General features: G+C 43.9%; 183 protein-coding genes and 1 pseudogene (2 of these 184 only partly in view). 76 read left to right on the top strand and 108 right to left on the bottom strand.

All coding sequences use genetic code 11. The annotated features are described in order from the left end of the window. A protein-coding gene (locus JMY08_RS00220; RefSeq protein ID WP_201588400.1) for a hypothetical protein crosses the window boundary here: on the top strand, positions 1-539 show its 3' portion. Its footprint begins 82 nt before the window's first position; 539 of the gene's 621 nt are visible here — the last part of the coding sequence; its start codon lies off the left edge, out of view; the stop codon is at positions 537-539. 178 nt (positions 540-717) lie between these two features. Here JMY08_RS00220 and accC (JMY08_RS00225) read toward each other — a convergent pair whose 3' ends face one another. From accC (JMY08_RS00225) to JMY08_RS00245, 5 genes are all read right to left on the bottom strand, one after another. Beyond that, entirely contained in the window at positions 718-2,079 is a 1,362-nt protein-coding gene (gene accC, locus JMY08_RS00225; protein WP_010201258.1) for an acetyl-CoA carboxylase biotin carboxylase subunit, read from the bottom strand. A 139-nt stretch (positions 2,080-2,218) separates the two neighbouring features. After that, a complete protein-coding gene (accB, locus tag JMY08_RS00230; RefSeq protein WP_010201260.1) occupies positions 2,219-2,647 on the bottom strand; it encodes an acetyl-CoA carboxylase biotin carboxyl carrier protein in 429 nt (142 codons plus the stop codon). Positions 2,648-3,018: 371 nt separating this feature from the next. Further along, on the bottom strand, positions 3,019-4,386 hold the full coding sequence (locus tag JMY08_RS00235; RefSeq protein WP_189584938.1) for an MATE family efflux transporter: 1,368 nt from the start codon (positions 4,384-4,386) through the stop codon (positions 3,019-3,021). A gap of 484 nt (positions 4,387-4,870) precedes the next feature. Beyond that, positions 4,871-5,911: a hypothetical protein gene (locus tag JMY08_RS00240; protein ID WP_201588401.1), complete on the bottom strand. Its 1,041-nt coding sequence runs from the start codon at positions 5,909-5,911 to the stop codon at positions 4,871-4,873. Positions 5,912-6,067: 156 nt separating this feature from the next. Next, entirely contained in the window at positions 6,068-6,565 is a 498-nt protein-coding gene (locus JMY08_RS00245) for an EVE domain-containing protein (RefSeq protein WP_201588402.1), read from the bottom strand. 383 nt (positions 6,566-6,948) lie between these two features. Between JMY08_RS00245 and hemW the strand changes: the two genes are divergently transcribed. Continuing rightward, positions 6,949-8,175: a radical SAM family heme chaperone HemW gene (hemW, locus tag JMY08_RS00250; protein ID WP_201588403.1), complete on the top strand. Its 1,227-nt coding sequence runs from the start codon at positions 6,949-6,951 to the stop codon at positions 8,173-8,175. Positions 8,176-8,295: 120 nt separating this feature from the next. On the opposite strand, the gene JMY08_RS00255 is transcribed toward hemW, so the two are convergent. Next, positions 8,296-8,436: an entericidin A/B family lipoprotein gene (locus tag JMY08_RS00255; RefSeq protein WP_189584958.1), complete on the bottom strand. Its 141-nt coding sequence runs from the start codon at positions 8,434-8,436 to the stop codon at positions 8,296-8,298. 364 nt (positions 8,437-8,800) lie between these two features. On the opposite strand from JMY08_RS00255, the gene JMY08_RS00260 reads away from it, so the two are divergent. Further along, positions 8,801-9,370 (top strand): tRNA (cytidine(34)-2'-O)-methyltransferase, encoded by a 570-nt coding sequence (locus JMY08_RS00260; RefSeq protein WP_201588404.1) that lies wholly within the window; start codon positions 8,801-8,803, stop codon positions 9,368-9,370. 75 nt (positions 9,371-9,445) lie between these two features. Here JMY08_RS00260 and JMY08_RS00265 read toward each other — a convergent pair whose 3' ends face one another. The 4 genes from JMY08_RS00265 to tusD all read right to left on the bottom strand — a co-directional run bounded on the left by JMY08_RS00265 (position 9,446) and on the right by tusD (position 11,026). After that, positions 9,446-9,793 (bottom strand): TusE/DsrC/DsvC family sulfur relay protein, encoded by a 348-nt coding sequence (locus JMY08_RS00265; RefSeq protein ID WP_201588405.1) that lies wholly within the window; start codon positions 9,791-9,793, stop codon positions 9,446-9,448. Beyond that, positions 9,790-10,119, bottom strand: a complete 330-nt coding sequence (locus tag JMY08_RS00270; RefSeq protein WP_201588406.1) for a hypothetical protein — start codon at positions 10,117-10,119, stop codon at positions 9,790-9,792. The genes JMY08_RS00265 and JMY08_RS00270 overlap by 4 nt, the downstream gene beginning before the upstream one ends. A 54-nt stretch (positions 10,120-10,173) precedes the next feature. Further along, on the bottom strand, positions 10,174-10,497 hold the full coding sequence (locus tag JMY08_RS00275; protein ID WP_201588407.1) for a hypothetical protein: 324 nt from the start codon (positions 10,495-10,497) through the stop codon (positions 10,174-10,176). A gap of 67 nt (positions 10,498-10,564) precedes the next feature. Next, positions 10,565-11,026, bottom strand: a complete 462-nt coding sequence (gene tusD, locus JMY08_RS00280; protein WP_201588408.1) for a sulfurtransferase complex subunit TusD — start codon at positions 11,024-11,026, stop codon at positions 10,565-10,567. Between the two features lie 580 nt (positions 11,027-11,606). On the opposite strand from tusD, the gene glnE reads away from it, so the two are divergent. The 6 genes from glnE (at position 11,607) to JMY08_RS00310 (ending at position 20,466) form a co-directional block, all read left to right on the top strand. Next, positions 11,607-14,474 (top strand): bifunctional [glutamate--ammonia ligase]-adenylyl-L-tyrosine phosphorylase/[glutamate--ammonia-ligase] adenylyltransferase, encoded by a 2,868-nt coding sequence (gene glnE / locus JMY08_RS00285; protein ID WP_201588409.1) that lies wholly within the window; start codon positions 11,607-11,609, stop codon positions 14,472-14,474. A gap of 559 nt (positions 14,475-15,033) precedes the next feature. Further along, positions 15,034-15,963 carry a branched-chain amino acid transaminase gene (locus JMY08_RS00290; RefSeq protein ID WP_194363167.1) on the top strand — a complete coding sequence of 310 codons (930 nt, stop codon included), beginning with the start codon at positions 15,034-15,036 and terminating at the stop codon, positions 15,961-15,963. 106 nt (positions 15,964-16,069) lie between these two features. Beyond that, on the top strand, positions 16,070-16,906 hold the full coding sequence (locus tag JMY08_RS00295) for a glycosyl transferase (RefSeq protein ID WP_201588410.1): 837 nt from the start codon (positions 16,070-16,072) through the stop codon (positions 16,904-16,906). An 89-nt stretch (positions 16,907-16,995) separates the two neighbouring features. After that, positions 16,996-17,877, top strand: coding sequence for a glycosyltransferase (locus JMY08_RS00300; RefSeq protein ID WP_201588411.1), 882 nt, complete (start codon positions 16,996-16,998; stop codon positions 17,875-17,877). A 66-nt stretch (positions 17,878-17,943) separates the two neighbouring features. After that, on the top strand, positions 17,944-19,035 hold the full coding sequence (locus tag JMY08_RS00305) for a glycosyltransferase (protein WP_201588412.1): 1,092 nt from the start codon (positions 17,944-17,946) through the stop codon (positions 19,033-19,035). A gap of 321 nt (positions 19,036-19,356) precedes the next feature. Further along, positions 19,357-20,466, top strand: a complete 1,110-nt coding sequence (locus tag JMY08_RS00310) for a glycosyltransferase (RefSeq protein ID WP_201588413.1) — start codon at positions 19,357-19,359, stop codon at positions 20,464-20,466. Positions 20,467-20,539: 73 nt separating this feature from the next. On the opposite strand, the gene JMY08_RS00315 is transcribed toward JMY08_RS00310, so the two are convergent. The 4 genes from JMY08_RS00315 to JMY08_RS00330 form a co-directional block, all read right to left on the bottom strand. Then, on the bottom strand, positions 20,540-21,307 hold the full coding sequence (locus JMY08_RS00315; RefSeq protein WP_201588414.1) for a hypothetical protein: 768 nt from the start codon (positions 21,305-21,307) through the stop codon (positions 20,540-20,542). Positions 21,308-21,387: 80 nt separating this feature from the next. Further along, complete coding sequence (locus JMY08_RS00320) at positions 21,388-22,401, bottom strand: NAD-dependent epimerase (RefSeq protein ID WP_201588415.1); 1,014 nt, start codon at positions 22,399-22,401, stop codon at positions 21,388-21,390. Next, positions 22,401-23,567 carry a nucleotide sugar dehydrogenase gene (locus JMY08_RS00325; protein WP_201588416.1) on the bottom strand — a complete coding sequence of 389 codons (1,167 nt, stop codon included), beginning with the start codon at positions 23,565-23,567 and terminating at the stop codon, positions 22,401-22,403. Before JMY08_RS00325 ends, JMY08_RS00320 begins: the two co-directional genes overlap by 1 nt. A gap of 44 nt (positions 23,568-23,611) precedes the next feature. Next, the gene (locus JMY08_RS00330) at positions 23,612-24,613 is read right to left on the bottom strand and encodes a capsular polysaccharide biosynthesis protein (protein WP_201588417.1); all 1,002 of its coding nucleotides are present in this window, start codon (positions 24,611-24,613) and stop codon (positions 23,612-23,614) included. Between the two features lie 334 nt (positions 24,614-24,947). Here JMY08_RS00330 and JMY08_RS00335 point away from each other — a divergent pair, with 334 nt between their 5' ends. Continuing rightward, positions 24,948-26,060, top strand: a complete 1,113-nt coding sequence (locus JMY08_RS00335) for a glycosyltransferase (RefSeq protein WP_201588418.1) — start codon at positions 24,948-24,950, stop codon at positions 26,058-26,060. Between the two features lie 11 nt (positions 26,061-26,071). On the opposite strand, the gene JMY08_RS00340 is transcribed toward JMY08_RS00335, so the two are convergent. From JMY08_RS00340 to aspS, 4 genes are all read right to left on the bottom strand, one after another. Beyond that, a complete protein-coding gene (locus tag JMY08_RS00340) occupies positions 26,072-26,929 on the bottom strand; it encodes a hypothetical protein (protein ID WP_201588419.1) in 858 nt (285 codons plus the stop codon). Positions 26,930-27,048: 119 nt separating this feature from the next. Then, positions 27,049-27,795, bottom strand: a complete 747-nt coding sequence (locus JMY08_RS00345; RefSeq protein WP_194620402.1) for a glycosyltransferase — start codon at positions 27,793-27,795, stop codon at positions 27,049-27,051. 180 nt (positions 27,796-27,975) lie between these two features. After that, positions 27,976-28,980 carry a lysophospholipid acyltransferase family protein gene (locus JMY08_RS00350; protein ID WP_227679540.1) on the bottom strand — a complete coding sequence of 335 codons (1,005 nt, stop codon included), beginning with the start codon at positions 28,978-28,980 and terminating at the stop codon, positions 27,976-27,978. 79 nt (positions 28,981-29,059) lie between these two features. Further along, positions 29,060-30,874 (bottom strand): aspartate--tRNA ligase, encoded by a 1,815-nt coding sequence (gene aspS, locus JMY08_RS00355; RefSeq protein ID WP_194619804.1) that lies wholly within the window; start codon positions 30,872-30,874, stop codon positions 29,060-29,062. Between the two features lie 377 nt (positions 30,875-31,251). Between aspS and sohB the strand changes: the two genes are divergently transcribed. The 5 genes from sohB to JMY08_RS00380 all read left to right on the top strand — a co-directional run bounded on the left by sohB (position 31,252) and on the right by JMY08_RS00380 (position 36,979). After that, positions 31,252-32,232, top strand: a complete 981-nt coding sequence (gene sohB, locus JMY08_RS00360; protein ID WP_194619802.1) for a protease SohB — start codon at positions 31,252-31,254, stop codon at positions 32,230-32,232. A gap of 260 nt (positions 32,233-32,492) precedes the next feature. Beyond that, a complete protein-coding gene (locus tag JMY08_RS00365; RefSeq protein ID WP_227679554.1) occupies positions 32,493-33,743 on the top strand; it encodes an acyl-CoA dehydrogenase family protein in 1,251 nt (416 codons plus the stop codon). Between the two features lie 163 nt (positions 33,744-33,906). Further along, the gene (locus tag JMY08_RS00370) at positions 33,907-35,193 is read left to right on the top strand and encodes a phosphotransferase family protein (RefSeq protein WP_201588422.1); all 1,287 of its coding nucleotides are present in this window, start codon (positions 33,907-33,909) and stop codon (positions 35,191-35,193) included. Positions 35,194-35,241: 48 nt separating this feature from the next. Then, positions 35,242-36,000: a histidine phosphatase family protein gene (locus JMY08_RS00375; RefSeq protein WP_201588423.1), complete on the top strand. Its 759-nt coding sequence runs from the start codon at positions 35,242-35,244 to the stop codon at positions 35,998-36,000. 109 nt (positions 36,001-36,109) lie between these two features. Next, positions 36,110-36,979 (top strand): SDR family oxidoreductase, encoded by an 870-nt coding sequence (locus JMY08_RS00380; protein WP_227679541.1) that lies wholly within the window; start codon positions 36,110-36,112, stop codon positions 36,977-36,979. A 140-nt stretch (positions 36,980-37,119) separates the two neighbouring features. On the opposite strand, the gene JMY08_RS00385 is transcribed toward JMY08_RS00380, so the two are convergent. The 5 genes from JMY08_RS00385 to JMY08_RS00405 form a co-directional block, all read right to left on the bottom strand. Beyond that, positions 37,120-38,823 (bottom strand): AMP-binding protein, encoded by a 1,704-nt coding sequence (locus JMY08_RS00385; RefSeq protein WP_201588424.1) that lies wholly within the window; start codon positions 38,821-38,823, stop codon positions 37,120-37,122. 768 nt (positions 38,824-39,591) lie between these two features. Next, on the bottom strand, positions 39,592-41,289 hold the full coding sequence (locus JMY08_RS00390; RefSeq protein ID WP_189585026.1) for an AMP-binding protein: 1,698 nt from the start codon (positions 41,287-41,289) through the stop codon (positions 39,592-39,594). Positions 41,290-41,846: 557 nt separating this feature from the next. Beyond that, positions 41,847-42,638 carry an ABC transporter permease gene (locus JMY08_RS00395; RefSeq protein WP_201588425.1) on the bottom strand — a complete coding sequence of 264 codons (792 nt, stop codon included), beginning with the start codon at positions 42,636-42,638 and terminating at the stop codon, positions 41,847-41,849. Positions 42,639-42,715: 77 nt separating this feature from the next. Next, positions 42,716-43,558 carry an ATP-binding cassette domain-containing protein gene (locus JMY08_RS00400; protein WP_201588426.1) on the bottom strand — a complete coding sequence of 281 codons (843 nt, stop codon included), beginning with the start codon at positions 43,556-43,558 and terminating at the stop codon, positions 42,716-42,718. A 9-nt stretch (positions 43,559-43,567) separates the two neighbouring features. Beyond that, complete coding sequence (locus JMY08_RS00405) at positions 43,568-44,164, bottom strand: hotdog domain-containing protein (protein WP_201588427.1); 597 nt, start codon at positions 44,162-44,164, stop codon at positions 43,568-43,570. A 221-nt stretch (positions 44,165-44,385) separates the two neighbouring features. Here JMY08_RS00405 and xthA point away from each other — a divergent pair, with 221 nt between their 5' ends. The 3 genes from xthA (at position 44,386) to JMY08_RS00420 (ending at position 47,260) form a co-directional block, all read left to right on the top strand. Continuing rightward, positions 44,386-45,210 (top strand): exodeoxyribonuclease III, encoded by an 825-nt coding sequence (gene xthA / locus JMY08_RS00410; protein WP_189585038.1) that lies wholly within the window; start codon positions 44,386-44,388, stop codon positions 45,208-45,210. A gap of 47 nt (positions 45,211-45,257) precedes the next feature. Then, positions 45,258-46,481 (top strand): bifunctional glutamate N-acetyltransferase/amino-acid acetyltransferase ArgJ, encoded by a 1,224-nt coding sequence (gene argJ, locus JMY08_RS00415; RefSeq protein ID WP_189585041.1) that lies wholly within the window; start codon positions 45,258-45,260, stop codon positions 46,479-46,481. Positions 46,482-46,861: 380 nt separating this feature from the next. After that, positions 46,862-47,260 carry a DUF4377 domain-containing protein gene (locus JMY08_RS00420; RefSeq protein WP_010202007.1) on the top strand — a complete coding sequence of 133 codons (399 nt, stop codon included), beginning with the start codon at positions 46,862-46,864 and terminating at the stop codon, positions 47,258-47,260. Between the two features lie 114 nt (positions 47,261-47,374). Here the strand turns inward: JMY08_RS00420 and JMY08_RS00425 are convergent, their stop codons facing one another. Next, the gene (locus tag JMY08_RS00425) at positions 47,375-48,808 is read right to left on the bottom strand and encodes an L-serine ammonia-lyase (protein WP_189585044.1); all 1,434 of its coding nucleotides are present in this window, start codon (positions 48,806-48,808) and stop codon (positions 47,375-47,377) included. A 540-nt stretch (positions 48,809-49,348) separates the two neighbouring features. Between JMY08_RS00425 and JMY08_RS00430 the strand changes: the two genes are divergently transcribed. Beyond that, the gene (locus JMY08_RS00430) at positions 49,349-50,767 is read left to right on the top strand and encodes a solute carrier family 23 protein (RefSeq protein ID WP_201588428.1); all 1,419 of its coding nucleotides are present in this window, start codon (positions 49,349-49,351) and stop codon (positions 50,765-50,767) included. 135 nt (positions 50,768-50,902) lie between these two features. Here the strand turns inward: JMY08_RS00430 and JMY08_RS00435 are convergent, their stop codons facing one another. Continuing rightward, positions 50,903-51,835: a DMT family transporter gene (locus tag JMY08_RS00435; RefSeq protein ID WP_201588429.1), complete on the bottom strand. Its 933-nt coding sequence runs from the start codon at positions 51,833-51,835 to the stop codon at positions 50,903-50,905. A gap of 521 nt (positions 51,836-52,356) precedes the next feature. Here JMY08_RS00435 and JMY08_RS00440 point away from each other — a divergent pair. Next, entirely contained in the window at positions 52,357-53,397 is a 1,041-nt protein-coding gene (locus JMY08_RS00440; protein WP_201588430.1) for a WG repeat-containing protein, read from the top strand. 104 nt (positions 53,398-53,501) lie between these two features. Here the strand turns inward: JMY08_RS00440 and JMY08_RS00445 are convergent, their stop codons facing one another. Together JMY08_RS00445 and JMY08_RS00450 are read right to left on the bottom strand one after the other, a co-directional pair. Continuing rightward, the gene (locus JMY08_RS00445) at positions 53,502-54,533 is read right to left on the bottom strand and encodes an alpha/beta fold hydrolase (RefSeq protein ID WP_201588431.1); all 1,032 of its coding nucleotides are present in this window, start codon (positions 54,531-54,533) and stop codon (positions 53,502-53,504) included. 27 nt (positions 54,534-54,560) lie between these two features. Continuing rightward, a complete protein-coding gene (locus JMY08_RS00450; RefSeq protein ID WP_010201990.1) occupies positions 54,561-54,725 on the bottom strand; it encodes a rubredoxin in 165 nt (54 codons plus the stop codon). A 329-nt stretch (positions 54,726-55,054) separates the two neighbouring features. Here JMY08_RS00450 and JMY08_RS00455 point away from each other — a divergent pair, with 329 nt between their 5' ends. Next, the gene (locus JMY08_RS00455) at positions 55,055-55,624 is read left to right on the top strand and encodes an adenine phosphoribosyltransferase (protein WP_010201988.1); all 570 of its coding nucleotides are present in this window, start codon (positions 55,055-55,057) and stop codon (positions 55,622-55,624) included. A gap of 82 nt (positions 55,625-55,706) precedes the next feature. Here JMY08_RS00455 and JMY08_RS00460 read toward each other — a convergent pair whose 3' ends face one another. Both JMY08_RS00460 and JMY08_RS00465 read right to left on the bottom strand, forming a co-directional pair. Beyond that, a complete protein-coding gene (locus JMY08_RS00460) occupies positions 55,707-56,174 on the bottom strand; it encodes a hypothetical protein (RefSeq protein WP_189585060.1) in 468 nt (155 codons plus the stop codon). A gap of 108 nt (positions 56,175-56,282) precedes the next feature. Beyond that, positions 56,283-57,224 carry a transaldolase gene (locus JMY08_RS00465; RefSeq protein WP_201588432.1) on the bottom strand — a complete coding sequence of 314 codons (942 nt, stop codon included), beginning with the start codon at positions 57,222-57,224 and terminating at the stop codon, positions 56,283-56,285. Positions 57,225-57,716: 492 nt separating this feature from the next. On the opposite strand from JMY08_RS00465, the gene pheA reads away from it, so the two are divergent. The 6 genes from pheA to JMY08_RS00495 all read left to right on the top strand — a co-directional run bounded on the left by pheA (position 57,717) and on the right by JMY08_RS00495 (position 64,800). Beyond that, entirely contained in the window at positions 57,717-58,892 is a 1,176-nt protein-coding gene (gene pheA / locus JMY08_RS00470; RefSeq protein WP_201588433.1) for a prephenate dehydratase, read from the top strand. Positions 58,893-58,985: 93 nt separating this feature from the next. After that, the gene (gene hisC, locus JMY08_RS00475; RefSeq protein ID WP_201588434.1) at positions 58,986-60,116 is read left to right on the top strand and encodes a histidinol-phosphate transaminase; all 1,131 of its coding nucleotides are present in this window, start codon (positions 58,986-58,988) and stop codon (positions 60,114-60,116) included. 169 nt (positions 60,117-60,285) lie between these two features. Continuing rightward, complete coding sequence (locus JMY08_RS00480) at positions 60,286-62,565, top strand: bifunctional prephenate dehydrogenase/3-phosphoshikimate 1-carboxyvinyltransferase (protein ID WP_201588882.1); 2,280 nt, start codon at positions 60,286-60,288, stop codon at positions 62,563-62,565. 261 nt (positions 62,566-62,826) lie between these two features. Beyond that, positions 62,827-63,789: an EamA family transporter RarD gene (gene rarD, locus JMY08_RS00485; protein ID WP_010201975.1), complete on the top strand. Its 963-nt coding sequence runs from the start codon at positions 62,827-62,829 to the stop codon at positions 63,787-63,789. A 50-nt stretch (positions 63,790-63,839) separates the two neighbouring features. Further along, positions 63,840-64,277 carry a dihydroneopterin aldolase gene (gene folB / locus JMY08_RS00490; protein ID WP_194619765.1) on the top strand — a complete coding sequence of 146 codons (438 nt, stop codon included), beginning with the start codon at positions 63,840-63,842 and terminating at the stop codon, positions 64,275-64,277. Further along, complete coding sequence (locus tag JMY08_RS00495; RefSeq protein ID WP_227679542.1) at positions 64,267-64,800, top strand: 2-amino-4-hydroxy-6-hydroxymethyldihydropteridine diphosphokinase; 534 nt, start codon at positions 64,267-64,269, stop codon at positions 64,798-64,800. The genes folB and JMY08_RS00495 overlap by 11 nt, the downstream gene beginning before the upstream one ends. 1,201 nt (positions 64,801-66,001) lie before the next feature. Here JMY08_RS00495 and cysE read toward each other — a convergent pair. The 9 genes from cysE to JMY08_RS00540 all read right to left on the bottom strand — a co-directional run bounded on the left by cysE (position 66,002) and on the right by JMY08_RS00540 (position 79,033). Next, entirely contained in the window at positions 66,002-66,913 is a 912-nt protein-coding gene (gene cysE, locus JMY08_RS00500; protein WP_201588435.1) for a serine O-acetyltransferase, read from the bottom strand. Positions 66,914-67,104: 191 nt separating this feature from the next. Beyond that, the gene (locus JMY08_RS00505; protein ID WP_201588436.1) at positions 67,105-67,989 is read right to left on the bottom strand and encodes an RNA methyltransferase; all 885 of its coding nucleotides are present in this window, start codon (positions 67,987-67,989) and stop codon (positions 67,105-67,107) included. Further along, entirely contained in the window at positions 67,989-68,369 is a 381-nt protein-coding gene (locus JMY08_RS00510; protein ID WP_201588437.1) for an Hpt domain-containing protein, read from the bottom strand. The genes JMY08_RS00505 and JMY08_RS00510 overlap by 1 nt, the downstream gene beginning before the upstream one ends. A 72-nt stretch (positions 68,370-68,441) precedes the next feature. Next, on the bottom strand, positions 68,442-72,179 hold the full coding sequence (dnaE, locus tag JMY08_RS00515) for a DNA polymerase III subunit alpha (protein ID WP_201588438.1): 3,738 nt from the start codon (positions 72,177-72,179) through the stop codon (positions 68,442-68,444). A gap of 289 nt (positions 72,180-72,468) precedes the next feature. After that, on the bottom strand, positions 72,469-73,917 hold the full coding sequence (locus JMY08_RS00520) for an alanine/glycine:cation symporter family protein (protein WP_201588439.1): 1,449 nt from the start codon (positions 73,915-73,917) through the stop codon (positions 72,469-72,471). Between the two features lie 89 nt (positions 73,918-74,006). Beyond that, positions 74,007-75,518, bottom strand: coding sequence for an aldehyde dehydrogenase (locus JMY08_RS00525; RefSeq protein ID WP_201588440.1), 1,512 nt, complete (start codon positions 75,516-75,518; stop codon positions 74,007-74,009). A 111-nt stretch (positions 75,519-75,629) separates the two neighbouring features. Continuing rightward, positions 75,630-76,511, bottom strand: coding sequence for a 4-hydroxy-tetrahydrodipicolinate synthase (gene dapA / locus JMY08_RS00530; protein ID WP_201588441.1), 882 nt, complete (start codon positions 76,509-76,511; stop codon positions 75,630-75,632). Positions 76,512-76,615: 104 nt separating this feature from the next. After that, complete coding sequence (locus JMY08_RS00535; protein ID WP_201588442.1) at positions 76,616-77,863, bottom strand: NAD(P)/FAD-dependent oxidoreductase; 1,248 nt, start codon at positions 77,861-77,863, stop codon at positions 76,616-76,618. Between the two features lie 147 nt (positions 77,864-78,010). Next, positions 78,011-79,033 (bottom strand): proline racemase family protein, encoded by a 1,023-nt coding sequence (locus JMY08_RS00540; RefSeq protein ID WP_201588443.1) that lies wholly within the window; start codon positions 79,031-79,033, stop codon positions 78,011-78,013. 303 nt (positions 79,034-79,336) lie between these two features. Between JMY08_RS00540 and JMY08_RS00545 the strand changes: the two genes are divergently transcribed. Then, positions 79,337-80,152, top strand: coding sequence for an AraC family transcriptional regulator (locus JMY08_RS00545; protein ID WP_227679544.1), 816 nt, complete (start codon positions 79,337-79,339; stop codon positions 80,150-80,152). Between the two features lie 10 nt (positions 80,153-80,162). Here the strand turns inward: JMY08_RS00545 and ggt are convergent, their stop codons facing one another. After that, the gene (gene ggt / locus JMY08_RS00550) at positions 80,163-82,109 is read right to left on the bottom strand and encodes a gamma-glutamyltransferase (protein ID WP_227679545.1); all 1,947 of its coding nucleotides are present in this window, start codon (positions 82,107-82,109) and stop codon (positions 80,163-80,165) included. Between the two features lie 273 nt (positions 82,110-82,382). On the opposite strand from ggt, the gene JMY08_RS00555 reads away from it, so the two are divergent. Both JMY08_RS00555 and JMY08_RS00560 read left to right on the top strand, forming a co-directional pair. Further along, positions 82,383-84,470 (top strand): hypothetical protein, encoded by a 2,088-nt coding sequence (locus JMY08_RS00555; RefSeq protein ID WP_201588444.1) that lies wholly within the window; start codon positions 82,383-82,385, stop codon positions 84,468-84,470. A 44-nt stretch (positions 84,471-84,514) separates the two neighbouring features. Next, complete coding sequence (locus JMY08_RS00560; protein ID WP_201588449.1) at positions 84,515-86,140, top strand: hypothetical protein; 1,626 nt, start codon at positions 84,515-84,517, stop codon at positions 86,138-86,140. A 149-nt stretch (positions 86,141-86,289) separates the two neighbouring features. Here JMY08_RS00560 and JMY08_RS00565 read toward each other — a convergent pair whose 3' ends face one another. Beyond that, the gene (locus tag JMY08_RS00565; protein ID WP_201588451.1) at positions 86,290-86,811 is read right to left on the bottom strand and encodes a Spy/CpxP family protein refolding chaperone; all 522 of its coding nucleotides are present in this window, start codon (positions 86,809-86,811) and stop codon (positions 86,290-86,292) included. 267 nt (positions 86,812-87,078) lie between these two features. Between JMY08_RS00565 and JMY08_RS00570 the strand changes: the two genes are divergently transcribed. The 6 genes from JMY08_RS00570 (at position 87,079) to JMY08_RS00595 (ending at position 97,611) form a co-directional block, all read left to right on the top strand. Continuing rightward, on the top strand, positions 87,079-87,777 hold the full coding sequence (locus tag JMY08_RS00570; protein WP_189585106.1) for a response regulator transcription factor: 699 nt from the start codon (positions 87,079-87,081) through the stop codon (positions 87,775-87,777). Between the two features lie 14 nt (positions 87,778-87,791). After that, complete coding sequence (locus tag JMY08_RS00575; RefSeq protein WP_227679546.1) at positions 87,792-89,393, top strand: sensor histidine kinase; 1,602 nt, start codon at positions 87,792-87,794, stop codon at positions 89,391-89,393. Positions 89,394-89,822: 429 nt separating this feature from the next. After that, positions 89,823-94,985: an ESPR-type extended signal peptide-containing protein gene (locus JMY08_RS00580; protein WP_201588461.1), complete on the top strand. Its 5,163-nt coding sequence runs from the start codon at positions 89,823-89,825 to the stop codon at positions 94,983-94,985. Positions 94,986-95,249: 264 nt separating this feature from the next. After that, a complete protein-coding gene (locus tag JMY08_RS00585; RefSeq protein ID WP_227679547.1) occupies positions 95,250-96,329 on the top strand; it encodes an energy transducer TonB in 1,080 nt (359 codons plus the stop codon). Between the two features lie 251 nt (positions 96,330-96,580). After that, positions 96,581-97,171 (top strand): MotA/TolQ/ExbB proton channel family protein, encoded by a 591-nt coding sequence (locus tag JMY08_RS00590; RefSeq protein WP_189585115.1) that lies wholly within the window; start codon positions 96,581-96,583, stop codon positions 97,169-97,171. 38 nt (positions 97,172-97,209) lie between these two features. Further along, positions 97,210-97,611, top strand: coding sequence for an ExbD/TolR family protein (locus JMY08_RS00595; protein ID WP_189585118.1), 402 nt, complete (start codon positions 97,210-97,212; stop codon positions 97,609-97,611). A 91-nt stretch (positions 97,612-97,702) separates the two neighbouring features. Here the strand turns inward: JMY08_RS00595 and JMY08_RS00600 are convergent, their stop codons facing one another. From JMY08_RS00600 to maiA, 5 genes are all read right to left on the bottom strand, one after another. Then, a complete protein-coding gene (locus JMY08_RS00600; protein ID WP_201588463.1) occupies positions 97,703-98,848 on the bottom strand; it encodes a HupE/UreJ family protein in 1,146 nt (381 codons plus the stop codon). Further along, entirely contained in the window at positions 98,845-100,089 is a 1,245-nt protein-coding gene (locus JMY08_RS00605; protein ID WP_201588466.1) for a tetratricopeptide repeat protein, read from the bottom strand. The genes JMY08_RS00600 and JMY08_RS00605 overlap by 4 nt, the downstream gene beginning before the upstream one ends. Positions 100,090-100,165: 76 nt before the next feature. Next, positions 100,166-100,447 (bottom strand): hypothetical protein, encoded by a 282-nt coding sequence (locus JMY08_RS00610; RefSeq protein WP_010197479.1) that lies wholly within the window; start codon positions 100,445-100,447, stop codon positions 100,166-100,168. A gap of 27 nt (positions 100,448-100,474) precedes the next feature. Further along, the gene (locus JMY08_RS00615) at positions 100,475-101,974 is read right to left on the bottom strand and encodes a DUF4331 domain-containing protein (protein WP_201588468.1); all 1,500 of its coding nucleotides are present in this window, start codon (positions 101,972-101,974) and stop codon (positions 100,475-100,477) included. 503 nt (positions 101,975-102,477) lie between these two features. After that, positions 102,478-103,125, bottom strand: a complete 648-nt coding sequence (maiA, locus tag JMY08_RS00620; RefSeq protein ID WP_201588930.1) for a maleylacetoacetate isomerase — start codon at positions 103,123-103,125, stop codon at positions 102,478-102,480. A 130-nt stretch (positions 103,126-103,255) separates the two neighbouring features. Between maiA and JMY08_RS00625 the strand changes: the two genes are divergently transcribed. Next, positions 103,256-104,110: an IclR family transcriptional regulator gene (locus tag JMY08_RS00625; RefSeq protein WP_201588470.1), complete on the top strand. Its 855-nt coding sequence runs from the start codon at positions 103,256-103,258 to the stop codon at positions 104,108-104,110. A 79-nt stretch (positions 104,111-104,189) separates the two neighbouring features. On the opposite strand, the gene JMY08_RS00630 is transcribed toward JMY08_RS00625, so the two are convergent. From JMY08_RS00630 to JMY08_RS00650, 5 genes are all read right to left on the bottom strand, one after another. Next, on the bottom strand, positions 104,190-105,242 hold the full coding sequence (locus JMY08_RS00630) for a TRAP transporter substrate-binding protein (RefSeq protein ID WP_201588471.1): 1,053 nt from the start codon (positions 105,240-105,242) through the stop codon (positions 104,190-104,192). Between the two features lie 35 nt (positions 105,243-105,277). Continuing rightward, positions 105,278-105,853 carry a VOC family protein gene (locus JMY08_RS00635; protein WP_201588472.1) on the bottom strand — a complete coding sequence of 192 codons (576 nt, stop codon included), beginning with the start codon at positions 105,851-105,853 and terminating at the stop codon, positions 105,278-105,280. Positions 105,854-105,977: 124 nt separating this feature from the next. Continuing rightward, positions 105,978-107,276 carry a fumarylacetoacetase gene (gene fahA / locus JMY08_RS00640; protein ID WP_201588474.1) on the bottom strand — a complete coding sequence of 433 codons (1,299 nt, stop codon included), beginning with the start codon at positions 107,274-107,276 and terminating at the stop codon, positions 105,978-105,980. Positions 107,277-107,550: 274 nt separating this feature from the next. Next, positions 107,551-108,747, bottom strand: coding sequence for an aromatic amino acid transaminase (locus JMY08_RS00645; RefSeq protein ID WP_201588476.1), 1,197 nt, complete (start codon positions 108,745-108,747; stop codon positions 107,551-107,553). A gap of 243 nt (positions 108,748-108,990) precedes the next feature. Then, entirely contained in the window at positions 108,991-109,920 is a 930-nt protein-coding gene (locus JMY08_RS00650; protein WP_201588478.1) for a LysR family transcriptional regulator, read from the bottom strand. A 177-nt stretch (positions 109,921-110,097) separates the two neighbouring features. Between JMY08_RS00650 and hppD the strand changes: the two genes are divergently transcribed. The 5 genes from hppD (at position 110,098) to ppc (ending at position 117,766) form a co-directional block, all read left to right on the top strand. Next, positions 110,098-111,198: a 4-hydroxyphenylpyruvate dioxygenase gene (gene hppD / locus JMY08_RS00655; protein WP_194619718.1), complete on the top strand. Its 1,101-nt coding sequence runs from the start codon at positions 110,098-110,100 to the stop codon at positions 111,196-111,198. Positions 111,199-111,371: 173 nt separating this feature from the next. Beyond that, positions 111,372-112,334, top strand: a complete 963-nt coding sequence (phhA, locus tag JMY08_RS00660; protein WP_227679549.1) for a phenylalanine 4-monooxygenase — start codon at positions 111,372-111,374, stop codon at positions 112,332-112,334. Between the two features lie 281 nt (positions 112,335-112,615). Next, entirely contained in the window at positions 112,616-112,957 is a 342-nt protein-coding gene (locus JMY08_RS00665) for a 4a-hydroxytetrahydrobiopterin dehydratase (protein WP_201588480.1), read from the top strand. A 92-nt stretch (positions 112,958-113,049) separates the two neighbouring features. Continuing rightward, the gene (locus JMY08_RS00670; protein WP_201588482.1) at positions 113,050-114,438 is read left to right on the top strand and encodes a Na+/H+ antiporter NhaC family protein; all 1,389 of its coding nucleotides are present in this window, start codon (positions 113,050-113,052) and stop codon (positions 114,436-114,438) included. 547 nt (positions 114,439-114,985) lie between these two features. Then, on the top strand, positions 114,986-117,766 hold the full coding sequence (gene ppc, locus JMY08_RS00675) for a phosphoenolpyruvate carboxylase (RefSeq protein ID WP_201588484.1): 2,781 nt from the start codon (positions 114,986-114,988) through the stop codon (positions 117,764-117,766). 186 nt (positions 117,767-117,952) lie between these two features. On the opposite strand, the gene JMY08_RS00680 is transcribed toward ppc, so the two are convergent. After that, complete coding sequence (locus JMY08_RS00680) at positions 117,953-118,486, bottom strand: peroxiredoxin-like family protein (protein WP_201588488.1); 534 nt, start codon at positions 118,484-118,486, stop codon at positions 117,953-117,955. Between the two features lie 279 nt (positions 118,487-118,765). Here JMY08_RS00680 and JMY08_RS00685 point away from each other — a divergent pair, with 279 nt between their 5' ends. Continuing rightward, the gene (locus tag JMY08_RS00685; RefSeq protein ID WP_194619714.1) at positions 118,766-119,374 is read left to right on the top strand and encodes a TetR/AcrR family transcriptional regulator; all 609 of its coding nucleotides are present in this window, start codon (positions 118,766-118,768) and stop codon (positions 119,372-119,374) included. Positions 119,375-119,548: 174 nt separating this feature from the next. On the opposite strand, the gene JMY08_RS00690 is transcribed toward JMY08_RS00685, so the two are convergent. The 14 genes from JMY08_RS00690 to nirB form a co-directional block, all read right to left on the bottom strand. After that, positions 119,549-120,202 carry a DsbA family oxidoreductase gene (locus tag JMY08_RS00690; RefSeq protein WP_194619712.1) on the bottom strand — a complete coding sequence of 218 codons (654 nt, stop codon included), beginning with the start codon at positions 120,200-120,202 and terminating at the stop codon, positions 119,549-119,551. Between the two features lie 231 nt (positions 120,203-120,433). Continuing rightward, complete coding sequence (locus JMY08_RS00695) at positions 120,434-121,240, bottom strand: sterol desaturase family protein (protein WP_201588489.1); 807 nt, start codon at positions 121,238-121,240, stop codon at positions 120,434-120,436. A 24-nt stretch (positions 121,241-121,264) separates the two neighbouring features. Further along, positions 121,265-121,906: a CDP-alcohol phosphatidyltransferase family protein gene (locus JMY08_RS00700; RefSeq protein WP_194619708.1), complete on the bottom strand. Its 642-nt coding sequence runs from the start codon at positions 121,904-121,906 to the stop codon at positions 121,265-121,267. Between the two features lie 49 nt (positions 121,907-121,955). Next, positions 121,956-122,600: an ATP-binding cassette domain-containing protein gene (locus JMY08_RS00705; RefSeq protein WP_201588497.1), complete on the bottom strand. Its 645-nt coding sequence runs from the start codon at positions 122,598-122,600 to the stop codon at positions 121,956-121,958. Positions 122,601-122,686: 86 nt separating this feature from the next. Next, the gene (locus JMY08_RS00710; protein WP_201588499.1) at positions 122,687-124,456 is read right to left on the bottom strand and encodes an ABC transporter permease; all 1,770 of its coding nucleotides are present in this window, start codon (positions 124,454-124,456) and stop codon (positions 122,687-122,689) included. Then, positions 124,453-125,760, bottom strand: a complete 1,308-nt coding sequence (locus tag JMY08_RS00715) for an ABC transporter substrate-binding protein (RefSeq protein WP_201588501.1) — start codon at positions 125,758-125,760, stop codon at positions 124,453-124,455. Before JMY08_RS00715 ends, JMY08_RS00710 begins: the two co-directional genes overlap by 4 nt. Positions 125,761-125,811: 51 nt before the next feature. Further along, positions 125,812-127,998, bottom strand: a complete 2,187-nt coding sequence (locus JMY08_RS00720; protein ID WP_201588503.1) for an FAD-dependent oxidoreductase — start codon at positions 127,996-127,998, stop codon at positions 125,812-125,814. Between the two features lie 178 nt (positions 127,999-128,176). Next, positions 128,177-128,587, bottom strand: a complete 411-nt coding sequence (locus tag JMY08_RS00725; RefSeq protein ID WP_201588505.1) for a hypothetical protein — start codon at positions 128,585-128,587, stop codon at positions 128,177-128,179. 238 nt (positions 128,588-128,825) lie between these two features. Further along, positions 128,826-129,608, bottom strand: a complete 783-nt coding sequence (locus JMY08_RS00730; protein ID WP_201588507.1) for an SDR family oxidoreductase — start codon at positions 129,606-129,608, stop codon at positions 128,826-128,828. A gap of 34 nt (positions 129,609-129,642) precedes the next feature. Next, a complete protein-coding gene (locus JMY08_RS00735; RefSeq protein WP_201588509.1) occupies positions 129,643-130,575 on the bottom strand; it encodes an SDR family oxidoreductase in 933 nt (310 codons plus the stop codon). Then, entirely contained in the window at positions 130,568-131,461 is an 894-nt protein-coding gene (locus JMY08_RS00740; protein ID WP_201588511.1) for a bile acid:sodium symporter family protein, read from the bottom strand. The genes JMY08_RS00735 and JMY08_RS00740 overlap by 8 nt, the downstream gene beginning before the upstream one ends. Then, entirely contained in the window at positions 131,458-132,861 is a 1,404-nt protein-coding gene (locus tag JMY08_RS00745) for a flavin-containing monooxygenase (protein WP_201588513.1), read from the bottom strand. The genes JMY08_RS00740 and JMY08_RS00745 overlap by 4 nt, the downstream gene beginning before the upstream one ends. A 320-nt stretch (positions 132,862-133,181) precedes the next feature. Next, positions 133,182-133,541, bottom strand: a complete 360-nt coding sequence (gene nirD / locus JMY08_RS00750) for a nitrite reductase small subunit NirD (RefSeq protein WP_201588515.1) — start codon at positions 133,539-133,541, stop codon at positions 133,182-133,184. Between the two features lie 162 nt (positions 133,542-133,703). Then, complete coding sequence (nirB, locus tag JMY08_RS00755) at positions 133,704-136,313, bottom strand: nitrite reductase large subunit NirB (protein ID WP_201588517.1); 2,610 nt, start codon at positions 136,311-136,313, stop codon at positions 133,704-133,706. Positions 136,314-136,907: 594 nt separating this feature from the next. Here nirB and JMY08_RS00760 point away from each other — a divergent pair. The 5 genes from JMY08_RS00760 to cobA all read left to right on the top strand — a co-directional run bounded on the left by JMY08_RS00760 (position 136,908) and on the right by cobA (position 146,421). After that, complete coding sequence (locus JMY08_RS00760) at positions 136,908-138,419, top strand: NarK family nitrate/nitrite MFS transporter (protein WP_201588519.1); 1,512 nt, start codon at positions 136,908-136,910, stop codon at positions 138,417-138,419. Between the two features lie 2 nt (positions 138,420-138,421). Beyond that, a complete protein-coding gene (locus JMY08_RS00765; protein ID WP_201588528.1) occupies positions 138,422-140,497 on the top strand; it encodes a bifunctional protein-serine/threonine kinase/phosphatase in 2,076 nt (691 codons plus the stop codon). A gap of 76 nt (positions 140,498-140,573) precedes the next feature. Continuing rightward, entirely contained in the window at positions 140,574-142,034 is a 1,461-nt protein-coding gene (locus tag JMY08_RS00770) for an NAD(P)/FAD-dependent oxidoreductase (RefSeq protein ID WP_227679550.1), read from the top strand. Next, positions 142,031-145,351, top strand: coding sequence for a molybdopterin-dependent oxidoreductase (locus JMY08_RS00775; RefSeq protein WP_201588538.1), 3,321 nt, complete (start codon positions 142,031-142,033; stop codon positions 145,349-145,351). Before JMY08_RS00770 ends, JMY08_RS00775 begins: the two co-directional genes overlap by 4 nt. A gap of 137 nt (positions 145,352-145,488) precedes the next feature. After that, complete coding sequence (gene cobA / locus JMY08_RS00780; RefSeq protein WP_201588540.1) at positions 145,489-146,421, top strand: uroporphyrinogen-III C-methyltransferase; 933 nt, start codon at positions 145,489-145,491, stop codon at positions 146,419-146,421. Positions 146,422-146,433: 12 nt separating this feature from the next. On the opposite strand, the gene JMY08_RS00785 is transcribed toward cobA, so the two are convergent. Continuing rightward, positions 146,434-147,318 (bottom strand): LysR family transcriptional regulator, encoded by an 885-nt coding sequence (locus tag JMY08_RS00785; RefSeq protein WP_189585211.1) that lies wholly within the window; start codon positions 147,316-147,318, stop codon positions 146,434-146,436. A gap of 173 nt (positions 147,319-147,491) precedes the next feature. Between JMY08_RS00785 and JMY08_RS00790 the strand changes: the two genes are divergently transcribed. Continuing rightward, positions 147,492-148,631 (top strand): alkene reductase, encoded by a 1,140-nt coding sequence (locus tag JMY08_RS00790; protein ID WP_201588542.1) that lies wholly within the window; start codon positions 147,492-147,494, stop codon positions 148,629-148,631. 353 nt (positions 148,632-148,984) lie between these two features. Further along, a complete protein-coding gene (locus JMY08_RS00795; protein ID WP_194619683.1) occupies positions 148,985-149,206 on the top strand; it encodes a hypothetical protein in 222 nt (73 codons plus the stop codon). Positions 149,207-149,241: 35 nt separating this feature from the next. On the opposite strand, the gene JMY08_RS00800 is transcribed toward JMY08_RS00795, so the two are convergent. From JMY08_RS00800 to JMY08_RS00830, 7 genes are all read right to left on the bottom strand, one after another. Then, the gene (locus JMY08_RS00800; RefSeq protein ID WP_201588544.1) at positions 149,242-149,727 is read right to left on the bottom strand and encodes a DUF305 domain-containing protein; all 486 of its coding nucleotides are present in this window, start codon (positions 149,725-149,727) and stop codon (positions 149,242-149,244) included. 27 nt (positions 149,728-149,754) lie between these two features. After that, positions 149,755-150,921 carry a copper resistance protein B gene (locus JMY08_RS00805; RefSeq protein WP_201588547.1) on the bottom strand — a complete coding sequence of 389 codons (1,167 nt, stop codon included), beginning with the start codon at positions 150,919-150,921 and terminating at the stop codon, positions 149,755-149,757. Positions 150,922-150,946: 25 nt separating this feature from the next. Continuing rightward, positions 150,947-152,647 carry a copper resistance system multicopper oxidase gene (locus tag JMY08_RS00810; RefSeq protein WP_320157780.1) on the bottom strand — a complete coding sequence of 567 codons (1,701 nt, stop codon included), beginning with the start codon at positions 152,645-152,647 and terminating at the stop codon, positions 150,947-150,949. Positions 152,648-152,765: 118 nt separating this feature from the next. Further along, positions 152,766-153,392, bottom strand: coding sequence for a DUF411 domain-containing protein (locus JMY08_RS00815; RefSeq protein ID WP_201588550.1), 627 nt, complete (start codon positions 153,390-153,392; stop codon positions 152,766-152,768). A gap of 132 nt (positions 153,393-153,524) precedes the next feature. After that, a complete protein-coding gene (locus tag JMY08_RS00820; RefSeq protein ID WP_201588553.1) occupies positions 153,525-154,142 on the bottom strand; it encodes a c-type cytochrome in 618 nt (205 codons plus the stop codon). 90 nt (positions 154,143-154,232) lie between these two features. After that, positions 154,233-154,511, bottom strand: a complete 279-nt coding sequence (locus tag JMY08_RS00825) for a hypothetical protein (protein WP_201588556.1) — start codon at positions 154,509-154,511, stop codon at positions 154,233-154,235. 177 nt (positions 154,512-154,688) lie between these two features. Beyond that, positions 154,689-154,973: a hypothetical protein gene (locus JMY08_RS00830; RefSeq protein ID WP_201588559.1), complete on the bottom strand. Its 285-nt coding sequence runs from the start codon at positions 154,971-154,973 to the stop codon at positions 154,689-154,691. A 253-nt stretch (positions 154,974-155,226) separates the two neighbouring features. Here JMY08_RS00830 and JMY08_RS00835 point away from each other — a divergent pair, with 253 nt between their 5' ends. The 3 genes from JMY08_RS00835 (at position 155,227) to JMY08_RS00845 (ending at position 158,799) form a co-directional block, all read left to right on the top strand. After that, a complete protein-coding gene (locus tag JMY08_RS00835) occupies positions 155,227-155,949 on the top strand; it encodes a heavy metal response regulator transcription factor (protein ID WP_201588562.1) in 723 nt (240 codons plus the stop codon). Position 155,950: 1 nt separating this feature from the next. Next, positions 155,951-157,486: an ATP-binding protein gene (locus tag JMY08_RS00840; protein ID WP_201588564.1), complete on the top strand. Its 1,536-nt coding sequence runs from the start codon at positions 155,951-155,953 to the stop codon at positions 157,484-157,486. A 185-nt stretch (positions 157,487-157,671) separates the two neighbouring features. Continuing rightward, positions 157,672-158,799, top strand: coding sequence for a M14-type cytosolic carboxypeptidase (locus JMY08_RS00845; RefSeq protein ID WP_201588567.1), 1,128 nt, complete (start codon positions 157,672-157,674; stop codon positions 158,797-158,799). Between the two features lie 41 nt (positions 158,800-158,840). On the opposite strand, the gene JMY08_RS00850 is transcribed toward JMY08_RS00845, so the two are convergent. Then, a complete protein-coding gene (locus JMY08_RS00850) occupies positions 158,841-159,731 on the bottom strand; it encodes a LysR family transcriptional regulator (RefSeq protein WP_201588570.1) in 891 nt (296 codons plus the stop codon). Positions 159,732-159,920: 189 nt separating this feature from the next. Here JMY08_RS00850 and JMY08_RS00855 point away from each other — a divergent pair, with 189 nt between their 5' ends. From JMY08_RS00855 to JMY08_RS00920, 14 genes are all read left to right on the top strand, one after another. Next, positions 159,921-160,310 carry a RidA family protein gene (locus JMY08_RS00855; RefSeq protein ID WP_189582353.1) on the top strand — a complete coding sequence of 130 codons (390 nt, stop codon included), beginning with the start codon at positions 159,921-159,923 and terminating at the stop codon, positions 160,308-160,310. Positions 160,311-160,369: 59 nt separating this feature from the next. Next, positions 160,370-161,845, top strand: coding sequence for an aldehyde dehydrogenase family protein (locus JMY08_RS00860; RefSeq protein ID WP_201588573.1), 1,476 nt, complete (start codon positions 160,370-160,372; stop codon positions 161,843-161,845). Positions 161,846-161,942: 97 nt separating this feature from the next. Beyond that, the gene (locus tag JMY08_RS00865) at positions 161,943-162,932 is read left to right on the top strand and encodes a membrane dipeptidase (protein ID WP_189582347.1); all 990 of its coding nucleotides are present in this window, start codon (positions 161,943-161,945) and stop codon (positions 162,930-162,932) included. Between the two features lie 177 nt (positions 162,933-163,109). Further along, entirely contained in the window at positions 163,110-164,798 is a 1,689-nt protein-coding gene (locus JMY08_RS00870; RefSeq protein ID WP_201588576.1) for a BCCT family transporter, read from the top strand. A gap of 93 nt (positions 164,799-164,891) precedes the next feature. Then, positions 164,892-166,619, top strand: coding sequence for a hypothetical protein (locus JMY08_RS00875; RefSeq protein WP_265089731.1), 1,728 nt, complete (start codon positions 164,892-164,894; stop codon positions 166,617-166,619). Then, positions 166,616-167,344 (top strand): DUF3726 domain-containing protein, encoded by a 729-nt coding sequence (locus JMY08_RS00880; protein WP_265089732.1) that lies wholly within the window; start codon positions 166,616-166,618, stop codon positions 167,342-167,344. Before JMY08_RS00875 ends, JMY08_RS00880 begins: the two co-directional genes overlap by 4 nt. 546 nt (positions 167,345-167,890) lie before the next feature. Next, positions 167,891-168,682 (top strand): putative hydro-lyase, encoded by a 792-nt coding sequence (locus JMY08_RS00885; RefSeq protein WP_201588579.1) that lies wholly within the window; start codon positions 167,891-167,893, stop codon positions 168,680-168,682. A gap of 159 nt (positions 168,683-168,841) precedes the next feature. Next, positions 168,842-169,372 carry an acetyl-CoA carboxylase biotin carboxyl carrier protein gene (locus tag JMY08_RS00890; protein WP_201588582.1) on the top strand — a complete coding sequence of 177 codons (531 nt, stop codon included), beginning with the start codon at positions 168,842-168,844 and terminating at the stop codon, positions 169,370-169,372. A gap of 67 nt (positions 169,373-169,439) precedes the next feature. Next, positions 169,440-170,786 carry an acetyl-CoA carboxylase biotin carboxylase subunit gene (gene accC / locus JMY08_RS00895; RefSeq protein WP_201588585.1) on the top strand — a complete coding sequence of 449 codons (1,347 nt, stop codon included), beginning with the start codon at positions 169,440-169,442 and terminating at the stop codon, positions 170,784-170,786. 195 nt (positions 170,787-170,981) lie between these two features. Next, on the top strand, positions 170,982-171,635 hold the full coding sequence (gene pxpB / locus JMY08_RS00900; protein WP_201588598.1) for a 5-oxoprolinase subunit PxpB: 654 nt from the start codon (positions 170,982-170,984) through the stop codon (positions 171,633-171,635). Between the two features lie 52 nt (positions 171,636-171,687). Then, a complete protein-coding gene (locus JMY08_RS00905; protein WP_201588600.1) occupies positions 171,688-172,611 on the top strand; it encodes a biotin-dependent carboxyltransferase family protein in 924 nt (307 codons plus the stop codon). After that, positions 172,601-173,338 (top strand): 5-oxoprolinase subunit PxpA, encoded by a 738-nt coding sequence (pxpA, locus tag JMY08_RS00910; RefSeq protein WP_201588602.1) that lies wholly within the window; start codon positions 172,601-172,603, stop codon positions 173,336-173,338. Before JMY08_RS00905 ends, pxpA begins: the two co-directional genes overlap by 11 nt. Before the next feature lie 54 nt (positions 173,339-173,392). Beyond that, positions 173,393-174,580 (top strand): NRAMP family divalent metal transporter, encoded by a 1,188-nt coding sequence (locus JMY08_RS00915; protein ID WP_110923445.1) that lies wholly within the window; start codon positions 173,393-173,395, stop codon positions 174,578-174,580. A 23-nt stretch (positions 174,581-174,603) separates the two neighbouring features. Further along, positions 174,604-175,032, top strand: coding sequence for an acetyl-CoA carboxylase biotin carboxyl carrier protein (locus JMY08_RS00920; protein WP_201588604.1), 429 nt, complete (start codon positions 174,604-174,606; stop codon positions 175,030-175,032). A gap of 327 nt (positions 175,033-175,359) precedes the next feature. Here JMY08_RS00920 and JMY08_RS00925 read toward each other — a convergent pair whose 3' ends face one another. The 6 genes from JMY08_RS00925 to JMY08_RS00950 all read right to left on the bottom strand — a co-directional run bounded on the left by JMY08_RS00925 (position 175,360) and on the right by JMY08_RS00950 (position 183,228). Further along, positions 175,360-177,231, bottom strand: coding sequence for a hypothetical protein (locus JMY08_RS00925; protein ID WP_201588607.1), 1,872 nt, complete (start codon positions 177,229-177,231; stop codon positions 175,360-175,362). A gap of 798 nt (positions 177,232-178,029) precedes the next feature. Then, a complete protein-coding gene (locus JMY08_RS00930) occupies positions 178,030-178,614 on the bottom strand; it encodes a TetR/AcrR family transcriptional regulator (RefSeq protein WP_201588610.1) in 585 nt (194 codons plus the stop codon). 211 nt (positions 178,615-178,825) lie between these two features. Continuing rightward, a complete protein-coding gene (gene yghU, locus JMY08_RS00935) occupies positions 178,826-179,683 on the bottom strand; it encodes a glutathione-dependent disulfide-bond oxidoreductase (RefSeq protein ID WP_201588614.1) in 858 nt (285 codons plus the stop codon). A gap of 39 nt (positions 179,684-179,722) precedes the next feature. Continuing rightward, positions 179,723-180,406 carry a glutathione S-transferase family protein gene (locus JMY08_RS00940; RefSeq protein WP_201588617.1) on the bottom strand — a complete coding sequence of 228 codons (684 nt, stop codon included), beginning with the start codon at positions 180,404-180,406 and terminating at the stop codon, positions 179,723-179,725. Between the two features lie 133 nt (positions 180,407-180,539). Further along, a complete protein-coding gene (locus JMY08_RS00945) occupies positions 180,540-181,802 on the bottom strand; it encodes an MFS transporter (RefSeq protein WP_201588620.1) in 1,263 nt (420 codons plus the stop codon). Positions 181,803-182,310: 508 nt separating this feature from the next. After that, complete coding sequence (locus tag JMY08_RS00950) at positions 182,311-183,228, bottom strand: LysR family transcriptional regulator (protein WP_201588623.1); 918 nt, start codon at positions 183,226-183,228, stop codon at positions 182,311-182,313. Between the two features lie 161 nt (positions 183,229-183,389). On the opposite strand from JMY08_RS00950, the gene JMY08_RS00955 reads away from it, so the two are divergent. Next, positions 183,390-183,845 carry a DoxX family protein gene (locus JMY08_RS00955; protein ID WP_201588626.1) on the top strand — a complete coding sequence of 152 codons (456 nt, stop codon included), beginning with the start codon at positions 183,390-183,392 and terminating at the stop codon, positions 183,843-183,845. Positions 183,846-184,057: 212 nt separating this feature from the next. After that, positions 184,058-185,155, top strand: a complete 1,098-nt coding sequence (locus JMY08_RS00960; RefSeq protein WP_201588629.1) for an L-dopachrome tautomerase-related protein — start codon at positions 184,058-184,060, stop codon at positions 185,153-185,155. A gap of 326 nt (positions 185,156-185,481) precedes the next feature. Here JMY08_RS00960 and JMY08_RS00965 read toward each other — a convergent pair whose 3' ends face one another. After that, positions 185,482-186,378, bottom strand: coding sequence for a 3-hydroxyacyl-CoA dehydrogenase (locus tag JMY08_RS00965; protein WP_201588631.1), 897 nt, complete (start codon positions 186,376-186,378; stop codon positions 185,482-185,484). Positions 186,379-186,643: 265 nt separating this feature from the next. Between JMY08_RS00965 and JMY08_RS00970 the strand changes: the two are divergent. The 3 genes and pseudogenes from JMY08_RS00970 to JMY08_RS00980 all read left to right on the top strand — a co-directional run bounded on the left by JMY08_RS00970 (position 186,644) and on the right by JMY08_RS00980 (position 189,913). Continuing rightward, positions 186,644-187,885 (top strand): annotated as a pseudogene (locus tag JMY08_RS00970) (efflux RND transporter periplasmic adaptor subunit). After that, positions 187,882-189,141 (top strand): ABC transporter permease, encoded by a 1,260-nt coding sequence (locus JMY08_RS00975; RefSeq protein ID WP_227679551.1) that lies wholly within the window; start codon positions 187,882-187,884, stop codon positions 189,139-189,141. The pseudogene JMY08_RS00970 and the gene JMY08_RS00975 overlap by 4 nt, the downstream one beginning before the upstream one ends. A gap of 64 nt (positions 189,142-189,205) precedes the next feature. Beyond that, on the top strand, positions 189,206-189,913 hold the full coding sequence (locus JMY08_RS00980; RefSeq protein WP_201588633.1) for an ABC transporter ATP-binding protein: 708 nt from the start codon (positions 189,206-189,208) through the stop codon (positions 189,911-189,913). A gap of 283 nt (positions 189,914-190,196) precedes the next feature. On the opposite strand, the gene JMY08_RS00985 is transcribed toward JMY08_RS00980, so the two are convergent. The 27 genes from JMY08_RS00985 to arcD all read right to left on the bottom strand — a co-directional run bounded on the left by JMY08_RS00985 (position 190,197) and on the right by arcD (position 224,183). After that, positions 190,197-190,883 (bottom strand): HupE/UreJ family protein, encoded by a 687-nt coding sequence (locus tag JMY08_RS00985; protein ID WP_201588635.1) that lies wholly within the window; start codon positions 190,881-190,883, stop codon positions 190,197-190,199. A 117-nt stretch (positions 190,884-191,000) separates the two neighbouring features. Continuing rightward, positions 191,001-191,654: an urease accessory protein UreG gene (ureG, locus tag JMY08_RS00990; protein ID WP_201588637.1), complete on the bottom strand. Its 654-nt coding sequence runs from the start codon at positions 191,652-191,654 to the stop codon at positions 191,001-191,003. 38 nt (positions 191,655-191,692) lie between these two features. Then, positions 191,693-192,508: an urease accessory protein UreF gene (locus JMY08_RS00995; RefSeq protein ID WP_201588639.1), complete on the bottom strand. Its 816-nt coding sequence runs from the start codon at positions 192,506-192,508 to the stop codon at positions 191,693-191,695. After that, positions 192,501-193,067, bottom strand: coding sequence for an urease accessory protein UreE (gene ureE, locus JMY08_RS01000; RefSeq protein WP_201588641.1), 567 nt, complete (start codon positions 193,065-193,067; stop codon positions 192,501-192,503). The genes JMY08_RS00995 and ureE overlap by 8 nt, the downstream gene beginning before the upstream one ends. Positions 193,068-193,141: 74 nt before the next feature. Then, a complete protein-coding gene (gene ureC, locus JMY08_RS01005; RefSeq protein ID WP_227679552.1) occupies positions 193,142-195,274 on the bottom strand; it encodes an urease subunit alpha in 2,133 nt (710 codons plus the stop codon). A 74-nt stretch (positions 195,275-195,348) separates the two neighbouring features. Beyond that, positions 195,349-195,651 (bottom strand): urease subunit gamma, encoded by a 303-nt coding sequence (gene ureA / locus JMY08_RS01010; RefSeq protein WP_010200554.1) that lies wholly within the window; start codon positions 195,649-195,651, stop codon positions 195,349-195,351. A 150-nt stretch (positions 195,652-195,801) separates the two neighbouring features. After that, complete coding sequence (locus JMY08_RS01015) at positions 195,802-196,791, bottom strand: urease accessory protein UreD (protein ID WP_201588658.1); 990 nt, start codon at positions 196,789-196,791, stop codon at positions 195,802-195,804. A gap of 44 nt (positions 196,792-196,835) precedes the next feature. Further along, complete coding sequence (gene urtE, locus JMY08_RS01020) at positions 196,836-197,534, bottom strand: urea ABC transporter ATP-binding subunit UrtE (RefSeq protein WP_201588661.1); 699 nt, start codon at positions 197,532-197,534, stop codon at positions 196,836-196,838. Positions 197,535-197,580: 46 nt separating this feature from the next. Then, the gene (gene urtD / locus JMY08_RS01025) at positions 197,581-198,567 is read right to left on the bottom strand and encodes an urea ABC transporter ATP-binding protein UrtD (RefSeq protein ID WP_201588664.1); all 987 of its coding nucleotides are present in this window, start codon (positions 198,565-198,567) and stop codon (positions 197,581-197,583) included. Then, entirely contained in the window at positions 198,567-199,637 is a 1,071-nt protein-coding gene (urtC, locus tag JMY08_RS01030) for an urea ABC transporter permease subunit UrtC (protein WP_010200558.1), read from the bottom strand. The genes urtD and urtC overlap by 1 nt, the downstream gene beginning before the upstream one ends. 10 nt (positions 199,638-199,647) lie before the next feature. Further along, positions 199,648-201,447 carry an urea ABC transporter permease subunit UrtB gene (urtB, locus tag JMY08_RS01035; RefSeq protein ID WP_201588667.1) on the bottom strand — a complete coding sequence of 600 codons (1,800 nt, stop codon included), beginning with the start codon at positions 201,445-201,447 and terminating at the stop codon, positions 199,648-199,650. A 138-nt stretch (positions 201,448-201,585) separates the two neighbouring features. Beyond that, positions 201,586-202,896 (bottom strand): urea ABC transporter substrate-binding protein, encoded by a 1,311-nt coding sequence (urtA, locus tag JMY08_RS01040; protein WP_201588969.1) that lies wholly within the window; start codon positions 202,894-202,896, stop codon positions 201,586-201,588. Positions 202,897-203,325: 429 nt separating this feature from the next. Further along, positions 203,326-204,012: a response regulator gene (locus JMY08_RS01045; RefSeq protein WP_201588685.1), complete on the bottom strand. Its 687-nt coding sequence runs from the start codon at positions 204,010-204,012 to the stop codon at positions 203,326-203,328. 98 nt (positions 204,013-204,110) lie between these two features. Next, positions 204,111-206,927 (bottom strand): DUF4118 domain-containing protein, encoded by a 2,817-nt coding sequence (locus JMY08_RS01050; RefSeq protein ID WP_201588688.1) that lies wholly within the window; start codon positions 206,925-206,927, stop codon positions 204,111-204,113. A 31-nt stretch (positions 206,928-206,958) separates the two neighbouring features. Beyond that, positions 206,959-207,684 carry a potassium-transporting ATPase subunit KdpC gene (gene kdpC / locus JMY08_RS01055; RefSeq protein ID WP_201588690.1) on the bottom strand — a complete coding sequence of 242 codons (726 nt, stop codon included), beginning with the start codon at positions 207,682-207,684 and terminating at the stop codon, positions 206,959-206,961. A 21-nt stretch (positions 207,685-207,705) separates the two neighbouring features. Further along, on the bottom strand, positions 207,706-209,844 hold the full coding sequence (gene kdpB / locus JMY08_RS01060) for a potassium-transporting ATPase subunit KdpB (RefSeq protein ID WP_227679553.1): 2,139 nt from the start codon (positions 209,842-209,844) through the stop codon (positions 207,706-207,708). A gap of 131 nt (positions 209,845-209,975) precedes the next feature. Next, complete coding sequence (gene kdpA, locus JMY08_RS01065; RefSeq protein ID WP_201588692.1) at positions 209,976-211,688, bottom strand: potassium-transporting ATPase subunit KdpA; 1,713 nt, start codon at positions 211,686-211,688, stop codon at positions 209,976-209,978. After that, entirely contained in the window at positions 211,688-211,798 is a 111-nt protein-coding gene (kdpF, locus tag JMY08_RS14180) for a K(+)-transporting ATPase subunit F (RefSeq protein WP_084212332.1), read from the bottom strand. The genes kdpA and kdpF overlap by 1 nt, the downstream gene beginning before the upstream one ends. A gap of 330 nt (positions 211,799-212,128) precedes the next feature. Continuing rightward, positions 212,129-213,682, bottom strand: a complete 1,554-nt coding sequence (locus JMY08_RS01075) for a TerC family protein (protein ID WP_320157781.1) — start codon at positions 213,680-213,682, stop codon at positions 212,129-212,131. Between the two features lie 331 nt (positions 213,683-214,013). Continuing rightward, positions 214,014-215,033 carry a spore coat U domain-containing protein gene (locus tag JMY08_RS01080; RefSeq protein ID WP_201588693.1) on the bottom strand — a complete coding sequence of 340 codons (1,020 nt, stop codon included), beginning with the start codon at positions 215,031-215,033 and terminating at the stop codon, positions 214,014-214,016. A gap of 2 nt (positions 215,034-215,035) precedes the next feature. Continuing rightward, entirely contained in the window at positions 215,036-217,507 is a 2,472-nt protein-coding gene (locus JMY08_RS01085; RefSeq protein WP_201588695.1) for a fimbria/pilus outer membrane usher protein, read from the bottom strand. After that, a complete protein-coding gene (locus JMY08_RS01090; protein WP_201588697.1) occupies positions 217,458-218,219 on the bottom strand; it encodes a molecular chaperone in 762 nt (253 codons plus the stop codon). Before JMY08_RS01090 ends, JMY08_RS01085 begins: the two co-directional genes overlap by 50 nt. Before the next feature lie 6 nt (positions 218,220-218,225). Further along, entirely contained in the window at positions 218,226-218,762 is a 537-nt protein-coding gene (locus tag JMY08_RS01095; RefSeq protein WP_201588710.1) for a spore coat protein U domain-containing protein, read from the bottom strand. Between the two features lie 376 nt (positions 218,763-219,138). Next, entirely contained in the window at positions 219,139-220,092 is a 954-nt protein-coding gene (gene arcC, locus JMY08_RS01100) for a carbamate kinase (protein ID WP_201588724.1), read from the bottom strand. A gap of 166 nt (positions 220,093-220,258) precedes the next feature. Further along, positions 220,259-221,269: an ornithine carbamoyltransferase gene (locus JMY08_RS01105; protein ID WP_201588727.1), complete on the bottom strand. Its 1,011-nt coding sequence runs from the start codon at positions 221,267-221,269 to the stop codon at positions 220,259-220,261. An 89-nt stretch (positions 221,270-221,358) separates the two neighbouring features. Beyond that, the gene (gene arcA / locus JMY08_RS01110; RefSeq protein WP_201588741.1) at positions 221,359-222,603 is read right to left on the bottom strand and encodes an arginine deiminase; all 1,245 of its coding nucleotides are present in this window, start codon (positions 222,601-222,603) and stop codon (positions 221,359-221,361) included. A gap of 143 nt (positions 222,604-222,746) precedes the next feature. Beyond that, positions 222,747-224,183, bottom strand: coding sequence for an arginine-ornithine antiporter (gene arcD, locus JMY08_RS01115; RefSeq protein ID WP_201588776.1), 1,437 nt, complete (start codon positions 224,181-224,183; stop codon positions 222,747-222,749). 683 nt (positions 224,184-224,866) lie between these two features. Between arcD and JMY08_RS01120 the strand changes: the two genes are divergently transcribed. From JMY08_RS01120 to JMY08_RS01135, 4 genes are all read left to right on the top strand, one after another. Then, complete coding sequence (locus tag JMY08_RS01120) at positions 224,867-225,940, top strand: HlyD family secretion protein (RefSeq protein WP_201588794.1); 1,074 nt, start codon at positions 224,867-224,869, stop codon at positions 225,938-225,940. Positions 225,941-226,054: 114 nt separating this feature from the next. Beyond that, positions 226,055-228,826: a ribosome-associated ATPase/putative transporter RbbA gene (rbbA, locus tag JMY08_RS01125; RefSeq protein WP_201588808.1), complete on the top strand. Its 2,772-nt coding sequence runs from the start codon at positions 226,055-226,057 to the stop codon at positions 228,824-228,826. After that, positions 228,827-229,945 carry an ABC transporter permease gene (locus JMY08_RS01130; protein ID WP_201588811.1) on the top strand — a complete coding sequence of 373 codons (1,119 nt, stop codon included), beginning with the start codon at positions 228,827-228,829 and terminating at the stop codon, positions 229,943-229,945. Between the two features lie 158 nt (positions 229,946-230,103). Beyond that, a protein-coding gene (locus JMY08_RS01135) for an efflux transporter outer membrane subunit (protein WP_201588814.1) crosses the window boundary here: on the top strand, positions 230,104-230,686 show its 5' end (the start). Its footprint extends 887 nt past the window's final position; only the first 583 of its 1,470 coding nucleotides appear in the window; it begins with the start codon at positions 230,104-230,106; the stop codon falls past the right edge of the window.

Below are 230,686 nucleotides of genomic sequence, written 5' to 3' on the forward strand. Positions count from 1 at the left end.
CGACGATTACGACGCATATTAGTCCTGCCATTGCTGGACAATGGGAAATAGACTTAGACAGTAGTATGACCATGACTAAAGAGGCTGAGGCTAGGCAAGCGGCATTGGTAGACACGCCAGCAAGCAAAGGTGATGAGTCAAAAATAAATGCTGGTACAGACGGTGGGATTCTTACACAAAGCGAAGAGCGTGTTCTCAATATTCAGCCGAACTCCCGCAATAATTTAATGGCGTCAGCGTTGGCTTCCAATCAATGCCGTGAGTTATATAACTTTGGTGCCGACAATGAAATGTGGGCTGTCAGTGGTGAAGAATGGACGTACGGTCGCTATCTGGTCACTCATCGCGAAGAAGGCTTACCCGTTATTGCCATTCGAACGGTATATGACAATAATGAAGTAGACTGCTCTGGTAATAAGATTGATCAAACTGATGAAGCGCTGATAGCGTTTTTGAACCATGATGGCAACCAAATGCAGTGGTGCGCTGACCCTGATGGCAAAGAATGCTTTATGAACTTCAACAGAGTATTGCCATAATGTTTGATACATTCTATTGATATTATTGTCTATAAAGAAAATTAAATTTTATGTGAGCCCATTAAAAAACCCGCTATCTTAATAGATAGCGGGTTTTTTTAGTCTATTTATCAGGTCTGTTTATCAACGCTAAATGATGATTTTACTCATTATCGTTATATAAAAATAAAGTGGCAAACTAAGACGCTGATTTGGCTTTGTGTGCTGTTAATAATTCTCTTTCTAGATAGTGAATGTTTTGTGCTTCTTGTACAAAACTATCATCCGCTAATATCACGTCACGATGTAAAGGAATATTGGTTTTGATGCCCTCAATCACCAATTCATCAAGCGCATGTAGTGTCTTCGAGATGGCTTGCTGGCGAGTTTGACCATGACAGATAAGCTTACCTATCAACGAATCATAATACGTCGGTATCTCATACCCAGGATACAAATGCGAATCGAATCGAACGCCAGCACCGCTTGGGGCAAACAACTGGTTGACGGTACCAGGACATGGCATAAAGGTCGCTGGATCTTCAGCATTGATACGGCACTCAATCGCATGACCTTGAATTTCAATCTCACTTTGACGATAAGACAAGCCGTAACCTGCGGCAATTTTTAGCTGCTCAACGACGACGTCGATACCCGTAATCATCTCAGTAACGGGATGCTCTACCTGTACCCGAGTGTTCATCTCAATAAAGAAAAACTCGTTGTTTTCGAATAAAAACTCAAACGTACCGGCACCGCGATACTTGACCAGCTCGCAAGCTTTGACACATGCCCTTAAGATAGGCTCGCGCACATCATCAGGGATATCAGGCGCAGGGGCTTCTTCTAGGACTTTTTGATGACGACGTTGTAATGAGCAATCACGGTCATATAGATGAATCGCATTACCATTGCCATCGCCCAGTACTTGTACTTCGACATGACGTGGGTTTTGTAGATAGCGTTCCATATAGACGGTATCATCACCAAACCATAGCTCAGCTTCTTGTTTTGCTGCTTGTACTTGTCCGATGACCTCTTCAAAGCGCTCAACCACGCGCATCCCACGACCACCACCACCAGAAGCTGCCTTGATCAATAGGGGGAAACCAATGTTGCGTGCTTGTTCTTCCGCATTATGTAAGGTCACTGCTCCAACAGAGCCGGGTACGGTAGGTACGCCTGCTTTTTTCATGGCATTAATAGCGGAGACTTTATTGCCCATGAGTCGGATATGATCGGCATTAGGGCCAACGAAGGTTAGTCCTGCTTCTTCAACACGCTCAGCGAACTCGGCGTTTTCAGACAAAAAACCATAACCGGGATGGATAGCATCAGCACCAGAGATTTCTGCTGCGGTTAAAATAGTATTGATATCAAGATAGCTTTGATTGGCATTTGGCTTGCCGATACAAATGGCCTCATCAACAAAACGCAGGTGCATCAAATTGGCGTCAGCCGTTGAGTAGACGCCTACGGTTTCGATTCCTAGCGCTTTACACGCACGAACGATGCGTAGTGCGATTTCACCTCTATTGGCGATGAGCAGTTTTTTTATCATGGGGTCATCCTTGTCGAAGCGGTAGTTAACGATTCACTCGCTATGCCAGTCATCGATTGCCATCATCAAATGCAATGGTGAGAAGCGATGAGCAATAACGAGATATCAATCATAACGAAGTAAAGGTTGGCGAATCTTATTACGCTTTGTAGCGAATCATAGGCTGGCCAAACTGTACGACTTCAGAGTTATCTACCAAAATTTCGTCAACGACACCACTTTGAGTCGCTTCAAGAGGATTCATGATTTTCATGGCTTCGATAATGCCAAGCGTATCACCCGCCTGCACCTTTTGTCCGACTTTCACAAATGGTGGATCATTCGGGCTAGGCGCTGAATAATACACGCCAACCATTGGTGAGGTTTCAACGCTACCAGCTTTTATGGCTGGTTTTGTGTCAGCAGCAGCAGGCGCTACTCCAGCAGCAGGCGCAGCCATCATCGTTGGTACTGGCGTGTCATAATGCCTTGTCAGACTAATATGCTCATCATCCGAACTGATTTCTAAATTGACCAGTTCACTTTCTTCCATGAGGGCGATTAGGGTACGTATTTTTTCAATATCCATAGTTTTTATAATGCCTTGTACTAAATTCAAGAAATAGTGTAACGAAATATTGTCTAAGTAATTGCTAATGATACCTAGATTCATGGCAATGAGCAATCAATGTACAGTTGTTAACTGAGAAATTTTACATATTTTGACGTAAGCTTTTCTTATGAGTAAGAAATCATCAGTGATTTATCATAGTCTATGTGGCCAAGTAGTGCCAGCATTGGTTACTAGACACTACGATTAGAGAAGAATGATATAGTCAATCCTATATAAGTTGGATACAGTGTCAGCCTTGCTTAGTCTACTAGTTGTAGTGCTTTTAATTGTAGTACTTTCGCTAGCCTTCCTTGTATCCAAATTATATTGAACCGACTATAGCAACTTTAAGCCCAAAGTATCCTGAGGCGCTTTTGTTGATAGCGTAGACGCAGGGTGAGCAGGATAGAGGATAAAAACAAACCCGTGATCAATGCCATCCAAAAACCTTGCGCGCCCACATCCGTGAAACGCACCAAATAGATGCCAAGTGGCAAGGCAACCAACCAATAGCAAAATAGCGTCACCCACATCGGTATCGTGGTGTCTTGCATACCGCGCAGTATCCCGGCAATGTTGACCTGCCAGCCATCAAATAGTTGGTAAGCAAGGGCAAAGATGAGAAGGTGCATGGCTTGTGCTCTGACTTCTACATTGTCCGTGAACGCGGCTGCCAGTTGTGGGCGGAATAGCCAAATTCCAAGCATACAAACGATGGCAATCAGGACAGTCCAGATAAGTCCGGTCGCTTGTACATGGCGCAGTGCCAGCAGGTTCTTTTCACCAAATCGATTGGATATCATAATGGTCAGTGCCATGGCAACCGAGATAGGTATCATAAACAGCTGCGATGTCACCGCCAGCGCCACTTGATGCGAGGCAGTTGCCAGCTCACCCAATGGACTGATGACCAGTGCGCCCAAGCTAAATAGACTGGCCTCAAAGAAGATTGAGATGCCAATCGGGATGCCAAGCTTGAGCAGTTTTTTTATCTGTGTACGATTGGGTCTGGCAAAACCATAAAAGAAGCGCGTGCTGGCAAATTGCTGGCGCTTAGTAAAGCTGGTATAAGCGACGAGCAATAAGACGTTTATCCATAATACTAATGCCGTTGCAACCCCGCAGCCTGCGCCGCCCATTTCTGGCATGCCAAACAGACCATGGATAAAGATATAGTTGAGTGGGATATCTGCGATCAGGCCAATGATACTAATCACTGTCACCGGCTCAGGTCGCCCAAGCGCCTCGCAATAACTGCGTAGGACGGCATAGACTGCCAGTGCAGGAAAACCAAACGACACCCCGTGTAAATACTGTGACGCTATCGGTTGGATATTTTCGGGGACGCCCATGACACCAAGGACATTGGGTGCAAGATTGACAATAATAAACCCAAGAATCCCAATCACACCTGCTGTCCATAAGGATTGCTGAGTGATATGTGGTACTTGGTTGTGTTTATTCTGTCCTATAGCTTCCCCAATGAGAGGGGTGGTGGCGATTAAAATACCCGTGGCTAATAAGAACAGAGGCAGCCAAATACCAGAGCCAACAGCGACCGCTGCCAAGTCGAGGGCAGAAACTTGACCTGCCATGATAGCATCGACGACACCCAGTGCTGCTTGGCAAAACTGAGTAATCAAGATGGGTAAGGCGAGCACGCCCAAACGTAAACTGTAGCTTTTGAAATCGGTAAAGGATATTGGCAAAGCCATAATTAGCAACTTTTCATAATTCGCGGTGGTTAGTGTTGATAGACAAATACTGTCATCGACCACTCAATAGCGAGACAGCAACAGTGGCGTTGTACTGACAATAAATAAGACAAGCAATTCGATAAGTAAAGACACTTAAATAAAAATAACCCGTCAATCCAAGTGATAGATTGACAGGTCATAAGTAGATAAGATGGTAAAGAAGCCAGACTGGGATGTCAACGTTTTAGAAAGGTTTTATGGCGCTTAGTAACATCCATCACGTTGGTTAAACCTAAGGCGTGTCTTCAATTCACTCGATAGTCATCTGAATGGGCTAAAAATGGCTAAATCTTGCCAAACATCGTCAAATAGCTGGTTAATATCCCGATATTATCTGCACTATTTTTCTTGTTTGACGGCAATTTATCTCATTTTTATCACCATTTTTGAAATGAAGACATGCCCTAGGCTTCTACAAGAAAGCCTATTATATGGCCAAAATCTATCGGGATTCTGGCAAATCTTGTACCACTGCTTGATAGCCGATCAAGTTGTTATTAGCATCGAACGCTTGCACTACGATGGCGTAGTTGGTCGAGCTGTTTGGAATCAACGGTGTAAACTGTGTCTCAAGGTTGCTCAACACGAGGTTTTGGACGTAACCATTGGCGCCAGACTCGGCTTTATTAACATCAATTTGACTGACCAATACATGCTGAGTATCGATCGGATTCTGCCAAGTAACGGTTTTTTGGCTACCATTGCCCGTTACATCGAGGTTCATCTTGCCAAGGTCGTAATCGAGCGCGTAAGTGGTAAAGTTAGAGCGATCGCTTAGGGTATAAGTCACCTTGCAGTTGTCTTCACCGCTGGACAGTTTTTGCCCGCCTAAGCCGTCTAGGTATTCAAAACTGCCTTTCCACGGTGAGCCAGCTTGTTTTTCCTCAAAGCTCCCTGCAAAAGTGGTGAGCAAGTTTGGCGTCTCTAATCCTAAGTCACTGACATACTTGACATCCAAAAACTCTAAGGTATCGAGGCTACCCGTGACTTTGCCAGCGATATAGTTATCGATTTTGAGCGCTGAGTTTATGCCCAAAGCATTATTTTCTTGGCAAGCTTGCTGCTGATAACTAAAGCTACCATCGACGCTACCCGCACCTTGATTACTGATGTCGAAGTAGACCGCACCGATATCGATGTCATTATTATCACCGTCGTTTAGCTCGACGAAGTGTCCGACATATAGACCGCCGCGTCCGCCTTCTGGAGTGAGCTTTTCTAAGAAATTATCAAATGACTCTTCTGGTAAAAATACAGATTCTAAAATCTCTGCCATACTCTTTTCGTCATCGGTCAGCTTATCTTCGGCCTCTTTATACTTTTCTTTGACCTTGTCTTCTATACGATCGTATTCATCTTTAACCTGATCTTCTACACGGTCATACTCTTCTTTGATCTTATCGCTATCACTGCCGCAAGCGCTCAGCGTTAGGCCAAGCATACTAACGGTTAATAAAGACAATACTAGTTTGGGTGCGCTCATAAACGAGTCCTGATGATTAAAATATAACGGTTATAAAAGGTTAGAATATTGCTTTTGGGTATATAGTTTTTTATTTGGGCTGATAAATATAGCAAAATTTAAAAGGCAAACGCATGAATAAGTGTTAATTGATGTCATAGAAAACATACGCAATGGTTACAGTGCAAGATTGTTATTGGCGGATATCAAATCAAGCGTTTCTGCCATATCGATGATAGCCTGCCAGTGTTTGGGTTCTAGAGGAATAACGGTTAACTGCTGACAGCCTTTCCTAAGCAGCAATGAGTCCTCAAGTGCGGGCAAAAACTTGAGCTCTAATAAGGGTAAGACCTCTATAAATGCCTGTTCAAAGGTGACATCTACCATGTACCATCGTGGCTCATCTTCGGTGGCGATAGGGTCGTAGTGACGATGTTCGGGATGAAACTGGGTCGGGTCGGGATAGCCCGCTTGACTGACGGTCATAATGCCAGCAACGCCAGAGGGTTTGGCGCTAGAGTGATAAAAGAATACCTTGTCACCGACTTGCATGTCATCGCGCATAAAATTACGGGCACGATAGTTGCGCACACCATCCCAACCTTCTGTGCCTAAGCGTTGCAAATCCTGAATACTAAAAAACTTTGGGTTTGATTTCATCAGCCAATAGGCCATATCTGGTATTCCTTTATTGGTATAGTCAGTTCAGAATAAAATCGATATATTGCCAGTTAGGTGTGACTGGTATAAATTCTCCTTGCTTACTGCTATTACAGAGGCGACGAAAAATTCATCCCAGTCACACTGTCTCTTTTTTAAAGTGAATCTACTATAGCGGTGGTTTATTAGCGACCAATTTCTGTGAGTAATGGCTATATTGCCTGTCAGACACCAGTATTAACATAGATTTTGTGAGTGGTTTTGTGAGTTATTTTGTTGTCATGATGCTTTTCATTAAGGCCTCTAACCGTTATCCTAGCGATACTTTTTATAGCTATAGTCAATCCTACATACCAAATAAGACTAATGCCTTCGATTTTACCAATAGCGATGCTCATATGACTGATATAAACGTGATGAATATTCCGTTAGCACTCTACATTCACATTCCATGGTGTGTAAAGAAGTGCCCTTATTGCGACTTTAATTCGCACGAGCTACCGATAGACAGTCAGCTATCGATGTATGACGAATACGTCGATGCTTTGTTATTGGATGCTCAAATGCAGCAGTCGTTGACTCAAGGACGTGAAATTGGCTCGATATTTATTGGTGGTGGGACGCCATCACTACTGCCGATTTTGCAGTATCAGCGTTTATTTGCTGGTTTGCGTGCGTGTTTTATATTCGCAGATGATATTGAGGTTACGATGGAGGCCAATCCGGGTACGCTTGAACACGCGCCATTTGCTCAGTATCTGGATGTCGGTATCAATCGCTTGTCAATTGGCGTGCAAAGCTTCGCTGCGGATAAGCTCAAAACCCTCGGGCGCATACACGATCCCAAGCAAGCATTATCAGCGATTAAGGCGGCACGGAGTGCTGGGTTTGAACGCGTCAATGTCGACTTGATGCATGGCTTGCCGCAGCAAAATTTGGTCGAAGCATTGAACGATATTCAAACCGCGCATAATGCTGGTGCGACGCATATCTCTTGGTATCAGCTAACGATTGAGCCTAACACGGTGTTTTATCGCAGTCAGCCTATTTTGCCAGATGAGGACAGTCTCGCTGATATTGAGCAAGCCGGTCAGGCATTGCTACAGCAATTGGGCTATGACAATTATGAAGTGTCGGCATGGTCTGGCGCTTCCGATAAGCCATGCCGCCACAATGTCAATTACTGGCAGTTTGGTGATTATTTGGCGATTGGCGCGGGTGCTCATGGCAAGGTGACTGTAAAAAAACATGAAGGTCAAGGTAGTGAGTTAGTAGCAAAATCAGGTATTTATCGTTTTAGTAAGTCACGTTTACCCAAGGATTATGTCGACTATCAAGATATAACTGAGACATCTCATGACAGCCAACATTTCCCAAAAATGATTGGTTGGCAACAGATTGCTAGTGACGAATTGGTGAGCGAGTTTATGCTAAATGCACTACGTCTGCACGATGGTGTGTCGTGGGCACTGTTTGAGGATCGAACAGGACTTTGCTATGACAGTGTCGCTGGGCAAGTAGATAAGCTAGTCAAGCAGGGGTTGCTCGTAGATGATCGTCAGCAGCTAAAGCCAACAGTATTAGGCAGCAGGTATCTAAACCAAATATTAAGAGCGTTCTTATAACAGGACTTTGCTCGTTTTAAAGATGCTGCAAAATGATTGCTCAACAAGATAAAATATGGAAAAAAAAGGCTTACCAAATAAATGGTAAGCCTTTTAAAAACAAGTCTAATGAATTAATAATTAGATTTTGTTTTGAACTTCTTGAGCACTACCAGTTACAGCATCACCGGCGCCAGATACGTCTTGACCTAGACCTTTAAAAGTGTTGCAACCAGTCAATACAAACATAGCCGTCAAAGATGCAATGATTAATTTTTTCATAATAATTCCTCAAAATAAATGGGTAGTTATAAGTAACAGCAGCGACGCTAAGCAGATTGCTTAAGCCTCACTGAAGGATTACAGGATACGATAACAATGTGTATATATTATCTCGCAATCCAGTAGAGCCATCATAAAGAAAGTTAAAATATATGCCCAGTATCAAAATGTAATTTTTGCCAGTAAACTGTAACTTTTAATTACGCTTGATATATATATATTCTATTCAAGATAATTTTCATATAAAGACAACGAGCGAAGCTACTAACAATAGTAGACTAAGCCAGCCTGACACCAAGTTCTATTTATATAAAATTTGCTAGAGAATTAAAATAATGATATTCAGACAATTGATGGAGTGATAATGACTATTCATATCGTGCTGGTAGCACCCAAAATGCCCAGTAATACTGGCAATATTATTCGTTTATGTGCCAATAGTGGGGCGCAGTTACATTTGGTGAAGCCTTTAGGATTTGAGCTTGACGACAAGAAGCTACGCCGTGCAGGATTGGATTACCATGAGTATGCCCACCTGCAGGTACATGACGATTGGGCAGCTGCTAGGCAAGCGCTCATAGCATCGGACTGTCATGTCATCACAGCATTGACCACCAAGCTGAGCAAGCCATTTTATGATTACAATTTTAGTGGGCAGGTCACTGGTGATGATGGTGAAAAAAGTGCGCTGACATCGCCACCTAACATCGCCTTAGTCTTCGGCTCTGAGACAGCAGGGCTGGCAGATGATATTCGTGAAAGTATTGGTGCCGATCATTGGTTACGCTTGCCCATGCTGGCAGATTCACGCAGTTTGAATCTGTCCAATAGTGTGGCGATATGCTTATATGAGATATGGCGTCAGCAGGGTTTTATGGGTGATGAAGGTCGCAGTGTTGGTTATGACACTCTGACAGTATATGACCCTAAATAGCGGTTGATATACTTATTGATTCTGATTGGAAGTCATGTTTTAAACCTCCAAATTCGAATAGCAATCAGTGTGACTCTATAAACAATTAGGCGGTTTGGGCAATCCAGCGAGACGATTGACGTGACGGGCAACCAATCCAGTATTAAACAGTTGCTGCAACTTTTGATTGCTTATATCCTGCTCAGGCAGGGTTTTCTGTAACCATTTAATAAGTGGACGCGTGGCAGGTGCGTGATTGAATTTGACAAAAAAGGCGCGCACCTGTTGTAGAATCTCTAGATGTTCAGCAATCAAGTTGATATCCAACGTATTTGCCAGCTGCTGCGCAATCGCAGGCGACCAAATAGTGTGATCACATAAATGACCGTCTTGATCTAAGGCGATATCGGTTGTCGCCATCGTAGTAGGTATAGGCATAGTCATAAGGCAGTGGTCACCACTTTATCAAATTGGCTGTCTTGAGTCAGCTCGACCCATTCTTCATCCGTTAAAATACGGGTCAATTTGCTCTCTAAATTTAGCTTGCCAACGGTATTTTCTGTTAATTGAGCTATATCATCTGCTAAGGCATAAATACCCGCAATGCCATCTATCTCACTGTCATTCAAATAAGCATTGAGCCAGTCAATAAAAGCGACAGTTGTGCCTAGTAGTAGAATACTGTCACCTGTGTGCCAAGTGCGTGATATCTCTTCTGTGCTGCGTCTGAGCTTGTCCATGCTGCTATGTAATTGATATAAAGTTGCCATAAAAGTGTCCGATTACGTGCTTTGTTATTTTATAAGTCTAAATTCTGTAGCGCTTTAAAAGGCCAGTATCTGCTCAAAGTCTTGTGAGTTGATGAGCTCTGGCACTATTGTAAGCTGTGATGCCAAATCAGTCGGCAACATACCAGTGACCCAGCCACTGAATACATCCTCAGGTAGCCAAGCGGCTGGCATGTCATAAAGCTCAAGTGATTGAATCATGCCATGCAGCCGCGAGTCAGATTGCATCAATAAGCCAAAAACAGGGGCATCTAAGTACAGCTGGACGTCGTGTCCAAACGTTGCCAAGGTTAAAGCGAGGGCACAACCTTCATAACTTGCCATTTCTGTTGGTGTACGCAGCTGAATCAATAATTTCATGATTTATTCCAAAAGTTGTTTGTCACAAGCAGTCGTCGTCAAAGCAGTCGCTGTTAATAATGCGCTGCTAGAATTGTATGAGGCGACAGTTGCTTTGCATCATCATTGCCAGCTCGCTCAGACCAACCAAGCTAAATCCTGTTGCCAAATTGTCACCGTCAAGCCGATGGCGAGTACCGTTTTCGCTATCACTAATTCCACGACTGAGCGCAGTACTGACACAGACGGGCAAGGGTAACTGATAATGGCCAGCCAGATTTTTCCATTCTTGGGTTAGATCAATTTGCTCAGCTGACTGCCAGCGCAATCGATTGGCTATATGAGCTGAGTCCCCATAAAAGAAGACATTGAGCAGTGGTTGTTCAGTGGTAGCATTATCGCTGCTGCCTGTACTATTAGTGTCATTGTCTTCAATATCATGACTATTCGCTGCGCTCTTTAGGTAAGCGCGTGCGTAACGTAATGCCAAGTGTGCCAATGGATGACTAGGGTCAGAAGTAATCAGTAATAATGGGGTAGTGGTCGTCATAAGGCGCAGTATCACATATTATAAATAAGAGTTTAAAAAGTACGGCCAAGTTGCTATAAATGCTTTTTATAAATTAATTTGAATGACATTATTATAGCGTCTGCGTGCAAATTTGCGTGACAGAGAACAGAGTTTATACTGATAATGCGACATACAGCGGATCATACTGTCACATCTAAGGCGTGTCATCATTTAGATTGTGCGGCTTAAAATGAGGAAAATTGCAGCCAAACAAGGAAGAAATTGCCGTAAATATGAACATATTGACAAGGTTTCTGACGATGTTTGGCTAAATTTAGCCATTTTAAGACCACTAAATGTATCCATGTGCTAATTGATGACATGCCCTAATATCGTTATATCATAAAAGAGAGGTGAGTCGTCTCTATCAAAGATGTTTATGCTAACATAAAGCGCCGCAAACCAAATAGAGTCACTGTTATTTAACGTGGTTTTATCTCAAGTGTAGGCACACTGAGTATTATTATTTGATGCTGTGACTGCCTCGTAAGAAAAAACAATAAACTTATGAGCTAGGTTCACGTAGTCTTACCATTCTATGTAAGGAGTTTTCGTCACTATGTTACCTGCTATGCCCTCACGTGTGAACAATGGTACAGATTATCAGCCTACCGTAGAACAACTGCAAGTCCTGCAGACAGCGAGCGAATTTGCTTATCAGATTTGGGAAAGTCGGACCGTTTCATGTCAGACGTTTTTACGCAGTTATCCTCTTGATCATACCTTAACACGCCAGCAAATCGATGATCTGATCCAAGATTACACGCTAGATGAAAATTACCAACTTGCTGATGAAGCCAAGGTCATGAGCGGCCTCCGAAACTTACGGATGCTGTTGATGATGCGCTGGATTTGGCAAGATGCCCTAGGCATGATTGCCCTTGAACAATTAACCGATGAGTTATCTGAGTTTGCGGATGGTTGTATTTCATTTGCCAAGGAGTATACCTATCAGCACTTAGTTGCTAAGTACGGTGAACCAACCTTTGTCAATGAGCTAGGCAATGTGCAGATCGATGATATGGCAATCATGGCCATGGGTAAGCTTGGTGCTCATGAGTTAAATCTATCGAGCGATATTGACTTAATATTTGTGCATCAAGCGCGCGGTGAGACCAATGGTGACAAAGCGAAGGGCACTCGTAGTATAGACAACAAGCGTTTTATGACTCGGCTTGGTCAAGGGATTATTAAACTGCTGGATAATAAAACGGCAGACGGTTTTGTCTTTCGGGTAGATATGCGCTTGCGCCCATGGGGTGATGGAAGTGATTTGGCCATCCATCTCTCAGCCTTACAGAAGTATTTTGCCTTGCATGGACGTGCTTGGGAGCGTTTTGCTTGGCTAAAAGCACGTGTGGTTGGACAGATAGAGCCGCCATTTTATGATGAGATTCAGTCACTGATTAAACCGTTTGTCTTTCGTTATTATGTTGACTACAGTGCTTTTTCAGCACTCAGAGAAATGAAATCTCTGATTCAAAATCAAGTTGCACAGCGTGAAGACTTAGATAATATTAAGCTTGGCGCGGGCGGTATCAGAGACATTGAGTTTATTGTACAAGCTTTTCAGCTGATTTACGGTGGTCGGCATCCGCAACTACAGATCAAGCCTTGTCTACAAGCAATGCAAGTGTTGTGCGAACTTGGATATTTAGAGCAGTCAACGTACGCGCAGCTGCAAATGGCTTATCGGTTTTTGCGTCGGCTTGAGCATGCTATTCAGGCGATCAATGATCAGCAGACTCAGCGTCTACCACATGACCCTTATTGGCAGCACAACCTAGCAGTCACGTTAGCGTTTGACGACTGGGAAGCATTACTCACCCAGCTCAATCATCATCGAGACAATGTCAATGTGCCATTTGAACGTATGGTCACTGAGCGCCAAGTACCTGATAATGAAGATACCGACCTAGAGCCAGAACATTTAGAAGAACAGATTGCGCGCTTAGACGAAGTATTAACAAAAGGCAATCGTGAGTTATTACAGAAATTTTGGCAGTCAAAAATGGTCGCTAACTTGAGTGATGAGGCCAGAGAGCGCTTGGATGATGCTTATCCTGTGATTGTCCACGCGTTACTCGCTCATCAAGAACAGCAGCAGCTGGCCAATACTGCTTTGCCACGCTTGATTGCATTGCTAGAGGCCATTTGCCGCCGCTCTATCTACTTGGTTATGATTGCTGAAAACCCTAATGCAACGATCGAGCTGATACCGATGCTATCCGCCAGTCCTTGGATCGCAAAAGAGCTGGCGCAGTATCCTGTGTTGTTGGATACTTTTTTGCAGCAGCGCTATCGCCATTTGCCAGATAAGCGTGAGCTGCGCGATATCCTGCGCCAACAGTTACTGCGCGTCGAGCCTAACGATGAAGAAGAGCTACTAAGCGTTTTGCGACTGTTCAAAAAGAACCAAGTATTGGCTGTCGCGGCTAGCGATGTATTGGCTGAACGTCCGATAATGAAAGTGTCGGACTCATTGACATATATTGCTGAAGTAGTACTAGAAGCAGCGCTAGAGCGCGCTTTTGCAGAGATTGTTAACCGTTATGGCTATCCCATTGGCCAAGATGGCGATCCGGTCACTGAAGCGGACTGCGGCTTTGCGATTATCGGTTATGGCAAGCTTGGCGGGTTAGAGCTGTCGTATTCTTCAGACTTGGACTTGGTCTTCTTACATAAGATAAAAGAGCAGGGTATGACCACTGGCGAGAAGTCAGTCAGTGGTATGAAATTTGCCGCTCGTCTGGTACAAAAGCTAATGAATTATCTCAATACTCAAACCCGTGATGGTCGCGCTTATGAGATTGATATGCGCCTGCGACCTTCGGGGAATGCTGGCATGATGGTGGTATCTTGTCATGCGTTTGAAACCTATCAAATCGATAAAGCGTGGTCATGGGAGCATCAGGCGCTGGTACGTGCTCGCGCGATTTGTGGAGACAGACGAGTCACTGCACGCTTTTGTGATATTCGCCGAGATGTGTTGTCGCTGCCACGGACATTGGATCAAGTACGTAATGAAGTCACCAGTATGCGTATCAAAATGCAAAAGCATCTAGGTACCAGTCAATGGCAACAGCAAGCAGGCAAGTTCCATCTCAAGCAGGATGCAGGCGGTATTGTCGATATTGAGTTTTTAGCACAGTTTGCTGTACTGGCTTATTCGCATGAATATCCAAGCTTGACCAAATGGAGTGACAATGTGCGTATTTTTGCAGAAGTTGCTTTGCTTGGCATTTGGCAAGAGCAAGTCTGTCAGGAGTTGACCGATGCCTATCTGAGAATACGCGCTGCCACCCATCAGTTAGCATTATCAGAGCAGTCATTACTCGTTGATGAGTCGCTATGGCAAGAGACGCGAGCGTTAGTACAAGCGCAGTGGCAACACCTTATGGGTGTAGAATCAGCAGAGCAAAAATAATAGTAACTTCTTTACTTATCGTCTACTCATAATAAGGCAATGTACTCAAACTCAATATTTTAATATCAACAAGAGCCACCTAAGCACAAACTAAAACCTTGCATTTGCCAGCATGGCCAATGATATAATCGGTCGCACATTATCATAACACTGTCAGTCGTTCGTCATAATAATGCTGTGTTTTAAGCAATAAAAATTGACGCTGTAGTGTTATCATACGATGTTGATCAATACTGTTAGGGTCTGTTGAACATTCAAATATTAGGACTGCTGATGCTAAAATCGTCCCAAACTAGGCGTAAACCGACGATAATGTCGAGACCTTAGCTAGGTTTACAACAACGTTTGGGACGATTTTAGCATCAGCCTTTCAGGGCAAGGCTATTTTTTGCCAATACATGGCGAAATTGTCTAACCTAGAATGACTAGGCATCAAAAATTTCACTGCGTATTGTCTAAAAAGTAGCCACTGCCAGTTCCACATTTGAATGTTCAATAGACCCTAAATACAACCTACCTAAAAAAAGTTAGACGTCAGTGCTAGCATAAGGACTATAAAATGAATATGGCAACACAAGATGGTAAGCTTTGGATGAATGGCACGATGATTGAACAGCCAGATGCCAAAGTTCATGTGCTTACGCATAGCTTGCATTATGGCATGGCGGTGTTTGAAGGCGTACGTGCTTACCAAACAGCTGACAATCGCACGGCTATTTTTCGCTTAAAAGAACATACCGAACGTCTACTGGGCTCAGCGAAAATCTTTCAAATGGATGTGCCGTTTGATGCTGCCACCCTAGAGCAAGCGCACAAAGACGTGGTCAAACAAAACAACTTAGCAGAAGCCTATATTCGTCCACTTATCTGGGTCGGTGCAGAAAAACTTGGCTTGTCTTCACGTGATAACAGCATCAACGCGATGGTTGCTGCATGGCACTGGGGCGCTTATCTGGGTGAAGAAGGTATCAAAAATGGTATCCGTGTAAAAACCTCTTCATTTACCCATCACATGACCAACGTGACCATGTGCAAGGCCAAAGCCTCTAGTAACTATCCAGTGTCTATCATGGCAAACCAAGAAGTGACTCGTAATGGCTACGACGAAGCTATTTTAATGGATCCGCAAGGTTACGTCTGCCAAGGTGCTGGCGAAAACTTGTTCTTAGTAAAAGACGGCGTGCTGCATACCCCAGACTTAGCGGGCGGGGCACTCGATGGTATTACGCGTCGTACTATCATTCAGTTCGCTGATGATCTAGGTATTAAAGTCGTTGAGCGTCGCATCACTCGTGATGAGTTTTATCTCGCGGACGAGATATTCATGACTGGTACGGCTGCCGAAGTCACGCCTATTCGCGAGTATGATGATCGCACGGTCGGCAATGGTGGCCGTGGACCCTTAACTGAAAAACTGCAAACCCTATACTTTGATGTAGTACATGGCCGCAATGAGCAGTATATGGATTGGTTAAGCTTTATTGACTGATAAAGCAGTTACTTTGAAGACCAAAAAGGCTGAACATAATTGTTCAGTCTTTTTTTTGTGCTAATATAGCCATCATATTTATTCATAATATTAAAGTGAGCAGTCAATGCCAATAGATTCTAGTACAGCAGATAATAAGAATATCAAACAAATCATCTGTATTAAATGGGGCACAAAATATGGTGCTGATTATGCCAACAAACTGTATGGCATGGTGTCTCGTAACATTACACCACCATTCCGCTTTGTCTGCTTCACTGATGACACCACCGATGTACGTCCAGAAATCGAATGCCAAGCGCTACCACCATTAGATGTCACTATGCCAACCAACACACTCGGTAAATGGCCAAAATCTCGTTTGTGGGGTGAGACGCTTGGTGATTTGACGGGTACAGTGCTGTTTGTAGATTTGGATGTGATTATCGTAGATAGTCTCGATCCTTTCTTTGAATATGGCGAGCCGGATGATGTTATTTTATCTTATAACCCAAGTAATCCATTAGAGCGCTTGGGACAGACGTCTTGCTTTAGATTTCAGATAGGGGCGCTTGTCTCACTGCAAGAAAAATTCAAAGCAGATCCACAAGGTATCGCTGATGAGTACCGTTTTGAGCAGCGTTTTGTCACTCGTAACGCACCAGGTGGTGTGAAGCTGTTTCCAAAGGCATGGGTGGCACACTTTAGACGCAAATGTCGTCAGCCATTCCCGCTTAACTACTTTAAAGAGCCAAAGATTCCTAAAGGTGCTCGTTTGGTTATCTTCCCTGGTGATTTGTATCCTACGCACGCTATTGAAGGCAGATACAATAAAAATGCGGCCAATAACGCCAAGGAACATTTGAAACAGCTTACTGAGCCCAAAAACTTAAAAAGTCCACTACGTCATTTGCGCCATTTTATCTTACCAGTAGGGTGGATTGAGAAGTACTGGAAAGAATAAGCACAACACGGCCTAGTAAAAATTAGTATCGATGTTTTAACCCTTATAAATATGAGGGTTAGAGCATTCCCTAGTGAACGGATAGAGTTATGAAAACAAACGATACCATCAGAGTCTTTGTTGGCTGTGATCCAAATAACTGTGATCTAGAGCAGATGATGGTTCTAGATTACAGTATTCATAAACATACCAGTGTACCTGTTGAGATAGTATGGATGCAGCTATCGCGTGACCCTGATAGTTATTGGTATTCGGATCCTGAAAATGGTAAAGGCTGGGATACCACTAAGTGGTCAACTCCTTTCTCTGGTTTTAGATGGGCGATTCCGGAGTATTGCAATTACTCTGGACGTGCGATTTATATGGATGCTGATGTCGTAGTTTTAGATGATTTATCAAAGTTGTGGCAGCATCCTATCGAGGGGCAGTCTATAGTAGCGGCCAAAACAAATGCTGACATGACTCGTCTATGTACTTGTGTTTGGGATTGTGAGGCCGCAAAAACTGCTGTTTTACCTATTGAAAAACTCAAAAGAAATCCGAAAAGTCATCAAGAAATGATGGCGCTATTTAAGAAAAATACTCAGTTGATTGAGCCTTACCAAGACAGTTATAACTGTATAGATGGTGAAGAGTTAGTGATAGAAGAAATTAAAATTCTACATTATTCGGATATGGGCACACAGTTTAGTCATCAATACGCAATAGCCAGAGTGAAGAAAGAAGGCTTTGAGCATTGGTTTGATGGTGAGATAATACCGCACCCAAGACAAGATTTGTCCGAATTTTTTGATGTCTATTATAATGAAGCGCTTGCCAATGGATATCATTTAGATAATTATCGAGTAGAGCCTTTTGGAGATTTTCCGAAAAAATCTCAACAAGGCTACAGTGGTAATAAAGTCACTCGTCCGAGCGTTTCTAAATCATTGTTTTCTAAGTCATTGTTTTCGAAGTTATTTAAGCGCTAGCTGTTTCGATAAAATAATTGCAGGTTTTTTTAAGTGACGAAAGATTTAATCCATAGGTTGTAGTTTATGAATCAGCACAAAAAAATAGCGTTACTCGTTATTAATTGCCTACAAGGTGGCGGTGCGGAGCGTGTGGTATTAACTTTAGGTCAAGGGTTTGATCAATTAGGCTATGAGGTACACGTCTTAAGGTTCAAACCCTTGGTAGAGTACGACTTAAGTCCAAATCTTCATTACCACGTACTCAAATTCAAACCCTATAAGCTCATACCTGGATGTGAAAGGCGTGATAAAATTTTTGCGCGTTCTGTCGATAAATATATTTCACAAAATATCGGTCAGCCTGACATCATACTGTCTAACCTTGATCGAACGGATAGTATCCTGAGTAACAGTAAACTGCCCAATATCATCTATATTATTCATAACACCGTATCACTGCTCTACAAATTCAATAAAAATTGCGATGCTGAGCAGTTGAAGAAAAAAATGGTGGAGATATATACTAAGCATCCGTGTGTATGTGTCAGTGAGGGCGCTGAAAAAGATTTTATCAAAAGCTTTGGTCATATTACGCCAACGACTGCAATCCACAATCCAATTGATAAAGACAGCATTCAAAAGCAGGCTGATGCTTTCATTCCTGAATATCAAAACTATATAATCCATGTGGGTAGCTTTAAAGATGCGAAGCGTCACGATATATTGATAAAAGCCTACGCAAAAACTGATCAATCTATGCCGCTATTGCTCTTGGGTCAAGGTAAACACAAGAGCGAGATAGAGAGATTAGTCACAGAATTAGGTTTAGAAAAAAAAGTGGTGTTTTTAGGTTTTCGTGACAACCCTTTTCCCTATATTAAGCATGCACAATTTAAGATACTGACTTCTGACTGGGAAGGCTTTGCTTTGGTCATTGCGGAGGCTCTAGCGCTAGGTACTCCCGTTATCAGCACCAACTGTCCGTCAGGCCCAAGTGAGCTACTGCCAGAAATTAACTTGATGCCAATGGGCGATATTGATACGATTGCTGAAAAAATGCGTCAGGCAATGAATAATCCACAAAAATTTCATGCGCCATTTAATGAGTCACTTATGCCAGCCAGAATAGCTGAGAAATATCTTGAGTTTGCTCAAAGGCTGGATTCTACAAAGTAGGGTCTGTTGAACATTCAAATGTGGAACTGGCAGTGGCTATTTTTTAGACAATATGCAGTGAAATTTTTGACGCCTAGTCATTCTAGGGTAGATAATTTCGCCATGTATTGGCAAAAAATAGCCCTGCCCTGAAAGGCTGATACTAAAATCACCCCAAACGTTGTTGTAAACCTAACTAAGGTCTCGACATTATCGTCGGTTTACGCCTAGTCTGGGGCGATTTCAGCGATCAGCAGTCCTAATATTTGAATGTTCAACAGACCCTAATAAAATCACGTCACCTTTAAATTCATAACAACTATTTCTAAGAATATTTAATAAATGATTAATACTACTACCCAGATAAAAGAAGATTTCAATAAAAAAGAAAAAGTGCTACTGGTTATCAATTGTCTTCAAGGTGGCGGCGCTGAGCGGTCTGTTTTGACTCTTGGACAAGGTTTTTATGAATTAGGTTATGAAGTCCATATTCTGCGATTCAAATCTAAAGTAGCCTACGAGCTCAGTGATAATCTCTTTTATCATCAGCTGGATCTGAATGCCTATAAATCTGTACCTACTAAGCCTCTTAGATACTGGTATTTTGCAAAAATGTTAGACAAGTATGTGACTAAGGAAATTGGCATACCGATATTGACGTTATCAAATTTAGATAAAGCCGATATGGTCATGCGTCACAGTAATCTACCTAATATTGCACATATTATTAGGAATACTATTTCTAAAAAAATCGAGTTGTTTAGAAGCGAAGGTAAAAAAGTAGGAGAGAAAAAATTAAGTAATATTTATTCTCGGCATCCTTGTATCTGTGTCAGTCAAGGTGTTGAAAAGGATTTTCAATCTACGCTAGCTGTTACAAATACAACGACAATATATAACCCAATTGATCAAATACAAATCATGGAGTCGGCATCAGAATTTAAACCAGAATTTGATGATTATATTATTCATGTTGGCAGTTTTAAGACACAGAAAGCTCATGAAGTATTACTTAAGAGTTATGCAAAAACCAGTAAGACACTCCCACTTCTATTACTGGGCGAGGGTGCTTTATTAGAATCAATGAAAGAGTTAACTACTTCTTTAGGTCTAGATAACAATGTGCATTTTCTAGGTTTTCAGAAAAACCCATATCCTTATATTCAAAAAGCAAGGTTTATGGTTTTATCTTCAGTATTTAAGGGGTTTGGACGTGTTATTGCTGAATCATTGGCTTTAGGAACACCTGTTATTAGTACAGATTGCCCATCAGGTCCAAGAGAGTTGTTACCGCCATATAACCTTGTTTCCGTAGGAGATATTGACGCTTTAGCTAAGAAGATGGATGAGGCGATGGCTAATGCTGATATCTATCAGTCTTCGTTTGATGATGAGCTATTGCCAATTAAAATTGCTCAACAATATATAGCGTTCATGACTAAAAGTGATTAGCTGCTTCTTATTTATTAATTTAAATTCAACTACATATAAAATTTACTATAGATCAGAACAAAAGAGCTCTATATTAATCCAACCACCATTTAGACCAATCATCTTTATGTAGTTGTCGTAGAGTGGCAAAAGCACTACCATTATTTTGCAGTTTTTCAAATACCGCTAATAGCATGCTTGTAGCCAATTTATCAATTTTTTGAAATTTACTATATCGTTTTCGCATATTCCTTAAGCTGTCATCAGTGCCGATACGAAAATAGGTGAGACCATCATATAGAGACAAATCGCCGGCATACAGTATGTCGGTTTTTTCATCTAATAATGGTATGGGTTCAGCACCCGGAGGTGTTTGTAAAAAGTTTTTGGTCTCATAGGTTCGCAAGGTATTCATTAGAGTCACGACATTCATCAAAATAGCCGCTCTATGAGCATTGTCTGAGTGGTCAACAAACGTATCGCAGGCGGAAACAATCCAGCGTAAAGATAGGTGCTGCAATAGATAATTGCTTTCAGCCTCCCAGAGCCTCTCAAATTCAGTAAATGTTTTATCTATTTTATATTTACGGCGCATCAATATAATAAGCGTATTGTGATAAAAGCAGAGTTCAGACTCTCCTAATGATTGATACTTTAAATTGTTTAAATGGGTTTCTAAGTCTGTACTTTTACGCTTATCTGTTAGTGCCTCAATATCGCACAATGACTCAGTAATAATCATTGCTTTCATCTCATTGAAACTTTTGCCCCTATAATTTTTGACAACCTTACTAGCATTCAATCTTTTTTCGCTTCGAAACATGAGTAGCAATTTTCTTTGCCAATTAGAAGGTGTGGTCATGTCATCAAAATCCTTTGAGAAAATACAACGATATTAAAGCTTTAACATCTATAACACGGGTTTTAGAGATAATTACTTATTCAAACTGAATAATATTGTTTATACCAAGCGACAAATTTTTCAATACCGTCTTCGATACTGGTTTCAGGCTTGAAGCCAATATCATCTACTAGCTCGTCTATATCTGCATAAGTAATCGGCACGTCACCTGCTTGCATCGGTAATAGATTTTCCTGAGCTTTTTTGCCACAAGCGTCTTCGATGGCAGTGATAAAACGGCGTAAAGTTACTGGTTGGTTATTGCCTATATTATAAATTTTATAAGGGGCGGTCGCTGTAGTGATAGTAGAGTATTGAGGAGAAGGAGCCTTATCCATTATTCGAATGATACCTTTTACAATATCATCAATATAGGTAAAGTCGCGCTGCATATCACCATTATTAAAGACATTGATTGGCTCACCAGCTAGAATTTTTTTGGTAAAAGAAAAATACGCCATATCAGGTCGACCATAAGGACCATAAACTGTAAAGAACCTTAATCCTGTCGTAGGGATATTGTATAAATGACTGTAGCTATGTGCCATGAGCTCATTCGATTTTTTGGTAGCGGCATATAGGCTGATAGGAAAGTCAACACAATCAGCAGTCGTAAATGGCTGTTTGATATTCATACCATAGACAGAGCTAGAGCTGGCATAGATTAAATGCTTGATATCGTGGTGACGGCAGCCCTCAAGTATATTAACAAAGCCAACCACGTTTGAATCAATATAGGCGTTCGGGTTTTCGATAGAGTAGCGTACGCCCGCTTGGGCACCCAAATTAATAACCGTATCAAACTGATAATCAGAGAAAAAGTTTGACATAGCATCGCGATCAGCAAGATCTAACTTAATGAACATAAAGTTTTCTGGTGTTGATATTTCACTTAATATCTTCAAGCGCTCTTCTTTCAAACCCACATCGTAATAGTCGTTGATATTGTCAATACCAACGATAAAATGGTCTTTACCAGATAAGTCTGTTTCCAATAGTGCTTTGATCAAATGAAAACCAATAAAGCCTGCAGCACCCGTGACTAAAACTTTCATCAGTCGCTCCCGAATAGGTCTCTTGTAAATACTTTATCAGAGACATCTTGTATGTCAGCAGATAGGCGGTTTGCCACGATGATATCACTCATCGATTTGAATGCTTCTAAATCTTGAATAACTCGCGAATTAAAAAATTCACTCTCTTGCAGTGCAGGCTCATAAACAACGACTTCGATACCTTTTGCCTTGATGCGCTTCATAATACCTTGTATCGCAGAAGCTCTAAAATTGTCTGATCCACTTTTCATTACCAGTCGATGTATGCCCACGATTTTTGGCCGTTTTTCGATAATTTTATCAGCAATAAAGTCTTTGCGAGTTCTATTAGAATCGACAATAGCCTTTATAAGATTGCTTGGCACCTCATCATAATTTGCCAATAGCTGCTTAGTATCTTTGGGTAGGCAGTAGCCGCCATAGCCAAATGACGGATTGTTATAATGGTTACCTATACGTGGGTCTAAGCCAATACCTTCTATGATTTGTTTGGTGTCAAGCCCAAAGGTTTGTGCGTAAGTATCGAGCTCATTGAAATAGGCCACGCGCATGGCTAGGTAGGTATTAGAAAATAATTTAATGGCTTCAGCTTCAGTTGATTCTACAAATAGTAGCGGTACTTCTTTTTTGATAGCGCCTTCAAGCAATAACTCAGCAAACTGCTGTGCCTGTTCAGACTGTGCGCCCACAATAATTCGAGAAGGGTAAAGATTGTCGTGTAGTGCTTTGCCTTCTCGTAAAAACTCAGGCGAAAAAATAATGCGATCCGTTTCATATCGCTCTCTGATACTAGCGGTATAGCCAACGGGCACTGTAGATTTTATAATAATAGTCGCTTGCTGATTGACTAGAAGTACTTGCTCAATCACTGCTTCTACTGTTGATGTATTGAAATAATTGGTTTTGGTATCATAATCGGTCGGCGTTGCGACGATGATGAAATCAGCCCCTTCATAGGCTGTCGCAGCATCAAGTGTCGCAGAAAAGTTGAGATTTTTATGCGATAGAAAGTCTTCAATATCTTCATCTTCAATTGGAGATTGTTTTGCATTTAATAGGTCTATTTTTTCAGAAACAATATCGACAGCGACGACTTCATTGTGCTGTGCCAATAGCATTGCATTTGATAAGCCTACATAGCCTGTACCTACTACTGCTATTTTCATAATATATCCAAAGTTGTCTTTTGTTTATTATTTTAAGTTTATTGCTATTTATTGCCATTTAACAATAATGACGATGGTAAATAAGCTGAGAATTTTTGCACCATAGCAGTGGTAATTTTTTGATAGGAGTTTGATTCAAGTAAATCCAGACTTTGTATGCACCCATATTGAATAGATTCTTTGTGCAAATCGGTTATAAATTCCTCGACACCCTTTTCATTTTTTAGATAATTGATAGACGTATCGGGTTTCAACTCGGCTTGGCCTTTTTGGATTTTTAAATGATTCATCAGTGTTATGGGGTTTACTTGCGCAACATTCCTGAATTTGTACTTTATTTGCTCTGTCAATAATTGAGGATTATCCAACAAATGGGCTTTTAAAATATTTTTATCGACAATATGAGGATAGTGATGAATCTCAAAAAATTTATCCATATCAAGTATTTTAGCACTTAACATTTGCGCTATCGTGTGCCTCGGTTGTATCGGTGTTCCAAACAGTTTGAAGCGAGATTTTCGAAAATTAAGCTTGGCATTTAATGCAGCACTTTTACGCCACTGTCCATGAATGATAATTTTTTCACCGTCCAAAAAGTCATTGATCCTCACGGGCTGATTAAAAAAGAAATCGTCATTCATATAGATGAAATAGTCAGACAGTCCCTTAATATTCCATATCATCGTCTCAATCGATCGGGTATTGAAAGTGGGTAAAAACTGCTCGTAACCAACGAACATCTCTTTATGATCCACAATACGTATTTTATCTGCTGAACAGATATTTTGCTTGGCAAAATCATCGATGAATGCTGGTCGTTGTTGGTCGGTGACAATATATATATGACGACAAAAAGGCACGTATTTAATGATAGACGCTATATTATAGTATATCTCGTCGTCACTAGCGAAACGCGTGGCCGTTATCGCATCTGAAGCGACTGCTTTGCCTGATTTATAACCTTCTCTTTTTTGTTTGAGCATGGGATCTGCACCATCCACCCAGGCGATGACAACATCTAATGTTTTCTCGTCAGGTTGCTTCATGACTGATCCTATTTTTTGTAAACATGTTCTATCAACACGCTGATGTTTGTATTAGCTACATCAATCCAGCGATGATATTTGTTGATATGAGTATTGACAAGGTTTAGTGGGTTTATACAATAAAAATTGATGATTATTTTGCTATGCTATGGTTTGTTATGCTATGGGAAGTCAGGCAAGCCATGACTATCCTTCAAGCAATAAAAGTAAAGATCTAAAGGTAGATGAGACTAGCATATAAAGTCAGAACGCTGCAATAATTATGACTATTGATACACTCATTTGGCTGATCCTTCCTACTTATACCTCAACAAAATTGTGAGCTGAGACCCTGATGCCACCTATTATTCTATTAATACTAAAGGCGCTGGAAGGTCGCGGTGCTGAGCGCATGGTCACGACTTTGGCACGTGCTTATGCTGATTTAAATTATAACGTTCATGTGCTTTGTCTCGAATATACTCAAGATATGCCATTAGATTCACGTGTTCAACATCATGTAGTGCCATATGACGAGGTGTTTTCTGAGCAAAATATCGAGCCAAAATCTAACCAAGCACAGGTCTATGAAGCAGTCGCTAGGCGTATCGATGATTATGTATTGAGTCAAATAGGAACACCGGATCTGATATTGGCTAACATCTATAAAATAAACTGGATCATGGCATATAGTCGATTACCAAATATCGTAAATGTACTACATACGGCGCTATCTAAGCAGTTTCAGAATCCATTATTAGATGCGCCGGTACAGACTATAAATCATCTAAAAATGGTCTATGGCGCCCATCCGTGTAGCTGTGTCAGCGATGGGGCGCGTCAGGATTTATTGGCATTGATAGGCAATGTGAATAAGACGACGACCATCTATAATCCTTGCGCTGTCGATGACATACAAAAAGCCGCCAAGCAATCGTTAGCGCTCAGCCAATTCGGTATAACCTATAAAGGCTATATGATTCAAGTTGCCTCGTTCGATAGCATGAAAGGTCATCACGACTTACTGCATGCCTATGCCAAAACAGCACGGCGCTATCCTTTGGTGTTGGTGGGTAAGGGGAGGCTGGAGAGTGAGATTAAACAGTTAGCTACGGCGCTTGGCATTGGCGATTGTGTGAAGTTTCTTGGATTTCAAGCCAATCCTTACCCATTGATTGCCTCAGCGGCTTTGCTGATAATGAGCTCTAAATTTGAGGGTTTTGGTTATACCATCGTTGAGGCGCAAGCGTTAGACGTACCTGTAATAAGTACTGATTGCCCGTTTGGTCCAAGGGAGCTGTTACCCGCTAAGAGCTTAGTGCCAGTAGATGACATTGATGGGTTGGCTATACTCATCGATCAGGCAATAGACGATCCAACACACTATATAGTACCGCTCAATCAGCAACTACTGCCGAATCACATCGCCCAGCAATACTTAGCGTTTGGTTCGGTGTTGAATTCATGAGGTAATAAGTATTAGAGATCATCGAATAGTGTTTTGGAGACAGGGGAGTGATTAATGACAGAGACACCATGCGACTTATAAGTTCTACTTAGCAAGTTAAACGAAGGTACAATGCGCTCGCTCATGACCTTACTAAGCATACTTGGGGCGCTGTTGTTCTTGTTTTCGTAGAAGCGTGGCTGCTCACTGTTGAGCAAATCGATGCCGTATAAGTGGATAGTAGCCGCATGACGTGAGAAAGCCAACTGCGTGGCCACATAAGCGACAGTTCCTGCCTCTACAAAGCCATGCGTAATATTTAGAGATACGCCGATATTAACTGCTTTATAACTGCCATCAATAATAAAATCTGGATGGTTGATAAAGTATGATAACGGCATTTTCTTATTTAGTAGCTTTTTCTTAAAAATCAGCTTACTAAACGATAGCTTATTTGATTTGACGCCCCATGGTCTGTCTACTGGATACAACACACGCATGACGTGATGGTAAGTCCGCATGATATTGGGAAGGGCTGTTGCCATCGCTTCAAACACAGCTAGCGTTGCATACAGAGGTTGACCAGTATAATACTGCTGTAAAATCTCAGGTTGATGGTGGATAAAGCGCGCATCGCTAATGACATAGCCGACGATATCGGTGAAGCAATATTTCTCAGTTAGACTGATACTACCATTGACAAAGATAGTAGGCGTGTCCAATAGCTCTAATAATGGTAGTTGTTGTATAGAGGGGCCTGAGGCGATAATGTTAACGTTTTTCTTGTGCAGGCTTTGCTCTGGCTCATTGGCATTAAAAGCATCGATAACGATAAGCTCATTATCAATATTAAACCTAGCCGTAGCAGGTAACCTCAAGTATAGCGCCATACTATTTCCTAGTAGTTGACTTCTTCCCAGTAGTTGATTTCAAATATCGTCGTGATGCATTGCCTTTAAATGATTTGGACTGTCTTTGAACCATTCAAATATTGTTATTATTTAAACGATCATTGCCAGTGATTTTTTAACCATGGGCTTGGTTTTACATGTCGATACCATTTACCGCCGCCGCCAGCAATGGCGTCTGGTGGATTGATCTCACCATGAAAAATAACGATTTTTGCATCATCAGGCAAAGTAGGTTTACGCACTAGGTTAAAGGGAATGGGCGCGATACATTGGTATTTGAAGCTAACGCACCATGTCTTATCCCAATACTCTAAGTGGTGATATTCATGCAAATAGTTGGATAGATAGGCTTGCTCGTGACGAACTTGGGTACGAATGGTCTCAAAGTTACGTTCAAAGTTTGCCAGCAAGTCGGGATAGGTATTCATACCAATATTAAAGCGATAGACCGAGCTGTTACCAATCATCCGCCATGGTTTTTTCCAGTCACGGATAATGACGACGCTATCATTATATTTGGCTTTGTAAGTAAAAAAACTATCAATATTATCAACGATAACGATATCGATATCTAAAAATAGCGCGACCCCTTTTAGATCATATAAATTTGGCTTAAAGGTCGTCAGTTTTTTCCAGCCACGTTCAGGACCATCTGGTAAATCCATTTCAGGTATAGGGTAACAGGCAATAGCAGTGTCGATACCTGTACTATCATCGGTTAGGCAGATCATCTGAAAATCTAATGTTAAATGGCGATTGACCATGTTATACAGACGATTGACGTATTCAGGGCCGTACTTATCGCCCCATTTCATACAAATAATATACCGTTGTCCAGCACGCATGGTGTCTTTTTGCGGGCGATTTGTCGATAAATTTTCGGCTACGTCAGTTACCATAGTGCACTCGTATTGATGTGAATGAAAAAATGTTACTCTCAAAAGCAAAAGGCATAAAAGTATGAGTCAATGTTAGCACAGCTATCATTGACGATATGTTTAAACGTTCAAAAATTTGTATGGTTATTACTGCTGATTCTCGTTTAGTACGTTTTTGTGATTAGCGTCACTATCAGGAGGTAATGATTTGGTCGCTAACGAGGCAGCAGACAAAGATAAATGATCTCGATTGGCACGAATGAAATCTGCCAATACTGTTTCATTAGCACGGTAGGGATTGCCTAAAGTTGGGATGCGTTTAAAACGTCGATAGCCCCACATATAGTGGCTACAGTTATCTTTAATCATGTGCTCCATAGACTGATTGAGCGCATGAGCTGCTGTTTCGGTATTACGGTCATATAAGGCCGGACTATCGAGTTTATAACAATAAATATCAAAACCACGACCATCGTCACGGCGAATACAAGATAAGCCGACCAACGCACATTTGGTCTTGCTAGCGAGTTTGGAGGCGAGAGTACTGGTTAACGTTTTAACACCAAAGAACGGTACGACAACACCGCCTGAAGGGTCAGGAACATGATCGGGCAATACAATGCTAAAGCCCCCTTGTTTGAGGGTTTTGAATATGGCTTTGACGCCGCTACCATCAGTGGGTACTAGCGTTGCATTGAGGCGTGATCGACCTTGCAGTATAAAGTCATCAGTCATATTGCCCTTAACGGGCTTGTACATGATGGTTGGTGAGCCAAATTGATTGAGCCAAGCATTCATCATCTCCCACGTACCCAAATGCGGTACGATGGCGAGCATACCATTCGGGCTAGCCAGTCCTTCTAAAAGAATGTCTTTGTTATGCACATCTTGTATTTGAGCGATACTCCACTCAGGTGGCATTGCCCAGCTCTTGATAGACTCAATACTGGTCATACATTGGTGGTAAATAATATCTTTGACTAAGGATCGTTTTTCATTGTCTGGTAACTCGTGGCGGGTCAGTGCTATATTAATATTGACGGTACGCATGATACTCAGACTGGGTATTTTTATAATCACCCACGCAACAAAACGTGCCAGTATCTGCAATACAGATAATGGCACGAATTTGAAAATATGATACGGATTCATGACCATTCGCATGGTGATGAATCATGTAACAAACAATGTAAAACAGATCTGAGCATCATGAGACCAATTATTGAGCAGGTTATTTGGCATCAGCCTGAGCTTTTTCGCGCACACGAATACCAAGATCACGTAACTGCTTGCTATCAACTTCAGCAGGGGCTTGGGTTAATGGGCACTCAGCAGTTTTAGTTTTTGGGAAGGCAATCACGTCACGAATAGACTCAGCGCCTACCATGAGCATAATTAAGCGATCCAAACCGAAGGCTAAACCGCCATGCGGTGGCGCACCAAATTTCAATGCATCAAGTAAGAAACCAAACTTATCTTCAGCTTCTTGCTCGCCGATACCTAAAGCTTCAAGTACGGCTTGCTGCATATCAAAGGTATTGATACGTAAGCTACCACCACCAACTTCAGTACCGTTTAATACCATATCATATGCGATAGATAGGGCCGATTCTGGGTTGTTTTTCAACTCTTCAACTGAGCCTTTAGGCTTGGTGAAAGGATGATGCATTGACGTCCAACGACCATCGTCAGTCTCTTCAAACATTGGGAAATCAGTGACCCAAAGTGGTGCCCATTCACAAGTCGTCATTTCAAGGTCTAGACCAATTTTTTGACGTAGAGCGCCGATTGCGTCATTGACGACACTGGCTTTATCCGCACCAAAAAAGATAATATCGCCGTCTTCTGCACCAGTACGCTCAATCAAGCTTACCAATACATCATCGGTCATGTTTTTGATGATAGGAGATTGTAGACCAGATTCTTGGTCAACGCCATTGTTGACGCTGCTAGCATCATTGACTTTGATATAAGCCAAACCGCGTGCACCATAAATACCGACAAATTTGGTATAGGCATCGATTTGCTTACGGCTAATCGAAGCACCACCAGGGATACGTAGAGCAGCAACACGACCTTTAGGATCGTTAGCAGGACCTGCGAACACTTTGAAGTCAACATCTTTCATCAAATCTGCAACGTCGACCAGTTTTAGTGGAATACGTAAATCAGGTTTGTCTGAAGCATAGTCACGCATTGCTTCTGCGTAAGTCATGCGAGGGAACTGCTCAAACTCAACGTCCATCATAGTCTTGAACAAATGCTTGATCAGACCTTCATTGATGTTCATGATTTCTTCTTCATTTAAGAAAGAAGTCTCAATATCCACCTGAGTAAATTCAGGCTGACGATCGGCACGTAAATCTTCATCGCGGAAGCATTTAGCGATTTGATAATAACGGTCAAAACCTGACACCATTAACAGTTGCTTAAACAGCTGTGGCGACTGCGGTAATGCAAAGAAGTTACCTGGACGGGTACGTGAAGGCACAAGATAATCACGAGCACCTTCTGGCGTCGCACGAGTCAAAATAGGGGTTTCAACATCCAAGAAACCATGATCGTCTAAATAACGACGAATCGCTGAGGTCGCCTTGGCGCGGAAAACCATACGCTCTTGCATTTGCGGACGGCGCATATCAAGATAACGATATTTTAGACGCAAGTCTTCTGAAACTGTGGTTTTTTCATCATTCAATGGGAATGGCGGTGTTTCAGATTTCGCCAATACTTCAATTTCTTTAGCCAATAGCTCAATTTGACCACTGGTCATGCTATTGTTTTCAGTACCTTCGTAACGGCGACGTACACGGCCAGTAATTTTTAGCACATATTCAGGACGTACGGCATCAGCAATCGCAAAAGCTTCTGGGGTATCAGGGTCAATGACGACCTGCAAGATGCCCGCGCGGTCACGCATGTCTAAGAAAATTACGCCACCGTGATCGCGACGACGATGTACCCAGCCTACGATATTAATGGTTTGCTCAAGTAAGCTTTCGGTTACGGCTCCGCAATATTCGTCTCGGTATTCGCTATGCGTCATAATATAATTATCCAGTTGTCAGCCCAATTCGAAATACAATAATGCAGCCATTGTTGCACGATTCAAGCGATGCGCAAAAAAAAGCACAAACAACGCGATTAAGACAAATGGTCATCACGTTGGCTGCAGAAAATATGATATAAATGCATATTATGCCTAATCTGCCCTTGTTATACAACCAGCTGAGTCCAATCAAAACGCAGGAATGCTTCGGTATAGAGGGTATTTATCCCGTAACATCTGCATTGGGTTAAATATTGTCATTTTGCTTGAAAACATCAGCCACTGTGCACATATCAAGCTCACTTATAAAATCCTATTGATCCTATTAAAGTTATCTCAATAAAGTTATCTCAATAATGTAAGGAATACTGCTCATGCTTTTTCATCCTGCCAAAAATCCTGTTGAATTACGGGTTATTCATTTGAATAAAAACCAAGAACAACGCCGTGAAGACTTGATGGAAGCCACGCAAGGTAAAGCGGCTCTTAAGCAGTTCAGAAAAACGATGGCTAAAACAGCCAAACAGGCATTAAAAGCAAAAACCAAAAATAAGAAAAAAAATGCCGATGATAAGTCACAAGTTTTCGTTCTAGATTTTGATGGTGATATCAAAGCAACCGCAGTTAAGCATCTGCGCGAAGAAATCAGTACGTTAATCAGTGCGGCAAATAAAGGTGATGAGGTAGTGGTGCGCCTTGAATCCGGCGGTGGTTTGGTGCATGGTTATGGGTTAGCGGCAGCGCAATTGGTTCGCTTAAAAGACGCTGGTCTAAAGCTAACTGTCTGTGTCGATAAAGTTGCAGCGAGCGGTGGCTATATGATGGCGTGCGTCGCAGATAAGGTAGTGGCGGCACCATTTGCCATTATTGGCTCAATCGGTGTGGTATCACAATTGCCAAACTTCCATAAATGGCTAAAAAACCATGACGTCGATTATGAGATGTTTACTGCTGGTGATTACAAGCGCACAGTCACTGTCTTTGGCGAAAACGATGCTGAAGATCGTGCCAAATATCAAGAAGAACTGGAGCAAACGCACGAGCTATTCAAACACTTTGTGAATAACTATCGTCCAACACTGGATGTCGCAAAAGTGGCCACTGGAGAGCATTGGTATGGCGAAGATGCATTAAAACTTAACTTGATCGATAGCTTGCAAACCTCAGACAGCTATATTTTAGAGCGTATGGAAGACAATGAAGTATACGCACTGCATTCACGCCAAAAACCAACCCTCGCTGAAAAATTAGGATTGGCTCAAGCGGCAGAAGCGACTGTAAGCTTGGCAATTAATAAGCTGCCAGATGCGTTAGCACGTTTTGATTTTAATAGTCGTTTAAATATCTTAAAATAGCGTTAGATATCATTGTATTAATGGATATATAGTGTTTTAGGGTTTCAGTTCTTATCGATGCATTGTTTGTGTTTTGTAAAAGGCGTGTCCTAGCTGGTCGCGCCTTTTTGCTGTTTAATAATAATTGCTGTGTTATAAATGGTGCATACAGAAGACAGTATACGTACGTACACTATAAAGATTCCATCAACTTTTTAATCAAAGGTTGATGAAAATAATCAACAAAGAAAAGGATGTCACCTATGTCTGACAATACATTGATGTTTACGGCAACAGAACATGGTCAAGCCATGCACGCCAAAGTCAAAGCATTTATCGAAACCCAAATCGAGCCGATCGAAGCGCAGTTTTGGCAAGAATGCCATGCGCAAAATCCGGATGGCAACTGGAAAAACTGGCAGTGGCCAGAAAAGTACGAAAGCCTGCGTAAACAAGCACGTGAAGCGGGTTTGTGGAATCTATTCTTACCTGATGATACTTTAGGTGCTGGGCTTTCAGTAACCGATTACGCACCCATTGCAGAGTTGACCGGTCGCAGTTTACTTGCGCCTTATGTATTTAACTGTAATGCTCCTGATAGCGGCAATATGGAATTGTTGTGGCGCTATGGCTCGCAAGAGCAGCAAGACAAATGGATGATGCCGATTTTAGAGGGCAAAACCCGTTCGGTTTTTTGTATGACAGAACCTGATGTTGCTTCAAGCGATGCGACCAATATGCAAGCCACAGCCGTAGTTGACGGTGATGAGATTATCATCAATGGCAGCAAATGGTGGTCATCTGGTCTTGGCGATCCTGCGGTCGATGTGCTGATTGTGATGGCTTACACCCCTGATGAGAGCAAAGGTCGTCATCAGCAGCATTCTATGGTATTGGTGCCAGCGCAAACAGCGGGTGTCAACATCGAACGTATGCTCAAAGTATTTGGCGATTATGATGCACCGCATGGTCATGGCGAAGTCAGCTTTAATGATGTACGCGTGCCGGTCAGTCACTTTATCGGTGGACCGGGTATGGGCTTTGAGATTGCGCAGGGTCGTCTAGGGCCAGGTCGTATTCATCATTGCATGCGTTGTATTGGCGCTGCTGAAAAATCTCTAGAGCTGGCAGTTAAGCGTGGTATGTCGCGTACGGCCTTTGGCAAACCATTATTACAGTTGGGTGGCAATTTTGAGCGTATCGCTGAAGCGCGTATCAAGATTGACCAAGCACGTCTGCTGACTTTGTATGCCGCGCAAAAAATGGACGCGCAAGGTACAAAAGCCGCATTGACTGAAATTTCTGCTATTAAAGTGGTTGCGCCGACTGTGTTGCAAGAAGTGGTTGATATGGCGATTCAAATTCATGGTGGAATGGGCGTTTGCCAAGATACGATGCTGCCAAGCTTTTATGCGCAAGCACGTGTATTACGTTTAGCGGATGGCCCTGATGAAGTGCATAAAACCATGATCGCTAAGTTAGAGCTCAAGCGCCAAGGTTTTAGCCGTCCGTCTAAACCTGCCAAAGCATAATTGTGCTTGCTAACCAGCGTAGTCATCGGCTTCAATCGCCATTCGTTTAATAATAGGCCTGACGTAAAACCCAATGAAAAATTCACTATCAATATTTGATAGTGAATTTTTCATCACTCATATATGTTATAAAAATAAATGACCACATGATAAGGAATGTCTCATGGCAACTGATAACCATGCCAACAATACTGGCATGACAAACAGCGCAACTAATAATAAAGTACTTGATAAAGGCGGTGATGTCCGCGAGGGCGAAGAGCTCGACGCCCAAGCAGTCAGCAACTGGCTACGTGAGCAAGGTGTCGATATAAAAGGCGAGCCAACGGTCACGCAATTTTCAGGCGGCGCGTCAAACTGGACGTATCGTCTGCAATATGAGGGTGAAGGCGAGAGCCAAGATTTAATCTTGCGTCGTCCACCAAAAGGCACCAAAGCCAAGTCAGCGCACGATATGGTACGTGAATATACCGTACAAAAAGCATTAAAAGATGCTTATCCCTATGTACCCAAAATGATTGCCTTATGTACCGATGAAACTGTCATTGGTGCCGATTTTTATGTCATGGAGCGCATGGAAGGCATCATTCCTCGTGCCAATTTACCCAAAGGCATTGATTTAGACGAAGCGCAGACCCGTACATTATGTACCAATGTGATTGACGCTTTGGTTGAATTACATCAAGTGGATTATACCGAACATCCTGATTTGGTCACGCTGGGTCGTGGTGACGGTTATTGTGAGCGCCAAGTCACGGGCTGGGATAAACGTTATATCAAAGCAAAAACACCTAACGTACCAAGCTTTGCACTGGTACGACAATGGCTTGGTAAGCACACGCCTGCTGATAGCAAAACTTGCGTTATTCACAACGATTGGCGCTTTGATAATGTGATCTTGGCAGCTGATGACCCGACCAAAGTGATTGGTGTACTCGATTGGGAGATGGCAACTCTTGGCGATCCTTTGATGGATTTGGGCAGCGCCTTGGCTTACTGGATTGAAGCAGATGACAACATCGTCATGCAGCAGTCACGCCGTCAGCCAACACATTTGAAAGGCATGATGACACGTGATGAAGTGGTCGACTATTATCTTGAAAAAACGGGCTTAGAGATAGCCAACTGGACCTTTTATGAAGTGTTTGGTCTATTCCGTCTGGCGGGCATTGTCCAGCAAATTTACTATCGCTACTATAATAAACAAACGACCAATCCAGCCTTTAAGAATTTTTGGCTTATCGTCCATGTATTACACGCTAAATGTCTTAAGCTGATAGCGCAGTATGAAGGTGAGATGCTGTTCAATACTCATGTACAGCCGCATCTAAAAGACATGGGTGTCGACGCACAAACGATTGAACAGCTACCAAGCCCAGTACAAAAAGTAGTCAAAGGTATTTTACCAAAAGGCTATTTTGCTAAAAGTACGGATGCCTCTGACAATTAATTTTCTCAAAAGCAGCCATTTAGTGAATACAATCAAAAGGGATTATTTATGACAACCATACTTTTGGCACGTCATGGTCAAGCATCATTTGGACAAGAAAATTATGATCAGCTCTCAGAGCTAGGCAGTATTCAAGCACAAATGCTCGGTCAGCATTATGCGACGACTCAGCGCAGAATCGACGCTATTTTTAGTGGCAGCTTAGTACGGCAGCAAGACTCGGCGCGACATTTTTGGGAGAGCTACCAGTCCTCTATGGATAACGGCAACGAGGCACCCATTTTAGCCGCACTCGATATAAATGAGCCTGACAGCTACATCATTCCGCAGTTTGATGAGTTTAATCACAAAGATGTATTGGTCAAATCCAATCCTGCTTTTGCTAGTAAAGCAGCCATTGCGATTGAAATTGCAAAGGCAGATGTTCCAGCGACGCGTCTAGCTGAACTGTTCGATCGAGCGATGCAGCGCTGGCATGCGGGTGATGATGACCATGACTATCTTGAGAGTTGGTCACAGTTCAGCAGCCGTGCCCAACAAGCGGTTGAGCAAATACGTATGCAAGTGGCGAGCTTAAGCTTAGATCACCATAGTACAGTATTAGTCTTTACCTCAGGCGGCGTGATCGCTGCTATTACCGCGCAGCTATTGCAGCAAGGTAGCCAGACTGCTTATCAGCTCAATAAAAGCTTGGTCAATACAGGGGTGACGTCTATTACGCTAAAAGATCAGAGTACACGCCTAATGTCTCTTAATGAATATAGTCACTTGTTTGCTGACGGAAAACGCTTTGTCACTTGGCGATAGACGAGAAAACTGTTATTTTGGCGACATACAAGGCGCTGAATACATGACCGCGACTTAGTGGTTAGGGCGTGTTAAAGCTATTTCGTTATCGATATACAAAGGATTGTTTATGAAAAACCAATTAATGAGCTTAGTCACAAAAGGTACTAAGCAAAGTCAGCAGCAGGTATTGAGTGCGATTCAACCGCCACGCTATCTTAAAGGCTTAAATAAGCAGCAAGTAGGACGTGATAAAACCATTTTAATCACCGGTGCTAGTTCAGGCTTAGGCGAGGGCATGGCTCGACTGTTTGCCAAGCTTGGCTACAACCTCGCTATCTGTGCCCGTCGTACTGAGCGCTTAGAGAGCTTGAAGTCAGAGTTGATGGCAGCTTATCCCAATATTCGCGTTGAATATCGAGTATTAGACGTCAGTGACTACGATGCGGTTTTTGAGGTTTTCGATGCTTTTGCCGCTGACTTTGGTGGTATTGATCGTGTTGTGGTCAATGCTGGTGTCGGTGAGAGTCGCCGTATCGGTAAAGGGCGTTTTGAGACCAATCGCCGCACTGCTGAGATTAACTTTATTTCAGCGCTGGCACAGTGTGAAGCCGCCATGGGTATTTTTCGAGCACAGAATAGCGGTCATTTGGTGGTGATATCGAGTATGTCAGCGATGCGCGGTCTACCTAGGCATCTGACCACCTACGGTGCGACTAAAGCCGGGCTGGCTCATTTGGCAGAAGGCATTCGAGCTGATATGCTGTTGACCAAATTGCCGATTAACGTTTCTACTATTTATCCAGGCTATATTCGTACTGAAATCAACGAAAATGCCAAGCCGTTACCGTTTGAAGTAGACGTGGATACGGGTACCAAAGCAATGGTTGCTGCAATCGAAGCAGGAGTTCAAGAAGCTTGCGTGCCTAGCTTGCCTTGGTCTATGGTCAGTCATGCAATGAAACATTTACCATTACAAGTACTCAATAAACTGAGTTAACGGTGTTTAGATTGACATAAATTCAGATAATAAAAAGCCCTCTACATCATCTGTAAGGGGCTTTTTATTATGGAGTTATTACTGATGCATCCATTTAGCGATACATCAATAATAAACCTTATGATAAGGCTTTATCTTCATTATGAGAAGGTTTGTGGGTTGTCTAGCATATGCTGCTCACGTAACTTTTGACGCAGTACTTTACCCACATTACTCTTAGGCAGCTCACTCACAAACTCAATATGACGCGGACATTTATAGCCAGTCAAATTATCTAGCGCAAACTCTTTGATATCGCTTTTGCTAACATTATTGTCTACAGGAACGATATAAATTTTAACCGCTTCCCCTTGGTTTTCATCAGGAATACCAATCACTGCACAATCAATAATGCCATCACAATCAAGCATGACAGATTCAATTTCATTCGGAAAGACGTTAAAGCCTGAGACCAAAATCATGTCTTTTTTGCGATCTAATAAGGTAATGTAGCCTTTTTCATCCATGCTAATGATATCACCAGTACGGAAATAACCATCGCTAGTAAAGTCATCGCTGTTGTCTTTATTAAAGTAACCTGACGTGACATTTGGTCCTTTGATGCACATCTCACCCGCTTGATGTAGACCTAAACGTTCACCGTTGTCGTCCACAACGATGATGTCGACGCTAGGGACTGGTATGCCGATCGTACCGTTGAATTTACGGTCAGTGATGACGTTGGCAGTACCTGCAGCGACACCTTCGGTCATGCCCCAACCTTCAACCATTGGACAGCCAGTCACTTCTAACCAGCGTTTTGCCGTTTGCTCGGTAGCAGCCATACCACCAGCTTGCGAAATACGCAACGAGCTAAAATTGAGATCTTTGAAGTTTGGTTGATCGAGCAGGCCTTTAAATAGTGTATTAACCGCAGGAAAAATATGGAAGGGTTGTTTTGACAGTGTTTTGACAAAGCCTGGCATATCACGCGGATTTGGTACTAAAATAAAGGTATATCCTGAACGCATACCCAATAGGCTAAGCATAAAAGCAAAAATATGATAGAGCGGCAGGGCCATAACCATATTGATATAAACTTCATTGATTTCTGAGGTCACAGGGCGATACCACGCCTCTGACTGTAGTGCTGCTGCTACTACGTTACGCTGCGACAGCACCGCGCCTTTAGACAGTCCTGTGGTACCACCAGTGTACTGTAAAATAGCCTTTTGCTCTAAAGAGGTCTTTTGTGCTTGAAACGGTAAGTTTCTGCCTTTTTTGAGAACGTCAGGGAATTTGGTTACCTCGTGCTTAGGATCGTCAAGCTTGTACTTGGGTACAAGGCGTTTTACTTGACGAATAACCGTATTGACCAAGATACCTTTAAGACCCATCATATCGCCCATTTTTGAGAGGACAATACGTTTGATGGCTGTCTCATCGATGACTTGCTCAAGTGCTTGGGCAAAGTTATCGACCACAAATATAATCTGAGCGCCCGAATCATTCAGTTGATGACGCAGCTCACGACCAGTGTAAAGGGGATTGATAGGTGTGCAAATATAACCTGCGCGCAAAATACCAATCATCGTTGGCAAGTACTGCGGCACGTTCGGCATCATGAGGGCGACCACACTGCCTTTTGGAATACCTTGGGCTTGCAACCATGCAGCAACCGCTAGTGAGGCTTTATCAACGTCTCCATAAGTGTGTGTCACACCCATGCAGATAGACATTGGATGCAGACGGAAGCGATCAAAGCATTCCTCATAGAGTTCTATCAGGTTTTCGTACTGATCAGGATCGATTGTCTTGGGTACGCTTGCAGGATATTGAGCAAGCCAAGGTTTATTCACGGTCATATTTAGCGTCCTTAAATATTAATATAAGTTAAGGTCTTATAAGAAAGTAGTCACATCCCTGTCAACAACATAAATCATTGCATGGTAAGCAATGCAGTGCTGAGTGCTATCCTAACTATTAACTGACTGCTAACATACGGTGGCCTTTATACAGTTTTGTCCAATCACAAAGAATGATCTGCCTTGTAGATTAAACGGTAAATAAGTACATTTGATGATTAAAATGTCACTTAAAAAATATCGTCATGCCTCAATAACCCTTGTAAGTCACTTTCAATAAAAACCTTATCAATTAAAACTTTAGAACATTGACTGACATATTTTGGCAACACACTAACACAACTACAACTGAATTCGATATTATGATAAGCGTACTTCACAGTCCATATATAAATTTGATAAATGAAGTCATATGTGTTGTAAATCGAAAAGGATGAGTGGTAGATAAGTTGGGATAAGCTGTTCTATATCACAGAAAAAATAACTAAGTCTTATTCCTTTATGTCCTGTGCCCTTCTAGACGGCAGCGTTCAAGGAGCTTGCTTTGAAGTTACTGTTACAATCTGTTGATGTTTTTTCCGAACAGAATCATATCTTAGTGGTCAGGATAATTTGCTCATTAGAAAAAGTAAGAGGTGCAGCAGACTCTAAGCTTAGGGCTTGTCCTCATTTTGAATAGCTGAGTAAAAAAAGCGCTTCACAATTTATGTGAAGCGCTTTTTATGTCTAAATTTATGTGACTGCTATATGTAAATCTATTCAGCTTGTTTATGACTGAGGATGATCTGCATCATGCCTTTCACGCAATTTTTGACGCAATACTTTACCGACGTTACTCTTTGGTAGTTCGCTGACAAATTCGATATGACGTGGACATTTATAGCCGGTCAAATTATCCAGTGCAAACTCTTTGATGACACTTTTGGTGACGTTGTTATCCTCTGGCACGATATAAATTTTAACCGCTTCGCCCTGATGTTCGTCAGGAATACCAATGACTGCACAATCAATAATACCGTCACACTCGAGCATCACAGACTCAATCTCATTCGGATATACGTTAAAGCCTGAGACCAAAATCATATCCTTTTTACGATCTAATAAGGTGATATAGCCTTTTTCATCCATGCTGACGATATCACCAGTACGGAAATAACCATCGCTAGTAAAGTCATCACTACTGTCTCTGTTGAGATAACCTGATGTTGTGTTAGGACCTTTGACACACATCTCGCCAGCTTGGTTCAGACCCACACGATTGCCATCGTCATCGATCATAATGACATCGACACTCGGAAGTGGTAAGCCGATAGTGCCGTTAAAATTGCGGTCAGTTACTAAGTTGTTAGTACCTACTGCCACACCTTCAGTCATACCCCAGCCTTCAATCATTGGACAACCCGTGACCTCCAACCAGCGTGCGGCTGTTTGCGGAGTGGCTGCCATACCACCTGCCTGTGAGAGGTGCAGGGTGCTAAAATCTAAATTTTTAAAGTTTGGATTATCAAGCAATCCTTTAAATAAAGTATTAACGGCAGGGAATATATGGAACGGCTGTTTTGATAAGGTTTTGATAAAACCTGGTATATCTCGCGGGTTAGGTATCAAGATAAAAGTGTGGCCCGAGCGCATGCCTAACATACTAAGCATAGAGGCAAAAATATGATATAGCGGTAAAGCCATAACCAGATTGATGTATACCTCGTTAATTTCTGAGGTAATAGGGCGGAACCACGCTTCAGACTGCATAGCAGCGGCTACAATATTACGCTGAGTTAAAATGGTTCCTTTAGACAGACCCGTTGTACCACCGGTATATTGTAAAAAGGCCGTTTTATCCAAAGACAGTTTCGGCTTTTGGAATGGCAGGTTTCTACCTTTTTTAAGGACGTCAGGAAACTTGGTTATCTCATGCTTAGGATCATCAAGCTTGTATTTGGGTACGAGACGTTTTACCTGACGAATGATGGTATTCACTAAGATACCTTTTAAACCCATCATATCGCCCATTTTTGAGAGGACAATACGCTTAATATTGGTCTCGTCGATGACTTGCTCAAGCGCTTGGGCAAAGTTATCAACCACAAAAATAACCTTAGCGCCTGAGTCATTTAATTGGTGGCGCAGCTCACGACCCGTATAAAGGGGATTGACAGGCGTACAGGCGTAACCAGCACGCAAGATACCAATCATCGTCGGCAAATATTGCGGGACGTTTGGCATCATCAGTGCAACCACCGTGCCTTGAGGTAAGTCCTGAGCTTGTAACCATGCAGCAACGGCTAGTGACGCCTTGTCAATGTCATCATACGTATGAGTAACGCCCATACAGATACTCATTGGATGCATGCGGAAGCGATCAAAGCATTCTTCGTATAGCTCTACTATGCTGTTATATTTATCTGGGTCGATCGACTTCGGTACGCCTGCCGGATATTGGGCAAGCCAAGGTTTATTTAACGTCATAGTCAGCGTCCTTGCGAGTTAATATAGGTTAAAGTTTAGTGAGAAAGCAGTCATATCCGCATCAACAAAATAAATCAGTGCTGACGTGGACTGGTGTCCGCTAAGAGCGATAACATCCTTATTTATCAACTGGTTGGTAAAATTTTCGCTATTATATGGTTCTAATTAACTATTTTTGGGGTAAATAATTAACTAAGATGAAAAAATGGCTGGGTAACAAAAACAGTATTTATTCCGAATATTTTTAATCTGTTATTTACAACCAAAGTATCAAAAGAACGATATATTTAAACAATACATTAGCATGAATATGGTTTAAAACAATACCAGTATGTGATACTGAGTAGTACATAAAATATACTAAGAGATACAGTTGATATGTGATGTAGGAGAAACAAGTCTAATTATGACGAGGTTGATAATCTATCAAAGCGCTATCTCAAAACTATAGCCGACTTTTAATAAAATAGATACGTCAATAAACATGTGTCACTAAAATTGAGGCTATGAAAATTTGTCACAGTCCACTGTATCAATTCTAAAGTCAGTCACTTATATTACGGTGAAAGGAACTGCTCATGTTTGTTAAAAAAACGCCGATAAATAAGCAACGCGCTAATAGTGCATCCTAAAGTACTGCTAACACAGATTAAAAACATCGTGACAATTTGATAGCGTACCGCTTGAGTAGGATCTGCACCCGCCAGTATTTGCCCTGTCATCATCCCTGGCAAGCTGACAATACCAACCACCAGCATAGAGTTCAGCGTTGGAGTCATACCATTGATGATGGCCGCTCGTATCTGCTCATGCACGGCTTCAAAGGGCCTGGCAGAGAGGCTGAGCATCATTTCAATACGTCCTTGCTGCTCATGAAAAGCTTCAATCAACTGATTGCTGGTCAATGAGATGGCGGTTAAAGAGTTGCCTAGTATTAAGCCTAATATAGGGATGACAAATTGCGGCGTATACCACGGCTGCACTCTTAATATCACAAAGATGGCGATACTGGTGACCAATACGGCTGATAGGCTGACAGCGAGGAGGGTATCGATGAATAAACCTTTGTAGCTGCGTTTGACACGATTTTTGGCTGCACCTCCTGCAATCAAGGTCATGATAGTCAGTATGAGTAAGACTTCATACCATTGCTCACGAGCAAAAATCCATGCCAGAATCAAACCGATAAAGCTCAGCTGGACTATAGTACGAATAGCCGCCGTTAATAGTGTTTTGGTTAATGTTAAGCGTAGTCGCCATGATAGGATAAGGACGATAATAATTAAGCTGCTGGCAAGCGCAATATCACCGTAAGTGAGGAATATTTGCATATCATCCGTACCGCTCATAGCTGCTCATTATTAATGTCGTTAAGGTGAGGGAAATAAGTATTAGGGGCGGTCATGATTAAAAGTCGATTATGATATTAGCGCATTTTGGTTAATACGCCTGCCTGCATGTGCCAATGCCTGTCGGCTAATGGCATGATATCTTGTGTATCATGAGTCACCCACAATATGGTGCGCTGTGCATCGCCGCGCAACCAGTTAACCAGTAGATTTACTAGCTGGGTTGAGGTATCGATGTCTAAAGCCGCTGTAGGTTCATCTAATAACAATACCTGTGGATTTAGTTGCAAAAGACGTAAGGTATTGACCAGTTGGCGCTCGCCACCAGAGAGATGACTTGCCTCTTGTTGTAAAAAGTCAGCACTGCGCTCTAAATAGACCAGCTGAGCGATATGCCAGTCGATATCAAAGTCAAGATGTTGATGCGCTTGTAGGCGATAGGGCATCTGTAAGTTTTCAAGCACACGGCCTTCTAGCAGCTGTGGGTTTTGAGCAAGTAGGGCGATGCGTGTGCGCCACTGTGTCGGCGGTGTATTATGAATGCTTTTATAACTGTCGCTATTTGATGCATCATGACTGCGCAAACAAATCTCACCGCTGCTCATCGGTAATAATCCTGCAAGCACACGTAGCAGTAAAGACTTGCCACTGCCAGAAGTGCCTGTTAAAACGGTTATTTGCCCTGCTAATAATGTACCGCTAACGTCATTTATCAATACCTTTTTATGCGTCGGCAACCTCTGATCGGGGGTCGAGATTTTTTTAAATTTGGTCATCCATTTATCGTAGATGGCAGACACGCTATGGATTTTCGTTTTAACTGTACGACGTTGATCACCAGTGTTGATTGGCATGATACGTTTGCTATGTACCCAGAGGTGTTCAAATTCAACGATAGGCGTGTCAGTATCAAGGCTCATAGGTCAGAATCATTGTGCATTTACAGGCTGATTAATCGCTTCTTGTAAAGCATCACGTAGCTTTTTTGGGACACGAATCGGTCGCATGGGCGAGGCGCTAGCCACGGCAGTATCCGACTCATCATGAGACACAGGCTCTGTCCTGACTTGATTTTGCACACAAGCGATGACGATTTTGGTGCTACTCAATAAACTGTTTTTAGCGTTGACATTGTCATTCTTATGATCGGTAGAGGAGCTGTCTGAGCCATGACGATGAATGCTCTGGTAAAAAATAATGCTGGCAGGTTTTAATTCGACTTTATCGATACGTACATTGATGATCTCGTCTAAAAGAATGGCTCTTTTGTATTGCAAGTCTGCTTGACTCACGACAAAATGCTGTACTTGACCGTCATCGGTCTGCAAGAAATACCCATTCAAACCCAGTTGACCAAACCAGTCACGGCGGCAGTTTTCAAAAAATACCAAGTGATTGGCATGGTAGACTATACCGCCAGCGTCAGTATGATTAATATAGACATTGTAGTCTTTGGCAAATAATGGCGTAGTTTCATTTGCTGTCGTTGGTAAGGCGTTGGTAGTTTTGCTAATAGTGGTTGTCATAACAATGCTCAATAATTATTTTAATAAGTGTTCCGTGATAGCCATGATCCGATACACAAGATTTGATAGCAATCATACGAATAACAACTACTCTAGCGTAAGATATCAGGGCGCGCAACAGCTAGGTCAGTCTGCCTCTGTTATGATAGTGTTTTATGTATGGTCACATCCCAGCTCTTTATATTAGCAGCGTATTTTCATCAATTAGTATAGGATAATTTATGACCCGTTTTGTCAGTTTTAATATCAATGGTATTCGTGCTCGTCAACATCAGCTGGAGGCGGTACGTGAGGTAATCGATCCTGATGTGATGGGTCTACAAGAAACCAAGGTACATGATGAGCAGTTTCCACTAGAAAACATAGAAAGCCTTGGTTATCACGTAGAGTATTTTGGGCAAAAAGCCCATTATGGCGTGGCACTCTTGTCCAAGGTTGCGCCAATATTTGTACAAAAAGGTTTTCCTGGCGAAGATGTCGAGGCGCAGAAGCGTTTTATTCATGCACGATATGAGTTTGACGGTCGTGAAATCGACGTACTCAATGGTTATTTTCCACAAGGAGAAAGCCAAGATCATCCGACCAAATTCCCTATGAAGCGGGCTTATTATGCAGATTTGATGGCTTATATTGATGCTTTGAAGGCGGAAGGGCGCTCGCTCATTATTATGGGTGATATGAATATCGCTCCAGAAGATATCGACATTGGTATCGGCGAAGTCAATGCAAAGCGCTGGCTTAAGAATAGAAAAACCTCATTTTTACCAGAAGAGCGCGAATGGTATGCAGCCCTGATGTCACGCGAGCTGACTGACACATACCGTCTGTACTATCCAGAGAGTACAGAGTTATACAGCTGGTTTGATTATCGCAGTCGTGGTTTTAACGACGAGCCTAAGCGCGGTCTACGTATCGACCATATCTTGTGCACCTCAGACTTAGTCGATGACTGCGTCGATGCTGGTATCAGCTATGAGCTACGTGCCATGGAAAAACCGTCTGACCATGCACCGATTTGGTCGGCATTTAACTTAAGCAAACCCTAATAGTATTCTGTTTATAACTATGAAAATTGAAAAATAAGGATGTCTCTATGGCTGTTGGAAATATTGCAGTACCGAATACTATTTACCCAATTGACGGTATCAAGTTAAGTGCTACTGCCGCAGGCGTACGCTACAAAGATCGTGATGATTTGGTCGTGATTGAGATTGCTGAGAACGCAACCAGTGCGGTCGTCACCACTAAAAACACCTTTTGTGCCGCGCCAGTGCGAGTATTACGTGAGCATTTTGCTAAGGCTAGCCCACGTTATTTGGTCACCAATACTGGCAATGCCAATGCAGGGACGGGCGCTGATGGCAAGCGCCGCGCTGTTGATATCTGTACAGCGCTGGCTAGTAAAGCTGGCGTGGCTGTCAGTTCTGTATTGCCGTTTTCTACTGGAGTGATTGGTGAGCCATTAAACAGCGAGGCGGTCATCGCTGGTTTAGATGAGGCACTTGCCAGTTTAGCTGCTGATAATTGGCTGGCGGCGGCGAATGGTATTCGCACCACAGATACGATTCCTAAGCTTGCTAGTCAAAAAATCGACGTGGCGGGTGTCAGCTATCATATTACGGGCATGTCAAAAGGCTCAGGTATGATACGACCAAATATGGCGACTATGCTGGGCTATGTGGCAACAGATGCCAACATTGCTGCTGACTTATTACAAGAGATGTTGAGCGCCATCAATGAGCAGTCTTTTAACCGCATCACCGTCGATGGTGATACGTCGACCAACGACTGTTGTGTGTTGATCGCCACAGGTAGAGCTAGCTCAAATATTATCGACAGCTCAGAACATCCACATTATCAGCCTGTTTTTGAGGCATTAACCGAAGTATTTGTTCGTCTGGCACAATTAATCGTGCGTGATGGGGAAGGCGCTACCAAGTTTATGACTGTCAAAGTCACTGGCGGTAAGATGACGCAAGAATGCTGCGATGTGGCATACGCGGTTGCACATTCACCACTAGTCAAAACCGCATTCTTCGCCAGTGATGCCAACTGGGGTCGTATCCTCGCTGCAGTAGGTTATGCGGGTATCGAAGATTTAGATACCGAGCAAGTCGATGTCTATCTAGATGAAGTCATGATTTGCCAAAATGGTGGTGTTGCGCCTAGCTATACGGAAGCGGCGGGCAAAACGGTCATGAGCCGTCCTGAAATTACCATTCATATTGATTTGGCACGTGGCGACGCTAGCGATACGGTTTATACCTGCGATTTGTCTTACGATTACGTCAAGATAAATGCCGATTACCGTAGCTAATTATCGAAATGGATGTTAATTAAGGCGTCATCTCAATCTGAACGAAAGCGATCAAATGGTCGGAGTAATGATTACTTCGACCATTTTTTTGCAATGTCAAATATATATTGGATTGGTCTGCTTTTTAATACGTTTGACTAACATGAGTTGCAAAAGCTGACGTTACTTTACAAACCAGTCATAGAGGATAAGTCGCTTTGCGACATATACTAGTCTCAGTAAACAATAGACGATACTGCTGAGAAATTATCAGCTTTGTTTGGTTGTCTAAATTGACTTTGCCAGTATGGTCACAAATGCCTTACGTTTTGAGCGTCTATAAATGATTAAAACGAGTTCAAACGGGCAATAATGAATATTACTTAACTGAGGATTGAATAATGAAAAAATTAGCACTTGCCGCATTGATGACTACTTTTGCCCTGTCAGGTTGTTCTACTATGGGTATGGACAATGAGCGTACCATGGTCGTTGAAGGTCAGACTATGAATGTTAAAGTTATTAACATTCCAAGCTTTGAAGTAGAGATTGCACCGCGTAAAGCAGTTTGTGATCTTATGACTGCGAATGGCACCAAAGTTGAATCAGAGTGCTTACAGTATCGCCAAACTTATCAGAAAAACTATACAACTTTAAACGGTAATATCCAAGGCTTCACTTATGAGCCAAATTACCGCTATGTTTTAGACGTACGTCAAGAAGCGATGATGAATGAGACCACCAACATGGTTAAGCCAGTTTGGATTTTAAACGAAGTGGTTTCAAAAACTGCTGAGTAAATGATGACATGCACTAGTCAGAATAAAAAAGACCTCTAATGAATTAGAGGTCTTTTTTTGTCATGAGTGTTTATGAAAATCACATCACGACAGTCTACACTAACATTAATTATATTAGCATTGACTATATTTTACACTGACACCATGACTCGCAGTGGGTATGCGGTTATCAGCATAAACAGCAAGACCCCCACGTGAGGTTTCTTTATACTTATCTAGCATATCAGCCCCAGTTACTTTCATCGTTTCAATCACCTTATCTAAAGAGACAAAGTGCTGACCATTGCCACGGCAAGCAAGACGTGCCGCGTTGATCGCTTTTACCGCGCCCATCGCATTGCGTTCAATACAAGGGACTTGAACCAAGCCGCCAACAGGGTCACAAGTGAGACCTAAGTTATGCTCGATACCAATTTCAGCAGCATTCAAGCATTTGGCAGGATCGCCGCCCATAATCTCAGCCAATGCAGACGCTGCCATTGCACATGCAGAGCCAACTTCACCTTGACAGCCAACCTCAGCACCAGAGATTGAAGCATTTTGTTTGATAAGGCTACCGATAGCAGTGGCATTTAATAAAAATTTATAGACGCCGCTTTGGCTGTAGCTTGGTAAAAAATCACGATAGTAATGTAGGACTGCCGGTATGATGCCAGCGGCACCATTGGTAGGAGCGGTCACGACTTTACCGCCATTAGCGTTTTCTTCGTTGACGGCGAGCGCATACAAATCCACCCAATCCATCGCTGCTAATTTATCGGTTTTTGTAATGGGTTGGTTCTTCTCAGCACACAGTTGTGAATATAGATCTTGAGCGCGGCGTTTGACATCTAGGCCGCCAGGCAAAATACCGCCATTTTCACAGCCTTGTTTGACGCAGTCTTGCATCACGTCCCAAATGCTATCTAAGTAGGCAAAAACCTCTGTTTGATCGCGGTAATGACATTCATTCGTGAGGACTAAATCACTGATACTCAGCCCATGCTGGCGACATTGCTCTAATAACTCGGCGGCGCTATTGAAAGGATAGGGAATACTATCAATGGTGGGGCTAGCATGGTCTTCATCTGGATTGGTGGCATTCTCTTCATTAATCACAAAGCCACCTCCAACTGAGTAGTAGGTCTGCTGATAACGAGTACCATCTACCAATAATGCTCGAAGCGTCAGAGCATTAGGATGATAGGGTAGGACGGTATCGTCGTACCAATAGATATCACGCTCTGTGTCAAAAGCAATCGTATGAGCACCTGATATGTTCAGACTTTTTTCTGAAAATATGGGTGCCAAGTAGTTGCTGGTCAGACGCGTATCGATGGTGCTGGGCGTATGTCCGAGTAACCCTAATAAAATGGCGGTATCCGTTGCATGTCCTTTACCGGTCGCAGCCAATGAACCATAAAGCTCAATCTCAATACTGTCTATAGCGGTCAGCTCTGATTGCTTGAGCAAAGACACCAAAAACAAGTTTGCCGCTACCATCGGACCGACGGTATGTGAGCTTGAGGGTCCAATACCAATTTTAAATAAATCAAAAACACTAATCATAATAAGCTACCAAAAATTTTAAGTGCATCAGCATAGGGTATCGATTGGCTTCAGCACTGGCATGAAAAATATAATAAACCGCCCCAACCAACAAGCACCGATAAGTGTTTAGTTTGGGGTGTTGTCTATGAATGTATGTAAACATGGAAGTACATGTGACGAGTGAATAATAACTTTTATTTATTATTAAACTCCGTTATGATGCTTGGAGCCAACGTTTATGTAACATCCTGTAAGTTGGTTGTCGCTGTGAAATACGTCAGGCAAAAATGATTTAGACGGTAGTTCAAGTAGAACATATCCGACCTTATACATCTAGCAAAACATAGCTATCATACCAAATAATACTTTTGGTTTGCTACCTTACAACATAAATGAATGAATTGGGTGACATATTATAAGAGGTATGGTGTTGAGTCTCGGTTTTTATCGTTATTTTTAGCCAGCTACTTCTATTTATTGACGTTCACTTTATCTCAGTTTTTATTCATTCAGTTATTTTAGCCTATTATTAGCTCCGCCCACATAGGACAAGCATGCATGACATCTCCCACCGATAATTCCTCTCAATCAGACAAAAGTGCTGAAGCATTACCTACTCACAACGCATTAGAAGCGGCTGGTATTCCTTCAGCAGCCATGAGCTATCCAAAAAATCCGGATTTTGAAAATGGTCGCTGGTTTCCGACATGGCGACCTTATGGTGGCGATTTAGATCGTGATCCGGTCGGTATCAATGAATATTTGCCACCGTCAAAAAGCATATTACTGGGTGTGCAGCATACTTTTGCGATGTTTGGTGCGACGGTGCTTGCGCCACTGTTAATGGGTTTTGACCCTAACCTCGCTATTTTGATGTCAGGTATTTGTACTGTGATGTTCTTTATGATCACGGGTGGGCGCATGCCGAGCTATCTGGGCTCCAGCTTTGCCTTTATTGGCCCCGTTATCGCTGTGACTGCGTATGCAGGCGTAGGCTTTAATGACAACTTAAATGTCGCCTTGGGCGGTATTATGGCCTGCGGTATCATTTATGCTTTGATTGGGCTGCTGGTGATGAAAACGGGCACAGGCTGGATTGAGCGTCTGATGCCACCTATCGTCACTGGTGCTATCGTGATGATTATTGGTCTAAATTTGGCGCCAGTGACCATTCAGGGAGTGTCTGCGAATCAGTTTGATGCTTGGATGGCTACTTTAACCGTGTTGCTGATTAGTGGTGTGGCTGTGTTTACGCGCGGTATGTTACGTCGACTTTTATTATTGGTTGGCTTGATATTGTCATACGTCGCTTATTTTGTGATGACCAATGTGATGGGTTTTGGTACGCCCATTGATTTTAGTGGGGTGTCTGCTGCTTCATGGCTTGGGTTACCAAGCATTCATACGCCTCGTTTTGAGATGAGCGCCATTATCTTGATCGCACCAGTGGCGTTTATTTTGGTTGCCGAAAATCTGGGACATTTTAAAGCAGTAGAAGGCATGACTAAGGCTCGTGTTACCCCTTATATGGGTCGAGCATTTTTAGCGGATGGCTTAGCAACGACTTTTTCAGCAGGATTTGGTGGTACAGGTGTCACCACTTATGCAGAAAACATCGGTGTCATGGCGGTAACCAAGGTGTATAGCACTACGATTTTTGTCGTAGCAGGTTTGGTGGCTATCATATTGGGGCTTTCACCAAAATTTGGTGCAATCATTCAGACGATACCAGCGGCCTTATTGGGCGGTGCGTCTATTATAGTATTCGGACTTATCACTGTTGCTGGGATCAAAATTTGGATAGACAGTCACATTGATTTTAGCAAAAACAGCAATCTAATCATCGCCGCTGTCACTGTCATCATGGGAACGGGTAACTTTAGCCTGCACTTAGGTGGCTTTGATTTGGGCGGTATCGGCACGGCTACCTTGGCAGCTATCGTACTTAATGCATTATTCAATCGTCAAAAAGACTGATTGATTGTCGTTTAAGCATCATGTTTCAAATGAGGGCGTGTCATTATTTTAATCTTCACGGTCTAAATGATGACACGCCCTCATTAAAGCTATACGCCAAATAAAACGTAAATATAAATAAGCGTACCTGTATAACTATTTATATTTACGCTTATAAAACCGTGAAAAAAACCGATAGCGACGTAGTGCGCGCGGCTTGGGTTTTAATGAACCTAAGTAAATGGCAAACATCGTCAAGAGCGCGCCGCTCCATTGCAAAGTATTAATCGGTTTGTCCAGCCAAGTATAATCAATGACCAATGCGGCAATTGGTTCAGATAGCAGTAGTAATCCAGTCAGCGCCAAAGACAGCTTAGGGATAGAGTAGGCAATCAGACCCCAAGCCAAGCACTGCATGACCGTGCCATAAATAAGTACCCAAACAATCTCAGACCAACTGTTGGGCAAGATATTGCCCATATCAAACAAAAACATCGGTACAATCATCGCCAGTACACCGCCGATACTGATTAATTGCATGAGCATAAATATCGGTGTTGGCTCGGTGTCATGCGTCTTACGGATAAAGGTCATCGACGCAGCCAGCATTGCCCCTGAGACGATACCCGAGATAAACCCCCAAGTTGCGGCACTATTATGTGCAAATTCAGGGCTACCTATCATCGCCACTCCAGCCATCGCTAGAAATAGACTGATAAGCTGTAATATAGATTGCCGTTCATTAAAATATAAAAACCCAATCGCTGCCAAAAAGAAAATCTGTAAGCTATTAAGTAAGGTTGAAATACCAGGCCCGACAGCATAGATACTCTCGTGCCAAAGCGCCAAATCGAACCCCAAAAATGCGCCTGACAATAAACCATAAAAAATGGCACGTCTTGAGCGTGGCAAACGTTGTCCCATGATTTTTGCCAAGACAGCAAAGACCACTCCTGAGATGGCGAGTCGCCAAAACGACATGGCCCAACCGCCGATATCAACGTGCGCGACGATTAAACTGCCCAGACCAAAGATGATGCAACCAATAACTAAGCCAATAGGTGCAGAGCGTGAAGCGGCAATAGCCATAGGTTGTCCTTAGATTAATCACGTTTGAATGGGTGGCGTTCTTTCTTTAACATTACTGTGTTCACAGTACAATGCACACACCCCACATTGTCGAGGTTTTAGACTTAAAATGAAATGGTTGAAACATAATTTATTCTTATGATGACTGTATTTTGAAAGAACCGAGTATGGTAAGCGTGTGGGAAAATAGATGCTGATAGTCAGCTAACGTCAGCTAACGTCAGCTAACGTCAGCTAACGTCAGCTATAGTGAGTGAAAAGTAATATCGGTACATCACGCACTGCTGATATCCATTTTTCTTGCTTGCTGTGCCTGCGCAGACAGAGGCTACAAAAAATTAATATCAGCAATACCGTCGCGTCTTTAGGATATTTTGACTATGTATAATAGTGCTTATATCATCGAGTCGCATCCTTACAGGAATAGCATTGGCGAAAAGGTCGCGATTTGCTAATCTGTCTTTCATTACTCTCTTAAAGTATTCAACATAGTTTCTACTACTTTTAGCCTAGGTTTATTTATGCATCGACGTACTCAATCAAAAAAGTCGCTTTCTTTGATATTTGGATCGCAACTAAAAATGGCACGATATAGCATTCCTATGGGCTTATTCGTCAGTGCGCTATTTATGATGCCAACTGCACAAGCTGCCAGCTGTAAAATACCCAAAAGCTATTATAAGAATGTCTCTTGTACCGCGAGTAGCGGTTATTTTTTGGCAGTCAAGGACTTCGGTGCGCCAGTGGCGCTGCTAAATAGTAAAGGCAAAAAAGTCGTTGATTTATCACGCTATCAAAAAGTCGATGCAGATAAGATAGCGGGTGGCTTATTACCCGTGCTGCGCAATAGTCACGTCGGTTATCTCAACATGCAGGGTCGTGAGGTGATACCGGCGACCTACGACATGCTAAAGGAAAGTCAGGGTTGGGCGCGTCCGGTATCTGATGGACGTATCGTGGTCAAAAGAGACGGCAACTATGGGGTTATTGATACAGCAAATAAGACCATCGTGTCGTTTTCTGCGTCAATCAGTGATATTGATGATTATCGTGGCGGTGTGACGCAAGTACGTAAGAACCAAGCGACCAGTTGGCTGGATAAAAACGGCAAAGCGACTAGCAATCCAAATGGTAGTGACAGTAATAATAATGAGCCGTCGTCTGCAAAGCAAACCGCCAATAGTAGGTCTGCTACAGCGTCAGCACAATCTAGGCAAGCAGCGCCCAATCGTTTTACGACGTTAGAGCCACGTCAGCAAGACGGTCGATGGGGTTTTGTCGATGAAAACAATGTGACGATGATTACTTATTCATTTGATGATGCTCGTCCTTTTTCAGAAGGACTAGCTGGCGTGCGCATTGATGACAACTGGGGTTTTATCAATTTGGGCGGTGAGCTGGTGATTCCTTTTCGCTTTGATAAGATGGGTGTGTCGAGTGGTGACAGTTACCAAGGCAAGCCTGCCTTTACATTTGCAAATGGTAAAGCGTGGATTGGTAACCTAAAAAATGGCAATAAGATGTGCATTGATAAAGAAGGGGTGAGTGTTGGTTGTGATTGAAGCGCTTACTTAAACTAAGAGACAAAAAAGTGTGTCATGCTTATGAGTAATACATAGCATGGCACGCTTTTTTATCGCCAATGATTGACGGTGTTAACTGCGTATTAAGCCAATAGGTGATTGCGAATCAAATCAATCATATAAGGCTGATAGTACTCTGGGATATCGTGTGCCATGCCTTCGATTAAATGAAACTTAGCATTGGGAATGGTCTTAGCGACCACGCGTCCTTGTGAAGGAGGCAATAGCCCATCTGCACTACCATGCAGGACGATGGTTGGTGCTTTGACTTGCTTGCTAAACCGGCTAATAGAGCCAGAGGCCAAGATCGCATTGAGCTGTTGTACGGTGCCAAGCGGATGGAAGTTGCGCTGATAACGTAACTTGGCAATTTCACGCACCATACGGACGTTGACGTGTCCTGGCGTACCGACTGTTTTCATAAACCAGACGCTATGGCGCACAATATCGCGCTCAGAATGACTCTCAGGGCGATTGATAAGCGTATACAACTGCTTAGGCTTGGGGGGCTTTAAAAAAGCCCGATTGGTGGTGGTAAACATCAAGGCCATGCGTTGTACTAAGCTTGGATAGCGTGCCGCCACGATTTGAGCAATCATACCGCCCATAGAAGCACCCAGCAGATGTGTCTTACCCAGCTGTAACGCCTTAATCAGACGTGCGGTATCTTCGGCCATATCGGTCAAATTATAAGCAACCTGCGTACTCTTATTAGACAATCCGGTTTGCAAACGCATCATCATTTTTAGCTGACTGATACGCGGTAGGCCGTCAATCTGTACTTTGGAAGACAAGCCAATATCGCGATTGTCAAAACGAATCACAAAAAATCCTGCATCAATAAGGCGCTTGATAAAATTGTTTGGCCAAAATATCATCTGCGAGCCAAGTCCCATAATCATCAGCAGTGGGGGATGATTGGGATTACCGCCTGCCTCAACGCACAACTCAATGCCATCACCGATATTTATCATCGCTTGATGGAGGTGTTCGCTAAGGTCTGATTCGCGCCATTGGTGTTGCCCAAATCGTTGCCAGTCAGGAGTAGGGTATATCCCAGTATCTCCAGAGGTTTTAAGCAATGCCGCATTATTGATATTATTGGATTTTGTCATGAAGTGTCCTAATTAGAGAGTCGTCTACTAAATCTCAAGCATCTCAAAATCAAGCTTGCCAACACCGCACTCTGGGCAAATCCAGTCTTCAGGGATGTCTTCCCACTTGGTGCCAGGCGCAATTCCTTCTTCAGGACAGCCAAGCGCTTCATCATATATCCAGCCACAGACGATACATTCATAACGTTTCATAAATAGTCCTATCGATCATTACCAGTGTTACAGGGTGTTTTTAGAGCGTCTACTGAGCATTACCGCTCATATTTGGACGGTAAAAACGCCCGTAGTTTAGCATATAACCGTTGTTTTGATAGTTAAGTTTACACTTGTATGTTGAGATGACTCAGCTTTTATCAAGTCCATGATTGGCATTTTATTGATTCAGGCGATTGTATGATTGTTCGTCTCGCCGCTATATTACACCAAATTATGTTATAGTAATCGCCACTAATTTCACGGTGATGTCTGTCATTTATCACCGTCACTTATTACCATCTAAGCCATATGAGATAAGGGTTATTATGAGCGTTAATGCTGCCGCTACATCTGCTAATACCGAAATTGATCTGTCTAATATACTCAATACTGACCACCCGTTTTGGCAGGTTATCCGCACAGTACCAGACTTTCCAAAAGTCGGCATTGATTTTTATGATATCACCCCGTTACTGCGCAGTCATATTAATGCGGTCATTGATGCACTGCTGGCAACCTTGCCAGAAGGGTTGATGGATGAAGTGGACTGCTTGGGTGCTGTAGAGGCGCGTGGCTTTGTGTTTGCAAGCTTGCTGGCAGGTCGCTTGGGTAAAGGCATGATTTTGCTGCGTAAGCCGGGTAAGTTGCCACCGCCTGTTGCCAATAAAGCCTATGCGCTAGAATATGGTAAAGACACGCTTGAGATGCAAAATAACTTGCCACCTGAACGGGTATTGTTGGTCGATGATATTTTGGCGACGGGCGGTACGCTAACCACCGCTTATGAGCTGTGCCAGTCAGCGGATCATACGGTCGTCGGTGCTTTGGTACTGCTGGATTTGGTTGAGTTGCATGGTGAATTCCCCGTGCCTGTTTATACGGTATTAAAAGCTTAGATAAATGGTTTTTAGCATAATAAAAAAGCGCGCTGAATAGTTCAGCGCGCTTTTTTGGTATTAATATATTTTATTTGGTATTTTATTGGTCTTGTTGATAACGCTCACAAGTTTGCTCTACTACTTTGCGACCGATTGTTTTTGGCATCGTAACCTTAAAATCCTTGGTGGTCAATATGGGTTTGTCGGATTGCCAAGATTTGATGACCTTGTTGTCAGTGCCATAATTGACATAGGCTCTTTTATAGTAACTGGCATCTTTGCAAGATATCAATAACTGCTGATCGCTATGATGAATATAGCTTTCTTTTTTGTCCTTTTTGCCTTTTTTATCCGTCTGTTGTAACTGCGGTGGATAGGTTCTGCGAATGGATACCGAAATGTTTTCGACGTTATGCTCGTCTATGATATTGATGTCAGAGCTTTCAATAGAGTCTGAATCTAAGGTGAAAATCGAACCAGAATCAGTCTCAGATATCTCTACCCAGCTGACTGCATGTGCACTAATCGCTAGCGCACTACCTGCTAATACCACTGATAGCCGTCTCATAATCAAGCCTTGCTTCTTGTTATTTGAAGTGGGTTATAATAACGAACTTACTATTAGCAGGCAAATTTCTTTTATTCGACAGTGTTTAACCATCCATTATCGCAACGATTAATTGCGCATCGCTGACAATGCCTGAGCAAGCTCATCACGCGCATCGATAAAGCCATCAATACCCTTAGGTAATAAATCTTGAGTGACGGTATCTTTTTGATAAGCTTGACTAAATTCTTCATGGGTCAAACTCACTCGGGTCATATCATCTAACGCCATCGACATACTTGGTGACAGCTGACGAGGGACTTCTATATCCATTGCTGCCAACTCATCAATGAGGTTGGGGGCAATGGTCAATAGATCACAGCCTGCTAATGCCAATATCTGCTCAGTAGAGCGGAAGCTTGCGCCCATTACTTGCGTGTTGTAGCCATGCTGTTTGAAATATTGATAAATAAGCTTGACCGATTGCACACCCATGTCATCAGAGACTGGTACGTTCTGACGGTTTTGCTGGCGTTTTTGCCAATCTAAAATGCGTCCTACGAAAGGTGATATCAGGGTAACGCCAGCATCGGCACAGGCAATCGCTTGATGTTGTCCGAAAAGTAGCGTTAGATTACAGTGAATACCTTGGGTTTCCAGATAACGTGCGGCCTCGATACCTTGCCACGTCGCTGCCATCTTAATCAATACCCGCTCTGAGTCGATACCTGCTTGTTGATAAGCTTCCATAAAGCTGAGCGCTTTATCGATAGTCGCTTGGGTGTCATAAGACAAACGCGCATCGACTTCAGTTGAGACGCGACCCTCAATCAACGATAAAATATCGCAGCCAATTTTTATGGTTAACGCATCAATTACCGCATCGATGTCACCGCGATGTCGACTCATGGTTTCTGAGAGCATGGCTTGATTGTCAGAGTGAATGAGCGCCTTAGTAATGAGACTGGGGTTGGTGGTCGCATCGACAGGTTTTAGGCGGGCAATAGCGCTAAGGTCGCCAGTATCAGCGACAATGGTGGTCATGGTGCGAAGCTGTTGTAATGCGCTCATCAGGTATCCTTGTATGAATCAATTAACATGGTTATGTTCTAAAGACTGGGTCTGTTGTTAAACGTGTTTATATTTTTAAACATGCTTATTAAAGGTGCTTTTGACCATTAGTTTTGAACTGTAACATAGTTTTGAGGCGGTGTTCTCTCATAGTTTTGCCGCCTATCGCTGCCATATCAGATAACTGTGCTAATATTTATAGCCGTTAGCCAGTTTACACGCATTTACGAATGGGCACTGAGCGTAGTTTTTGCTATAGTAGAGCCGGTCGTGTCGTTGTCTGCTGTATTGGCTGATGAATCCAATAATCGTATAGACGAGTAGGACATGATATTTTTGATAAACTGTTCTATTGAACAGTGACTAGCAATATGGTCAAAGCTAATCTCAAATAAACCTAGGTATAGATAGACCCAAGTATAGATAAACTTAAAAAGTCACACCAAATAGTTATAAAACTCAGCAATAATATTAGAAAAAGGATGGGCGGTAATGAGTGAGCAGTCACCAGAGCAAAAAATGGACAATCTAAATCAAACTAGCGTAAGCGACCACTCAAACGAAAAAGAGTTTTTAGATCAGCTGCGCCATAGTATTGATAGCGTAGACTGCGAAATCCAGACATTGATTAATAACCGTGCCAAACTGGCTCAGCAAGTGGCGACGGTCAAAAAAGAACACATCGCAAAAAGTCCTACTGCTGAAAAAACCAATCCTATTTTTTATCGCCCAGAACGTGAAGCGCAAGTCCTAAAAGCGGTCATGGCGCGTAATACTGGTCCAATCGCTGATGAAAAAATGGCGCGATTGTTTCGTGAAATTATGTCGGTATGCTTAGATCTAGAAGCACCGCAACGTATTGCCTTTTTGGGTCCAGTGGGTACTTTTACTCACGCCGCTGCCCTCAAGCATTTTGGTAAAGCCGCTGATACCGTACCAATGACCACCATCACTGATGTGTTCCGTGAAGTCGAAGCAGGTACAGCGATGTATGGCGTCGTACCGGTTGAAAACTCTTCAGAAGGGGTGGTCAACCATACTTTAGATGGTTTCTTGTCTTCTACCTTAAAAATAATTGGGGAAGTTGAGTTACCGATTCATCAGAATTTCTTGGTTGCAGAGCATACCAAGCTTGACGGTCTCAGCCGTATTTATTCGCATCAGCAATCGCTTGCCCAGTGCCGTCATTGGCTCGATGTTAATTATCCCAATGTGGAGCGCGTTGCCGTATCTAGCAATGGCGAAGCTGCACGTCGACTCAAGAATGAATGGCATTCGGCTGCGATTGCAGGGGATGTCGCTGCCGCAGAGTATGATTTGCATAAACTTTACTCAAATATTGAAGACAATCCAAGCAATACCACACGATTTCTTATCATCGGTCACGAAGCGATCGCGCCGTCAGGACAAGATAAGACCTCTATCGTCGTCTCAGCACATGACAAAGCGGGCGCGCTTATCGAAATCTTAAAACCATTGTCTTATCATGGCGTGTCGATGACCAGTATCGAGACGCGTCCTGAACGTCCTAATAAGTGGGCATACGTGTTCTTTATTGATATGGATGGTCATGTTAATGATCCAAATGTTAGCGCAGCCATTAATGATATTCGCCCATTGGTAAAAGATTTACGTGTACTGGGCTCATATCCCAAAGCGGTACTGTAAGCGTTTTAAAAGCTAGACCATTTATAGCAGATAGCTGTCATAAGCTCTTGTTATTATTAATAATAGATGGTTCATTACATCTAAGGATACAATATGCAGACAACGCCATTGACCGAATCAAGCTTATTACCACTCGTGCCAGCGTACGACAGTATCTTAGAGCTGGCTCCTTATCAAACGGGCAAGCCGATTGAAGAGTTGACTCGCGAGTACGGCATCTCAGATGTGGTAAAGCTTGCTAGCAACGAGAATCCAATGGGCTGCTCACCGCGAGTGACGTTGGCAGTGACAGAGCAGCTCGGTCAGCTGGCGCGTTATCCTGATGGCAATGGTTATTATCTAAAGCAAGCACTGGCTGACTTCAATGATGTCAATATCGATCAGATTACGTTGGGCAATGGCTCTGACGATTTGCTCGATATCTTGGCGCGTAGTTTTGTGGGTGCCAATGATGCTATCGTTTATAGTCAGTATGCCTTTGTGGTCTATTCGATGCTGGCAAAAATGCAAGGTGCTACAGATATCGAAGTGCCCGCCCATCGATTCGGTCATGATTTAAAGGCCATGAGTCAAGCGGTTCAAGACAACCTTAATACCAAGATTGTCTTTATTGCCAATCCTAACAACCCAACTGGGACACAGCTTGAGCACAAAGAGCTGCGCCAGTTTGTTGCCAGTCTGCCAAGCTCGGTATTGGTGGTATTGGATGAAGCCTATATCGAGTACAGCCCTGAAAGTAATAATAGGGCACTCATAGATGAATTTGACAATGTGATCATCGTCCGTACTTTCTCTAAGGCTTATGGACTAGCAGGTCTGCGGGTTGGCTATGCGTTAAGCTCGGTAGCAGTGGCGGATTTATTAAACCGTATTCGTCAGCCATTTAACGTCAGTCGAATTGGGTTGGCGGCAGCAGCGGCGGCACTTGCTGATCAAGATTTTATCGAAAAAACTCGTCTGATGAATGATGAGCAAATGCGCTGGTTAGAGAAGCAGTTCGACGCATTAGGGTTGGGTTTTATTAAGTCACATGCCAACTTTATAATGGTAGAGATGGATGATGAAGATGCGCTATTGATCAATCAAGCGTTGCTCGAGCAAGGGGTCATCGTACGGCCACTGGTAGGTTACGGCTTACCCACTTGGTTGCGCATCACGGTAGGCGTCGCAGAAGATAACATGCGCTTGATTGATACCTTGCGTTCTATCTTGACCGATGATTAAGCGCATCAATAGATGTTTTTTTAGTCAAGTTAATGATCTTCATTAGCCATTAAATTTTATAACGCTAAGATTGGCTTTACCCAAACTTATCCTAGTGTGTTCAACGAGAAAAGCCGTGAGTAGTCAGAAAAAAAATAAAATTCAACCGTCTCCAAATATTCAGCTACCTATGTTTAGACAAGTTTGTGTGATTGGGCTTGGTCTTATTGGCGCCAGTTTTGCGCAAGCCATTAAAGACAGTGGCTTAAGTGAGCGTTTGGTAGCGGCCGATAGGCATGTACCCAGTATTACTGAAGCCATTGAGCATGGTTTGTTAGATGCTGGTAGTGCTAACTTACAAGACGTCGTTGGTGGCAGTGATTTAATTATCATTGCAGTTCCAGTACAGGCCGTCGAAGCAGTATTTCTTGACATTAAACAGGCAATGGATGACGGACAGCTTGCCACTGATTGCATCATGACGGATGTCTGTAGTACTAAGGTCAATATCATTGATGCTGCTAAAGCGGTGTTCGGCTCGCTGCCGATAGGACTAGTACCCGCGCATCCGATTGCTGGGGCTGAAAATTCAGGGTATCATGCTCGCCGCGCCAATTTATTTGTCAATCATAGCGTGATTATCTGTGAGCTACCTACCACAAGCAATGTAGCCATCACCAAGCTGCGGCTACTATGGGAAGCGGTGGGCGCAAATGTCATATCAATGGATGCTAATCACCATGATCGCATATTGGCGCACACCAGTCATTTGCCGCATCTGCTTGCCTTTAATTTGGTTGAGCAGTTGGCAAGCCATGATGATAATTTAGATATGTTTCGTTATGCTGCTGGTGGATTTCGTGATTTTACGCGTATCGCTGCCAGTGACCCTAAAATGTGGCACGATATATTTTTTGCCAATCAAAGCGCCATTGTGAGCGCCCTTGATGAGTATGGTGTCTACTTACAGACTATGCGCCAGCTTATCATTGATAAAGATTCAACCGCCCTGATGGGACTTTTGGGCCGCGCGCAAGCCGCACGGCGACATTTTGGCCATATGTTAGCCAGCACCCCTTATACGGATACTTCTGCCATGTCAGCTTCTTATATTATTACGCCTAGCAATACTGTCTCTGGCACCATTGCCATCCCTGGTGACAAATCTATCTCGCATCGCAGCATCATGCTTGGCAGTCTTGCCACAGGTGTGACGAATGTTACTGGATTTTTGGAAGGGGAGGATGCGCTTGCCACGTTGCAGGCATTTCGTGATATGGGTGTGAGCATTGAAGGCCCTGATAAAGGAAGATTAACCATTCATGGTGTTGGTATGAATGGCTTAAAGCCAAGCAAGACACCTTTATACATGGGCAATTCAGGCACCAGCATGCGCCTGCTGTCAGGTATCTTGGCGGCACAATCATTTGATAGTGTGTTGACGGGTGATACGAGCTTGAATAAACGCCCGATGGAACGGGTGGCAGCGCCGCTACGCACCATGGGTGCTGTGATTCAAAGTACAGGTCATAGTGGCACGGCACCGCTCAGTATCACTGGTCGTGATACGGTCGGCAAGCCACTCCAAGGCGTTGAATATGATATGCCAGTCGCGTCTGCACAGGTGAAGTCTTGCTTGCTGTTAGCAGGTCTATGGGCAGAGGGTACGACAACGGTCACTCAGCCTGAAGTCAGCCGTGACCATACCGAGCGTATGCTATCCGCCTTTGGTTATCCGGTGACCGTTGATGGCAATCGTATCAGCGTTGAAGGCGGCGGTACATTGACAGGTGGTGATATCGCTGTGCCTGCTGACATATCCTCTGCGGCCTTCTTTATGGTAGCCGCTGCTATCAGTCAAGGTAGTGAGCTGACCTTGACGCAAGTGGGTATTAACCCGACACGTACGGGTATTATTGATATCTTAAAGCTCATGCAAGCAGATATTAGTTTGAGTAATGAGACGCATGTGGGCGGCGAGCCAGTCGCTGATATTACGATTCGTGGTTCAAACTTGGTCGGTATTGAGATACCAGAGCATCTCGTACCGCTAGCGATTGATGAATTCCCTGTATTGTTCATTGCCGCCAGCTGTGCGCAAGGTCGCACAGTATTGACGGGTGCCAAAGAGTTACGAGTTAAAGAGTCTGATCGTATTGCGGTGATGGCAGAAGGGCTACATACGCTCGGCATCGACTGTACCGTTACGGATGATGGACTAATCATCGAAGGTCAAGGTATTGGAAGTGAGAATGGTGATGTCAATAATATCCAGCCTGTATTCGGTGGCGGTCATATTACTTCTCACCATGACCATCGTATTGCCATGAGTTTTTCTGTTGCCAGTCTGCGTGCCTCCAAGCAAATTACCATTGAAGGAGTTGAGACGGTCAATACCAGCTTCCCAGGATTTGCTGAACTTGCCAACCAAATCGGTATGTCTATCCAAGTGGATGCTGGCGCTGAATAAATCATTGAGTGCTGATTAATATTCTTCTATGATTTGCACTGTAAAATATAAACAGATGGTGGCTAGCTGATCAAATAGCCACATTAGCCTAAAAACTTTATCTAACATCGTTAGCAATGTACTCATGTCACCATTGGCATGAGTACATTGCTTTTTAATTTATAATCTCACTGTAGTAACCCTGCGTTCTCGCCACTAAATCGATAATAATACTTAGAATTAGGTGAGGGCGCGCTTTGCTCTAAAAAGTTGTCCTATATTATGACTACCCAAAATGTCATCAAAAAACCCGTTGCCCCGATAACCACAACCAGACGCGGCATTATCACTGCGCTTATTGCGTTTTTTATCTGGGGCGGATTTCCGTTATACTTCAAACAATTATCCGATTATGATGCGACTGAGATCATTGGTCATCGCATCATATGGACATTCCTGTGTCTATTGCTTGTGCTAGTAGTCACTAAGCGCTGGCAATGGATTGAAACGCTCAAACAAAACCCAAGATGGATAGCACTGTCATTGATATCTGGTTTGATTATCGCAACCAACTGGCTGACCTATGTATGGGCGGTCAATCATGACCGTATTCTTGAGGCCAGTTTGGGATACTTTATAGGGCCATTGGTAGGTGTTGCGCTATCGATGATTCTATTCAAAGAGCGCTTACGACCTTTGCAGTGGGTGGCTATTGGATTTGCACTCTTGTCTGTCGTGATCCAAGTGGTGATGATTGGCAGTCTGCCGTGGATATCATTGATTTTGGCATTTAGCTTTAGTACTTATGGCACTATTCAACGGCAAACCCCGTTGACAGCTGTCGATGCGATGTTTGTCGAAACAGCGATGCTAGTACCTTTATGTCTTTGGTGGTTTTGGCAGTCCGATGTGGTCAGTCATCAGCTGAGCTTTTGGTTTAGCTCAAACATTTGGCTACTTATGATCGCAGGGCCGATTACTTTGATACCGCTATTATTGTTTAATAAATCTACCAAGCTCGTCGCTTATAGCATTCTAAGCTTTATGAACTATTTAACGCCGACCTTTATTTTCTTCTTGGCAGTGTTTTATTATAACGAGCCATTTGATTTAAAACGCTTGGCAGTCTTTGGCTTGATTTGGCTAGGTTTGCTGTTATTCAGCATTGACTTATGGCGTCATCGTCCAAGTAAAGTGTTAAAAGCCGCGCGTCTGCGTGAAGAGGCTTTGAAGCAAGTTAAATAAAGTTTGAATTGAATCTCTGAATTAAAAATGTAGCAAACAAGGATGGAAGCATGTTTCATACTGAATCTGATGTGGTATTTGTAAAAGGTTTAAAAGTCGAAGCCGTCATCGGTGTTTACGCGTGGGAGCGGGCGATCACGCAGCCGCTGCTGATTGATATTGCGCTTGAAACCGACATTAGCCGTGCTGCTGTATCAGATGATGTCAATGATGCGCTAAATTATAAAGCGGTCTGCGATGATGTCAGCGCGTGGTGCAAAGAGATTCAAGCAAAACTGCTTGAGCATTTGGCTGGGCAAATTTCTGATAAGCTGCTTGCAAAATACGCTTGTCATAAAATAACGTTAAGCGTTGCCAAGCCGACTGCTATTGCGCAAGCGGATGCAGTTGGCGTTCAAATCACGCGCTATGCTTCAACGTCAACCAACGAGCTAGCTATTAAAGAAGCTGCCAAAGAAGCTAATAATAGCCAAGCCGATGATGTATAACACATTGATGCATTTGAATTTGGAAATGCTAACACAATGTCCACCTGAGACTTTGCAGGCGCAGCCCGTGGTAGAGATAATAGTAGCGCTGGGTAGTAATTATCAAGCCGAAAAATATCTGCCACTTGCTCTAGAGTGTTTGGCAACGCTAGGTCAGATACGGCTATCTACTGCTTTTCAAAACCCTGATTTCACCGCAACTTTAGAACAACCAAAGCCTGATTACACCAATCAATGTGTACATCTCATACTAGCAATACCGATGAGTCTGCAGCAACTACAGCAAACCTTTAAAAACCTTGAAGGAGATTGTAATAGATGTCGACAGACTGATTCGAACCAAGTACGGCGAGTGACAATGGATATTGATATTTTGCTAGTCAAGTTGGCTGAAGAAAAAAATAGCCTAAGCAATAAATCGACATTTAAACCAACGTCTAATTGGATTGTAATGGCAGATCGCTATCCATTTAAAGCACATGAGGCGGCGGGGATTGAAGAGCTTGCAGTGACTGATGTTTGAAGCGGCTGAGATACTATTCACGTATGAGGCCTGTTTGCCAATATAAAATGACTGGCGCTTTTAAGGTATGTCGCTTCTTTTTTCCACTGTAGTAGTCGCTTTGGTTTTTTGGTTGTTCAATGCCTATTCATGCATCATCAAACATGCCCTAATATAGGTGGTTCCATTATGGCAGTCTATTTTAGGTGGTCTGTTAATAGGTTTGAGGGGCGAATTAGTTGGTTCCCTTGGGATATACCTATGGCAAACCAATCAGGTGCTTTCACTTAAGGAAAATAATTTGACAGTTCGCCCAGCTTTAATAAGCTTTGGCTAAATATTCAAAGCAAAACTCAATAACACGCGTTTACCAGACCGAATTCGTGACACACTGTGCTCATACTTATCGGGACGAAATAAATAAACTCTGTCAAACAGGTTTATAATGCAGTTTGAACACCTGAACACACCACCAACTTTAGGCTGAATTAAGATAAAGTTTAATTTGTAATAACGGCCTTTTTGCACGGGGTCACAGTGCTTCATAACGCTGTGGTTAGTAGGGTAGGTGACATAATTAATTGAAAAAATTCTACTACTGAAAATTGCTTTGTTGGTTACTCTTTCGGTCATATCTAATCCATTGTTTTACGTGTATTAAACGTCGCTTAACGCATCTCAGGCTAGTTGTATTGATTGTAACTTAGTTAAATACTAGCGCGAATAATGTAATGAAATGTTCTATTGAATCTGAATTTTCGACAATGAATACTTGATAGGCAAGCGAATCAGCAACTTATGGATAATTACATTAGTTTTGCCACAAAGAGATTATGAACCGCCCCAAATATATTGGAGAGTAGCTCTTTTAAAAGGTAATAGCAATTTGGGTATACTCTATAGAAAATTATATAACTAATATTATTTCAGAAAAATCGATAGGGAAATAAAATGTACATCTTTAGAATAAAAGAACGACATTTTTTTCCTATGATTAAAGTCTGTGGTCAATTAATTTAGGAGGATAGACGAAGGAATGCTAATTATATAGCCACTACCTTCTGCTTTTTAGCATGAATTTTATCCATTACGCCAAAATATCTCAAAATAAAAGCTGGGCAATATAAATGCCCAGCCTACATCACATCAGTTAATAAAACTTTAGCGCCTTTCTTAATGTATAACGCGGCCGTACTCCTTATGTTTTCAGCAACTGTCTCAGCTATTTTTTCTCATCATTAATGTCATCTACATCAGCACGATCAATCACATCTAAATCTTCTAAGCACAGTTTATCGTATTGTTTTTTGCAAAAGTCAGGATCGATCTGGCACATTGCTGATTGTAATTGGTCTAAGCGGTTTTCTGATTGCTGAATATGTTCGAGCATTTTAGCGAAGGCTTCAGCGACAGGGTCTTGTGAAGAAGGGTCGATACCGTAAGCTTGAAAGGCTGTGGCACGTGCAGCACTGGTCGTATTGCTTTCAATATTGTCTTGATTTATCTTACCCGTTTGAGCCGCTTTTTCTTGTTGTTTGGCATCTTGCACTTTGGTCGCAATAGGATTGCCTTTTTCATCATGATAGTCTGAAATCATACGAGCCGCACTACCGACCATCGTGGCGTTTGCTGGTACGGGTTTGACGACCACGGCATTGGAGCCAATTTTAGCATTTTTGCCAACAGTAAACGGCCCCAATACTTTTGCCCCAGCACCGACCGTCACGCCATCTTCTAGGGTCGGGTGACGCTTGCCGTTATTTTGCGAAACGCCGCCGAGGGTGACGCCATGATAAAGCGTGACATCATTGCCGATTTCTGCCGTTTCACCGATGACCACACCAACGCCATGATCGATAAAGAAGCGCTTACCAATTTTGGCAGCTGGATGGATTTCAATACCGGTGATGATACGCGAGCCGTAAGAAATAACGCGAGCTGCCAGCTTTTGGTCATGTTGCCACAGATAATGCGCACCGCGATGCAAAATAAGTGCATGGATACCAGGGTAAGTCAGTAATACTTCTACGCTATTACGCGCTGCAGGATCACGGGTAAATACCGCATCAATATCTTCTGTTAGGTCTTTTTTGATGCTGGCAAGAGATTTGAACAGTTTGGCTGGCAATGGCATAAAGCGTCCTATCTATTCGTCGGTAGAGTGTCGTTGCTAAAACAGCGATGCCTCTAATCTGTGGTCGTAAAGTTCGGATAACAAGGAATACATGTTTTCGCTAAGCTTCTGCAAGTTATAACAGCTTTATACTGCAAAATATAGTAAAAAGCTGTCGAAGGTGAGCTGATAAACAATAACAATGACTTGTTTTAGTCTTTTGAGAGTTTGGCAATCAAAGCGCTCAATAACTGATACTCTTTTTGATCAAGCTGTAAACGCGAGCCAAGTCTAGACAGTCGTGAGGGTAACGATTTTAAATGCTCACTATTTGCTAGACCACGGTGCACCATCAGGTCAGTGGTACGCTGAGTAAGCTGTTGCAACTGCTGCTGAGTAATAGCAGGCTCATCCCACTGCTGACGTAAATGCACATCAAGCGTTGGCTGAGCAGTAGCACTCAAATTATTATCTAAATCATCTGCTGTCTGAATGTGCGTTTGGGCATAAGCAAAAATAAAGCTGGCAATCACTTGGACGGCTGAGGCGACATTTAAAACAGGATAAGCAGGATTGGCATCGATTTGGATATGATAATCAGCACAAGCCAACTCTTCGTTGGTTAGACCACGATCTTCACGTCCAAACAAGATAGCGATGTTTGGTTTACCGTTGCTATGAGCACTTTGGTTATCGTCAGTATGGTTGCTTGTAGTAAAAGCGGATTGTTTATCAAGAAAATCGCACATGATTTGGGCGGCTTGCGTGGGTGTCACCACAGGGCGCGGCAAGTGACGGCTGCGACTGCTGGCCGCAAATACCAACTGAGAGTCTCCAATAGCCGACTCTAGTGTGGGCGCTATCAAAGCTGATGACAATACCTCACTGCCGCCTGCTGAATGAGAAACACTGGTTTCATCGATTGGCAGCTTGGGATCTACAACGGTTAAACGTGACAGACCCATAGTATGCATTGCCCGTGCTGCCGAGCCAATATTGGCAGGCAAAGTCGTATTGACCATAACCACTTGTAGGCAATCAAGGTAGTCATTTACTGTATGGGCGGATGCTACTGCTCGTGCAGAGTTGTTACTCATTATTGTCCCAATCTCTGATTAATTTCTTGTTCAGCACGGTGTAATGCAATGGCAATCTCTTCAATAAGCACAGCTTGCTCACCGACACGGCGTTCACGGCAGCGCTCTTGTAATTGACAGCTCAAGTTTATCAGTTGAGTGGTACCTAAGTTAGCACTAGCTCCTTTTAGAGCGTGAGCTATCTCAAAGCCAGCGGCATCATCGTTTTGTTGTTGAGCTGTTCGCAAGTTTGTGATGCGCTGTTTACTATCAGTGATATAAACCTGTATCAAGTCGGCAAAATCTTCTTCTAACAAGTCACGCATGTCTTCGAATTGTTCGTGATTGATAATCTCTTCGTCATTTTGTCCAATCATATTATTATTTGTGGTTTTGTCCATGGTTACTGTCCAATTTTTAAAAGTTAAAGCAATAAGATTACTATAATGAAGTTTCGAAAAGTAAGGTACGTCTTAGCTGTAATGGAAATGTAAGTTATCTTCGCTCAGCATGTTCTTTAACTGCTGCAAATTGTCATCGTTAGGGTAGACGCGCCAATGCTCGGATAGCCCCACATTAGCGATGCCAAATTCCTCATAAATGCTCAGTCCCAGTGGCAGACAATTATCATTAATGGAGGCGTCGGTATTGCTCAAAGCATTATTGGCATAACTTTGACTAGCATGGTTTTGATGTATACCGTTTTGAAGCGCACCTTGGTTCATATCATTTTCTAGCGCCAATAAATCATTGCCATTTTCATCAAACAGACTTCCGCCCATTGCAGCATCGTAACCACTGTTGCCATTGAAGCTGCCACTTTGCTCGTCTTGCTCGTTGTCATAAGACATTTTTGGTGCTGGAATAATACTGGCTTGTGCAGACTTAAGTAACGGTTGCAGGCGTGTCAGCAAATTAATATCGCTACCGTGAATCTTAATACTGATTTTCTTCATCCATCTTAGACGGGCATCTACCATACTCATCGCATTATCAAGGCGCGCAAACAGGCGTCCATCACGCTCACGGATACTGCCTTTAATGATGACGACTTCATCGATTTTCAACTGTTCTTTGACACGATTAAAGCGCTCTGCATAACAGCTGACTTCCAGTCTTGAGGTTCCATCATCTAAGATAATTACATTACGATTGCCAAAGTTGGCGATATCGATAATCAAACCTGCAAAATAGCAGCTGCCGTTATAGCCGGTATCCGTTAGCTTATCGAGACGTGCACCTGAGGTATAGCGTTTAATTTCCTCTAAGTATTCATTGATTGGGTGTCCAGTTAAGTACAATCCTAACGTGTTCTTTTCCGCTTTTAGACGGTGCTTGTCACCCCAAATTAGCTCTGGGGTCATCACCAACGGTGGCGCGGCGACGACACCATCCATTTCACCAAACAAATCCATCATACCGATTTCACGATTTTGACGGTCTTGCTCGGCGGCTTGCACGGCACTTGGCAACTGACTCATTAACGCACCGCGAATCTCGTAAGCTTCATCGGCTGGCAAGTCAGGTCGCAAAGTTGCCGCGAAGTCATCAAAACAGCCAGCGTTTATCAGTCCTTCAAGGGTACGCTTGTTGACCTTTTTGATATCAACACGGCGGCAAAAGTCATACAAGTCTTTGAAAGGGCCTTCACGTCTTCGTGCATCAACGATAGATTCGACCGCCCCTTCGCCAACGCCTTTAATCGCCCCCAAACCATAAATAATATTGGTTGGGGTATCAGCGACAAAATGCCATTCACTGCGATTCACCGATGGATTAACGACGGTTAACTCAAAGTTTTCACGGCAGTCATTGATAAAGAACACCACGTTGTCGGTGTTGTTCATATCTGAGGTCAATACCGCCGCCATAAATTCTGCAGGATAGTACTGTTTTAGATACGCGGTCTGATAAGCAAGCACGCCATATGCGGCAGAATGCGAGCGGTTAAAACCGTAACCGGCGAACTTTTCCATCAAGTCAAACACACCGCCTGATGTGACTTCATCAATACCTTGTGCGGTGGCACCAGTAATGAAAATATCGCGCTGTTTGGCCATCTCTTCAGGTTTCTTTTTACCCATAGCGCGGCGTAACATATCTGCACCGCCCAAGCTGTAGCCCGCCATCACCTGCGAGATTTGCATGACCTGTTCTTGATAGACAATAACGCCGTTGGTGTTTTCTAAAATTGGCTCAAGATTGGGATGATCATAAATGACTTCTTCGCGACCATGCTTACGGTCGATATACATCTCTACCATGCCTGCATCGAGCGGACCCGGACGATAGAGCGCACACATGGCGATCACATCTTCAATATTGGTCGGTTGTAATTTCGCCAGATACTTTTTCATACCCATACTTTCTAACTGAAAGACGGCAGTAGTCTTAGCGTCTTGCAAGAGCTTGTAGGCTTTAGCATCATCTAACGGCAGGTCTTCTAATACCAACGCATCTTTGCCTTCTTTTGCACGGCGCAGGTTGATATTTCTGACAGCAGCATCAATCACGGTCAAGTTACGTAGACCCAAAAAGTCAAACTTTACTAGCCCAACGGCTTCAACGTCATCTTTATCAAATTGGCTGACGCGGTGACCTTCATCATCACAATAAATGGCGCTAAAATCCGTGATTCTGTGCGGTGCAATCAATACGCCGCCGGCATGTTTACCCACGTTCCGGCAAATACCTTCAAGCTTGATAGCCATCTCCCATACTTCGATGGCATCTTCATAATCCATATTATCAGGATTGGAAATTAAGTCTTTCAGCTGCGGCTCTTGCTCAAGCGCTTGACTGAGTGTGATCCCCGGTGTTTTGGGAATAAGTTTAGACATTTTACTGGCAAGAAAGTAGGATTTACTTTGCGCGCGCGCCACATCTCGTACCACTGCTTTTGCCGCCATGGTACCAAAAGTGATAATCTGCGAAACCGCTTCACGGCCATAAGTTTGCGCGACATAATCAATAACGCGGTCACGACCTTCAATACAAAAGTCAATATCGAAATCGGGCATTGAGACACGTTCAGGGTTTAAGAAGCGCTCAAATAGTAGATCGTAATGGATAGGGTCGAGGTCGGTAATGTTGAGTGCATAAGCGACTAGCGAGCCAGCACCAGAACCACGACCGGGTCCAACGGGTACACCATTGGCTTTTGCCCAACGGATAAAGTCCATTACGATCAGGAAGTAACCGGGGAAGCCCATAGATAAGATAACTTCCAGCTCATATTCTAAGCGTTCATCATACTTTTGGCGGAAGTCGCTCCAATGTTCAGTACGCTCGGCGACAGGGAAGAGCTTATCTAATCGATTATTAAGGCCACGTACTGACTCCGCGCGGAAAAACGTTTCAATCGTCTCACCTTCAGGCACAGGAAAGTCGGGTAGGACATTAATACCTAGCGTCAAGGTCACATTACAGCGAGTTGCTAAGCGCAAGGTATTATCAATCACCTGCGGAATATCAGCAAATAACTGCTGCATTTGCGCTTGGGTTTTTAGGTACTGTGCATCGGAATAAGTTTGCGGACGATTTTGGTCAGCAAGCACGTAGGAGCCTGCGATACAGACACGTGCTTCGTGGGCATCAAAATCATCTTGCTTTAAGAAGCGCACGTCATTATGGGCAATGATGGGGATATTGTGCTTAGCACCTGAGTGAATAGCTGCCTGAATAAAAGTGTCTTCGCCTGAGCGATTGGTGCGCTTGATGGCAAAATATAAGCGATTACCAAACTTTGCTTGCCACTCTGTCAGTAGCTCGTCGGCTTTTTCTGGCATGGAGCCGACCAGTGCTTGACCCACATCTGACTTTTCGGTGAGGAGCACGATCACGCCAGCGGCATGCTCTAGAATATGACTACGCTTAACGACTGGCACCCCATGATTGGCATCGTCGGCGCGCCCTTCGGTAAAGCCGAGCGAGACGATACGAGTGATGTTTTGGTAGCCCTCGTTGTCCATTGCGAGCAGGGTGAGCCGTGTGTCTTCATTTTCCATGATGACTTCGCTGCCGATAATTGGCTTGATACCAGCACCTAGGCAGGCACGATAGAACTTTACCGTGGCATAGAGGTTGGACAAATCAGTTAATGCGAGCGCGCGCTGATTATCAGCCGCAGCGGCTTTCACTAGCGGCTTGATGCGCACGATAGAATCGGTAATCGAATATTCGCTGTGAATGCCAAGGTGTACAAATGCCATAGAAGACTCTTACTAGTACGATCAAAGGGGAATTAGCTGCTAAGGAAATAAATTTATTATTATCAATGCTTTATGTTGACTTTTGGAAGAGAATAAGACGTCGATAGTCATATTTATTCATTTTAGATGTAGCTGTTAATAATAGCATTGTTTGGCGCAGACAACCACTGATTCAGGGGTATCAAATTGAATTGAGTGTTTTTGACAATGGGTTTCATCACACAAAAAACCCTTCTATATCATGGTGATATAGAAGGGTTTTTTGTGTGAGATAGCACTGATAGTTTAATTAACGCTTATCATATTTATCACTATATTCTATCCAAAAGTCTGCATTTTCAACGCCTGCTTTTCTAGGGTCAAAGATAGGATCGAGTCCCAGCTTCATTTGCTCGTCGTAGTCTTTTAGCACTTTTAGCGCCGTTTTACTGAGTAATACGATGGCGATGAAGTTAAGGTAACACATACTGCCAAAACCAATATCACCTAGCGCCCACATCACGCCAACAGACTGCATGCTACCGGTAAAGCAGACTATTAAGAATATTATTTTTAATAATGGTTTTAAAACAGGGTAGCGCAATTTACTGTCTAAGTATACTAGCGTGGTCTCAGCAATATAGTAATAAGCAATCAAGCAGGTAAAGGCAAACAAGAAGATGGCGATAGCGACAAAGCCACTTCCATATTGGCTAAACACCGTCGAGACAGCGGCTTGGGTAAATGCCGTGCCCGCTTCGATACCTGGCATATTTTCGACCAGAGTCAAGCCCTCTTCTGGAATGACGTTGTACATGCCTGTCGATAAAATCATCAATGCAGTAGCGGTACAGACGAGCACAGTGTCAATGTAGATAGAAAAACTCTGTACTAAGCCTTGCTTGGCAGGATGAGAAACCTCTGCAGCTGCTGAGCTGAAAGTTGCTTCGCCTGCACCAGCAACGTTAGAGAATACCGCACGGCGGACACCCCAAGATATGGCTAGACCAACGATACCGCCAAACACAGCATCCATACCAAATGCACTTTTGAAAATAAGAGCGAACATAGCAGGTAGGTTTGAGGCATTGAAGGCTAAGACGATAACCATCATCAAGATGTAACCAATGGCCATGAAAGGCACAACTTTACCAGCAAAACTGGCGATTCGTTTCACACCACCAAAGATAATAACGGCTAGCATAGCGACGATAATTAACCCTGTCACAGCAGGTGAGATGTTAAAGGCGGTATCGAAAGAATCAGCGATGGTATTGGCTTGTACGCCGGGCACCAAAACGCCATAAGAAAGACAAGTCACCGTAGCTACTAAAATAGCAAAGGGTTTCATCTTGAGTCCGCGCTCGATATAAAAGGGTGAGCCGCCACGATACTGGTCATCAACGGTATGCTTATAAACCTGTGCAAGGGTAGACTCAATAAAGGCGCTAGCACCGCCAAGCAAGCCCATGACGATCATCCAAAAAACGGCACCAGGACCACCCGCTGCGATAGCGGTGGCTACCCCTGCAATATTACCAACACCAATGCGACCTGATAACGCCATACAAAAGGCTTGGAATGAGCTAATGCCTTGGGTTGAGGTTTGTTTGTCAAACAACAGCCTAACCATTTCTTTGAGATAGCGAAACTGGACACCGCGAGTCATCACGGTAAAATAAATGCCGACACCGAGTGCCAAATAAACTAACGCATCGCTCCATATATAGCCGACGATGGTATTAATAATCGCTTCCATGGCCTTACTTCCCTGTAAATATGTGACTAAAGGCTTAAATCATTTAAGCTGTTGTTTTAATCGATGACTGTGCTGACTGAATACGTTTGTTAATTGACCAGCCAAATGGTTTTGGTCTGCGCGTATTGTGCTAAGGCTTCTAAACCATTGTCACGACCGCCAAACCCTGATTGCTTATAGCCGCCAAATGGCGTGGTGATATCACCTTCTGAAAAACCATTAATAGAGACCGTGCCTGCTTTGATAGACGACGCCACACGATAAGCGCGCTTGATGTTTTGTGTATAAAAAGAAGCGGCGAGTCCATAATTGGTTTCATTGGCTAATTTGATGGCTTCTTCTTCCGTCTCAAAACTGGTGACGGCCAGTAAAGGGCCAAAGACTTCTTCCTTGAACAAAGTCATATCGGCTGTAACATCATCAAAAATAGTCGGCTCGATATACCAGCCACTGCCCATGTCGTCATGAATGTTGCCACCTGCAACGATCGTTGCACCTTCCTCTTTAGCGATTCGCAGATAATGACAAACCTTGTCAAAATGCGCTTTTTCAATCATAGGACCAATGGCGGTATCAGGGTCGTAAGGTGAGCCGACTTTCCAACCTTTCAGACCGTTTTTTAGTTGCTCAAGTAGCGCTTGTTTTTGACTGCTGTGGACTAATAAGCGTGAGCCGCAGCTACAGTTTTCACTCATATTCCAAAACGCGGCTGATAAGATATCGTTAATAGTGGCGTCATCAAGTACGGCATCATCAAAGACGATTTGTGGGCTTTTACCGCCGCATTCTAAGACGATTTCTTTTAGATTGCTTTGGGCCGAATACTGTAAAAATAGCCGTCCGACCTCAGTCGAGCCAGTGAATGACACCATATCAACATCCATATGCTGACCGAGTGCTGCACCGACATTTTCACCAAGACCGCAGACCATTTGCAGCGCTTCTCTGGGCACGCCAGCTTCATAGGCAAGCTCAGTTAAACGGTAGGCAGATAAAGAGGTCAGCTCAGCAGGTTTAACAATAACGGAGTTGCCCATAACAAGAGCAGGGGCGACTTTCCAAGCGTACATTTGGGCTGGGAAGTTCCAAGGTAATACCGCACCAACGACACCAATTGGCTCTTGCACAATAAGTCCTAAAGCCGCGCTACCTGTCGGCGCGACTTTGCCAAATACCTTATCAGCGGCCTCGGCATACCATTCAAAGGTCTCTATAGTCGCTGGCATGTCAGTGTTTAAGCATTCGGTAATCGGCTTGCCTGCATCTACACAATCTAATGCTGCCAGCTCCTCGACGTGCTCATGCATAAGTGCACACCAGCGCTGCATAATAGCCTTGCGCTCAGCAGGAGCTAAACGACGCCATTCACCGTTTTCAAAAGCATCGCGAGCGACTTGTACGGCAGTATCGACATCATCGCTAGTACCTGAGGCAATCTGACCGATAATGCTATTATCGATAGGCGTGTAATTATCCAAAGTAGCGTCTGATAAATTATCAGCCGCTATTAAATGACCAGCCCACAGCTGCTGCTGTTTTGCTTTCTCAAATACTTGTTCTTTAGTGACTTGTTGTGTAGTAGATTGTTGTTTAGTGCTCATTTCTCTAATCCTTATCTGCTAAATTTGATGCCATTGATTCGAGATTTGAATACAGCATCAAATTTAGCATTGGTTATTCTTAACATTGTTTTTACTAAGCTGAGCTGAGTGCTATTTAGACAGTAGGGCTAAAAACGCTGCTTTTTCATCTTCTGGCATGTCAGTTAATGGCACACGAACTGAGCCAACATCCATACTGCCTTTTAAGCAGCCCGCTTTGGCTTTTTGGTTGTAGTTGCCAGATTCCATAGAATGAATAGCAGGATAAATCTCACTCATGATTTGCTTGGCTTTATCCCAGTCCCCTTGCTGAGTGGCATTAAATAATGAAACTTGCTCTGCTGGGAAAACGTTGGCTGCGCCTGCAATCCAGCTTTTTGCACCCCAAAAGAAGAAATCAACCGGCTGATCATCACAGCCACAAACCACCTCAAAGTCATCAAAATTAGCTTGCAGCATGCGTAGCGCATGACTAAAGTCGCCGCTGCTTTCTTTTACACCGACGATGTTAGGATGCTGAGCTAGATGAGCAACAGTGTCAAATTCGATGGCAACGCCAACACGATCAGGGAAGTTGTACATAATAATCGGCAGCTCACTAGCATCCGCGACTTTTTCGAAGTGAGCGATGATGCCATCTTGCTCAGGTAAGCTATAAGGGGTGGCAGACAGCATAAGGCCGTCATAACCTAAGGCTTTTGCTTGTGCGGCAAGCTCAATAGAGTGGTCAGTCGATAAGCTGTTGATACCAGCAATCAGAGTGACTTTATTCTCAGCGCCTTTATTTTTTGCGGCTTCAGCGATAGTGGTTAATACCAGCTCGCGCTCTGCGGCCGAAAACGTATAGTATTCCCCTGTGGTACCGCAAGCGACGATACCGGCTACGCCTTTGTCGATAAAGGCTTCGACCAGTGTCGTTAATTTTTGCGCATCAATGTCACCGTTATTGTCGAAAGGGGTGACGATTGGGACTAAAATTCCATTTATGTTCATGAGACTATCCTTATTGGGGTTGATATTGTTGGTGGTTTAATGGGTAATGATTCAATGATGAATCGGTTGGTTTTTGCTTGGTTCATAAATTTTTAATAAGCTGCTTATTTAAAGCGGGCCAGTTGATACGGTTTTGGATCAATCGTATGGTCTTCATCAAAATAATACTCGGCAATCATTTGCGCACTAACGACAGCTTGCGTTAAACCTAAATGCTGATGCCCAAAGCTTAAAAATACGCGCTCGATTTTGTCGATGACTGGTAAGGAGTCTGCGGTCGATGGACGAAACCCCATCCATGACACGCTATCGCTAGCATCTAACGGCGCTTTTAACATAGGCTGCGCTTGTTGTAATAGCATATGTGCACGCTGCATATTGGCAGGCGCGTCAAGTCCTGCGTACTCCACCGTACCCGCCAAACGTAGGCCGTCTTGCATCGGGGTCATGACAAAGCGTCGATCCAAACTCGATACGGGAATCTGTAAGCGCGCGCTTTCATGAGGTAGCATTAAGTGATAACCACGTTCGGTATCTAAAGGGATGTTGACGCCCGTTAATTGCTTGGCCAAGGCTTTAGAGTGGGCGCCTGCTGCTAACATCACTTTGGTCGCTGTCATATCACCTTGACTGGTGGTCAAATGAATACCATCTGCATCATTGGTCGCTGCAAGGACGCGGCAATGTTCAATGACATGACCACCTAATTGCCTAAAAATATGGTGAAGCTGATTAATAACGGCTTTTAAATTGGTGATATGTCCTGTATTTGGGAAAAACAACGCCGCTAATTGGTTATCTTGTAAAGCAGGCTCACGCTCTAATAAATCCTCTTTGCTCAGCAGCTCATTGCTCACATCAATGTCATTGAGACGCTTACCGTGTGCTTTTAGTAGCTCAAGACTACTAGGCTTTTCAACCGTTAATAACGAACCCTTTACTTGTATCCAATCGCTCAATTGCCACCGATCAGCAAAGCCTTGCCACGCTTGTAGGCTGTTTTTATTTAAGCTTAACAACGCTTGATGAATCCGCTCAAATGGCTCAGGGCGCATATTCATCAGCAACTGCATCGCCCAAGGCATCAAACGCGGCAGATAGCGCCAGTCTATGCGCAGCGGTCCAGTCGGATTCAATAGCATGGCGGGTAAATGACGGAGCATGCTGGCATCAGCAATGGGGAATACTTGCTCGGTAGCGATATGACCGGCGTTACCTAATGATGCGCCTTGACCCACTTCATTGGCATCCAGCAGTGCGACCTTTACGCCTCGCGCTTGCAACGTCACCGCAGCCGCTAGACCGATAATGCCGCCTCCAATGATATGTAAGTCGACGTTTGAGATAGTCATAATTTTTCTCGCTTACGTTCGTCGATTAAGCACTCTTGATAGTGTTTACGCGTTTATCAATAAATATGTCACTTAATAAATTAGGCCACTTAATAAATAAGGTCGCTTCATAAATAAGGTCGCTTCATAAATAATGCTAAGACCTCGTTAAGACGGGATGCCCCATTTAAAAGGATCGTCTTGTTGCACAATGAGTGTGGTTTCGGCACAAACATAAGCATAACCACGAATCGTTGGGATAATGATCTGAGCAGGATAAGCCGTACCAGCTGCATTATTGAGCTTAGTAATCAGATCGGTATTAAGCTCAGTATTAAGCTCAGTTGCATGCTCATAACTGCCAGTGAATACGCTGCCGACTATGCCTTGTTGCTGCCAAAGTTGTTCAGGTGCTAGACGGTTATCAGCTGCTAGGCAGGCAAGCTTGGCACTAGTACCGGTACCACAAGGGGAGCGATCGTAAGCTGAACCTGGACACAAAACGAAGTTTTTGCTATCGACTTGGTCATCATCGCTATCGGCAAACAACTCGATGTGGTCAATCTCGCCGCCGTTTTCGCCAGTGATATTAGCAGCGATTAGTGCTTGCTTAATTTGCATGGTTACTTGAGTCAGTTTTTCGACATTATTTGCTTGAATGTCTTGTCCATGCTCATTGATTAAAAAGAACCAATTGCCACCCCAAGCGATGTCACCACGGATAAGCCCTAATTCAGGAACGTGAACGTCAACTTGTTTTTTATAACGGTAAGAAGGGACGTTTTGTACACTACAGCTGCCATCATCATGTAAGGTTGCTTTAACCAGACCGACAGGAGTCTCTAGCCAGTGCACGCCTGCCGATATCTTTCGTTGATAAGCCAATGAGACGATAACGCCAATCGTGCCGTGTCCGCACATGCCTAAATAACCAGCATTGTTAAAGAAAATAACGCTCGCTGTGGCTTTAGGATTGGTAGCAGGGAAGAGTAACGCACCGACAAGAACATCATTGCCGCGTGGCTCTAAGATGATACTTTGGCGCAGATGATCGAAGTTTTGTTTGAAGTATTGCAGCTTATCTTGCATGGTCTCACCGACGAGTTCAGGGAAGCCGTCATAGACCATACGAGTGGGCTCACCGCCTGTATGCGAGTCAATAATTTTAAAATTAAATAATGTAGAAGACATGACCGACGCCCTAATTCATCCGTGAAAAAGTTATATTCCGCTTTTTATGTATAAGACCTAATGGTTTTAATTTAACAGCCAATAGTTGGTTATTATTTGCTGAGGTCTATATATAGAGTGGACTTTTTTAGAGAGAGCGTCTTGCTGTTTTTTCATGGATAAATGCGTATTTCTGCATAGTGGCTCGGTGTACACTAGAGAAGTCTTTGCCTAAAAATTGGTAATAATAGATACACGCGACATAGCCTGCGAGTTATGGATGTTTGGCTGAATGTAAAATTGATATGACAGGGATGAGATGCGATGACTGAGGTAATAACAGATATAATAGAAGATACCGCGCTTGCTATGCTTACCACGTCATTGCAGCAGAGTATGACTGTCTATCGTCCTGACAGTCGTGAGGCTTTTATCGGTAATGTCTCATTACTGCTTCCGCTGCTGAATACTTTGACTAATGTGGTATTTTTTGTGAAAGATGAGCAGGCGCGGTATCAGCTGGCAAACAAAACTTTGTTAAAACGCTGTCAGTTGAGTCAGCACGAAGATATCGTAGGATTTACCACAGAAGAGGTGTTTTCGCATCGACAGAGTAGGGATTATATTTTGCAAGATATGAAGGTATTGCGAGAGGGGAAGTCTATCGTTGATAACTTAGAGCTGCATAGTTATGCGTCTGGTCAGTTAGGATGGTGTATTACCAATAAACTGCCTATCTATAATAAGAGCCAACAAGTGGTCGCCATGGTTGGGATTTCAGTCGATATTGATGAAGATAACGAGCGCGTTTTACGTAAACATGCGCGCTTGGCTGAAGTCGCTCAGTTTGTACGAGCGCATCTTGATCAAAAAATAAATATCGCACAATTGGCCGACTTGGCTAATTTGAGCGTATCGCAGCTAGAGCGTACTTTTAAGGCCGTACTGAATATGTCGCCATTACAGTTTGTGCAAAAGCTGCGCTTGGAGTATGCGGTGAAGTTATTGGCTAGTCATGAGGTGTCAGTGACTCAGATATCGTTGAACTGCGGCTACAGCGATCACAGTGCTTTTAGCCGTCAGTTCAAACAATTCACGGGTTTGTCGCCCAGCCAATTTCGCCAAACGCATTTATCATAAAAAAATCAGATCAATACCCAACCACTGCCGCATCGACGATACGTGGATCAGACGAGCCGTATATACCATTTGGAGTCAACATAATCGATTGCGTCGAACCCATGGCTGCTTTTGGACTGACCGTATGACCCATTGATTCAAGCTTTTTAACCGTATCAACATTCAGTGCCTTTTCCACTCGAATTTCATCAGGCAGCCATTGATCATGAATACGCGGTGCGTGAGTGGCCTCAGCGATATTCATATCATGATCAATGACATTTGAGATAATCTGAGTGACAGTGGTGATGATGCGACTACCACCGGGGCTACCAGTGACGATATAAGGTTTATTGTCTTTAAAGACCAGTGTCGGGCTCATCGAAGATAGCGGGCGTTTATTGGCTTCAACGGCATTTGCTTCACCGCCTAATAAGCCATAACCATTCGGCACACCGGGCTTGGCAGAGAAATCATCCATTTCATTGTTGAGTAAAATGCCTGTGCCTTCAGCGACGAGACCTGTGCCATAAGAGAAGTTCAGCGTATAAGTATTGGCGATTGCATTACCGTCTTTATCCACGATAGAGAAATGCGTGGTCTGATCGCTCTCGTAGGGCAGAGGGTTGTTGGCTTTGATGGTAGATGCTGGTGTGGCTTTGTCTGGATTGATTAAGGTGCGTAGTTTATCCGCATAAGCCTCTGAGGTTAAGCCGCTGGCAGGCACATCGATAAAGTCAGAATCACCTAAATACTCTGCGCGATCTGCATAAGCTAACTGCATGGCTTCAGCCATTAGATGAATGGTTTGCGCGCTGTTTTGACCATAGTCTTTTAACGGATAACCCTCTAAGATATTTAAAATCTGCACGATATGGATACCACCAGAAGACGGCGGTGGCATCGAGACAATCTCATAACCACGATAATCTCCTTTGACTGGCTCGCGAGCGATGGCTTCATAGTTAGCCAAATCCTGTAAGCTCATGCTACCGCCAGCCTCATTGACCGCTTTGACCAACTTACTTGCGGTTTCCCCTTTATAAAATCCATCTGCACCTTTTGCGGCAATCAGCTTAAGTGATTTTGCCAATTCAGGCTGTTTTAAACGCTCACCGGGTTGATAGGCGCTACCGTCAGGTTTAAAGAATATCTTTTTGGTGCTTGGCCATTTTTGTAAACGATCGCTCAAGGCGGTGAGCGACTCGGATAAGCCAGCCGTGACTTCGATACCGTTCTCAGCCAGTGCAATTGCAGGTGCCATCACTTGCCCGCGACTCATGGTGCCATGATCTTCTAACGCTTTAAGCAATCCTGCGACCGTCCCTGGCACACCGATGGCTAAACCATGATAACGAGACAAGTCGCTGACTGCATTACCATCTTCATCAAGATACATATCACGCGAGGCGCTACTCGGCGCTTTTTCACGGTAATCGAGAGCCACTGTTTTGCCTTGCTTGGCATCATAAATCATCATAAAACCACCACCGCCGATATTCCCAGCACGCGGCAAAGTCACTGCTAAGGCAAAGCCAACCGCGACCCCAGCATCAACGGCATTACCACCGTCTTTTAAAATATTGAGTCCAATATCAGAGGCAAGCGCTTCTTGGGTGGCGACCATACCGTTTTTTGCCCAAACCGGATGATGAATCGCATCTTCAGAATAAATGGCTTGATCGGCATTGGCGTTGTTAATCGTGGAAGTGAGCGTACTGGTTTTGGCTCGTGTAACACGTTTGGTTTCAGATATTACGGTAGGATTATCAGCCATAATAGCGAGATTGATGGCGCTGGTATTAATCGATGTTGGGTTGATGGTAGTTGATTGCTTGGTGGTTGGCTCAGCCGCATGAGCAGATAGCGATACTAAAAACGTACTGCTGATTAATAGAATAGCGGTTTTTATTTTTGCTCTGTTTTTAAGGTTATTTTGAGAAGCGTTAATTCCATCTTTTGATATTGGATTTTGCATTGTAAATTCCTTTTTGAGCAAGTGGTGATGCTGGGACTGTAAAAATAAGACTGTAAAAATAAGACTGTAAAAATAAAGAGGCTTGAATGTTAAGGCGTGTCCTCATTGACATAATGATTAGTGCCACGTTTGCTAGATAAACAGTCCTATCAAAAATGCTGAAAATTTTTAAGAAATAGGTTCTAATCTTACTAAATTGTAACGCATTGTGATATAAATAATAGTGCTAGAATTTATTCATTATTGTCTGTCTATTTATAAGAAGAAATTACTATGTCATCCAACCATACTCATAAACGCGACCAACAGCGTCACTCTGGCATGGCTCATTATCAGTCATCTGCCCATAAAAATAACAATCATAACAACCATTCATATCAATCGCGCAAATTAACCTCTATTGCAGGCTGCGCATTACTGGTTGGCAGTGCGTCTTTTGGGCTGGTAGGTTGTCAATCAAGCCCACCGCTATCATCGTCTACGGCATCGAAAAGTATGATTGATTTTAGTACCGCTGATAGCGCGCAGAGCCAAGCACAAGGACGCGCGTTTAATGCCAGCCTTACTGCCAAATCTGAGCGTTATCAACAATTATTTAACCAAGAAAAACACCCCAATACCGACAATCAAGCCAAATCGCATTTACTGGCGGCTATTCGTCAGCATCTGGCAACAGAACATGTGGCAGTTGCGCAAGCCAATTATCAAGCCGCACCTTTCATTGATCCAAATAGTATCGATGCAGGCTCTAGTAGCTTACTTAGAACGATTATAGAGGCTTATGCTTATGAGCCTGACGACGATTATGGTGAAAGTAACTATGATGACAGTAACTATAATAAAAGTGATTATAATGAAAGTGATCATGAGGACAGGCAAACTGAGGCTATGGCAGAGTTAGCAGCGGTAAGTATAGAGTCGAATAAATGCAATAAAAATGATGACGATGACGATGACGCTTATGAAGTCTGTGTTGTAGAGGATATTAACTACGATGAAGACGGCTATGATTCAGGCGGTTACAACGAATATGGCTACAATCGAGAGGGTTACGACAGAGATGGCTATAATGAATATGGCAATGCAGAGGGGGGTATTCTCTCAGGGGTCTCGAACTTAAAGTCTAAAAATCTGTTAAAAAACTATGAAGCCATACAAATGGCAAAACAGCAATCAGAGGCTGTAGAAGGTAGCCAATCATCAATGCCATCTACGGGCGGCATTGGTCAAATGCTGAGTATGTTCCATCGCACGCCGGAACAGCTAGCCGCATCAAACGCTTATCAATATCAAAATTTAACGTTTAATAGTGTCAGTCAGTACAAACCTAAACAGCGACAGCTGCGAAGCGTTTATAGCTATGATTATGTGACTCCGACAATTAGCTCATCTGTACAGATACCGCTAGCGTTCGATTTTAACCATAGTACAGTTACGGTAGACCCATCGGCAATCATGCCTATCGTGGCATTGGTTAATCCTGAAAACACCCCTTTACCTAACCAAATGACCTCGCATACCGTTAGCTTTGGGTTGCCAGAGAGTATTACGACGCAGCTACCGCCAGCAGTTCTGTATGATGCCGCCATCGCTGCCATACAGAGCAGCATGGCAGAGCTTGCGTCCGAGCACTTTAGCGCGGTAGATATTCGCAGTGATGCCTTTGCCAAAGAAGTTGGGGCGAGCCGTGCGGTAAAAGTCTATTTTGGCAGTAAGCAAAGCGGTGAGATGATTGGCAAGACTTTAAAATACATGACAAAGTCGCTACAGGATTATGTTGATGCCAATCCACAGAAATATCCTGATGGCGCTATGCTAAAAACCGCGCTGGCGAAAGTTCAGCTATACAATAAAGGCTACCAAAGTGCGGATGTAGGTTCGCTTTTGCAGCTAATTGAAGCCATTGGTCCGATCTCTTTTAATCAGATAAATTACTATTATTTAGACAGCTCAGATCGTCTGCTTGCCAAGCAGCAGCGGATAAATATCGGCGGTGATTTGATGGGCTCTACGACCAGCGTGCTAAACCAAATACGCTATGATAAAAGCAGCTTTAATAACCATGCACTAACGCCTTTATTGGCTAAGTCTTTTGGTACAAATGCTAAAGCGGCTATCGATGGCAATGCATGGATGGCAGAGCAACGCCAACAAAAAGACAGGCTACAAGCGGCACGTTATGCCCGCTATGATTATAGTGGTCGCAGTGGTGATTACGATGATGACGACTATGGCAGCGATTATGCGGATGGTGATAGCAGCTATGAGGCAGCAGAATATGACAGTGTTGATCGTCAAGATGATAATGATATCGAAGACGATGCCGCAGATGATGCTGACAACAGGGTAGACGATCAATAACGCTATCTTGTCATGTTCAAGCCAATATTTATTAAGGATAAAAAATGAAAACAGTACATCAAATCATTGCAAATCATCTTCCGTCAGCGAGCACTGAGTCAGTTTTTAATGGCAATAATTTATTTGTTGGTGCATTGGTCACAGGGGCGCTATTGTTAACGGGTTGCCAATCTACCAGTCTCAACCAATCTAACGCGATGACTGCCAAGCAAACGCCAGTGGCAGCCAAGACAGCATTGGCGATGGCGTTACAAAAAAAGCGCCGCCAGTCTTTTAGTTACCATAGTAATCTTGAGATTAGTAACGAGCAGCAGTTTAATAATATAAATACTGAAATAAATGCCAAAGCGCCAGTCGCCTCAGGCTATATCGATGAATACTGCGAAGACACACACGATCAAGCATATGCTGCCTTACTTACTCAAGCAGCAGCGCAAAATAAAGATATTTTGGCGGCGGATTATGATGCTGAGCGAACGACGCTGAAAGACCGCTACCTTGAGTGTACAGATGCTTACGAGGCATGGGTAGATAGCAACTATGATAGTGAGATCACCGTGCCAGCGTCTTACCAACAGTTATTTGACAATTATGATGAACGATCGACAGCGCAAGATGTCAAAAAGGCAAAGCTGCTAGATGCTTATGTGCTAAAGCCCTTGTCTATCAATGCACAAGGCGTCTATCAGCCAATGGCTGGTAAGGCGACGATGTTGGCGAGCATGCAGTATCACGCGCGCAATCATCAAAGCAGTGTCAATCAGCCTATTTATCTAGATTTGAAAAATGGTAATATTTATCTATGGGCAGATAATTTTGCGATGTTTAATTCAGAAATGTTAGACGATAAGCTCGGTACAAAATGGCGCAACAAATGGCTAAAGCTAGCCATTAATGATGGCACCTTACCCAAAGGCTTTGGTAGTGAGTTGATAAAAAGCCATTTTGCAGCGTTAGATACCACATTTGATGCGGCACCTGTTAGCCAGTTTGATTATGTCGCCCCTAATACGCTAGCTTCGCTCTCTCCCAAGTTACCCGCGCATCAGCTACCAGCAATGCTGGCAAGTAACCAAGTTATTCGCCGTGTACAAAGCGCTGAGAGTTATGAGCAGTTTTATCAAGATTATATGCGCATCGTCTACGAGCGAATCAGTCAGCGATATCCAGAGCTGGTCAAAGAAAGCGAATCTGACGAAGTAAGCAATACAAATATGGATAAATTTACCAGTAAAGCGTTAGTGCAGCAGATGCTAGCAATGATAAAGAATGGCATGGATAGTGGTAGTGAGACAGTAGATGAAACAATGGCAGAGACAGAAGAAGGCGCAATACTAGTGAAAGCAGAGACGCAGCAGTTGTATGGATTTGATAAGCGTGGTCAGCTCAAATGGCAGCATCTGCGTAGTGAGCTTCCGAGCGAGACTGCTTCCGATGAGAATATGGTCATAGATGTTTTGCAGCAATACTCCGCTATAAGCGCTACAGACATGGCATTTCCGAATTTACCAAGTAATGTGCAAGTGCCCAATGCCAGTAATAGTATTGATATGCGCGAGTATGGTAGCGAGTTGATGCAGTATTATCGTGATGGCAATGGTACTGCGATAGGAAAGATGATGTTTAGTGTCATGCCAATGGCTAAAGAGAAGTTTGGGACGATTGATTAAAAGCGGATTAATCGTAGGTAAGTTTAGTTAGTCGTTATTGAAATTGAAAACTAAAAAGCGCACCGTTTATACGATGCGCTTTTTTATGTGTTCATAATCAGTCTTATATAACATTCAGCATGAATGCAAAATAGCCTATTAATGACGAATTACATGCCTTGATGTGGTTTGCCATGCATTTTACCATGCTCTGAGCCTTTATGACCTTTCGCCATTTTTTCAGCTTTTAATGTAGCAAGTTTGGCGCGTTGCTCAGCAGTCAATACCTGAGAGATAGCATGTTGAGTCTGTACGCGCTCAATGAAGCGCTGTTTGGTTTTAGCTGCTTGTTGATCAGCTAAGCGATTGACTGCTGCTGTATTTAGAGTGTTAGCATTGGTCAATGCTTGCATTTGTTGCTGCATCTGCGCCCGTTCTGCTTTGTTTTTTGTACGGTCAGCTTTACGGTCACCGTGTTGTGCTTGCATGATGGCTTTGATTTGCGCTTGTTGCGTTGCTGTTAGATCTAGTTGTGACATTGGACCTCTCATACCACCTTTTTTCATGCCATCTTTATGCTGCATTTTGCTGGTCGTTGGTGTGGTATCAGTAGTTGCATTAACACTGGTACAAGCCGTTACGGTGAAAATGCTAGACATTGCTAATACTGAGCCCATTAATAATTTTTTCATCATCATTACCTTAATTTATGGTGCATACATTATTGGTTGCGAAAAAGTCAGTTTTTATCTGATCAGCTTATGAATGGTAAATGTCCCGGATAGCCACTATCCATCCCTGCTTGTTATCAGTATTTGTCGCTGATAGACGCTATATTACGACAGTTAAAGGTTACGAACATTTATGAAGTATTAAGAAAGGTAACGTTTATAGCGAATCGATAAGCAATTGACTGATAATATGGCTAATAAAGCGATCCAACGCTCAAGGAGAAAGATGTGCCACACATACTACTAGGCGATGATGACGAAGAGTTGACCCAGTTATTACAAGAATACTTGCACAATCATGGGGTGACATGCGACTGCGTTCACGATGGCGAGGCTGTCATACAAAAACTCAAAACCGCGAGCAATAATGTGCTCAATGGCGCTGCTGCTTATGACTTGCTGGTACTAGATATTATGATGCCAAAAATCGATGGATTGAGTGTCTTGCGTCAATTGCCCAATATCAGTGATATCCCTGTCATCATGCTGACCGCAAAAGGGGAGGAGATTGATCGTATCATTGGTCTGGAGCTTGGTGCTGATGATTATATAACCAAACCTTGCAATCCTAGAGAACTACTGGCACGTATCAATGCCGTCATCAAGCGCACCAATGCGGCGGCATCAGAGCATACGCCGTTACCAGAGAGCCGTTTGCATTTGGATCAAAACCAGCGGCTTTGTCAGATAGATGGCATAGAGCTACAAGTGACGGGGACAGAGTTTGATTTGTTGGTTGCGCTACTGAAACAAAAAGGCGAGGTGGTAAGCAAAGCATGGCTGTCAGAGCATGTTTTGCAACGTGAATTACAACCCTTCGATCGTAGCCTTGATGTGCATGTCTCGCGACTGCGCAAAAAACTCCAACCTTTTCACGAAGAGCCTATCAAGGCAGTTCGTGGTAAAGGTTATCAGCTGGTGTTGTAATGACGGAATCATCGATGAAGCCTCCAAGATTTAAGATACGTATGACCCTGTTTTGGCGTCTGTTTTTAAGCTTACTAGTGACGATTCTGATAACCTCAGTTTTATCTATTATGGTGGAGCGTTGGCTGGTCGAAAAAGCACTAACCGCTCGTATGGATGTGCAAATTGATAGCTTATTGATTAAGCGCCAAGAAATGATTGAGGCGTTACAAGTGGGTGATTTAACCACCGTCAGGGAGATGTACCGTCAAGATCGGCGGCTTATGAATCAGATCAGAGTCTATGATGAGCAAGGTGCCATTATATTTCCACGTTATCGTGATAGAGATGGGCGTAGGCAAAAACCTATGAATAGCGATCGACAGGTAATGGGGTATTCATCGATGCTACCAATACAGTCAATGCCTAATGCTGATAATAAAAAACCTGATAATAAAATGTCTGGTAATCAGGATGATAGAGTATTGAATAACGAACCGTCACTTTTAAATCATATCCTGTCACCGATGACCCCGAATGGCGCGAAGATGGCTGATCCTGATAGTCGTCCTGAACTGGCAGACATGACAGTCGTCTTACCAGATGAGCAGGCTGTGATCATACAATTGCGTCCGCATCTACGATTTTCAGACGTGGTAGCGCTGCAACGTGGCAATTTTCCCATACGTTTACTGTTGATTATTATCTTTAGCGTCTTGGTTTGTGTTTGGCTGAGTCGTACATTGACCCAGCGTATTCGCCGTGTGCAAAACACCGTACATCGTATGATTGACGGCGACTATCAGGCCCATCCAAATCTATCAAAAATGGGCGATGATGAATTGGGTTTGCTGGCTAAAGATGTGGCCAAACTCTCAACGCGGTTGGCTGAGAGTGAGCTGGCACGCAAACAGATGCTCAGTGATATCTCGCACGAGCTACGATCGCCATTGGCGCGTCTTGACGTTGCGACTGAGCTGACTCGCGACTTTGCACCGAATGCTAGTCGTTACCTCGACCGTATCGATAAAGAGTCGGCGCGGATGAATGAGTTGATTGAGCAAATCATTCATATTCAATCTCTACAAATGCAGCAATATACGATCGATAATATAGAAAACGAAGCGGTTGATCTCTCTGATATTATCAGTGAAATTGGTCAAGACGTTTGCTTTGAGTTTCAGCATAAAAACGTGCGCTGGCAATGGCAGCCGAGTCATACACGCGTGACAGATTCTTTATCAACGGCTTACTCAGCCACTCCTTGGACTGTGCTTGGTAACCAAGAGCAGCTACATAGCGCGCTTGAAAATGTCATTCGTAATGCTTTTATGCATACTGCCTCCGATTCAACAGTAATTGCTGATATTAAAGAAGTGGAGATGGAGGATAAGAAACCCGCGATTCAAATCAGCATAATGGACGAGGGCGGCGGCGTCGCGGATAAAGATGTAGAGCGTATTTTTCAGCCCTTTGTACGGCTTGATTCGGCTCGTCATCGTGAAACAGGTGGCTATGGTTTGGGATTGGCAATTGTCCATGCGGTTGTGATGGCGCATAAAGGTCAGATTCATGTCTACAATCGCCAAGATGGCTTACAAGGGCTGGTGGTGCAGATAATTTTGCCTAGCAGATAAGAAGATAAATGGTTAAGAAACATTTTATGGGAAATTTATGTGCTTATCATGTGTTTACAATACAAATAAGCGCATATCCTACCTATACTAAAAGCTAAATTTTTTTAAAAAATGGTCCTAATTTAATGTGAATAATCAAAAATTAAAAGTTTATATTCGTTTTTATGAATATAAACGACAAATGGTAATAAATGCCAGACAGACGACATTGTCACTCTCTATATATTCGGTAATACTAATATATAGAGAGTGCTAAAGATTTTACGAGACAAAACGTATTATTCCTTAAACATTCATACAAATAATTTTCTAAAAAAGCTTCGTGATTATCAGTTTATATCCCGTTTTATTTTGTGATATCGACTCTCTGCGATATAGATTTTATCTCTGATTTTTTAAATCTGACAAGTCTGTAAGGGAGTACATATCATGAACCGCATCTATAAAGTCATCTGGAATGAAGCCTTAAATTGCTTTACCGCAGTCGGTGAATATGCAAAGGGGCGTGGCAAATCTTCCAAATCTAGTGTTAGCTCTAACACTGCTATCAACACAACATCTAACCTATCTACAATCAAGACATTACGATTAAGTGCCATAGGCCTTGGACTATTGGCTGCTGGTTTTGGTATGCAGACGAATGCTACGGGTACAGAAAATCACCATGATGGCGATTATACTCATAGCCATGGCAGTCACGGCGTTCATACCCATACCTCTGGTAACAATAGCCACAACAATAACTCTGATCAAAACAATCCTGAAGGTTCAATAACACTGAACTTCGAAGGTGATAATCCTACAACTATCACACGCAGTAATGGCGAGACACTTAATATTTTAGGTGGTGCAACTGGACCATTGACGGATGGTAATATAGGTGTATTCGGTATTGGTAACACCTTAACTATCAAATTAGCAGAAGATTTAACGGGTTTGGAAAGTGCGACTTTTAACGGTGGTGTCGTTATTTCTGCTACAGGCGTTAATGCTGGCAATAAAAAGATCGTCAATGTAGATGATGGTTTGATTGATGCTAATAGTAAAGAGGCGGTTAACGGCTCCCAGCTAAAAGCATTAGATACTATCGTTGCTGATATTGATTTTCCTATCCGCTCCAGCATTTCACAGCCATACACCACGTCAGTAACAGGGACTAACGCTCTTGCTGTTGGCTCGAATGCCAATGCAAACGGTAGTAACTCAACCGTTGTTGGAGAGAATGCATTTGGGAACTCAAATTCAACCGTCATCGGTGAAGGCGCAAGATCTTCATTCAACGGCTTTGCTGGTGGTCAAGATGCAAAAGCAGGTGTTAATTCAGTTGCGATAGGTCAAAGAGCCACAAACGGAACCAGCGCAAGTCGTGCGGTTGCGATAGGCTACGAAGCAAAAGCAACTGCCAATGACACCGTTGCACTTGGTCTTGATGCGCAAGCTCAGGCTTTAGGGGGTGTTGCACTAGGTAAAGGTTCTAGAGCAAATGCTCTAAACAGTGTTGCTTTAGGTCAAAACTCTATTGCAACTGTACAAAGTGGTGCTTCTTTCTTAACCAACGTTGCTGCTGATGCAAATAATGGCACAGTCTCGGTAGGAGCTGTTGAAAGCGAACGTCGTATCATTAACGTTGCAGGTGGCTCAGCAGATACTGATGCAGTGAATGTATCTCAGCTAAAAGCTGTCACAGACATTGCAAATGAGGGCTGGAACATCAGTGCACAAGGTAACAGTGCTACTGCAAGCAATGTAGGACCTGGCGATTCAGTTGACTTCAATAGTAAAAATAACAACATCGCTGTTTCTAAAAACTCAACGAGCAATGATGTGTCATTTGAGCTCAATAATAACCTCGATCTAGGTAATAACGGCAGCGTAAGCACAGGCAATATCTTTAGTGGCACTCAAGTTAATCGCTTGGGCATGGTTACAGGTGGTCTGGCAATGGGTGGCGTCACTACAGTCAGTGGCGCTGGTGTGACCGTAACAGGTATAAACCCTTTTAATCCGTCTAATGCCACGTTGACCAGTGATGGTCTAACCATTCTGAATGGTCCAAGCATGACCAGATCTGGTGGTATCAATGCTGGCAATAAAAAGATCACAAACGTTAAAGCTGGTACAACTACCACTGACGCGGTGAACTATGGTCAGCTAGAAAATGTATCAAACGTGTCTGACAGCGCTATGCAGACGGTTATCACTCAAATAAATGGCAATGAGGTTAAAACACTGGATAAAACGGACAATACGGCTAACTTCCTCACAGGAAACAACATCGTTCTTAGTGCTGAAGATGGTGGTATTAAAGTGGCGACAGCAGAGAATGTTACCTTTACCAGTGTCACCGCAGGGGATACCTTGTTGAACACAGGTGGCGTCAGCTTCTTGGGTAGCAATACGGTTAGACTAAGCAGCATGGGTCTCAACAATGGCGGCAACAGAATCACTGAAGTAGCTGATGCTATTGAATTAGATGACGCTGTCAACCTCAGTCAGCTAAATGGTGTGACAGACACGGCTAATAGAGGCTGGGATATCAGTGCACAAGGTAACAGTGCTACTGCAAGCAATGTTGGACCTGGTGAAGCAGTTGACTTCAATAGCAAAAACAGCAACATCATCGTCTCTAAAGACTCAACGAGTAATGATGTCTCATTCGAACTCAACAACGATCTTGATCTAGGCAATAACGGCAGCGTCAGCACAGGTAATATCTTTGGTGGCACTCAAGTTAATCGTTTGGGCATAGTCACTGGTGGTCTGGCAATGGGCGGTGTGACTACGGTCAGCGGCATTGGTGTGACAGTAACAGGTACAAACCCACTGTCTAATGCAACGTTGACCAGTGACGGTCTAAGCATGGTCAATGGCCCCAGTATCACTAAGTCTAATGGTATCAACGCTGGTAATAAGAAAGTGACAAACGTCAAGGCGGGTGTCTTAGATAAAGACGCGGTCAATGTTGGTCAGCTCAACAGTTCAGCTGCCGCTGCTAAAACCGAAGTCGCCGCAGGTACTAACGTGGCTGATGTTGTGAAATCTACAGGTCAGAACGTTCAAGACGTTTACACAGTCAATGCAGATGGTGTCACCGCTTCAGCAGGCTCTTCTGCCGTCACGGTCACAGCAGGTGACAAAGACGAGTTGACCAACATGACCGACTATGCCGTTGACTTAAGTGCAGATAGCAAAGCCAGCTTGGTAAAAGCTGATAGCGCTATGCAGACGGTTATCACTCAAATAGACGGTAATGAGGTTAAAACACTGGATAAAACAGACAATACGGCTAACTTTCTCACAGGAGACAACATCGTTCTTAGTGCTGAAGATGGTGGTATTAAAGTGGCGACAGCAGAGGATGTTACCTTTACTAGTGTTACCGCAGGGGATACCTTGTTGAAAACAGGTGGCGTCAGCTTCTTAGGTGGCAGTACGGTTAGACTAAGCAGCATTGGTATTAACAATGGCGGAAACAGAATCACTGAGGTAGCTGATGGTGAAGATGATACAGATGCCGTTAATATTAGACAGTTGAATGCAACCAACAGCACGGTCGACTTGGGACTAGACTTTACAGGAGACGACACTACCGTTGTTGTCAATCGTAAGTTAGGTCAAACCTTAACAATCCAAGGAGGCGCGACAGAGTTAACTGATAACAACATCGGTGTTGTTGCTGATGAAGAGGGCAATCTAAACGTTAAATTGGCTGAAGACGTAATGCTTGGTAAAAATGGTAGCGTGAGAATGGAAAGCACAGTGCTTAACAATGCAGGCGTCACCATCACTGATGGTCCTAATCAGACCATTACGTTAAGCAACGAAGGTCTTGATAATGGTAATAATAGAATTATCAAAGTTGGTGAAGGAATTGCGCCAACTGATGCCGTAAACTTCGCACAGCTCACAACGACCAATAACGAAATTGCCAAAGGTATTAAAATTGGTGATGGTAATAGCGATAATGATCAGCAATTTGCATTAGGTGATACGATCAATGTCACAGGTGATAGTAACCTTACTACTGTTGCTTCTGCAAATGGCGTTCAAGTTAAACTCAACAACCAGTTGGATTTGGGAGATGAGGGCAGTATGCAAATAGGCAATAGCATTATGAACAACGCAGGCTTTACTTTTATAGATAGTGGCTTAGGTAGAACGGTCACATTGAGTAGCCGTGGTCTAGACAATGGTGGCAACATTATTCGTAATGTTGGTAGAGGTGAGCTGAACTCTGATGCCGTAAACGTCGGGCAATTAAGAGAAGTGACCATTGCCTTGGATCGAGGTTGGGATATCACTGCTCAAGGTGATATTGCTACTCAGGTAAGACAAGGAGATGCTATCGACCTAAATAGTAGAGACGGTAATATCAAAGTGTCTAGAACGTTAGTCAATGATGTGGCTACCTTTGATGCTAGCACAGGTTTACGTGCAGCACCTATACCTTCCAATGCTAATGACATTAGTTTTGATCTAAGCCCAGATATCACTTTGAACAGTGTCACCACAGGTGATACTACTATCAATGATAATGGACTCACGATTGCGGGTGGTCCAAGCGTCACGAAAAGTGGCATTGATGCGGCTGACACTAAGATTACCAATATCCAAAATGGTGAAGTAGCTGCAGACAGCCAAGACGCCGTTAATGGTAGTCAACTCTATGCCCAAGGCAGTGGTATCAGCAGCATTATCGGTGGCAACACTGTCTATAATCCTGAAAATGGTACTTTCATTAATAATGATATCGGTGGAACAGGTCAAGGCAATATCGATGGTGCGATTGCTTCTATCAGACAAGGTACGATCGAAATCAATGGAAACGTACAAGTTAATACTACCAACATCACCAGTAATACAACTGATATCACGACCAACACCACAAATATTGCTACTAACACTAGCAATATCGCGACTAACACAACCAATATTACCACCAATACAACCAATATCAACACCAACACGGATAGGCTCGATGCTGGACTCAACTTTGGTGCAGATAGTGGTGATAATATCAACAAACCAGTCGGAGATGAGAGTGTCCTAAGCTTCACAGGTGGTAACAACATAACGACCACCGCAGAGGGCAGTAGCATCAAGTTTGATCTGAACGGTAATATAAGCGTTGATAGTGTCACGGCTGGGACGACAGTCATCAATAGTAATGGCATCACCATGCAAGATGGTCCAAGTATGACTGCTCAAGGTCTATATGCAGGTAATCAACGCATAACTGGTGTTGCCGATGGTATAGAGGCGACAGATGCTGTCAACTACAGTCAGCTTAGTGCACTTGATAGTCGACTCAATAGCAATATGAGCGATCTTGGCTACAGAATCGATGAAGTAGAAGACGACGCAAATGCAGGTATCTCAGCTGCAATGGCAATGTCTGCACTACCTCAGGCCTACATCGCAGGTAAGTCACTGATCGGCGGCGGTGTGAGTACGTACAATGGAGAAAGCGCAGTAGCCATTGGCTTCTCTAAACTCTCTAACGACGGTCGCTGGGTTATCAAAGTGAACGGTACTGCCGACACTCAAGGCAATGTAGGCGGCGCAGTAGGTGCAGGCTTCCATTTTGATTAAAGCGATTTTGTTATAACGATTATGATGAGATAAAAAAAGCAAGACATCAGATGTCTTGCTTTTTTATGGATGAAGAGTAAATATTTAATGCAATGAAGATAATAATCGTATAAATCTTGATTATCATAAAATCATTTTTTTGATCAACTTGCCAAGTTTAAGAAGGTGAGTATATCTATAGGATAGAGAGTGAAAAGTATTAGATCATTCGCTTTCAACTATCCAAGCATTTATTGAAGAAATCGATATACAGGTTTGTTTTTAATGAGTATTCTAATCATCATGATACTACCAAATTCATTCACTCGTCCTCTCAATGCTTGGGTCACCATTTTTGTGGTTGCCTTGCACGGTGCCACCGTATGGGCAATGATATCTATCGATACCCCGAAACCTCCCGAAATAAAAAATAAACCAGAGACCATTCAACTAGAGCTAATCACATTAGCGTCACCTCCTACCAATAGGCCAAGTACAGAACCTCAATCCAGACCTGTCTCAGAAAAACAACCCGTCTCTGAGACTCAACCAATCAAACCATTAGAAAAAGTCGTAGCATCTGCTCAGATGTCATCAGCTGCAACATTAAAAGCTGAAACAAAAGAAGCGCCAATGCCTTCAACAGCAAATACTGACGTGGTTAAAAAATCACCCAATTTAGAAAGCAATCCTGAAAATTCTCTTGAAAACCCCTCATCAGCGTCACCATTGACGACAGTAGAATCAAGAAAAATATCGAACGCATCAAATAAATCAGACGACACAGAGCAAGATCTAACGGAAATGATTCGAGCTCGAGCTGTGACAGCGCATTTCAACCGTGATCAAGCCAGACAGAAACGTGAACTAGGAAAACAAACCAACCGAAAGCTCGCCGAACAAGAGCAATGGCACATACAAGCAGCCAATGAAGCAATTGCCAACATGCTGAAGTTAGCCGCTGCCCAAGCCGAAAAGCAAGTCATTGATCAGGCCGCTATAAATGAGAAGGCTGATAAAAATAATGAGGTCAATAAAAATGACGAGACTGCCTCGTTTTTGGCAGATTATGGCAGCTGGCTCGATAAGCATGAACCGACGACTAGCTTACCATTGCTAATATGGCGTAGCATTGATACTGAGCTCGGTGATGTATTTATCGTCATGCTAGAGTTGCATGTCAATAAAGAAGGCTATATTACGGAGGTGCAACTGCTTGAACCCTCAGGCAGTCCAATAATCGATGCAATGGCAACCACGCAGGTCAGGACAGGGCAACTCAATCCACTGCAAAAAGACGGTAAGACAGTTGATGCGATTGTGCCGATGTCATTGGTATATGAGAGACCGACATTTAATAATTAACATAGAATTTGTAAGGTCTTTCGCCGATGATAATGATAGCAGCTGTTTTTAAATGAACAACACAGTCTATCATCAGATCAATATAAAAAAGATACGGCAAGTCTAGGCATTATCAACTTCCTTGCTTGCTGTGTGCTTGGTACTTCAGAGCCTTAGAAAACGCATCCCAGCAGTATGGTATTTTTTTAAAGTGAATCTACTATAATTACGTCAAGATAATTACTTCAAGATAATTACGTTAAGGAAGATGTATGGATCTTATGGATTATTGGCAATACACAGATATTATTACCAAGGCTTTATTTTTTGCACTTTTTGCGTTATCGGTTGCCTCTTGGGTCACAGGAATTTTGCGGCTGTATTATAGTCGCCAATTGGCCAAAACTGTCGCGGCTGATTTAGCACAGCAATTACAAAAACAAGTGCCGCCTAGTTTGCAAGCCAGTGCAGAGGAGCGCAGATTGATGACCGAGCAGACTTTATTGCAACTGATTGGTCGCTATCGACATCGCAGTGAGCAAGGATTGCCGCTACTAGGTACGACTGCCGCTATTGCGCCCTTTATTGGATTATTTGGTACCGTATGGGGCATATTTCATGCGCTACGCAGTATCGGTATGAGCGGGCAGGCAGGGCTTGCGCAAGTGGCAGGTCCAGTAGGTGAGGCGCTCATCATGACGGGGCTTGGTCTTGCCGTTGCGATTCCCGCTGTGATTTTTTATAACATTATTGCGCGTATGAATCGTCGAACGTTATTCTTAGCCAATGATATTGCTCACGGTCTCTTAGGTGCATCGATGCGTCCAGCGGTGACGACAGATAAAACAAATACAAATGTTTAGATCCTTGCAATTTATTGGCTATAAAAAAGGAGACACGCATGGCGTTTCATCTAGGAGATGATGACACTCAAGGTTTGAGCGAGATGAACCTGATACCGCTCATCGATATCATGCTGGTGCTGATGATTATCTTTTTAGTGACAGCGACAGTGATGAACCCAACTGTGCCATTGGATCTGCCCAAGACCAGTGCTACGATTAATGATTTGCCTGATGACATATTACAAATCAGTATCAATCAAGATAATGAGCTGTTTTGGGATGAAGAGTCGCTGTCATTACCGCAACTACAGACACGGTTTGCGCAAGCAGCAAGTGATGGGCTAGATCCTAGTATTCATCTGCGCGCAGACAAAGACACTCGCTACGATATGGTGGCGCAAGTTTTGGCTGCTGCGAGTAATGCAGGTCTTACTAAAGTTGCTTTCGTCAATGAATAGGATGTTGAAAGCTGACCATAAAAAATAAGCCCTACCATCAAGAAGATGCTAGGGCGTGTCATCAATTAGCACATGAATACATTTAGTGGTCTTAAAATGCCCGTTCAAAAAACCACCACAGTGCCACTAAAATACTAATCAGCGAACCGATATAAAATATAATCCATTTATAAAATTGTGTGTGACGTAATAGTAGCGCTATTGGAAACACCAAAGCGATAAATACCAACTGTCCCATCTCAATGCCTACGTTGAAACTCAACAACGCTAATACACGTGCACTGGTAGCAAGTGGCAAGTCTACCAATACATTGGCAAAACCAAAACCGTGAATCAGTCCAAAAACAAAGGCCAGATAGACTGCTCGTACCCGTAGTAATGGCACGACATTATTGAGCGCGGCAAAGGCAATAGACAGTGCAATCAAAGATTCGATAAAGCGTGGCGGTATGCTAACGATTTGTAGTGCCGCCAAGCTAAGTGTAATGGAGTGAGCGAGTGTGAACGAAGTCGCAATCCAAAACACTTCAAGCAGCGCCGCTTTTGGCTTAGTGACAGCAATCAATTGTTTCTGTTTGCGCACGTACACCGCAGGAATGAGCAGTACAAATAAGAATAGCAGATGATCCCAACCAATTAGCAAGTGGTGTATACCGCTTTTGAGAAAATTAGTCGCGGTAGACATCCAGCCAGTATTTGCCTGCGCTCCTAATGGGCTTTGACCTACTGCTAGCACTTGTAGGGCGGTGTCATCATTAGCCTGAGTCAGGATGAGTCGGTGGTTGGCATCGATACCTGCCAATATCTGATAATCAAGATTATCGATGGGCTGAGCACAGCTTAAGGCAAAATTGCTATATAAATAATTAAACCCGCCACGTGTATTAATGGCTAATGGCGCAAATTTTGTAATTTGACACGCTTGTGCGCTACTTTCTAGTTTTATTTTGGATTGAATCAGTTGCTCTATCAGCGATGTCTGTGACTTTACTTCTGCCCAACTGACTTGACTGTCTTTGTTTGGATCTATATCAATCAGCAACGCTAAGTCGCGCAGTGAAAGCTCATATTCAGCATCATATTTACTCTCTGCCGTACTCTCAGAGTCGCTCAGATTGAGGTTTAAGTAGGCGGTACTAGACTCATGCGCTTGTGCCACTGAACACGTCAGCGCCAGTAACAGCAGCGTCAGGTAACGATAAGTATGACTTCCAATAAGTCTGCGAAGCGCATTCATAAAAGCTTCTCCTTATTCATACCTTGCGTGTTTACGGTTTGCGTGCTTTTGGCTTGAGTGTTGGACGTTTGCGTAGTGGCAACTTGGCAATTTAGACAATCACTGATTTTACCTGAGCGTAGCGCTTGCTCCAGTGCAGGATATTCGAATTGCGTGTCTGCCATAAATTGGCGTATTAGCTTGATGTCTGCTTGGCTGCCAGCTTTGATAGCTGCGCTCGCATAGAGCACGATATCAGCCGTTTCACGCTGCTGTTGCCAATTATCTTGAGCCAATTTTAGTGCTGAGTCTACTTGATTGGCCAGCAAAGCATAAGTCGCTTGTTCGCGCATATGAGCATTTTCTTTGCGTATCTGCCATACCTCAATGCGCTCTTTCATCAAGGCCAAGTTTTTCTGTGCTTGAGGGTCGCCTAATTCCATTTGAGCAGTGATAAGGCGTAGTAGCAAGGCGTCTTTATCCGTATGCTCTCGGAGCATATCGCGCACCTTTTCATACTCACCGATACTCAATAGCCAGTCAGCGCGAGCCATCAGCGCCGGTACGGTTTGATCGTCCATCACGCTAAAAATCTGATTGGTAAGCGAAGTATCTTGGCTACGTAATGCGGCATCTGCTTGCATCAAGTATATCCAGCGAGCAGTTGATGCATCTAACCCAGGTGCGATCGCCGCCAGTCCACTGAGTGTTTGTTTTGCCTGTTCAAGCTGCCCAGTCATGCTCTGTATCTGAGCCTGACAAGCCAGCTCATAAACACGCAATTCAGGATCATCAAGTTTGTTGCAGTAGCTCAAAGCCTCTTTAAACTGACCTTGGACGACCAGTAAAGAAGAAAGAGTCAATAGAGCATCTGGATGAGTCGCTTCTTGTTCTAATATCTGCGTTAATAGCGCTTTTGCTTGAGCAAATTTATGATCTGACTGCAATGCTCGTGCTCGTAGCATTAGCGTATCTATACTCTGGTCTGTGCTCTGATCTAACTGCGCGCGTGCCTGACCCAATGCTCTAGGATCGCCTTGTAGATAAGCGCGCTCTAGTAATTGACTGGTTTGTGCTGGGGTATTTGTGTGTGTGTCAGTTCCAAAGTCAGCAGCGTTTAGATAGCGCGGCGCTGGGGAATCTGTAGGCAGAGTCGCTAGAATTTGTTGATCGTCTTTTGGTATAAAGGGGGCAGCGTGAAGCAGTTGGCTGCTGAGAGGTAATAACAGTAATAATCCGATAGGGAGTTTAATCCAATGCATAAAATATCTCGGCTCAAAACATAAAGAAACACCCAATCAGTAAACTGATTAGGTGCTTGGATAACTTCAGGTCAAACTACAGCGAGGCATTGGCGCCTGATACTGCGACAGGTTCTGCCAAATTGGCTTCAGGCAGCATCACCCGATCAATATCTTGAGGCTCATCAGTGTCGACATTATTACTAGCATCAATCACAGCAGAGGTATTATTAACGGCTAACTTCGCTTTCGCTTGGTCTGCCGCAACAGCCTTATCAACCTGATTTGACGAGTCAAAGTCATTGTTGTCATTATCATTGAAACAACCAGAAAGTGCAGCTGATCCAGTGATCAATACGGCTAACATTATATAGCGCATAGTATTTCTCCTTGGGTTAGATTCAGCTTATCGGCTACCTGGGTTAGGCGTTTTTAGATAAGGAAAGACAGAGTCAAACTCGGTTGCAGGTTTGACTGCACCATCTGTGAACAATGCTTTGCCAGCTTTAGCATCCGCAGGCACACAAGTGACGTCTGCAGGCAATCCAGCATGACATAAAGCACCCATAGACACTCTCAACGCAATGTCAGTGACATCATCACCAGGACGTCTACCGTTTGGAAATCCTGCCACATCTTTAGCAGTTGCACTTGGGCGACCATCGTTCTGACCTGGAATAATACTAATCACACCTAAGTCATTTTGATTGGCAGCTGCAACAGCAGGCGTGCTAGTGTTAAGTCGTAACATATCTGCTGGTACGAGCTTTGGATTAGCAGGTTTGTTGATCGTAGGAACACCCGTTAAAAAGGCGGTGACTAAATCTTGACGAGGGAAATTCGTTGGTGCTGGTGCTTGCGGATATAAAGTCTGAATTAGAGCAGGAAGCGTAGGATAAAAGACATAAGGCGCGAATTTTGCCACATCATCTTTTGGCTCTGACGCATTGAATTTATCTTTATCTTTAAGTCCAATAACCACTTCATTGACCAATGGCATACCTAGTCGTGACACTTGCGTCCATGCACCGCCTTTTTTGGCCGTTGTACTGATGCCTGAAGCAGGATTGCCATTTACCAAGGTCGCTTGACGAACGCTAGCCGTTGTCCAAGCACCGATGACAGGATCGTTACCAGTCGCGTTGACTAAGCAAGCTTTAGGCACTTCCATGGCAATAGAAGTAATGTTCTTATCTGCCAGAATGTTAGTACCACCATTACGTGCACCTAATGGGTTTAGGTTGATTAAATCAAACACTCTACCCAAGTCGATTGCAAAGCTCTCAGCACGTTGACCAACGAATACTTTACCAGTACCACAGCTACCCAAGTTTAACGGTTTAATAAAGCTGCGTGCATAGGTAGGGTAGTCAGCAAACGATTTGGTACCGATATAGTCAAATGGTTTTTTGAAATTGCCCAAATCAGTGCGTGAGCCACTACGGCGATCGCCTTTGACCATCGTGACGTCATAGCTCTCACTGGTTTGTACGTTAGCAGCAACCGAAGCATCACCAGCGTTGGACAAAGGAATGGCGACCTTTTCTGTCGATGGGTTGCCATCTGAGTCGATTTCGATACTGTTTAAGTTTTGGGTAAAGTCGAACTGGAAGGTAATATCTTCGACCGCATCGCCGTTGTTATCGATATGGATTTCATACAAGGCATCGTCGTCTAATGCGAAGTAATTAGGTCCACCGTAAGCGTCTTGTAGCGGTAAATAGTTGGCAATAATCGTGACATAATCGGCTCGATTATTTTCATAACTATTAAACATATAAAAGTCAGTGGCATCGACTTTAGGGGTTTTGGTAATTGAAGGGGCTTCACGGTGACTAGAGGCGACAGCGCTTGCGCTAACGCATAGAGTCATGGCGGCTATTAGAGCCTTTGTGGTGTGTTTCATACGGATCCTTGTAGAAAAACTTAAGTGATAGAGGCTGTGAAAATTTTATAGCATATGAACTTTGATGAATTCAATTAAATTCTAAAGTTTGATTAATTAAATTAAATAGTGTCCTTACCAAGTTCATTTAAACTATACACTGAATTAGCTGATATTATTAGAACTTTTATCGGTTTTATCATACCAGTCGTCGGTTTTTTACAAAAAACTGCTTTGAAAACAATATCAAAGCAGTTGTACTAAAGTCAGTAACTATCGCCTATAATCAGTTAAAAATCAAGAGGGTGTATTAAAACAAGAGGGTGTAATCAGTGAAAAGTAATATCGATACATTACGCACTGCTGATATCAATTTTTCTTGCTTACTGTGCCTGCGCAGACAGAGGCTTCGAAAATCAATCCCAGCAATGCTATGTTCTTTTTAAGCTGTGTTCTTTTTACATTGAATCGACTATAGAACCTATTTTGCAACGTGCTTATCCTTTCAATAACGGGTTCGTGATTTATTGAGGCTTAGGGGCATCGGGTTGCATCATAGGGTCAGCATCTGCAAAGGCTTTTAGCGTGCGGCAGTGGGCATCAATAGCGACGACGTTGGGATAAGCGCTGAGGTCTACTTTAAAACGGCGAGCGGAAGAAACTTGAGGAATCAAATAACAATCTGCAAAAGTAGGACTGTCACCATAGCAGAATTGTCCGCGATTTTTATCCGCCGCCAAACGTGTCTCTAAAGCGGCAAATCCTTCACTAATCCAGCGATTGCACCATGCAATCACATTTTCCTCATCTACTGATAACTCATTACGTAAATATTGTAAGATACGGCGATTGTTAAGCGGATGAATGTCGCAACCAATCATGGCGCTCAACGCGCGCACATGCATACGTCCAGCAGCATCTTTAGGCAATAATGGCTGCTCAGGGTAGACGTCTTCTAACCATTCCAAGATAGCTGGACTTTGGTATAATAGTAAATCATTAACTTTTAGGACTGGCACCAATCCTTGCGGGTTAATCGCTTTAAAGGCAGTCTCTAACTGCTCATCTTGTGCCAAATTGATTGCGATATCGTCGTAATCTAAACCTTTTAGGTTCATAGCGATACGAGTACGGTAAGAAGTGCCACTGCGAAAGTAGCCATAAAGTGTCATCATTATTAATTCCTTTTATTATGATATGTTGTGAATGTTCAACACGGCCTAAAACAAGCGTGATGATGTTAAATCTTTATCCCAGCTTTAAATTGACATTTAACTAAGTAAATTATTCATTGAGCAAATCATGCCAGCAGCCAAAACCCTTTTAGATAGTTCTGTCACCAGTAAAAACCAAAGTGGCGTCCAGTCGCTTGAGATTGGGCTATCGATTCTAGATGTGCTGATCGACCGCAATGAGCCTATGATGCTAAAGGATATCGCTGAAGCCATGCAAATGCACCCAGCAAAATCCCATCGTTACTTGGTCAGCCTCATTCGTAAAGACTATGCTCGTAAGCTCGATGATGGTCGATACGGAGTGGGCGATAGAGTCAATGCATTGGCATCATTAGGACATACTGGATTCAACCAAAACAATCTTTTGGCACGTCTCACGCAGGTGGCTAATGAGATTAAAGACACCTTAAATTGCGGGGTACAAATCGCCAAATGGTTTAGTGAAGGCCCTATTATCATTCAATCTGTTGAGCCAGACAGTCCAATCAGTATTATTACTCGCATCGGTTCGCGTATGCCACTGACGACATCGGCGACAGGGCAGTTATTTGCCAGTTATCAACCTGATGTTGTCATTCAGCCATTGGTCACAGCTGAATGGCAGACAGACAATGAAGCAATAATTACAGAAAAATGGCAGAATTTCAGTCACTTGCAAGCCAAAATTCGTACTCAAGGCTATGCGACAGTGACGGGCGATATGCTTATGGGGATTAACGCCATTACGATTCCTGTGATATTGCCACAGCTTGCCAGTAGTGCTGCTAATTCATCTGCGATTAATGACAAAATTGCTGGTGAAGGCTTACCGTTAGAGTATGCCATCACTATTATTGGAACCACAGAGCAATTACCGATGAGCGAGCAACATAACGTGGTCGAACAAATACTCGCAATAGCACAGCGTTATCAAATAGCGTAGCCAGTATGTGATTCTATAAGCTAACTGGCTATCGTATCAAAAGATTTATTTTCGAACATCATCTAATGATATTCATCCTCTAAATTATACAGGCGCTACTGGCCGCTTTTGCTTTTTCGTATACGTTGTCAGCGTCTAGACCAGTGGCATTCACTTCATCAAGGTAATGCTGAGAGCCTTCCATTAATGGGCCTCTCCAATCTGGGTCATTGAGTGGATCAGGAATATCAATCATGATATCGCCTTTTTCTTTGGCAGCGGCCATCGCTTTGGCATTGCTGACGTCAAATACTTTAGAGATATGTGCTGCCAGCTCTGCGCCAGAATTGTCATCAATCACTTTTTTGAGGTCATCAGGCAAGCTGTTGTATTTATCTTTATTCATACTAATAACAAAGGTAGAGTTATAAAAAGGAATATTGGTGTGCGTGTTGATCAGCTCATCAAGGCGAAACGCTTGAATAGGTTGCCAAGTAAAGCTGAGCCCGTCAATGACACCGCGCTGAAGCGAGGTATAAGTATCACTGGCAGGCATGCCGACAGGTGCCGCACCAGTGGCTTCGATAATATGGCTCGCAACCGCAGAAGGTTGGCGAATACGTAGACCTTTCATATCAGCTGGTGTGCGAATCGGCTTGTCAACGGTATGAAGCGCGCCTTGTCCAGTGCCTATCAGCGCTAGCAAGTGAGTGTCTTCGTATTCGTCTTTAATCACACCCTCGTCATATAGTTTATGAAGTATACAGCTCTGCTGCTGTGCAGTATTTGTGATGCCTGGCAACTCTACAATTTGAGTCAAAGGGAATCGTCCTGCTGTATATCCTTGCGCTTGCATACCAATATCTACACTGCCTTTCGCCGTAGCATCATAGGTCGCACCTGGTTTGCTGAGCGTCGCAGAAGGGTATATCTCAACCTTTAAGCGGCCGTTTGAATCGGCTTCAATTTTTTTCGCCCACGGCTCTAATGCTTCGGTGTTTATATTGTCAGTGGCAGTCATAAAGTGCGAGAATCGCAACGTCGTCACTTCACCTGCATCCGTAGATGCGCTGACCGCTTGATCTTTATTGGAGCAGCCAGTCATCGCAATCGAGGCAGCTAAGAGTATTCCTAAAGGGGTTTTTACTTTCATCATCGAATCCTTTCATGATGGTGAGATATGGTTTGCTACTCACCGACAGGCGCTATTTCGCGTGCTTCAGCCAGCTCTTCACTATGCAAAAACTGCGTATGTGCTGGCGCGCGTTTGGTACGAGACCACTCATCTAGCATGTCTTGTTTGATGGCGTCTGTAATCATAGAAACCTTGTCTTCTGAGGTTGGATCGTCATAGGTCAGCTCAAGGCGATGACCATTGGGATCAAAGAAGTAAATAGAATGGAATATACCGTGATTGGTGACGCCAATGACATCGATGCCGCCTTGTTCCAAATGCTCTTTGGCAATCAATAGTTCATCACGGTCTTTGACCTTTAGCGCCAAGTGTTGCACCCAATTCGGGGTATTTGGATCAAAGCCCATCTCAGGTTGGTTGGGCACTTCAAAGAAGGCCAAGACATTGCCACTGCCAGCATTTAAGAAGACGTGCATGTATGGATCAAAGGCTTTGGTTGAAGGTACGTGATCTTCTGCGAATGCCAAAATAAAATCCATATTCAAATGCTTTTGATACCATTCGACGGTTTCTTTGGCATCTTTGCAGCGATAAGCCACATGATGGATTTTCTCAATTTGAAAGCTCATATCAAACTCCTTTTGATAGGGCGTAAATTTCATATTAATAGACAAACTGTCAGTACTTATAGACGGTACATCATTGTTGTCTGACAGTTTACATCTACTTTTACGCCTTTTTTATATGCGGTTATTATTTATCAAAATCAAAGCTAAGCGCGGGTAGTACTTTGCCGCGTACTTCACCAAATCCAACACGAATGCCGTCTTTTTCGCTATAGCCTTTCATAATGACGGTGTCGCCATCTTCGATGAAGCTGCGCGTCTCGCCACCATCAAGCGTGACAGGTTTAGTCGCATTCCAAGCAATCTCTAGCATCGAGCCATAAGAGTCTGGCGTTGGCCCTGAAATCGTACCTGAGCCCATCATGTCGCCGACTTCGACTTTGCAGCCAGTGATAGTGTGGTGTGTCAATTGCTGTGCCATTGACCAGTACATATATTTAAAATTGGTCTCACAAAGAACAGTAGCCGTCTCCGCATTTTCAGGCAGTAATTCAACCGATAGATGGATATCAAAGCTGTTATCGCTCACTTTTTCATTTAAATAAGCAAGTGGCTTAGGTTCTTGTGTTGGGCAAGCTGTTTTGAACGGGGCCAGTGCATCCATGGTGACAATCCAAGGGGAAACCTCAGAAGCAAACGTTTTGGCATTGAATGGCCCTAAAGGTACGTATTCCCACTTTTGTATGTCACGGGCTGACCAGTCATTGAGCAGTACCATACCGAAGATATGATCAGAGGCCTCATCTACAGCGATTGGTTGACCGATATGATTGCCTTTGCCAACGACAAATGCAGTCTCTAACTCAAAATCTAAACGCTTACAGGCAGAAAAAATAGGACGGTCATCAGGGTTGGGCTTTAGTTGACCAGATGGACGTACGATATCCGTCCCGCTAACGATGACGGTGCTGGCGCGTCCGTTATAGCCAACAGGCATTTCAGTCCAGTTGGGTAGTAGAGCGTTGTTTGGATCACGGAACATGGTGCCGACATTGGTCGCATGCTCTTTAGACGAGTAAAAATCGGTAAAACCGGGCACTCGAACAGGTAAATGCATGGTGACATCTGCTTGTTTAAACAGCGCCTTTTTTTGCAAGTCTGCATTGTCACGTAAGGTGCTATTGTCGCTAGACAGTAACGTTTGAATGGTGGTACGTGCCTGCGTCCAATTGTCTCGACCAGAATCAATAAAAGCATTCAGAGTAGATTGGTCAAAGTAAGGGCCACCTTCCAAACTTAATAACCCTTCTGTCTCCAGTACGGACAAATCAAGCACGTGCTCACCGATGGCAACACCAGCGCGGCGCTTGTTATTAGCAGCGTCTTTGGTATCGCTAAAAATACCGTAGGGGAGATTGTGGATTGAAAAGTCAGAATCGGGGGTGATATCGATAAATGAGGTGAGGCTTGCGTCAATCATTGACATGATTTGCTCCTTGCTAATATAAATTTATGATTACGTTATAATTAACTACTTACGTATAATGTAATTTATTGATATGTGGATTGCAAGTTTTTTGTGCAATGGCTTGGCGATATATCAGCTATAAAATTGATATCAGCAGTGCGTGATGTATCGATATTACTTTTCACTGACTGTATTATTATTTTTACTAATTACAGGGGTAATGGAACACAAAAAAAGGCTGAGCAAGTGCTCAGCCTTTTTATCAAACCACATTTTTAGCTGTGTGATTTAATCAGTCTTTTAAAACCTTTACCATGGCATTGGCCACGTAATCAATGTTGTTGACGTTTAAGCCTGCCACACACATACGTGAGTTAGATACCATGTAGATACCAAATTCGGTTTGTAATTGTTCGATTTGCTCAACTGTCAATCCGGTAAAGCTAAACATACCGTTTTGACGAGTAATATAATCAAAACTACGCTCAGGAAGTTTAGACTCTAATACCGACTTGAGCTTTAAGCGCATGGCTTTTATACGGTCGCGCATGCCATAAACCTCACTAACCCACTGCTGGTATAGTGCGTCATCATTCATGACGATATCGACCACACGTCCGCCATGCGATGGGGGACTGGTATAAATACGGCGAACGATGAAATTTAACTGACCAAAGACGCGTTCGGTTTCCTCTACGGTAGGGCAAACGACGGACAGACCGCCGACACGCTCTCCATACAGAGACAAGTTTTTCGAGTAGGAATTGCTCACGAATAATATGAGATCCATATCAACCGCTTTACGGATAGCATAAGCATCACTGTCCATATCCTCGCCAAACCCTTGGTAGGCAATGTCCATAAAGGGAATCAACTCACGCTGTTTTATCACCTCTAAAACTGTATCCCATTGCGCTTTGGTCAAATCCATACCTGTTGGATTATGGCAGCAAGGGTGCAACAACACGATATCTTGCTTATTTAAAGTTTCAAAAAAACCGATCATCTCATCGAATTTGATGCTACTGCTGGCTTTATCGTAGTAAGGATAAGTGCCAACTTCTACATCGCAGCCTTCAAAAATAGCGATATGGTTGCTCCATGTCGGGTCGCTGACATAGCACTTTGACTGCGGGAACCATTGATGAATAAACTCAGCGCCAACTTTTAACGCACCTGAGCCACCGAGGGTCGCTATCGTAGCCACACGACCATCAGTTAACACTTGAGCGTTTTTACCAAACAGTAAGTTTTGGCAAGCGCTACGATGACCAGGCAATCCTGCCATTGGCAAATAGGGACGCGCAGAAATAGGGTCAGCAATGCGCTCTTCGGCTGTTTTTACACAGTCCAATACGGGCAGTACCCCTTCTTCGTCGTAGTAAATACCGATGCCCAAATTGACTTTATTGGGATTGGGATCAGCAGAAAACTTGTCCATAAGCCCTAGGATAGGGTCACCAGCATAATATTCTACACTTCTAAACATTCTGTATCCTTACAAAAAATATGAGTCGCGAAGCCAAAAAGCATAAATCAAATGGATAATTAACTCAACGTAAGATTTAGTCACATTGACTGACGACAAGCCAAATAATATATAAAACGCTTAAAAAACACCAACATGCCCTATTTATTTTTTAACTATATTTATGGTTTCCGTCAAGGATTGAATAAACTTGGCTTACGTACTATGAAAATTAAGTGCTATGAAAATCAAGTACCGTGCAAACTAAGTATTATGCAAACCATCAAAATGATCGTTAAAATACGTTTGTAAGAATTTCTTGAAAGCAATAGTGGCAGGGGATAGCGCGCGTGAGGAGCGTTGATAAATAAAGAACTGTCGCATCTTAACAGGCTGGGACAAAGGTCGCATTTGCAAGCCGTTGGCACTGACCCAGTCGATAACCTCAGGCATATAGGGCAAACATAGAGTAATGCCAAATCCTTGACGGGTCATCTCAAGGGCGGTAGACATAAAATTCACTTTATATCGTGCCTGCTGGATATGGCTGGCGATCTGATCGTCCAGTTCTGCTGTCACTTGTTCAATGAAAGGACCTTGCAGCGTGATGAGCGGAATGTCTAATAAATCCTGCCACGTTATCTCACGTTTTTGTGCCAGCGCATGGCTGTCAGGCATGACCACACAAAATGGCAGCTGATATAACAAATCAGCGTTGACATCGTCATCAGTCTCCATAAAACCAAGCTCAGTACCGACACCCAAATCGACTTCGATGTCTTGAATATGCCTAAGTAAGTTTTCTGCTGAACAGTCCAATAACGACACGCCAATCTCGGGGTGTTGTTTGGAAAACTGAGCGATAACTGCTGGCATGGATGAGGCTGCGAACTGCGAAACGGCTAGCCGTACTTGACCTTGCGCCAAGCTGGTCAAACTACTCGCCTCATTTTCGAACAGCTGCATTTCATTCAAAATACGCCGTGCTTGCGGCAACAAATGCCGTCCAACTACCGACAAAGACAGCTGACGGGTAGTACGGTCAAATAACACAATACCGAGGCCAGATTCTAATTCTTTAATCAATCCACTAACAGCAGATTGGGTCAAATGCATTTGATCGCTGGCACGAGTAAAGCTACCGTTGTCAGCGACTTGGATAAAAGCGGTGAGTTGGCGAATGCTGATATTCATAAGTAAACCTGATAAATAAATCATAAAAAACAATTAGTCTTATAAATAAACCTAATCTAATATAAATGCATCGTCAATAAGAATTATTGATTGAGAGTGCTTTCTCATGATTAAGAGTGCTTTCTCATATTGTTTTTATGATTTTTAGACCACCAATTGAAATTAAGGATGATTACAATGGCAGATTTATTTGAAAATCCAATGGGCTTAAATGGGTTTGATTTTGTCGAATTCGCCTCACCTAAACCGGATGCTGTCGAGGCATTGTTTAAACAGCTTGGCTTTGCACACGTGGCCAATCATCGCTCAAAGGACGTTGCGCTATACCGTCAAGGTGACATCAACCTTATCCTAAATCGTGAGCCAAAAAGCCAAGCCAGTTACTTCGTTGAAGAGCATGGCGCGGGTGCTTGTAGCATGGGTTTTCGGGTACAAGATTCCAAACAAGCTTACGAGCGTGCGATCGAGATGGGCGCGCAGCCAGTAGACGTACCAACGGGTGTGATGGAGCTGCGCCTTCCTGCTATCAAAGGTATTGGCGGTTCATTGATTTATCTGATTGACCGTTATAAAGATGGTGAATCTATCTATGACGTCGACTTTGAATTTTTTGCTGATGTAGACAGAAACCCTATCGGACATGGCTTTAAAGTCATCGATCATTTAACCCATAACGTTTACCGTGGTCGCATGGCCTATTGGGCAAACTTTTATGAGCGTGTCTTTAACTTCCGCGAAATTCGATTTTTTGACATCAAAGGTGAATACACTGGGCTAACCAGTAAAGCCATGACAGCGCCTGACGGTAAAATTCGTATCCCGCTAAATGAAGAAGCCAAGCAGGGCGGTGGTCAAATCGAAGAGTATTTGATGCATTTCAATGGTGAAGGTATTCAGCATATCGCTTTGGCTAGCGATGACTTGTTTGCCAGTATCGATAAGCTAAAAGCAGCTGGTATTCCACTAATGACCGCACCAAATGATACTTATTACCAAATGCTGGGCGAGCGTCTACCGGGTCATGGCGAGACTGTGTCTGAGCTACAGATGCGCGGTATTTTGCTCGACGGTACGACTGAGGGTTCTGTCCCACGTCTGCTGTTACAGATTTTCTCTGAAACTATCTTGGGTAGCCCAGTGTTTTTTGAATTTATCCAACGTAAAGGCGATTACGAAGATGGTTTTGGCGAAGGCAACTTTAAAGCCTTGTTTGAATCTATCGAGCGTGACCAAGTGCGTCGCGGCGCGGTTGGTCAGCCACAGACTGAAACGCCATAATTTACGCTACATTTAGAAAAGCTCATAAAAAAACGGGCAGGATGAAAGTAATTTGTCTTGCCCATAATGAGCTCTGCACTTTGTAATGTCGTGAAGCCAATGTGATGGTTCAATCATAATTGAAAGCGACTAACAACATTTAAAGCGCTAACTGCAATAAAAGGAACACAGGCATGGAACGCCTATCACATATAGATTCTCTTAATACTACCATCGGTGCCAATAGTGTCGCTTCTAAAACACCAAACAATGATGCTGCTAGCCACGATGACTCTACGAATAAAAAGAGTGATTCTACTCCCAAAAAACAACCTTACGTGTCGCATCAGCCAGACAGTCATGGTCATATTCACTATAGTGACGATGAAAATGGCATGTGGCAATCGTTACTTGAGCGGCAAGCCGAGCAAACACCCAATCGTGCCTGCCCAGCCTATCTAGACGGTTTGAAAAAGCTGGATTTGCCCGCCACCCGTATTCCACAGTTGCATGATATCGATGAGGTACTGCAAGCAACCACTGGTTGGCAAACTGCTGCTGTTCCTGCATTAATAAGCTTTGGCAAGTTTTTCAAATTGCTTGCCAATAAATCCTTTCCCGTTGCAACTTTTATCCGTCGATTTGATGATATGGATTATATCGAAGAGCCTGATATTTTCCACGAAATCGTTGGACATTGTCCGCTCCTGACACATCCTGCGTTTGCGACTTTTAATGAGACTTATGGCAAGCTGGGTCTCAATGCCAGCAAAGAAGAGAGATGGTTTTTAGCACGGCTTTATTGGTTTACCATCGAGTTTGGTTTGGTTGGACAAAATCAAGATAACCGTCGAATCTATGGCGGTGGCATCTTAAGCTCACCATCTGAGACCATTTATGCACTCAATGCTAGTTCTGAGCAGCAAGCAGAACCTCAGTCTCAATATAAACCCCAGCTCCAACCAGAACATCGAGCGTTTGACTTGCTTGATGTACTTCGTACTCCTTATCGTATTGACCATATTCAACCGATTTACTATGTCATTGATGATTTGGATACGTTATTCGATATCGTTAATAGCGACATCATGGCAATGGTCAAACAAGCCATGTCACTGGGATTGTTTGAGCCCGCTTATGCGACAAAAAATGCTTAGGGCGTGTCTTCAATTCACTCGATAGTCATCTAAATGGGCTAAAAATGGCTAAATCTTGCCAAACATCGTCAAATAGCTGGTTAATATCCCGATATTATCTGCACTATTTTTCTTGTTTGACGGCAATTTATCTCATTTTTATCACCATTTTTGAAATGAAGACACGCCCTAATGCATGGTTGGGAAGCACAGCATTATTTGAATCATGCAGCAATAAGAACAGCGTCAACACGGACGTATGTTTACTAAAAAAACAACGATCAACATAAAAGGAAATTATAATGACGACATTATCACAAGCCAGCTGTGAAGCCTGCCGTATTGGTGCACCAACAGTTGAGGCTGCTGAGGCAAGCGAGCTATTACAGCAAATTCCAGATTGGTCATTGATTGACGTCGATGGTATCAAACAATTGCAACGCCAATATAAATTTAAAAACTTCGTCAAGGCGATGGCGTTTGCCAATCAATTGGCAGAAATCGCTGAAGCAGAAGGGCATCATCCTGGCATCTTGGTAGAGTGGGGCAAAGCCACTGTAACGTGGTGGTCGCATAGTATTAAAGGGTTGCATCGCAATGACTTTGTCATGGCTGCAAAGACCGATAGCCTATTTGGTAAGTGATGAGGGTAGCAATAAGCATTGCAACTCATTAAACTTGCCACACTCAAAGCCAACCTCTATGCCAGATATAGCTGGCAAGCTAAGGACGTGTGATGCCGCCAAAGATATTAACCCAAATTTCGCCTCAACTTGCTTTTATGATTTCTGCCATTGTCATCGCCATCATGGGTGTCACCATGATTGGCTTTGGCTGGGTACCACATTTATCATTGATTCTCGCTATCTGTGTCTTGCTAGGCATTGGTCTGTTTAAAGGGCTAAGCTTTGATGATATGCAGTCGCAAATGGCATCAGGTGTTATGCGTGGTATCGGTGCCATTTATCTGTTTTTCTTTATCGGTTTAATGGTCGCCGCCTTGATGATGTCTGGTGCCATTCCAACGCTGATGTATTTTGGCTTTCAGCTGATTTCTCCTGAGTATTACTATATCTCTGCCTTTGTGCTGACTTCTATTATCGGTATTGCTTTGGGCAGTAGTTTGACCACTGCCGCGACATTGGGCGTGGCTTTTATTGGGATGAGTAATGCGTTTGATGCCAACGTGGCGATTGCGGCGGGTGCTGTGGTATCAGGCGCGTTTTTCGGTGATAAAATGTCGCCATTATCGGACACCTGTACCATTGCTTCATCGGTGGTAGGTATTGATTTGTTTGAGCATATTCGCAATATGATGTACACCACGGTACCAGCGTGGATACTGACGGTCATTATTTTTTGGTTTTTCTCAGGTCAGACTGCTGGCTCTGATTTGAGTCAGGTGACTATCTTGCAAGGGCAGTTGATTGAAAGTGGACTGGTACAAGGCTATGCGGTATTGCCTTTTGTCGTGCTGGTTGGATTGGCTATCTTTCGCGTCAATGCTATCTATACGATTATCTGTACCATTGTGGCAGCATTGATTATTACTTATTTGCACAGCTCACCGAGCTTTGGACAATTAGGTGGTTATCTATTTGCAGGCTATGCGCCCGCTGAATCATTAGAGCTGGGTGAAGTAGGGGGCATGCTATCGCGCGGCGGTGTGCAGAGTATGTTCTTTACCCAAGCGATTGTGATATTGGCACTCAGTCTTGGTGGACTACTAACGGCATTGGGTATTTTGCCAGCATTGTTATTAGGGATCAAAGACACATTAACCACATCAGGACGCGCCATATTTGCCGCTGCCATGTCTGCTCTAAGCATCAACGTACTGATTGGTGAGCAGTATTTAAGTATCTTACTATCAGGTACTGCCTTTCGTCCGACGTTCGAGCGTTTGAATTTACATCCTAAGAATCTGTCTCGTACGATTGAAGATGCCGGTACGGTTATTAATCCGTTAGTGCCTTGGAGTGTGTGCGGTGTGTTTATCAGCCAAGCGTTAGGCGTGCCCGTGCTTGATTATCTGCCTTATGCATTCTTCTGTTATTTGTCCCTACTGTTGACGATATTATTCGGCTTTACAGGGGTGACTATCAGTCGAATAGAGAAGCAATAAATCAAGAAAAAGATAATGATGTCAGATTCTATTTTTATGAGCTGACTGCTTATGACTATCTCGACATTACATCATAACTATCATTGATAACACGCCTCAAATATAGCCTCGTAGTGCAAGCTCACGAGGCTTTTTGCTAAGTTTTGGGCTGGTATAGTCAGTGAAAAGTAATATCGATATATCAGCAGTATCGTAGCGTTTCTGGGGTATTTTGACTATATATCGTGTTTGAGTGCAATGATGAATAACTCATAAAATCGCTGTGTTAGTGACAGCAATATGCATACAAAGGGTTAACTTCTTGTCGTATTTTATATTTTTCGTCTATGAGGACACGCCCTAGAGTGAGTCTGCAATTTTAGAGCTTGGTTATGTTATCGAGGTTCGATAGTTTTGCTATGGTTAATGTGGTAAATTGCTTGGGCAGCTAAAATAATAAAAGCGAATTATTTATATCAGTAAACAGCCATAGGTTAAGCAACTAAAATCATAACTTTACTATGTTACTCACTCATTGGTACTCACTCATTTAATAAGAAGGTTGAAGATGACACTAGATAATAACGTACTACGTAAACGCACCAGCTTGTTGGGTTCATTGCTTGGCGATGCCATCTCTCGCCAATCTGGTGAGCAGACGCTAGATACGATTGAGACGCTGCGTAAAGGTTTTATTCAGCAGCGCCGTGAGCCTAATGAAGCCCATAAACAGCAGCTCATTGACTTTATTGCTTCTTTGGACAATCAAACCTTAAAAAACGTCATACGCGGGTTTTCTATCTATTTTTTCTTAGCCAATTTAAGCGAAGAAAATTACTTGCGAGAGCAACGTCACGCGCAGCGCATGCAGTCTGAGCACAGCTGGGAAGGCTCGTTTCGTCGTACATTGCTTGAGTGTCGTGAGCGTAATATCGAGCCCGCTCAAATGCAGGAGCTGATTGATCAGCTAAAGTTTACGCCTGTATTCACCGCGCATCCTACTGAAGCTCGTCGCCGTACCACGATGAACATCTTACAAAGTCTATTCACGCATAGCGATGCCTTAAACAATTTGACCGAAAACAGTTTTGCTTACGAGCAGGCCAAAGAGCAAACGGCGCAAACGATTGACTTGTTATGGTCATCTGATGAAGTGCGAACGCGTAAGCCGTTGGTATATGATGAGATCAATAATGGCTTACATTATTTTAACGCCAGCTTGTTTAATGCCATCCCAAAGGTATATCGTAATATCAAAAAAGCCATTGTTGATATCTATCCAGAGCTGACAGACTATCCGTTACCTGCATTTATGAGCTTCGGTTCGTGGATCGGCGGCGATAGAGATGGCAATCCTTTCGTGACTTTTGAGACCACAGAGCTTGCCGTCTTAATGCATGCGGATACTGTGTTGCGTCACTACCAAGTGCTACTAAAAAAACTGCGTCGCCAGCTCATCCATAGTGATACGACTGTCACCGTTTCACCTGACGTATATGCCAAAATCACCAGTTACGGTGAGCTTGATCAACGGGTGTTTGATTATAATCTCGATGACTATGGCAATGAGCCTTATCGTCGATTGCTCTCTGTCATCCTTACTAAAGTCAAAGCGACCAATCGCCGCATTCAGAGCAAAGGCACTGATGTTGAGGCCGAAAAGGATGCTTATCGCAATCCAGAAGAGTTATTAGAAGATTTACGCATTATCCGTCATAGTGTGAATACACACGATACGGCACATGCAGACGGGTTATTGCTCGATATGATTCGTTTGGTCAAAACCTGTGGCTTTCATTTAGCAGCGCTCGATATCCGTCAAGAGTCCTCGTACCATAGCGAGGTTATTGCTGATATTTTTGCCAGTGCCTCGAACCTACCAGATTATCAAGCGCTAAGCGAAACCGAACGTCAAGAGTGGCTGACACGCTTACTAGAAAAACCCGGCACGCCACTTATCTATACCGATAACTTGACAGACAAAACACGTGAGCAATTGTCACTGATGAATTCAGTCGCAATGTTAAGAAAACTTGTTGGCGCTGACACCTTTGGCAGTTATGTGATCTCGATGACCAACAACGCCAGTCAGCTATTAGAAGTATTGCTATTAATGCGGTTTGCAGGCCTATGCAGGCTTGATGATGAAGGTCAATTGTCTGCTGACTTACCAGTGGCACCGTTGTTTGAAACCATCGAAGATCTCAAAAATATCGATAAAATCTTGCCTGCCGTGTTAGACAATCCACTGTATCGCGGGTTGCTGAAACACTCAGATAACACTCAAGAAATCATGTTAGGTTATTCAGACTCATCGAAAGATGGCGGCATCATCACCTCGGCGTGGCAGCTTTATAGCGCACAGCAAACTATCAATAGCATTGCTGAAAAATATGGCATCAAAACCCGCTTATTCCATGGTCGTGGCGGTTCAGTGAGCCGTGGTGGTGGGTCAACGCACAAAGCCATTGCTGCGCAACCAGCGGGCACACTGCATGGTCAGATTAAAGTGACTGAGCAAGGTGAAGTTCTCTACGCTAAGTATGCCAATACCGATACCGCAGTATTTGAGCTGACCATGGCGATCACGGGCACACTCAAAGCCTGCTCCTCAAGGTTCGTGGTGCAACCCACTGAGCTGCCAAATTATGAAGACTTGTTTGCACGCTTAGCAGACGCGGGCGAGCAACGTTATCGTGAGCTGACCGATCATACTGAAGGGTTTTATAAATTCTACTCGCAGGTAACCCCAGTACAAGAAATCTCTTTATTAAATATTGGCTCACGCCCAGCCCATCGTAAAAAAGGCCTGCCAAGTAAGACGACTTTGCGAGCCATTCCTTGGGTTTTCGGTTGGTCATTAGCACGCTTTACTTTACCTGCTTGGTATGGCGTAGGTAGTGCGCTGCATAGTGTCAAAGCTGACGAAGCACTAATGAAAGAGATGAATAAACACTGGCCATTTTTCAGCGTATTTATCAGTAATATCGAAATGGCTTTTACCAAAGCCAATATGAATATTGCACAGGCCTATAGCCAACTATGTGATGATGAACCGTTACGTGAACAGATTATGACAGCAGTCACCGATGAATACACGCTGACCAATTCAGGCTTAAACTCTCTGCTTGAGCAAGACTCTTTGTTATCCAATCAACAAAACCTTGCGGCATCCCTGCAATGGCGAGACGCTTATCTAGACCCTATTAACTATATACAGATTGAGCTGTTAAAGCGTGCCAGACAACAAGATACGATGGAATATGCTGATCATGATGATATCAACGTAGAAGACCCATTAATCCGTAGTATCAATGCACTGGCAGCGGGCTTACGCAATACCGGTTAGCGCTGCTAAGCATTGATTCAGTTTAGGGTCTGTTGCGTTGATCTATGTAAAAAGCCCCTCAAACTTTATAGTTTGAGGGGCTTTTGATGTTTTAAGATATTATCTTCTTCGATGTCACGTCTAGGGCGTGTCCTTATTTTAAGATGAGAATATGCCCTAGTAGTAGCCGTGGTATTTTTATGGCTATTAATGCGTGCCACGAATCGGGTAGTCATTTCCTCGAATATAAGACAACCCACTGGCAAGCGATTCAAGCTCAGGTCGAGCAAAAGGCGCGTTAGAGATGTCAATAATGTGGATATCTTCTTTGGCATTGATAACGAATACACCAGGCTCTGCAAAAGGATGATCGGTCTCTTTTTCTGAGCGTGGATCAGAGATATAAAGCCCTAGCGTGTTCATCTGCTCAACTGTCAAGCCGTAAGCGATCGGGAAGTTGATGTCTAATTCTTCTAGATGGGTTTCTAACTGCTGCTTACTATCAGCTGATACGGCAATGATATCGACACCAGCGTCGGCAAATGACGTTTTGACCGTTTCTAACTGGTTAAGATATTTAGTACAAATCGGGCAGTGCTTGCCTCGATAAACAACCACTAATTTCCAATCGTGACCATTTTCAGGCTTACCCAACGATTGCATTTCGCCATCTCGCATCTGTACCTGTAGATCAGGGAATTGAGAACCGGCACGAAGTTTTTGAGAGTCATTTGATTGCATGTTTTTATCCTTTGAATTTTTATAATAATGTGAATAACGAAAGCTAAAAGATTCGATTATTAAATCAAGCTTCTTATAGTCAGTCAATTATGATTTGTTTAGTGTTTATGAACGAGCTTTACATAAACCCCACCTAACACTCCATTGGAGGCTAGTTGACCTTACTTTAACTGGACTTGAGCAATCATTCAAGTTAAAATTGAATAATTACTCAAACGATACGATATAGCCATACTGACTTCATATAGGAGTCATGGCTTTGAGAAATTGGAAAATATTATGTCACGTACCACGCTATATAATCGTCAAGAAGCCTTAGAACGCGCTATACAGCTGTTCTGGCAAAAAGGCTTTCATGCCACCTCTCTAAAAGATATCGAACAAGTCCTCGATATGCGCCCGGGTAGTATTTATGCTGCATTTGGCAATAAGAATGGCCTGTTTCAAGAAGCGCTAGAGCATTACGCCCATGCCGCACTGATGGAGCTTGAACGCGTACTAGCTAGCCATGAGTCACCTTTATTAGGTTTGGCGGCTTATATGCGCCAACTGGGTGGTATCCGCGACCAAAAAATACCAAGTCGGGCCTGTATGTTGGTCAAAAGCTTACTGGAGCTTGGGGCTCGAGAGCAGTCAGCATTAGATAAAGTCGAAAAATTACTGGCGGGCTTGGAGACACGCTTTACGGAATGTTTCGTTGAAGCGCAGCGGCTGGGTGAGATTGATAGTGAGCTTGATGCGGTTAGGCTAGGACGTCGTTTGCAGGCAGAAGTCATGGGACTGCGTGCCTTTGCTCAGCGTGATGTCGATAGTGCTGCGGTGCATGCGCTGGCGGAAGACATGGCATCTTCTATAGAAGAGATGCGCAATGACTCGTTTGCTAGCTGAGTATGGTTGCTAGGCTAAAAATCAATCAGCATTGTCCATTCATTTTATAAATGGATAGAACCTAAAAAGGGCTACTCGAAGTTTAAAGCTTCAAGTAGCCCTTTTATTTTAAATGAGGGCACGCCCTAGTAGCTACGCTTTAAAAAAGACTTTAGCCCTAACGAGAAATACCAATTAATCTGGCAGTTCTGCTAGTTGCTGTAAGATATTTTTGAAGTTCTCAACGCCTTGTGCGCCACTCACCAAATGCTTTTGATTAAAGATAACAGAGGGTACGCTTTGAATGCCTTGCTGACGCCACTGCTGCTGGGATTGACGTATGTCTTCAGCAAAGCGTTGATCTGTTAGCACCGCTAAGGCTTCGCTACGATCTAAGCCAATCTCCGCTGCAATATCTGCCAGCACTTCTGTGTCAGCGATATTTCTAGCGTTGGTAAAGTGAGCGGCAAATAGGGCTTGCTTTAAATCATGCATTCGACCTTGTTGATTAGCCCAATGCAATAACTGATGCAAATCAAAGGTATTATAAGTGCGAGTTTCTTCAGTGAAATTAAACTCAAAACCCACTTCTGCACCAGCCTTAGTCATCATTGCGCGGCTAGCATCAGACTCTTCCTTGCTTGAGCCGTACTTCTTAGCGATATGCTCACGCAAGTTCTGGCCTTCAGGTGGGGTGTCAGGATTCAGATCAAATGGATGCCAATGAATTTCATGGGCGGTGTTCGTTTGCTTGAGTGCTTCAGCCAATTGTCGATAACCGATGACACACCAAGGGCAAACCACGTCCGATACGATATCTATTCGTAATGGTTTTTCTGAATTATTCATAGTGATTCCTTATCTTTTTAGTTTTTAATTAACCAGCTTCGTGCCATGCATATGTTTGAAAGATACTATCTATTGGCATGTTAGCCAAATAGTTGGTGTATTTTCCGTGACTTTTTGGGCGGCAACAAAGACCGCTTCTAAAATTTGACGCTTAATGAATACGGTATTAAAGAACGCTTGTACTGCCTCGTCATTGACGTTACCACGATCACTAACGACTGATAAAGCATATCATTTACTTTTAAGTGAATTATCTTTGAATGGCATCGCTAACAATCCCCATAGCGAGGCGTTTTGTTTGGGTGATGGATATTCTTTTAGCCCAATATCGAGCTCATTATCCGGCTTCTGAGCGTCGCTCTTGTAGCTACCAAAGATTTTATCCCACCAAATAACGCTAAACCCATAGTTTGAATTGGTTTCAGACACGCGTTGGCTATGATGGATACGATGTAAAATTTGCGTCATTAATATTAAACGCGCAGGCTTTTCAATGGCAGGTGGCAGACGAATATTGGCATGATTAAACATCGCCAAGCCATTTAAGACGATTTCAAATATTAATATGGCTACGGCAGGCACACCCAACGCACTGACGACGAAGAGTTTGACCAAGATACTTAAGACTATTTCAATAGGATGAAACCTGAGCCCTGTGCTGGTATCTACGTGAGCATCAGCGTGATGGACTTTATGCAAGCGCCATAGAATGGGCACTCGGTGGAACAATCGATGCTGCCAATAAATAATGATGTCGAGCACGAGCAAGCTCAATATGATAGACACTAAAATGGATAAATCGAGCATATTGAACAAGCCAATTCCGTGCTGCTGATTATACAGCGCAACCGCCGTTAGACCTATTGGTACGGCCAAACGCGCCACAATTGATGATGCTAGCACCAAGCCAAAGTTAGCCAACCAGCGCTTGTTGCTTTTGATCGGAGCTTTACGTGCTGGCATGCGCCATTCAATCAGCATCATGATCATTAATATGCTGAAAAAGAAGCCCAGTCGCCACCATATCTCATTCGTCATTGGCTACCTCTTTACTTATTCTGTTTATATGCTGTTTGAATGGCTGTCTGCTTCTAGACGTTTGAGGGTTTGGTAACCGCCATATATACGGGTAAAAATAGTAACAGCGCAGGCAGCCGCAAAAACACTGGCCAGTAAGACAAACTGCTGTGGCCAAATACAAAAGGCGACAAACAATGCGATGGTTTCAGTGCCTTCTGTGAGACCATTCAAATAATAAAAGCTTTTGTATTTAAACTGCGGCTTGTCTAATGCAAATTTTTCAGCAGCAATGGCAAACGCTAAAAAGCTAGAGCCAGTACCAATAAAGGCGGCGAGTAATAATGCCCCTGCAATAGCGTTTTGTTCAGGATTTGCCAAGATAAAGCCAAGCGGCACGGCAGCATAAAATAAAAAATCGAGGGTAATGTCTAAGTAGCCTCCTGCGCTTGAGCTTTGATTGGCATGACGTGCGAGTGCGCCATCTAAGCCATCAAAAATACGATTCAGAGCAATAGCGATAAGTGCGCCAAACCAGAGCTGATTAGCCAGTAGTGGTAAAGCTAGCATGCCGATAATAAAACCGACCACTGTCAATTGATCAGCAGTAACGCCGCGCTTATGTAACATGATGACTATGGGCGTTAATATAGGCTTGATAACGGGTGTAATAAACTTATCTAGCATGCAATTACCTTTTTATATTACCGCTAAAAACTAAAGTTAATAACTAAGATTAATGACCAAGATTAATGACTTTACCTTCTGCTGCTTCAGCGTCACTATGATCATGGGTGACCATGATAGCCGGAAGTTTATGGGTACGGATTTGATTGAATACTAACTGTTGGGTCTCGGCTCTAAGCTGGGTGTCGAGCTTGCTAAAAGGTTCATCGAGTAGGATAGCTTTTGGCTCACTCAATAGAGTGCGTAGTAGGGCAACACGTGCTTGCTGACCGCCAGACAGATTGTCAGGATGGCGATTGCTCATACCTGCTAAACCCACTTGCTCAAGGGCGTGTTCTATTTTTTCGAGGCGCTGTCTTTTATCACGCTGCTTATTGTCTTTGGGCATCGCAAAGGCAATATTACCTGCGACTGATAAATGCGAAAACAGTAGCGCATCTTGATAGAGCACGCCGATATGACGTAAGTGCGTCGGTAGATGGCTCACGTTTTGCTCATTTAACCAAACCTCACCAGTCGCGGTAAAGCCGTGTGGTAATGTGCCTGTCAGCCAGTTTAATAAGCTTGATTTACCACTGCCAGATGGGCCCATAATGGTGAGTATCTCACCGCCTGCAATCTGCTCATCTAAGCTCAGTAATAGCGCGTCTTTCCGATACAATTGTAAGTTTTTTATCTGTAAAGATGATGGCATCAAAAACCCTTTATCTGCATTTTTATAGTGAGTTGTTGTTCAAAACCAGCGTTTTTTGAAACTGTTTTTATTCAAAATAAACCATTTTAACGACTGCTATTTCTACCACTTTTAAAGAAATATTTTGGCAGTACCCACGCCAATATAAAGCCAATCAATGGTAAGACCATTTGAATGATGGCATACACCGCACTGGTGCGCCTACTGGCACCATTGGCGAGAGTCACAGCTTCTGTGGTGATAGTGGCGATACGTCCGCCGCCTGCTAATAACGTCGGTAAGTATTGTCCAAAGCTAATCGCTAAACCAAGCGCAATAGCAATTAAAAGAGGCGCAAACAGCTGCGGTAGTTTGACCTGCAAAAATACTTTGGCTGGCGTCGCGCCAAGACTGGCTGCCACATGAGCAAAACGAGGGTCTAGACGTCGATAGCTGCTAGCAAGCGATAAAAACACATAGGGCAGTACAAACAATAAATGCGTAAACGCCACATTAAAAAATGCCGTTTGATTATTGACCAATTGTTGCAACCATACCAAGCCAAATAAAAAGGCAATGCTGGGTACTAACAGCGGCAAATAGATGATTAAACTGGTAAATTTTGAAAGAGGCTTGCTACTTAGTTGTTCGGCTTCTAAGCATAATAAAGCAAGGACGATAGCAAATAAGGTACTTACTATACCGATCGTAAGGGTGTTAAATAGTGGCGTGCCCATTTGCATAAAGGCGCTTTGAAAATGTAATAACACAAACTGCTCGGGCAATACGGCTGGAAAGCGCCAAAAGCCTGCCACTGACCACATGAACAGACCCATGAGTGCCAGTAATATAAAACCAATGACCACAGTGGTCAAAACTGCGGTCATTTTTTGCATTAAGGCATCGGCATAGTTGCGCTTGCCATTAATCAATGACTGATTACAGCAAATTTTTATGGCTCTTTCAGCAGCAAGCCACAAGCCGATTAATCCGCCCGTCAAAGCCAGTTGCAATAACGCGCCTGCCGAAGCCCGTATACGTAGGTTTAGATCAACATCATTAAACCATTGCATAATCGTGACCGCGAGTGTGGGCGGTGTGTTTGGACCCAATATCAATGGCATCTCAACACTGGCACTGGCATAGGCAAGGACGGCTAAAATAGGCAGACGTAATACGGGGTAGAGGATAGGGAGGACGGCTTTAAAAAAAGCAGTGATGGGGTAATAGCCGAGATTGAGCGCGACTCTATATTGCTGATGCAGCTTTTTACCCAGCTCTGGTTGTGCCAATGCACCTAATGCCATTAATAATAAAAACGGCAGCTCTTTTAAGGTTAAACCCAAAATGATACTAATGCCATAAGGGTCATGTGGAAACATACCATCCGGTGACAATTCCCAACCGCTTAACCACGGTGAAATGAGCCGTGAAAACATGCCAGAAGGCGCAATTAAAAACCCCACCGCAATGGCTGCCGCTGCATGAGGAATAACCAAAATTGGACTCAGCAAACGCTCAATACGAGTGAGCCAAATGCTATTAAAAAACGCTGCCAATATCATCAAGGTCATGACGAAAGCGAGTAGCGTGCTTAGTAGTCCAGTAGCGATGCTTAGCGCAGCCATTTGAGTAAGACCAGGCGTCTGCCAAAGATCGTTAAAGCCTTGTAGGCTAAAAGTCGTTTGCTCAAGTGCAGGCAGCCAACTAAACGCAGGCAGCAGTACGCTGACCAAACCACCGAGCACCGGCAATATCAGCAGTAGCAGCAAAAATTTTGGACTAAAAGATACGATACGCGTAAAGAGGTCTGTCTTATAAGATGCAGGCATTCTAGCGCTTGCATCAGTGGTTTTATCGTTAGAAACGTCACTCATGGGCTGACCCCATAACGTGTCTGCCAGCCTTGCATAATGGCATCAACCCAGCTTGGATGTGGTTCACTGACAGTGCGTTTGATGCTATCAAAGGGCAGGGCGCTAGGGTGTGGCTGGTTGTTCTTAAATAAAGCTTGTTGTTCAGGGTCGAGTGTAGACTGGACGAGTACCGTTTTATCACCCCATATAGAAGGCGTTTGTTTTTTGGCCTGTGCTTCTGGGCTCATCAAGAAATTTGCGACTAACTGCGCCGCTTGTGGATGGCTGGCATTATAAGGAATGGCCACAAAATGTGTGTTACTTAAGCTGCCATCACTCATTGCGTAGCTACGAATACTCTCGGGTAAATCATAACGCTGTACGGCCGCTGGCACTTCAGGTGCAGAAAAAGTAAAGGCCAAGCTCAGCTCGGTATCATCGACTAAGCGCCGCATCTGCGCGCCCGTTTGTACAAATTGCTCGCCTTTGCGCCATAGTGTTGGATGCAAGTCATCCAAAAATGTCCATAGCGGATCTAATACCAGATCGGTATTTTGCTCAGTGGCTGGCAGGTTGAGCTGTGCCTTGGTATTTTCACCTGTTTGAGCATCATGTTGTTCGTGCAGCATGACTAAGGCATATTTTAAAAAGCTCATTCCTAAAAAGTCTGGTGGCTTTGGGTAGCTAAAACGTCCAGGATTTTGTGCTGTCCAATTGACCAGCTCATTCAGAGTCATTGGTGGCTTATCAGTCGATAAACGGTCGTAGTAGAAAGTCAGCGAGGCTTGTCCCCATGGTGCTTCCATGCCATTGGTGGGTACACCAAAATCAAAGTTCACCGTAGGGTTGTTTTCTGGATCAGTAAGGGCAAAGTTAGGTAACTTATTCGCCCATTGCTTGAGCAATAATGAGTTTTCACTCATGGTGGCAAAGTTCGCGCCATTAATCCAGATGAGATCCACGCTGCCTTCATCATTGTTATTGGCTGATTTTTCCGCCAGCACGCGACTGACCGCTTCACTGGTGTCGCTTAATTTCACATGGACTAAATTGATATTATATTTATCATCTACTTGCTCGGCTGCCCACTGTAGATAGGCGTTGATCTGTGGGTCGCCGCCCCACGCATAGAAATAGACTTCTTGGTTTTTGCCGGTTTCTTGCACCTGTTGCCAGTGCGACAGACTCTTATCATCTGATACATTGGTAGTAGAAGCGGTACTGGCAGAAATACCCATACAAATGCCAAGCGCCATAGCATAGATGCTATAGCGGCTTAGGTTTTTTAAGGTTGATGAGGCTTGCAAGGACTTGATAACGTGCATTTGAGTTTCCGTTATGATGATATATTCTCAGCACAGTTGATAAAAACCCAACTAACCTCGACGCCATGTATGGTACTTTTCAAGCAAGTTTAATACTTTTTCAGGCGCATGATTGCGTTTCCATTCACCAGCCGCGTATTTATTGCCTTCCGCCCATGTCGGGTACATGTGAATGGTGCCGAGTATTTTATTCAGCCCTAAACCATGCTTCATGGCCAGTATAAACTCAGGCATTATATCACCAGCATGCTCAGCGACGATGGTCACGCCAAGTATTTTGTCTTTGCCTTTAGGTGTAATGATTTTGATAAAGCCGACATTGGCGCTTTCAGTCACCGCACGATCTAAGTCTTTAAAGTCGTAGCGGGTGATCTCAAAATCGATGCCTTTTTCGATGGCCTCTTGCTCATTTAAGCCAACACGTGCGACTTCTGGATCGATAAAGGTTGTCCACGGAATCACGCGATAATCGACTTTGAATTTCTTTAGATGTCCAAACAAACCGTTTACTGCGGCGAACCATGCCTGATGGGAAGCCACATGGGTAAATTGATAAGGGCCGACGACATCACCTGCGGCGTAGATATTAGGATAAAGAGTTTCTAGGTAGTCATCGGTATTGATAGTACGTTCCGTTTCGATGCCCAACGCTTCTAAGCCATAGCCTTCGAGGCGGGCACTACGCCCAACGGCACAAAGCAACTCATCATATTCAATAGCGATCTCTTGCTTATTTTGACTGTATTGCTTGTCTGTATGGTTGTCTAACTGCTCAATGATAATGAATTTTTTACCATCGCGAGTCTCACAGCGAATCGCTTGATGCGAGGTTAAGACATTCACGCCACTTTCGACGAGCACTTGCTGCGCAAATTCTGAAACTTCCACGTCTTCTTTTTTCATCAGACGCGCGCCTCTTTCGATTTGGGTTACATTGGAACCCAAGCGGGCAAAGGCTTGTGCGAGCTCAGAGCCGATAGGCCCGCCGCCAAGTACGACGAGCTTTTTCGGTGCTTCTTCCAATTCAGTAAACTTATTCCATAGCGTATCGCTCGTCACATAACCGGTCTCTTCCAGACCTGGCAAGTCTGGGATAAATGGACGGGCACCAGTGGCGACAACAATCGAACGTGCGGTGAGTCGCTGCGTGCCGCCATCGTTTAGCGCAATTTCTACCGTCCATGGGTCGATAAATTTAGCATAACCTTTTAACACTTCGACACCCAATTCCGTATAACGCTCGACGCTGTCATTTGGCGCGATGTCAGCGATAACTTTATGGATGCGTGTCATGACATTTTTGAATGAAAATTCTGGTTGAATATTATTGAGACCATAGCGTTCGCCATTGCGCATTTGCTCTGCAACTTTCGCGCTTTTGATAAGGGCTTTACTGGGTACGCAGCCGTAGTTTAAGCAGTCGCCGCCCATCTCACCCGCTTCAATCAGCGTGACTTTTGCTTTGACAGTGGCCGCGATATAACTGGTGACTAGACCGCCAGCACCCGCACCAATGACAATCATATTGCGATCGAATTTCTTTGGTTTGGTGTAATTTTTGTAGACGCGGCGTTTTTTTATCGTATTTAAGATGCCTTTAGCTATCAACGGGAAAAATCCTAGTAGCGCGAACGAGGCAATCAAATTGAAAGATAAGATGCCTGACAAGCTCTCGATTTGTGCCAACTGCGTACCTGCATTGACATAGACGAAAGTACCAGCGAGCATACCTACTTGGCTGACCCAATAGAAGGTCCTTGCCTTAATCGCGGTGACACCCATCAATAGATTGATTAAGAAAAATGGGAATATTGGAACGAGGCGTAAGGTAAATAGATAAAAGGCCCCTTCTTTTTTTACGCCTGCGTCAATAGAGTCGAGACGCTCGGGGAAACGCTGCTTGATAGAATCGCGCAGTAAATAGCGTGAGGTCAAAAAGGCCAGTGTGGCACCAATACTTGAGGCAAACGAGGCGACCAATAAGCCTTGAACCAAGCCAAACAACGCCCCAGCTGCCAAAGTCATAATGGCAGCGCCAGGTAAAGATAATGCCGTGACTAATATATAGACTAAAAAGAAGCCACCAATAACCAACCATGGTGACTGCGCTTTATATTGGTCGAATTGATCCATCGAGCCTTTTAAACCCTCAAGTGTTAATAATTGGTTGAGGTCAAAGTAAAAAAAGCCAATGACTAACATCAATACGGCTAATATTAAAACTATTTTCTTAATCATGGATTATCCAGCTAAATAATAATGCAAAGGGGTGTGTGAGTGATAAAATCTAAAAAAGTCTTATATACAAACACATAGCGATGTCATCAGTCCTACTATAATCTACTTTTTCGTTGTTCGTAGCGATATATTCGTTTTTAGTAAACTATAATGATATTCAGACTGATTATCAACTTTCTTAGGATAAAGTCGGTGACGTCTTTTTGCCTAAGCTTAAAGTATCCCAATCTCTCATCAAAAATAAGGCGATACATGCTGCCAACATCGGCCATGCAGCAAAGAACAATAGATTGTCGAAAGGAGTGAGATAGAGACCGAAAGTGGCAAAAGTAGAAACCGCGTGTAGCAATAAGACAATGCCGTATGTCCATTTTTTAAATAAACCCATTACGAACGAGAAGATCAGTATGATTTGTAAGCTACCAATAACGTATACGATACTGGTGCCTAAGCCTTCTAATGCATAAAATTTAGAAAACACATTGGCGGTGTGGTCAGGATTGACAAATTTGTCGAGCGTCCAAAATAAGAAGACAATAAAAATACCTATTCGAAGCAACAGTAAAGACAAAGGGAGATGTTTTGGCATAAGTTATTTCTTTTTAATAAAGTTTGAAAGCGAGTTCAAAATAGGGTGGGTTAAAGTGAGGTTTTTACGCCTGTTATTAGAAGGTTTTTATGTGACAGACATGAGTAAGAAGTGTTTGCTTTATGTTGAGTGATTGCTCAATTATAGCTGTAAGATGTTACAAAATAATGCAAGGGCATATTGTGACGATTTTGGAATACGGCCATTGAAGATAGTGGCGCGTTATCGAAGACTATTTCTAAAGATCATTTGCAAAACGTTTGCGTACTTGTCGTAAGTAAATACTGGGGGCGATGCGCCATAAGATACTACCAAAGCGTGAGACAGGTTCGGGCAATATCCAGCGTTTGTGCTGGGTCAAGCTTTTATCAATACGCTCAACCATCCACTCAGCACTGCGAATATTGCCGATGACTGAGCGTGGATGGTTGGCAGTATTACCATCATGACCGAGCGCATGACTTTCGATAGGCGTGTCTAAGAAGCTCGGATACACCATCAATATATGAATACCGTCAGCTTCTAATTCTAAGCGCAGTACTTCAAAGAACTGGGTCAGTGCACTTTTAGCAGCGCAATAAGCGGCGCGTCCAGGAACTGGCATCCAGCCTGCCATTGAGCCGATGCAAACAATTTGACCACGAGACTCTCGCAGTAAAGGTAGTGCCGCCATCGTTAGCTCTACTGCGCCTTGCCAATCTACAGCCATCACCTTGCGGAATACTGCTGGGTCAGTCTGATGCGCTGGTGAGCGGTGAGTGATGCCAGCATTATTTACCAGTAGGTCAAGCCGTCCAAAGCGCTCATATAGCTGATTAATGAGTGAAGCAATATCATCAGCTTGGGTGATATCGGTGACGACCATCATGATTCTGTCCGTATCAGTAAACTCAGTTGCTCGTGCATTTAAAGCCTGTGCATCTATATCGATGAGCACTAAGCGATGACCAGCATTATACCAATGGCGAGCCATCGCTAAGCCCAGTCCCGATGCGGCGCCAGTTATCAAAGTAACGGTCATAATAAGCTCCTTTAGAAAAACAGATTCAATCTCTTCAAGATTTACGCAGTCCATTGACTTCGACAAAATAATCAAAGGTTTCAGCGGAGGTTTTGGTCAGTTGATAGCCAAAATCTTCTTTGAGACGACGGTTAGCAAGTACCGGACGATAACGCAAAAAGTTAACTTGTTCGGGGCCAGTAGGCTTGCCGCGCCATTTCTCGACTTGTAGTGCTGCTTTGACTAGCCAAACGGGCAAGGTTAATAGTGGCTTATTGAGCTTATGTGCAATCTGCTTCATGGTCAGTGCGCCATCACCAGCCATATTGAAGATGCCAGATTTATCTTCTCGAATACCCATTTCCATCGCATTTATAACATCTTGATCCCAAATAAAGACGAAAGGGGAGTCACTGCCTTTGAGCGCAAGAATACGCGGCGCCATGAACAATCCAGTGATTTGGTTGCGGGTGTCAGCACCTAATACAGTACCAGGTCGAAAGATAAGCTGCTGCAACTGCGGATGATTTTGACGAAAATCGCTCAGCAATTCTTCTATTTGTCTCTTATGATCAGAATAAGCGAATTCACGATTGCCTCGCAGCGCATCATGCTCATCGATCCATTCTGGATTGTCTGCATGATAACCATAAGCCGCTCCTGAGCTAGTAACAGTCAGGTGCCGAACGCCAGCTTGTACGCAGCACTTTAGGACATTATGAGTGCCGTTAACATCGATATCGAAATCCCGTGCTCGATCTTTTGATGCTTGCAGGATGGAGGCCAAATGAATCACATGAGTGATTTGCTCATCGATAAGCAGCTGAGCTAGGTCGGCATCACGTATATCTAGTATTTTAATCGGAAAGTCTAGGTCTTTACGCGTGCAGATGTCCGTGCCTATGACAGAGTAATGCGCGGCCAGTCTATTACCTAATTGATGACCGATATAGCCTGCTGCGCCCGTGATAAGTATGCGTTTAATCATATGGCCTCCGTGCCCAAATTTGTGAAAGTGTCAGGCCTGACACCAGATGCCAGACGCCCCAAAAGGCGGTAATCAGCATCATGCCGCCCGCTTGCGGGAAAAAAGTAAACAGAATGACCAAGCCCAGTCCTGAGTTTTGAATGCCGACTTCCATAGTGACTGCACGGCGATCAGCAACGGGCAGTTTAAGCGCTTTACCCATGCCATAGCCGAGCGATAGTGCCAGTAAATTATGAGCCACCACCAACCAAAAAAAACTGTTAAAACGTTCGATAAATAAGTCAAAATTGTTGGAAAAGGCGATAGCGACAAAAGCTAAAAACACTAGTAATGAGATGATGCGTAACGGTTTTTCGCTACGGGCAACCAGTTTGGGGAATTTGCGACCGGTCAACATACCAATCACTAAAGGCACGGCCAAAACCAAGAGCACTAGTAATAAAATGCTACTCGGTTCAAGCGTAATTTGGGTCAGGTATTGTCGCGTATGTGGATTGAGCCAACCATAAAAAGCAAAGTTCAGCGGCGTCAATACGGTAGCTACCAAGCTCGAAACCGCCGTCATACTCACAGAGACAGCGACATTGCCCCGTGCCAGCCAAGTCATGATATTAGAGAAACTACCACCAGGACAAGAAGCCACCAAAATCATCCCTAACGCCAGATCTGGATCGACATTCAATGCCCAAGTAAATAGGCAGGTCGCTAGCGGTAACAGGAAAAACTGTGCAAACAGACCAGCTATAGGCGCAATGGGTGCTAGGATAATACGTTTAAAGTCCTCAAGGCGTAAGGTCAGTGAGACACCGAACATCATTAAAGCCATGATGACATTGAGCATAATTAAGCTGGCAGGATCGAAGACGATCGGTAACGCGCCACTCATACTGACGTATCCGACTGACGATCTTTTCTATTAAAGATTTTGTGTCTTAAGCGGCGACCTATAGAGGGGTTATTGCCGAAGGTTTTATTGTCAGTCTCTTGTTCGCCTTCCTCCATTTGCAGTTTAGCGATATGCTCAGCAAGTGTGGCAAGATATTCTTCTTTATTGACATAATAAGCCATTCGCGCCAGCTTGATGTAGTCATAACCACCATCGAGTGTCACGCCACTCAGCGCTCGTTTGACCACATCGAAGTTGTCAGCCGCTGCGCTATTTTGCTCGCGCTGCTTAATATATAACGCGACCAGACGCGCTTGTTGATTGCGACCTTCCCAGCCAAGTCCAGCAGCCTCTACCATACCCATCATAAACAAATTGTCATATTCAGGATGAAAGACATTCATATACAGCTGCGGTGCATGTTGCATGGCAGGCCAGTTAAGGTGCTTACGATCAATAAAAGGATAGTCGAGTAAATAGCCAGTCGCCATCAGAATCAAGTCATAATCGCTGCTCTCACCGTCGCTGAAGCTCACCGTATGCCCTTTAATACCGCTTATATCACGTCGCGGCTTAATATCACCATGACCCAAATGGTGGAGCACTAACGAGTTAACGACTGGATGCGACTCGTACATTCGATAGTCAGGATCTGGTAGACCATAGTCTGAAGGCTTGCCAATGATCATACGGATCATCGCTGCATCCATGCGCTGCTTGGCTTGCCGTGGTAGCTTGATTTTGCCGCCTAACGTATCGATAGGGCGACCTTTGATAAATTTAGGCAAGAAATAATAGCCACGTCGTAAGCTAATATCTACTGACTTTGCATGATGAACGGCATCTACCGCAATATCCGCACCAGAATTACCGCAGCCGACGATGAGTACGCGCTTATCTTTGAATACTGAGGGGTTACGATACTCGGAGGAATGCATCAACTGACCGGCGAACTCGCCCGGCAAGGTTGGCATATTTGGCTTATGTAAAGTGCCATTGGCAATCAGCACCCCATCAAACAGTCGCGACTGCTGCGCGCCATTGCACTCACTGATTACGCGCCAACCATCACCTTCGGGGCTAGCACTGATGACTCGAGTAGAGAATTCATAACGGGATTTGAGGTCAAATTGATCGGCAAAGTCTTGGAAGTATTGGCGCAGCTCGCTATGGTGTGGGTAGCAGGCAACAGAGTCGCGCATGGGGTACGCTTTGAACTCGGTCATCTGTTTGGAGGATATCAGATGGGCTGTTTCGTACATGGTGCTATGAGGGTTATCAATATCCCATAGGCCACCTACATCACTGTGCAGCTCAAAGCCAACGAAAGGAATATTAAGTTTTTGGAGATTACGGGCGGTGGCTAGTCCCATTGGACCGGCACCAATGACAGCATACATAGTTGTTCCCTCAAATTTATGATCGTATTGCACCCATCCTAATTGGGTATGAGCATTATATTAGTCTATGTCGTTAGGCCGTTCAAGAATAAGGTTAGAGAAATCATAACTATCAAGGTCTGTACTGCCACTCTCATCAGCGATACGGGTTTGGATGCCGTTATTTGATTACGGACTGTCATGACCTTTCATAAAATTATTAAACATAACAAACAACAAAACAGCCTTTAAATCTTAGATTTAAAGGCTGTTTAAGACTATTGAGAGAACGATAAGATATATAGCTGGCTCACCATAAAAGTGCTACGGCGTTAACCTAGCTAACCCTGCAAATTATATTTGACCACCACATTGCTCCCATCATGATCAACCTTATAAGTGTTGAGTATAATACTTTCATCATCTAAACATTGGCCTGTTACCAGATTAAAGCGCTGCTTATAAATAGGTGAGGCTACATACAGTACTGCTTCACTAAGGCCAGCTGCGTTGGTAATGGTAGTGCCACCGATTAAACCTCTAGACAATACATTGGCCTGACTAAAAGGGTCATAATTATCAAGCGCGAACAGCTTAGTTTCTTTGGTGCGAAAGATAGCCACTTGTTTGCCATCTATGAGCGCACAAACACCAGTCTCAGGGAGAATGTCTTCTAATCTACAAACCGTATATTGAGTCATTGGGTTATCCTTATTCGTATATTATCGGAGAGTATAGACAGTCTTAGATAAATCAGAGACGGTGTTAGGCTGGCTCGATCGACTATTGATAGTGCTGTCATTCGCCTTCCTAGTTTATTAATTGTCTCTTCATTATCTTAAACCGACTATCTTGGGCGTTGATTAAGCCAGCTCAGTCACTAGGATTTGAGTTTTTTCAGTATCGGTTGCGGGGCGAATTTGCTCGCGCTCGGTGACAAAGACCACATTGTCATCTCCTTGCTCACTATTGACGAAATGACGGAAACGTTTGAGCTTTTCGCTATCGGTGATGGTGGCTTTCCACTCACACACATAGTTGTCGATTAACAGCTGCATCTGCGCCTCTAGCTCGTCAGCGATGCCTAAGCTGTCTTCAATAATGACTGCTTGTAGATATTCCAATCCACCTTCTAAGCTCTCACGCCATTTTGAAGTTCGTTGGAGTTTATCTGCTGTTTTTATATAAAACATAATAATGCGATCGATGTATTTGATGACCGTGTCGCTATCAAGATCAGTGGCAAACAACTCACCATGACGCGGGGTCATACCACCATTACCACAGACAAATAAATTCCAACCATTCTCAGTGGCGATAATGCCAAAGTCCTTGCTCTGTGCCTCTGCACACTCGCGTGTACATCCGGACACGCCCATCTTTATCTTATGCGGTGAACGTACTCCTTTATAACGATCCTCTAAGGTGAGCGCTAAGCCGACACTGTCATCGACACCGTAGCGACACCAATTATTACCCACACACGATTTAACAGTACGCAAAGACTTACCATAAGCGTGACCAGTCTCAAAGCCAGCTTGCACCAATTGTGTCCAAATATCAGGCAATTGGTCTAAACGTGCCCCAAATAGATCCACGCGTTGCCCACCTGTGATTTTGGTATACAAATTAAACTCTTTGGCGACTTGTCCGAGGATGATCAGCTTATCGGCGGTGATTTCACCACCTGGCACACGAGGTACGACAGAATAGGTGCCGTCTTTTTGTATGTTGCCCAGATAATAGTCATTGCTATCTTGCAACGGTGTCAGTTCAGGCTTGAGCACATAATCATTCCAGCATGAGGCCAAGATGGAGGCGACCGTAGGTTTGCAAATCTCACAACCATGACCGTTACCATGCTCATCCAACAGAGCATCAAAGGTTCTGATGCCATGGACACGAATCAAGCTATAGAGCTCTTGACGGGTATAGGCAAAGTGCTCACATAAGTCGTTATTGACCTCAAACCCAAGGGTCGTTAACTGGTAGCTTAAAGTGTCTTTCACCATAGGCGCACAGCCACCACATCCTGTACCTGCACTAGTACAAGACTTCACTTCGGCAATGGAGTACGCACCGTTCTCGACCGCCGCGCAAATATCGCCTTTGGTGACGTTGTAGCATGAGCAAATCGTTGCACTATCTGGTAAATTTTCTATACCCATTTTCGGTTTTTCAACGTTGGGTAGTATGAGGCTTTCAGGGTGGGCAGGTAGGTCGATGTCGTTGAGATATAGCTGTAATAGATTGTTATAGTCTTCGGTATCGCCGACCAATACTGCGCCAAGCAAGCGTTTGTTATCAGGCGTTGTGACCAGTTTCTTATAAATGCCCTCAGCAGGATTTTGGTACAAATAGCTCAAGCTGTCCGCGCTGCTGCCATGGGCGTCGCCAATACTACCAACATCGACGCCCATCAGTTTGAGCTTGGTGCTCATATCAGCGCCCGTAAAGGTTTGCGAATGATCTCCTGTGATTTGTGCCGCGCAAATACTCGCCATGCTGTAGCCTGGTGCTACTAAGCCAAATATCTTGTTATCCCACACCGCGCATTCGCCGATAGCGTAGACATGCGCGGCATTGGTGCGGCATTGTTCGTCAATTAAAATACCACCTCGTGCACCTATCTCAATGCCGCACTCAGGATTGTTTTTGATAATGCCATCTTGCGGACGAATACCCGCACTAAAGACGATCATATCGGTATCAAGCGAGGTATCATCGGTGAATTGCATGGTTAAGTGACACTGATCTTCACTGGTGTTATTTCTGTTTTTTGACAGGGCATCGGTATTGTCAATAATGGCTTGGGTATTCTTGCCAGTTAATACTTTGACCCCGAGGGCTTCAATTTTTCGTTTCAAAATTTCACCGCCAGCAGCATCAAGCTGAACACCCATCAGTTGCGGGGCGAACTCTACAACATAAGTCTCTAGCCCTAAAGTGACCAGTGCTTTTGCTGCCTCAAGTCCCAGCAGTCCACCACCCACGACCACGCCCTTTCTGACTGTTGGGCGCTCAGCAATGGCAAGAATGTCATCTAAATCGGCAATGGTTCGGTATACGTGGCAATGCGGATGTTCACGTCCTGGAATGGGTGGTACAAACGGATAGGAGCCTGTTGCCAGTACCAACTCACCATATTCAATCTGCTCGCCAGCTTCAGTGATGATGTATTGATTGGTTGCATCGATATCTACAATGCGCTGATTCAGGTGTAATTGAATTTGGGCAGCGGCATAGGCGCTCAAATCAACTAAATTTAACTTACTGATATCTTTATGCTCAAAATAGCTCGATAAATACACACGATCATAAGCCGGACGGTCTTCTTCTGCAAACACATGAATCTCAAATTTCTCATGTAGCCCTTGTTCTATGGCTCGCTCAACGAAATGGTGCCCGACCATACCGTTGCCAATCACCACTAACTTAGCTTTATTTGGTGTACTCACTATAGTGCTGCTCATGCGCTTATCCTTAGTAATGGGGTTGTCTAAATATCGTGATCTAAACGTTATGATGGTTAGCAATATTTAGTGCCTACACCAATTACACCTTCAATAACTGTGCCAAGCACTGTTATATAGCGCTTTGTATTTAAGGGGATTGCTAAAAAATTCAGACGAATACGTATGACGCTCATCGCGTATTTACAAGGTCGCAAGGCATTTATGAGGAGGTTGACGATGATGGTAAATAAAACATTAATCGATCATTTGGCAATGAGGTGATAAGTATTGATGCACTAAAGTGGACAGAATAATGCACCAATTTGATTGCATTTATAATGAGTGGCATTTTTTTATGTTTCTCAATGATACAAGGGCATCATGTTTTTTAAGAGATGAATCGGCTTGTGATAGTCGCCTGTAAGTCTGCTATTACAAAGCATTGACGCTTTCACCAAAGACGATGGCTTGCCTCCACAATGATTTTTATGACGGCAAATGGCACAGCCATTGCACCCCCTTAAGTGTTCTAACTGATCATTCTGTTTAACATAACTTGTTCTTATGACTTTTTATGTTGGCCCTAAAGTTTGCCATTTAAGGAAATTGCTTATGTCGTCATCGCCACCATCGAACCCCGCTGTGCCAACTAAAAACAAGCTTAATATCTTATCTTTTACAGGTAAGAATAAAATTCTCCATCTTGGTTGGATGGCTTTTTTTCTGACCTTTTTTGTGTGGTTTAACCACGCGCCTTTTTTATCCGCGATTGGGGAGACGCTTAACCTTACTAAAGATCAAATCAAAACCTTACTGATACTAAACGTCGCCTTGACGATTCCAGCTCGAGTCATTATCGGTATGCTAACCGATCGTTTTGGCCCGCGCCTCGTCTATACCGCCATTTTGGCGATTGGCGCCATTCCCTGTTTTACTTTTGCCTTTGCGCAAGACTACAACACACTAGCGTTGTCTCGGTTCTTACTGGGTTTTGTGGGTGCAGGGTTTGTGGTGGGTATTCGTCTAATGAGTGATTGGTTCCCTGCAAATGAGCTGGGTACGGCTGAAGGTATTTATGGCGGTTGGGGCAATTTTGGTTCCGCTGCTGCTGCCTTGCTATTACCGACAGTGGCTATCATCGCTGCCGCTATAGTTGGTGGTGATGAGGGCTGGCGTTATGCGACGGCTACTTCAGGGGTGGTCATGATGCTTTATAGTGTGATTTTTTATAAGATGGTGCGAGACACGCCAAAGGGTGCGACGTATTTTAAACCCAAAAAATCTGGTGCCATGATGGTGACTTCAGCAGGTGATTTTTGGCTGATGATGGCGTTTAAGCTGCCAATGTATTTGGCCTTGGCTCTTTTGGGATGGAAATTATCGCCCGCTGGCGTCAGCTTGCTTAGTCAGGACAGCGTGACTATCCTCTATATCGGACTGGTTGTTTTATATATTTATGAGTTCGTGAGTAGTTATCGCTTTAATAAAGAGATATTTACTACGCCAGTTCCAAAAGCACATCAGTATGATTTTAAGCAAGTCGGTATCTTAAATATTCTCTACTTTGCTACTTTTGGCTCAGAGCTGGCGGTGGTGTCTATGTTGCCGCTTTTTTATCAAGAGACATTTAGCCTATCGATTGTGATGGCAGGGGTATTGGCATCAAGCTATGCATTTATGAATCTGATGTCACGTCCGGGCGGCGGTTGGCTCAGTGACAAGTATGGACGCAAGATCACGCTGCTGATTTTGACTGCGGGTTTAGCCGTCGGTTATTTATTGATGGGAATCGTTGATTCAACATGGCCGATTGCGTTGGCATTGTTGATCACGATGTTTTGCTCATTCTTTGTACAGGCAGGCGAGGGCGCAGTGTTTGCGGTCATTCCACTCATTAAGCGCAGTATGACTGGACAATTCGCTGGCATGACTGGTGCTTATGGCAATGTTGGTTCGGTCGTTTATTTGACCGTACTGAGTCTCGTCTCCTATCAGGTATTTTTCTTTGTGATCGCCGCCACCGCAGTGGTTGGCTTCTTAGCACTATTCTTTTTAAAAGAGCCTGAAGGCGTTATCATCGAAGAGATGCCAGATGGCAGCTTTGCCCAAATTAAAGTGAGCTAAGTATGAAAAAGGGCAGCGCACAAGACTTTAAGACCACTGACAAAACCAGTCACCATAGTGCGGATAATGCACTATGGTTGCTTGATTTTTATACCATGCAAGGGCGCAAATCCGAAAATCAAGACAGCTTGCTGATAACAACATGCTTGCCGTATGGACAGTCCACAGCAACCATCAACGGCGGTGTTCAGTGTCCTCATGCGCCTTTATTGGTGCTGATGGCGGATGGTGTCAGTGCCTGTCAGTTCCCTAAACAAGCCAGTCAATTGGTTGTCAATACCATCACGCATCACCTTACTTTAGCGCTTGAAAATCTGGTGAGGACAGAGTACGAGTCGGCATCAAAAAATGAGTCACAAGCCAATGGTCAAAAGGCGCCGATAAGCTTTGATGATAATCAAATTGCCATATTGATTAAGGAGGCGGTAAACAAAACCAATGATGTGCTTTATTTCCCGCAAGTCTACGAGCGAGTACCACCGCTGTTATCGACCTTATCAGGTCTACTGTGTATCGGTGACCGTATCCATCTATTTCATACGGGCGATTCACGTATTTACCGTATAGGTATGGATAGCATGGCGGTGCTCACTAAAGATCACCGCATCCATCGTGGGCAAGATAAAGGTGCGCTGTCGGCTGCTGTCGGCGCTGATACACGAATTCAGTTACAGCAATCGGTATTTACATTGCATCAAAACGAGTGCTTAGCGCTAATGACTGATGGCGTCTATGAATCTATTACTGCCTCAGAGCTTCAGTTTGAACTGTGTGCCGCCGCAAGCGCGCTAGTTCAATCGACGACTATGACTGATCGAAACGCTATCGACCAACAGATAAGTGATGTTGGTATCGGTATCGGTGAAAGCTTAGATATCAGTAAAAGCTTATGCGAGCAAGCGTTTAGCGAAGGCAGTTACGATAACCTAAGTATGATGATGCTTGGTATGAATACGCCAATGCTCCATAAGCAAACGTTTAAGGCACAAACTTACAAGACAGGCGACAATGCTAGCTCTCACGATATTCATCGTTATCAGTTGCCAACGGGTTTGGAGATTGGTGCGCAGATTGACGGTTTTACTGTCAAAAACATTATAGCCCGTACTGCTCGTAGTGAAGTGTACTTGGTAGAAGATAGCAACCATCATGCCTTTGTCATAAAGTCGCCAAGCCTTGATACGATTACCGATGGGTACTATCTGCGCGAGTTTTTAAAAGAGCGAAAAATAGGATTGAGCTTATCTAAGCACAGCCGTGCTGGCGAGCCTGCTTACAATCAAGCGGACCCTAATGATTTGTCGAGCGATAATACCCTTATCAGCATCAAAACCAATCAAAGCGCGAGCTCAGCGCTGAGTTCTTCAGGATTGCTACGTTATTACCCCGTACCAGCAAGTAGTACTTATTTATACCATCTGACCGAATATATTGAGGGCGAGAGCCTCAGAGATTTTATGGATCGCCATGCCCCTTGCGACGTATGGCAGACATATGATTTGTTGACCAAAATAGGCATGGCGGTTCGGGTGATGCATCGTAACTATCTATTGCATCAAGACATCAAGCCGGAAAATATCCTATTGACCACCTCAGGCGCGGTCAAATTGATTGATTTTGGTTCGGCCAGCTCTTTAATACTCAAAGACAGCACTCGACCACCAAACGGTGATTTGCACTACGCTGCACCAGAATATTACAGCGATGCACCAAAAGGAGTTTATTCTGATTTATTTTCCATAGCCGTAATCGGTTATGAGCTACTAACCAATGAGTTGCCGTTTAGTTCGCAAGATTTGATGAGTTCGCATCAGGCAAGTCATACGCTGCCTGCTCAATCATTACGTCAGCACCGCGTACCCACTGCTAGCCAACAAGCGTTAATGCGTGCGCTGCATTCCAACACCCAAGCTAGATACCAAGCAATTGGTGAGTTTTTACAAGATTTTAACCCCGATAATACCAGCAATATCCGCGACCCTGAGCCGCTTATCATACGCCATCCCTTACTGGTATGGCACAGCATTTGCTTCATTCAGTTTGTCATCATCTTATCATTGCTGGCTTATTTTCTATAAGTTTGCTTCAACAAAAACATGATATGACACGCCATTTATTTAATGCTGCACGTTGCGGCTAAGGGATGCTCTTCTTATGTCGCCTTTTGTACCACACCTTAATGCACAGTCAACAGTAGTCAATAGCCAAAATCCTAAAATAGCGTCAACGCTACCTTCGAGTGCTGGTATCGTCATTATTGGTGCTGGCATGGCAGGCAGCCGTTTTGCTATTGAGCTGGCACGTGCCCAGCAGCAAAGCAGACTGGAAAACCCTCACATTCATCTGCCAATTACGCTTATTAGTAAAGAACCACAAGTCGGCTACAACCGAATTATGCTATCGCCTGTACTGTCAGGAGATTCTATATTTGAAGATACTTATCTATACGAGCAATCAGAGTATCAACAGCTGGGTATCACCGTATTGGCTGGAATTTCGGTTGACACAATAGACATCAAACAGCAATCCATTGAGCTGAGCAATGGACAAACGCTCGCTTATAGCAAGCTGGTTATTGCGACGGGCTCCAGTGCTCGAATTATTCCTTTTCCAAATTATGATGCTAAAGGCGTGCACGTGTTTCGAGAAGTAGCTGATGTAAATGCACTAACCGCATATGCACATCAAGGGAAAAAAGGTCTGGTGATTGGGGGCGGGGTATTGGGGTTAGAGGCCGCGTGCGCTTTGGCTACTCAAGGAGCAGATATGACGGTTGTTCATGTGGACAGCTATGTACTGAACCGACAGCTTGATTTGCCTGCCGCTGAGCTATTGCAAGCAGAGCTCAGTTGTCGAAATGTCGGACTTGAGGTATCAGCGATCACTGAATGTATAGCGGTCAACAACCAGCATGAAGTATGCGGATTATTGCTAAAAGATGGGCGCACGTTGCCAGCAGATTTCGTGGTCATGGCAGTGGGAGTGGTACCTAATATCACATTGGCAAAAGACAGCGGGTTGACGGTCAACCGTGGCATCATCGTCGATAATTATATGCATACCAGCGCTGCCAACGTATACGCTATTGGTGAATGTGTGGAGCTAGACGGTGAGCTGTTCGGTATGGTGGCGCCCGTCAATCAGCAAGTTGATACCTTAGTTTCTGTCCTAAAAGATGCGAGGAAATCAAACGATGGCTTAGCATCCAGAAATAATTGGCACCCTTTTACTAGCAAACCGCTGTCTTTAAAGCTAAAAGTATCTGGCATCAGTGCCTTTTCAGCAGGGCAAGTCGACTTTGATGAGGAGGAAGCGGCAGCTATCGAAACCATCACTTATCAGCAAACCAGTGTAAATCACTATCATTGCCTCTATCTTAGAAACAATAAACTGATCGGCGCTGTACTCTACGGTGAGGTCAATGAGGGCAGTTTCTATAGCCAGTTGATCAACAGCAATAGTGATATCGCGCCTATAAAAGCGGATTTGATATTTGGCGAGGCTTACTGTGATTTGGAGAAAATAACGACAGATAGTGAGGCTAACGGAGACATGGATATCGATAGCGATCTGGATTTATTAAGCGCAGCAGACATAGTAGGAGCGGCGTCATGAGTGAAGTGATCTTGAGTAATAAATCGAATGCTAGCCAAGAATTAGAAAGTGGTATACGCCGATCTAATAACAAATCTGATGACATGATCAATCCTTCAAAAACGGCTCTTATTGCCACTTATACTGAAGAAACGACGTCCACCATACGTACCACTTGTCCTTACTGCGGGGTAGGGTGTGGCGTCTTAGCCAGTGTCGATGCGACAGGGGTAGTGAGCGTAAAAGGAGATCCTGAGCATCCGGCGAACTTTGGTAAACTATGCTCAAAAGGCAGTGCGCTGGCACAAACCTTAGGCAGTGAGCGACGCTTAACTGAGCCTTACTATCAAAACAAGCAAGCGGTAATGCAACAGCATCGACCTATGCAATTGGGTAATGATTTTAACGCTATCGACATATCTGATGAGCCACTTATAAATCCTACCGATTGGGATAACGTTTTAGATGATATTGCCACGCGCTTAAACGACACGATCGCCAAGCATGGTCGCGACAGTATTATGTTTTATGTCTCAGGACAGCTACTCACTGAGGATTATTACGTCGCCAATAAGTTTATCAAAGGCTTTATCGGTAATAATAATATCGATTCCAACTCACGCCTATGTATGTCTTCCGCAGTAGCAGGGCACAAACGTGCGTTTGGCGCTGATTTGGTGCCTGGTAATTATGAGGATTTAGAGTCCTGCGATTTATTGGTGCTGGTGGGCTCAAACATGGCATGGTGCCATCCTATTTTGTTTGGACGATTTTTAGACGCCAAAAAAATTGATCCCAGTAAAAAGCTTATCGTCATTGATCCGCGTCGTACGGACTCTTGTGAGTTTGCTGATTTGCACTTACCAATAGCCGCTGGCACCGATACGCATTTATACAATGGGTTGTTGCACTATCTTAAGCAGCAAGGTTGTTGCGATGAGCATTATCTCAGGCAATGTAATGATGTCGATCTCGCTTTGGAGGCTGCCAAGACGTGGAGCATCGACAAAGTCGCTCAAGCATGCAAAATCAGCGCTGACCTTATACGCCAGTTTTATCAGCTAGTCGCTGCCAATGACAAGACAGTGACCGCGTTTAGTATGGGCGTTAACCAATCAAAAAGTGGCACCGACAAGGTCAATGCCATTATCAATAGTCATCTGTACACCGGACGCGTAGGAAAAGTAGGCGCCAGTCCGTTTTCACTCACTGGTCAGCCAAACGCCATGGGTGGCCGTGAAGTCGGGGCGCTGGCTAATTTGCTGGCGGCACATTTAGATTTGAGTAATGGTATTCATCGTCAACTGGTGGCTGACTTTTGGCAGGCACCGCAGTCTATTGCGCCAGAGGTTGGCATCCAAGCTTGTGATGCTGCCGATGCTATCTTAGATGGGCGTATCAAAGCCATTTGGATTATGGCGACCAATCCAGTCGTGAGCTTACCTGAAGCGGATAAATTTCGCCGCGCATTAGCGGCTTGTGACTTGGTCATTGTCTCTGACTGCTCGGTAGACAGCGATACGGTGAAGTGCGCAGATATTGTATTACCAGCACAAGGTTGGGGCGAAAAGTCAGGCACAGTCACCAATTCTGAGCGGCGAATCTCAAGGCAACGGGCATTGAAGCCTGCACTAGGACTCGCTAAGCCTGACTGGTGGATACTGTCTCAAGTGGCTAACCGCATGGGGCTAGCTGGGTTTGATTACCAGCATCCCAGCGAGATATTCAATGAGCATGTGGCATTGACTGCTTATAAAAACGATCCTAGCCAAGTGCCCTCTATTAGCAATCAACCGCGCTATCTGAACTTTGCTAAAGACCTACCAATGCCAATCCTAAACCGTGCTGACTATGAGGTAATGACCCCCTTTCAATGGGGCGACCAGCGAATCACCATGGCGCACTCAAACTTTATCGCTATTACACCCTCAGATAGTGCCAGCTTACCTAATAGGCATCAGCGTCGCTCAAGACCGAAAGCTAATGGCAATACAGAAAGCAATAATATAGCGAGCAATAATAGAGAAAAGGATAATAAGAGCGATAAGCCACATAACGGTCACTCATCGACCGTGAATCTACGTCTTATTACCGGTAGATTACGTGATCAGTGGCATACCATGACCCGCACAGGACTTGCGCCGCAGCTTAACCAACATGAGTCTGCGCCGATGCTGACCCTTCATCCCGATGACGCCGAGCAACTTGGTGTTGAAAAAGGCGACTATGTGCAGCTACATCCTCGCTATGAGCAAAACCTGCCAAACAAGCAGCAGAAAAAACAGCGTCAGCCACATAATAAGGCGGCTGTTGATTCAAATACAGACATTGAAGTGCTAGAGCAAAAAGTGATAGCACAAGTTGCCATCAGCGATGGCATGCGTGTTGGTGATGCATTTATGCCCATGCACTGGAGTAACGCCTTTGCCAGCGGTGCAAGAGTAGGTACGCTCATTCCGACGGTTGTCGATCCCCATTCGGGACAGCCTGAGCTAAAAAACTCAGCGATTAGTATCAGCGCTGTACCCATGCAGACGTTTGGCAAGATTTTGGTGCATCCTGATTTGCAAGACACCATACTAGTGCACTTTCGTGCTATGGCGGCTAACTTTAAGGAGCAAATGACAGACAATGAGTCGCAAGCAGCCTCTTCTAGCTTTGATGTGGCTAGTGAGCAGTCGACTCAAACACTACCAGCACTGACATGGAGTATTAGTCGCCAAACCAACAGCGTTCTAATGAATCTTGCTAGCCCAGTCGACAGCATCGCTAAGCAATTGCTTGATCCTGAGTTTTGGCAGCAGTTTATCGATACCTATCAAAGCTCTGTATCGGATAAAGGGCTGACTGATGACGCTGCCAATACTGTAGGGGTTCATAGTGCTTTTACCCTTAGTAAACCGGAGCAGCAACTACGTTTTATTTTGACTAAGTCAGAGGCGAATGAGGCAAATAATGAAGAGGTCGATCGCACGTTGCCAAGCACTTCCATCTCTACGACACCGAGTGAGCGGCTACTATTAGCTATTTATTTCGCGCCGCAAGTGACGCAGCTGCCAAGCAGTCATTGGCTTGATAGCTGCTTTGCCAATACCGATGCGATACCTGCACAGCAGCGCTATAAATGGTTGCTGGCAGGTCGTCCAGCCACAGGTTATATCGATCCAGGCCCGCTGGTGTGTTCGTGCATGGCGGTGGGAGAAAACATCATCATCAATGCCATCACCAAACAGCAATGTACCAGCGCACATGCCATTGGTAAAGCGTGCCGAGCGGGCACCAATTGCGGCTCATGCGTGAGTCAAATTAATGCACTTATTGAGGAATATGCGTCCTAAACGCCTGTTGAAAGAGGGTTAAGTTATCGATATGGCATGAGGCTTGCACCGTATCTTGTACTATCTTTTGTTCTTATGTATTCCATTATGAAGTGCTGATCTGCACGGCGCTAGTAGTGTTATTAGGAGTGACCATTATGACTGATTCATCTGCTTTTATCGCAACCTTACCTTCGAATGACTTGTCCAATAAAAAATGCAACGTCAATGTGCTAAACACATCATCAACGATAGCAGAAGGTGAGAAAGTGGGCACTGTGCATTTAGTCGGTGCTGGTTCTGGCGATCCTGAGTTGTTGACTCTAAAAGCGTTACGAGTCATGCAGCGCGCAGACATAGTGCTTTATGACAGCTTAGTCTCAGAGGATATCTTAGATATGTGCGCGCTGACAGCAGAAAAAATATTCGTCGGTAAGCGCCGTGCCAACCATGCTCTGCCGCAAGAAGGCATCAATGAGCTGCTAGTCAAACACGCGCTGGCAGGGAAAACAGTGGTTCGTCTAAAAGGCGGCGACCCCTTTATTTTTGGGCGCGGCGGCGAAGAGTTGCAAGAAGTTGTGCGCCATGGCATTCGTTTTGAATCCATTCCCGGCATCACAGCCGCCAGTGCCGCTGCTAGCCGTGCAGGGATTCCATTAACGCACCGTGATCATGCACAAGCCGTCAAGTTTGTAACAGCGTGCAAAAAGTCAGGCGCAGCCAATAATGACTATGACGAACACTTGGACAGCAAACAAACAGTGGTGTTTTATATGGGACTGCATCGGCTAGGTGAGCTGACCAAAGGGTTGATAGCAGCGGGGCGCGACAGCGAGACTCCTTTTGCCGTGATTAGTCATGCAAGCTTACCCACGCAGCAGCTGCTCATCGGTACGCTTGGTAGTATCGCTAATCAGCAAGCGATAGCGAAATTGCCAACACCTGCACTATTAATTATGGGTGATGTGGTCACTTTATATCATGAGTTTGCAGACTATAATCTTGGTGCTGTGGGTAAAGGTGCATTTGTTGATGTTAATAAAGTTATAAGCAGTAACCACTTAATACCCAATTTGGAAAGTATGACGTAGGAACGTTACTTATTATAGATTTCGTAATTGCTCAATTAACCAACGATGTATGCCACTGTCAGTAGTACGTGGATGCCATGCCGCGATGACTTTAAAAGTAGGCGGCAATGCTTCAACCTCAAGCTCTTTGACCTTACTGCTCGGCAATAACCGCGAAGGATAAAACGCAATCATATCGGTCGTGTGCAAAATATTGGGCACAGCCGAAAAGCTAGGAACTGACATCACAATATTTCGTTTTAGACCTTTTTCTGCAAACCATTGGTCATGAGAGCCGCGCAAATTAGCACGCGAAGGCGACACCACCAACTGCGGGTGCGCAGCCACTTGCGTCAGTGTTAATGGCTCTGTGGCAAAGGTATTTTCACAACCCGTCACGCATAAATGTTGCTCTTCAAACAGAGTGACATACGATAAGTTATCAGGGATGAATTCAGGAAAGGTAATCAATAAATCAAGCTCACCTGCTGCAATCAGCTGATTGATATTGTCTGAGGCAAAGTCGCGTACGATCAACTTCAAATCCGGTGCGTCGCGGCGCGTAATATTAAACAACTGCGGTAATAATGCCTGCGTTGCATAGTCGGTTGCGCTAATCGTAAAGACGCCTTTATATGTTTGCGGCATAAAAACCTCTGGCTCTAACAAATCTTCCAACTGCTTTAATATATGGTCAATAGGTTGCTGCATCGATAGCGCCTTTGGCGTTGCCACCATGCTATTGCCTTGACGAATAAACAAACGATCATCAAACACCTCACGTAACTTACGCAACTGCTCACTAATGGCTTGTTGGGTCAGCCCCATTTTGCGTGCGACTTGTGAGAGGTTTTTTAGATCAAGCAAAGCCTGTAATACTCTAAGCTGCTTAATATCGAGCCGATTCATACCATTCATAACTCATACCATTAATAGTTGTATCTTAAACAATAAGTGGTTGTTTCTAATTGTACCCTCAAAACGCTATGCTGACCAACATTGCTTAAGTAGCAACTAAATGAGCTATTAAGCATCAAAACAGGCCAAATACATTTAATAATAAGCCATCAGCTGCTTTAAAAGAGACATTTATGACACAAACCATTCTAAATACAAGTACACTATTTTCCTCTGTAGAACTTGGGCCTTATACGCTCAAAAACCGTATCGTAATGCCGCCATTGACACGCTCTCGTAGCACGCAGCCTGACAATATTCCTAATGACTTAATGGCCAGCTATTATGCACAGCGTGCGACAGCAGGCTTTATGGTGACGGAAGGTACGCAGATTGAGCCAAGAGGCCAAGGTTACGCGTGGACACCCGGTATCCATTCGCAAGCCCAAATTGAAGGCTGGAAAAAAGTTACGCAAGCAGTACATGCTAAAGGTGGTATTATTTTTGCTCAGTTATGGCATGTTGGGCGTGTGTCTCATACCAGCTTGCAGCCACAAGGTGCTCAGCCTGTAGGCCCATCAGCGATTGCTGCTGACAACGTAAAAGTATTTATTGAAACAGGCCCAGGTGAAGGTGCATTGGCCGATCCAAGTGAGCCCCGTGCTCTCAGTACTGATGAAGTTGGTGAGCTGGTAACGATGTATGCGGCAGCCGCACGCAATGCACTGGAGGCAGGTTTTGATGGGGTAGAGCTGCATTGTGCTAATGGTTATTTGGTCAATCAGTTTATTTCTGAGCATAGCAACACCCGTGATGACCAATATGGTGGGTCGTTGACCAATCGTCTGCGCTTCTTAAAAGAAATCGTCGCTGCTGTTAGTGATGTGGTTGGTGCGGATCGTTTAGGCGTACGCTTTGCGCCTTTGTTTGCGAGTACGGATGAGACGCGCGTGTATTTAGGATTGGTAGAGTCAGATCCCCATCATACGTATGTCGAAGCGGTCAAATTGCTTGAGCAAGCGGGCATTGCTTACTTGTCAATTGCAGAAGCCGATTGGGATAATGCGCCTGATTTGCCAGACACTTTTTATCAAGCGGTAAGAGAAGAATTTTCAGGACGTATTATTTATGCGGGTAAATATACCGTAGAAAAAGCAGTCAATATTTTAGCCAAAGGCTATGGCGATTTATTTGCGTTTGGTCGCCCCTTTATTGCCAACCCTGATCTACCTGAGCGTATCGCCAATAATTGGCCACTTAATGAAGTAGATCCTGCCACTATGTATGGTGGCACTGACGTTGGCTACAGCGATTATCCTTATTATCAAGCATAGTTAAAAAAACAATAGTAATAAATGAAATAAGGCTATTTTTGGCCTTATTTCTATTTATAAATTTAGGGTCTGTTAAACATTCAAATATTAGGACTGCTGATCGCTAAAATCGCATCAAACTAGGCGTAAACCGACGATAATGTCGAGACCTTAGCTAGGTTTATAACAACGTTTGAGGTGATTTTAGCATCAGCCTTTCAGGGCAGGACTATTTTTTGCTAATACATGGCAAAATTGTCTAACCTAGAATGACTAGGCATCAAAAATTTCACTGCGCATTGTCTAAAAAATAGCCACTGCCAGTACCACATTTGAATGTTTAACAGACCCTAATCATCAGTCGGTATCATATAATGAATCAGAATACTAAAGACAGACTTATACGCATATTAGTAGGATATGTCGGACTCTATCCAACACTCCTAATTGTATTAACGTTATTGAAGCCTGTGACTCAAGGGTTAAGCTTGCCAGTGGTGGTATTAATTGAAACGATCATACTCGTTCCGTTGACACAGCTGGTGTCCTTCCCACTAGCAGGCTGGGTCATTGAGCGTCTAAGCAGAAAAAAGTGATCGTTTTTCGCAGCGTTCACTGGTAAACCATCATATTATTCCAGCTCTTCAATCAATTGCTTCATCTCAGCGATTTCGCGTTTTTGCGCTTTTATAATATCGTCAGCAAGCTGTTGTACACGCGGATCTTCAATATCAGCACGACTACTGGTGAGAATAGCAATCGAGTGATGCGGTATCATCGCTTGCATCCAATCGACTTGATCGACAGTTGCTTGTGATCGCACGCCCCAGATACCAACAGCAAACATCAACACGCTCAGACCATAAATCATTAAGTTGACCTTGGTCTTCTTATACATATTGGTCATAAATGCCAACATGACCACTGCCATACCGGCACCCATGTAGAGCGCCATATAAGCTCGGGTTTCACTAAAATAAATATGACTCCATTCATAAGTATTGAAATACATCATGATGTACATCACAATCGTAGACGTCACAATCATCAGGGTGAACTTTACATACGGGTTCATGCCCTGTTGATGATTCATGGTGCTTTGATCTGAAGCATTCATAGTATATCTCCTATTATTTTAATAATATTAAAACCAGAATTTAACTCCCGCAGTTAAACTACTGTTATCAACCGATTCATTATGTTGACGTCGTTGACCACGAGCCTTGCCAAGCGCTGTCTCATAACTCAAACCCACATAAGGTGCTAGCTGGCGACTGAACGTCTCGTAAGTCAGCCTAACCTCAGCTTCCATCTCATTAAAGCCCTTGGTAATACCATTATCATGGTCATCTTTACTAAAGGCAGTCAATCCCACCTCTGGTATGACCACCCAATGCTGATCCAAACGCCATTCGTACTCTGCGCCTAAATCAAGGCGAAGTTGACCATCGGTATATAAATAGGCTCTCGCATCTGTTTCGATAAAATACGGCGCGGTACCGACAATACCTGCCATAAGGGCAGCGTTATCGTTTTCAGTATCGTAAGCGACACCAGCTTCACCATTCCAGAAAATGCTCAGTGGTTTCCAATAAGCAAGCGAGCTTAAGCTATCGATTTCTTTATCATCTTTAGTTTGAGCACTACCTTCAGTGCGTAGCCTGATACGATTACTGTCAGTACCATACCAACCCGTCGCTTCGAAGTTGATTTGATCCTCATCAAACTGATAGCCCAAGTCGTCTACTGATACTCCCCATAACGGCATGCTGCCCATCATCATTGGCTTACCATACTGCCCATAGGGAACACCGTTTGAATAGTCTGGACTGCGAGCATCGGCTGGCGGCTGCCCGCCTTGCATCCCAGACATATCCATACTGCCATGATCCATGCCTGACATGTCCATGCCACTATGATCCATACCAGACATGTCGCCCGACATGTCCATGCCGCTGTGATCCATATCAGACATATCGCCTGACATATCCATGCCACTGTGATCCATACCAGACATATCGCCTGACATATCCATGCCGCTATGATCCATATCAGACATATCGCCCGACATGTCCATGCCGCTATGATCCATACCAGACATATCGCCTGACATATCCATGCCGCTATGATCCATACCAGACATATCGCCTGACATATCCATGCCGCTATGATCCATACCAGACATATCGCCTGACATATCCATACCGCTGTGATCCATGCCAGACATATCAGCAGCCGTTGCAAACGATGAGGTGAGCAAGACTAGCGATGACAAACCAATGAATGGCAGATTTTTCTTAGATACTTTCATAATAAGCCTCATATTCGAAGGTTTGTTAAACGACGGCAACTTCTCTGAACATACCGGCTTCCATGTGATAAAGCAGGTGGCAATGCCATGCCCATCGTCCAACTTCACCCGTCACATCGAAGCTAATCTTTTGCGCTGGCTGAACCACAATCGTATGTTTACGTACCTGAAAGTCTCCAGATGGGGTGCGCAAATCACTCCACATACCATGCAGGTGCATCGGATGGTTCATCATGGTGTCATTGACTAAGGTAATGCGTACACGCTCGTTAGGTTTAATATTAACAGGCGTTGCATCCTTGAACATGACACCATCTAACGCCCAAATATAGCGTTCCATATTACCCGTTAAATGCAGCTCAATCTCTCTAGTAGGTTTGCGCTGCTCTGCCAATACTTGCTCGTCCACGGAGCGCAATTGGTCATAAGTTAAAACCTTTCTATCAATCTCACGCAGGTTAATACCGGGGTCATCGAGGTTCATACGTGGACTGTCGACGCGCATATCAGATTTAAAGTCATACTCGGTCTTGGCGTGTTTTGCTTTGTAGCCTTTATCACCCATCGCACCCATCATATCAGCCATGGTCAGCCACTCGATCTTATCCATAGCAGGTATTGCAGCACGAGCACCTTTTTTGGTTGCAAGCGTGGTCGCGACATAGCCCGAACGATCAATGTTTTGGGCAAATATGGTATGTGCATCTTTGGTCGGCGTGACGATGACATCATAAGTCTCAGCCACCCCAATACGGAAATCATCAATCGCAACGGGCGCGACATCATTGCCATCCGTTGAGACGACGGTCATTTTCAGACCCGGTATACGCACATCAAAGATGGTTTGCGCTGAAGCATTGATAAAGCGCAGTTTGACGGGCTGTCCCGCTTTCACTAGCTGTGTCCAATTGGCGGCGGTGGTCTTACCATTCATAAGGTAGGTAAAGGTTTTTTCACCAGACAGATCGGTGAAATCCGTTGGCATCATGCGCATCTTATTCCACATTTTGCGCTTGTCATAAGCGGCTTCCAGATCTGTTGCGGCAATATCAGACAGCAGCTTTTTAAAATCTGGCAAGTGGTAGTTATCAAAGTCAGCACGCTGCTTTAATAGCTTTAGCAAGTTATGCGGATCGCGGTGTGTCCAATCACTCAATAAAATCACGTGATCTTCGGCGACTGGATGGCGTTCGCGGCCTTTAGGCTCAATGACGATAGCGCCGCGCATTCCAGTTTGCTCTTGAAAGCCAGTATGGGAGTGATACCAATATGTACCTGACTGAATGAGTTTGAATTTATAGGTAAAGGTACTGTTCGCAGGAATACCATCAAAGCTGATACCTGGCACACCATCCATCTCAAATGGGACGAGCAAGCCATGCCAATGAATAGAGGTCGACTCATTCATCTGGTTATGGACACGGATGGTCACGGTATCGCCTTCTTGCATCTTTAGCGTTGGCGCTGGCAGCGAGTCATTGATGAGGGTTGCCATACTCGACTTGCCATTGACAGTAACGGGCTTCTTGCTGACATACAGGTCAAACTCATTACCGGTTAAGATAGGTACGATATGGTCAGATTTATCACTGTTGACGGCTACGTTTTGTTGACCTTTTCCGAGCGCACTATTGGCAATAGACGGCAATGTGGATAGCATGGATGCCCCTAATAGAGTAGAGGACCCTGTCAAAAAACGCCTGCGGTTAAGCATATTCTTGTTCATAATTATTTACCTAACTTAATCCATGAAATGGGAGTTGAGTCTATATGTTTATCAGTCAAGCTTATGTCTTCGACAGCCCATTAGTAGAGCTGGATAAGCTATTTAAACGTCACTCAAACTATGATTGCTGCTGCGGTGATTCAATGGTTGCATAAATGGCTGTTGAGCCATCTTTGTTAAGTTGCATCACTTTATATGGCATAAATTTATCTTGATATTCCATACCAGGGCTACCAACTGGCATGCCAGGTACGGCAAGACCAATCGCATCACTTGGTGGGTTTTTTAGGAACTGTGCCATATATTTGGCAGGGACATGACCTTCAAATACATAGCCGTCAGTAGTGACGGCGGTATGACAAGAGCGCATCTGCTGCGGTACGCTGTAGCGCTCTTTAAACAAGGACAAATCTTCAACGTTCTGTGCGGTTGCATTTAGGCCATGACCTTCGACATAACCGACCCATTCTTTACAGCAGCCACAATTGGCGTCTTTATAAACGGTGGCTGAGATATTTTTTAGGATAGTTGGCTGGGTGTCTGAATGAGCACTGACAGGCATTATTTCCGCTTTTGGTTGCTCTGTTGGCGTAGCGGTCGTTGGCTCAGTCGCTGGTGTTGAGTCAGCAGCAGCGTTAGGTTGACTACAAGCCGCTAATAATAGTGAAGATGTCATCATCACTAAAAGAACACGACCAGATAACCGGTTGTGTTCACTAGAAAATATATTGGTATAGCGTCTCATAAAATCACTCCTGAGCGTTTATCTGACGATCAAATTTATAAAAATTAAAGCCGTAACACTGACCAAAGTGGTATTGGTAAAACTCAAATCGCAAAAGGCAGCACTATTTAGTACTGCATTTCTTACGAATAATCAATGTTGCATGCCGGATCCATCACCAGACATATCCATCTCACCATCACCAGACATATCCATCTCACCATCAAATGACATGTCCAACATATCATCGTCTATCCTAGTCGTTAGCATGGTGTATTGATTTTCATCTAAGTCAGGTAACGATCTGATAAAAGCGACCATTGCCCACATTCTATCGTCATCGTGCGAAGCGCCCCATGCTGGCATACCTGATGCCATAATGCCGTGTTTAATGGCCCAAAAAGCTTGCTGAGCACCGGCATCGGTCTTATAGCGTTCAACCAATTCAACATTGGTAAAACTTGGCGGCTTAGGATATAAACTGGCGCTAAAATCAGTGCTTTCTACCCCAGGAGACAAGTGACAACCTGCACACATATCTTTGTAATCGGCACCGCCCGAGCTGATCATTTCTGTCTTTTCTAAGTTGGGAACCGTAATGTCCTTACTAGCATTCGCTATTGAACGCGTGCGGGCAGTCTCTAAAAAATTGTAAACCAGTGGACTATGGTCTTGATCAGCGCCGATATTTATCACACCACTAGTCACTACAATAAAAACACCCACAATCGCGACAAAGACGGTAAAAAGTATTCCTAGTAAAAACTTCATAGGTTTGTCCTAAAAATCCATTTTCGTTAACACTCAATTACTGCTCGATAAAATGATCTAACAGTAATATTGAATTTCTACGAGCAATGCCTAAGAGTCACTTTTACTAGTAACACAGTGCTTTTGATACATCGCTTTCATTTTGCTCATGTTGGTCATCATGGCTTTCATAGCAGGATCGTTCATATCCATTTTGCTATGATCCATTTTTCCCATCATATCCATATGCTTTTCCATCTTTTCGCAGTTCATCTGATCTTTCTGCGCATGCATTTTTGGGTCATGTGCCAACGCTGACGTTGAAACAACTAAGGCTATAGCAGTGGCTACGATTGATTTAGATAGTGGCATTGATTTGAATAATGACATGGTAAATCCTTATTTGATTTGGTATAAAGTCAAAAAATCTTTGGGATGTTAAGTTATTTTAAAGCATACTTCATTGATTCTGACAGAGAGATGACAGCAAGATTACAATATTGTCATCTTGCTGTTTTTAGTTTTTAATGTTGTCATCAATCCTTTAGTATAACATCAGAGCTCATGTTACTTATCGCTACCATATTTGTTGATGAAGTATTTTTCAGACTGTAGATGTTGATCTTTGTGTTCAATCTCACAAGCCACTCTCGCATCGATATAACTTTTCATTTGTGAATTTGAGAGCTGAGCATCGTTGTGATCCAAGTTTTTTGCAAAGTCAGTAACCGCATCACAGTTATTGATGACTGAAGTACTTAGCTCGGTAGTGTGCGCATTAGCCGCAGTAATACCAATAAGTACAGAAGCCGATAGCAGTACTGCTTTTTTGAATGAACCATATGTTTTCATGTAAAACCTCTTTTGTAAGTTGTTAGATATTTAAGTTGGTTAAGCATTTAAGTTGTTAGATATTTAAATTGATTACCTGTGAAAATAATTCATAGTCGCTAGATATGAACAACTATGTTTCATTCATACAGATTAGCAAATGAAGGCTGACAATCTGATTACGAACAGATGACATCTTTGTCAGCTACCAGTCAATTTTGTCATCTGTGTGGGTTAAAACGTTAAATAATTATAATCGTACTGAGGAATTACCATGAAAGTACTGCTGGTAGAAGATGAGTTGAAGCTTGGCGAGTACATAAAAAAAGGTTTAACGGAAGCTGGTTTTATTGTGGATCATCACATAACAGGTTTAGATGGCTATCATGCATTGATGACGGAAGAGTTTAGCGTGATACTGATGGATGTCATGCTACCTGATGTTAGTGGCTTTGAGCTGGTGCGCAATTACCGAGCGGCAGGTAAGCGTACTCCCGTGCTCTTTCTAACGGCAAAAGATGACTTAAGCGATAAAATAAAAGGGATTGAGATTGGGGGCGATGATTATTTGACCAAGCCTTTTGCGTTTGCAGAATTGATCGTTAGAATCAAAAGCTTATTACGACGTGCCAATCAATCCGATTATCAAAGTACGATCCTGCAAATAGCGGATCTTAAAATGGACATTGCCAAGCGCACTGTGCATAGAAAAGACAAGGCTATTAAGCTCACGGCAAAAGAGTTCTCATTATTACAGTTTCTATTGGAGCGCCGAGGCGAGGTGCTACCGCGCTCAGTCATTGCTTCTCAAGTATGGGATATGAATTTTGAAAATGATACCAATGTGATTGATGTGGCGATAAGGCGTCTTCGCATAAAAATAGATGATGAGCATGAGGCAAAGCTGATTCATACTGTGCGCGGTATGGGTTACCGATTGGAGGCTGTCGATACAGTGCTTGATAATAATCCGTCTTACGAAGCTGGCAATATCTAATATGAAACACAGGTTGGATAATCGACGCTTGCCACTATTGTGGCGTACTGTGTTGTTGCTCACGATATTTGTCGTTATGTCACAGATTATTATTTATATTTGGGTACAGCACTCTGTTAAGGGTCATTTTGAACAAATGGATGCTGAGATTATGACTCATGCCGCGTTTAACTTACGTAAGCAAGTGGCAGAACCTAACAGCCATATAACCTCTCAAATGCTAACAAATTCTCAAGGTCTATTAAATAACCAGCCACCGTTAAGCTTGTCATCTGATACAACGTCATTTTCTGCAGAAGCATCAGAGGAGGCCGATCATCTGCATTCTTCTTGGCTAGATTACGATCTAAAAACGGTCATTGCTAACAAAGAGGGACAGATACTGTCTAGTACCCCCAACAACTTTACTCAAGAGCTAGGGGAAGCGTTTAATCTGTTGTCACTGCGACAAGATAACGATAAGCAACAGTTTGTGATGAGTATTAACAGCAGATACTATCGAGCGATGGTCATTGAAGACGACAAAATGCTCGCGCTTATCGCGTTACCTATAGATGTACATCATCAGTATTTATTACAGTTCAATCGTCAGCTTAGTATGATTTTATTCGCTATTACACTATTACTCGTCTCAATCGCCGCATTAAGTGTGTATTGGGGGTTTGCGCCTTTGGCCACTATCGTACAAAAAATGAAAAGAATCAATCCTGAAAGGTTGGATGAAAGAGTAACCGTCAGTGACATGCCATTAGAGCTGCGACCGCTCGCAGAATCTTACAACTCAATGATGGTCAAGCTTGAAAGCAATTTTGAATCTTTGTCACGATTTTCAGACAATATCGCCCACGAGCTCCGCACCCCAATAGCGACGCTTAGTACACAAACGCAGGTCATGTTAACTAAGCCAAGAGAAGGCGACGAATACATCGAGCAACTACATCATCAGCATGACACGTTAGAGCAGCTGTCAGCCATGATAAACAATATGTTGCTACTGGCAAAAACTCAGAAAGGATTAAGTGACTCGCAAATTAGTCACGTAGATACTGAAAACTTAATCACCAAGCTCGTTGATTACTATGAAATGATTGCAGAGGATCGAGGGATAACTTTTGAAAGATCAGGCGAATTTAAGACAGTATTAGGTGATGAAGGCCTATTGCAGCGGCTGTTTGCTAATCTGATGTCAAATGCCATTTATTACGCAGCTAGTGATAGTACTATCATGATATCCGCTACCGTCATCACCTCAGGCACCTCACTTAATGTGGCTAAAGATGAGGTTCGACCCTCAAAGCAGCCATGGTTAAGAATAACTATGACCAATCGCTTAGATAAACCGTTAAACCAGAGTGAAGCTGATAAGTTATTTGAGCGATTCTATCGTCACGATAAGACTAGCCATCAGCACTCAGGTACAGGACTAGGGCTATCTATCGTTCAGGCTATCGCTAATGCTCATAAAGGCAAGGTTGGCATCACGATTAAGGATGACTATTTTTTTCAAGTCAGTGTAGAATTATTGACTGATGGTTGATCTAAACCTTCGATAGTTGAGCATATAAATTGATCTGAATAGATAAGCTTGATAAGCCAATGACTTGAAAAGAAATTTACTATGACCAAGTAAATGCATATCTACCATTTTTCTTATATCTCATCATATTTTTTACAACACAACTATTTCAAAAGACAACTATAAAAAACAATTAAGGAGCGATTATGCATATCACGGCAAATTTTGATGCAGGAAATATTGACGTTATCAATGTAGAAGACAAAAACGATATTCAATTAGCCATTCGTCCAGACGTTGGTGAAGCGTTTTTTCAGTGGTTTAACTTTCGTCTGTCCGGTCAGATAGGCGAGCAGTACGTTCTCAATATTATGAATGCAGGGGAGGCATCTTACCTTGAAGGGTGGGAAAATTACCAAGCAGTTGCTTCTTATGATCGTCAGCATTGGTTTCGTCTGCCAACGGCTTATAAAGATGGCAAATTAACCATCGTGGCAGAGTTAGAATGCGAAACCATTCAAATTGCTTATTTTGCGCCTTACAGCTATGAGCGTCACCAAGATTTATTGGCAGCCGTGCAGATGCACCCGTTAGTAACTTTGGAGCATCTAGGCGAAACGCTTGATAAGCGCGATTTAACTTTGGTTAAGATTGGCGATGGTGCTGCCCACAAGCGCAATATATGGATTACCGCACGTCAGCATCCAGGTGAAACGATGGCTGAGTGGCTCATCGATGGCTTATTGTATAGCTTGCTAGATAGTGATAACGCGACTGGTAAACAGTTATTAGACAAAGCCAACTTTTATATTGTTCCTAACATGAACCCTGATGGCAGTGTGCGTGGTCACTTGCGTACTAACGCTGTCGGAACCAATTTAAATCGTGAATGGCAAAGTCCAAGCTTAGACAAAAGCCCTGAAGTATTTCATGTGATTAATAAAATGGAAGCGACAGGCGTGGATCTATTTTATGATGTGCATGGCGATGAAGCATTGCCATACGTATTCCTAGCTGGGTCACAAGGGACGCCAAGTTATAGTGACCGTCTCGCCCAGCTACGCGATAGATTTTCAGACGTATTAAAATTAGCCAGTGCCGATTTTCAGTCCGAAGTTGGCTATGAGATTGATGCACCGAGTGCTGCCAATATGACCGTTGCCACCAATTGGGTGGCAGAACGTTTTGATTGCCTCGCTAATACGTTAGAGATGCCATTTAAAGACAACAATAATCTGCCTGACGAAGAGATGGGTTGGTCACCAGAGCGTTCTATCAAATTAGGGGAAGCATCACTAATTGCAATGCTAGCTGTCGTCGATGATTTACGGTAGTTAGTGATTCAATAGGAGAGAGAAAATAATAGATAACCTAATTACAGTAAATAGTGCTCTTGAACATACGCAACACAGAGATCATAAAAAGCTTGGGCTGGGGGAGAGATAGATTTATTAGCGAGTTTAAAAATTCCGATCTGTCGGTTTAAAGAAGGGTCAACCAAATCTATCCAAACCAGCTCGGGTTCATTAGCAGGGAAGGCAAGCTTAGGTAACGTGGTGATACCCAGATCATTACGCAATAATGAGAATAGCGATGTAATGTTTTCGACTGTGTATCTGGCCCTGCGATTGAGCGCCTCAGCTGGTGTGTTTTCGAGCAACCTGCAAGTACCGTTATAAATAAATGGCTGCGACATGAGTTGCTGCCATGTTAGCCCCTGCGACTGATTTAACTCGTTGTTCAGCTCATTGCTTTTAAGACAGACCACGCCAATCGGATCTGATATGAGCAGGGTGAAATCTATATTCATTTGATCAATACTGGTGCAATTGCCTAGTGCCAAATCTATCTCACCTGCCAACAATCGATTGGCCACACCAACAGAATTGTCATCTATCAATACAATCTCAATATCAGGATACTTTTTTGAGTATTCGACCAATACGCTAGGTAGTAGCTTAGTTACTAGCGACGGCACGCTTGCCATCCTGATTTTACCTTTATCACCAGATGCGGATGCTTTTAAGTCATCTTCTAGCGCTTGATAAACGGTAAGGAATTGCTCAATTTTTGGTAAGCAGGTCTCACCAAAAGGCGTCAATATAGCCTTATTTCCCACTTCAAATAAACGCTGACCGAGTATTTTTTCCAATCCCTTTATCGAGGCTGACAAAGCAGCTTGCGAACGGTTGGCGCGATCTGCCGCCGCACGAAAGCCTCCTTCTTCCACGACAAATAAAAAATGACGCAATTGCTGTAGCTTCATATTCAAACCATCCAAAACTGTTCTTTAATAATTTATCTTAAATGATAGATTAAATCTATCAAAATTCAAATTTAATTAGTTAGATTTATCGATATGAATTGAGTAGGATAAGTCATATGGCAATTGGCAGTGATTAAATAAATCTCAGATCGCTTATTGCTGAAATCACTTATCAAAGGACATGACAATATGACGACTCACTCAAACAAACAGGCCGTTAAAACCTCGCTTTATGCGTCTAAAGCCCCTTTGGAGTGGGCCATCACTAATAACGGAACCTTGTACACCGCTCAAATTCCTATCGATGAAAATGGTGATGTGGTTGCAGGCGGTATAGAAGCGCAAACGCGCCAAACGCTAGACAATCTCAAGCACACACTAGAATGTGCCAATGTTGGCATGGATTCGGTATTACAGGTCATGATTTATGTGACCGATCGCGACTATCTAAAAACAGTCAATCAAGTTTATGCCGAATACTTTGAAGCACCCTATCCAAATCGTGCGGCGCTAGTGATAGCCGGATTGGCTCGTGAAGAGATGCTGGTTGAGTTGGTTGTATATGCCGCTGTGCCTTAAATTTTGAATGTAATCTAGTCAATAAATCAAATAGTTAATATTTTATCAAGGAAGCTCTTATGTCAGCTCACACCGCCCAACAGATATTGCAGCAAGACCCAACCAAATCACTTTACATCAATGGTGAATGGCAGGCAGGCGTAAATACCGTTGCCAATATTAACCCATCTGATATCACTGAAACTATCGGCGAGTTCGCACAAGCCAGTGGCGATCAAGTCAAAGATGCCATCGCTGCAGCGCGTCAAGCCCAGCCAAAGTGGGAAGCGACCGCTTTAGAAAAAAAGCAGTCTATCCTACAAGCAATTGGCGATGAAATGATTGCTCGCTGTGATGAGCTAGGTACGCTGTTGTCTCTTGAAGAAGGTAAGCCGTTTGCGGAAGGTCGCGGCGAGATTTATCGCGCAGGTCAGTTCTTCCATTACTATGCGGCGGAAGTATTGCGTCAAATGGGTGATACGGCTGATTCAGTGCGTCCTGGTGTTAAAGTCGAAGTTACCCGCGAAGCAGTCGGTGTGGTTGCCATTATCTCACCTTGGAATTTTCCAACTGCCACCGCTGTATGGAAAATCGCGCCAGCGCTAGCCTTTGGTAACACTGTCATTTGGAAGCCTGCCAATTTAACGCCTGCCAGCGCAGTGGCATTGGCTGAAATCATCCATCGTCAAGGTATGCCAGAAGGTACGTTTAACCTGCTATTGGGTGGCGGCTCGTCAGTCGGTGATGCGCTCATTAATTCTACAGATATCGATGCGGTTAGCTTTACAGGTTCTGTACCAACAGGTCGCAAGGTCGCTGCTGCAACGGCACCAAACTTTATTCGTTGTCAGCTTGAGATGGGCAGCAAAAACGCCTTGGTTATCGCTGACGATGCTGATCTGCAAGTCGCTATCGATGCGGCAGTGGCTGGTGCGTTTGGTGGTTCGGGACAAAAATGTACCGCTTCGTCACGCCTCATCGTAATGGACAGTATTCATGATGCCTTTGTCGAAGGTGTGGTCGCAAAAATGAAAACCTTAAAAGTCGGCCATGCGCTTGATGCAGGTATCTTTATGGGTCCTGTTGTCGATGACAAGCAGCTGGCATCAAACATGGACTGGATCGAAAAGGCCAAACAGTCTGGTGCAAATTTAGCCTTTGGTGGTGAGCGTTTAGAGATGCCGCATGACGGCTACTATATGTCGCCGACGTTATTTACCGAGACGGACAACAGCTGGGATATCAACCAAGAAGAGGTGTTTGCTCCGCTGGCTTGTGTCATGCGTGTCAAGGATTTGGACGAAGCGATTGCCATGACCAATGACACGCGTTTTGGTCTGACGGGCGGTATCATTACCCAAAGCTTACGCAGCAGTGCGATGTTCAAAGAGCAAGTACAAGCTGGCTGTGTCATGGTCAATCTAGCAACTGCAGGTACTGATTATCACGTGCCATTTGGTGGTCGTAAACAGTCAAGCTTTGGCCCGCGCGAGCAAGGTCAATATGCCAAAGAGTTCTATACCATCGTCAAGACCGCTTATCAAAAAGCGTATTAGAAACCTTTTTGACAAGCATGTTAGCCGCTATCGACGCGGCAGGGTGTAAACACGCACTTAATAGCGGTCACTTATAAAAGTATTAAATGGAGTTGATATGTACCAAGACCATATCGTTATTGACGGATTACAGTATAGCCATTGGGATCGCGACTACTTCAAGATGCTACAAGCTAGTGGCATCAATGCGGTACACGCCACCTTGGTCTATCACGAAGACGCTCGCCAAACCACAACTCGCTTTGCTGAATGGCATGCACGCTTTGAGCAAAACTCAGATCTTATCTTGCCTGTGTACTCAGTAGCTGATATCAAGATGGCCAAAGAGCAAGGCAAAGTTGGCATCTTCTTTGGCGCGCAGAACTGTTCACTAATTGATGATGAAATTGGTTTGATTAGCGTGATGCGCCGCTTAGGTTTATTGATTATGCAACTGACTTACAACAACCAGAGCTTACTGGCGACGGGTTGTTATGAGCAGAATGACAGCGGTATTACCCGTTTTGGTCAGCAAGCCATCGCTGAGATGAATCGTGTCGGTATGATTATCGATATGTCACACAGCGCTGAGCGCTCAACGCTTGAGGCGATAGAAGTGTCATCGCGTCCGATATGTATCAGCCATGCCAATCCCGCCACGGCTCATGAGGCCCTGCGTAATAAATCGGACACCGTCATCAGTGCCTTGACCCAAGCAGGCGGGTTGTTAGGGTTTAGTTTATATCCATTCCATTTGCCAAATGGTAGTGACTGTACGCTTGATGATTTCTGTACCATGATTGCCAATTGCGCTGATAAGTATGGCGTAGAGCATTTAGCGATTGGCAGTGATTTATGTCTTAATCAACCACAAGCTGTACTTGAGTGGATGCGTAATGGACGTTGGTCAAAAGCGATGGACTATGGCGAAGGCAATGCCAGTAATTCAGGTTGGCCAGATACTTTGCCATGGTTCGCTGGCAAAGACGGTATGGAAAATATCTATAACGGTCTGCTCAAACATGGCTTTAATGAAAGTGATGCTGGAAAAGTCATCGGTCAAAACTGGTTTGATTTCCTTGGAAATGGCATAAAGCCTTTAGTCTAGCCAATTATTTTTAAAGTATTACTATTAATGAATGGGCGATCGACATTGCTATAAGACGACATGCGTTTTATAGCATAAAACCTTTTGAAGTAGACGGTGTAGCGAGATTGTTTAGATACATCATTATTGCTATGCACCTGATTTAAATAACGAAACGTTAGAATATGGAGCCACATCATGGCCGATTTAAAGGGATTTAATCAAGATGAGCAAGGACGCTCAGCGCCTGTTAATCAAGGAGCAAATGACACCAAAGCCGCCGCTATTTCTACCGATACATTAGGTCTCAAAAATCCAGCATTTTGGTACAGCGGTGGTTTCATTGTAGCTTTTGTCTTGATGGCAATCTTTGCAGAAGCGCGCTTAGCAAAAATAGTCGAAGTGGGCTTCTCGTGGTCCGTCAAAATATTTGGGCCTTTTTGGCAAATATTGCTACTAGCGACCTTTGTTATTGCTTTGGCTGTCGGTGCTGGTCGTACAGGTCGCGTGATACTGGGTAATTTACCTGTACCTGAGATAGACAGTTTTAAGTGGATGGCCATTCTTTTCTGCACACTACTGGCCGGTGGTGGGGTTTTTTGGGCTGCCGCCGAGCCAATCGCGCATTTCGTGTCAGCACCTCCTTTATACGGTGAGTCAGCCGACCTACAGCAACGCGCTTTTAATGCTTTGTCTCAATCATTTATGCATTGGGGGTTTTTGGCGTGGGCGATTGTAGGTAGTTTAACCGCGATTGTGATCATGCATTTGCATTATGACAAAGGCTTGCCGTTGAAGCCTCGTACCTTACTCTATCCTATGTTTGGTGAGCGCGTACTCACAGGCCATACGGGCGCAATCATTGATGCTTGCTGTATTGTAGCGGTTGCTGCGGGCACGATCGGTCCTATTGGTTTCTTGGGCTTGCAGACCAGCTATGCACTCAATGAGTTATTCGGTATTCCCGATACGTTCACCACTCAGCTAATCATTATTGTCTTCGCCATCATACTCTATACGTTGTCTGCGATCAGTGGACTGACTCGTGGTATGCAGCTGCTCAGTCGCTTCAACGTCATCTTGGCTTTTGCACTGATGGTCTTTATCTTAATATTTGGTCCGACCAATTTTATTGTCAACGGCTACATTCAGGGTGTCGGCACTATGATTGACAACTTTGTCCCGATGGCGACGTTTCGTGGTGATGAAGGTTGGTTGAGTTGGTGGACGGTATTCTTTTGGGGTTGGTTCTTGGGTTATGGCCCTATGATGGCAATCTTTATCGCTCGTATTTCACGCGGTCGTACTATTCGTCAGCTGATTACCACCGTATGTATTATTGCCCCGCTTGTGACGTGCTTTTGGTTCACGGTCGTCGGTGGTTCTGGCCTGGCTTTTGAGATTGCCAACCCCGGCAGTGTCAGTAGTGCATTTGAAGGCTTCAACTTACCTGGTGCGCTATTGGCCGTGACGCAGCAACTCCCATTTCCTTTGATTACCTCGATATTGTTTCTGATTCTGACCACGGTCTTCATCGTTACGACGGGCGATTCGATGACGTATACCATCAGTGTGGTCATCAGTGGCGAGCGTGAACCAAACGCCATGATTCGCACCTTTTGGGGCATCATGATGGGGGTGACAGCAATTGTTTTAATCTCGCTTGGCTCAGGTGGCGTAACCGCATTACAGTCCTTTATCGTGATTACCGCCGTGCCAGTCTCTTTTGTATTATTGCCTTCACTATGGAATGGTCCACAGATTGCTCAGAAAATGGCACGAGAGCAAGACTTGTATCGTCCTAATAAAGTAGAAGTAAGGCATAAAATCAGTGAAGCCGAAAACGCTCAACCATCTAAAGAAAGCATGACGCAAAAAACTGATTAAGGTTCTAGATCACCAAACGGTAAATAATAGACATCCTCATTGAGATTATTAACAAAGCTGCTGGCTCAGTATATTAGGTAAGGTAGTGACATTATGAATATGGTTTATGCAAATGATAAAAGTATCGACGTAAAGCCGCCTTTACTTAGTACAGGTTTCCGTACTCGTAATGTGATTATGGATGCCCAAAGACTGGGCGCCATGCATCAAACCCGCGTTAGCTTTGTGCGTACATTACTGCGTAAAATTGATAGAGAAAAATGGACGCTCAACACTCATCTGTGGGATTTGGATGAGAACGGCTATGGCAAGGTTATCTATCGTCTACATACCCCAGAGCATCTATATCATTTGGTGGTATTTTGTAATGAGCTGGCTGATGACGAGCGTAATGATAGAGTGATTGCCCAAAAATGGGATGTCACCTTTGGGCTGGTGTTTGGTGAGATAAGCGAAGAATTACTGAATAATCTACAAGCCAACGTACCGCTACAAGAAACTGGTCGTAATTCCAACATGATGATGGTGCTGGCACGAGCAAACAAGAGCGTCCGAGTCTTTGATCATATCGTCAGCTCACTTGCGGCTGGCAAGCAGCCTGAGATTGATGTACTCGCACAAGTCGGCTACATCCTGCGTACCACGGCGGTCTATGGCAATGGTAAGTTCGGTATTTATGATTTTAAACCGTTAGATCATAGCGAGGACTTTAATCAGTCGTTCCGAGCGCAGATGTGTGCTGTGTACTTGTTGCGTGAGTTCAGCCTTGATTGGGTTGATTATTTGGCACAGAAAAAAGGTGGCAGCAACGCAGTCAAGCTGCATCCAGAAATCAAGCGTTATTTGGGCATTGGTAATGCCACCGGTCTGGGTATGGCGCCTTATTTAATCAATCATCCATGCGTCGTTGACCAATGGCTGACCACCCGTGAAGAGGCATTACAGGCGACATTGGTTTGCCAGATTGAGCCTAAAGAAACCGCACATTTTGCCAGTCTAATCAAACGTGCTATTCAGCATTTTGGCGAGATTGTCACCATCAATGAGCAGCAAATCAAACGCAATGAAACGGTTGTTAGCGAATTAATTATTTTACAAAACAACTTGATGACAACTATTAATAATAATGCGACATGGGCGGATTTTTTACAGGCACATGACCATTTGAGCCTTGAGAGCCAAGAAGTCATTATTTCTTGCTTAATAGAGCTGTATCCTGAACGTTTCGATGCATTGCTCGAAAGCGTCAATGCTGATGAAGCCTTATCGTTACCAAAAGGTAAAGTCATTCAAGATCTGATTGACGTCTTAGAGCAGCACTATCGCTGGGCCATTGATATTGATTTTACTCAGCCTGAGAATAGCCATTGGTTTTGGTATCGTTCCATCGATAAGGAAGAGCCACGTATGGGTATACGTGGTCAGGAGCCGGGTGCTGATCGTGAGCTGTCTTTGGATATCGCTCGCCAAGCCAATCATTTATATTTGGCTTTAAAACAAGCTAATTCGCAGCAGCTAATATCCGAGTTCATCTTGAATAAGCCCAGATATCGCTCAATTGCGCGCCGCGTCTGGACGATGGGACATAAGCAGCTGGGTGATATACAGATGAATGTCCTGCACAAAGACGCATTACCCATGCATCTATTACGGTGTAAATTATCGATGTTTGGGGCAACCAAGTTTGATCCCAGATCCGATCGCTGGGTCAGGATTACCCTGTTTCAAGGCGCACCTTTATTTGCAGAAGTAGGTAGTGATGAATGGCTGTTTCCTTTATTGCCTGATGTATCAATAGAGCAAGGAGGCTCTGACTTATGATGGTAGTATCGCACAATGAAATCGTAGCAATGGTGTATAAAGCCTTTACTGGGCTGCACCGAGAGGTAGGGGAAGCCGATGTGATAGCCACGATGGTCGCCGAACTACAGATGGCAGGATTAGATGGTATCAAACATTTTAATAATGCCACTCCCTATATCTTGAACGAGATTGATACCCCAATCGATATCGTTCATCAGGAAGAAGGTGCTATCCGTTTAGATCTGCATGGTAGTAGCTTAGCCTGTCATTTGCCAACTATCATTGACTATGCGCTTGAAAAAATGGGCGACTCAGCGCATTTTTATATTTATTTGCAGAACTGTCATAATCGCTGGTTGGCTTATAGCGAGTTGGTGGGACTGGCTGCCAAAGGCTTTGCTTGCTTGGCCAAATGGGACAATGGCTCTGTGCCCAAACATACATTATTTACGTTAAATAAAGACTTTGTCTATCCTGATCTATACTTTTTTGATAAAGCACAAGCCAATTATAATACCAATGATATGATTATCGAGATTGCGACTCAAAACTTTGATATTGAAAACGATATTCAGAATTTCGATCGTAAAATATCAACAGATGAACTGTTTTCAACCCATCAGCGCGCGTGGAAAGAAGGTATCTATGTCGACGATGAACAATGGGCGATACTCAAAACAACAGCCGCCGCAATATTGGTTGAGAATAGTGAAGCATCAAGTAAAGGTGCGGGCGGGGTATAGAGTATAAAGCCCAACTATTTTGAAAGGTCTAAAAGTTTTATTCATACTTTCAATTAAATAAAGCGGCTAGCTCATTGACCGCCTTTCACATGATTGGCACATAGCTCAACAGCTCATCCAAAGACTTTCTGACTGTAAGGAAATGATTTAACAGTAATCTCTCATTGTTACTTGCCCAAATAAGTATATGAGTAGCAACTGTTAAACATATTCGACGCGAACAGTCAGATATTATTTAATCGACATATACCACGGCTAAATTCTGCAAAATGGTACCAACACTTCTACCAACGTTTGAACCTCTTTTCGATCTGACTCATAGTTTCATTTATATAACTAACCCCTCCTTGTCTATCCTCATTTATGTATCGCATGCGTTTATTTTCAATGCTTGCGTCTTGTCATTTTGAAAATGTTCTGCTAGGTTACATAACGATAATATAGTTATCTATATATAAAATACTGTTACAAAGCGCCAACTTCATACAGGTTTTATTAGATGATTTTTTATCTGCCAGAAATGTAAAAACGTAAGAGGTTGTAATCATGTTAGATTTAGCAAATATGACGCCAAAAGAGGTCAGAGCACTAATTGGTAAGAACGAAATCAACAAGCCAACTGCTGGCATGTGCAAAGGTCACATACAAGCAAACCTAGTCATAGTACCCAAGAAATTGGCCTATGATTTTTTATTGTTTGCACAAAGAAACCCAAAATCTTGTCCTATTTTAGACATAACAGATGTTGGTAGTTCGGAACCACGGCTGATGGCGAAGGGCGCAGACTTAAAGTCTGATGTTCCAAAGTATCGAATATACGAGTTTGGCGAGCTAGTAGCTGAGGTGTCAGACTTAACAGATTATTGGAGAGAGGACTTGGTCTGCTTTCTTTTAGGATGTAGCTTTTCCTTTGAGTCTGCCATGCTCAATGCGTCTATTCCTGTTAGACACATCGAAGACAATCACAATGTGCCGATGTATATCACGAATATAGAAACTGAGCCTGCAGGACAGTTTTATGGAAAAATGGTGGTTAGCATGCGGCCAATACCTTATCCATTAATCACCAGAGCCGTCCAAGCCACCTCTCGATTTCCGCAAGTCCACGGCGCGCCTATTCATATCGGAGACCCTAGTGTCATCGGTATAACCGACATTCATGCGCCTGATTTTGGTGATGCATCCATCATAAAAGAAGGCGAAGTCCCTGTATTCTGGGCTTGTGGTGTGACGCCTCAAAGCATCGCAATGACCAGTAAACCTGAACTGATGATAACGCACGCGCCGGGACATATGTTTATCTGCGACCCAAAAGATGAAGACTTGGCAGTTCTATAATGTTGGGTGACAACGCTATTTTGAAACGCCATTTTAAAATGTAATGGCATCCAATCTTGTTTGTCCACAAAGCTCTCGGTAAATAAAAACGTATCGCATCGCACAAATTTTTTATAAAAAACAATTATTCACTTTTACTCTAATGGAATAGCTAACAATATGAATATTAACTTTACAGATCTAGAAAAGCTGATCAAAATCGCAGAAAGCGCTGACATACAATCATTAGAAGTAACTGATGGTGATGCACGCATCTCTATCATTTGTCAGGCTAATGGCAATGAAAGCAGCAATCATATTGGTAATACTCGTCACTCAAAAACTACTCATTCAGAATCACACACACTAACCTCCAACAATAACACTCCTAATAATACCAGTGCAGACAATAGCTCTATTGATGAAACGGTGACGACAGAGGTCACTAATTCATCTAGCTCTTCATCTTCACCCCAAGTATTGGCGCCTATGCTCGGCACTTTTTATCTTCGCTCTGAGCCGACCGCTGAGGCGTTTTTTAAGGTGGGCGATCAGGTAGTAGCAGGGCAGACCCTATGTATCATTGAAGCCATGAAAATGATGCATGAAGTAAAAGCAGAATCTGACGGTACGATTCAAGAGATTCTGATTGAGGAAGGTGATGTCGTAGAATATGCACAGCCTTTATTTATTATAGCGCCAAACAGTTAAAGTCAATCAATAGCCACTCAATATTGTATAGACGCTGCACAAACACTGTATTTTTAAGGGAATAAATATGTTCACAAAAATCTTAATTGCCAACCGTGGCGAGATTGCTCTACGTATTATCCGAGCTTGTAAGCAGTTGGGTATTAAATCCGTCATTGCGCATTCTGAATCAGACAAAGACTCATTGCCCGTACGCCTAGCCGATGAAAAAATCTGTATCGGGCCTGCAAATGCCACACACAGCTACCTCAATCAAAGAGCGTTGGTTTCTGCTGCAAAAATCACCAACGCACAAGCCATCCATCCAGGCTATGGCTTTTTGTCTGAAAACGCAGACTTTGCGGCTTTGATTGAAGACTCAGGTCTCACGTTTATTGGCCCAACGGCTGACAACATCAGAAACATGGGCGACAAAGTTGAAGCCAAAAAACAAATGACAATGGCTGGCGTGCCCTGCGTGCCTGGTTCTGATGGCGCATTGCCTGCTGATTCAGAGCAAGTTATCAAGATTGCCAGTGAGGTCGGTTATCCAGTCATCATCAAGGCAGCAAGCGGCGGCGGCGGGCGTGGTATGCGCGTGGTCGAAAAAGAAGCCGACTTACTCTCTGCTATCTCTATGACGCAAACAGAAGCCAAAGCCAATTTTGGTAGCGCTATCGTCTATCTTGAAAAATACTTACAAGCACCTCGTCATATCGAAGTGCAAGTCATGTCTGATACTCACGGCAATGCTATTTATTTAGGCGAGCGTGATTGCTCTATGCAGCGTCGTCATCAAAAAGTCATTGAAGAAGCGCCAGCACCTGGTATCACCGAAGAGCAGCGTCAGAAAATCGGTCAAGCATGTGTCACAGCTTGTGAGCAAATGCAGTATAGAGGTGCAGGCACGTTTGAGTTTTTATATGAAAACGGCGAGTTCTTCTTTATCGAGATGAACACCCGTGTGCAGGTTGAGCACACCATTACTGAGATGGTGACGGGTGTCGATATTGTGCAAGAACAGATCAGAGTGGCTGCAGGACTGCCACTAGCATACAAACAGAATGATATCGCCATTACCGGACACGCTTTTGAGTGCCGTATCAATGCTGAAAACGCGCAGACATTTTTACCAAATGCTGGACGCATAGACTACTGCCACATGCCAGCAGGGTTTGGTATCAGAGTGGATAGCCATGCTGAATCGAACTACACCGTGCCGCCATCTTATGACAGTTTGATTGCCAAGATATGTGTACAAGATCGTTCAAGAGAAAAAGCGATAGAAAAAATGCGTGCGGCATTATCAGAAGCGCAAATCACCGGTATTGATACCAACATTGGTCTGCATCAACGTCTCTTTGAAGATGAGGTGTTTTGTCAGGGTCAAATGAGCATTCATTATCTGGAACAGTGGATACAAGACAATATATAAATCAAGTCTTGCCCACAAAAATGAAAACCAAATCTGACATTAGCGTCAGAATCAAGATATAGTCGGTTCAATATAATTTGGATACACAGAAGGCGAGTGAAAGCACTACAAGTCGTAGACTAAGCGAGCCTGACACCGTATCCAATTTATAGGGGATTTGACTATAGCAGATAAAAAATAATGGAGTACGTGCTAATGGAACTACAATGGCAACTATGCAGTGAAACCAATCTAGCGTTGTTTTTCCCTAAACCGATCACCCTAGAAAAACAACAAAAATGCTGGGCTTTATCAGACAGTATCCAGAAAATGCCAGAAGTCATCGAAGTGGTGATTGGTATGAATACGCTCAGTGTATTCATCGTGCCATTAACTTGGGCTGAGCTTACTACCTTTAAAGATAAGCTTTCAGACCTGCTCAATGACATCCCTTCAAAAACCATCCAAGGCAAGCACGTCGAGATACCAGTGCAGTACGGCGGTAAGTATGGCCCTGATTTAGCGGCCATGGCGAATGACTTAAACCTTTCGGTTGAAGCCGTTGTTGAGCTACATACCAAAGCCACTTATACCGTTTACTTTATCGGTTTTCAGCCAGGATTTCCTTATCTTGGCGGCTTGTCTGAGTCGCTGTATTTCCCAAGGCATGCCATCCCTAGAACTCAAGTGCCGGCAGGCTCAGTGGGTATCGGCGGTGAGCAGACAGGGGTTTATCCTTTTGATTCTCCAGGCGGTTGGCAGCTACTAGGCCAGACGGATACTGCTTTATTTGATTTAACCAAGTCTTCTCCGACGTTGCTTAACGCAGGCGATACTTTGACATTTAAAGCGATTGATATTCATCAATAAGCGATAAATAAAAGATGCATGAATCAAAAAGACAAATAAACAGGTGGTATCAATGAAAATTTTAACTGCGAGTGCCCTTGCCAGTATTCAAGATTCGGGACGACTGGGTTACCGCAGTATGGGCGTGGGTAGAAATGGCGTGATGGACAGCTGGGCGCTGCAAGCCGGCAATGCTTTGATGAAAAACGAAGCCAACGAACCTGCTATTGAAATAGCGCTCGGTGAGCTAACCATACAGTTTGAAGAAAGCGTCAGTTTTTGCTTAACAGGCGCTTTATACGAGGCGTATTTAGACGACAAGCGTGTTCCTTGCTATTGGCGTATCAATGCAACAGCGGGGCAAACGCTCAAACTTTTGCGTCCGCTACAAGGTATGTATACCTATTTGTGTGTGCACGGTGGCTTTGATATCGAGCCAGTATTGCAGTCAGTCAGCACCAATCTCAAAGCAGGATTTGGCGGATTTGAAGGCAGATATTTAAAAGTCGATGACAGCTTAACGGTAAAAACTGAATCAAACCTGCCTGTCATTGGGGTGGCTCGGCTTGCACCAACCGATGTCATTAGAGTGATAAAAAGCAGTGAGTATGATTGCTTCACTGAGTCGTCTCAACAAGCTTTTGAAAATCAGCCTTGGAAACTACAAACCAGTAGCAACCGTATGGGTTACCGCCTTGAAGGAGCAACAGCGCTTGAATTTAGTAAGCCTGTAGAAATGAGCTCACATGGTGTTGATATTGGTATGATTCAGGTGCCACCACAAGGGCAACCGATTATTTTGATGGCGGATGGGCAAACAACGGGTGGCTACCCGAAAATTGCAACCGTGATTCAAGCAGACATAGGCCTGATGGCACAGATTAGATTTGGCAAAGCCTGTCAGTTCGTCGTTGTGTCGTTAGAGCAGGCATTGCGTGAACAACAAAAAAGACAACATTACATCGATCAAATAAAGGAGTATGCCAATGAAAATTGATTTAAATGCTGATGTGGCTGAAGGCTGCGGGCAAGACGATAAGTTATTGACGATAGTCAGCTCAGCGAATGTCTGCTGCGGCTTGCACGCTGGGTCTTATAGCGAGATGCTAGCCACGTTGCAATTGGCAAAAGTAAACAACGTCAGCGTAGGCGCGCACCCTGGTCTAAACGATAGAGAAAACTTTGGTCGTATTCATCAGCCGTTAAGTGAAGCCGACTATCGTGCTTTATTGGTGTATCAGCTGGGCGCAACCAAAGCACTTTGTGACTTAGTCGGCGTGACTTTGGACTATGTAAAACCGCATGGTGCGTTGTACAACCAAGCGGCCATTGATGAAAATTTATCAGACATTTTGGTCAGTGAAATCAAACGATTTGATCCAAGCCTAAAGGTCATGGGTCTGTCTGGTGGTTATCTGGTTAAGGCAGCCAAAAAACAGGGTCTAGAGGCGATATCAGAAGTGTTTGCCGATAGGAACTATGAAAAAGACGGCTCATTGGTCTCTCGTAGCAAAGACAACGCCCTGATAACCGACACAGACGATGCGGTTAAGCATGTGTTGCAAATGATTACTGAAGGGACAGTCACCAGTGTCTGCGGTCAAACCGTACCTGTAGAGGCGCAAAGTATCTGCCTACATGGGGATGGTGAGCACGCTATTTTATTCGCGCAAGAAATAAAGAAACAACTAGAGCTCAAAGGTATCACTATATCTGCCCACTAAATATCCTCCCATTAATCGTTTGATTGAATAATTCCATATAGCACAAGGATGTTTATGAGCACTATAAAAAAACATAATACCGCCATTTTAGGCGCGGCCTTCCTGATGGCCACATCAGCAGTAGGGCCAGGGTTTTTGACCCAAACGGCCACATTCACCGAAAGCCTAATGGCGAGTTTCGGCTTTGTTATCTTAATATCCATTGTTATGGACATCGGCGTCCAGCTTAACGTTTGGCGAGTAGTCGCGGTCTCCAAAAAGCGTGCACAGGAAATCGCCAACTTGGTGTTTCCTGGTGTCGGTTACTTGCTCGCGTTCTTAATCATTGCGGGTGGTCTGGCTTTTAATATTGGTAATATTGGCGGTGCCGGACTTGGCATGCAGTCCATGTTCAACATGTCACCCATTACAGGCGCCCTGATCAGTGGTGTGATTGCCGTCGCCATATTTTTAGGCCGAGAAACGGGGCCTATGATGGATAAGTTCGCTCAGTTAATGGGCTTTATCCTGATTGTATTGGTCATTTATGTGGTCTTTAAATCTGATCCGCCATTAGCAGAAGCCGTCAGCAAAACGATCATGCCCGACAAAATTGATGCAGTCGCTATCGTGACGTTAGTCGGCGGTACGGTTGGCGGTTATATTACTTTCTCAGGTGCGCATCGCTTATTAGAAGCAGGCGTGAGTGGAGAAGAGAATTTAAAATCAGTGACCAGAAGCTCGGTCTCTGGTATTTTGATTGCCTCTGTGATTCGCGTGTTTTTATTCCTTGCAGTATTAGGCGTGGTATCTCAAGGCTTTGCATTGGATCCTGCCAACCCAGCCATGTCGCCGTTTCAGTACATTTTAGGAAATGCGGGTAAAGTTATTTTTGGTATGGTGATTTGGGCCGCTTCTGTGACCTCGGTGATTGGTGCTGCTTATACCTCTGTGTCTTTTATGACCAACTTCCATCCATTCATTGAGAAGCACAAACGCTACTTCATTATTGGTTTCATCGTGATCTCGACAATGGTGTTTGCCACTATCGGTAAACCGGCCCAAGTACTGGTATTGGTCGGTACGTTAAATGGTTTGGTATTGCCTATCGCCATGGTCATTATCCTGATTGCCGCCTACAGAAAAAATATCGTTGGCAATTATAAGCATCCTATTTGGATTGCGGTATTTGGTTGGTTAATCGCCATTGTTATGAGTATCCTGAGTGTCATGACCATTGCTAAATATCTGGGCATGAGTTAAAAAATTAAGAGAAGGAATGTATTATGGATATAGAGCAAATAGCACGTGTGGTCAAACTGGTTGAAAGCAGTCAGCTGCACGAAGTCACGATTGCAGACAACGGGCAATCTATTACGGTGGTTAACAGTTTAGGTGTGCAGAATAATGTGAGCGCTAATCCTATAGATGACACGACTACTCATGAGCCTGAACAGCAGGGTAGTGATGTCTTGCAAGTAGGTGCCACTTATGTAGGGCAGGTCTACTTAAGTGAAGACGATGCAACAGACAACTTGGTCAAAGAAGGCGAACACATTCAAAAAGGTCAAACCGTTTGCTTCATTGATGAATTGACCCGTTTGCAGCCAGTGATTAGTAATAAAGAAGGTGTGGTCACGGCAGTTTTGGTTGAAAATGGTCAGAACGTTGAATACGGACAGCCTATTTTAGACCTATCGGGCGTTCCTATTTAGACAGGTAGGCATTTAATATTCGTATAGGTGGGTATAGGTGGGTATAGGTGGGTATAGGTGGGTATAGGTGGTATTACCTAAGGCGGTTTCGATAGCTGACATTGATTTTTTATTGACCTATGATGTCATGCTGTCTCTGTTTTATATTGACCTGACTATAGCCTGTAAACTGGAGTTTTGACTCTGTTAGTTAGCCTGCTGTTGCAAAGAGAATTTAAGCTATAACTGTTTTGGTAGCAAAAACAGCCTTTGTTAAGCGCGCTTGAACCACAGAAAAACTAAGAAAGGCCACTCAAAGGTGGCCTTTCTACTGTTGCAGTGAATCAATTACTGAGCATTGCGTTTGATAAACGCGAGCAACGGATCAATCACATTGTTGTTGGCATCGTCGTCAGCGGAAAGTATATCGTTATGGGCATAGCCTTCACTCATATATACTTCAAAGCCGCCTTCTGACCCACCATAAGTTGGAAATGCGCTTAAATCTGCCGCGCCAGACAACATTCTTGGCGTCCCATTACACGTCATTGTGACACAAGGCGCGATTGCATTGGCAAAGCTACGCCAGAGCCCTGATACAGGCGTCAGACCATTGGTGCCACCAAAACCAATCACCGGCACATCAATCTTGCGAGCTTGAGTTTGATTGACAATATCTGATCGACCCCGTCCACCTTGGGCTATTGGTAATGATAATTTACTGGTATCCAGCCCCAAATTTGCACCACCTGCCGCCGCGTTGTTAGCAAGTAGCAAACCAGTGCTAGGATAATACCAATCACTGTAGTTAGTACCACCGACAAAGAACGATGGTGCGATGCGCTTCAGATTGGTTGGCTCTGCCTCAACACCCCAAATCAAAGACTGATTCGATAGCATGGTCGGCGCAGGCCCATTATCAACAAAGACTGAACTTGGTAAGGGCTGATCGTTATCTAACCATGTGAACACGCCATCAGCATTTGAATTGCCAATGATACCCATTGATAGTTGAATGAATGCTGGTGTGAGGATATTATCATCATCCTGAAAAGTACCTACAGCAGCGCCAGCGGTCACTGGCACAGGACGATCGACAAGGCCTTCTACCTGCTGATAGACGCTATTTGTTTTGCCATTGCGATCTGCACCGAAACCTTGTTGTAGTATATTCTGGGTGCCATTAATCGTATCCTCAAATACCATTTGCATACCCAGTACTTCAGTCGATGCCACTAGCCGCGGACTTAGGCCTGGTAAAGCAATATATGAGCTTATTCGACCTGCTTGCGCTGCTGCATAAAGTCCACCATCAGCGGCAGCTTCCACAGCATCTAACTGAGCATCAGATGGAGGCTCACCTGCTAGCGCGCCACCTGAACCTTCCAGTAGTACCAGTCCTCGCAGCTTAGCGTAACCGGGATCTTCAGCACCCATGCCACTAAAATTAAAATCAGTCGCCGCATAACGTGCTACAAATCCCGTACCAGCAGAATGACCTGCTAAAAAGACGTTGCCATTACGCGCCGCTTCTCGTGCCAATTCGACTACCTCATTAATATCTTGTGAATGAACTTGAGGCGTCCAATTCACCATAAAAGGAACGTCACTTTGCTCATAAAATTCAGCACGACGATTCAACTCAGGACTCAGATCTAGATCCAGCTCACCACCAAAAAGAGAGTCTAAAGCGATCTTAACATCTCTATTTTTTTCAGCAATATCCAGACCAGCTGTGTCTTCAAGTAATGTAGAGCGACGATCAAAACCCCATACCTCGACTGTCATTCCAGCAGCCTTCGCCTTTATCATAAGGTTTTCAGCCAGTCGGAAATAATTGTGCGCTGAGCCTAGTGTGCCGGGTATGGCAACCAAAATCGCATCAGGCTGTTGATTGTCTTGATCAGCGAGTGCGTAACGCGTATAACGTGCTTGGTTGAGATCAGCGTTTGCACCTAAATGAGTGATGAGTTTGGGATTAGTGACGACTACGCCTGCTGTTCCAGGGGTTTGTGCTGCTTTGGCAGGACTCGATACAGTTGTGGTCGATACACACATATCATTTACTTGAATAGCATTAAGTACCGAGGAACAAGGCTCAATTACCGAAGGTGTGCTAGTAATATTATTGTCATCATCAGAAAAACATCCTGTCAAAGCAATGCTAGCTGCAAAAATAGTAGCCGCATGAACGGCCATCGAAAGCTTATTCAGTCGCATTTAAATCTCCATTTCCGGTTAGACCGGCAACATTTCCGTATGTAGGATTTTTTATATCACATAATTATTACATTGTGTTAAATTTAAGTAATAAATAAAAAATAACAGGTATAAAGCACGCTAAATCATAACTCACTGAATATTAAATAATTTTACTTTTAAGACAGTAAAGCCATTCGCGCTAATTTTACAGCTGATGCTTGCTATCAAGTTTTATAAACAAACAGTGACGTTTTAGTTATGCGCTCTGACGATGATAATAAAACTACATTTTTTTGGCGATTTATGGCCTAAACTCTTTTAAATTCTATTTCCACGGCGCGCACAGCCCTGCGGGTGGTACTCGACCAAAGCAGTACTTTGCTTATTCTCACTTATATAGTCAGAGCACTTTTAAACCGCTACGGTGTTATCCGTGCTAGATGTACTCAGTGTACTATCCTATCTGCGGTCGGTCGCCTTGTAGCGATTCTAAAACTCCTTGACTATAGGATAATACGCCATAAAAAAGACAGCCTAGGCTGCCTTTTTTGGAGAGTAATTTATTAGCGTAAGGCGAGGCGATATTGCCATCTCAAACTGAGTGGGATTAGCGAATATTTCAACAGTATTGAGCAAAAAACCATTTGCCACTTGACCTGCCGCATCCTCAGCCTATGTTTTGTCTGAAGTAATAGCAGCTAAATATAGCTCACGCATTCAGACCTCAAAGAGGCGTATGTTTAAATCAAAGGTGTGCTGATTTATTTTCATAGATAACATCCATGTAGGTTCGAATGATATCCAACAAAAATCATCTTATAAAAATTGCTCAAATATACCATCAATATATCTGTCTACCGCTTCTGTATCATTACTTACCTGCGCATAAGTTCTTAAACCGATGAGTTGAATTTGGAAGTAGCGCGCCAGTTCGTTTGGATCTTTATCACTGCTTATTTCACAGTTATCGATGGCTTGCTCAAAGGCTCTAACAAAAGAGGTCTCCACACGTTCTAAAATGCTTGTCGCATAAGTCAGTAACTCTGGGCTGTCGTTTTGTGTGAGCTCAGCGATGGTTTTGACCACCATGCACATGCCGCTGGGTGCAGTGCCTTTGCTACAGACAGTCACACTACGGACAAAACGCTTGAGGCCAGCTAGGACGGTTTTTTCTTGCGCAATGCCATTGGTAAGATTGACCGCCCCTTGCTCAGCATAGCGGTTTAAGGCTTCTTTAAACAAATTGTCTTTATTACCAAAAGCGGCATAAAGACTGCCAGGGCGCATGTCCATGACCTCCTGTAAGTTTCTCATGGAGGTGGCGTGGTAGCCTTTTTCCCAATAAAGATTTTTGGCTTTTTCGATTACGTCATCACGATTAAACTTCGCTTGTTCACTCATCATGTTCACCTTAAAAGCTATTGTTTTATAAAACTGCCATCTTAAATTCTGGAAAACCAAGTATTATTAGTAGAGTTAATCTCAAACTACAAAAGCATAACCATTATAACGTGTTACTAGGATAACTGTTTCTTGCGTGCTGTGCCTATGTGCCTACGCCGACAGAGGCGACAAAAAATTATCCTAGCAGCACTGTGTTGGTGCTAACCAGTTACTCCGGTTTTAGTGCCAATACTTTATCGATATCTGTCGAACTGTGACGGTTTTCCAGTTGTTCCCATGCTTCGCCCCACGTACGGTTGACGATACGACCACGTTGTACTGCGGGACGCGCTAAGATAGCTTTTGCCCAACGCTGCACATGGGTGTAATCATCGACTTGCAAAAAGTCTTTTGCCTCATACTGATTGCCCAACACCAAGTTGCCATACCAAGGCCAAGTAGCAATATCGGCGATACTATACTCATCACCGGCAATAAATTCATTTTTTGCCAATTGCTTATCAAGCACGTCCAACTGGCGCTTGGTTTCCATGGTAAAGCGATTGATGGCATATTCAAATTTTTCGGGCGCATAAGCATAAAAATGCCCAAAACCGCCGCCCAAGTATGGGGCAGAACCATGTAACCAAAATAGCCAGTTAAAGACTTGGGTGCGTTTGCTGCCTGCTTTAGGTAGTAATGTATCAAACTTTTCAGCAAGGTAAAGCAAAATAGATGCCGACTCAAATACCATTTCAGTCTCTGAGACAGAGCGATCAACGAACGCTGGGATTTTTGAGTTGGGGTTGATATCGACAAAGCCTGATGAAAACTGATCGCCGTCGCCAATATTAATCATATGGGCGTCGTATTCTGCATCTTTGCCTAGCGCTAGTAGCTCCTCTAGCATGATGGTGACTTTTTGACCGTTGGGCGTGCCCATCGAATATAGTTGCAAATCATGCTTGCCGACTGGTAGTTCTTTTTCATGGGTAGCACCGGAAACGGGGCGATTCACACTGGCCCATTTACCGCCACTCTCTGCATCATGCGTCCAGATTTTGGGAGGTACGTATTGGTTTTCCATTTTTATTATTCCTGTTTTTATATTCGAAGTTATTCGAAGTTATTTGATGTCTTTAGCAAAGTTTTGTGGATATAAGGCGCGTGCAGCTACGTCATCAAAATCTGATTTGAACTCAATGTCTTTGGCGATATTGCGAGCTTTATCAACCGCAGGACGAGTGTTTATACTAGCAAACCAACGTTTGAGATTCGGATAATTGTCTAACCCTGCTTCGCCCAATACAAAGGCGGCCTTGTCAACCCAGCCCCAAGCAGAGATATCCGCAATAGAGTAGGTGTCTCCAACTAAATATTCACGGCCTTCCATGTGCTTATCTAGCACTTCGTAATGACGCTCTGCTTCACGAAGATAACGATTGATCGCATAAGGGTTTTTTTCAGGTGCTTTATGTCTAAAATGCACTGATTGACCAGAAAATGGACCTAGGCCTGTCGCGACAAACATTAGCCATGACAGCATCTCGCCTCGGTCTTCTGGCTTTCCAGCAAGCTTGCCTGTTTTTTCAGCCAAGTACATCAAAATAGCTGTCGAATCAAAGACTCGGTGGCCATCGTCTTCAATAGCGGGCGCTTTACCGTTTGGGTTAATCGCGCGATACTCAGGCGTGTGTTGCTCACCTTTTAAAGTATCTACCGGCATCAGCTCGTAAGTGAGGCCTGTCTCCATAAGATACAAAGCCACTTTCATTGGATTAGGCGTTTGGTGAAAATAAAATTTAATCATAATACTATCCTTGAAGGGTGAAAAGAATTTAGATGTCCGTCGCGTAGCTACAATAAACATAAATGAACGACCGTTCAAGTGTATTTTGACCAATTATTTGTTTTATTAAGGTCAACTGTAGCGATAATTTTTATTAGACAGACTTTTGTGGTCGTAATAATAAGGCGAGTCCAATCGCGACAAAGGCGGCAATGCCAGACATCATATAACTGATACTAAAGTCGCCAGTAAGCTCTGCGAGATAACCTGCTGCCACTGGTCCGAGCGCCTGCCCACCCGAAAAAGCAAAAGTCAGTGCCGCAAGAGCACTTGCTGCCGCCGCAGGTCCGAAATAATCGCCAGCGGAGGCTGCCATAATGACAGGCACGCTCCAGACCACCAAGCCAAACAGAATGATGGACATATACAGTCCTAAAGTCCAATCGGTCAATCCGACCAGCAGATAAGCGATGGCCAGAAAGAAAAAAGCCAGAGCGAGTCCAAGACGTCTGCCAATGTGGTCAGAAATCCAGCCAAAGAGCATACCTGAAAAGACACTAAGCAGCCCAATCCATGCCCAAATGCCACCTGCAGTCGCTTCGCTCAGTTGATATGAGCCAACCATGCTAGTCACGATAAAAGTCACGTAAACCATATAAGTGGCGCCATAAATAGCAAATATAATGCCCAAATGCACAAGCAGCTTGATATTGCTACGCTCTAGTTTTTTCTTATTCTTTACAGGCAAGGTTGGAGTGCGCCCAAAAGGACTTTGATTGACATCGTTTGGGTGATTGCGAATCAAAGTGAAAGTAAGACAAGCCACCACAACATTGATAACCGCAAAAATTAGCCAGCCTGTCTGCCAAGACAGTAGTGTGGAAACAGGCAGGAGTTTTGGGACGACAAAGCCAGACAAAATAATGCCAAACCCAGGACCAGCCATGACCAGGCCTAAGGCAAGACCACGGTGCGAAGGAAAAAACCAATGCGACATGACGCTCATCATCGGCAAAACCACGCCGCCGCTACCAATACCAGTGACCACATAAAGTGTGCATAGTAGGGGGAAGCTTGTGGTAAAAGCCATACCAAGCATGGAGGCAGCAATTAAGAGAAGGCTGGCCGTCCCAGTAGCTCGAGTACCAAATCGAGGTAGGAGGAGCGGGCTTAAAATAACGGCGACGAGATAGCCTATCAGGTTAGTAAACCCTAATATGCCGCTTTGAGTATAGTTTAATTCCAAAGAAGCCGACATAGATGGCAACAGCATCCCAAAGGCAAATCGTCCTAAGCCAAGTCCGCAAAACATTGCCACAGCGCCTGTGGCAGCTACTATCCAAGCATAGTGTAATCCACCTAGTCTAAGGGGAGGCGTGCGACCTTGGTCTTCTTGTTGAATGATCTCATCATGCATTGTGATTCTCCGATAAGTGGAGAAGAGCACGTTTTGCGATCACAGTGCTCATGTTAGATAGATCGAATAAAGCGGTTATCTGGCTTAAAGTATTACCCATTTTACACACATCCTTTTGTGTTTAGGTCTCGTAGAATTTCCAAGCGATTGCGGCATGATCTTGATATAAGCAGCTTTTTCTGCTTCCTTAGCGACGGATATCGACTAGATCTCTCTAATCATCATCATGCACAATACAAATGAGTATAACTTTGCCTGAACGTTCGTTCAATAGGGTTTTACATAAGAAGCTAAATACTTCATGAATGACATAAAAAAATGCCAGAACATTTGAGGGAATGGCATTTTGAGTACTACTTCTACAGTACAGTCTTCATACGGATGTCTTTCTACTATTACAGTAGTATTTTTCTTTGATATATAGATCTCTCAGTTGCTTATTCGCGTTCAAATTTTCAAGGCAACCGTAAGTATTAATAGATTAGTGGTTGAGCATTGAAGTTTGTAATCACTTCCTACTGATACATTCATCCCAATATGGCGGTGTACCATAATAGTCTGCCATAAAATCAATAAAGCACCTGATTTTGTGAGGTAGCAGTTTTCTATGGGCATAGATGGCATATAACCCGATAGGGGTCGGTTCATATTCAGGTAGCACTATGACTAGCTTGCCAGCATTTAATGCTTTACTAGCAATAAAGGTCGGTTGTAATACCAATCCAGCGCCTTCAATGGCTGCCTCTACCAATACATCACCATTGTTACTCCGAAAAACACTACTTTCCTTGAGTTGTTTGGCTTTTAGGTATTTGAAAACTTGTCCCTTAGTGTCTATATTCATATAGCTATAATGCAAATAGCGATGCGCTTCTAAATCCTCAAGTCGTTTAGGCGTACCGTGAATATTAAGATAGTCGGGTGATGCGCACAAAACCACACGAATAGGTGCGATTTTCTTAGCAATAAGTGATGAGCTTTCAAGCTGTCCAATACGCAGGGCAACATCAAACCCTTCTTCAACAATATCGACTTTTCGGTCGCTTAGCTGTAGATCAACAGTGACTGAAGGGTATCGTGCTTGAAAGTCAGTGACCAATTTTGCCATATGCTTTAAGGCGAACGAGACGGGCGCACTGATTCGTAAGATACCTTTAGGGAGCTGCTGTAAACCACCCAATTGCGCCTCCATTTCATCAATACTCAATAAAATCTGCTGCGCATGGATAAAATACTGGCTGCCAGCCTCAGTCACGCTTACTTTACGAGTCGTACGATTGAGCAGGCGAGTATGTAGCTGCTCCTCTAGTTTTGCAATATATTTGCTGACCAGTTGTGGTGAGAGCTGTGTAGTAGTTGCCGCCTTACTAAAGCTGCCCTCGTTCACCACCGCTACAAAGGTACGCATCGCATCGATTCTGTCCATATTACTTCCTGCTACTAGTTAGTCGTCACAGCAATTATAAACGTTGTGTTGTTAATCATTCAATATTATCTATCTTACTCTTTTAATTTATTGATAGTAAAGTGTGCTCATTCCAATAGATCGAACAACTTTAAACAATAAACATGATGGAGTAATCATTAGTGAAAACGTCAATACTACATAAAGCTTTACTATCAAATGCTGGTGCAGCTGCTCTAATATTACGTGTGCCAATAGGTTTGATTTTGGCTGCCCATGGCGCGCAAAAGCTATTTGGTTGGTTCGGTGGCAATGGGCTAGCAGGCACTGCGCAATGGCTGAGTAGCATGGGTATGGAGCCTGGTTTGCTAATGGCGATATTGGCAGGCGGCGCTGAGTTCTTTGGTGGTCTTGCATTAGTCTTGGGCTTACTCACACGACCTGCCGCACTGGTTGCTGCATTTACGATGTTAGTTGCGATCTTCTCTGTACATATCAGTAATGGTTTATTTGCCGCTGATGGTGGTTACGAATACGCCTTAGTCTTGATGGTCGCTTTGCTTGCTTTAGCCGTACAAGGTGGCGGTTCTCTTAGTCTGGATAAAGCGTTATCAGAGAAAATAGGGTCGGTTAAATAACGAGGGTCGGTTAAATAACGATCGAAGATAAAACCTGCGAAAAATTGTGCTTTTTTAATCTCAATGTTGACACGTACCAGCGCTTTATTTGTCATTGAAATAAAGAGCAATGGGGTAATAGCTGATGGGTAATCAATCATAGCCAAGCAGCCCGTATTGTTTAATAGATAAAAAGGCTATCATAGGCCTCTTTAAATATTTGGGAATCAACGATGAAAAACATTTTTATTATTGGGTTAGCCACTATAGCCCTAGCAGGATGTAGTTTATTAAAGAGCGAAGCTATATCCGCTCCTCAAGTAAAAAATGAAGTGGCGACATCGGGACAGATAGAAACAGTTATCGGGTTACCTATTCGGCCAGGGAATGTCATGGCTACTAGCGATGGTCGGGTGTTTTCTACCGTGCATCCGAACGACGGCGAACAGGGAGTGCAGTTATTTGAAGTGACTGGCGCCAACAGTTATCAGCCTTGGCCTTCAAATAAGTTTCAATCACCTAAAGGTCAGTATGGTGAAGCGACCATTGATACGCCACTAGGTATCACCAAAGATGATGCAGGTGGGTTATGGATTGTTGATATGGGTCAGCACGTCGGTAAAACTCGTGTTTGGGGCTTTGATATTAAAACCGGTGCATTAATTAGCAAAATCGATATACCTACAGACATCGCACCAAAAAATAGCTTTGTGCAAGATTTAGTGGTTGATAGAAAGAACGGATGGATTTATTTAGCTGATATTCCCAATCCAGCTATTATTGCCATTGACATGAATACCAATGAAATACGTCGTTTTGGCAATCACGTCGCTTTACAACCCGAAGCTGACGCAAAAATGGTGATCAATGGCGTGGATATCATGCTAGGTGGTGAGCCGACAAACAATGGTATCAACCCAATCACGATGTCCGCCGATAACAATACGATTTATTTTGGCGCGATGAATGGTAAGTCTTGGTACAGCTTAGACGCGACCTTATTTAGAGCAAATGCCAGCGATGAACAGATCGGCAATAGCATTATCCGTGTTGGTGACAAGCCCGTATCTGATGGTGCTACTACAGACAGTCACGGCAACCACTACTTTACCAACTTAAACGATAATGGCGTAGATGTGCTTGATAATAAAGGACAGCTAACCTCGTTGGTACGAGACAGTCGATTCGATTGGCCTGACAATGTGTCTTTAGATGCAAATGGATGGTTATATGTTGCAGTCAATCAATTACACAAAACACCACAGTTCACTGGCACCGTCGATCAAGGTCAGCCACCTTACTATATCTACAGAGTGTGGGTAGGTCGGTAATGTAAATACAGGTTATCTTGTTTAGGGAGTGTCCTCAATCTGAACGAAAGCAACTAAATGGGCTAAATGGGCTAAATCTTGCCAAACTGCATCAAATAGCTGGTCAATATCCCAATATTATCTGCACTATTTTTCTTGCTTGGCTGCAATTTATCTCATTTTTATCACCATTTTCAAAATGAAGACACACCCTAGTAAACTAAATCATTTATTTTTGATGATATATCAAAAACTATGCTGCGGAGAGAAAAGAAAGCTATTGCTGATAAGCCAGCTTGCAGAGCAAGGCAAACTGGTGAGTAAAAGCCGAATTTATAGTCTATTTGTCATTTCAAAAAGTCAGGATTCATAAAGGCAGGGTTTGGATAAGTATAAAATCCTTCGCCAGTCGCAGCACCCAGTTTATTTTGATCGATCAACTGCTCTTTTAGATACTTAGCGGCCTTGAATCTGACTGGGTTTTGAGTCGTTTCAGCGGCTAGCTTAGTGATGTTGTAGGCCGTATTGATACCTATCGTATCCAATATGCCAAATGGCCCTACAGGCGCGCCAGTCACTATCATCCACGTCTTATCTATTGTATGCGGATCGGCAACTTCTTTGGCTAGTAATTGCAGGCCTGCGTCTATGAAAGGCGCTAATAAACTGTTCATTATATAGCCGGGTTGCTCCTTATCCAGCGGTAGTGCCACCATGCCAATGGCGGTAGCAAAAGCAACAACATCATCAAACACTTTAGGATCTGTGCCAGGATGCCCCATGATTTCAGCGACATTATGCATCCAAATTTTATTGGCAAAATGTAGGGCTAAAAACTGAGCAGGTCGTCCCGTTGATGCCGCAAACTGGCTAGGGAGTAAGGTTGAGGTATTGGTGGCAAATATCGTTTTCTCTGGCGCTAGTTTGGCAAGTTTTTCATAGAATTCGATTTTAATTTTAGGAATCTCAGGAATGGCTTCAATCATTAGATCGGCATCTTTGACTGCTTCTGCTAAGTCTGAGGTATAGCTAAGATTTTCAAAGGTCTTGTCCAATTGCTCTTGCGTTGCTCCCAAATCTTTTCGAAAAGCCTTGCTCATCAATGGAAACTTTGACTTTGCTTTTTCCAAAACCTCATCATTGATGTCATAGACACTGACATTAAAGCCATGGAATGCGGCTTGAAAAGCAATTTGATAGCCTAGGATGCCGCTTCCAGCGACCGTTACATTTTTATACGTCATTGTATTCATTTCCTAAAAGTAGTGGATATAAGTCGCTAGATAAATGTCTAAAACTTATAGACCTATTATTAAGTCAATTTACTTTATTATTCAACCTTCATTTCTATAAAAATATTAGGGTCGGTCCTCAATTAGTTGACCATTACATCTTGGTGATGGTTGAGTTTATTTATGATAATTAATTCTTTCCGGTAATATTTGATAATAATCAAATTTAGCAGGTGCTACACTTAGATAGCTCTTTACTATGAACTGGAGAAACTCATTGCGCGCTATTCCTTATAAATCTATTGTTAGCGCACTATTACTTATAGCTGTCGCAGGTTTTTTAGTGTTTCGCTGGTGGCAAGGACCGCTGTTACCAAGCTATAAAGTATCTTCTATGCCTCTGGTACAGACGGTAGTAGCGACTGGACGTATCGTTGCAGTCTCACGTACTGAGATTGGTAGTGAAGTGTCTGGTGTGGTATTAGAACGACTGGTACAGGAAGGTCAGCAAGTAGCAGCTGGTGATTTATTGCTAGTTCTTAGCGCCGATGAAATTACCGCTCAAGTGCGTCAAGCAGAAGCAGAACTGGCAGAGCTGGTCAGTAGTAATCGTCCACAGGCAGCAGTGGATTTGGCCAATGCCGAAGTTGCATTGGCGCAAGCTAGCCGTAATGTCGAGCGGAGGCGTGAGTTAGCGGCCATCTCGGCCATTTCTGATGAAGAAATGGAGCAGGCAATCCAAGTGCAAAAATAAGCCCGTAATGACCTTGAAAACGCCCGCCTCAAAGCAAAGGCATTATCCACTGGTGGTGTAGAGGAGGACTTATTACGTGCCCGTATCGCAGCATTGCAGGCGCAGCTCAACAAGACGCAAGTACGTAGCAAAGTATCCGGCACTATCTTGACTCGTAATGTTGAGATAGGGGAGTTAGTACAGCCGGGTCAGAGCTTATTCACTATCGCTCTCGATGGTAATACTGAGATACGAGTACCGCTTGATGAGCGTAATTTATCAAGCCTAGAAGTTGAGCAACAAGCGGTCGCTATTGCTGATGCTTATCCTGACGAGCCATTCCCAGTGCGTATCAGCTTTATTGCGCCAAGCATAGATCCACAGCGTGGTACGGTAGAAGTGAGATTGGCCGTCGATCCTATACCTGAGTTTTTGCGTCAAGATATGACGGTATCAGTAAATATCGAAACGGATCGACGTGCAAAAGCGGTGGTGGTTCCTAATGATGCGTTAGCCAATGTCAAAAAAGACAATGCTGACGTTTTGCTATTGCGCAATGGTCAAGTACAACGCCAGCAAGTGAGATTAGGATTGCGTGGGTTGTCAGCATCAGAGGTGCTCTCAGGTTTAAGCGCAGGCGATGAGATCTTGGTTGATGCCACTGCCTCACTAGCTGATGGCGCACGAGTTAGAACCGTTCAGCAAGCAGCCCCTTTTGCTAATACTGATGCTGACAAGATAACGACGGCAAATGATAAGAGCCAATCAGTGGAGACAGTCAATTGACGGCTTTTTTTGGTAGATTTTGGATTGATGCAAACATTGCCATCAGTTTTTTGCGCGAGGGACGAATACAGTCACTGATGATTACGTTGGGAGTGGCAATAGGTGTTGCGGTTATTATATTTATCACCGCATTGATTCAAGGATTGCAGACCAACCTTATTGATAGCACCCTTGGTAGTCAGGCACATATTCGCTTAGTATCGCCAGATGAAGTCAACCTAATAGCGCCGCCTGTTGATGATACGCTACAACTGATACAAGAGGACAAGCGTCCGCAGCGCCTGCGTTCAATCAATAATTGGCAGCAAATCACTGATACTTTAGATCAGCTGCCTCTCTTAACAGCAGTATCACCAAACGTATCTGGGCCTGGTTTCGTACGGCGTGGTGAGGCATTAGAGTCAGTGATACTAGTCGGTACTGATCTGGAGCGCTATCAAAAAATCATACCACTCAGTGAATATTTAATCAGTGGCGAGCTACGAGTGAGCGCAGATAATGTATTGATTGGCAGTGAATTGGCTAAAAACTTGGGTGTAGAAGTCGGTAGCAAACTGCGCTTAGATAGCGGTCAAGACGATGATGATAGTAGTCGCGATAATAATCTCAATAACAACAGCGCTGTAGTCAATATCGCTGGTATATTCGAGCTTGGCGTACGAGAGCTCGATGCACGCTACGTTTATCTAGACCTAAAACAAGCGCAGTCCTTACTAAACTTGCCGGGTGGTATCACCGTTATTGATCTGACTGTTGAAGACATTTTTGAAGCGGAGGAGATCGCTGCGCAAGTTGGACGTTTGACCTCGCTACAAGCAGAAAGCTGGATAAAGACCAATGCCCAACTGCTGAGCGGTCTGACTGCTCAAAGCCTATCTAGCAATATGATCGTAGGTTTTGTAGCGATTTCGGTGGCTTTTGGCATTGCCAGTGTGTTGTCGGTCAGTGTGGTTCAGCGTACGCGAGAGATTGGTATCCTACGAGCAATGGGCGCGACCCGACAGCAAATTTTGCGAATATTCTTGATTCAAGGGGCTGTATTTGGTTTGTTAGGCTCGATTGTCGGTAGTGGCGTCAGCTATGTATTGGTATGGTCTTTTAATACCTTTGGACCCAATATATTTACGATTCCAATATCGATAAACTTGATCTTAGTGACCATGTCGTTAGCAACGCTAACCGGTGTGATAGCCGCCGCTATTCCAGCGCGGCGAGCAGCGGCACTTGATCCCGTGGTGGCTATTCGCTATGTCTAATAATGATTCCACAGACACTCTTAACAGCCGTTCTACTAATTTTTCTAATAAGACGTTAACCCTTATGTCCAGACAATCTCACGAAGTCTTGCGTTTAGAGGCGCTCAAAAAGTCTTATAACATCGGTCAGCCTAATGAGATTGAGGTGCTTCACGGTATTGACTTAACTATTGGTACTGATGATTTTGCAGCCCTGATTGGTCCTTCAGGCTCAGGTAAAAGTACTTTGTTAAATGTGCTAGGGTTATTGGATCAGCCAACTAGCGGTGAGCTGTATCTGTTGGGTCAAGCAACCAGTGCTATGAATGATGCCGGTCGCACCGCTTTGCGCGGCAGTAGTATCGGCTTCGTGTTTCAGTTTCATCATTTAATTCAAGCTTTCAGTGCCTTAGATAATATCTTGATGCCTCTAACGCTAACACAGGGTCGTGCAGATAAGTTCGCTATTCAAAAAGCGCGCGAGCTGCTAGCAGCGGTTGGTCTAGAGCGCTTTGCTGACAGCAAACCTAACGAGCTCTCAGGTGGACAGCAACAGCGTATCGCCATTGCTAGAGCGCTTATAACTGAGCCTGCATTATTATTAGCCGATGAGCCTACGGGTAATCTGGATACCGTTACGGCCGGAGAAGTGTTCGAGCTATTCCGAAAAGTCCATCAGGAACGTGATTGCGCAGTATTGCTGGTTACTCATGATCCGCGCTTGTCAGCATCTTGTGATCGAACGATTAACTTGGTTGATGGTCGTATTGATAGTGATACGTTGAATAGTTAAGAAATATAGGGTCTGTTCCACATTTGAATGTTCAACAGACCCTAATATTAGCGGCGTGCTTGATTAGATAAGTAACCGCTCATCATTACAATTATTAATAAGAAAATTTAACCAATTTTATCCTACCATCATAGAGGAAGTTTTTATGAAACTACAATACGCGAATCTCCTAAGTTAATGTCTACGTATTTGAAAGCATAGGTCAATGTTATCGAAGGCTCTTATAATAGATCATTAGCATGGATAAGCGATGTTTAATAAAGCTGCTGATATTCTGCCAAAACTAACTCAACAGCACACCGCATAAACCGACAACAGCTATAACACGTTGAACAATCAAGCTGTCTTGCAGATGAGTGTTTAGATAGGTAGCAACACCTTTGCCGACAGTATATAGACTTAGCATGGCAACAATCATACCGATAAAGAAGCCAGCAGTACTACTGTTGGCAGGAACTTCAATGGCATGTGCCGCACCATGGAACATAGCGAGTGCACCAAAGCCAACGATGGCTAAATTATGCCATGTGTTTACTGATGCCTCGTTGCTTTGATTCGGTGCATGGTTAAAGTAGCGGCTCATAAGTGCTAGGGTTAATAAGACGATAGACAGTAGGATACCGAATTCAATCAACGTGCTGTTAAGGCTCACACTTAAACTCAACGCAAACCCTGCTACCAAACCAATGGCTAATGAGGCAAAGCCTTTTTTGAAGCTGTGCATTTGGGTAAATAGCAAGCCCATGCCCAGTGCTAGCATCAGATGGTCGAACCCAGTTAAAGGATGCAATATACCAGACAATACTGAAGTGCTAAATATGCCCTCTGCTACTATCAAGCCATGTCCTGGGTGAGCAAATGCCAGTGTCGGTAGCATTGCCAACCATGTTAGCAGTGCTAAGCCACTAACCATTGCCGTTTTGTTAGTCAGGTTTTTGCGTGTCATGGTTTGTGAGGTTTTTATGGTCATGATAAATCCTTAATGTGTAAGCTAATCGATATGATCACTGTCTGATAACCCGCTTATCATTTAGTAGTTTTAAGAACGGCTATTTATGCCATAGCATGTGGCATTATAGGCATGGTCTTACGCTATGTTTATCATGCCTTTATCAAGGATAAAGGCAACAATGTCATCAACGCCTTCACCCGTTTTCATGTTGCTAAAGACCACAGGCTTATCGCCGCGCATTTTTTTGGCATCACGTGCCATCACCTCAAGTGACGCGCCTACGTAAGGGGCAAGGTCGGTTTTATTGATAATGAGCAAGTCCGATTTCATGATACCAGGGCCGCCTTTACGAGGGATTTTGTCGCCTGCCGAGACATCAATGACATATAGCGTCAAGTCGGATAATTCAGGGCTAAAAGTTGCTGCCAAATTATCGCCACCAGACTCGATGATAATAAGCTCAAGACCTGCAAACTGCTGCTGTAATTCGGCGATGGCAGATAGGTTAATCGAGGCATCTTCACGGATGGCAGTATGCGGGCAGCCACCCGTTTCGACACCACGAATGCGCTCGGCTGGCATGGCCTCATGACGCGTTAAAAATTCAGAATCTTCTTTGGTATAAATATCATTGGTCACTACTGCCATGTTGACGTCATCGCGCAGGCGTTGACACAATCTCAGCGTCAATGCCGTTTTTCCTGAGCCTACAGGGCCACCAATACCTAAGCGTAATGGCGATAATGTCGTGTCTGAATGTTTGTTTTCGACTTTAGGAGTTAGTGCCATAAATAAATGTCCTCAATAAGTGTTTGGGTTATCAGCGATTAAGAGCGAAATAGGCGGCTGTATTGCCTTTCATGCTGGCAAGACAGGAGCGCTAAATTTGGTAGGTTAGCTGATATTTGTAGCTGTTGATAAAGTAGATTTAGCTTTGATATCGCTATGTCAGGTGTATCTGCCATTAACGACAGCCTTTGAGCGTACAAAAAGCTTTGCTTGACGCGAGCAGCCAGTGGCTGTACTTGTTGGCTTAATAGCTGTTGCAGCTGCCAAATGATTCGCTGTCCTGCCATTTGTCCAAGCGGTACAGTCTTGACCGCAGCCAGCACCATATTTTCGATTTGACCAAAAGCGTAAGTGGTCATGGCTTGTACAGGGTTAAATTGCCAGTGCGAGCTGATATGGGCAAACAGTGGCAAAAACCCATGAGTGAGTAAGCTATCAGGTACATTAAGCTCAAGGACATTATCAAGCCATGCGGATAAAGACAGAGCCAATTGACTTGATTCATAAACGAACTCTTTGGTTTCGCGGCTAGCGTGGTAATCTGCACCTAGAGCATCAGCAAGTGCGACATCCTCAATCATAAGTGCCTCTATCATTAGCGCTAGTAGCGGTAGCTCATAACGACACAATGCCAGCTCCAGATAATCACTCATAAAATCCATGCTACTGCTTTCATCATGAATAAGCCCTGACTCAATAGCAGGTTCTATGCCTTGCGAGTAGGTATAACTGCCAATAGGTAAGTTGCTTGACGCCAGCATGAGCAAACGTCCGGTCAAATCTGCATGATTCAGATCATTCATACCTTGTGCGGTACTGGCGGGATGCTGGGAGTGCGTGGCATGATTAGTCATGAGAGTTGCCATGGGTGTGTGAATGGTCATGATCGTGATGACTATGATTGTGATTATGATTATTACCATGATCATGGGAGTGAGAATGTCCACCTTGATTGCCTTTATAAGCACCCGTTTCTGGCTCAAACGGCGCTTGTACGGCTTGGGTATGTAGGCCAAGTTGATGTAACATCGCTTCTAAAACATGGTCAGGCTCAAAGTAGAGGGCAGTAGGGGTCAGCATTAAAGGCACATGGCGGTTGCCTAAATGGTAAGCGCCTTTCATAAGGTCAAAGTCATTATCGGCAGTCACTTCGATTAAAGCTTGCTTGGCAGCCATAATCTGTATTAAATTACCTTGATGGTCTGCTAGCACACTGCCATTCTTAATGGTTTCCGTACGTGGCAAATCAACACCAATGGATTCTTGATGCTGGGTTTTTGCTTTAAAACGGCTACGCTGACGGGTATCGAAATCTAAATATAAAAAGTTTTCTGCCTGTTTTTGGCCATCAATCACGGCTTGTTGTTCAGCGCTAAGGGTTGATGGATCGAGGCGTTGCGTATAAATGTTCATAAGTATTTTTATAGTCCGTTAAAGTAGATGATTCACAGCTGATAGGGGATTATCAGCACGACAATAAAAAGCAGCTAGAATAAAAAATAGCGCTGTGCCATTGGCAGATAGTCGGCAGGCTCACAGGTCAGCAGCTCACCATCGGCATAGACTTCATAGGTCTCAGGGTTGACCTCCATCTGAGGACAGTAGCTGTTAAACTTCATGTCTTGTTTGCGTACCTTGCGAATGTTGTGTACCGCTTTGATGACCTTTTCTAATCCTAATTGCCTATCAACACCCTTATCAATAGCCGCACTTGACATAAAGGTGATGCAAGTCTGCGCCACTGTCTTGGGGAAGCTGCCAAACATGCTGCGATAGTGCACAGGCTGCGGGGTAGAGATAGAAGCATTGGGGTCACCCATAGGTGCCGCTGCAATCAAACCGCCTTTTATAATTAAATCAGGCTTGACACCAAAAAATGCAGGCGACCACAACACTAAATCTGCCCATTTTCCCAACTCAAGTGATCCCACTTCATCACTAATGCCATGGGTAATAGCGGGATTGATGGTGTATTTTGCGAGATAGCGTTTGATACGAAAGTTGTCATTGCCGCTATCAGAATCCGTAGGACTGAGCATGATATTGTCTAAGGACTGCTCGGTTTTAGCTGATTGATCAGGAGCAAGGTGACCACGCTGGGCTTTCATTTTATCAGCCGTTTGCCACGTGCGAATAATGACTTCTCCCACGCGTCCCATCGCTTGCGAATCACTACTCATCATGGAGATGGCACCCATATCTTGTAAAATATCTTCAGCGGCAATGGTTTCTTTACGAATACGGCTTTCTGCAAAAGCGACATCCTCAGCAATGGCTGGGCTTAGATGGTGACAAACCATAAGCATGTCGAGATGCTCGTCAATAGTATTAATGGTGAAAGGGCGCGTCGGGTTGGTTGATGAGGGTAAAACATTGGTTTCGCCAATAGCTTTTAAGATATCTGGTGCATGACCACCGCCAGCGCCTTCGGTATGGAAGGTGTGAATACAGCGGTCTTTAAACGCGCCTAGAGTGCTATCTAAATAGCCACTTTCATTTAACGTATCAGTATGAATAGCCACTTGCACATCATATTCTTCAGCCACGCTAAGGCAGTTATCAATGGCTTTGGGCGTGGAGCCCCAGTCTTCATGAAGTTTAAGCCCGATAGCTCCTGCTTCGATTTGCTCAACAATTGGCGCTGGTAGACTAACGTTGCCTTTACCTAAGAATCCGATGTTCATCGGAATAGCATCAGTGGCTTTTAGCATGCTGTGAATATGATAAGCACCAGGCGTACAAGTAGTGGCAAGAGTACCTTCAGCAGGTCCCGTACCACCGCCTAACATCGTGGTTACACCAGACATCAATGCCGTCTCACATTGCTGCGGTGCAATGAAGTGAATATGACTATCGATACCGCCAGCAGTCAAGATTTTACCTTCTCCTGCGATAATTTCGGTAGCAGCGCCAATAGGTAACGTCACGTTAGGCTGAATATCAGGGTTGCCAGCTTTACCGATGCCACTAATGCGACCCTCTTTGATAGCGATATCTGCCTTATAGATACCGCTATAGTCCACAATCAAAGCATTGGTAATAATGGTATCGGCAACTTGGTCACCTATTAGCTGTGACTGACCCATGCCATCGCGGATAACCTTACCACCACCAAATTTAACCTCTTCACCGATGCTGACGCTATCAATGTCAGGCTGGTGATCAATATGACTGGTCAAATCATACTCAACCTCAAGCCATAAATTCGTATCGGCCAAGCGTACCTTATCCCCTGTGGTAGGGCCAAAATGCTCAGCATAAATACGTCGGTCAATGCGTTTTTTCGAGGTAGTTTGAGAGATTTTAGGGTCTACAACGCCCATAACTTTGCCAGCAAAACCATAGATATGCTGTCTACCTGAGATGGCAACCAGTTCCACTTCGCGCGCTTGTCCTGGCTCAAAACGTACCGCAGTGCCAGATAGGATATTGAGTCGATAGCCAAGCGTCGACTCTCGATCAAAGCTCAGTGCTGCATTGACTTCATAGAAGTGATAATGAGAACCGATTTGAATAGGGCGGTCGCCGGTATTGATTACTGCTATGGTTTGAACACAGCGACCAGCATTCAATGCCATATCGCCTGCTTTAATCTTATATTCGCCTACTTTCATCGTCATTTTTATTATCCTTAATCGTCTTACGGCAATGGCTCTAGTTCAATATCGTTTTATATGGCCCCATAGCAAACAAGCTATACGATGGGGTTATGTACCGTCACCAGCTTAGTGCCATCGGGGAAAGTGGCTTCAACTTGGACATCATGTATCATCTCTGCAATGCCTTCCATGACGTCATCGGCAGAGAGATAAGTGGCTCCTTCACTCATCAGTTGCGCCACGGTTTTGCCATCACGCGCGCCTTCCATTAGTAACATGCTAATGTAAGCGATAGACTCAGGATAATTAAGCTTGACGCCGCGATTTTTACGACGTTCCGCCACCATGCCTGCGGTAAATAGTAAGAGTTTATCTTTTTCTGTAGGATTTAACTGCATAAAACTTCCTTAATAATTATTGTCTTTTGAAGGTTATGATTCGTCTTTAATCTTTATAAAGTAAATAGGCTAAGTTAAATGTACTAAGTAGAGTCATTCTGATTTTATTAAGCATTGTTCAGGGATGAGATTAAGTGGGAGCACATGGTATTAGGTGTCCCAAATCCTTGGTCGATGAGGCTCAAGCTTGTACCATTTAGACCTGATAAGCTCTCGAATTTGGTAAAAAGCGTCAAAGCACGCACGCACATCTGCCCCTAAATAACGGCAATTAATACCTTGAAAATTATGAGTACAATAAATAGGTAATGACTGCGTATCAATGAGATGGCGTATCTCGGTAATAGTGGTATCTAAATATTGGCCGAGCTTGAGCGGATTATTCTGTAACTCAGGTGCAATGACCTCTGTGCTAGGTATTGCCCAAAAAGAGCCATGCACATGTTGATTGTTCAGTCCTAATGGTGAGGTAAACCAGCGCGTATTTGCTGGCTGGGAGGTGCACTCACTGACCAATAAATTACTCTCACGCCATATCTCTAAGCGGTTGGCATAATGACCATTAGCAAACGTCTCTTGATACGCTTGACGTCCGAACACAGCAATATCCCAAGTCAACAAACTTGCTGTCTTAGCTAAATAAAAGCGGTTATTCGCATTAGAGTTGGAATAATCGTAATAGATGCTTTCTTGTGGTAGCCATTCAAGGACAGCATAGTCATCGAGGCGGGCGTCGATATGCTGTTCAGCACTGACAACATCATTAAAACAGTCGTTAGAAGTGTTGCTATGTGCCGATTGAGTACCGTTGTTAAATTTTGATGAGTCGCTGGGTCTAGAGGATCGTAATGATTTGCGTTGCCCGTACCATTTACCGGCTCCAGGGGTGGTAATCACCGCATGGCTGTTAGAGTGTAGGTTAAATTCCAATGTTAAGCGGTCATCATCGGCGATACCAGCAGGAGGATACAATACATAAATATGGCAAATCCCTGCTTGGCTGTTATCAGTACTATCAGGCTCAGGATACAGCGCGCGCTGCACCATAAGTGCGCCAGTATGGGCACGATGACACAGCCGAGTTTTTGCAGTATTAGAGGCGCAGTCGAAATGAAGCTGTAGTGAGGATTGCCAAGTCAAAATTGTGTTCCCTTTTAGAAAGTGTCCTTTTAGAAAGTGTCCTTTTAGATTGCCACCAGCTCTTGAATGTTGTTTTTTGCCATGTCACATCCAGCCCCTCGAGCAACCACTTGTCCTCTAGAGAGCACGGTATAGTTATCAGCAAGCTCTTCTGCAAACTCATAAAACTGCTCGACCAGTACAATGGCCATTTCACCTTGATAACCCAAATCCCTAATGACCCGCCCGATGTCCTTAATGATAGAGGGCTGAATACCTTCAGTCGGCTCATCAAGTACCAGCACAGATGGCTCGGAGGCAAGCGCACGAGCAATAGCGAGCTGCTGCTGCTGACCGCCAGATAGATCGCCACCGCGCCGATGCTTCATCTCGTCCAGCACTGGAAATATATCATACAAGTGTTTGGGTACTTTGCTTGCTTTTCGTTGAGAAAATTTCGCCATGCCAATCAGAATGTTTTCTTCAACGGTCAAAGTGGAAAAGATATCACGTCCTTGCGGTACATAAGCGAGTCCTGCGCGTACACGCTGCTCAGGCGTCATCTGACTAATGTCCTTACCGTCTAATAAAATTTCACCTGATTTTATTGGTAGGATGCCCATCAAGCATTTAAGCAAGGTGGTTTTACCGACGCCATTACGACCCAGTACCACGCTACATTCTCCTACAGGGGCGGCGAGGGTGACATCACGTAAAATGTGACTGCCACCATAATATTGATTTATGGCATTAATTTCTAACATATAAGCACCTCTATTTTTTAGGTCTATTTCTAAGCACTACTATCAATTATCGACCCAAGTAAGTCTCAATAACGGCCTCATTATTCTGTACTTCACTCAACGTGCCTTCAGCCAAAATAGCGCCATTTGCTAAGACCGTTACTTTCTCACTGATGGCATCAATGAAAGTCATATCATGCTCAACCACGATTAAAGTATGATTCTTCTTGAGGCGCAGACATAACTCAGCGGTATGTTCCGTTTCGGCATCTGTCATGCCTGCCACTGGTTCATCAAGTAAGATAAGTTTTGGTCTTTGCATCAACAACATCCCAATCTCTAGCCACTGTTTTTGACCATGAGATAACAGTCCTGCTGGCTTGTTAATCAGATCTTTTAGGCGTATTTGATCAAGCGTTGAGTCAAGCGTATCTTGGATTTCTGTATCAATACGAGTAAACCAGCTTTTTGATACCCGCTTATCCTTTGGCGCGGCCAGCATTAAGTTATCGAGTACGGTAAATTTCTCAAACACGGTAGGTTTTTGAAACTTACGACCAATGCCTGCTTCGGCTATTTCTTCGGTAGATAGTTTGGCTAAATTATGTACTTGACCGAAAAATGTACTGCCTTTAGTAGGACGTGTTTTACCAGTGATGACATCCATTAAAGTCGTCTTACCTGCGCCATTAGGGCCGATGATGCAGCGTAGCTCGCCTGCCTCAATGTATAAAGATAAATCATTGAGTGCACGGAACGAGTCAAACCACACGCTAACGTCTTCTAAATACAGCGCAATACCATGTCTCATATCTGGCCCTGCTTTGGGGACAGGATGCGCCAAGCCACCACTATCTCCGTAATCTTCAGCCAAAGTAGTGACTGGTCGGGTAGGCGTGTTTTCTGCGACCGTTATGTGTGGTGTATTTTTAGAGTTTTTCATTGGATTATTGATACTAGGATTATTGATACTAGGATTGTTTTTAACAAGCGCATCGTTAGTAACTTTTTGGGAAGTAGCAACATTAGAAGTAGCAGCATTAGTTAGTAACATTATTCTTTTTCCTTTTTAAAACGATCAAGTACGCCAATGATGCCGTTAGGGAGAAATAAAGTAACCACCACAAATAATCCACCTAGGATAAGCAACCAAAACTCAGGGTAGGCGACGGTAAAGTAAGTCTTAATTGCATTGATTGCACCTGCGCCTACGATAGCACCAATGAGTGAACCTCTTCCTCCCGCAGCTACCCATACTGCCATCTCGATAGAGTTAACAGGGTTCATCTCACCGGGGTTAATGATGCCAACTTGCGGTACATATAGAGCACCAGCGATACCAGCAATGACTGCAGACAATACCCAAGCAGAAAGCTTGTACCAAAGCGTGCGATAGCCTAAATACTGCAATCGATTTTCACTATCACGAATGGCACCGAGCACGCGCCCATAAGGCTGGCTCATCAGATAGCGTAGTCCAAGATAGGACAGTAGCAGCGCCAAAGCGGTCGTAAAACACAGCACAGCTCTCGTTGAAGAGGCAGTGATGTCATAGCCTAATAGCGTGGTAAAACCTGTGAAGCCATTGTTGCCACCAAAGCCTGTTTCGTTACGGAAGAATAATAAGGCGGCCGCATAGGTCATGGCTTGAGTAATAATCGAAAAATAAACCCCTTTGATCTTGGAGCGAAAAGCAAAATAGCCAAAGATAAAAGCGACTAGACCCGGAACTAATACCACTAGAGCCATCGCCCACCAGAAATGTTGAGTGCCTGCCCAATACCACGGCAGCTCGGTCCAACTTAAGAAACGCATAAAGTCTGGCAAGCCTGTGCCAGCAGTTTCACGCGTCAAATACATGCCAAAGGCATAACCTCCTAGCGCAAAATAAAGACCATGACCTAAGCTTAGGATACCGGCATAGCCCCAGACCAAGTCTAAAGCCAGTGCTACCATGGCGAGCGCCATTATTTTACCAATCAAAGTTATCCAGTAAGCAGACAGGTGAAAACTAGAGGTTTCAGGTAGTAAATGGAGCCAAGGCAATATGAGTAGCACTAAAAAACACAAACCAATCAAAATGGCATTACGTGGGGAATCAGATAATAATTGAGTCAAACGCATGAGGTTCTCCTTAATCCACAAAACGGCCTTTGAGGGCAAATAAACCTTGTGGACGTTTTTGAATAAACAAAATCACAAGAACCAGTAATACAATCTTAGCCATCACAGCACCAATGCCAATCTCAAGCACCGTACCACTGACACCAAGACCTAAAGATGCCAATACCGCGCCCCATACTTGCCCAACACCGCCAACCACGACGACTAAGAACGCATCAATAATATAAGTTTGACCTAGGTCGGGTCCGACATTGCCTACTTGCGCCAAAGCACAGCCAGCGAGACCTGCGAGGCCCGAGCCAAGCCCAAAAGCCAACATGTCGATGCGAGCAGATGAGATACCCACTGCACGTGCCATTTGCCGGTTTTGAGTGACAGCGCGCACAAATAGCCCGAAACGAGTCTTGTTCAGTAAGTACACCAGTAGCATAAGAATAATGATGGTAAAGCCAATAATAGCGATACGGTTGAAGGGAAGCACAAGGCTCGAGGACACTTGATAAGCACCGCTCAACCAGTCGACATTGCTGACTTCGACGTTTTGCGCGCCAAATATCATCCGAACCAACTGCATAAGAATCAGACTGACACCGAAGGTTGCCAGCAAGGTTTCAAGCTCACGACCGTAAAGCGGGCGAATAATGATTCGTTCGATAATCATGCCGATAATGGCACTGACTAAGAAAGCGACGGGTATAGCAGCAACCAGATACCATCCAGTCATACTAGGAAAATACGCTTGAAAGAGATTTTGCACCATATAAGTGGCGTAAGCACCAATCATAATGAGCTCACCGTGAGCCATATTGATGACCCCAAGCAGACCAAAGGTAATGGCAAGCCCTAATGCCGCGAGTAGTAAGATACTTGCCGTGCTAAGCCCCGTGAATAGATGACCTATCCAAGTACTGATGGTAATGCGCTGCTCAATACTATCCTCAGCATCTAACAGCGCAGATTTGAGTACAGGATCGATATTATCCGCCGCCAATGCTTTTTTGACATCAACTAAGACTTGTGGGCTATCGCTATCGGCGAGCACGGTAATCGCGGCAATTTGCTTGGCGACGTCGCCATCTCTAAAATCAATCCTCGCTTGTAAAGTACTCAACGCCGTTTTGACGTCGTCGTCTTCCTCATTAGTGGCAGCAGTACTTATGAGTGCTGGATCTAGCTGCTCGATATTGTCCGCTAAGATAGCAACTGCCTGCATACGTTGCGTAGGATCGTTTGACTCAAGCTTAACCTTGGCTTGTCCAAATACTAAGGCTGAGCGTAGCGTATTGGTCAAAGTCACTTGCGCCAAGTCACTCGGCCACTCGGTGGTCAGCTGCTTAACAGGATAAGTAAATAGCTCATCTTCGCTGTTAAGTAGGTAGGTTTTCCCGCCATTGCCTTGGTATAGCTCATCGTTTTTTATCAGCTCAACTAAAGTATCCAAACTCTCAACTGATCCCGGCCACTGGTTGAGCATGGTTTGGCGCTTGGTGAAGTCAGCAGCAACGAACTGCTCGATAGCATCCCCTTTACTTATCGCAAGATTAGCAGGCGTAGTAAGAGACTGCTTATTTTGAGCAAGTAGGGTGTCGTCTTGAGCAAGCAAGATCTCTTCACTTACAGCATTGGATGTCGCTGCCACAGTATTAGTCGATAGTTTCTCGCCATGGCTGTGTACTGCTGGTGTCTCGTGAGCATGAGCAGCTGATGTGATAGCAATGAGGAGGAGTAAAGATAGTAAGGCGATGATAAAAGTCTTATTAGAATAATTGGCTTGCGCGTCACTTTTATAATAGGAAGGGTAATGTGACATGATGGTTCCTTTTTTGCAGTCAACACTCCTCTAACCTCTACTGAAAACTGTTTTATCAGTAGAGGAGCTAAAGGGTTGCTGGTATTGATACCATTAAGGGGCTAAGGATTAGGGACTAAGGCTTGGGTGACCATAACCTTATTTAGGAATGTACTGACTCCATGGCTCAGCACGAATGACTTTTGGCGTTTTGCTGATCACATCGAACTGACCATCGGCACGGATTTGACCGATCATGACAGGCTTCCATAAATGATGGTTTTCCTCATCCATTTTCAATGTATACCCTGATGGCGCGTCAAAAGTCTGACCTCCCATACTGATACGCACTTTATCGACATTAGTGGTACCTGCTTTTTCGACTGCTTGTTTCCACATATTGATACCTACGTAGGTGGCTTCCATAGGATCATTGGTCACGACCTTTTCAGCATTCGGTAGCTTATGATCTAGCGCATATTTCTTATACTTTTTGGTGAAGCCGCTATTGACAGGATTTTTAACCGACATAAAGTAGTTCCATGACGCCAAATGCCCTTGCAATAAGCTGGTATCGATACCGCGAAGCTCTTCTTCTCCTACTGAGAATGCCATGACTGGGATATCAGAGGCTTTAATACCTTGGTTGGCAAGCTCACGATAAAAGGGTACGTTTGAATCCCCATTAATGGTAGAGATAACCGCCGTCTTTTTACCAGTAGAGAAGCTTTTAATATTGCCAACGATGGTCTGATAGTTGCTAAAACCGAAAGGGGTATACTCTTCCATGATGTCTTTTTCAGCGACGCCTTTAGACTTCAAGAAAGCACGCAGTATCTGGTTAGTAGTCCGAGGATAGACATAATCTGTGCCAAGTAAGACAAAGCGTTCTGCACTACCGCCCTCTGGACTCATTAAGTATTCAACGGCAGGAATAGCTTGTTGGTTAGGTGCCGCCCCAGTGTAGAAAATATTTTTTGACTGCTCTTGACCCTCGTACTGCACGGGGTAGAACATAAGGCCATTTAGCTCTTCAACGACAGGCAGCACGGACTTACGTGACACCGATGTCCAACCTCCAAATATGACATCCACTTTGTCTTGAGTTAACAGCTGACGTGCTTTTTCAGCGAATAACGGCCAATCAGAAGCGGGATCTACGACGATTGGCTCTAGCTGCTTACCCAACACACCACCATTGGCATTAATTTCATCAATGGTCATGAGAGCAGTATCTTTTAATGATGTTTCAGAGATGGCCATCGTTCCAGATAAAGAATGCAAGATGCCTACTTTGATGGTGTCACCATCTGCCGCAGGGGTAGTAGCGGTCTCGGCCGTTTCAGTTTTTGTGGCTGTAGAATTGGTTTCAGCACTAGTTTCCGCAGGTTTCTGACAACCTATAAGGCTTAAGCTACCTACGACAGCTACTGCTAGTAGAGACAAACGTGATGTGAGTTTTGAGTCGATACGATAATTTGTACTTATAGGAGTAGCAGTGATAAGCGTTGGCAATAAAGACATGTATTTCTCCAAAAAGATAAAGTAGCAGCTTGGCAGGCCGAGTTAACAAACCATTCCTAACTGCTATTAATACTTCAATATTTATGCCATTCCAAAATACAAAATAAACGCACCAATATCGGTCTTTTTAGGAGATATTGCACTTTTTTCGCACCATGATGGTTTTTATGGTTTTCTATGCACCATCTGTGTCTGGTTAAAAAGTGACTTATACTGTCAATGTCAAATCCGTACAAACAAGCTTGGGAGGTTTTAGTTACGCAGCTTAATGGTACAAGTCAAATCACATCTGTTTTGGCTTTTTATAGCCCAAATTATTTTGAATTCTACTCCCACTACGAGCACAGCTCTTGTCTTGTGTCGCTGTAATCCAAATTAGCTTTTAGGAATATGCAGCTTATAGCCAACGCCAATCTCAGTGAAGAAATAACTAGGTCTTGAAGGGTTGTCCTCTAGCTTTTGGCGTAAATTTGACATAAATATGCGTACATAATGCTCTTGATGGTTGTGACCTTTACCCCAGACGTCGTTTAGCAGTTGCTGATGCGTCATGACCTTTTCAGCGTTTTTAATCAGTACAGTCAGTAAGCGATATTCAATCGGCGTTAAATGAATATCTGTACCGTTTTTCTTAACTTGCCGTTGTGCCAAATCAATAGTGACATTGCCTAATGCTAATACAACCGGCGCTTCATAACTGGCTTGCCAGCGCCGCATTTGGGCGTTGACTCTAGCGATTAGCTCGCCCATGCTAAAGGGTTTTACCAAATAATCATCGGCGCCCAAATTTAAAGCTCTAATCTTATCTTGCTCATCACTGCGAGCCGACAGTACTAAAATGGGCAACGATGACCAAGCCCTAATATCTGAGATGACATCACAACCATCCGCATCTGGGAGACCTAAGTCTAATATCAATAAGTCTGGACGGCGAGAGGCGGCTTCAATCAACCCGCGTTGCGAGCTATCGGCAGCGTAGACTTGGTAGCCTTCTTGTTCCATGGCTGATTTGATAAATCTTGCGATATGGGCTTCGTCTTCAATGATTAAGATGGTTTTCATAGTAGGGATTTGCTACTTATAGGGGAAGCTTGAGGCAGTAATGAGGTAATGAAATAATAATTGTGCCCAAGTTTCTAACATTGTTGAATAGACTTGTTTTATGAGTTTTCTGAACTGGTAGTTATGCTTGCATCTATGCTTTCATCTGTATGAGTCATGCTTGATGTGAATTTATCATCAAACATATATAGATTTTCTAAAGGCTGCCACGGTAGCACTATAACAAATTGCGCGCCGTGCGGTTGTATATTGCTCGCGTTTAGCGTGCCGCCTAAGTGCTTGACTAGATCTCTACTGAGCGCCAGTCCTAATCCCAATCCTGTGGTATTACTTTCACTATCACCGCGGGTAAAACGTTCAAATATTTGCGCTTCCATCCCTATTGGCAGCCCTTGACCGTTATCTGTCACTGTTATTTGGTAGCTTTGCACGATTTTATTGTTTTGCACGGGATTATTATTTTGCAAATTTTGAGCAGTGTGCTGATTAGTGAGTGTCGCTTGAATAGTGATAGCTGCGTTGTCTGGAGTGTAGTTAATGGCATTGGTCAGCAGATTATTTAAAATCCGCGCCAAGATTAATTCATCGGTATAGATAAAATCGACTGCACTGGCCACGTCTATTTTGACTTGCCGATTTTGTAGATACGGTTCAAGTTGGCGTATATTACTACCGATAATCTCTTCTAAGCTTACCCATTGCTTATTGAGTTTCATACCGCCGGATTGCAGCGCTACATAATCTAAGATATTGATGACCAAACGCTGAATGACGTTGGCTTGCTGTTCAATATCGATAGCAAGCTGCTTTTGTTCAGCAGGCGCTAGGTTTTGGCTGGCAAGACAAGCGGCCAAACCTGATAGCACGGTAATCGGAGTCCGAATATCGTGAGACAACGCGGATAATAGCGAGCCGCGCAGGCGTTCTGACTCTACTTTGATAAGGGCATTTTGTGCGATTTTGGCGTAATAGACGCGCTCTAACGCCAAAGTGATTTGGGCAATCGCGACATCGAGGGTACGTTGTTGTTCTGGTTGATTAAAGTTATCAATATCGGTTGGCATCAGTGCCAATACTGCCAGTACCTGACTTGAAGTCGCAAGCGCCCGATAGTGCATAGGATTGGCGGCCAGCGTATGCGTCGCTAGACCCGCGCTTTCCTTATGATCAAACACCCATTGGGTCACATTCCAATTGAACTCTGAAGGAATACTCGATTCTGAGACGACAGTCAATTTACCGTCAGCATTGGGCATCGCCATAAGCGCTTTACTAGCGATATGCTTGGTCAGCCAAATAATAGCTTGGTTGATGATCTCTTCATTTTTGCGCGCCGCACTGAGGCTTTGTGCCAAATGACTCATAGAGATCGCTTGTTGCTCACGTCTACGGGCATTTTGCGCCTGAAAGCGCAGTCCAACCGCTAAGTTATTGATAATCAGTGAGACGACAATCATCACCGCAAACGTGACTAAGTACTGCACATCGCTGACGCTAAAAGAAAGCTTAGGCTCCACAAAAAACAAGTCAAAGCTGATGACACTTAAGAGCGCCGCAAAGATACCAGGGGCGCGTCCAAAGCGAACCGAAATGAACACAATGACCAACAAATACAGCATCACCACATTGGCTAAATCGAACCAGCGAGTCAAAGCAACTAGGCTGACGGTAACGAGCGTACAACCTAAAACGGCCATCAGATAACCAATGCGATTGTCTTTAGAGGCTAGGGCAGTCATATCCCAAGTAGGCCGTTGTCGTTTGCTACTGAGATTTTTTGTCTTTTTGGCTTGATTGACGAGTATCAAATCTAAATTCATATCCTGCTGTGAGATTTGCTTGACCAATGATCGATCATAATACGATTTAGAGTGATTCTGCCCGATAATAATACGTCCAATATTAAATTGATGGGCGTAACTGACCAAGCCTTCAGCGACGCTAATAGCATTTATAATTTCTGTCTTGGCGCCCAACTCATCTGCTAAGCGTAATGCTTCTAAAATGCTTTGCTTGTTTTTTGACAGTTTATAGGCATTTCGTGGTGTCTCGACATAGATGACATACCACTGCGAGTGTAAACTGCTGGCAAGTCGTGCGGCATGACGGATAAGGCGCTCGCTATGGGCGCGCGTACTGATACCCACTAATAACTGATCGGTGGTATTCCAGATGGATGAAATACGCGATTGATTGCGATAATCTCGCATATCGGCATCGACTAGGTCGGCAGTGCGGCGTAATGCCAGCTCGCGCAGAGCAATCAGATTGCCCTTTCGAAAGAAGTTTTCTATCGCGTGCTTGGCTTGACTGGGAATATAGACTTTGCCATCATGCAGTCGCGATAATAGCTCATCGGCTGGCAGGTCGACCAATACCACCTCATTGGCCTGATCAAAGAACCAATCGGGGATGGTTTCTTGTACCACAACCCCTGTGATTTGATTCACCACATCATTCAGGCTTTCTAAATGCTGAACATTAACCGTGGTATAGACGCTGATGCCTGCCTTTAATAACTCCTCAACGTCATGCCAGCGTTTTGGGTGCCTGGAGCCTGGGATATTGCTATGCGCCAGCTCATCAACCAATAAAATATCTGGATGCCGCGCCAAAGCCCCATCAATATCAAACTCCGCCAAGGTTTGCTCTCGATACTCAACCTGACGTAACGGCAGTATTGTCAATCCATCTAACAATGCTGCCGTTTCACTGCGGCCATGAGTTTCTACGATGCCGACTAAGACATCCAGTCCATGTGCTTGATCTCGATGGGCGGCAGAGAGCATGTCATAAGTCTTGCCAACGCCTGCTGATGACCCAAAAAAGATTTTTAGTTTACCTCTGCTGCGCGTATTTTCTTGCTGTTTTATTTGCTGCAGTAAATCCTCTGGATTGGGGCGCTGCTCACTCATGCTGATGCTCACTGCTGATTAATGGGTTGACTCATTTAACGACTGCCATGTCATCTAAGGCTAAGTTGACTGCCAATACATTCACGCGCGGTTCGCCGAACAGATTGAATTGTCGCGCTTCTGTATGCTCATCGATGGCGGTTTGGACTTGTTCAGCACTGATGCCACGAATACGCGCCACTCTGTTGACTTGCCACTCGGCTGCCGCTGGTGAGATGTGCGGGTCTAAACCACTGCCTGACATCGTGACCAAATCAAGAGGGATAGGCGCGGTGTTTTGTGGATCAGCGGCTTTTAGTCTTTGTACTTGTGCCTCCACACCAGTCACTAATTCAGGATTTAGAGGCCCCAAATTACTCCCCGAAGATTGCGCGGCATCATAACCGTCTCCCGCTGCTGATGGGCGCGTCCATAGGTATTCTAGCTGATCAAAGCGCTGACCGATAAGCGCAGAGCCCACCAAACTGCCATTATGTTCTATCAAGCTGCCATTGGCTTTATCCGCCATGGTCACTTGGGCAACGCCGGTCATCAATAAGGGATAGCATAACCCTAAAATAATTGCCAAGGCTATAAATAATGAGAAAGCGGGTTTGAGCATCGGCATACGAGTAGCACTATTGTCCAATACAGAATTGTCCAATTTAGAAAGAGTATTTTCATCCGCTTGGTGGTATTTAGAGTCAACAGGAACAGATTCTATAGACTTACTAGATTGCACAGAAATATCAAGTTGCGTAGATTTATTAGGTTGCATAGTCGTCATCCGTATCGTTGGTTATACCAAGTGCAAGGCATTAATGAGCATATCGATTACTTTAATACCGACAAAGGGAAGCACCAACCCGCCCAAGCCGTATATCAGCAAGTTGCGCCGTAATAGATTGATGGCAGAATCAGGTCTATAAGTCACGCCGCGCAGCGCCAGTGGAATCAGAAACACAATAATCAACGCATTAAAAATAATAGCCGATAAAATCGCGCTTTGAGGACTGCCTAGTTGCATAATGTCCAATACCCCAAGCGCAGGGTAGGTGCTGGCAAAGGCGGCTGGAATAATGGCAAAGTATTTGGCGATATCATTTGCCAAGCTAAATGTCGTTAGTGCGCCGCGAGTCATGAGCATCTGCTTACCGGTTTGCACCACTTCAATCAGCTTGGTCGGATTTGAGTCCAAGTCGACCATGTTGGCCGCTTCTTTAGCTGCTTGAGTGCCACTATTCATAGCAACAGCCACATCCGCTTGCGCCAGTGCCGGTGCATCATTGGTGCCATCGCCGGTCATAGCGACTAGCTTACCTTGACGTTGATAGCTGCGTATTCGCTCAAGCTTTTGCTCGGGGGTTGCCTCCGCCATAAAGTCATCGACGCCCGCTTCAGCAGCAATGGCCGCCGCTGTCAGAGGGTTATCGCCCGTAATCATCACGGTGGTAATGCCCATCTTGCGCAGCTCGGCAAAGCGCTCTTTTATGCCGGCTTTGACCACATCTTTGAGCTCGATGACGCCAAGCAACTGCTGACTATCGGCGACCAGTAGCGGCGTACTACCACGGCGCGCGACTTCTTCTACTTGTTGCTGTAGATTAGTAGGTAAGGTACCGCCTTGTGCTTCTACCCATTTTACGATGGCATCAAACGCCCCTTTACGGATATGGCGCTGCTCGATATCTGTGCCACTCATACGCGTTTGCGCGGTAAATTCGATGGTGTCAAACGGCTTTTCTTTCCATGTATTTTCATCAATATCAAATCGGCGTTGGGCAAGCTTGACGATACTGCGACCTTCTGGTGTCTCATCAGTTAATGAGCTGATTAGTGCCACTTCCGCAAGCTGACTTTCTGTCACCCCGTGCGCTGGTATAAATTGCGACGCTTGTCGATTGCCATAGGTAATCGTGCCGGTCTTATCTAGTAGCAAAACATCAACGTCGCCTGCCGCTTCTACCGCGCGTCCAGAGGTCGCGATGACATTGGCCTGCATCATCCGGCTCATGCCTGCCACGCCAATCGCTGATAACAAACCACCAATCGTCGTCGGTATCAAGCAGACCAACAGCGCCACTAAGACCACAATCGATATCGGCTCGCCATTGCCCGAAGACAGCACAGCAAACTGTGAAAAAGGCAATAAGGTCACACATACCAGCAAAAATATCAGGGTTAACGCCACCAACAAAATGGTCAACGCTATCTCATTTGGTGTCTTAGTGCGTTTGGCGCCTTCTACCAAGGCAATCATACGATCCAAAAATCCTTGTCCAGGGGCTTGGGTAATACGTATCATCAACCAGTCAGATAACACCTTAGTGCCACCTGTCACCGCATTGAAATCACCACCACTTTCACGAATGACGGGTGCAGACTCGCCGGTGATTGCGGATTCGTCAACGGATGCTAGACCTTCTATGACTTCACCATCAGCAGGAATGATCTCGCCTGCATTGACCAGAACGATATCATCTTGCTTAAGTTCAGTTGCCTGAATCATGGTAGGTACAGAATGCCTGTCAATGCCCGCAAGCCTGCGAGCTTGCACGTCTTGACGTGCCTGTTTGAGACTGGCAGCTTGGGCTTTACTACGCCCTTCGGCTAGTGCTTCTGCAAAGTTTGCAAACAGTAGGGTAAACCACAGCCAAAAGGTAATGGATAGGGTGAAAACAATACCAGATTGCCCTTGAATCAACATCGTAATGGCTAAGATACTGGTCAGTAGCGAGCCAATATAAACCACAAACATCACCGGATTGCGCCATTGCACTCTTGGATCAAGCTTAAGTAAAGCGTCTTTTAGGGCGGGCTTGATCAAAGCAGGATCAAGGAGGCCTTGTGCTGGTGTTTCAGGTAAGTTTGAATGATTGGGGTCTTGCTGCGACTGCAAATTTTCAGCCTGTGTATTAGTGTCTGATAAAACGCTCATGTTTTGTATTCCTCACGTAATCATAAAATGGGTCGATTCACTATTGGGTAGCGAGTCACGTTATTAGTAATAAGTTAACCAACTAACTAATTAAATAACGACTCGTCTAATGCTTGCCTATACTTAATCGGCTAGCCTCCCAACATCCAAATCTGCTCTATGATGGGTCCGAGAGCTAAAGCAGGGACAAAAGTCAGAGCGCCAATCATCAATACTGTGCCGACCAAAAGCCCGACAAATAATGGGGTGGTGGTTGGCAAGGTGCCGCTATTAACCTCTAATCTGGGTTTCTTGGCCAACGATCCTGCTAAAGCCAACACCGGAATAATGACGCCAAAGCGACCAACCAACATCGCCAGCCCAAGCATAGAGTTATAAAACACAGAGTTGGCACCCAAGCCTGCAAAGGCAGAGCCATTATTGTTGGCCGCCGAGCTAAAGGCATAGAGTACTTCACTAAAACCATGAGCACCAGGATTGAAGATACCGGCTTGCCCACTGGTCGTCATCACGCTAATAGCCGTGCCTACTAGCACCATCGTTGGCGCGGCCAATAAGCCCAAAACCACCATTTTCATCTCAAACGGTTCGATTTTTTTGCCAAGATATTCGGGAGTACGCCCAATCATCAGCCCCGATATAAATACCGCCAAGATGGCAAATAGCAGCATACCGTAGAGACCTGCACCCACACCGCCGAAGACCACTTCGCCCAATTGCATCTGCAACATAGTGCTCAGTCCACCGAGGGGCGTAAATGAATCATGCATGGCGTTGACGGCTCCGCACGAAGCGGCAGTGGTAATCGTGGCAAACAGTGACGTGGCAACAATGCCGAAACGCACTTCTTTGCCCTCCATGTTGCCGCTCACACTAGCATCGGTAAGGCCTTGAACTTGTGACGTTAACCAAGGGTTGCCGGCAAGCTCGCTGCTGACGGTCAAAGAATACATCGCTATAAACAAGACCGTCATAGCACTTAAGATAGCGATACCTTGCTTTAGGTTGCCGCTTATTTTACCAAGACAAAAACAAAGCGACGTTGGGATAAGGAAAATAGCCAACATTTGGATAAAATTAGAAAAGGGCGTGGGATTCTCAAACGGGTGGGCAGAGTTGGCATTAAAAAAGCCACCGCCGTTGGTGCCGAGTATCTTAATCGCTTCTTGCGAGGCAACAGGGCCCAAAGCAATCGTTTGCGACTCACCTTGTAAGGTCTGCACCTCGGTATACATGGATAGCGTTTGTATCACGCCTTGGCTCATTAACAGCACGGCTATAATTGCTGCTATCGGCAACAAAATATAAAGATTACAGCGCCACAAATCTATCCAAGCATTACCCAGGTGCGCACTCTTTTTAAATACCAGACCACGCATTAAGGCAAAAGCCACCACGATACCGGTTGCGGCTGATAAGAAATTTTGCAACGACATGCCCATCATTTGGGTTAGGTAGCTCATGCTACTTTCGCCGCCGTAAGCTTGCCAATTGGTATTGGTAATAAAACTAATGGCGGTATTCATCGCCAAGTCCCACGTGACGCCTGACATATTGGCAGGGTTTAGCGGCAAGTGTCCTTGCACCAGTTGCAACACAAATAACCCCAACAATCCAATGAGGTTAAATAGCACAATGGCGCCAGCGTACTGCTTCCAATTCATACCAAAAGCAGGGTTGCCTTTGGTATCTTGACCGATCATACCTAGCGTCGTAAAAATACGGGATTCAAGCCGAGAGACAGGGGCTTGCATCCTTTGTAGCAGGTAACCTGATAGAAAATACCCTAAAGTAAATAGAACGATTAGATAAATAACCAGCTGTGATAGCGCATATATTGTCATTAAAATGCCTCCGGTTTAATCAGTACATATAACAAATAGATGAATAAACCGAGGGCTAGAAACCCTGCAAAAACTTCCATGACACTCTCCAAAAACGCACAATGAACCATGAAGATCAGCGATGGTTAGACTGATCTTTTATTACTTCTTTATTGCTTACTTATTAATAGCAACAGTATGCCGAGAGGGGTATAAAAGTGTTGTCAAGATAACGCGGTGGGATATAAAGAAAGTATAAAGATGGGCAGTGTTAAAATGTAAGATGAGCAGAAAGCCTTAGTTTTTAAGGCATTGTTTAGATATTTTTTAGAGTGAGGATATTGCTATAGGCTAGCAATGTGTTTTGCCGGAAGTTAATAAAATGGAAGGGAAGTCTTTAAGGTTATAGCTAGCACGCTTAGCACTAGCCATATAAGTCATGACTATTATTGACAATGTTATTAACTGAGCTCTTTTTCAATTTTGACCAAAAGAATTCTTGCGGACAGCGTCTCTAACACAGTAAAGGTATAACCTTCGCTGCTGACGTGCTCATTCACTTGCGCAATGCCATCGAGTTTAAAATTGATATAGCCACCGATGGTCAGCTGCTCGGCATCTGCTAATAGGTTTGGCTCGTTTAGTTCAAGGCGCAACTGATCCAAGCTAATAGTGCCCTCAGCTATCCAGTGATCTTCTTGTTTGAAAATCACTAACGTCTCATCTTCATCAGGGAATTCCCCAGCAATCGCTTCAAATAAATCTAAAGGCGTCACCAGTCCTGCCACTTGCCCATACTCATCGACTACGATTGCCAAGTTACCTTTGGCATTCTTGAGCAAATTGATAAGACGTAAATTATCAATGGTGTCAGAGACAAAAACGGGCTGCTGCTTGCTGAGTAAAGGTGCTAGAGCCAGATGAATATCGTCAGGTTGTTTGTCGAGTGCCGCCAAGATATCTTTGGCCCGTACGACGCCGAGCACCTTGTTTAAATGCCCTTGGCAAATAGGTAATAAGCTGTGCGGCGTGGATAATACTTGCTCGCGAATCTCGTCTAGACTGCCTTCGATATTCACCCAAGATATCTCTGAGCGCGGCGTCATGATGGTTTCAACATCACGTTCACCAAGCGCCAGCACCCCACTAATCATGTAGCGCTCTTCTTCTGCAAAAGGGATGGTCTGTACTGAGATATCGTCTTCTGTGAGTGACTCTTCCTCATGGTTAGCGGTTTTGCCGCCCATCAGTCTTAAGATGTTATCTGCGGTTCGGTCGCGTAGCGGAATGGCGCTTTCATATTTCGTACGGTTACGCTGCATGAATTGATTAAAGGCTTCAATAATAATAGAGAAACCAATGGCGGCATATAAGTAGCCTTTTGGAATATGAAAGCCTAAACCTTCAACGATCAAGCTAAAGCCGATCATAAGTAAGAAGCTTAAGCATAAGATAACGACAGTCGGGTGCTTACCGACAAAATCTGTTAAGGTTTTGGCTGCCAAAACCATTACCGCCATCGCCACAATAACCGCGGCCATCATCACTTCTAAATGCTTGACCATGCCGACTGCCGTGATGACCGCATCAAACGAGAATACGGCATCTAGGATAACGATTTGGGCAACGACAGCGGCAAAGCCTGCGTAGACTTTGCTATTGTTATTGGTCTCAAGCTTACCTTCTAGGCGTTCATGTAGCTCAAGCGTGGCTTTGAGTAATAAAAAGAAGCCGCCGACAATTAAGATCAAATCTCTGACCGATAAATCAAACGCGCCATAACTCACTACAGGTTCGGTCAAAGTTATGAGCCATGACATCACAAACAGCAGGCCTAAGCGCATAATGAGCGCGAGCCCAAGACCCAGATTGCGCGCTTTACTGCGTTGATGCGGGGGAAGTTTATTAGCGAGAATGGCAATGAAAACGAGATTATCAATACCCAAGATAATCTCAAGACTAACAAGTGTGAAGAAACCAAGCCATATCGAAGGATCGCTTAGAAGCTCTATCATTTAATTGAATACTCTCTATTAAAAAGGTTTAGGGGCTGTTCATTATTAAATCGTGATAGTGATTATTTTGATTTTTTGGAGTTAAGTGTAAATTTTATATTCAACTTGTTCATGGTATGTTTGCTGAACGATGATAAAACGATTGTATAGAGAAAATACTAGAATGACATCATATGAATTTTAAACGCTTATGGCACTAGATATGACAAATTATCAACGTCATTTGTTTTGTTAGTTGACAGCTTGCCTACTGCTTTAACGATGTTTCATCAGGATTTTGGTTAAATGATTTTTAGTTTAGACTCATGAAATCGGTAATATAGGTCAGTTATCAATAATTCACTTGAATACCCACGATGTCAGTATATTTATCAGGTTTAAAATCGGCACTGGGAACAGTAACATAGACAGTCTTTAGTTGAGAGTTTCCATCGCCAGTACCTACTACGCCGTTCCCTACATTATTCGAGGTGGCAGTATTTCCCCATTTATTTTCAATACCAGGAGTTGAGTATAGTTGATAATTTATCTTATCAGTATTGCCGCTAGTACCAGTCATCTCCCCTAAACCAGTTTGATTGCCATTAGATGGTGTTAAGCCAATCGTATAGGGTGTACCTTTTGTGCAGGTTACATTGATAGCACTGCTGTTTTGAGCAGTAAAATTCTTTTCATTTGCAGAATGTGAACCTAAATTGACATCAGAGGTAGAGGTAACTGAACAGCTTGGGATGACAGTCGCCTTTACCATAAATGGGAATCGCTGATTTTGCTGATCTACTCCTGAGCAATCAGAGGAAACTTGAAATAAGCGGTCTTCGGTCGTCAAAAAAGTATGCGCACCATTAAAATTAAGACTGTATTCTCCTGGAGTAGCAAAGAGGTTTTCGTTAACGGATTGTAATTTTACCGTAATTGGGACGCTACCTGAAAAAGTTCCTCGTCCGCTTGTTTGACGGTGACCTGAATTGAACTCTGAGCCATCTGCATTACGAGATCCCCAAAGCTCATTTCCTGGTAAAGTCATGGTGAATGCCAATTTTTCCGTAGTATCACTAGTATTCTTCATATAGCGCGGGGGGAAGTTGGGTGTAGTAGGGTCGCCACTATTGACTGCTAGGCAAACCGATATATATCTTGTAGTTATTTCTCTATTAGTACAGGTATAGTTTAAGGGAACAGTGATACTGGCAGTTTTTGCATTAGCGGGAGTAATGATGTCTAGGTTTACTATTCCATTAGCGTTCACAATTGCCGTGCAATTAGGCTCGGCTGCTTGTGTATTGCTTAGGGGTAACCAAAATGCGCCTAACATCAAAATTGGACTGTAATACCACCGAAGTAGCTTCATTATTATTCTACCTTTTGACAGATGAGAGGACCGATTAGTGGAATATCATCGCCCTGTTTATGATAATCAAAGCTGACCGTACAATTATCATTAGAGGGCGTCATCACTGTGAGGACGTTGTGCTCATCTAATGTATCCAAATAAACTTCGCCGTCAAATCCAACAATGGCCGAAGGCGCGTCCTTATTCGTGAGTAACTGTACTTGACTGCCAATTGGTAATGGCTGGTTATCGCTGTCTGTGAGGATAACAGATGCCGAGCGCACCGTTGTGATGCCAAAGCTTACTAATACCCCTGCGCGATCAGTCGGCGTGGCTTTAATATTTACCTTGTCAATACGCAGGTCGGCAGGCAAATCCATGGGATCAATAGCTATCTTATTCTCTTGGTAAGCGTTCAGCGGTGATATCAGTAATAAGCCACGATTATTAGTGCTGCCAATAACATTGTTTTGCAGCAGTACTGGTACATCGGCGATACCATCAGTTGCGACCACAGCAAAACCATCATTGATTTGGCGGGCGGCAAATAAGCCTCCGCCCATCATTACCAGCGCGCCTGTACCGCTAGCATAAGTAGAATAATTATCATTGTTACTACTGATACCAGCTTGTAGTTGTCCGTATGGACCAAGATAATTCAATTCGGCTAAACCATCGGTACTGCCTTTATTATCCCTACTGTTATTACTTGTACTGTGCCTTGCTTGTGCGCGCCAGCCTATGCCGCCCGCATTTGGTGTTGATTGTGATACATCTGTTACCAAGGAATGACGCTCGTTGGTGCTCTGCACACTACTGTTCAGCGAGATATTATGATCTAAGAATAGCGATGCCCCAAAAGAGACGCTATTATTATCAGAATTATGGATATCATGATTGTAGTTAGCGTTCAGGCTGAGACTTCGCCCAAAGGACTTTCGCCAAGAGGCGCTGGCAAACTGTGAAATCTCTTGCTGCGCAAAAGCGACTTGATTATAACTGAGATCAAAACTACCCAGAGATTGGGTGTTATAACCTGTTGAGAGTTGTTCACTTCGGCGGTTGGGAGCATCTCCGTAGCGTGTGGCGACGTCACGGTAGTCACCTTGAGTACCGGTGGCATTGAGACCAATATGGAAGCGACTGTTATTCCAAGAGTAATTTGCACTGTATTGCGATCCACTTTTACTTTGGCTGTCGCTACCCGCTATTGAGGCAAATAAGACGCCGCCTCTACTGCCCAATAACCAAGTGCCACCGACACCAGCATTACTAAGCCCTTCAGTCACTTCAGCATGGGTCTCTGCGGTAAAGCGATCACTGACCCCATAACGCCAAGTGCCAAAGCCGGCGATATCGCTGCCGTAATCAAAAGATTTGAGTCCATAGTTTTGGCGTACGGTACCGAGCTCTACCGACCAATCGGACAGCCCTGGCTGCAGCAAACGATGGGCATCATAAAGCGAAAAATTAAGCGTAGTATTTTGTCCTAGAGCATCGGTCAATACGAGCTGAGCATTGCCCGCACCGCTAAAGCTGGGCGATGTATTAAGCTCAAAAGGACCAGCAGGTACGTCACCGCCGTATTGCTTCAGACCATTAATATACAGCTCTACCGTTGAGGGCAGGGTGGCAGAACCAAAAAACGATGGCAAAGGCGTGGTGGTCATATAGGGCTGCAGGTCAAAATTAGTACCAAATTGCAGTCCACCTAAGCGTGTCGACCTTGTCCATGATAGTGTGCCTGTGAGTAAGTCACCAGCACTGACGGTAACTAGCTTATCAGGGAATGATTTGCTCCAACTGCTATCCAATCGCACCGTGCGGCTGTCCCAATCATTGCTATTAGTATCGCTACCAGCAAAGCGATTGCCAGTTGTCAGGGCAGTAGAGCTTAATACACCGAAGTCATTAAACGCGCGCAGTTCTGTATAAGCACTTAAGCTGGTCGCGTTGTTTTCAGTTTGTGTACCATAGAGGTTGTAATTTAATAGAAAACCAGGCGAGGCGGTCGGTTGAGGGCGTCTGCTATTGCGGGTATTAACGACGGTCGTAGCAAGGTTAAGTATGCTTAGTGGTGCAATAAGGTTGACCGTTTGCTGGCGTGCATCATAATCAATCTTGATGTCAGATAAGGTAGTTAGCGGTATCGGTTCGATGGTATCGGGCGGCAATATAAAGCCGAGTTGCTGCAATACATTGATACTGGCCCATAATTGGTCATTATAGTATTCGAAGGAGGCTAAGCCCCTGTCTGCGCCGTTAAGCCTAACCTCTAAATAGAGATCAAGCTTGTCTGGATGGTCATTTTCGTTACGATTGCCACGGTTTAAATCAAGCTGTGCGAGACTGTCGTTGGTAAGATCTGTAGAGCTCGCCGTGATATCGTTTGGTTCGATGGCATGGCTGATAGGTATCATTAAGGTTTGCAATAAGGCTATTCTAGCGATCGGAGTTGTCCAGCGTAACGTCTTGTGTCGTCTCAGTTCCATTGATCATTGCCTTGAATTTTCCACCTGTCGTTAGTGCCGAGGGTGGTGTTTTCAGTGTCCAGTACATGGTAGCGCCTGGTAAAACATAACCCAGCAAACCTTTATGGACATTAATGCTAGTACCAGCAGCATTTATAAAGCTTAGGCTTGCCAATTGAGCATGACCATTACCGCTATTGTGGACACGTAATTTTATCTGCTTGCCGTCTGGCTGCAGGTATGTGCTCCATTGCAACTTTGGACTAGTTTTCACAACACCAGCGGGCTGTACAAATACGGGTAGGGAGTAGCTCAATGCAAACTGCAAGCCACTCTTTTGGTCAGGGGATTTGATCGGTAGCTCATTAACCAAAATCCGGTAGCTATCTTCCACAGCGCCAATGCCTTGCGGCGGTGCTGTAGCACGGATAATTCGGACTAATTGCTTGTCGCTTGGGTTGAGCTCAATCATTGGCGGACTGGCCAATAATCCTCGTGATAGTGTGAGCTGATCGCCTGTTTCATCCTGTGACCAGTGGTAGACACGCACTTGCGCATGTACCACATTGTCACCGGTATTACTTAGGGTCAGACCACTGGCATTTTCTCGAGCTTGTAGGCTCAACGAGATGGGAGAAACTTGAAGCCCACTCGCCATCACCCAATTGCTACACAGCAGCAAGCTTGATAACACACTATATTTTGCAACACGGTGTAACCAGAGATTTAACATGGCTGGCTAGTAAGCTACAGAAACTTTAACAATATCAGTATAAGCGCCAGGTGTAACGTCAGCGTTATCCGTTACTGTGACGAATATGGCAGTTGAGATATCGGTAGCGTACTTAAGAGCAGCTGCGGTGGCGACCGTATTACCCTCATCGCCCCAGGCAGTGCCTTCAGCTGAAATGGAAGTCAATTTATAGGCAATCGTTTCAAGATCACCTGCGCCACCTAACAAATTACCCGTACCGTCTGCGCTACTGGTTGATGCTGGCGTTAAGCCAATATTAGCAATGGCACCTGTAGAGCAGTTTAAGACGAGAGCAGTTTGTGAAGTCACAGTTGATGTAGCTTGTCCTGCGTCAATATTTCCAAGCTCAACATCTGCAGGTGAGGCTTTTACGGTACAGATAGGATTTACTGTGAGGTTTACGTTAAAACTACTAATAGCAGGATTGGGAGCAGCACTGGGAGCAGCATTGACACTAGACATAGCAGCGAAACCGCAGATAGTAACTAATGTAGCGGTCATTAAGGATTTATTGAATTGCATGGTAAACCTCCAAAGGTTTAGATCGTTTAGTGTATCAGTGATGGCATGCACCGCAATCAGTTATATACGATGTGTATGCCGAACTAGCTAGCAGAAATTATGTCTTCTTAGCAATCTACAATTTTAATATTGGCAGGCACACTCTTAAATAAGTTAGCAAAATGATTTACCATACCAAGTGCTATAGCTATTCAAACCACATTATCTAATGTCGCTCGTGTTCAATAGGTTTGATGAGACTACACTCTAATGAGACCAATTACTTGCACCCCTGAGACATAACAATAGACCACTCAAAATAGACTGCTAAGCCAATTATTTCAGGAGCGACTCAAAAGATATTTTATATCGTGAGAACATGAATTAAATCGAAGAATTACTCTGTGTTTTTCGGAGAGACAGCGGCATACGTGAGGCCTTCGTACTCCGTTGAGACACGAGTACCACCACCTCCTTCAAGTGTCTGACCAATATTGGTCAGTGAGCCGATGATGGCGGTGTTTCCAGTCGCACGTGCAAACTCGCAAGCCGCTGCAACTTTTGGTCCTATAGAGCCCGCAGGAAGATCAAGCTCACTTAAAGCGTCTGGGTGCGCCTGCAAGATGCCTCGTTGTTTGTCAGTTCCAAAGTCTGTATAAACATACGCCACATCCGTGGCAATCACCAATAACTCACATTCAAGGCTACGGGCAAGTAACGAGGCGCACAAATCTTTATCGATTACTGCCTCGACCCCTTGTAAAAAGCCGTCTTCATCAAATGCCGTTGGGATACCACCTCCACCTGCACAGATAACAATCGCGCCTTTTTCAAGGAGCCACTGTATGGGTTTTATCTCAAATATCCTTTTGGGCTTAGGGCTTGCAACCACTCGCCTAAAGTATTGACCATCGGCTTTAACAACCCAGCCTTTTTGCGCACTTAGCTTTTCTGCTTCCTCTTTTGAGTATACAGGGCCAATAGGCTTGGTTGGATTATTAAAAGCAGGGTCTTTACGGTCGACTTCTACTTGAGTGAGTAGGGTAGCAATGGATGAGTCTCTCGGCAGGACATTCCCAAGCTCTTGCTCGATGATGTAGCCAATCATACCTTCCGTTTCTGCGCCCAAAACGTCTAATGGATAAGTATCGACTTCGGTGTAAGCCGCTCCTTGCAACGCAAGCAAACCGACTTGCGGGCCATTACCGTGAGCAATAACTAACTCGTTACCCTCCGTGACCTTACTGATTTGTTCAACGGCCGTCTTGATATTTTGGCGTTGGTTTTGAGCAGATAGTGGCTCTCCACGTTTTAATAAAGCATTACCACCTAAGGCAATTAGTAACCTCATGATATTTTCCTAAGTAAAATTGATACATTAATAGCCACGTGCGACTAGTATAAATTTTCCTTGCGTGCTTCTAACACTGGGGCGCCGCAATATTCATCCCAGTCGGACTGTATCGATTTTAAAGTGATTTGACTGTATTAGTAGCCCACGCTGCTAATGTCATACATTAGATATTACCAAGCGCCGAGACCAGAACGGCTTTAATCGTATGCATACGGTTTTCGGCTTGCTCAAATGCGATGTTGTAAGGGGATTCAAATACCTCTTCGGTCACTTCGATACCGTCTGCGAGCTGTGGGTATTCTTCAGTTATTTTTTTACCAACTTCAGTATCTGAATTATGAAAAGCGGGCAAACAATGCATAAACTTCACTTTTGGATTGCCAGTGGCTTTTATCAGATCCATATTGACTTGATAGGCCATTAGCCCATCGATTCGCTCAGCCCAGCTCTCAATAGGCTCACCCATCGATACCCATACGTCGGTATGAACAAAATCAACGTCTTTTGCCGCCGTTTTTACATCATCAGTGATAGTAAGACGGGCACCTGATGCTTTGGCAAAGTCTGCACAAGTGGCTAGAAAGTCTGCTTCAGGCCATAAATCTTTAGGGGCACAAAGGCGTACGTCCATACCCATCTTAGCGCCCATTAAATATAATGAGCGGCCCATGTTATTACGTGCATCACCAAAATAAGCATATTTAATCTGATGGATTGATTTGTCAGTATGCTCACGCATGGTCATTACGTCTGCTAGCATTTGTGTGGGATGAAACTCATTCGTTAGGCCATTAAAGACAGGAATATCCGCATATTCTGCTAACTCATTGACAATCTCTTGACCGAACCCGCGATACTCGATGGCATCATACATACGGCTCAACACACGAGCGGTGTCTTTCATGCTCTCTTTGTAGCCGATCTGTGATGAGTTCGGGCCAATAAACGTCACATTGGCACCTTGGTCATATGCCGCTACTTCAAAAGCACAACGAGTGCGGGTTGAGGTTTTCTCAAAGATTAGAGCAATGTTTTTGCCCAAAAGATGCTTTTGTTCTGTGCCTGAGTATTTCGCTCTTTTTAGGTCACGAGCCATATCCAAAAGATACGTAAGCTCGCGTTCACTATGATGCATAAGGCTCAGTAGATCACGGTTGTGAAGATTGAAACTCATGATAATTCCTTAATTTTTGGTGTTTGTTTATTTTGGCTGGACTATCACTGTATTTGGTAGCGCTATGAGCAGGTAGGGTTCAATATGCCCTAATCCGTTGAATCGCGAATGATAGGGCAAGTCATGCAGTGACCACCACCACGTCCACGGCCCAGCTCAGAGCTTGGAATCGTAATCACTTCAATGCCTTGTTTACGCAGTAACGTGTTGGTATAAGTGTTGCGGTCATAAGAGATGACAACGCCTGGCTCAAGGGCAAGGACATTGTTACCATCATCCCATTGCTCACGCTCAACTTCGTAGCTATTGCCGCCTGTTTCTACCACTCTTAATTTATCGACCCTTGCGGCTTCTTCTACCACTTTCAAAAAATGCCTGTCATCTTCGCGCACATCTATACCGTGTGGCTTGCTTTCGTCAGGACGAATATGAAAAGTCGTAATATGATCTGTCACTGCCGGAAACACGTTGACCAAATCAATGTCGCAAAACGTAAATACGGTGTCCAAATGCATCGCAGAACGTTGCTTAGGTAAGGCCGCTACGATGACATGGTCAACCGAACCATCAATGAACAAAGTCTTGGCCAGTCTGGTAATCGCTTGTTGTGACGTTCGCTCACCCATACCAATCAGCACGGTTTTGTTGCCGATAGGCATGACATCACCACCTTCTAAACTACAGCCACTGAGATCTTCTTCAGTGTCATCCATCCAAATTTTGAAATCAGCGCCTTTAAAGTCTGGATGAAATTTATAAATAGCAGAAATAAGGAGTGTTTCTTGCTGGCGAGCGGGCCAGTACATTGGGTTAAGCGTCACACCGCCATATATCCAATTTGAGGAATCGCGAGGGAACTGAGTGTTGGGCAGTGGTGGCAGTACAAACTCAGTCGTACCTGACAGTGCGGATAATTTTTTGAGTGACGCCCCAATATCATTCGGTAACTCTTCAGTGGTGACGCCGCCAATTAAAAATGAAGACAGTTTCTTGTGCTCAAGTTTGGTCAACCAATCTCTCACTTCGCCAGCCAATAAAGTACCGACGTGATTATCAGTAATTTTGTGATCCATAATCCACTGCATGGCATCGTTATTATCAAGGGTTTGTGCGAGCAGTTGATGCATCTCAACCACCTCAATATCGCGATCTCGCATCTTTGTGACCATATCATAATGATCACTTTTGGCCTTGCTAACCCACATGACATCATCAAACAATAAATCATCGCAGTTTTGCGGTGTCAGTCTTTGATGGGCAAGACCTGGAGAACACACCATAACTTTATGTAATTTACCGACTTCTGAATGAACACCTAAAGATTTGTCAGACATTTTTATATCCTTATGCGGTTTGGGTGCAAGTATCTCACCACTGTTTAGAGGACGAACAATCTAAAAAAGCAACTGATGTGACAATTACGACGAGCGGATTTTCTGATGATTACAACGGTAAGGCATTTTATTTAATAGGGTTACTACAAGCTTAACGTACCGCTGTACAGGCCATAGGCTGCATAGATGGCACTGACAGTAATGACTGCCAGCACCACTTTTTCGGCTGTATTGAACAGCTGATGCTTGTGCTCTCTGCGTGCTTTTATATAGAGAACCACACCAGGAAGATACAACAAAGCGGATAGTAAAAAGTACTGAATACCAGCGGCATACAACAGCCAAATACTATAAAACAGTGCGGTTACCCCAATAACAATGTCTTTTTTGGCGCTCTCGGATGCTTTGTAACCCTCTTTGCGATAGGCCACCAAAAATCCATAAGCGGCAGAAAAGAAATAAGGGATCAAAATCATGGAAGTGGACAGATAAAAAATATTGTTATAAGTGCTTTTACTAAAATAGGTGATGACTAAGAATAACTGTGTCGCTGCAGAAGACACCAATAGTGCATTTACCGGCACATCAACGGCATTTGTTTTATAAAAGAACCTCGGCATGGTTTCGTCTTTGGCGGCAACGAATAAAACTTCGGCGCAGAATAGCGTCCAAGCCAATAAACCACCGAGCAGCGAGACGACCAAACCGACTGAGATAAAGGTCGCGCCCCACGGGCCAACGGCATACTCCAGCAAATAAGCCATCGAAGGGTTTTTCATCGCTGCCAGCTCAGGGAGTGATCTAACACCCATTGCTAAAAAGTTAACCAGCATTAACAGCACTAACGTAAAAATGAACCCCAATACGGTGGCTTTACCAATATCGGAGCGTTTTTTGGCGCGTGCAGAATAGACACTGGCCCCTTCAATACCAATAAATACCCATACCGTCACCATCATCATGTTTTTAACTTGATCAGGAACTGACCCTAGATCCGTCTCTCTGCCCCAAAAATCGCTATTAAACAAATCCATATTAAAGACCGTAAAAATAATGACAATAAAGGTGAACAGCGGTATCACTTTGGCGATCGTAATCAACGTATTGACTGAGGTAGCCGTCTGGATACCTTTGGTAATCATGAAGTTGTATGCCCACAATAATACAGAGGCGCCTACTAATGCCGTTAGGGTATTGCCATCTCCAAACACATTAAAAAAATAACCCAGCGTACTAAATATCAGCACGTAGTAACTGACGTTGCCTAACCAAGCAGAGAGCCAGTAGCCCCATGCAGAGTTGAAGCCCATATAATTACCAAAACCTGCCTGCGCGTAGGCATAAACCCCACTGTCAAGTTCAGGCTTGCGATGTGCTAAATTTTGGAACACGAAGGCAAGCATCAGCATGCCAACGCCAGTGATTACCCAGCCAATCAATGAGGCACCAGGGCTTGCGGTTTCAGCGATGTTTTGCGGTAATGAAAAGATACCACCGCCTATCATAGAGCCTACAACAAGGGCAATAAGTGCGGTAAAGTTTAGATTTTTCTCGGATGGATTATGCGTTGTTTCAGACATGGTGAAGACCTTTTATTCTCTGATAGAGAAATATATGAAAGCAACAAAATAGATTTGGTCTTGAAGAATATTTAAAAACAGTATTTAATATATGAAAACTCCACAATATTAGCATGGAATATTATAGTTTTGTTAGCTCAATGGCCATCATTAAAAATATTTATGTATCTATACCAGTTAAATAACGGTGATAACTCATGATAAAAACGTTTGCTATGGCAGCCGTTTTTGTACAACCAGTCTCCTGAGTCGGTCAAAAAACTTGCAGGGCTATATTGGATGAATCATAGGATGCTCAAAATAAATGCAGTTTCTGATGGTGTATTGAGGTGGTATCGAGTACCATAACCACAATATAATTATGGATTTATTGGTATTTCTTACTAGGTCGTGTCCTAATCGGCCCAATATCTGATGAATCAACTGTATGCCGAACATCTTATATAAATCACTTACCATCCCGCCTTGGTGTGGAAATTGTCTTGTATCCACACAGCGCCAATATTGCCAGTCATCTTGATCAACACGAGATGTGCTTGACCTGATTTCCTATATTCAACACGCCCTATACTAAAAAATCATTAAAATTTCAAATTGAGGACATGCCCTAATACGGTTAAAAAACGTATGGGCTGGTTATTTTCTGTTTTATTTCCGCATATAAATAATATATAGGAACCGTTATGAAGAAAGCATGGGTTTTGATTCTATTGCTTGTCGTGGCCGCCGCTGCTGGTTGGTATTACTGGCAACAGCAGCAGCTTGCACAAGCCCTACCGCTAGGAATAGTCAGCTCAAATGGTAGATTGGAGCTTGAGCGGTTTGATATTGCTAGCCTTTATCCAGGCAGAGTTGAGCAAATGCTGGTGGCGGAAGGAGAGGATGTCGATGTCGATCAGCTGCTTGTGAAGCTGTCTTCCTCACAAAGCGAAAGTCAGTTAGTGGCGGCACAGGCAACCGAGCAGCGCGCACATGAAATGGTGTCACAGGCACGGGCGGGTCGTAAGCAAGGAGAGCAGGCAATGGCGCGTGCCAACGCCCAAATTGATGCGCAGATTGAACAGCAGAAAGTAGCCAAAATGGAGTTGGATAATGCCCGCAAGATGCGCCGCGAAGATTTAGTTTCAGACTCAGAGGTGACCAAACGCCAAGCAGCATACAATGGCGCAGTTGCGGTCGTGCAAGCGGCTAGAGCAGCGTACGCAGAAGCGCAGGCAGCCGTTCAACAAATCGATGCTCAGGTAGCGGAAGCAAATGCTGGCGTCAATCAGGCCAAAGCTCAAGAAAAATCTGCCGCATCGATGAATGACGATATGTTGATACGCAGTCCTAAAGCGGGCCGTGTGGAATACCGAATTGCCGAGGTTGGTAGTGTGATTGCAGCAGGTAGCAAAATGGTCAGCCTGCTAGACACAGAAGATGTATCTATGACTCTTTTTTTACCTAACGGGCAGATGAGTGGCCTACGAGTCGGTAATGACGCGAGAGTCGTGCTGGATGGTCTGGACAGTGTGTGGCCCGCAAAAGTATCGTTTATTGCGTCACAAGCACAGTTTACGCCCAAGTCAGTGGAAACACAGAACGAGCGCGAAAAGCTCATGTTTAAAGTGCGTATCAAGTTACCTGTGGCAATAGCCAAAGAATACAAAGGCTTACTCAAGGGCGGCATGACAGGTAATGGTTATGTACGTAGCAATACCGACGTAGCATGGCCGAGTAACCTTGCTATAAACCTTCCCAAAAAAGGCCAATCCTAGTTTCTCACGTTCGAGTATGACAGCAGAAAATGAGGTCATAAATTATTCAGATGGTTTTACAACCGAAGAGTGATCTTTATGAATAAATTAACGATACAAACTGTGAGATAACGTATGGATAGCCAACATGCCGCCGTTGAAATTAACACTGTTTCGCATACATATGGCAAGACGGTTGCTCTTGATAATATTTCCCTAAATATTTTACAAGGAAGCACTGTTGGGCTAATTGGTCCTGATGGTGTTGGAAAATCAACGTTGTTGTCTCTTATTGCAGGGGTCAAGGTCATTCAAAATGGCTCTGTGCAAGTATTCGGTAAGGATATGGCAGAAAAACCTGCACGTGAGGCGCTGTCAAAACATATCGCCTTTATGCCACAAGGCTTAGGGCATAATCTTTATCCAACTCTGTCGGTATATGAAAATGTGGAATTTCATGCGCGACTGTTTGGATTGAATGCGCATGAGCGCCATGTGCGAATAGCCCGTTTGCTTGAGGCAACTGGGCTAGCACCGTTTCCTGATCGTGCGGCTGGCAAGCTATCGGGCGGAATGAAGCAAAAACTGAGCTTATGCTGTGCATTGGTGCACAATCCTGACTTACTGATTCTGGATGAGCCAACCACAGGGGTAGACCCCTTATCACGCCGTCAATTCTGGTCATTAGTGGCCTCGCTACAAGCTGAACGTCAAGAGATGACAGTCATCGTGTCGACAGCCTATATTGATGAAGCCAAAAATTTTGAATACCTGCTAGCGATGGATGATGGCAAGCTCTTAGCCAATCAGCGGACGCAAACCGTCATGACAGAGCTGAATGTCACGTCACTTGAAGAGGCCTACATCAAGCTATTGCCACCAGAGAAACAAACGAATGCAGGCGCGTTGGTTATCACGCCATTTGTCCCTGATCCTGATGCACCGCCAGCTATTGAGGCAAAAAACCTAACCAAACGTTTTGGAGATTTTACAGCGGTTGATAATGTCAGCTTTTGTATTGAGAAAGGTGAGATTTTTGGTTTTTTAGGCTCTAATGGTTGTGGCAAATCGACCACGATGAAGATGCTGACTGGATTGATTGATAAAACAGAAGGCTCAGCCAAACTGCTGGGTCAATCTATCGATGCAAGTGACATAGCGACAAAAATGCGCGTCGGTTATATGTCGCAGTCTTTTTCGCTTTATGAAGAATTGAGCGTACGTCAAAACTTAGAGCTGCATGCAACCCTTTATCAAATAGAAGGAGAGCGTGGACAGCAAGCTGTAAAGGATGCATTAGATAAATTTGACCTCAGTGCTGTGGCGGATACAGCGCCAGCCTCATTGTCACTAGGTATCCGCCAACGCTTACAGCTGGCAGCGGCTTGTCTGCATCATCCCGAAGTATTGATTTTGGATGAGCCAACCTCAGGTGTCGATCCTGGTGCTCGTGATATGTTTTGGCGACAGTTATTGACGCTTTCACGAGAAGATAAAATCACGATATTTATCTCTACTCATTTTATGAATGAGGCCAGTCGATGCGATCGCATCTCTTTTATGCACCGTGGTCGCGTGCTGGTCGTTGGTACACCGACAGAGCTGACACATAATAAACAAGCGGAGGACCTCGAAGAAACCTTTGTAGAGTATCTGCTCGAAGATGAAAAAAATGACACTGAACCCACCAGCCAAAACGACACGACTGAAAATACGCCAGCAGAATCAGCGATCATAGCGTCTGAACCTGATAGTCAAACCAATAAAACCGACACGCTTAAGTATTGGTTTACCACTGTTTGGACATTTGCCACTCGCGAATTTAAAGAGCTATTACGCGATAAAATCAGGCTGTTCTTTGCTATCGTTGGGCCCATTATTTTGATGGTCATGACCGGTTGGAGTATCTCTTTTGATGTGCATGATCTACCGTATACGATACTGGATCAAGATCACTCTGCACAAAGTCGACAGTTGACGGAGTACTTTTCGGGCTCAGAATATTTTACATCTACGTCACCCGTAGACTCTATAAAGGCCGCTGAATACGCGCTTAGAAGCTCTGAGACGCAATTGGTCATTGATATTCCAGTGGATTATGGACGTGATTTATTGGCCAATAGACAACCAGAAGCGAGCTTTTATATTGATGGGACAGTGCCATTCAATGCGGCCAATATTGAGGGCTATGTAGGAGGGATTATGAGGATATATATCAAAGACCTTCTTCAAGATACTGGCTTGCCTATCGATTTAGACCCTGCCGCTGAAGTGGTTCCACGCTTTATGTATAACCAAGATTTCAAAAGTGTGAACGCGGTCATTCCCAGTGTGCTAATGATGATACTCATGTTGATTCCAGCAATGATGACCACGCTGGGTGTGGTGCGTGAGCGCGAAGTTGGCTCGATATCAAACCTCTACACATCACCAGCCAGTGTGCCTCAATACCTACTTGGAAAACAGCTGCCTTATGTCGTTCTGGGACTGATCAATTATCTCATACTTGTGCTCATGGCCATATTTTGGTTCAAAGTGCCCATAAAAGGCTCTTTTTTGGCGATGTCTTTTGGCGCATTGCTGTTGGTCTATGTGTCTACAGGACTGGGGCTTTTAGTGTCTAGTTTGGTTCGCACACAGGTTGCCGCCTTGTTTGTCACCGCCATCGTCACTCTGATACCCACCATTAACTACTCTGGGTTGTTGTACCCGCTCTCTAGTATGGACGGCATCGCTTATGCCATTGGGGTCGGGTTCCCCGCATCTTGGTATCAGCGTATCAGTATTGGCGGGTTTACTAAAGGACTGAGTTGGTCCAGTTTTTTGACGGAGTACATGGTTTTGACCGCTTTTGCCTTGGCATTTATCACATTTGCCTCTATTTTCCTGAAAAAGCAGGAGGTATAAGTGCAGACTTTTAAAAATATCTGGACATTAACCATCAAAGAATTACGCAGTCTGTTTGGAGACAAGATACTGTTCCTCATGATTGGCTTTGTGTTCTCTGTCACTATTTATACTGTGGCAGAAGGCATCAATACGGATGTACGTAATGCGCCTGTAGGTATTATAGATTTAGACCGTACAGCCCTGACCAGACAAATTCGAGATGCTCTACAACAACCTTACTTTCTGCCTCCTGTCGATGTGAAACGCGAAGATGTCGATGAATTGATGGACAAAAGCAAGCTTATTTTTGTGCTGGAATTTCCCCCTGGGTTTGAACGGGATGTGCTGGCTGGACGAAAACCGCAAGTTCAGCTGTTAATTGATGCCACCACCATGACTCAAGCAGGTATTGGGCAAGCCTATATTCTCCAAATATTTAATCAGGAAGTGAGTGATTTTTTAAAACAAGCCGATCCACCGTTATTGGTCAAGCCAGTACTGAACATGATATTTAACCCAAACGGAGACAGCTACTGGTACACACCAGTTATGGAAGTCTGCAATATGATTGCGCTCTTGGCAATAGGGTTGTCCGGTGCCGCTGTTATCCGTGAACGCGAACGTGGCACCATCGAGCATCTGTTGGTGATGCCAGTCAATACAACAGAAATCGTGATTTCAAAAATACTTGCCAATAGCTTGGTGATTTTATGTGCCTCCATGTTATCGATGGTTTTTGTGGTCCAGTATCTGCTTGGCATTCCCATTAACGGGTCGCTGCTTTTATTCGGTAGTGGTGTGGTCGTGTATCTGTTCTCCATATCTTCTCTCGGCATTATGCTATCAACCATGGCACCGAGTATGCCGCAGTTTGCCTTATTGATGTTGCCTGTCTTAGTCGTATCATTACTCTTATCTGGCTCTATAGCACCGCGCAGCAATATGCCCGAAGCGGCACAAATGATAAGCGAGTATTGGCCCACGACTCAGTTTGTCAGCTTTACTCAAAATGTTTTATTCCGTAATGCTGGCTTGGACATTGTTTGGCCTGAGCTATTAGTCATGACAGGTATTGGCATCGTGTTTCTTATTTTTGCTTTAGTACGATTTAAAGCAATGCTTGAAAAGCTAGGATAATGTGCAAAACAGACTGGCTCAATTTGGCTCAATCAAAACCAGTCATACGTATACCGATATCTTAGGATTGGTCCTAAGAGACATTATAGGGCGTGTTTGATATTTGACCATGGCACTGAATTAAAAATAATGATAGAGAATACAAGGAGAAGAAGCGCATGTTTCCATTATCCAAAATTGTGAGTTTGGGAGCATTGGTCTTGATCTTAAGCGCCTGCCAAAGCACACAGGTTGTTCGCCAAAGTGACATTTCTATTCCGACAACATTTGACGAAAACAAAGCGGCGAAGGGCAGTCCAGAAATTAGCCACTGGTGGCGACAATGGCAAGATCCGCTATTGAGTCGCCTGATAGAGCAAGGCTTACAAGACAGCCCCGATATCCGCATCGCTGAAAGTCGTTTTGCAGAAGCAGTGGCAATCAGTCGTCTTGCCACTGCTGATCTTGGGCCACAAGCTGGCGTCAATGCTTCAGCGGGCCTTATAAATGGTTCGGCTCATCTGTCTGCAAATGACAACCTCAGTCGTCTATTGGGTGCTAGTACAGCGCTGCTGGAGACGCACCAAGACATAGACAGTAGTCATGCTAATGTAGGATTTTCTGCTGCGTGGGAGCCAGATATATTTGGCAGAAAACAAAGTGATGCTGATGCCGCCCATTATGCGGCGTTGGGTGTACAAGAAAAAGTATATGGCGCGCAAATGCTACTGGCAGATCAAATTGCTGATCACTATTTTCAAG

It is taken from the genome of Psychrobacter sp. Pi2-51 (assembly GCF_904846665.1).
GTDB lineage: Bacteria > Pseudomonadota > Gammaproteobacteria > Pseudomonadales > Moraxellaceae > Psychrobacter > Psychrobacter glaciei.

Excerpts from the sequence above, each read along its gene's own strand:
- accC (WP_010201258.1), bottom strand. The coding sequence starts at position 2,079 with ATGATAAAAAAACTGCTCATCGCCAATAGAGGTGAAATCGCACTACGC.
- accB (WP_010201260.1), bottom strand. The coding sequence starts at position 2,647 with ATGGATATTGAAAAAATACGTACCCTAATCGCCCTCATGGAAGAAAGT.
- JMY08_RS00235 (WP_189584938.1), bottom strand. The coding sequence starts at position 4,386 with ATGGCTTTGCCAATATCCTTTACCGATTTCAAAAGCTACAGTTTACGT.
- JMY08_RS00240 (WP_201588401.1), bottom strand. The coding sequence starts at position 5,911 with ATGAGCGCACCCAAACTAGTATTGTCTTTATTAACCGTTAGTATGCTT.
- JMY08_RS00245 (WP_201588402.1), bottom strand. The coding sequence starts at position 6,565 with ATGGCCTATTGGCTGATGAAATCAAACCCAAAGTTTTTTAGTATTCAG.
- hemW (WP_201588403.1), top strand. The coding sequence starts at position 6,949 with ATGACTGATATAAACGTGATGAATATTCCGTTAGCACTCTACATTCAC.
- JMY08_RS00255 (WP_189584958.1), bottom strand. The coding sequence starts at position 8,436 with ATGAAAAAATTAATCATTGCATCTTTGACGGCTATGTTTGTATTGACT.
- JMY08_RS00260 (WP_201588404.1), top strand. The coding sequence starts at position 8,801 with ATGACTATTCATATCGTGCTGGTAGCACCCAAAATGCCCAGTAATACT.
- JMY08_RS00265 (WP_201588405.1), bottom strand. The coding sequence starts at position 9,793 with ATGACTATGCCTATACCTACTACGATGGCGACAACCGATATCGCCTTA.
- JMY08_RS00270 (WP_201588406.1), bottom strand. The coding sequence starts at position 10,119 with ATGGCAACTTTATATCAATTACATAGCAGCATGGACAAGCTCAGACGC.
- JMY08_RS00275 (WP_201588407.1), bottom strand. The coding sequence starts at position 10,497 with ATGAAATTATTGATTCAGCTGCGTACACCAACAGAAATGGCAAGTTAT.
- tusD (WP_201588408.1), bottom strand. The coding sequence starts at position 11,026 with ATGACGACCACTACCCCATTATTACTGATTACTTCTGACCCTAGTCAT.
- glnE (WP_201588409.1), top strand. The coding sequence starts at position 11,607 with ATGTTACCTGCTATGCCCTCACGTGTGAACAATGGTACAGATTATCAG.
- JMY08_RS00290 (WP_194363167.1), top strand. The coding sequence starts at position 15,034 with ATGAATATGGCAACACAAGATGGTAAGCTTTGGATGAATGGCACGATG.
- JMY08_RS00295 (WP_201588410.1), top strand. The coding sequence starts at position 16,070 with ATGCCAATAGATTCTAGTACAGCAGATAATAAGAATATCAAACAAATC.
- JMY08_RS00300 (WP_201588411.1), top strand. The coding sequence starts at position 16,996 with ATGAAAACAAACGATACCATCAGAGTCTTTGTTGGCTGTGATCCAAAT.
- JMY08_RS00305 (WP_201588412.1), top strand. The coding sequence starts at position 17,944 with ATGAATCAGCACAAAAAAATAGCGTTACTCGTTATTAATTGCCTACAA.
- JMY08_RS00310 (WP_201588413.1), top strand. The coding sequence starts at position 19,357 with ATGATTAATACTACTACCCAGATAAAAGAAGATTTCAATAAAAAAGAA.
- JMY08_RS00315 (WP_201588414.1), bottom strand. The coding sequence starts at position 21,307 with ATGACCACACCTTCTAATTGGCAAAGAAAATTGCTACTCATGTTTCGA.
- JMY08_RS00320 (WP_201588415.1), bottom strand. The coding sequence starts at position 22,401 with ATGAAAGTTTTAGTCACGGGTGCTGCAGGCTTTATTGGTTTTCATTTG.
- JMY08_RS00325 (WP_201588416.1), bottom strand. The coding sequence starts at position 23,567 with ATGAAAATAGCAGTAGTAGGTACAGGCTATGTAGGCTTATCAAATGCA.
- JMY08_RS00330 (WP_201588417.1), bottom strand. The coding sequence starts at position 24,613 with ATGAAGCAACCTGACGAGAAAACATTAGATGTTGTCATCGCCTGGGTG.
- JMY08_RS00335 (WP_201588418.1), top strand. The coding sequence starts at position 24,948 with ATGCCACCTATTATTCTATTAATACTAAAGGCGCTGGAAGGTCGCGGT.
- JMY08_RS00340 (WP_201588419.1), bottom strand. The coding sequence starts at position 26,929 with ATGGCGCTATACTTGAGGTTACCTGCTACGGCTAGGTTTAATATTGAT.
- JMY08_RS00345 (WP_194620402.1), bottom strand. The coding sequence starts at position 27,795 with ATGCGTGCTGGACAACGGTATATTATTTGTATGAAATGGGGCGATAAG.
- JMY08_RS00350 (WP_227679540.1), bottom strand. The coding sequence starts at position 28,980 with ATGAATCCGTATCATATTTTCAAATTCGTGCCATTATCTGTATTGCAG.
- aspS (WP_194619804.1), bottom strand. The coding sequence starts at position 30,874 with ATGACGCATAGCGAATACCGAGACGAATATTGCGGAGCCGTAACCGAA.
- sohB (WP_194619802.1), top strand. The coding sequence starts at position 31,252 with ATGCTTTTTCATCCTGCCAAAAATCCTGTTGAATTACGGGTTATTCAT.
- JMY08_RS00365 (WP_227679554.1), top strand. The coding sequence starts at position 32,493 with ATGTTTACGGCAACAGAACATGGTCAAGCCATGCACGCCAAAGTCAAA.
- JMY08_RS00370 (WP_201588422.1), top strand. The coding sequence starts at position 33,907 with ATGGCAACTGATAACCATGCCAACAATACTGGCATGACAAACAGCGCA.
- JMY08_RS00375 (WP_201588423.1), top strand. The coding sequence starts at position 35,242 with ATGACAACCATACTTTTGGCACGTCATGGTCAAGCATCATTTGGACAA.
- JMY08_RS00380 (WP_227679541.1), top strand. The coding sequence starts at position 36,110 with ATGAAAAACCAATTAATGAGCTTAGTCACAAAAGGTACTAAGCAAAGT.
- JMY08_RS00385 (WP_201588424.1), bottom strand. The coding sequence starts at position 38,823 with ATGACCGTGAATAAACCTTGGCTTGCTCAATATCCTGCAAGCGTACCC.
- JMY08_RS00390 (WP_189585026.1), bottom strand. The coding sequence starts at position 41,289 with ATGACGTTAAATAAACCTTGGCTTGCCCAATATCCGGCAGGCGTACCG.
- JMY08_RS00395 (WP_201588425.1), bottom strand. The coding sequence starts at position 42,638 with ATGAGCGGTACGGATGATATGCAAATATTCCTCACTTACGGTGATATT.
- JMY08_RS00400 (WP_201588426.1), bottom strand. The coding sequence starts at position 43,558 with ATGAGCCTTGATACTGACACGCCTATCGTTGAATTTGAACACCTCTGG.
- JMY08_RS00405 (WP_201588427.1), bottom strand. The coding sequence starts at position 44,164 with ATGACAACCACTATTAGCAAAACTACCAACGCCTTACCAACGACAGCA.
- xthA (WP_189585038.1), top strand. The coding sequence starts at position 44,386 with ATGACCCGTTTTGTCAGTTTTAATATCAATGGTATTCGTGCTCGTCAA.
- argJ (WP_189585041.1), top strand. The coding sequence starts at position 45,258 with ATGGCTGTTGGAAATATTGCAGTACCGAATACTATTTACCCAATTGAC.
- JMY08_RS00420 (WP_010202007.1), top strand. The coding sequence starts at position 46,862 with ATGAAAAAATTAGCACTTGCCGCATTGATGACTACTTTTGCCCTGTCA.
- JMY08_RS00425 (WP_189585044.1), bottom strand. The coding sequence starts at position 48,808 with ATGATTAGTGTTTTTGATTTATTTAAAATTGGTATTGGACCCTCAAGC.
- JMY08_RS00430 (WP_201588428.1), top strand. The coding sequence starts at position 49,349 with ATGACATCTCCCACCGATAATTCCTCTCAATCAGACAAAAGTGCTGAA.
- JMY08_RS00435 (WP_201588429.1), bottom strand. The coding sequence starts at position 51,835 with ATGGCTATTGCCGCTTCACGCTCTGCACCTATTGGCTTAGTTATTGGT.
- JMY08_RS00440 (WP_201588430.1), top strand. The coding sequence starts at position 52,357 with ATGCATCGACGTACTCAATCAAAAAAGTCGCTTTCTTTGATATTTGGA.
- JMY08_RS00445 (WP_201588431.1), bottom strand. The coding sequence starts at position 54,533 with ATGACAAAATCCAATAATATCAATAATGCGGCATTGCTTAAAACCTCT.
- JMY08_RS00450 (WP_010201990.1), bottom strand. The coding sequence starts at position 54,725 with ATGAAACGTTATGAATGTATCGTCTGTGGCTGGATATATGATGAAGCG.
- JMY08_RS00455 (WP_010201988.1), top strand. The coding sequence starts at position 55,055 with ATGAGCGTTAATGCTGCCGCTACATCTGCTAATACCGAAATTGATCTG.
- JMY08_RS00460 (WP_189585060.1), bottom strand. The coding sequence starts at position 56,174 with ATGAGACGGCTATCAGTGGTATTAGCAGGTAGTGCGCTAGCGATTAGT.
- JMY08_RS00465 (WP_201588432.1), bottom strand. The coding sequence starts at position 57,224 with ATGAGCGCATTACAACAGCTTCGCACCATGACCACCATTGTCGCTGAT.
- pheA (WP_201588433.1), top strand. The coding sequence starts at position 57,717 with ATGAGTGAGCAGTCACCAGAGCAAAAAATGGACAATCTAAATCAAACT.
- hisC (WP_201588434.1), top strand. The coding sequence starts at position 58,986 with ATGCAGACAACGCCATTGACCGAATCAAGCTTATTACCACTCGTGCCA.
- JMY08_RS00480 (WP_201588882.1), top strand. The coding sequence starts at position 60,286 with ATGTTTAGACAAGTTTGTGTGATTGGGCTTGGTCTTATTGGCGCCAGT.
- rarD (WP_010201975.1), top strand. The coding sequence starts at position 62,827 with ATGACTACCCAAAATGTCATCAAAAAACCCGTTGCCCCGATAACCACA.
- folB (WP_194619765.1), top strand. The coding sequence starts at position 63,840 with ATGTTTCATACTGAATCTGATGTGGTATTTGTAAAAGGTTTAAAAGTC.
- JMY08_RS00495 (WP_227679542.1), top strand. The coding sequence starts at position 64,267 with ATGATGTATAACACATTGATGCATTTGAATTTGGAAATGCTAACACAA.
- cysE (WP_201588435.1), bottom strand. The coding sequence starts at position 66,913 with ATGCCATTGCCAGCCAAACTGTTCAAATCTCTTGCCAGCATCAAAAAA.
- JMY08_RS00505 (WP_201588436.1), bottom strand. The coding sequence starts at position 67,989 with ATGAGTAACAACTCTGCACGAGCAGTAGCATCCGCCCATACAGTAAAT.
- JMY08_RS00510 (WP_201588437.1), bottom strand. The coding sequence starts at position 68,369 with ATGGACAAAACCACAAATAATAATATGATTGGACAAAATGACGAAGAG.
- dnaE (WP_201588438.1), bottom strand. The coding sequence starts at position 72,179 with ATGGCATTTGTACACCTTGGCATTCACAGCGAATATTCGATTACCGAT.
- JMY08_RS00520 (WP_201588439.1), bottom strand. The coding sequence starts at position 73,917 with ATGGAAGCGATTATTAATACCATCGTCGGCTATATATGGAGCGATGCG.
- JMY08_RS00525 (WP_201588440.1), bottom strand. The coding sequence starts at position 75,518 with ATGAGCACTAAACAACAATCTACTACACAACAAGTCACTAAAGAACAA.
- dapA (WP_201588441.1), bottom strand. The coding sequence starts at position 76,511 with ATGAACATAAATGGAATTTTAGTCCCAATCGTCACCCCTTTCGACAAT.
- JMY08_RS00535 (WP_201588442.1), bottom strand. The coding sequence starts at position 77,863 with ATGACTATCTCAAACGTCGACTTACATATCATTGGAGGCGGCATTATC.
- JMY08_RS00540 (WP_201588443.1), bottom strand. The coding sequence starts at position 79,033 with ATGTCTTCTACATTATTTAATTTTAAAATTATTGACTCGCATACAGGC.
- JMY08_RS00545 (WP_227679544.1), top strand. The coding sequence starts at position 79,337 with ATGACTGAGGTAATAACAGATATAATAGAAGATACCGCGCTTGCTATG.
- ggt (WP_227679545.1), bottom strand. The coding sequence starts at position 82,109 with ATGCAAAATCCAATATCAAAAGATGGAATTAACGCTTCTCAAAATAAC.
- JMY08_RS00555 (WP_201588444.1), top strand. The coding sequence starts at position 82,383 with ATGTCATCCAACCATACTCATAAACGCGACCAACAGCGTCACTCTGGC.
- JMY08_RS00560 (WP_201588449.1), top strand. The coding sequence starts at position 84,515 with ATGAAAACAGTACATCAAATCATTGCAAATCATCTTCCGTCAGCGAGC.
- JMY08_RS00565 (WP_201588451.1), bottom strand. The coding sequence starts at position 86,811 with ATGAAAAAATTATTAATGGGCTCAGTATTAGCAATGTCTAGCATTTTC.
- JMY08_RS00575 (WP_227679546.1), top strand. The coding sequence starts at position 87,792 with ATGAAGCCTCCAAGATTTAAGATACGTATGACCCTGTTTTGGCGTCTG.
- JMY08_RS00580 (WP_201588461.1), top strand. The coding sequence starts at position 89,823 with ATGAACCGCATCTATAAAGTCATCTGGAATGAAGCCTTAAATTGCTTT.
- JMY08_RS00585 (WP_227679547.1), top strand. The coding sequence starts at position 95,250 with ATGAGTATTCTAATCATCATGATACTACCAAATTCATTCACTCGTCCT.
- JMY08_RS00590 (WP_189585115.1), top strand. The coding sequence starts at position 96,581 with ATGGATCTTATGGATTATTGGCAATACACAGATATTATTACCAAGGCT.
- JMY08_RS00595 (WP_189585118.1), top strand. The coding sequence starts at position 97,210 with ATGGCGTTTCATCTAGGAGATGATGACACTCAAGGTTTGAGCGAGATG.
- JMY08_RS00600 (WP_201588463.1), bottom strand. The coding sequence starts at position 98,848 with ATGAATGCGCTTCGCAGACTTATTGGAAGTCATACTTATCGTTACCTG.
- JMY08_RS00605 (WP_201588466.1), bottom strand. The coding sequence starts at position 100,089 with ATGCATTGGATTAAACTCCCTATCGGATTATTACTGTTATTACCTCTC.
- JMY08_RS00610 (WP_010197479.1), bottom strand. The coding sequence starts at position 100,447 with ATGCGCTATATAATGTTAGCCGTATTGATCACTGGATCAGCTGCACTT.
- JMY08_RS00615 (WP_201588468.1), bottom strand. The coding sequence starts at position 101,974 with ATGAAACACACCACAAAGGCTCTAATAGCCGCCATGACTCTATGCGTT.
- maiA (WP_201588930.1), bottom strand. The coding sequence starts at position 103,125 with ATGACACTTTATGGCTACTTTCGCAGTGGCACTTCTTACCGTACTCGT.
- JMY08_RS00625 (WP_201588470.1), top strand. The coding sequence starts at position 103,256 with ATGCCAGCAGCCAAAACCCTTTTAGATAGTTCTGTCACCAGTAAAAAC.
- JMY08_RS00630 (WP_201588471.1), bottom strand. The coding sequence starts at position 105,242 with ATGAAAGTAAAAACCCCTTTAGGAATACTCTTAGCTGCCTCGATTGCG.
- JMY08_RS00635 (WP_201588472.1), bottom strand. The coding sequence starts at position 105,853 with ATGAGCTTTCAAATTGAGAAAATCCATCATGTGGCTTATCGCTGCAAA.
- fahA (WP_201588474.1), bottom strand. The coding sequence starts at position 107,276 with ATGTCAATGATTGACGCAAGCCTCACCTCATTTATCGATATCACCCCC.
- JMY08_RS00645 (WP_201588476.1), bottom strand. The coding sequence starts at position 108,747 with ATGTTTAGAAGTGTAGAATATTATGCTGGTGACCCTATCCTAGGGCTT.
- JMY08_RS00650 (WP_201588478.1), bottom strand. The coding sequence starts at position 109,920 with ATGAATATCAGCATTCGCCAACTCACCGCTTTTATCCAAGTCGCTGAC.
- hppD (WP_194619718.1), top strand. The coding sequence starts at position 110,098 with ATGGCAGATTTATTTGAAAATCCAATGGGCTTAAATGGGTTTGATTTT.
- phhA (WP_227679549.1), top strand. The coding sequence starts at position 111,372 with ATGGAACGCCTATCACATATAGATTCTCTTAATACTACCATCGGTGCC.
- JMY08_RS00665 (WP_201588480.1), top strand. The coding sequence starts at position 112,616 with ATGACGACATTATCACAAGCCAGCTGTGAAGCCTGCCGTATTGGTGCA.
- JMY08_RS00670 (WP_201588482.1), top strand. The coding sequence starts at position 113,050 with ATGCCGCCAAAGATATTAACCCAAATTTCGCCTCAACTTGCTTTTATG.
- ppc (WP_201588484.1), top strand. The coding sequence starts at position 114,986 with ATGACACTAGATAATAACGTACTACGTAAACGCACCAGCTTGTTGGGT.
- JMY08_RS00680 (WP_201588488.1), bottom strand. The coding sequence starts at position 118,486 with ATGCAATCAAATGACTCTCAAAAACTTCGTGCCGGTTCTCAATTCCCT.
- JMY08_RS00685 (WP_194619714.1), top strand. The coding sequence starts at position 118,766 with ATGTCACGTACCACGCTATATAATCGTCAAGAAGCCTTAGAACGCGCT.
- JMY08_RS00690 (WP_194619712.1), bottom strand. The coding sequence starts at position 120,202 with ATGAATAATTCAGAAAAACCATTACGAATAGATATCGTATCGGACGTG.
- JMY08_RS00695 (WP_201588489.1), bottom strand. The coding sequence starts at position 121,240 with ATGACGAATGAGATATGGTGGCGACTGGGCTTCTTTTTCAGCATATTA.
- JMY08_RS00700 (WP_194619708.1), bottom strand. The coding sequence starts at position 121,906 with ATGCTAGATAAGTTTATTACACCCGTTATCAAGCCTATATTAACGCCC.
- JMY08_RS00705 (WP_201588497.1), bottom strand. The coding sequence starts at position 122,600 with ATGCCATCATCTTTACAGATAAAAAACTTACAATTGTATCGGAAAGAC.
- JMY08_RS00710 (WP_201588499.1), bottom strand. The coding sequence starts at position 124,456 with ATGAGTGACGTTTCTAACGATAAAACCACTGATGCAAGCGCTAGAATG.
- JMY08_RS00715 (WP_201588501.1), bottom strand. The coding sequence starts at position 125,760 with ATGCACGTTATCAAGTCCTTGCAAGCCTCATCAACCTTAAAAAACCTA.
- JMY08_RS00720 (WP_201588503.1), bottom strand. The coding sequence starts at position 127,998 with ATGATTAAGAAAATAGTTTTAATATTAGCCGTATTGATGTTAGTCATT.
- JMY08_RS00725 (WP_201588505.1), bottom strand. The coding sequence starts at position 128,587 with ATGCCAAAACATCTCCCTTTGTCTTTACTGTTGCTTCGAATAGGTATT.
- JMY08_RS00730 (WP_201588507.1), bottom strand. The coding sequence starts at position 129,608 with ATGACCGTTACTTTGATAACTGGCGCCGCATCGGGACTGGGCTTAGCG.
- JMY08_RS00735 (WP_201588509.1), bottom strand. The coding sequence starts at position 130,575 with ATGATTAAACGCATACTTATCACGGGCGCAGCAGGCTATATCGGTCAT.
- JMY08_RS00740 (WP_201588511.1), bottom strand. The coding sequence starts at position 131,461 with ATGAGTGGCGCGTTACCGATCGTCTTCGATCCTGCCAGCTTAATTATG.
- JMY08_RS00745 (WP_201588513.1), bottom strand. The coding sequence starts at position 132,861 with ATGTATGCTGTCATTGGTGCCGGTCCAATGGGACTAGCCACCGCCCGT.
- nirD (WP_201588515.1), bottom strand. The coding sequence starts at position 133,541 with ATGACTCAATATACGGTTTGTAGATTAGAAGACATTCTCCCTGAGACT.
- nirB (WP_201588517.1), bottom strand. The coding sequence starts at position 136,313 with ATGAGCAGCACTATAGTGAGTACACCAAATAAAGCTAAGTTAGTGGTG.
- JMY08_RS00760 (WP_201588519.1), top strand. The coding sequence starts at position 136,908 with ATGTCGTCATCGCCACCATCGAACCCCGCTGTGCCAACTAAAAACAAG.
- JMY08_RS00765 (WP_201588528.1), top strand. The coding sequence starts at position 138,422 with ATGAAAAAGGGCAGCGCACAAGACTTTAAGACCACTGACAAAACCAGT.
- JMY08_RS00770 (WP_227679550.1), top strand. The coding sequence starts at position 140,574 with ATGTCGCCTTTTGTACCACACCTTAATGCACAGTCAACAGTAGTCAAT.
- JMY08_RS00775 (WP_201588538.1), top strand. The coding sequence starts at position 142,031 with ATGAGTGAAGTGATCTTGAGTAATAAATCGAATGCTAGCCAAGAATTA.
- cobA (WP_201588540.1), top strand. The coding sequence starts at position 145,489 with ATGACTGATTCATCTGCTTTTATCGCAACCTTACCTTCGAATGACTTG.
- JMY08_RS00785 (WP_189585211.1), bottom strand. The coding sequence starts at position 147,318 with ATGAATGGTATGAATCGGCTCGATATTAAGCAGCTTAGAGTATTACAG.
- JMY08_RS00790 (WP_201588542.1), top strand. The coding sequence starts at position 147,492 with ATGACACAAACCATTCTAAATACAAGTACACTATTTTCCTCTGTAGAA.
- JMY08_RS00795 (WP_194619683.1), top strand. The coding sequence starts at position 148,985 with ATGAATCAGAATACTAAAGACAGACTTATACGCATATTAGTAGGATAT.
- JMY08_RS00800 (WP_201588544.1), bottom strand. The coding sequence starts at position 149,727 with ATGAATGCTTCAGATCAAAGCACCATGAATCATCAACAGGGCATGAAC.
- JMY08_RS00805 (WP_201588547.1), bottom strand. The coding sequence starts at position 150,921 with ATGAAAGTATCTAAGAAAAATCTGCCATTCATTGGTTTGTCATCGCTA.
- JMY08_RS00810 (WP_320157780.1), bottom strand. The coding sequence starts at position 152,647 with ATGAACAAGAATATGCTTAACCGCAGGCGTTTTTTGACAGGGTCCTCT.
- JMY08_RS00815 (WP_201588550.1), bottom strand. The coding sequence starts at position 153,392 with ATGAGACGCTATACCAATATATTTTCTAGTGAACACAACCGGTTATCT.
- JMY08_RS00820 (WP_201588553.1), bottom strand. The coding sequence starts at position 154,142 with ATGAAGTTTTTACTAGGAATACTTTTTACCGTCTTTGTCGCGATTGTG.
- JMY08_RS00825 (WP_201588556.1), bottom strand. The coding sequence starts at position 154,511 with ATGTCATTATTCAAATCAATGCCACTATCTAAATCAATCGTAGCCACT.
- JMY08_RS00830 (WP_201588559.1), bottom strand. The coding sequence starts at position 154,973 with ATGAAAACATATGGTTCATTCAAAAAAGCAGTACTGCTATCGGCTTCT.
- JMY08_RS00835 (WP_201588562.1), top strand. The coding sequence starts at position 155,227 with ATGAAAGTACTGCTGGTAGAAGATGAGTTGAAGCTTGGCGAGTACATA.
- JMY08_RS00840 (WP_201588564.1), top strand. The coding sequence starts at position 155,951 with ATGAAACACAGGTTGGATAATCGACGCTTGCCACTATTGTGGCGTACT.
- JMY08_RS00845 (WP_201588567.1), top strand. The coding sequence starts at position 157,672 with ATGCATATCACGGCAAATTTTGATGCAGGAAATATTGACGTTATCAAT.
- JMY08_RS00850 (WP_201588570.1), bottom strand. The coding sequence starts at position 159,731 with ATGAAGCTACAGCAATTGCGTCATTTTTTATTTGTCGTGGAAGAAGGA.
- JMY08_RS00855 (WP_189582353.1), top strand. The coding sequence starts at position 159,921 with ATGACGACTCACTCAAACAAACAGGCCGTTAAAACCTCGCTTTATGCG.
- JMY08_RS00860 (WP_201588573.1), top strand. The coding sequence starts at position 160,370 with ATGTCAGCTCACACCGCCCAACAGATATTGCAGCAAGACCCAACCAAA.
- JMY08_RS00865 (WP_189582347.1), top strand. The coding sequence starts at position 161,943 with ATGTACCAAGACCATATCGTTATTGACGGATTACAGTATAGCCATTGG.
- JMY08_RS00870 (WP_201588576.1), top strand. The coding sequence starts at position 163,110 with ATGGCCGATTTAAAGGGATTTAATCAAGATGAGCAAGGACGCTCAGCG.
- JMY08_RS00875 (WP_265089731.1), top strand. The coding sequence starts at position 164,892 with ATGAATATGGTTTATGCAAATGATAAAAGTATCGACGTAAAGCCGCCT.
- JMY08_RS00880 (WP_265089732.1), top strand. The coding sequence starts at position 166,616 with ATGATGGTAGTATCGCACAATGAAATCGTAGCAATGGTGTATAAAGCC.
- JMY08_RS00885 (WP_201588579.1), top strand. The coding sequence starts at position 167,891 with ATGTTAGATTTAGCAAATATGACGCCAAAAGAGGTCAGAGCACTAATT.
- JMY08_RS00890 (WP_201588582.1), top strand. The coding sequence starts at position 168,842 with ATGAATATTAACTTTACAGATCTAGAAAAGCTGATCAAAATCGCAGAA.
- accC (WP_201588585.1), top strand. The coding sequence starts at position 169,440 with ATGTTCACAAAAATCTTAATTGCCAACCGTGGCGAGATTGCTCTACGT.
- pxpB (WP_201588598.1), top strand. The coding sequence starts at position 170,982 with ATGGAACTACAATGGCAACTATGCAGTGAAACCAATCTAGCGTTGTTT.
- JMY08_RS00905 (WP_201588600.1), top strand. The coding sequence starts at position 171,688 with ATGAAAATTTTAACTGCGAGTGCCCTTGCCAGTATTCAAGATTCGGGA.
- pxpA (WP_201588602.1), top strand. The coding sequence starts at position 172,601 with ATGAAAATTGATTTAAATGCTGATGTGGCTGAAGGCTGCGGGCAAGAC.
- JMY08_RS00915 (WP_110923445.1), top strand. The coding sequence starts at position 173,393 with ATGAGCACTATAAAAAAACATAATACCGCCATTTTAGGCGCGGCCTTC.
- JMY08_RS00920 (WP_201588604.1), top strand. The coding sequence starts at position 174,604 with ATGGATATAGAGCAAATAGCACGTGTGGTCAAACTGGTTGAAAGCAGT.
- JMY08_RS00925 (WP_201588607.1), bottom strand. The coding sequence starts at position 177,231 with ATGCGACTGAATAAGCTTTCGATGGCCGTTCATGCGGCTACTATTTTT.
- JMY08_RS00930 (WP_201588610.1), bottom strand. The coding sequence starts at position 178,614 with ATGAGTGAACAAGCGAAGTTTAATCGTGATGACGTAATCGAAAAAGCC.
- yghU (WP_201588614.1), bottom strand. The coding sequence starts at position 179,683 with ATGGAAAACCAATACGTACCTCCCAAAATCTGGACGCATGATGCAGAG.
- JMY08_RS00940 (WP_201588617.1), bottom strand. The coding sequence starts at position 180,406 with ATGATTAAATTTTATTTTCACCAAACGCCTAATCCAATGAAAGTGGCT.
- JMY08_RS00945 (WP_201588620.1), bottom strand. The coding sequence starts at position 181,802 with ATGCATGATGAGATCATTCAACAAGAAGACCAAGGTCGCACGCCTCCC.
- JMY08_RS00950 (WP_201588623.1), bottom strand. The coding sequence starts at position 183,228 with ATGGACAGAATCGATGCGATGCGTACCTTTGTAGCGGTGGTGAACGAG.
- JMY08_RS00960 (WP_201588629.1), top strand. The coding sequence starts at position 184,058 with ATGAAAAACATTTTTATTATTGGGTTAGCCACTATAGCCCTAGCAGGA.
- JMY08_RS00965 (WP_201588631.1), bottom strand. The coding sequence starts at position 186,378 with ATGACGTATAAAAATGTAACGGTCGCTGGAAGCGGCATCCTAGGCTAT.
- JMY08_RS00980 (WP_201588633.1), top strand. The coding sequence starts at position 189,206 with ATGTCCAGACAATCTCACGAAGTCTTGCGTTTAGAGGCGCTCAAAAAG.
- JMY08_RS00985 (WP_201588635.1), bottom strand. The coding sequence starts at position 190,883 with ATGACCATAAAAACCTCACAAACCATGACACGCAAAAACCTGACTAAC.
- ureG (WP_201588637.1), bottom strand. The coding sequence starts at position 191,654 with ATGGCACTAACTCCTAAAGTCGAAAACAAACATTCAGACACGACATTA.
- JMY08_RS00995 (WP_201588639.1), bottom strand. The coding sequence starts at position 192,508 with ATGACTAATCATGCCACGCACTCCCAGCATCCCGCCAGTACCGCACAA.
- ureE (WP_201588641.1), bottom strand. The coding sequence starts at position 193,067 with ATGAACATTTATACGCAACGCCTCGATCCATCAACCCTTAGCGCTGAA.
- ureC (WP_227679552.1), bottom strand. The coding sequence starts at position 195,274 with ATGACGATGAAAGTAGGCGAATATAAGATTAAAGCAGGCGATATGGCA.
- ureA (WP_010200554.1), bottom strand. The coding sequence starts at position 195,651 with ATGCAGTTAAATCCTACAGAAAAAGATAAACTCTTACTATTTACCGCA.
- urtE (WP_201588661.1), bottom strand. The coding sequence starts at position 197,534 with ATGTTAGAAATTAATGCCATAAATCAATATTATGGTGGCAGTCACATT.
- urtD (WP_201588664.1), bottom strand. The coding sequence starts at position 198,567 with ATGTTACTAACTAATGCTGCTACTTCTAATGTTGCTACTTCCCAAAAA.
- urtC (WP_010200558.1), bottom strand. The coding sequence starts at position 199,637 with ATGCGTTTGACTCAATTATTATCTGATTCCCCACGTAATGCCATTTTG.
- urtB (WP_201588667.1), bottom strand. The coding sequence starts at position 201,447 with ATGTCACATTACCCTTCCTATTATAAAAGTGACGCGCAAGCCAATTAT.
- JMY08_RS01045 (WP_201588685.1), bottom strand. The coding sequence starts at position 204,012 with ATGAAAACCATCTTAATCATTGAAGACGAAGCCCATATCGCAAGATTT.
- JMY08_RS01050 (WP_201588688.1), bottom strand. The coding sequence starts at position 206,927 with ATGAGTGAGCAGCGCCCCAATCCAGAGGATTTACTGCAGCAAATAAAA.
- kdpC (WP_201588690.1), bottom strand. The coding sequence starts at position 207,684 with ATGCAACCTAATAAATCTACGCAACTTGATATTTCTGTGCAATCTAGT.
- kdpB (WP_227679553.1), bottom strand. The coding sequence starts at position 209,844 with ATGAGCGTTTTATCAGACACTAATACACAGGCTGAAAATTTGCAGTCG.
- kdpA (WP_201588692.1), bottom strand. The coding sequence starts at position 211,688 with ATGACAATATATGCGCTATCACAGCTGGTTATTTATCTAATCGTTCTA.
- kdpF (WP_084212332.1), bottom strand. The coding sequence starts at position 211,798 with ATGGTTCATTGTGCGTTTTTGGAGAGTGTCATGGAAGTTTTTGCAGGG.
- JMY08_RS01075 (WP_320157781.1), bottom strand. The coding sequence starts at position 213,682 with ATGATAGAGCTTCTAAGCGATCCTTCGATATGGCTTGGTTTCTTCACA.
- JMY08_RS01080 (WP_201588693.1), bottom strand. The coding sequence starts at position 215,033 with ATGAAGCTACTTCGGTGGTATTACAGTCCAATTTTGATGTTAGGCGCA.
- JMY08_RS01085 (WP_201588695.1), bottom strand. The coding sequence starts at position 217,507 with ATGGAACTGAGACGACACAAGACGTTACGCTGGACAACTCCGATCGCT.
- JMY08_RS01090 (WP_201588697.1), bottom strand. The coding sequence starts at position 218,219 with ATGTTAAATCTCTGGTTACACCGTGTTGCAAAATATAGTGTGTTATCA.
- JMY08_RS01095 (WP_201588710.1), bottom strand. The coding sequence starts at position 218,762 with ATGCAATTCAATAAATCCTTAATGACCGCTACATTAGTTACTATCTGC.
- arcC (WP_201588724.1), bottom strand. The coding sequence starts at position 220,092 with ATGAGGTTACTAATTGCCTTAGGTGGTAATGCTTTATTAAAACGTGGA.
- JMY08_RS01105 (WP_201588727.1), bottom strand. The coding sequence starts at position 221,269 with ATGAGTTTCAATCTTCACAACCGTGATCTACTGAGCCTTATGCATCAT.
- arcA (WP_201588741.1), bottom strand. The coding sequence starts at position 222,603 with ATGTCTGACAAATCTTTAGGTGTTCATTCAGAAGTCGGTAAATTACAT.
- arcD (WP_201588776.1), bottom strand. The coding sequence starts at position 224,183 with ATGTCTGAAACAACGCATAATCCATCCGAGAAAAATCTAAACTTTACC.
- JMY08_RS01120 (WP_201588794.1), top strand. The coding sequence starts at position 224,867 with ATGAAGAAAGCATGGGTTTTGATTCTATTGCTTGTCGTGGCCGCCGCT.
- rbbA (WP_201588808.1), top strand. The coding sequence starts at position 226,055 with ATGGATAGCCAACATGCCGCCGTTGAAATTAACACTGTTTCGCATACA.